The organism is Prochlorococcus sp. MIT2309, from assembly GCF_059772305.1.
Genome location: NZ_CM186282.1, coordinates 286983 through 510950, shown reverse-complemented (window position 1 = coordinate 510950; position 223968 = coordinate 286983). Strand labels below are relative to the sequence as shown.

The following is a 223968-nucleotide window of genomic DNA, read 5'->3' as shown; positions in this document are numbered from 1 at the left end:
TTTCCCAGTCCCTGCACTTGCTTCAATTAATTGAAATCCTTTATCTATTGGATATTTATTTGCTTCAAATATAAATTTATTGAATTCTTTTGTTTCTATATTCATCACTTTATATTCCAATCAAAATATGGTGTATTTTTAAAAATAGCATATTTTTTTTCTGAGGAAAACTTATAGTTTTTATAATACTCCTGAAGTTTTTTTTCTTCTAACTTAGCTTTTTTAATTAGAAGCAAGGATAGTAATAATAATATTATTAGATGGATTACACTTTGAAGAAATATGCTAATCCCAAGAAAGAATATGATTAATCCCTGATAAAGCGGATGTCTACAATCTTTGTAAACTCCACTATTAATTAATTTACCGCCCTTTTTTGGTTCTGGTAGTGGACTCAGGCTATTACCAAGATCAAATATAGCCCTTAAAATTATTAATAACCCGAAGGCAATTGCGAAAAAAGAGAATATATTAAATAAAAATCCAATGATTGGATCTAATCTCACATTTATTCTATAGGGTTTAATAAAATTCGCAGCGATTAGTAACAATTGACCAATTAATAACCATTCTCCCTTGTGATTACTTCTGATACCTTTCCATGAGAAACCCCAATCAAATAAAATTGACTTAATTCTATAAATTAAAGAGAGGAAATTTACTTTTTTCATAAAGTTAATTATTCTTAAATTCTTATTTAATGTAGTTAAACATTGGGCTGTAGAGTTTTGAAACGCAGTATTTAAATGCTTTACTTTCTAAAAATACTGATGCTCTGCATTCATTTCCGAAGCATATTTTAAGTTCTGGTTTGGAATTTTCACCGTTAACGAATGAATTTCCCTCCCAAGAATTTTCGAAGATTTTTTCAACTTTATCAGGATTTTTTCTTTTAGCATTTGCATATACCCAACTACTTATGGGCGGAGCTGGCCAACAATTTTCAATTCCCTGTAGAGCTAAATTCTTCATTTCCGATAATATCTTGTTGGCTTCATTTGTTTCTATGGGTTTAAACTCAATATCAATGTTATATTTATCTGTTGTTTTCCTTGAGACAATAATTGTTCCTGTGATTTCCATTTTGATTGAGCACATATGTACGTGATTAAGCCATGCTCCCATAATAGTCTTATATTTTAATTTCCCATAGTCAATAAAAAAACAATAATTATCAGCCCAAATTAATTCTCTAGTAATATCATCAAACTCCATTAGCAAGTTTTTGATTTTCTTATACTTACTAAAAATTTCTTTAAGGCTACTCCATCTTTTTTCCAATAAATCAATTTCTATTTGTTTGGCAGATTTTGGAGGTAGTACTCCCATACCATTAGTCACTTCTCGCCAATATATATTGTTATGTATCGTTTTATCATCTTCATCAAATGACTTCTTGATATTCTCACTACTGTTAATCCTATTTTTAATTAGTTCGCTTCTTGTCCATTCCTCTAAGGATAGTTCATCAATATCAGCCAAGCGATTAAACCATTCTTTTGGATTTACGTTGTAATGTTTCAACCAGGCTAACTGTGGAGCGACAATCCAATCTAATAGGCATGAATAAGAAATCTCTTTTGAATCGTGTTTAAAATAGTTCTCCCAATTTAGCGGGAGAGCTAATGCTGTTTGCTTTGATATTTTATTTTTGCTAATCCAAATATTTGTCTCCAGGTTTCTTCTATCACAACTAATTAATAGCTTTGTTGGCAATTTAATAAAGTTTTTATTGTCAAGTGGATTTGCAGGGGCATTAATGAATATCTCACTAATTTTTTCTGATCCAATTTCGTTGGATAGATATTCAATAACTTGTTGTATAGGACTCGAAGGTGGAAGGTTCTCACCACTTTTCTCGTTAACATTATTCCATGTAAATATTAGTTTCTTTCTACTTGAGATTATACTTTCGAGTATTGAATATCTGTCAAGATCTATTGGACTAGGATCTCCCAGCTTGTAAGTATTTGATAATAAATTAAATCCATATTTATTTACTTTTCCTGGAAAATGTGCATCGTCTAGTCCTATTAAAATAATAACTTGATGAGGTATTGCAGTCAGTGGTTCTAATGGACTTACAGTTATTTTTCCGCATCTGTAGCTAAAATTATTTTTTTTATTATTAATATTTAAGTTAAGAATCTGACTTATTACATTACAATCAATTTTCATATTACATTTTTCAGATTCTTTAACTAGTTTTTTCATCTCAATGTTAAAAGATTTGTTTTGAGAAGTTAATACCCAGTTATTCTTGAAATGTTTATTTTGTAATTCTTGAAAAAATATTGACCACTCATACATTGTCTTTGATTTCCTTATATCTTTAATTTGTTTTTTAATCAAAGTAAGGATTTCATACCATTTAAATAATATTTCAGTACTGAGATTTGTTGAGTATGGTGCAATACCACCAGGAGCTAATCCAGGCTTAGAGGGAATTGCAATACCTAAAATCCACCTTTCCAAGCACCAATTGAGACTATGGATATCATTACCATCTCTCTCTTCAGCGTCTAAACCCCATTTAAAACCAGTTTCTTTTAGGACAATAGTTATTTTATTAAGTTCATCAGCTGAAAATTTAAATATTTTTTCTATAACAGTTGTGGACAAAAAATCATTAAGAGTGATAGATGTTAATCTTTTTGCTGATAGTTCAAGTATTAACTGAATATAAGTTGCAAATCCTTCTTCATTATAATTATTACTATCAGTAATCGTCCATGGAATATCAACATTAGTAGCTTTTTTGTCATTAAATACAGATGATATCAATGGAGCATATTTTTCTATTTGAGGTGTCATTATAATTATATCCTTGGGCTCCAAGCTTATTTCTAGGGCTAGTAATTGAATTATCTGGTCTCGGATTACTTGAACTTGTCTTCTTTCATTTGAACAGCCTATAAAAAGTATTGAATTATCGTCTTTAAGTTTCGAAAGTTTGCTTTTACTTTTATCTAAAACTAATTTTTCTTGTAATTGCTCTAATAAAGATGGATGCCTATTTTCATTTTTAGCAATTTTCACAGGGCTAGCAAAAAAGTCTTTTTCAACGACATCTCCAAATTGATTCTCACCAGTTCCCTCCAAAAGCTGCTCAAATTCTGAGCCTATTTTTCCCAAAGCAGCTTCGAGCCTTGGTGCACTTAATAACCATGATTGATTAACAGGTTGTATCCATTCCCTTCCAATGCTCAGTCTTCTGCTCTCAAGCCTATGCCACAAATCTTTTGATGAAGTTAATAGGTATATCTGAACATCAATTTTGCCAGACAAAGCTTTAATGAAATCATGATATATAGGAGGTAAATTATTTACACCAAAAAAATATATGTTTTGAGGGAGAACGAAATTAATTGTTTTATTTTTTTTAAGATAATTTATAGCCTTCTTGATTTTTAAAGAAATTGGATCCTCTTTAGTATATGAATAAATAATTTTGAAGATTTTTTTTTGCCAAATAATATGTTTATTCTTTTCAGTATTTATATTTGTATTTTTATCATTAACCCATGATTCAATCATTTCCGGTCTGTATAATATGTAGTCATCTAATGTGTCAGAGATTGTTTTGGCGAGCTGCCATTTATTTATATTTATAACATCATCACTTTCACCTTTATCCTTTAACCAATTAGATAATATCTTTACATCGTTATCTAATAGAAATGATGATAGATTTTCAAGAATAGGCCAAACAAGTTCTTTTGATTTCCATTCGTCTTTACTATCCTCTTCAATTTCAAGAATTTTATTAGCTATCTTTAGAAAGTAGGAGCGGGGGAATGGAAATTTAATTTGTGAGTTTATTCCATTTGTAAAAGCTATTCTTTCACTAATCCATCTACTAGTAGTAAAAGAGTTTACTATTATATTTAAAGGTTCATAAACTGGAGGTGGGGCAATTTTTAAATGCTCACCTAGCAAGTTTACTAGCCACTCTGCTCTATTACTTCGGTAGATATTTAGCAATTTATTTTATAAAAAATATTTATCAAGAAATTAAGTCTCTTCTTGGTGAGATTATTAGTCTCTTCATTTCTTTCACTGCTTCTTTCAGACCAACTGCGATAGCACGAGCGATAATCGTATGACCAATATTTAGTTCCTCCATTCCAGTAATTGATGCAATTGATTCAACATTTTGATATGTAAGACCGTGCCCGGCATTAACTCTTAGCCCTTTGTGTCTTGCAAAGTAAACTGCTTCTTTTATTTTGCAAAATTCAAGCATTATAGTTTCTTCTCTAGCACTTGCATAATTGCCTGTATGGAGTTCAACCCATTTTGCTCCTACTTCCTCAGATGCGCTTACCTGCGTCTCTTCAGGGTCAATGAAAAGACTCACGGGGATGCCCGCACTTTTTAAAGTACCTATAAAGTCTAAAAGCTTTGATTTTTGATAGACAATATCAAGTCCCCCTTCTGTAGTAACTTCTTCACGTTTTTCAGGTACTAAAGTCACCATATTGGGTTTTGTTTCTAATGCAATTTTTAGCATTTCTGGTGTTGCTGCCATTTCTAAATTCAAAGGGAGACGAACTATCTCTTTCAACAATTTGAGATCTCGATCTTGAATATGTCTACGATCCTCTCTTAGATGAACAGTTATTCCGTCAGCCCCACCAATCTCTGCAAGTATTGCGAGGCTGACTGGATCAGGTTCATTTGTTTTTCGAGCTTCTCTTGCATTTGCAATGTGGTCGATATTCACGCCAAGACTTGCCATTAAAAACATGCATAGACCTTAATCGTAAATAAAATAATTTTGGTTAGAAGAAATTGTTTAAAAAAAATACCGAAAAAAATATTGAGAAAATATCAATATTTTTGGACCTTATGAACTTTATGTTTTTACAAGATTACTCATGACGTAAATTTTTATTTTGTACGTTTTTTGACTCTTTTCCAGAATCTAGACGCTGGTTTAACTGCCCCGATAATTTTTATTTTGTGAACTGAGTGGGTAACGTAAAAAAATAAAGTTTCATATTTAAGGTGTACTCTGCAAAAGTTAAACGAGAGAAAAATGCATGTCTTGGAATTGACCCATTGTTAAGTACTTTGGCCATGACTGTGACGCAGGATTTGGCGTTAAAAACTTTTTTTCGTGAAAGAATCGTAATAGGGGGTCGGTTTTTACCTTTAAGTGGTTCATTAATCTTGGCTCCTACTCACAGGTCAAGGTGGGATGCTTTGATGTTGACCATGGCTGCAGGAAGAAGAGTCACCAAAAGGGATTGTCGCTTTATGGTTACTCGTTCAGAAATGCGTGGTATTCAAGGTTGGTTTCTTAACAGGCTGGGTTGTTTCTCGATCGATCAATCAAGACCATCTCTTGTTAGTTTGCGTTATTCCGTTGATTTATTGATTGAGGGACAGCAATTAGTTGTTTTTCCTGAGGGTCGAATTAGAAGATCAGAAAGTTCAAAGAAACTCAAACAAGGATTATTCCGACTAGCACAACTTGCTTTCAAAAAAGGTATTGATGTTTCTGTTCTCCCAATTGGTTTGGGATATAGCGAGGCAATTCCAAAGCCCTGTGGAAGAGCAGCTATTTGTTTTGCTGAGCCTATGAATATTTCTGATTATTCAGGAAAATCAGTCTTTGATTTTAATCTCAAGCTTCTTGAAAGAATGCAATCAGCCGAGGATAATGCACTTAAAGCTGTTGGCCGAAGATAAGTATGGATATAGAGTCTTGTTTATATTCTGATTTAAAAAAGATGCCGAAAGGTCTAGCAAAGGCTCTTCTCTTGATAACTTTGGGGACTATTTTCTCTCCCTTAGGGGAAATCAGGGCAGAAAGCACTTCTCCATCATCTGCGACTTATAAGGTTTTAGCGAATCAAACATCTGGGTTAAATCTTTCAACAGTGAGAGGCTTGTTAAAAAGAGGTGATGAATCAATCAAATCTAATGATCTCAAGCAAGCTCGTGCACATTTTGATAAGGCCAGAATTTTGACAAAACAACTTTTGGGATTTTACAGAGATGTAAATGGTGCTTTCAGAGGAATAGACGCTCGGATTCCAAAAGAGATGGATCGCAAAGGGAGAGAAGCTCAAGTTCTTTTAGCTGATGTGAACCTTCGTCTTGCTGCAATTTTTAGAAAACAAAAACAGCCTGAAGTCGCTGTTCCATTGCTTGTTGAGGTCGTTAAATTGATGACACCTACAAGAGAGCAAGGCCAAAAAGCCTATCAATCTCTTTTAGAGCTGGGTTTTGTCGAGACTCCCTATGCTGGTATGAGATCTAACAATTAAATCGAAACTTTTTCAAATGATTCAATCAGAAGTTGAGCAAGCAATCAAAAAGGTCCTCCCCGATGCAGAAATCACCGTAGAGGACTTAAATGGAGGTGGCGATCACCTTCAAGTTAATGTGATTTCTGATGCTTTTAGGGGACTATCTTTGATAAAACAACACCAGTTGATTTATGGAGCATTAGCGAAGGAAATGGCTAATGAGAGCATTCATGCTTTAGCCTTGAATACTTCTGTCCCTACTTAACTAACTGAACAATTTAAAATTTTCACTATGGAAGCTGAAACAAGAGAGAGGATTCAATCCTTAATAGATTCAAGTCCAATCATGGTTTTCATGAAAGGTACTAAATTGATGCCTCAATGTGGATTTTCAAACAACGTAGTACAAATCTTGAATTCCCTTGGAGTGAATTTTGACACTTATGACGTGCTTTCAGACATGGAAATTCGCCAAGGAATAAAGGAATTCTCAAGCTGGCCAACAATTCCTCAGGTTTATGTCAAAGGAGAATTTATGGGTGGATCAGATATTTTGATTGAACTATACAATTCTGGAAAACTTCTTGAAAAACTTGAGATAGCTTTGGCCTCTTAAGAATAAGTTATATCTCTTTTTGAAAATACAAATTCCTCATATCACCATCAGGTCCAACGAAACTTGATGGATCCAAAATCCATTTTTCAATAATTGTTTCAAGCCTCTCTTGATCTCTTCTTGAGAGGTTTTTGCTGTTTCTGAGGGCGTTTAGATAGCCATCTGCATACAGTCTAAGTTCTGATTGGGTGTGATAATTGCTTACTAAATCCTGGCAAGCATCACAAATTGATTGGAAGTGCCTTATTGTTTCAGGTGCATCAAATGATGTCATGGTGTGCAATCTCCACCTTCATCGCTGACAGATTGTCGCGGGGATGCTTTATTTTAACTGAGCTCTTTCAATTTGAGCCATTTCAGGCCTGTGACCTCTATTACTTCAGACCTCCTATCAAATGAACAGAGTCCAGTTCCTACTGGGTCTCAGTCACATCAAAGCACTACTCAGAGTCCTTCAAAAGTCCTCGTAGTAGAGCCCCATCCCACTTTGCGTACTGTTCTCGTACAGAGGCTTAGGCAAGATGGACATCTTGCAGCAGCTGTTAGCTCAGCTAGCGAAGCTGTGGATCTTTGCAGGGATCAATCTCCGGATCTTTTAGTAAGTGCCGAACTCCTTGAACAGAACTCCGCCTTGAGGCTTGCTCAGCAGCTTGGTTGTTCGGTCATCGTACTTACAGCTAGAACAGGAGTAGAACCTCTAGTCGGATTGCTTGATGAAGGCGCTGATGATGTTCTAAGAAAACCTTTTGGTTTAGAAGAATTAGCCGCAAGATGTCGAACTTTGCTCAAAAGAGGAAGGATTGGTTTGCAAGAGAGGGTAACGGTTGGCCCGCTCGAAGTTCACCTGCTGCTACGTCAAGTAACTCTTAGAGAGAAGCCCGTGGAGCTATCTCCAAGAGAATTTGCTCTTTTATGTGCTCTTTTGATGCCGCCAGGTATGGTAAGAAGTCGTAATGAGCTTCTGAGAATGGCTTGGCCTCCTTTTAGTGGAGGGCCTAGATCAGTTGATACTCAGGTGCTTACTTTAAGAAGAAAACTTGAGCAGGCTGGATTAGGAGATGGTGGCGGTATTACGACAGTTCGACAGCAGGGGTACAGATTTAGTTTAGATAGCTTGCCTTCTTAAGATTCATTTGATCCAAATGTCATTCAGGTAAGGACCATCTGTTAATACCTAATCTTGATCCCACTTTATGAGCACATGCATATCCACTAAATGCAACTGCATTTAACCCTTGACCTGGGAAGCATGAATCCCCTACACAATAAAAATTCTTTAACTTTGTGCTATTAAAAGGCATTGGTAGCAGTCCAGGAAGTCTCATTGAAGGTATTGGGCCATAGCTACCTTGATGTCTTCCTAAAAATCTCTTGTGACTTTTGGGCGTTCCCACCTCAATATGGTCAATCATTGTGCCTAAATTTGGAAAGATTTTCTCTATCTCTTTTATGACTTTTTCAGAGCTAATTTTTTTCTTGGCAAGATAATCTTTGTTGGAAAGATTTTCCCATTCTGAGATTGATGAAGGTGTGAATGCGTGGACAATGTGTTTGCCTTCAGGTGCTAAAGAGGGATCTAATAAAGTTGGAATTGAGATGAAAGTAACGCCAAATTCTTTTTCCATATTTTCCCATTTATCAAGAATGAGATGATGACAATGTGCTCCCACAGGAATAGCTTTTGCCTCAACGCCTAGATGCAATGAAAGGAATGATGGGGAGGGTTTATAACGTTTAAGCCATTTTGATTGGTTAAAGCCAAATTTTTGTGCATCTACTAGGGGCTCTTCGATACCTTCTCCTCCAAATGTATTCCATCTGGTCGCATTTGAAATAACTGTTTTTGCAAAAAACTTCTCACCATTTATTAGCTCCACCCCTGTTGCTTCTTTTCCGTCAGTTAAAACTTTTTTTACTCTTGATTTGTATTTTATATCACCTCCATTTTTTTTAAGCCCGCTTACAAGTTTTTCGGCTATTTGCCCTACACCACCTTTTGGATAATTGATTCCACCATAGTGCCTATCTGAAAAAACCATACCAGCGTTAATCATTGGTGTTAATGCTGCGGGCATAACTGACCAACAAAAACACTCTATGTCTATAAAATTTAGCAATTCTTTGTCATTAATATATCTCGCCGCGACATCTCCTGCATTAATAGGTAGCCATCTCGCAAGGCCAAGGCAAGAAAGAGGAGCTTTAAAAAAAACTTTTGCAAGATAAGCCGGATCCTCAATTGACAAAAGTGGCATGGAATCTAAACATTTAAATACTTGCCAGCAGGTTTCGTAAAACTTCCTGATTCCAATTGCTTCATGAGGGAATTTTATAATCAGATTTTCGATAAACGAATCAAAGTCTCTATTAACTGCAATATGAAAATTGTTGGGCAGATGATAAGCAAGCTGAACTGGGTCAGGTATCGTCTCACAAAATTCGCCAATGTCTGACAATGCACGTGTTAATAAATTTGTATGACCTTTATTTCCAAAGCCAAAAATCATAGATGCTCCTACATCAAATGTATATCCCTTCCTTTCAAAGGAACCTCCACTGCCTCCAGGTATCTTGTAACTCTCAAAGACTAAAACTTTGGCTCCTTTCGAGGCAAGTTGACTCGCTGTAACTAATCCACCAATACCTGAGCCGATGACAATTGCATCAAGTTTCTCTGGTACTTTGTTTTTATTAGTCATAATAATCAATCGCAATCAACAATAAAAGCCAGTAGAGAGCAATTTTCTCGTTACTTGTCAAACTTTACTATCAGGAATGGACAAAGATTTGAGAGTTTTCCTTATTTTTTCAATTTCTTTTAATGCTCTTTGGCTATACGCCTGATATCTGAGGTTTTTATTACGTATTCGAGTATCTAATTCAGGTAAAAGTCCAAAATTTGGTGGCATTGGTTGAAAATCTTTGGATCCCTTTGAATTTTTAAATGAGCCGCTTACGTAGTTAGTTAAAGATCCCATCATGGAGGTTGGAGGCAGGTCAAGAGGGATATGACCCTTTGCTAATAGGGCGGCATTTGTCCCTGCAATCCAACCTCCAGCAACTGCCGCAGCGTAGCCTTCAGTTCCTGTGATTTGACCGGCAGCAAATAAGGTTGGTCTTTTGATGAATTGAAGAGTTGGAGAGAGTAGTTTTGGAGATTCTAAAAATGTATTTCTATGCATCACACCGAATCGGACAAATTCTGAATTTTCTAGTCCAGGAATTAATTTAATAATTTTCTTTTGCTCTCCCCATTTCAAGTTTGTTTGAAATCCAACCAAGTTCCACAACCTACCTTGCTTGTCCTCTTGGCGTAATTGAACGATTGCATAAGCCCTTTTTATTAACCTATTTTCTCTATCAAACAAATCTCCCCACCTTTTATCCCATATTCCTATTGGTTTAAGTGGGCCATATCTCATAGTGTCTTCCCCTCTTCTTGCTAATTCTTCGATAGGGAGACAACCTTCAAAATATTTTGCTTGGCTTTTTTCAAAATCTTTAATTTCGGCCTGTTCTGCTTGAATTAATGCATTTCTGAAATTTAAGTATTCTTCTTTGTTTAACGGACAATTCAAATAATCTGAATCACCTTTGTCATATCTGCTTGCTCTAAAAGCAATTTCATAATTAATACTTTCTCCCGTGATAATGGGACTTGCGGCATCAAAAAAATGACATTCACTCAAACCTGTAAAATTTTTAATGGAATCTCCTAAGCAATCACTTGTAAGCGGGCCTGTAGCTAAAACAGTGATTTGACTTGCATTGGGCAGACACTTCAGTTCCTCTCTATGGATTTCAATAAGTGGATTTGTGTCAAGTTTGTTTGTAATAGAATTACTAAATTTTCCTCTATCTACAGCTAAAGCTCCCCCCGCCGGCACTGAATGATTGTCAGCGGTTTTTATAATCAGTGAATCAAGTTCTCTGAGTTCCTGTTGTAATAGACCTGCAGCTCTCTCTTTACTAAGAGAACCAAAACTGTTACTACAAACCAGCTCAGCAAATTCCTCTGAGTGATGTGCGGGAGATTTTTTTTTAGGCCGCATTTCAAAAAGAGTGACTTTTATTCCATGCCGGGCGATTTGCCATGCAGCCTCAGCCCCAGCTAGTCCAGCACCGATCACCAAAATTGGTTGTGTTTCGCTCAATTTTTTGAAACCAACATAAGATTGACCTCAATCAAAACAAATTACTTTCTTTTCATAACCACTTTCTGTCACTATGGGTACCGTGATATTTTCAATCTGGAAAATATCTTCATGGGTCGCTAGCTCAGCGGTAGAGCATCCGGCTTTTAACCGGCTGGTCCTGAGTTCGAATCTCAGGCGACCCATAAAAATTTTAAGCTTGAATATCAAGATATTTAAATGAAATTTGTATTGGTTAAATGTTTTTGGCTGAACATTGCATGGAGCACGTTTTTTTTATTTGGTGTGCATGCAGGACTCGAAGAATTTACTAGATTAGATGAAATAGGAGGATGGATAATAGAGCGCAAAGTCAGCGGCTCTGGAAACAAGATTTTTTGTAGAGCATCTTTTTTAAACAGCGGGACCTGGTTTTCAACAAGAATAAGGCTCGACAAGAAAGATAATTTAGTAGTACCTCCCCAGTTTCAAAGGGGCACAGATCAACGAAGTTTTGATTTAGAAGTCATTAAAAAATCACTCCAGAGATGTAGGTCTAGTTTGATTTACTATCGATAAATTGACGAATTGATTTTTTGTTTTGAAGTAAACACAAATTGTCGATAAAGTCTTTGTTCTTTTGTTTGATGTAAATAAATAAATTTTGTCAAATGAAAAGGCTTTCTGTTGCTGCTGCTATAAGTGCAAATTTAATTCTTTATTTTTGGTTGTTCATAAATTCATCATCAATATAAAGATTTTCAATTAAGATTTTTGAAAAACTTTCCCTAGTTTTCAATTTTGTAAGTAGCTAGGTGGCTTGGTTTTAAAGTTAATAATCTCTGTTTCAATTGTACGAATTAAAACTAATAGGATTGATTCTTTTTATCTGAGGTATAACAATGGACGATATTCTGATTATTTTGAATGCAGCTTTACGTAGTGTCCTGGAAATTTGAATCTTCAGAGGACCAAACATTTGCACTTGATGCTCTCATTGATTACGTAGAGAGTGGGCGCTCAAATCAACTGCCACCAGGATACGAGAGGATTGCCTGGGTTCATACTCCTCAGGATGGCACTGGGGTAGTTCTTTGCAGAGCTGAGAGCGCAGCAGTTCTATATAAGGTCTTTGGGCCGTGGCGTGAAAAATTTGGAATGACTTGGGATTACAAGCCTGGTCTGACCACTGAAGAATTTGTTCAAATAGTAAAAGAGGAAAAGAAGTGACCTTTTATTTTGGCCTCACCTTTACGGAGATGGGTTTTAGTCCTGTCCTCATAGGAATTACGTTGTTTTTTTCTGGCTTATTCATAGTGGGATTCATTAAAAGTTCTAGAGAAAATGAATACAAAGAACTTATGGATTCATTTATTAGAAAAAATAATGATGAAGAATAATACTCAATATAATTTTTTGGCCTAAAATAATAAAAAATTAGCATTTATGCTGAGAGAAAACTGTTGGGTTTGGTTTAAAGGAGCTCTAAACCAGAAGGGCTACTGGAAAGGGGGGTTTACAGGAACCAAAGATGAAAATCCAGGCATTTTGATTGAAAACCCCTCTTTCCTTCCCTGCAGAGTCCCTGAATGGCGTGTTGCGCTAAAGGAGCCACTCAACTCTGATGTACCTCCAGATATTCCTGAAGATGCAACTTGGAAAATCTTTTAATTAATTTTTTTATTGTTTTTCATCTCCTCAATTTGAGCTTTAAGTCTTTTCATTTTTTTTGACCACCAAATTGTTGCGAAAATAACCCATAGAAAAAAAAGTATCAAAATGCCAGCGCTTGCTTCAAAGTTCATTTTGTACTTTTAAATAACAAGCTAATTGAATTAAGCAGTTTTTTTCTGCTGTTTTAATTGTCTTAAATATCTTTTTCTTTGACCACTCCCTTCTATCTCAACATGCCATCCGCTGGCCAAACGATGATCTATCTCCTCAAAATTTGAGATTGAATCAAGTTTACTTAATTTTTTCTTTATTGAATGAGCCATGTACTCTTATAGTAAATTTTTCATAATTTGTCAAATACAAGCTTATGGATCTTTTTGAAATTCCATAACAATAGATTATGCCTATTTGGAGTATTTTGTTTCTATTTATGTAAATGGCATAAAAAAAAAATCTTTGATGTCAAAAAAATATAAATTTTTAATGAGATTTGCTTTTTTTGCATAATCTTAGGATGCTTAAAAATTTATTCGATTTAATTAATAAAAATTACAAATCTTATAAACATTGAAAATACTTCTATCAATTTTGTAAGCTAAACAAACTTATAAAGCAACTAATGGCTTATTCTCCAGAAATAGCAGCTGTCGGTGGAATTGCTCATATTCCAATTATAATAATGATATTTAAAACTATAGAAAAGCGTTTTCATAGAAAGACCTCAAATATTGACGCACAAGTCTAAAATTACGGGAAGTACTTTTACCTATACCTTGGATTAGGCCTGTTAATATTAACTAAATTAATGAAAGTTTAAATTTCTTCAATTTAGTTAATGTGCGCGCGGTTTTTTTTTTTTTTTTTTGAAATTTTTTAAATAATTAATTTTTAGATAATAATTTGTAAATTAAATTTGCGCATGTGTGCTGATTTTTATATATCAGCTAATAATAGAGGTGAATAAATTAGTCAAAATTTATGATTCCAATTACATCAAGCCTTTTCGCGACATTTGCTATTGGTGGTTTTAACCCTTTGGCAGCAATAATCGGATGTGTAATTATTTTCCAAATATCACAAATTTTCTTTTATGGGCTTCCCCAAAATGAGCCGAAAACGGGATGGGGACTTGATAATGATGGAAGTTTATTTAGCTATAGATGGAAACAGTACTTTGGCGTTCAAATTGTGGCTATAATTGTTGGTTGTTCAGTTATTCTGGCTGGACCAGAGTTGATATTCTTTCCTTTTAAATTCTTATAGTTGATGACTAATATAAGATTTCTATTTTTGGGAAGTTTATTTAGTCAAGAATAAATTCTCCCATTCATCGACTTTGAAACCTAATAAAATATTTTTAGTTTTATCTATTAAAAATGGTCTTTTTATTAATTTAGGATCTTTTCTTAATAGACTTATTAGTGTTTCATTGTCCATTGTTTTTATTGCAGTGGCCCCAATTTTTCGATAGCTTAAACCACTAGTATTTATAAGGTACTTTTTGTTGTCTAATTTTTTTAAGGCTAATTCAAGAAAAGCTTTATTTGGTGGTTCAGAAATAATATCCTTCTCGGTAAAATTAATTTTTTGATTTTCAAGCCATCTTTTTGCTTTTCTGCATGTGTTACAGCGAGAATATAGAAAAATTGTACATTCTTTCATTATGTGATGTTTTAGTGTTTTGATTAAATTCTACTGCTTTCTTGTAGGTTTAGTGAAGCTGTAAAAGTTTATTATTTAAGGAGATTAATAGAAATATATGTTGTTAATTGATAAAATTAACATCAATAATTTAAATAACTGTTTGTATTGAGAAGGAATTACAATCTTTGTACTAAAAAAATATTAATAGTAAAAGTTTAAATTTACTATAAATTTTTTATAAGGTAAGAGAATAATTCTCTCATAAAGAGCTTTGAAGTTATACAGGCTTTTCTTCCCAGCAGTTTGAATGTAATTGATTTATGCATAAAGTCTTAAAGAGTTAGAATCCCCTGGTAGCTATTCAGAGAAGTCTGAAACGATGATCGAAACCCAATCTATTTCAGTTATTGACGTTGCAGGTGTGGTTTTTGGACACATTATCTTCGGAGTTGGTATTACTCTCTTCTTTGATTGGGATTGGATACCTTTATCCAATGAGGATAGAAAAAGAGGTAAATCTATTTCTGATATCAAAAAACAGTTTTTTTCCGATTAATTTTTATATTTAGTAGAATATGGACACATGCACGGATAAATTTTGGCACCTCAACTTGCAAACCCACTCTCAATTTTTATATGGCATTTGCTCGTAGGTTATCTGCTTACAGTAACACTAGATTGGAACTGGATACCCTTGACATCAGAGGAAAAAAAACGTGGAAAATCTCTCGATGAAATTAGGTCAGAACTTTTTGATTTGAAAGGCTTTATCAATTCCTGGAAAGAAGATTTTAAAGAGTGAAATTAGTTATAATTGGCTTTAAAATGTTCGAACAAACGATCAAAAAGTTCTAAGGAATGTTAGTTAGAATCAGACTTTACAATATCTTCTAGTAACTCTAAAGTTCTTTCAAATTCTTTTCCAGATAATAATTTTAAATAATGATAATCGGATTCTTTCATTTTTTTTATTATTTTTCTTACAATATTAAGAAATTTAATTAGTTGACTATCGTAATTACCGAAACTAATTAAAAAGACAAATATAGAAATTTATCCACGAATTTTTCATTATCAGACTAAGATAACTTAGTCAGGTTATTTAAATGGATCATTCAATTCCGATAAATCATGTTAATCTCTTTAATGTCATTTTAGCCGTCTACATTATCGGCTATCAAATAACTATTTGTTCCAAATGGGATTGGATACCCATGAACCAGGCTGACTACAAGTTGCCTTATCAAAAATAAATTGCTTGGTAAGTTTGATCAAACACTTTAGATGCTAAGCAATTCTTAATTGGAATTTCTAAAACGTAAATGATCATAAAAGAAAAAAATCATTTCAACACTAAATATTCCTTGGTTTCTATAAAAAGCATACAATTGATCTAGCGGGGCGTGGCGCAGCTTGGTAGCGCGGGTGCTTTGGGAGCACTAGGTCGCAGGTTCGAATCCTGTCGCCCCGATCAGTGATAGCAAGGGTTCCCAGCCCTTGCTTTTTTTATGCGAATTTGCCATCTACACAAAAACTACACAAAAGCTCGTGACTGCCTAATTCGCTTGGAATGAGATCTATTGAATCTTGTTTTTCGGCAGTTCCAGACCAACCTTTTTGAACAATGTTTTCAATGTCGCGACTTTGAATTTTGAGGTTTCCCAATTTTCAGTGGTTCCATTAATAGTTCCAACATTTTCTTTGAGCCAATCTTTGATTTTTCTTTCCATCTTGTAAATCAAATCTCCCTCAAGAGGACCTATTGCCTTGTCTTGTGGCTTCCATCCTCTCTGTTTGTGGTATTCGTATCTCTTCTTTAATTGATTGGTTATCCCAATTTGCTGTTCATCCTCTCTGATCATCAAGTACAACCAACCTTTTTCATCTCTTCTATATCCTCCTCTGTCGGCACAAATAGGACATTTCGTTTCGTCGCCTGTTCTGCTTTTTATTAATACTGGACCCCATTTAAATCCGCATTCTTGGCACTTCCAGTTTTTTGCTTCATGGCTTCCAGGTACGAACTTAGTGGGATCCCAACCATCTGCTTCTGCCGCAATCTTTGGGAAAAGAGTTTTTAGATCTGTCTCGCCAACAATAGGTAAATGACCAGAACAATAATCGCAGGTTGTTAGATTTCTGGTTCTTATTTGTGGAGTTGAAATCCATCTATGGCCACGTTTACATATCCATTGCTTAGGAATTTTGCTCCCATATACAACCTTTTGAGGATCCCAACCATTTGCCTCTGCTGCGATATCAGGAAACTTTGTTTTTAGGTCATTAAAACCAATTAATACTTTTTGATTTGAACAATATGGACAACCATATTTTTTATAAGTTCTACCTGAAATCCTTTGTAGATATGAATGGCCTAGATCACAAAGCCAAGGAAGTTCTTTATCGCTTTTAGCTGTGTATTTTGTTGGATCCCATCCATCTGCTTGCGCAGCGATTTTTGGATGCAGTGTCTTGAGATCAGTCTCGCCAACTATTGGTAGCTTTCCAGAGCAATAAGGACATCTGGTTTTACTTCTAACTCTGTTATCAATTGATATTTCCCATAGTGGATGGCTCTTTTTACATCTCCAAGCCTTTTTGTGCTTGCTCCCGGGGAGATATTCAGAAGGATTCCAACCATAGGCTTCATTTGCAATTTCTGGATGAAGAGTTTTTAAATCATTAACCCCTATTTCAAGGAATTTGTCGTTTCGACATTTCCAATTATGTTCCTTAACAACACATCCACAACTAGTCGTGTTACCAGAACACAATGAGCTCCTTCTAACAACAATTAACTCTGGGTTTCCACATGAGCAACTACAAAGCCAATAAGCTTCTCTTCCTTTAAGACCCTCTGGCTTAGGAACTCTTTTTATCGCAGTCAATCGCCCGAAGGGGTTGAGCTTAGTAAGATCTTTTGCTCTTGAGATAGCCACAATTTTTAGATAGTAGCCTTTTGCTTTCTACACAAAATCTACACAAAATCTACACGTCCATTCGCGAATCTTCGCTTTGTATTTAATAAAAATCTAGTTATAGCCTAGAAACTCAATCACTTATTAAGGGGTATCGGGTGCTTTGGGAGCACTAGGTCGCAGGTTCGAATCCTGTCGCCCCGATTCTTAGAATCCAAGTCATACTAGCGAGTTAACCAGACTCGCTTTTTTAATGAAAATTATGTCGGCAGCGAGAGCTGACAAAAGCCAGCAAAAAAAGAACCTTGTTAACTTTTTAATCACTACTGAAAAATTGATGTGATCTTGTCACGTGTGCGCCCTTTCCATGGCTTCCATTAAATCTTTCCATCCTTATCGATCAATTAGTACATCCAAACTCTTGCTAGCCAGATGAAGATATTGCATTATCAGGAACCAACTCACAAATCAGCACAATCGTTAAGACTGTGCTGATGGGAAGCGAAATTCCAGTTCTTTGGTCAATTAAGAAAAAGCCAGAGATTCATTTATACGAATTGAATTGATTTTTCGCTAATTACAACTCCTCACAATTGAATCCCATGAAAGTTCTATCTCTCATAAGAGCTTTACCTCTTAATGCGGTTGAAATTATTCGACGCACTCCTCCTCTAGTATTTGCCACAACAGTTTTATCCATTGGTGGGCTTATTGGATTTACAAGTGCATCAAAGATTCTGGTTGATGGACTGAAACCTGCAGCGAACACAATCACAGTTACCGGAGCGAGTACAGAACGAATCGAAAGTGATATTGCGAAATGGGATATAAAGGTTGAAACGACTGGAAATTCTCAGGTTGATTCTTATAAAAAACATAAGTCTTCTATTGAAAAGACCATGACTTTCCTTGATCGTTATGGCGTTAAAAATAATGACTACCAAACAATAGCTTTATTACCTGCATCTACATCAACAGAAATAAGTAAACATCCAAAAACAGGTGAAATTATTTCTAAGAAATGGGTGACAACTCAATGGATAGAAATTGAAAGTAATGATGTTTTTAATATTGATGCAACTTACAGAAAGATAAGTGAGTTACTTGGCAAGGGAGTCCTTGTACGGCCCAGGCGACCAGAGTTCACATACACAAAGCTCGCAGCTAAGCGTGTAGATATGCTTGCAAAAGCGACAAAGGATGCACATACAAGAGCAGAAGCTATTGTCTATCAAACCGGTTCAGAACTTGGCAGTGTAAGGAAGGTTGATACTGGCGTTTTCCAAATAACAGTACCCAATTCAACAAGAGTAAGTAGCTGGGGGTCTTATGACACAAGCACAATTAATAAAGACATTACCGCTGTGATGGGAGTCACATTCGAAGTCAATTGAACAGGTTTAAAAAATGTCGTTCATGGAAACAGGTGACTGGCGCATCGTCATGTTGATTGATGGCACTGACACGGAAGGGAAAGCTACCTATCAACAAATCTATCAACATCAAGATGGTAGGAAAGCTTGTGTAGGTCCTGGGTATTGCAGTGATCCAGATTTGGAATGGCTTCTATTACAAACAGATAGAAAGATTAAGGCATGGAATACACGACATACAAAAAGAAAAAAAATCATTCGTTATGTTTTTTATGCAGCCTGGATCTTCATTCTCATTCAGGGAGTCCTAGCAATTCCAGAACACGGAGCTTGGGTTCCATTTTCAGCATGGGGATATGGAGCAACCCAAACATTCAGTTTTGGACTCATTCAGGGCTTTAGAAATTTACTAATTCCAAGTTCAAATTATCTCGGCAACCCAAAGGACACTTCTCTCAATATCTTTGGTTGTTTGATTTTTCTATTTCTTAGCCACTGGCTTATTGATATTGGAAGGTTTAATAGCTTATCGATTTTATTTTTGCAGCTACCACTTTTCTGGTTTGGCTGTTTCATGGGATTCATCGAAGAGTTATTAAAAATATGGATAGATGCAGAGCTTTCAACAAAACCCCATTCACCTACTACCCGAGAAAAACTATGTGTTTAGAACCAGAGGCTTTTTGTTGTTTGAAGAAACTGCGAGCTTCGGTATTTGATTCTCTGATATTTCTATCCAAACCAGATGTAGTATGTAAAAATTTCATGAATTGATTTTTATTTGATGGCTAAGGGTTTTTGGCTCGTTACTACAACAGTTACGAATCCAGCTTTTGCTGAATATGTTGAAGCATTTCAGCCTTGGGTTGAATCGGTAGGTGGCTCAGTTTTTGCCAAAGACATGGAAGCCGAAACTGTTGAAGGAAAGGGTGGAAAATTAGGAGTCATCATTGAGTTTCCCTCGAAGCAAGCTGCAATTGATGCTTTTAATAGTTCGGAATATCAAGAACTAAGCAAATTACGTTGGGCAAATTCAACAGATACCAATATCACCATCATTGATGGCGGAGTAACTCATTAATAAATGTTCAGTTTGATTTGAATGGATTTAACGGCTAAAGAAAAATTCTCTTAAGATATTACCTACTTTTAAGTTCAAAGTGAAAAAGGTTATTTCCTTAGTTTTTGCCTTTTCAGTTATTGGAAGTCCCTCTCTTGCTTGGGGTTGGGGTGAAAGCGGTTGCTCTAAAGACAAAACTAATCAAGATTCTAAAACTGAGCAAGTAAAGAAACTGACGCCTAAGTTGGAAGAACAAGTAAAGCTGCCAGAATTTTTAATTGAATATTTTGCTGGTATAAAAAAGGGAGATTTCAACGAAGAACCAGTCGAAGGAGAATATCTAGATTGGTAGCTTCAATGAAATTTGAGTATTAGTGCCGAGAGCCACAAAAGATAGTTTGAGCCTTTAATAGAGAAAATTTGGCACATTCAGGAACATGACCAGAAAAGAGTTCATGGATAAGTTCTTTGATCTTTGCAAGGACGCTCAAGAAGAAATTCCACCAAATGTGATTGCAGAAATTCTCAGAGATTATGCAGATAGGTTGGATTAGATGAAAAAACTCTTTATTGTATGTACTTTTGACTGCTCCTTTGAGTACTACGAAGAAACGATTGAAAAGTTTGTCAATGAATATGGAGATGGAGTTGTTATTGACTATGACTTAAACAAAATCAATGACCATAAATCACACTCTTTCTATAACGTCACAAGCTTAGACGCTTTTGCAAAAATCCTCGATAATCCTTTCACTAGGGAATGGGACAAAGCTAATAACTGCAAAGATATTGTTTATAAGCTCGAAGGACCTTTGTAGGTTCTTGTTTATTGAATTGCATAAAAATAAATTTTTATAAGAATCATTATATTGATAATTCGGTATACCCAATAAATTAGTAGTATCAACCGATCTTGGTCGTAGAGGCCGTATTTAATCCTTCGGTTTGCAACATTTTAAATTCCAATAAGTCGAGTCAAAGTAGATATGTCCTTTTAAATAAATGTAATGTATTCCTCTTTATTTGACGCAGTATTCGCTGATTCTTTCTTCTCTCCTATGAGAACAGTTTATGTCGTCTCTGATAGTCAGCTAGAAGAAATCAAGCGTAACCAAAGAGAAGAAGAACTCGAGAATATCGAGACTTCTCGTAAGAGGTTGGAAGAGAGTTATCAAGCTCGAGTCAAGGTGCTTGATAAACGTGAGCATGAACTTCAAGAGGAGATCAAAGCTCTTGCTCCAGCCAAGAAGGAGAAGGAGAAAGTCACTGCTTAGTAGATATGGTCAGTTGATGAGAGACGATCATGAGGGGGCAAATTGCCCCCTTTTTATTTCTATTGCTTTCCCTCTGTGATACGGAAATTCCAATTGGTATGAGGTGCTCGAATTGCTTTCAGTCTTTGATATTCATCAGATTCATAGCATTTGATAGCTGCATCCTTCCCCTTTGGATGTCTTGCAATAACAGTTAGAGGACCACCATCTCCTTTCTTATTTCCTTCTCGAATATCTGTATTTCGATCAAGCACTAGGGTAGTAAATCCACATTCTTTAGAGAATTGATTAATGTTTTGGAAATACTCTTTAGCGGCCTCTCTATTTTTTGTTGTTCCAGTAATGACTGCATAACCTGCAGTTCCAGATTTAGGAAGTTGTGAACCGACTACAAGACCTATCGCCGCAGCAGCAACTCCAACAATCGCAGTTGTTTTCATTTTAATTTTCAAAATCTTTGAGAGAATATCTAATTTCTAATTAACTGCCTAATGAATAATTGTTCTTGCTGACACACGGCCTTTAGAAACAAAAACTTTATAAGAAATAAGTAATGTTTGTTTAAATCAAATAAATTCAATGTCATTCGGAGCTGAGACGCCTTTCATTCTTCTTGCTCGTATTCAAGTTAAGCCAGATAAAGTTCAGGAATATCTATTGCTCGCCGCCAAAACTGACAAAGCAGTGCAGGATTCTGAACCAGGAATGTTACACCACACTTTTGATCAAGATCCTGAAAATCCGCTTTGTTTTGTTTGGTCCGAAGTTTATAAAAATGACGAGGCTTTCCTTGCTCATCTAGCAAATCCACCTGTAGGAGAATATTTACAAGGTCATGCAGAACTTGGCGATAATTTCACTGTCGAAGTTTATGGAACTGTTGGTGATAAATGTAAAGCCGCTATGGTAGCAACTGGATTACCATTGAAAATTTTTGAAAGTAAGCTTGGTTATAGCAGGGTCTAATTCATAACTCCTTACTTTTAGTTTTCTTTTGACTGTCGATGGTTTAGGTCTGTATAACTGTTTGTACGACAGTTACGCATGGATTTTTTGAGACTGGCTGACCTGTTTGCAATGCTTTTGCCGTCTCATATCGCTGTCACTTGAAGCTGAAAACTACTCACTATTGTCCAGTCGCAGTCCAATACGTCATGAGATCAGTAATTACCTTTTGTAGTTGCCATGAAAAGTAGACTTAGATTGTTTCTTTTCCATATCTTTAAAAATCAAATTGTAGATCAATCGATAGCAACCAACAGCAGCTACATACTGTTTATCTTCTTCTGACTTAACAGCGACACGTTGATTCTGTGTCAAAAGCCAAGCCAACATATCTGCATTTTCAGTCCTATCAAAGTTCTTGCACAGTTCTGTACTTGTCCATGCTACATCCAAATTCGCACTCCTATGAGTGATTTGTAGTCCCTCACTAGATAGCTGATAGTGTCACCCACTCCCCAGCCAGTATCTAATTTCGACAGCGCATCGAGAGGTCTACTTTTTCTCTCGGAGCGAGTAGTTATTGTCATTCTTTAGGCTTGTTTCTTATGAATTAGATCTTTTAATACTTTGATTTTTTTCTCTCTGTCTTGAGTGCTTTGTTTCATCCATTCGATAAAAGATTTAACTTCGTATCCTGAGAGACTGAACCATTCTTTACCTCCTCTCTCAGGTGAATGCTTGAGTTTGAATTTCTTGTGAAATTTACTTTCCCAAAGTAAGGCTTCTTTTCTTGTTAGGAACCACGTAATAGAAATGCCTCTGACTTGATCAACATTGTAAGTAGCTTGGATTTCCTTTTTTCTTTCTTTTGGATTATTGCTTATCCCAATTTTCACATCGCCACTTTGGGTGTCCTGAACTATGTAGAGAGCACATTGACGATTGTCAGGCATTTCATAAGAGCGCCAGATCAAATACATTCTATTACATCTATTTTAACTACTTTTATTCAATCCCAGCTAAAACCTATATATAAGATTTGTCTGCCAAGCTCATAAGAGGCTGCTATCTACGATATGCCAAGTAAAAGACGAGAATGGGTAAAGAAGATAGTCAGGTGGCTTTTTGAAACACCTGCTAGAGAGGAAATTAAAAGCGAAGGTGAATCTCAAAAAGCTATTGCAGAAGATAATTCGGAATTAGTCCCCCAACAGTCATCTAGCGAAGAGAAAGAAAATAGAAAGTCATTAACTCCAATGGGAAAAGCATGTGCAATTTTTTTGGAAGCATGGGAAAAAGAAAACCTTCCAAAAGATTTATTTGTTCAGCAAGAACAATTAGAAGAAACATTGAGATCGTTAGACAAAACTTTCCAAGAAGAATTAATTGAATGGCTATATCTAATTTGCAAGGAACCTTCAGCTTTAATAGATTTAGCGCTGATTATACAAAGAGGAAGAGTCACTAAAACTGACAATATTCAAGCAATTAGAGCTTTTTCATATTTGAGCGTTTTCGTTAACCCAGAACGAGCAGAGTTAGGTGTTGATTCATTTCAAGCTAGTGCTCCAGAGGCGGAGAAACCTATTGAACCTCCAAGGATTCAAATAGATGAAAGTGTAGATGAAACCTTTGATTTACCTACTAAGACAGAAACAGATGAGAAGGTATTAGTTGAAGAGTCAATTATTGATAATGAATCTTTCTGGGAAGTAATTAAACAAATAGTAAATCAATTAAATAAAGGAGAAATAGAATTTGACTCTGCTTTCGAAAAGTTTCTTAGTTACTCCGAGGCTCTTGATCTGAATGATCAGGGAAGATCATTAGCTTCTTTATTTAAGAATATTTTATTAGATATAAATATTTTATTATCATCTAGAGATATAACAGATAAGAGATTGATAATTGATTCTTTTGAATATATAAAACCTATATTATTTACAAAATTGGCATCTCATGATGATATTGATTCTGCAAAAGGTTGGGTTAATAAGTTAAATTATAGCCTTACATCTTTGTCAGGAAATCAATGGATTTTTCTTTTATTATTTTGTTCGGGAAGGACATTGTCATCAATAGGGACTGATTATGAATTAAGCCGTGAAAGAGTCAGGCAAATTATAAAAAGACTCTCAAACTTAATTGGACTTACTCCAGTAGAGATTAGAGATCAATTGGCTCAGGATATAAAAAACAATCAGGATAGTTTCATTAAATCGAAAATCAATCTTTGGCTAGATAAATATGGAAGATTACCTGTTCAAACGGACGAAGATGAGATAAAAGAATCGGATATTAAAATTTGGAACGAAGTTGTATCCAAAAATCTAATAGAAAGAATAGAACTGTATGAAAAATTTTCTATCTCAATTCCCGAAAAAGAGTTTGATTATCATTATGAATTTATTTGTACGAGTAATCAATTTGTAGGAAATCGGTATTGGCAAAATTTTAAACATTTAAAAGAGTTCATCTCTCGACACGCAATTTCTTTAGGCTCTCCAGATTTAATGCCTAAGCAGACTTCATTGCCACGTCGAGTTGCAGGTGTGGTAACAAGATTAGGAGGACAAAGCAAAGTTGCAAAAAAACTTGGTCTAATTTATCAGGGGCAATTGGTTGGTGATAGTGGCGGCAGGCGTTATTGGACAGATCAGAAATTAGAGGAATTACTAAACGATACAAACAAATTTCATCGACAGGATATTGATTTAATGCCGAATTATGGACAAATATTGGAATTTTTCGAAGCTCAGACTGAATCGACTTATAGGGATAAGAAGCCGAACTCTGCCATTGCTGCCTTGACGAAGATGGGCAATTTACATTGGATGGAAGTTGCTAAAAGATTTGATAAAAAATTTCAAACTGGTGTCTCGCAAAAGGCTGTTTCTATTGGACTTATAAAAGCTTTCGTAAGAGACCTAGGTGATCATTTAGGTGTTTTAAGTCCTTCCGAACTTTATGTGCTTTTTCAAGCACAAGGAATTAGTCGAAAAGAACAAGAAAAATTTAGTCGAACATTTGATGTGTTAATTGATGCAATTCAATCTGGAATGGTTGATAAGCAAGATCTAGAAGATTGGTCTAACAATTTAGAGGTTCCATCAATAAAAGAACTTTTAGACCTTGGAGGAGAGGTTAAGCAAGAAAGAACAAAAGAAGAAAAAGAATCGCTATTACTCGAACGACGTTCAAAAGCGCTTAGAGAAGATTTCGGAGCGACAGAGTTATTACAAATTGATGATATTACGAAGGATGATCTTCCAAGCCTTGATCCTATTAAGACATTAAAAGCTTTAGATAAGGCCGCTGGTGTTATTGAAAACTGTGGAACAGATGTCGACCATATTGAATTCTTAAAGGCTAAAGCGACAGCAAAACTTTGGGATGCATGCTTCGCTGATGAGGCCTCATTAATTCATCAATTAAATTCAGGCCAATTAGACAAAGATACTTACAGTCAAGAAGTTAGAGATTCATTCTTAGATGAATTTAATGGTGCCAAGGAAATACAAATACCTTCTGACTACCAATTCCGTGATCTTCGCGGTCGTCGGCGTGATCCTAAGTTAATGCAAAGACTTGTTGCCTATCGTCTCTTAAGAGACAAACGACTACTCAACTTGAGTGGAACAGGTACAGGAAAGACTCTTTCAGCTATTTTTGCTGCCCAAGTGTGCTCATGTAAACGTATTTTTATTACTTGTCCTAATGGGGTTATTAGTAGTTGGCAACGAACATTTAGTTCTGCTTTCCCTAATGCTGTGGTTCATGAGAGACCAGAACAATGGATTCTTCCTGAACTCGATGGAAGAACACATGTGGTCATTGTTAACCACGAGAGGTTTCAAGATCGTTTTGCTGAGAATTTGCTTCGGTTTTGCATTGATTATCAGTCAGATTTAATTGTTATTGACGAGATACATCAGGCAAAGAAAAGAACAAGTGATACAAGTAGCCAGCGTAGAAAATTATTGAATGAATTTATTCGAATTACTTCAAATATTAATCCTAATGTTCATGTCTTGGGTCTCTCCGCTACACCCGTGATCAATAATCTTTATGAGGGTCGGTCTCTAATTGAACTAATTACTCAGGAACAAATTGATGATGTAACCGAAGACGTTGATTTGAATTCATGTATGAATCTCTATCAGCATTTTATTGTGAATGGCATTCGGATGAATCCTGGACAACTTCCTAGAACTAAAACTGTTTTAAAAGATATTGATGCCACGCCTCTTCTTCCTGAAATTATTCTTGCAACTCGTAAAGGCAAGTATCACGAAGTTGAAAAACTTTTAGTTAAACCAAAGATTGACTCTCTTAATGAATGCTTAGAAAGGAATAAAAAAACTGTGATTTTTATTACTTTGATTCAAAACACATTAGTACCAATTTGTGATTTTCTTCAAAGGAATCGCTTTAGCTATTCTGTTTACACTGGCGGTGAAAAAGAGGCTAAAGAGGCTGGTTTTAATGATTCCCTTGATGAGTTTATCAATGGTAATACAGAAGTCTTAGTTGCTTCTATTCAATGCGCTGGAACAGGCGTTGATGGGCTTCAATCAGTATGTAATAGGGCTATTTTCTTTCAGCTTCCTTGGACTTCTACTGAATATGAGCAAGCGGTTGGAAGACTGGATCGGGATGGAACCGAATTTGAATCGGTTGATGTATTTTTACCGATAACAAATATCCATTTGCCGAATGGTGAGCAATGGAGTTGGTGTCAATCAAAGCTTGATAGAATCAGATCAAAGAAAGATATTGCTAAAGCTGCTGTCGATGGAGAGATGCCTGATGCAGCATCAATGATTACTCCTCAAGAAGCAAGTAGGTATTGGTTGAAATGGCTAAAAAGACTTGAAGAAAAAAGTTCATCAAGTTAAACATTGTGTTGAATTAGATGTTTATTTGAGATTTCGTTAGATTTCCTAAGGTTCATTGGTGTCTAGGTTTCACCTCTAAGAAGCCAAATAACTTATTTAGAGCTTAAAAGTTTTACCAGGTCAGTCTTGAGAAGACCTGTGGGATCCAGATTTCGTGATTTTGCTTCTATTTTTAATTTTGCAGCGGTTAGTTGGCTTAGTAAAAACTTGGATCTATTAGGGATAGGAGTAGGAGCTGGTTCAAAGAAAAATCCTTCTTTGATAAGTGGCCATAATGCAGTGGTGATTCCAGTTTTTGCTTTTATTAGATGTTTGCTTAAAGACCAATAAATTCGATCATCATCTGCAACAATTTTTCTAGCTGTTGCTACAGAATCTATTTTCCTTAGTTTTGCAGTATTCGGTTCAATCTTTAGTCGTTGTAGTTGATCTAAAATATCGTCTTCTGATGAGCGATTAATGTTTATAGGTTTTATGGGTTTTAATTCCGATAGATCAGGAGAGGCATAAAGATACTTTTCTAGTAAAGGCAAATTAGATTTTGTAATTCCACTTTTTGATTCAAAAAGAATCTCAAGCGTTGACCAGTATTTCCTTGTTGGATCATTTGCGAAATCTGAAACTAATTTATTTACTTTTAATTTTGAAAAACTTTTAATCGTTGTCTGAAAGTAATCCATGGTTCGCTCAAATTCATTGGCATCTAAGCTGCAAATATTGAGTTGAATTGTTGATAGGTCGAGCTCATATTTCCATCGCTCATTAGATCCTGTGTCTTCTTTGATTCTTAGTGCTATTACCCAGTCTTTTCCTGCTTGAACAAGTGCATGAAACATTTCATGTCCTTTGATAAGGCGATAATTAGAACCTCTTTCTTGAATAACTGTAATAGGAATCGAATTTAGAGAATCCTTGCTCTCCAAGTATTTTTGGGCAAGACCAAGAACTTTGATTACGTCTACATCAGGATCATTATCTGTGAAAATATCCTTTATTGGAATGCGTATTAGATCAATTGAAGACTGGTTCATGATTAATCAGAGAACTCTTTAACTAAAGAATCAAAAGCATTTCTTGCTTTCAAATAACGAACAACACCTGGTAGGCCTTTTGCATCCATAATTGATCTAGCTATATCAGCATTCTCATCTAGTTTTCTTAAAAGATGTGTATTTGGTTTATAAAATATACGTTTAAGTTCTATTTGATCTTCTTCTTTTTCAGTATTTTCAATTTGTCTTTTTACTGAGTCGCTAGTTGGAATTGGAGTCCAGGTCGTTCTCCATCTATTGAACCAAATCCCTAAGCTGAACGGTCCTCCATCATTGCGTTTTTCTTGCGCAGGCTTTATATGTTCAATCACAGCTTTAGCATAATTTCTTATTGAATTATTATTTTGGAATAAGGCAATTGGAAGGATGCAATCTGCGGCACTTACAGCTTCTTTTGAAAATATACTTTGCTCATAATTTGGAGGTGCATCAATAATGATGTAGTCAAATAATTCTGATAATTGTAGACATAGTTTTCTAAGAGGCAATCTGTCTTCCGCAGCAAAATTCTTGATATAGTCAGGACCTTCCTCACTTAATTTTGAATCTGCTCTAAGTATCTTTATTTCAAAAGGAAAACGAGGCCTCGCGCCTCTTTCTGGAATGTTTGTAAAGGTAGGAAGTGAGTTGATAATGCTTTCCTTAGACAACTTGCCTAGAAACTCGTCTTCTAAAAGTCTTTTTGTCTCTCCGTCACTTCTTTCCATTTTGCAATTTGCCGTTAAGTCTCCTTGGTTGTGGTCATAATCAATTAGTAAAATACGATTCTTCTCTTTTTGTCCATAAATTATTTTTTCACTTAATAAGATTGCAAGCCCTTGGGCAATAGTTGTTTTACCAACACCACCTTTATTATTCCAAACAGTAATAATTGACCCGCGTATCTCTTCGTCTTGTTTTATGCTTTTTTTAAGGTAGCTTATCGTTCCATTTATATTCTTTTTATCCAGAGACAATACTGAGCTTATGGGGTAGGAAAGCATTCCATGTTTCCTAAAAAGTTGAACTTGGCATCCATTAAAAATAATCCCATATTTCACTGATTTGCATTTCTCTGCAGCGAGGTAAGTTTGAAGTTGTGAAACTGTTAATGCATATCTTTTTTCTCCTTGCGCGAAAATTACGGAAGGCTTCTTTATTTCGATAATTAAATCTGGTTTTGAGAATTTAGATGATCCTTCTAATGCTTTAAATCTTGCTGCTAAATCAACTTTGGAAGTTCTAGAGCATTTATATTGTGGAAAAATTTTCTCTTGGCCTATTCCCAAAACCGTTAAAAGATTAAGAGCTAAAAGCTCAGATTGTGCTTCATTGGCTTTAATAAATAAATCCTTATCTTTTTCCCAATTCTCACATTGACGGGTTATCTGATTTAGAGCATCTTTTTTTGCAGTAGAACTTGTCATCAAAAAACGTTTATACCCCTGTCATGAAGGCATGTATCTTTCGTAATTATTATGCCTGATCATTCTTCCCCTAGGCCTTTTTTCTTTATCATTTTTCAGTTATTGATCCATTGGTTCTTTTTAAGAATTTTCTCAGCTATTGATGGTGAAACCATCTGAACATAAGCAATATTCCCTTTGGCAACTGATTTGGCATCTTTTCCTATGTCTTGTGAGACGGCCTCGATCCCTTTCTTTGAACATCTGTGAAGGAAAGCTCTTAGGCGACGTAAGTCTTTTTTGCTTAGGCGGACCTCATTGTTTACGAGCAACCCAGTAACCGTCTGTCTGCTTGGGCTACGCATTATTCTGGTTTTATTAGTATTCACCTTGAAACCTTCGTCTTCGATAATCTTTTTAACAGCTCTAGTTAAAAGGTGTGCAGAGCCTATCTCTTGTTGCGTTGAAAAAATCAGATCATCTGCGTACCGAGAATATTTCCATCCAGCTTTTTCGGCATACTTATGGAGGCGATTATCAAGATTACGTGCAATGATGTTTGCCAAGGCTGGCGAGGTGCAAGCACCCTGTGGAAGACTACGTTCTCCTTTTGATAAATAATATTTTGTTGTACCCTCCTCAATGACCTCTTTATTGGTATCTGAGCAAAGGAGGGCTAGAACTGTTGCTATGCCAGGGCTATAACCTATCGATTCGTAAAAACCTCTTATCCGCGGAAATGTAATAGATGGAAAGAAATCTTTTAAATCTAAACGAATAACTATTTTGCTTTTTATGTGTAACTGTGCATTGTCTACAATTGATAGTTTAGGGCGATAAGCCATTGCTACAGGATTGACTGGTATTTTGTTTAGGATTGTATTGAGTACACATTTTTGGGCTTTTCTTAATTCTGGCTTTGGACTTGAGATGAATCTTTCTCCACCGTTTCGTTTTGGAATTGTAAATCGGGTATAGTGATCAGTTGTAACTTTCTCTCTTGAGAACGTAAGCCATTTGAGTTGTTTGGTTTTAATTTCAAGAAGAGAAGCTAGTTCATCAAATGATGAGATAACTGGTAATTCTAAATTAGATAGTTTACGAGATTTATCTCCGGAAAAATTTAGACGATTAGAAACTGTTTTGCCAAGGAAAGTTGGATTAATAGAAATGATAGTTTTTTTGTCTTTAGCATTAGTTCCTTGGCGAACTTCTTCAGCTCTCTTCTCTAATAAATAATGACGTTTGGAATGAGCTTGAATTTCTTTAGATGGAGAGCCATTCTCACGAAGGATCTGAATGCTAAAAGTAACAATTTCATGAGAAGTCTTTATTGAATTAAGTATTTCTCGGATTAATTCAATATTTTGATCCCATGCTTCAGGATAAGGATCACATCGTTTCTCTTGGTTGAGAGGAGTTTTTACTGATCGACTTCCTTTATTTAGGATTTTATTTCTGCCACCTAAAATAAAAGCAGGTATGAAAGAGCTTCGGTTTATTGTACTGTCCCATTCAATTAGAGTATGAGACGCAATGAGAGCATAATTTTTTGGATCGTCTTTACCTACCTTTTGGAGAACTCTACGCATCCTTTTGCAGATATAGCAAAGAGTCTGTGGACTTGGAATATCAATAATTTCCCTCAACCAAGAAATATCTTCGTAAGGTGATATCTCTTTTTTTTCTTGATCTTTGACTTGTGACTTTTGTGACCAGAAACCCCAATCAGTTGGATTGAAACTACTAGAGGTTCTGTTTATTATGTCCCTATTCTTCTTAAGAATGTTTGGTTGTTTATTTTCTATTAGATACTTTTCTTTTATCCCATGTTCTCGAGATAATCTCCCTAATGCCCTGCCAAATTCTTTAGGAAGAGTTGTTGGTGGGAAGAATTTTAAAAGTGTTTTAAATGGTCCCCAAAAGCCAAATTCAAGAGGTGCCTTCGTTAGGAGAACTTTAATTAGTTCTATATCATTACTAGTTGTTTGAACTGAATTTCGTACTTTGTCAGCTAACTTTTGAGCAGAGGCAAGGGTTAAAATGTTCTCTGAACTTCGGACGTTTATTCCATCGGTGAAATGATTTAATTGTGCTTCCTCTAGGCATATATTAAGTATTGATTGCAATGCTGATCTCTCTTTAAAACTTAAATCACAAAGGCTATAAAGATTCAAGATCTTTTGAATAACTTGAGAGGCTTTTTCTGTTTTGTTTGATATTGCGATGATTAAGTTATAAAGACTATCTATCTGTAGGTTCTTAACTGGTCCTATATATGAAAGAATTTCCCAAGGATTAGGTTTGCTTTCCCATCTTGGGTAGATTCTCCCCTCTCCATTCATCCATTTATAGATAGCAGAATCTTGAGTCACTCTTTTAGAAACAACCTTTATGAATAGTTTTGAATTATCTCCATGGGAACTTTCAAGAAAATAAATATCAAGCTGATTTGCAATAAAGTGAGCAGCAAACTGAATTTTTGCTGAGTTTATTTGTGTCATTTAATATTTTTTCTCGGCAGAGAAAGCTGGTTATCTCTACTATCCCCGCTGTATCGATGCTGAATACATAGCGGCCTTAACTGTTTAAAGTTTTAGCCGTAGGGACTGCCTGCAGTCGTTTCAGTGAAGCGGCTATGACTTTAAACAGTTAAGGCCGCTTTGTATGAATGCAGAAGATGAAGGTTGTTTGGCCTGACTACTACTTCGGCGAAGCACCGAAGCATAATTGCTAGAGATAACCAGCTATTTTTAAATTTAGTCAAAATATTTATAATAGAAACTCAACTTTTTGATTTGTCGCAATGAATTGCATTTAGATAGTTTTGATGTCTATTGATGTGATCTTATCTGTGTTCCTATTGAATTTTTCATTGACCTCTCTCTTGCTAACTTAAAGGCATTTGTTGTAGTTGACTCTTTTGAATATGGATAATTTCTATGGTGAGCTTCGATTGAATGTCACATGCTTAATGACGCACTTCCAGAATCAATCAGCTTTAGGTGACATCGAATTGTAGTCAAATAAGATATCTATTTAATTACAGTTTGGTGGAGTTGTGAGAAAACGTTTGTCTTTATTCTCAGAAATTCTAGTAGCACCAGTAACCCCACTAACGCAACCACCGACACCATAGCCGGTCCCTTGAAACCAAATAGTTGGATTGGCAGTCCATTGAAGTTGATTTTGATTTGATTTCAAATACATTTGTATTGCGTAAAGACCGCTTTGAGTATTCCAGCTTGTTTCTGCGCCATTAACAACTACAGCAGGATTTGCTTTACAGAATTGAGGTGAATTTCTATTTGAACATCCCATCTGAGTACAACATGCAGTTACTTCTATATAGTTTGAAATATCCTGAGCTGTCTTTGGCAAATATCCATGTTCTGTTAAAAATGCTTGAGAAGCTTTCATGTATGAAGATATTAAAATAGAGGCTTCTTTTTGTCTCGCTTTGGCACTAGCATTTTGAAAACTAGGTATTGCAATTGCTGAGAGAATACCAATAACTATAACAACGACTATTAATTCAATAAGAGTAAATCCCTCTTGATTATTATTAAAATATTTTTTTACTAAAATTGCGTTCAAATTGCAGTCGAATCAACTCATAATAATTTTAAACAAATATTTAAATTAAGCAAAAGGATTGTTGCGAGTGAAAAATAATGTTCTTTTTTTTATCTAATGCTTTGGGAGCACTAGGTCGCTCAAATGTTAAATGCCTTAAAAATTCATATCACTAGTTTGAAATTCATGGGCGATTTCTATGTCTTCAAGATCCTCTCTTGTTAATTCATAGTTTGATCCTTCCCTTTTCAATTTTTCTTTTACCCAGACAATACATTCGTCAAGATTTGGGTAGTTCGGCTTCTTGCTGACAATCCAGTCTTGAAGCTGGTTTGATTCATACCAGGTGAATTTACATTCCATCAACTAAATGCCTTGCTCAGAATTATCTTAATAATTATAAGTAAAATGATTATCGTTCTCACTTAATGTATAATTGATTTAAATACCTTTATCAAGCAAGCATCATGAAGGTCAGATCCTCAGTTAAAAAAATTGATCCAGACGACCAAATTGTTAAAAGGAAAGGCAGGTTGTACGTCATTAACAAAAAAAAACCACGTAATAAGCAACGTCAGGGTTGATTCTTACCCTAAATTGTCGACCGAAAGTAGAGATAAATAAATTAAAGAAAGTTTGGGTAAATTTTGGCAAATCTCTATTGTTCGCCTAGAACGGAGTCCTAGCTTGAAATGAGTGTTTTCATTAGCTACCGGTTAAATTTTTCAGTCATAGCAATGGATCTCAGTTTTTAACTGTTATGCATAGAGGCTATTCTCGGTTTTGAGACCTAAGAATTGCCTGCATTCTCTTCTTCTTGTTAGCCCTTTTAACTTTCTTGGTGAACTTCAATCGAATGCCTCAAAAGAAGTAAATATAAATCGATTTTTTTATTTGAGACTTTTGGTAATCACGGCATTTAGGAAAGCTTCGTTTAAATCTTCTAAAGGGTCATTAGCCCATTCAGCTAAGGCTGTTCTCATTGCACAAGACCCATTCCTATAGGCATTGGTCATTTCTAAACCTGTTAATTCGTGATTGCCCAAGAGAATCTGGAAGATTAGCTCAGGAGAGCTTTCTGGGTATTTTACAAGCTTCTCAGCTAATCCTTTCAAGCCATCTTCAATAGAAAGCCCTTTTTTTATTAAAGAAAGGCTAAATAATCTTCTAGCCACTTCTCCGTAATTTTTTGCTCCATCGTCTGTAAAAATCACCCCAATAGTTCTTGTTTTTTGAGACGAACCTTTATTTAGATTAAGATGTCGCTCAATTTTTTCGAGCCTTCGCTCAAGCACATCATTGTTAGATATTGATTTAATATCTTTTAGTTTCCTTGTCACAAATTCTGTCAATGTCAGACCATTCTTAATTGCTTCAGCCTTTAGTGTGAGAAGCAACTCTGGGTCAATTTTTATATTTAGCTGAGATTTTTCTTTGCTCATTTTATCAACATTTAGGTTGTATAACTACTGTAATCAAATAACAATAAATTTGTTATTACGTATATCCATTCTAGCTAAAATAGCTATAGGTATTTGTTTAAAAGATGAAAACTTCCAATGAAGATTTCTAGAAAGACATTTATTTTGAGCCTTTTTTCTCTTGATAATTCCCACTGAGTGCTGTGACCACAACGAATTACTTGCCTGTAGTCGATAACAATACTGGCACAAGTGTGCATCGGGGATATGATTTTTCAATTATATAGATAATCTATTTTAACTAGATTTCTGATCAGTGAAGCTTTCAATCAATCAATCAATTTTCACCTTGGGAGTAATTGCTACCTCATTAGGGACAGCAAGTTTTGCTCAAGGATCTGAATCTAAGGGCTGGTATTTCACTATTGGAGGAGGCTCAACAGGGATTAGTGATGTGACAGCAACAGCTGGATCAACATCAGTAGCTGTAGAATTTGATTCGGGCGCATCATATGAAGCTGGATTTGGTTATGATTTTGGAAATGATATTAGAACTGAAATTACTTGGTCACAATCTAAGGGGGACTTTAAAAAAGTTGCTGGCGCAGCCGTTACCTCTGGTGACGTTGTGGCTTCAACAATTGCAGCCAATATTTATAAAGATTTTTCTAGTCAGCAATCTAAATTTACCCCTTACATTTCAGCAGGTATTGGTACTACCAATATCGATACAGGCAATATAACTATTAGCGGTACGACATATAGTGGATCTGAGGCAGACTCAACCTCTTATCTATTAAAATTTGGCTCTAAATATAAGTTGGCTGAACAAACAGAGGTTTTTCTTGAGGGTAAATTCCAATCAGTTGCAGATTTTACTGTAAATACTGTTAAGTATTCAGATATCACTGCATTTGGAGTTCATGCAGGACTAAATTTCAGATTCTAATTAATTAATTTTTAAGGATAATTTTATAGTGATCTAGTGGACAGCTAGGTCACTTTTTTTATTGTAGTTTTACTGCATAAATCATTCTTGTTTAGTTGATAATTATTTTAATAGCAAATGATTTAAGAGTCAGCTATGCGTTGTTATCCCAACCTTTTTGTTAAACAATATCCCAACTTTGAATAATTAATTAGTTATCTTAAGATAGTTCACCTGCTGCAATAGCTATTTGATTTTTGGATCTACAGTAGTCATAACATCATTTCATTTATTACCCTCTAAAAATTGAACTAGTCCTACTGGCCGTCCAAATAACAAGGCAATAAGTGAAGAGCTAGATTTCTTCTCTTTTTTTTGTATTTTAAAAACAATTACATAGGTCTTTCTAGTCAATCTAAGTTAATTAAAAGAAATAATCTCATGATTGTTTCCTTCTGACTTTTCCAAAGGTCTTTTGATTTCTCTGAAAGCTTTTTTGTTTTCTTTCTCTGTGATGTTGTTACTGATGATTTGGAAGCAAATTATCGCTTGAGTATCAGATAAGCTCGATAAAATTATAGCTTCAGTATATGAACTCCTTCTGCAGAAACTAGAAGAAGTGAATTTAAGTAGGCTACAAATAACAACTTAATTATTAGCAAATCTGCAACGTGTTCTCCAAAAAAGTCTTGTCTTAAAACATACTGGCTCTTTTTCAAGTATTAAAACAATGTTTAAAGCTGTGATCTTTTAGCAGTAGGTTAACCTAAATCTTTATTTAATAAATTTGCAAGAATATTTGCACTGTTCAATCAGAATTTTATTTTAGGTCAGCCATCGTTCCTTTCCTTGTGTTGATTTGAGGCATTTTCTAGGAATTCGACAAATTCTTTTTGTTTGGGAGTAAGTTCCTCGTCCTTCTGCTTCCCTTTTCTTATTAAAGGATTATTTGGGAAGAAGAATGTAATAAGGCGACCAAAGTAAAAAGCTCCCAATAAAACAAAACCTCCACCACCTACATAAATCAGTAGGTTTGCTTGTATGGAAGTTGAAAAAATTGGAATCATTAATTCTTCTTCACTGAGTTAAACATTATAGAGGGACTAACCTATTTCAGCCCCAATTGTTCCGAAAGCAATCGGCTATCAAACTTTTGTATTTTGACAGGTTTAGGAAAAAACTCTTGGGTATGGAGTTTGTCCGTTCATTAATGATGTGTCTATTGGCTTGCAGATATTCATTAATGCATTCAGCCCAAAACCAGGCCCTGTAGGACCGTCAATGAATTCCTGGAATTCTTCAATAGAAATCCCTTCTTTTGTTTCCCAAATACAGTAGATAGGACCATTTGCAGTAACAGCATTAGCTGAATGGTTGTAAAACCCTTTATCTTTGTTGGCTTCTACGGCTTCATCCCATCCTCCACCAGGAGCCATTGTTGCATAAGCAGTTTGCCACCACTTAGAGGAAGTACCAGCTCTGAATTCGTGATGAACGATATAAAAGTTAGAAGCCATTGAGAATTTATTTTTCAGGATATTTTTAACTTAAAAAACGAATGCTGAGTTAATTCATCCTGTTTTCATGACTTTGATTTTGATAAAGGTATAAATTAATACAAGCATTAATTATCGCCCAGGTATAGCTATAAAAAAAGGAGTAAATGATTGATACGCATGCCTAAAAGAACATGGATGAGCGGTTTTGAATTAAATATTCATGCGCCAGGAACGGGTTTTGCACTGATGCTATTAGCTCTAACTCAAGTGCCAGTAGCGATTAAAACCACAGCGGAAATTTATTGTATGGAAAAGCTAGGTCAGAAATATAATTCTGCAATCGTAGCGATTATCCAATGTAATGGTGGTAAATGAATCCATCTCAATTATCAATCGCTTTATTAGCTGTTTTGATTTTAGTGATATCTATTTGGTGGATCTCTAGAACACTAAAAGAAGGTAAAAAAGCCGTAGAAGATATGAAACGGGAACAGTTAAATGATCATTCAACTTGATACATAGATCATTTATCGGTATACCCAAATCAATAGTAGTAGCAACCGATCTTAGTCGTAGAGACCGTATCTGACTCTTCGGTTTACGTCATTTTAAATTCCAATTAATCGAGTCAAAGTAGATATGTTCCTAGAAATGAATTCAATGTATTCTTCTTTACTTGACGCAGTTTTCTCTGATTCTTTCTTCTCCCCTATCAGAACTATTTATGTTGTCTCTGATAGTCAGCTTGAAGAAATCAAGCGTAACCAAAGAGAAGAAGAACTCGAAAATATCGAGACTTCTCGTAAGAGATTAGACGAGAGCTATCAAGCTCGAGTCAAGTTGCTTGATGAACGTGAGCATGAACTTCAAGAGGAGATGAAAGCTCTTGCTCCAGTTAAGAGGGCTAAAGAGAAAGTAACTGCTTAGTAAATAATGTCAGTAGATGGGACAGGATTAATAGGGGGCATTTTGCTCCCTATTTTCTATTGCACATAATTTAAAAAGCTATTTGTCAGAGAAGCCTTAAAAGGTATCCTTCCGCCAAGAAAATTTGGAAGATATGTGCGATGCTCTGATCACTTGTAATTATTTTGGATGGCTCTGGAGACAACAGTATTTACTTTCAAGATTTCTGTTCCGTTTGAAGATTGGGCTAAGGGTTTTGATAGTAAAGAGGTTGTTACTATGCACGAGGCTAACTCAATTAAACCTTTATACAGAGGTGTTAGTAAAGATGATCCTGAAGCAGTTATTGTGATCCATCAGGCAGAAGAGGGTATTGCAAAAGCTTTCTTTGTTGCAAGTAGAGAAGCTGTTGAAGCTACAGGTCATATATATGATTCAACCGTTATTACCAGTTACTTGGCAGGTTAATAGAAATGACAGCACCCAAATTTATGAACGTTGTTCGCTTCAAGTTGAAGACAGAGTGCGTAGATCAATATTTTGAAATCTATGGGAAATTCATTTGCGAAGGTTTGTCCGACAGATATATTGCACAAACTGGAGAAGATAGTTATTGCTTTGTAGGACTTTGGGAAAGTAAAGAAGCACTCGTTAATGCAAGACCAAAAATGATTGCACACTTGGATGAAGTAAGAGGATTTATGAAGGAGATTTCGCCTGAACTGGGTGTTACTGATCCTGTCTCTGGAGATATTGTTGCTTATGGTGCTGAACTTTTATAGGTTCTTGTTTAAGTAGCTGTTGCAGGTCATCCCAATACCAAAGACTTTGAGAATTTCTCTGTATCTCAATTATTTTCCATTTCGTGACAACACTATGTCTAAGTTTGATGGCAACTCTCGATTAAACCATTCTCTTATCTTTGTTTGATTCAGAGATTTATTGTTGGGAGTTTCAAATACATCGCTTGCTAGACGGATTTTAATTATTTCCCTTAAACCACTTCAAGAGTTTTTGTATTGATGTGATATTTGCTTATAGGCCATTTGTCTGTGAGTTCTCTTCGTTAGATTTCGAGATAATGAAGACAATGCAATGATACTTTCGTCAGTGCCAATAGCTCCTAAAGCAATTAAAGCAGTTTCTACAGTTTTATCTGTCCCATTCATTGCAACTTTACTTATACAATTAATAATTTTTTCTTCATCACGGCGCTGAAGTATTCTTATCACCTCTATGACTACCTCCTCTCTAAAATCAAATAACAAATCTTCAACTAACTCAAGAATTTCCGATGCATTAAGTAAATGAGATTTAAAGCGAAGAAGATTTAGACCTCCCAATCGAATATGAATAGACTTCTCTTCGAGGATATTTTTTAGATCATTAGTTGGAATCAATGCTCCCCAACAGGAGAGAGCTTTTACTATATTTAATTTAGGTGTTGTTTCTTCTCTAAGAAGTTTTAATAAAAAATCATATGCTTCTTTTTGATGGCATAAACCCGTGGCATGTATTAGTTCGGGCTGAAATCCATATTTTTTAATGAGAGACTTTGTTACTTCCCAACCTTTATCAGCTAATAAGCCTAGTCTTTCCCCAATTGTAAAACGTAATTGGTTAGATAATTCTAAGGAATAAACCTGCTCATACCATTTGGCATCAATTGAAATAGGTTTAACACTGTTAAACCTATCCCATATTTGTGTTTCGGTGATAATCATAAATAATTAATCAACGTGCACCCAATTCAGCGGCTAATTCTCTCTCTAACTTCTCATCATGAACACTAGGGAGTACATTGCTCATTTTAGTCCTATGTGTGCTATAGAAAAGCATTCCAATAAATACCATTCCACCAACAATATTTCCCATTGTTACTGGAATAAAATTCCAAAATAACACTTGATTAAATCCAACTCCAGAGCCTAAAAGAGGACCAGCAGTGTGAAGGAACATGTTAACAACAATATGTTCCATTCCCATGGTTTGGAATGCAGTAATAGGTAGCCAACATGCAAGAATTTTTCCAGGAACACTTTTACTAACTAGAGCCATTGTTACTCCTAAACAAACCAACCAATTAGCAATAACTCCACGTATAAAAGCTAAAAAGAATCCTGTACTTCCCAATGCTTGATATTTAACAAGAACATTAGATTTGTTAATTGATATGATTTTTGCTGCTACAACAGCCCAGCCTTTACCTCCTGCTGCAGCTGCTAATGGCTCTACAGTGCCAGCACTGGTAAGACTAATAGATAATAAGCATGCAACAAGAGCCGTTCCAAGGAAATTGCCTAACCATACCCACATCCAATTCCTAAAAGTAGCCTGCCATGTGCTTTTCCCAGCCCAAGTTGCCATAGGTAACAAGGCAAAATTACCTGTGACTAATTCCATACCAAAAAGAACTATACTTGCGAACCCAAAAGGAAAGATAACTGATCCCAAAAAAGGCATTCCAGATTGAATGCCTACAGTAATTGCAAGACAAGTTGCTAATCCTAATATCGCTCCTGAATAGAATCCACGTACTAATAAATTTTTTACACTTACATTTGATTTTTTACCACCAGCTGTAATCATTCCATCAACTAATTCGTTGGGAAGGACATAATCCATTTGCGAATTGTTTACTTGCATTTTTTTGAGTAGATTGTTTAATAATTAATATTTTTAATCGCTTATGCGATTCATAAGTTTAGAAAATAAATCCTGCCCTCCATTCATTTGATTTATTGAGGGTTTTTCATTTCCAAGTGAAGAAAACCAATTTACAAAGATAGAGAAATAATCTTTGCTTTTTGTTTTAGAATCCATTTTATTAATTAATGAGGTTAAGAATGATGATTATGAGGTGAAAGCAATTACTTAACCATTACTGCTTTCACCAAGTTCACTAAACCAATTCATAAAACGTGAAAAGAAATCAATAGTTTGAGGTTTTAACTGTGTTTTTAATTCAGCTGAATAACGTGTAATAAGTATTTGCTTTAGAGTCTCTTTTAACTTCTCAGATGGAACTGATTTCTTTTCTAATTTGCCTATTTTATTAACTGGACCTTGTTCTCCTCCTATAGATATATCAAACGCTTCAACGGTTTCTCCTTCTTCATTTTTAGCTTTTTTACCAGTTAATCCAATCGCACCCATATAAGCCTGGCCACAACTATTTGGACAACCAGTCCAATGAATTTTGATTTCCTTTGGAAGTGTTAATTCATTTTCTAATTCCTTTGAAATTTTTAAAGCTTGATCTTTTGTATTAACTAAGGCGAATCCACAATATTTATTTCCTGTACATGATACTGTTCCAGCAGCAATGTTACTAGGTTTCAATTTAAATCTTTCTAGAAAAGCCTCCTTTTTGAAATCAAATAAATTTTCCTCAGAAATATTAGTAATTATTATATTTTGATCTTCTGTTAGACGAACATCACCATTACCATAGTTTTTTAAAATATCGGATAAATCTTGAAGATCAGATGCTGAAAGTCGACCAACAGGAATATGAAGTCCTGCATAATATTTTCCATTCTGCTTTTGACGATTAATACCAAAGAACGTTCTAGGCTTTGTTGCAAAATTAGAGCCAGGATCTTCTTTTAATTTACCTAATTTATCTTCTAAAAGATTACGAAATTTATCAACTCCAATCTTATTTAAATAAAGCCTAAACCTACCTTTTTGCCTTGAAGATCTTTCTCCATTATCTCTCCATAAAGTTATTATAGATTGAGTAACTTTAAAAATTTGGTCTTCCTTTATCCATACATTTAGTGGAATTGCGTAAGCATTTAAAACAGAAGAAAGTATACCGCCAACCCATATACTAAATCCTAATTGGCCTTTATCAATTACAGGGTGAAAAATAAGATCATTATGAAGAAGAAAATTATCTTTTGAACCAGCTACAGCTGTATTCCACTTCCTTGGTAGATTGGAAAATTCTTGATTTCCATTACCAGAATTAGTTAGAAATTTATCAAGCTTCAATGTATATTCTCTTGTATCTATTATTTCTTCTGGGTCTACCCCTGCTAATGGATTTCCTGTTACATTTCTAGGATTATCAAATCCTGATTGAATTGTATTTATACCAGCAATTTTTAACCTTTTAAGTATTTCAGGTAAATCACTTATTAATATTCCCCGAAGTTGTAGATTCTGCCTTGTAGTTATATCACAACTACCATCTTCGCCATATCTTGCGACAATGGAAGCTATAATACTTAGTTGATTTGAATTAAGAATACCATTTGGAATTCTTAATCTTAACATAAACTTTCCTGGCGTTTTAGGTCTCCAAAACATTCCGTACCATTTAAGCCTAAGTTCTAAATCTGTCTTATCTAATTCTTCCCATCCAATTCGTGCAAATTCTTCTATTTGACTTCCAACTTCTAATCCATCTTTTAGAGCCTTATTCTTTTCAATCTTATTTAATTTTTTTTCTTCTAGATAATATGGTAAAGGCTTAGTAGAAGTCATAGCTGTAGATTATTAATAAGATAAGAAGTTTTTATTTTTTAATTCATTGATGAATTATATAATTATTCAATCTTATAGCTAGTATCTGCTTTGTAATCAAAAATACAGTTTTAAATATTTCTCCGAATATTTTTTTTGGTAGCATTAATTACATATAAATTACATTCTTTTTGATTATTTGAATATCTTAGCGAATCAATAGTATTGACGTCCTATTTCTCCAAAAGCTCTCATAGTTCCTTCCTTCAGCATTATCCAAACTTGGTTCATGGCAGCCAGGTCTCTATGGAACAGACTCTTAAATTGTTTAGACCTTCTAACAGTTTGCCTTCTGTTAATCATCTTATATCCGCCCCTTCTATGGCTTCTTTTTCTCATCGCTTAAATCCCTTAGTTGATATTAATCCAACTTCAACATTTTTTTTTAGGGAAGATCTGTCGCGAGTTATACCAAATATTAAAGATTCGAATCCATCTAGAGATCTGAGGTTAGTAATACATGGATCTGCAGGAGGAGAAGTTCATGATTTATTTAAATATTTAGTTCGAGAAGTCCAACATCTAAGAGGAACCCATGTGGACTTAGAGGTCCTAACTCAAGAGCAGCCCATGCCTTCAAGTTCATCTTCTATTTTGCTTGTACCTTTATTTTTATTACCAGGGAAACATGTCCAAAATGATATTCCTATTATATTCAGGCGTTTAATTAATCAAGGAGTTGATGTAAAACTAATTCCGTTTTTAGGTTCTTGGCCTTTTTGGATTTCAATTTTGAAGTACTTTGTTATGATCAAATCACAAAAAGAAAAGTCTATATTGCTCCATCACCCTATAAATACTGGGAAACTTGGGAATAATTATCTAAAAAATTTAAAAAGGATATTAAAAATACCAATTATCAGCTGGACTCAGTGGAAAGCTTCTCCAGATGGCTTAGATACAACATTCACTCCGATTCCTTTCGCCTTAGCTCCCAACAAAAATACTGAGGGATTAAGAAAAAGTGATTCAATATCTTCATTGTTAGAGGTTGATTTATTTCTAGTTAATTTAATTAAAATTTTATCAATCATGCCATGACTACTTTTAATAAAGGCAAGGTGTACTTGGTTGGAGCTGGTCCAGGAGATCCAGATTTATTGACAGTGAAGGCAAGTAGATTGCTAAAAAAATGCGATGCTTTAATTTATGATTCATTAATTCCAAAAGAATTCCTTAAATATACATCTAATTCTTGTAGGCATTATTTTGTGGGAAAGAGACGTAGGGATCATACATTCACTCAGGATCAAATCAATAAATTTTTAGTTGAATTAGCCAAAGATCATTCTTGTATTGTGCGTCTTAAAGGAGGAGATCCTTTCTTATTTGGTAGAGGAGGAGAGGAAGCAGAGTGGTTGGTTCGTAATGGTATAGAGGTTGAAGTTGTACCAGGTATTACCTCAGGTATGGCAGCTCCTACCTATATGGGTATACCCCTGACTCATAGAGAAGCGGCATCATCAGTGACTTTCGTGACAGGACATGAGGGAGATAATAAAAAATGTCATACTGTTAATTGGCGTGCATTGGCGAATGCAAGTGATGGACTAGTTATTTATATGGGGATGCATAATCTTGATTACATTGTTAACGAATTAATATCTGGCGGTTTAGATCCCTCGACACCATCAGCAATTATTCATCAAGCCACACTTCTGAATCAGAGATGTATTAAGGCACCATTAAATAAACTTCTTAAAGAGAAGAAATCTAATGGAATTCTATCTCCTTCAATAGTGGTTGTTGGTGAAATTATTAATCATCAAATTGATAAGTGTTCACCTATCCCGAGTCATCTAACGCTTACTAAATTAAAAGATTTGATGAGTTTTAGAAATGAGAAAGAATGTATTTCGGTTGATATCTGATATTTATTAAAGAACTTCTATTTACGTTATGAGAATTTTCCCCTAAACCCTTTAGAGAGAATGGAAAATTTAAATACTAAAAAGAGTATTAGTTGATAATCAACGGATCGTTCGCTTGAGGAGCACTATGTCGTAGGTTCAAATTTTGTCGCCTCGGTTGGTTACATAGCAGTCTCATTTCATGACGTCCTTCTTCTGGTAAATCTCCTAAGGATTTACTTCTAGTGTTTTGATGTTTGGTGAAAATTAAGCCCCTCATCTAATGAAAAAAAAAGGACTGATCTTTTTCAGTCCCTTTCACGCTTTGATTTGAAAATTAAAGCTTGGTTAACCAGTACCAGAACAAGAGAAAGCACTAGGAAGGAAATTCTTGAAGATTGGCGCCTGCCTTGAGCCGTAAATAAAAAAAGTTGAGGTGACTAAAGTAAGACCAATCTTGAAGAATCTATTTGGGTTGATATGCAATGCTTTTGTCAGAGATGAATTTATATGTTTTAGATGATTTTGATAAATCTAGTCTCTCAATTGAATTTTGCAGCATAAAAAAATACTTGTCTTATAAATTCTTTTAATCCTCAATTACCCCATCGCTGCTATTTCTTCGGCAACCTGTTTATTCCTTTTAATAACTTCTTCATCGTTAAAAACTGGCTTGTCATCCCACTCAACTCCAAACTTTTCTCTCCAAATTGCAAAGTGCTCATCCACTTTTAGATGATTATCAGCCTTCAAGTTACAAATACCTCCCCGGTTTGAGGAGCATGAACTCTACTTATCAGTTCAAAACCATCAAAGTTATCTTTAGGTGCTCCATTTGCAATGTATTGCTCGAATAATTCATACCCCTCAGACTGAGAGAGCGTGTCAGGGATTAAACCGTGAACTTGATAGTAAGCCATAGAATTGGAAGCCTTTTAAGAATTACATATCATTTAAAATTTTATGTATTAAAGGGGTATATCTTTTGCCTCTCCTGATATTTAGGCTTAATCAGTGAAGGACTGAAAAGAAGAAATAATTAATAAAAATAATTGTGTTTAAGGCAAGTGCAAGTGGCACTGAAAATCCAATTATTATGAGGTTTATTGCATCCCAGTAGCCCACCCCATAAAGATGAACTCAAGAAAAGAGTTTTTCTATTGCTTTGCTGAGAGTCCATATACGAATGAAAATTTTATGCTTTTTCAATTGGAGCCATTGTTAATCCTTTTCTAATAAGTTGTTGATGATATAGCTCTGCCTGTTCAAAGGGGCCTCTCCATACTTCTGCCAATCCTTCCCTATCTACTTCGAAAGCAAGTAGCCATGATTTTTTTTCACTCATTCCAGGAATGATTGACTCAAGACAATTTGCTACATGTTCAAACGTATTAAAGTCATCATCAAGAACTATTATTCTTGCTTCTGGATATTTTCTTTTTGTTGTCCTTGGTTCTAAGACTGTAGTAGTTGAAGTAGTTTCTTGCTCCATAAATAAAATCTAGGGCCGATGCCCCCAAGAAAAATCGACTCTCAAGAGAGCTTTCACTTTAACTTTTTATTCACAATTTTGTAGTGTTCTCCTACTTCTATTAAGCAAATAGAAGGATTAGAACAAAGATGTAAGAAAGGAGGTTTTATGAGACTATTCACTCCCTTTACAATCCCAAACAAGGCCAATTGCGACCTTTGCCTGATTAGAGAGAATAATAAGAAGGGGGGCAAATAGCCTTCTTTTGAATTGCTTTTGTTGCTGAATTTTCTCATAAAAGAATAAGTCTTTATTTTTGTACAATATTCACTAATAATAATGCCTTTTTCTGCATGAAACCAGCGAAAATCATCATAATCTTGTTGGCTATTTGAGAGAGTTTCGGTTGGTTTGTGTAGATAATTAATTAAGAAAAAGTAAATTTCTAAAGTCTTGAATTAGTTCCAAACTGAATGTTTATGGCGACCAAAGCATTTTCCTGAAAATGGTATCTTGGCTCCGTGTTCTGAAAATGCTAAGATTCCCTGAATGACAATGAAAATCCAAGCTGCATTTAGAACATAACGAGTGATTTTTTATGTTTTTTATTCCATCTCTTAATCTTTTTTTTCAATCTAAAACCATAAATTAAAATCAATAGATGCAGTATTTGATTAATAGCATTTGAATTTCTTTGTTAAGTACATAAAAGCTTCATAAAAGATAAATAAGTATTTACTAATTGTATAAATCTTAAATCTTAAACTCCAGAATTCTAGTACCTTATAGTAAGTAAATCACTTACCATGCAATTAACAAAATGGGCTCTTTTCACATCCGCTATAATTTTTGGAACAGCATTAAGTACCCATGCCAGTAATCCAGATAATACTTATAAGAAATTCTTTGATTTTAGATATGTTAATTTAGCACTCTCAGATGGAGAAATCGCTAATAGGGATTTTGAGGATAAAATATCTTCAAGAAAGCTTCTTAAGAATCTCAAAAATGGTGGATATGTAATTTATTTTAGACATGCACAGACTTTCGAAGATTATGCTGATCAAATAGATCCAGATTTAGACCTAACAGATTGCTCAACACAAAGAAAATTAAGTTTCAAGGGAATCCAGGATGCTAGAGATATTGGAAAAGTGTTTACAAACAAACAAATTCCAATAGGGACAATAATCACAAGTGAATATTGTCGTTCATGGAAAACTGCAAATTATGCTTTTGGAAGAGTGGATCGAAAAGATTCTCGTTTAAATTTTCTCCCTTATGAAGACTACACTTCTGATCATATCGATCTAATGCGGAAAAATGTTAATCCGATTTTATCTGCAGAACCAGAAAAAGGAAAAAATACAATCATTGTTGGTCATGATGACATTTTTGAATCAGCAACTGGTATTTATCCCGATCCACAGGGAATTGCTTACATAATAAAACCTCTTGATAATGGTAAGTTTGAATTAGTTGCCAATATTTTACCCTCTGAATGGGCTAAATTATAATTAGATATAATCATACTATATTTATAGATTTTTAAATTATTAAATTAAATAAAATTTATTAACTATGTATATTTTGTCTGATGATTAAATAAAAGTTCTTAAGCAATGTCAATATAATTATTATGAATAAATTTCCTTGATTTGCAAAAATCTCTTAATTGTCAGTGGGTAACTTGCAACCAATATATCAATCAGAATAATACTTTCGCCGTGATTAATGATAGAATTTTTTGAAAAAATTCAATAAATTTCACTGTAATTCTTGGATAAGTAAGTAATATGTATTTTTTGGCTATATCAGGCCTGAGAAGAAAAAATACCAAATAAATACCATTGCATTTAAGCCTAGTGTTACTGAAATTCCAATAATCTTGAATTTCTTTCCTACGTCATCGGAATCAGGATTTAATTTGACATCAGTCATAAGTTTAATTTCTCTTTACCCTTTCTAGCCCTTCTTTCTTAGAAGCGATGGAAATATATACGGAGTGTATTTTTTTGAAAAAAAAAAAATAACTGAACAACGCTTATGTCTTATTGATGAGGTGGAACTTTTTCTCCCCGTTTTACTCTCCTTTTTCTAGTTTGATCAAAATAAATAATTACTCCACAAAAGATTGCTAACCCAATTACATTTGGAATAATTCCACCAATAATCTTGAACTCATTAAGGATTTCCACTTGAATATCTTTAGCTGTTTAGTGAGATCCCCCATTGTAAAACAGCTAGTACTAAAATTATCGAAACCAACGGAGCAGCAGGGTATTGAAGTTTGAAATCTTGTACTGAGAACTTCAACCATGAGAAGCTGTTTTCATTTGTTTTTCTCTTTGTTTGTTTTTTTGTTTTTGGCGGCAATCCAAGCTTTTTCCTTCTTTTTGCTTCTCCCATGTTTTTCAAATAAAACATTACTTTAAAAGCAAAATTAAAAGAACGTGATCTCAAAATTAAAATAGCTCATAAAATATGCCGTCTTTCCCGTAATTTCTGAAAGAAAAAACTAATAAAGTGTATAAATAGATTTAAAATTAATAATGAAAACTATTTTATAAAACTTAAAAGTGGTACTTAAAAAAATTATTTTCATAAGTTGTATTACTCTCATTAAAACTAAAGAGCGGACAGTCATCAGTAGCTTCCTCTTAACCTTTTGAGTGACCCCGGAAGAAAACAAATTTTCGTAGAATAGAATTTTTGAAATGCCAGAGGGGCCTGAGATAAAAAGAGCTGCTGATAGGCTCAGTAAAGTTCTGGTTCATAAGGTAATTATTGAAAGTAATTTTTTATACCAACCTATTAAGGCGAAAACAGAAATAGTGAAAAATCAAGATATTAAAGAAATTACAACACGAGGGAAGGCAATGCTTATCCGATTTATGAATGGATGGTCGATGTATAGTCATAATCAACTCTATGGACGATGGACAGTTAATCTAAGCAAAACAAAAATCAATTCAAATCGAACATTAAGAGTCGTATTTAAAACAAATAAACATACTGTCAGACTATGGTCGGCGACTGATATAGAAATAATCCAAACATGCAACGAAGTTGAACATCCATTCTTAAAACGTATCGGTCCTGATGTGCTATGTGAGTCTTGTACTAGTGAATTAATATTCGAGAGATTAAATTCTAAAAACTTTCACAAGAAAAAAGCATCTTCTTTAATGATTGATCAATCTGCATTTGCTGGTTTGGGAAATTATTTGCGATCTGAAATTTTATTTGATGCCAGAATTCATCCTGATGATAGACCATTTGATCTAGATAAACAGAAAATTATGGAATGGGCAAAGTCAATTAAAAACATTTCCAATTTAGCTTACAAGTCAGGTGGTTTTACAGTGGCTAAATCAATAGCTGATGAGAATAAATCTAATGGCGAACCAAGAAGAGCTTACAAGCATGCAGTATTTATGAGATGTGGTTATGGATGCATAAAGTGCAGTGGCTTGATAGAGAGAAAATGGTACGGGAAAAGAAAATTAGATTATTGTCCAAACTGTCAACTTTCTGAAAGGTGACTTTTTATTGAGATAGCTTCCTCGCCATTCTATAGATGACTTTTGGTATACCCAATGATTAAGTACTTTCAACCGGTCTTATTTGTAAAGGCAGAATACACAATATCGAGTTACCTCCTTTTGAATTTCAAATCACAGAGTCAGGATAGTTAAGTAAGTTGATGTATTCATCTTCATTTGATGCTGTATTTTCTTAATCTTTTTGTTTTTCTATGAGAACAGTTTTTGTTACCTCTGATATTGAATTAGAAAAAATTACACGCAAATAAAAACAGAAAGAGTTTTAGAGTCTCGAAGGCTCTTATAGGTTACATAAGGAAAATTATCGAGTACGTATCAAAGTTCTTAATAAGGTGAACATTAATATAAGAAGAGATCAAAGCTTTAATTCAGTCAATAAAAAAAGTGAAAGGTTGGTATCCCTCAAAAAAAACAATGATTTTCGTTGATCTATAAAAAAAGCTTTGTAGCTTGCCTCATCTTTGCGATAAGAAAAATGAGTCAAGCTACAAAACCTTAATGAACGTTGATGGTAGAGACTTTTATGGAAGCGGATAACTACTTTTCTTTGCTAATTAGATTTATCTATAGCAACTAATAATCCCCCAATAACTGAAAGATTTCGAGCGACAGCAGCAATTTGGAAAGGAACTAAATGGAAAATAACTGTTGCGGGTATTAAGAAAATTAATAGTAGGTAGCATGCTAATTTGATTTTTTCGGTAAAAATCAATAAAACGGCACCACCTACTAGAAGTGCTATAGCTGCAATCATCATTGCAATCGCAACTGGCTCTGGAAAGCCTCTTCCAGTTATGTATTCAGCTTGAGCACTAAAGTTAGTGATCTTACCTGGAATTGCATTTATAAAAATTGCACTGAGAAGTAATCTTCCCAGAAAGTTCAATGAATAGAATCTCTTTAGATCCATAATTAAATTAGTGGTTACTACATATAAATAGCTAAAAAACTTATTCATTACAATCTTTACGATCAACATCTGAAAACTAACTTTGATTAAGGTTTATTTAATTGATGCCATGACGAGAAGAATTCCACAGTAGTTAGATGGGTTTAATTTAAATAGGTTCCTTTTATTACAAAAGATTATTAGTGTTGTTCAATTACTTTTAATAAAAAGATCCTTAAAAAAGTTTTGTAGCAAGATAGCCTTAGAAAACTCTTCACTCCTTTCAGTATTTCTAGAAAAGACATGTGTAATATTTGCTACGTTCAAAAAACATCAAAAATTATAATTATCATTCAATTATTTTCAAAAACAATTAATTCCATCTTCCCCATTCATAAAGATCGCAGCGCTAATTAAGAGATATCATAAATCTATAGAATAACCTCAAAATTAGATAACGTTTCATTTTTTCTTCACTCAATAGGTGAAACGTAAAAAAATTTTTCAGCAACCTCCGCTATTTTTTGAATAGGATTTTTATATTGTTTATGTAATTTTTAATTATTTTTTAAGTTCATCTCATACAACCAACAAACTGGAAGCGACCTCATGGATGATCAGAAAAACTCTCGTGATGAAAGACTTCTTTTCCCAGCGACAACAAGGAATAGAGATTTCATAGGTGATGCATTATCTCAAGTTCTGCCAAGGAGTGGAACTGTTCTTGAAATAGCTAGTGGTAGTGGTGAGCATGGCGTAGCATTTCAAAAACGTTTCCAAGAAATTATTTGGCAGACAAGTGATCCAGATGAAATATATAGAAAAAGCATCAGCTCTTGGATTGAACATGAGGGTTTAATAAAACAAATGCCAGAACCTTTAGACTTAGATGTTGAGAAAAGACCATGGCCTCTATTACCGGAGTTACGTTCCTCTATTAAGTTCATTATGTGTGCAAATATGATTCATATTTCACCTTGGAACAGCACAAAGGCTCTTTTTGAAGGATCAGCTGAACTTCTAGTGAGCGACCAGCATTTGATGTTATATGGTCCTTTTAAAATAGAAGGTCAGCACACAAGTAAAAGTAATTTTTATTTTGACAAATTACTAAAAGAACAAAATTATACTTGGGGTGTTCGAGATTTAGGAGAAGTAACCCAAATAGCTATAAATAATGGCTTTTATCAATATAAAGTCATATCAATGCCAGCGAATAATCTTTCAGTGATATACAAGATGAATTAAGTTAAAAGTTTATCTTTGAATCCCAATTTTTCTTTATATTTGTTAGATATATAACCCAAGATTTATGAATTAGGTTTGATGTTAACTGAATAATTATTTTAATTTCTGTTTACTTGTAAAATTATGTGAAAAGCATTTTCCTATATTTTCTAGATAGCTTTCTTATAGGGACAATAAAATAAGAATAAAGAGGATGATATTTATTATATTGACTATTTGGATCACCAAAACCAGTAATGTCTTTTAGATGTTCCTCACCTAGATAAGTTCCGAATATTCTATCCCAAAAGCAAAAAATTGTTCCAAAATTACTGTCATAGTGGTTAGGATTATCTGAGTGATGAAGCCAATGTAAGCTAGGACTTAAAAATATATATGAGAGTGGTTTAGGAAAAAGTATTTTTGTAGAGCCATGACCGCAATATATAAATAATTGAAGAATAATATTATAAATTATATATGTATTGTATACAATCCATTGACCTTCACTGAGAGATTTAGTTATTAATATTACTGAAAGTATTCTTAATGGTACCAAGGGAGCTTCTACTGTAAATGATTCAATTAGACCTAATCTATAGTAACTTAGCATAGTCATTTCTGTAGCAGAATGATGAAATTCATGGAGTTCCCAGAAATATTTATGAGATATCCTATGTGCCCAATAGCTAACGAAATCGCCCAATAAAAGTGAAGAAATAAATATATATATAAGCATATCCATATTAAATTCACCTGGAATAATTAGTTGATATAAATTATCTATAAATTCATTGTATGATTTGTATATATTTGCAATTCCTAATGTTCCTAGTGTTGCTAAGAATCCAATTTTGCCAGTTAAATTATTTAGTATGAAATACCAAACATCAGCAAGATTAGATCCTTTAGATTCCTTAATTCTATATAGACTAGTTAGCTTGATATTATTTATAAAATACTTGTTACGTATTATCTCGAAAATTGTCAATAGAATAAATGGAAATATTAAAAATCCAAATTTAAGAATAATTGCATTTGTGTAACTTACATTATTATTTTCAAAATCCAGAAGATTTTTTATATCTATCTCCCCTATAAGAAAAACAGGGAATGTATTCTTCGTCATCCATATGCATTTAGGGATTAATAAAAATATCAATACAGATAATGCTAAATAAGTTCTTTTCTCATTCATCATGAAATTTAGAAAACCTGAGGTTCTAACCTCCTTTATGTTTTTTTCGAGGCTCATATCCTTCTAAATTTGGTCCGATACTAATTACGGAATGATATTTTGACTATTTATTTGGGACGATCAGGCTAAGATTCTTATATTTTTTTTATATTTCACACTGTTTGTTCGTCTTCAGTTTGCTTTTTGTCAATCTTGTCTTGTTATTGATCAATTCAGGTTGCTTCGGCTTGAAGTCATTTAATCAAGACTTTTATTTAACTAAATGTTTATAGGGCTATTCCATTTTTGGTTTTCCATGTTGAAAACATTGCCTTTTATAAATCTCACAAATAAAAGATTAGCTCTGCTCTCAGGTTAGTTTTTTAAGAAATCAAACCTCACAGTTTTTTACTTTCAGAATAGGCTCAGCTGAATATTTGAGGTTTTATCAATTAATTCGGATTGCCATTCTTCAGGTTCCCACCCTTTTAGGATAGGTTCGAGTGCTTTTAAATCATCTGTATTCTTAATTGAGGTAACCCATTTCTCTTCAAGGCCATTTGGAATTATTACAGGCATACGATTATGAAAGGGTTTGATTAATTCATTTGGTTCCGTAGTTATGACACAGCAGCTTTCAATTTCACTCCCCTCTGAAGACATCCATCTATTCCATAATCCCGCCATCCAAAACGTTTCTTGATCTTTCCTACTAATCCTGTAACCTTTTTCAAAAAAACCACTAGCTGCAAAAAGACATCTTTTTTGTCTCCAGCTTCCCTTGAATAATTTCTTTTCTCTTATAGTTTCAGCTCTTGCGTTAAATGGCCTGGGTATTTCTTTATTAAGAGGATCTTTTGCCCACTCTGAAATGAACCCCCATAGCATTATGGAAGTGGTTACTTTACCTTCGTTTTTAATCACAATTACGGGGTCATTTGGCCTAATTAAATCTTGTTTCGTATAATTTTCTTTAAATCCTTCAGGATGATTTTTCTTAAGCAAAGAGGGAAGTTTCTCGTATTCAGCTGTAAGCTCATATCTTCCACACATAGATGTTTTTGATAAGCAAAGTCTGTAAATATCGGTCAAGATATTAATAAAGATAGCAATAAGTTCAATAATTTTGAATACAAATTTAAATTTCTGCATTTCAGGTCTTGAAATGCCTCGTAAAAAAGGTAATCAAGAGAATCTTTTCCTGTTATTTAAGTAAAATTTCCCTCCAAATCAAAAGACGAATCAATTAAACAATTTTAATATTTAAAAGTCTATAGTATGAACGCCTATCATCCTAACAAAGGTTAAGGCATGAAAGAATCCTGAAATGACTAAATATTATTGCCCATATTGTTCATCTCGGTATCAGATTCATAAGCGAAGAGTTGATGGAGTAATGATATGTGGTCAATGTGGTGACCCCCTATTAAAAAAACTTTATTTAAAGCCAATCCAAATTGTTGCATTCCTTGCTGCTACATCCTTTATTGCTCCCTTTCTTTTCATGGTATTTAGTTCTTATAAGGAATTAATCAGATATAGGCCTCAACAAAGAAATTCAGAAATGTCCAGAATTTTCTAGATTAGTAAGTTTCTAAGTAAGAAATATATCCAAGAATTTTTTCTAATTGAGTTATAAAAATAAAATGAAGAAAATTTTTCTCATTTATTTCTTGCATCAGGTTAAGATTAATGGTCTATAAATTGTATAACTAATTTTAGTTCATTAGATAATTCTTATATGAAATACCTCAATTCTTTAAGTTAGGAAAGTCCTATTACTAAGTTCTTTTTACTTGGTTTTTACTTTACCAGAAACCATAAATTAAAATTAATTTTGTCAAGTATTTCCTTTTAATATTTCTTTTAATCCAACAAACTTTCATTGGTTTAAATATCAGAATTCTTATTTATACATTCAGGTTTAAATTTTACCTAACAAAATTAATATTAGTTTGTGCATTCATTCTTTTTTTTTTTTTTTTTTAATAATTTACCTCTATTAGCCATAGGTTTAATAAGTTCGACAGAAAATATAATTGCTCAATTCAATCAAGTCAGCTTTTGGAGTTCAGTTTTATTATGCGCGGTTTTTCAAAATTACATTGACTAGTCCCTTATGAAACTTTTTCTAATAGAAATAAGCTTCACTTTGGAAAATTTTAAAGGGTTTATTTAAAAATTTATTCATCAGCCGATTCAAATTCCCGTAGCAAACGAAATGTTTTTGATATGAAAGGACAGATCCATAGCAATAAACCTATTACGGTCACAACAGCGATGATGAAGCCAGCGATTGCTAAGAATCCTCCGGTTACATCACCTTCATAAAAACGGTCTAGTCCAAGTGGCGCGCCAACTCCTAAAAGGAAAAGACGAGTGAGTGCTTTCTTCTCGGTTTTTCTTAGCATTTGGATGATTTAACTTTTTAATAAATAGCAAAAATATTTAAAAATAAGAAGTTATATTAATTAGTTATTTTTAAAAATTACTTTATCCAAACATTTGGTTTCGGCAAAACTATCTCTGTATTTATTTTCTGACTAGTTTAAAATTTGCCAAAATAAGAACCGATATCAGTATTAAAATAAATTTCTGATATGTCATGGCCATCGAATAAACTCCTATATAAAAAAAAGAATTCCTGTTTTTGCTTAACAATCAGCATCAATATCTAGTTGTTAGGGTTTTTAGTATTAAATTAATGGCTTAAGAGATTATTTGAATTGATTATATTAACTTACTTATAAATTTGTTTTCGAGATCCATAAACATATAAATGATTAAATAATTATTTATATGATTTTTATAACTTAAAACATATAAAAATATATTCTATTATAATATTTAGAATTATCTTATTCTAAATTTCTAATTGTGATAGTGCTAGTTCAGGACTAAATGTTAATGTTTGTTTTTTACGAAATTTTATAATTACTAATCTATATAAATAGATTAAAATTATTCGTGGTACCAAGCAAATTAATAATATAAATAATTTAAAACCAAATGAAATCTTTTGTAATTTTATTGCAGTATTTTTCCATATCTTCAAATTAAGTCTTCCGTATGCTCGGCTTGCTAATAGACATTTTGGCGAATGGAATGGATATTTTATAATAACTTTATTTTTTGAATAATCATCATATCCTTCAAGAGACCATATTATTTCAGCAAAGAAGATATTCCATATTTCAAATGACTTGCTTGTCCAGGTCTGACTACCTACACGCATCTTTATAGATTCTGTTGAGAGAAAATGTACAACTCTATTCCTTTTAATTTTAAACACGACATCTAAATGAGCAAAGTAACTTCCAATCTTTTTTTTATCATAATTTTGCACCCAAAGATTTCGGTTGACAACTATTGAACCAATATATGTTAAATAAGATCCAAAATCTGCAAGGAATTCATTATTTTGTTTTTCAGTGTATATTAAATTATTTTTTATCGGAATTCTTGTTTTTTCAATTAATCCTTTTTTATTAAATGATTGACTATTTAATACGAGAAGATCTGGATTGTAATTATTTAAGAAACTTATGATGTTTTTTATTGATCCAGGCACAATCAAATCATCGTCACCAAAAATCCAGACATATTTTCCTGTTGCTAATTCAACAGAACGATTTACATTTGCATCAAGAGAGTTAAATTTCAAAGAGCGATGGTAATTTATTCCATCTGTTTTACTATATTTTGATTTGTATAATTCCTCTGTTTCCTCACTTAAGCTATTGTCAGACAAAATGATTTCATAATTAACCCCTAATCCAGGTTCTTCTAGGATAGACTCTAATGCTTGATCAAGATAATGAGAAGCATTATGAGTTGGTATTGAGATTGTAAGAAGCATATTTTTTCTCAGGTTGTTTCTAAGGGTATGTAATCATCATATTAAATATTTTAATAGATTACATATACGAGTCACTTTTATCAGGATTTAATTAAAATTTCTAAAATAATAATCACCCTTTTGTTAATAAATCTATATTTCTTCAATTAGCTTTTTATGCCTCGCAAATTTAAAAAAATCTGACATCTGATTTTTCAATAATTATCAAGGTATATTTTTTTCTGTGCACAATCCAAATACACCTCTATACTTGATATATTTACTTTTATTTATTTAATATAAAAATCAAATAAATGCATTTTTTTGTTACCGGAGCTACAGGTTTTATTGGAAGTCATTTTTTAAACTCGATTTACAGAAATGGCCACAGTGCAACAGCTCTGAGACGAAATTCTAGTCAATCAAAAATCCCACTATTAAAAGAGCCCATTTGGTGTACGGGAAAACTTACTGATGATTGGTCTAATTATTTGAAAAAGTGTGATGCCTTAGTTCACTTAGCTTCGGCTGGTGTTAACGCAAACATGAATGATTGGGATCACTGCTTTGAAATAAATGTGCGTCAATCTAACTTTTTATGGAAATCTGCCATTGAGAATGGCATAGAAAATTTCCTCATCTGTGGTTCATGTTCAGAATATGGACTTAGTGGAGAGGAATATGATTATCTTCCCGTAACAGCTGAATTAAAACCCATTGGAGCCTATGGAACTTCAAAGGCTTTGGCAAGCACTGCTGCCTTAGGATTAGCGCGAACTTTTCATTTAAGGCTTGTTGTCGCTCGACTATTTCATACTTATGGTGATGGCGAAGCTGAACGAAGATTTTGGCCTAGCCTTTTAAAATCATCATCTCAAAATCTTGACTTCTCCATGAGCAAAGGAGAGCAAGTTAGGGACTTCATGCCTGTGGAAGATGTGGCAAATGAATTACTTAAATTGTCTATGAACCTTCCCCTTGTCAGTAAGGGTGGAATTGTTAAAAACATTGGTACTGGCAAAGCTATCTCACTTTTTGATTTTGCTACTAGAGAATGGGAGAAAAGAAAGTCCAAAGGCAAAATAATTCGTGGTGCATTGCCATATCGAAAACAGGAAATAATGCGATATGTTCCTTTGATAGATGATTAATCACATTAAAAGTCAAATTTATACACATCCAATAAAAAAATATCCATAATTTTTCATGCGGATATTAAGAGAATTATCTAAAAGCAGAAATAATTCACGGTTTTTATATTTGTACAATATCTTTTAGATACCTAAAAACTTTAATTGTGCCTGATAACAACCTAGATACCAATATCCAAGCTTTGTCAGGAAAGTTCGACACACTTGATAAAGAAAAAAATAGGAAAAATTACATTACAGAATTAGCCTTAATGGTAAATAAGGACCCAAATTATAAAATGTTAGCTCTACTATTTTTAATACTTTTAAATTTCTCTATTTTTGTAGAAGTCGCCAACTGGCTTAAACACTCAAGCTTGTCTAGTTAATTAATAATCTCCAATTGATTTTGTTTTCATAAAAATTATTTTATAAATATAATTTTTATTTGTACATTTATTTCCACATATTTTAGAGAAAATCAAATTATAAATTAAATTAATATCAATCCATAACACATTATTTCATTTAAAGTGATTCAATCGTATATTCATTCATATAAAAATCCTTCAGTACTAATTTTTTCTAAATGCTGTTAGCGGAAACTTCTCCATTGTATGAATACTGGAAATCTAGCCAAGATAATCAGGCGAAAAAACAACGTATGCTAAAAATAAATTCAGATGAACCATCTTCTATTTTATTCAAAGATTAACCATACAAATGGGAAATACTTTATCAAACTATTTTAAGAAATATTATTTGTGGTGATTATTCTTCAATAGGAGGTCTACTTGTTATACTGTCTACATTGAATAGTAATGTAAAACAAGAGACTATCCAAAGGAGCAAAGGATTTTTAGGTCTAAATATTATTGCTTTATTGGTAAATAATAGATATACAGTCTAGAGTCAAATGTGAATCTGCTTGGAATTATTAAAATAATATTTTATATTTATTTCAATCCTTATGAAATAGAAATTAAGTCAGAAAAAAAATATTTTTATGAGAAATCAAGTATGTTTTTTTTCGGATTAGACGTATTTTTAAGAAACTTCTTATTTTATTTAATAGTATGCTATTTGAACAGATTAATATTAATGATTAAGAAGATTCCCCTGGTAAATAGAGCGTAATTATTATTTTTCTTATTAGTCATAAAATTAATTGAAAAACTCAGTAATTTTTTAACTCATTCATTTAATAATTTTTTGAGTTTTCGATCTCTACAAGATGATGTTTTAACCATGCTTTAAGCATAAAGATCAGTTAACTTTGCTTAAAAACCCTATTTCCCATGGATATCCAGAAAACACTGGGTATAGCTGGACTTATTTGCTTGAAAAGATATCGCTTAGATCATTTTCTATTACATATCGTTCTTATTCGTGATATTTCCACTCAAACCAATCAATAACAGGGAGAATGGTAGGCGGCAAGCTTTGCCATCTAAAAAGCTTTTTTATTCATCATCAATGGTCTCTAATCAATCTACTGCAAATTTTGGAATGGATAATGAACTTTCTTTTGCTCAATCAAATAGAGAGGTACCCACAGCTTTGTCATTAATGGTTGATTCAATGGCAAGCATGATCGATAGAGCCAAACAAGACATAGAAAGTGTTGACCAACGAGCCAGAACAGATCTATTGACTATTGATCAACGAGCCAGGAAAGATGTTGCTCGTCTTGATAAGAAAGCAAGAGAAGACCATGAAAAACTTCGAATTTCAAGGTTAAATCTTGAGAAAAAATGAGTAAATTTGATTAAGGGCTGATATGTTTGCTTCTTCAAAAAGAATCTTTTTGACTTAACCCTTATCCTTTAAGAGAAATTAAATTCAGAAAAATTTTAATAATGACCAATTTATAATTGTTTTTTGTTTTTTAGAATTAATTGATGCTTTGGTAAACGGAAGACAATTAACCTAACAAAAGTTGGTTAATAAGGAGAAATAAAACTCCAGATAAATTAAAGAATATTTTCTTAAGTTGTCGCTAGAAAAATGGTGCTCATTAAATTTTAGATTCACAAGTAAATTCTTTGATATTTCCATTTGGAAGACGATGAGCAAATCTTGGTGTTTCTGCGATTAATCCATTTTTATTGTTTTGGTAGCTCCAAAGCCATGTCTTATCTGTAAAAGTGATCTCCCCTGCATTAAAAGATATCGGAAGCATAATTACATTCTCACGCCAATCAAGCAAGACAAATGCCCCTTTATCGATTTTTTCTAGATCATCGGTTACGACAAAATCACCATTAATATTATTTCTGATCGTCGCTTTTAAAAGATCTCCATCACACTCAAAAGTGGGGGAAGGGTGATAGACCATAAATAGACTAAAAAAAAATGCAAGAACTTTCATGAATTCATTATTTTTTCAGATCTGGCAGGTGTTTTGCTTCCAAAAATTAGACATTTGGATCTTAGCTCATAGAGGCAATATTTCTTATAAGTAAAATCAAGATAATTCAGGTAACTTTTCTGGTTGAAAACTTCAGGTGCTTTTGTTGTGTTAGTAAAATAAGGCGACAAGATTACTTTTATCACTTTGGAGAAGTAAAAATGGTCTTAATAATTATTTTTCTCTTGGGATTAATACTTGGAATCTCCTTTACCAGGCTTATTTGGCGTAAGTCTGAAATTAAAAGGGAAAGGAACATTTTTAGTGACGAAACAGATCTAAAAGCCACACCTGATGGATATCTTTCTGAGGTTGATCTTTTAAAGAAACGCTACCTCGAAGCCAGGGACAGAAAAATATGGGGTACTTTAAAAAAACCTATTGTGAATAGAACTGGAATACCTATGACGGAAGAAGAAATAAAGTTGAGAAATTTATCTGGTCAGTAAAGTTCTTACAATAAAAAATAAAAATCCGATTAGTTTAATTTAAAGAGATTTATTATATATTCAAACTCTATTTTATGAATTCAAATTCAAATAGTTTTTGATAATTATACTAATTAACTTTGTGCAATTAAATAATAATTATCTCAAAGAATCTTATCATTACATTCTATCATGAAATATATTGTGAGCTATTTCTATTTTAAATAGTTTTTTAAATAAATATCATTAAATGAATGATAAAAATGTTAGGTTTTAATCAATAGTGAGCGGGGAGAGATTCTTCTGGTGGGAAATAGGTATCATTTTCACCCTCTAAATTGCCCTCATTTTTTTTGTAGTAATCCTGAATATCTTCGAGTTCATCTTTGTCAGAGTTTTTGTTTCTCAAACTTTATACCTCAAGATTTTGTATTGAAGAGTTTAAAAGCAATGATTTGATTTTTTACCAGGTTAATCCATTATTTGATTAGTGATAAGATCTGAATTAGGTGAAAACACGGATTTTTTAGCTCCAAATGTTGGTTAAATTTGAAATCCTCACATAGTATCAATGACTGAAAAAGAGATTGAACTAGCAATGGAAGGTCTTTTTAGAGGTGCTTCCAGAGCAAGAGCTTACAAACAAACAAGGAATCTTTCTAAAAATGTTCATCGGCGGTTTTCGTCAAGAATAGCTTTGCAAATGTGGAATAAAAAGAAGAAAGATCTTAGAGCCGCGTAAACATCTTTAATTCATTTTGGGAAATTTTTTTCAAAAGCAGAACTCAACAAATTTAGATAAGGCATAACTAAAAGAGTTTTTTACTTTAATTAGATAATCTTTAATGGGTGAATTTTCTTATGTCCAGAAGATAAATCTCATAATTAACCACATAATCAAAGCCCCCTCAAGAAATGCGAGCCAATACATTGTGTAGCTTGAAACTCCAAGTTCACTTTGGGTTCGGTGAATTATTGACTTGTGCCAGTTAATTATTTTTTTCATTTTTTTGACTCTTTTTTGTTTTTGTTCCTTCAATATAAGGAATAAGCGCTTCTAAAAACCATTTCTTAATTCCCATTTCTTTTCTCGTTAAAGTAAGTTCTTATTATTTCTAGTGCTTAGAGTTAACTTTGATATTGTTTTTTTTTAACTTGTTGCAATTGTAAATCTTCTTACATTGCCTATCCCCACACTATATCAACAAATATTCCCACAACTAGAATATGTGCCACACAGAATTATTACTTTTGAAAGTGGTTGTAGGTGAAAGTTTATCTTTTTTCTAGTATGACTTAAGATAAAAAAGCCTAATGCCTTTAATTGTAGACCCCTCAAAAGCAAATACGAATGGTGTCGGTAGAACTTTTCGTATCGTCAATATTACACTTGCTATTGTTTTGCCCAGTTCAGTTCTTTTTGCAGCCTTGATTTGGGGATATAAAAATGGGTTTAATTGTTTCTTTTAGTCATAAGATATGTAATGTAGAAAAACACTACCAGCACAATTAGATTAAATAAAGCGTAGCTAATTGCAATTATCATAATTTTTCCTGTCAGGTAAGAATAAACATCAAGATAATATGGCAAATATGAAGATATTACATGAAATGTGCCAAGGATTATGTATTTGATGAAAAAGATCAAACATCACCAATCTGGATAAAAAAAATCATCTCCAATTGGTTCCTCATAAAACTCCCCATCATTTATTCTTTTTTTATAGTTGGAAATAATCTTCTGGTAATTGGCTATTGTTGGCACAATATCCTTAATAGATAAGTTTTTATTAGTGTCTATTATCAATTTCGAGTCTCCATGATCAGGTGTCTTCATCTTGGCTATTAACTGATTTTCTTTTGATTATGAATATATTTTCTATATTTTAAGCAATAAATAAATACTTAAATAAGATCTTAATCCTACTTGATATGAAAAGATTGGAATTCTTCTGCGTAGGGTTTATTTGACTTCAATGGTGCAGCCATAGTGATCTTGAATACATCTGGTCTTTTTACTAAAAAAATACATTAGTTAACGAAAAGTTTTCATACTTCATATTTGGTAGACCTTTCATAAAAGATTTGCTAAAAAACGTATCAACCAATACTTTTTGGACTTAATCACATGATCAACGAAAACCTAAGTGAAATTCTCTTGGCTGCGATTCTCGTTTCGTCAACCTATGACAAAGATCAAGCTGCTATTAAATGGGGTGGGATAGTTATTGCAGTAGCAGCAGTTGCATCAGCTCTTTTTGGCTAACAACTTACTAGGCGTTGTTATTACCATAGAGAGATTTTCTTAAATAAAAATCTAAGTTAAAAATGGCTGCGAATATTTTGCGGCCTTTTTTACTACTTATTCATCCTGAAACGTTTACCTTGCAAAATGAGTAATTACTGAGATTATGATTTTATTGTTTGAGTTAATTAGTTAAAGATGGGTTATTGGTCTAATGATTGATCTAAAGCGCAATTCAAAAAAACAGCTTATCAAGGCCACTGGATTGCGTTCAAGAGAATCTTCCATTTATAAACCGAACCAAAAAGACGATTTTAGGATTAGTAGAGGACGATTTTATAATTTTCTTACTTGTAAAAGATGCTTTTATCTTGATAGGGTTAAGGGCCTTGACCCTCCAGGCACACCAGGATGGACACTTAATGAAACTACAGATTTCCTTTTAAAAAAAGAATTTGATCGTTGTCGTGATTTACAAATACCTCATCGCTTATTTGCTCCTAATAATTTAGTTAATGTCATTCCTTTTGATCATCCAGAGATTGATGATTGGAGAGATTCACTTCGACAGGGGTTGCAACTAAGACATAATGATTCAAATATTATTCTCACAGGAGGCATTGATGATATTTGGCAAGATACTAAAACGAATAAATTAATTGTTGTTGACTATAAATCCCAGGCGAAAAGAGGTGTTTTGAGTAAAGAAGAATATCTTGATGACCCTTACCATGAGGGGTATAAAATTCAGTTGGATTTTTACTCATATCTTCTTTCTGGTATGGGGTTTGATGTTAATGAAACGGCTTATTTCTTAATTTGTAATGCTAAGCGAGACGATGATGGCTTTCAGAAAAGAATGAATTTTGATGAATATCTAGTGCCATATGCTTGGGATGTTAAATGGATACCTGAGAAAATTAATGAGATGGTTGCACTTCTAAATCAAGATAAAGTGCCTCTTCCGAATGAATCTTGTAAAAACTGTGCATATTCAGAGCAATATGCATTGGCATGTGAATTAGAAAAGAACGATTCCAACGAATTCATTCAAGGAGCATTATTTTAGTTAATCAATTCGTAATAATTTTCTGTATGTTTTTTTTTCTAGAGTCAATTAGAAATCTTTCTTTCTAATATTGATAATGTTATTATGATAAATATACTTATAAAAAAATAAATCACAGCTATTTTTAATTGATAGAAATAACCTACTAGAAAGGTCGAACCAGACATAATCAAAATCGAAACAAAAAGATCCTTGCTTAAATTCATTTTCTAAAAATAATTATAAATCGTACTTTTTTTGGTCCTAAGAATACGCACTAATCGATTGCAAAATAAAATTGATTTTCCCAGCTTTAAATCCAGGATTCAGCTGACCAGGCCTGCCGAATTTGGAGTGTAGTAATTGAAATTGACTAATTCTTGCTGGTGTAAACCTCACTGGCAAAGAGACCTTCTTTGCAAGAATTGTTGGCTCCAGTTCTTCAAAAGGAATTTTTACTGTGGTTGATCCAAATTTCTTAGTTTCAATCTCAGCGACCCATCTGAGACCGCCTGGAGATCTATTCAAAATATTTTCTGTTACTCCAAAAAAACCAGACTTGCATGAAACTCCAAATTTTAGAGTTCTTCCCTTACCGATGATTTTTAGTTGGAAGCCCTCATAGTTTGATAAATCGATTAATGGAGAAAATACAGGGGATTTGCAACTAATAAAACCGCCTTTTTCTTCGACTAGGATTCCATCTACAGAGAGACCTTCTGCAGTTGTACTACAGCTGGCTTTGCTAGAGCCTCCCATTATAGTGTCATTTAGAGTGAACCACTTATCAAAGTCATATGAAAATCGATCAGTCATGATGTTAGTAGTGCTTTTACTACATTAATAAATTTTCTTCTTTTGGTGAGGGTTTTGTCTGGTCCAATTTATATTAAAGATAATCATTTCTTTTCAATAGTGAGATTTTTGAGAACATCTAATACTATTTAATATGAAAATTTTATTAACCATGATCAAATTGCCTAGATGTAGTTTTAAAATATTAATATATTACTTTATGGTTATAATTAATAACATATCTTAAGCTGATAGTTAATACAATTTTTTTTCTTTAAAAATAGAATAATTCAAATTAATAACGAGTTTTTCAGTATTTCTCAGGAATAATATTACCTTCTTAAATTAAGAATTATAATATTTCACTAAATCATAAATAAGGAAGACTATAAAAGCAAATATTAGGAAGTAAGGTAAAAGTGGATATTTAATTAGAAGATTTTTAGATGATTTATTAGAAACAGAGGTTTTTTGTTTTGCTCGGGGGCCTAGACCTTGATCTTTTCGCCTTTTAGCTTCTCCCATTTTTTGCTTAGGATGCTTTTAATTCAATCTCATTATGAACATTATTAACTAATTTCTCTACAACTTAAACTAGTAGTTACATGAATTGTAGAGACGTTGTGCTTTGTGCAGATCTTCACAATCTTTTAACCTTGCTTTTAGATCTTTCATTTCTGCCTCGGCTTCGATTATAAAATCCAGAGACCATTGCCAATTTTTCTTAGCGCAATGAGTTTTTGCAGATTCCCAGTCCATAAAAGCAGTTTTTGGATAACTCAATTTAGAATAGACACAAGAAACAAATTTGCATTAAGCGGATGACCAGATTTGAACTGGCGACATTCAGCTTGGGAAGCTGACGTTCTACCTCTGAACTACATCCGCAGAAACTGAATTAATTTGACTTTTGTATTTTAGTTAAAAATTCATATTTTGTTTTGTCGTAAATACTTGTTATATTTCTTTGGATCCTAGCTCTCAATTTAAATTTAATGAGTATCTTTTAATATAAGTAATTAAAAATCTGACTTAACAAAAGTTATGTATTTAAAAAAGGTGAATATATTATTTGATATTAACTATCAAATAAAAGGCATTGAGGGGAAGAAGGATTATTAGAACATTCAATATCCCAGAAAGAATCTGATTTTCCCTTCCATGAACTAATCAAAGTTTCTAACTCTCCAATCCTTCTCTCCGCATTTTGGATTTTCTCATGGACTCTTGATAAAGCTCGTAACTTCATGGCCCTCCTATGCGAATAATTCTATTAAACTCCTACAAGTAGAAAAAATCTATCCATATAATTACTTGTTTTTGATTATTTCTATTCAATTTGTCTTAAATAATCTTAATCATGATAAATAAGTTTTTTTATTAAATTAAGACAAAATACTTAGTTAATAGACATTAGAATCTAATGCCTTTATTAATTTAGGCTCTTTTTGTAGAAATCAATATTTTATGTACATCTTATATAGATGTATAGAGCTCCATAGAGATCTCTCATGATCCTCAGATCATGGTCAACATATTCGATATCCACTTCACAACTTGGTGCAGTTTTATTCCATGGAAGCCATTTCCAAACCTTACTAACTGGATACCACCTTTCCATAAGAAGTCCGCTTAAAAAAGGTATTTTGGCCAGACCATCTAACTTTGATACCTTTGTTTTTTCAAGATCCATATAAAGCTTCTTTTTATCTAATATCTTTAAATTCCTAGCAATTGTTATTACTGAGCCTCCAAAAGTAGGCAAAAGTTTGAACCAACCGAAAAATGGAATAGTAGTTAGTCCAAAAATAGTTGTGTCAAAAGAGGAAATTAACTCTTTTGCTTCTAAATCTATGCTTTGTTTGACACTACCAATAGTAGATAAACCAAAAGATCCAACTTGGAGAAGATGCAATTTAAAAAATAGGTCACTTTTTTCTTGATCTTGAAAAGCCTTTTCAATGGCAAGGAAAAATGGAGAACTTCTAAATAGCTCAACTGATGAATATATTAATTCCCAGTCTCCAACTATTAAATCTGGTGAAAATTCATCAGAGGATAATATAAGTCGCTTTACTAAAGACTCCATTTTTGTTAATTTCTCTTGGTATGTAGGCGAAATAAGACTATTCATCCTTTGCCCTCTATCACTTGAAGCAGCAAGTTGATAGATCTTTGACTTAATATTTTCTTTCATATTGAATAAATTAAAATAATACTGGATTGAAAAATCTTAAGAGAGTGTGGTCAAAATATTAACCTTAAATTAAGGAAAATTTGATGTTTTTTTAGATGATAGTAATTTACTGATAAGATTGAATTTATTAAGAGTGTAAAAATCCTACGTTATTTTATTTTATTAAATATTTAGCGTCATCTAATATCTTATCACTTTACTTTGACATTCTGGAATTATCGAGCTTTTTGTAAGCGATATATCCTATTAACAAGATTGCTATACTAAAAAAGTATTGATGTATAAAAGAAGCAATTAAATAAGAGATAATAGGTAGTAAAAGAAGTCTTTTGGCAGTCAATTTTTCATTGTATGTGATCTCCTTCCAATTAAGGTAACGCTTCCACTGAAATACTCTTTTCATTCTTTAATTATAGTCCCTCATGGTACCTAGACGGTTTTGTGGTTTGCAACCAAATTAATGGATATTAAAAAATTCCTAAATGTCTAATAAGAAAACTATTGCAGCCCATTTATTTATAAAGATGGTTAAAGTTTTCTTTTTAATAATTTATTGCGATAAATTATTAGAAGAATAAAAAACATTCTTATCACTCTTCCCAATCTTTTCCAATAATCAACAGAAATATCCACCTTAAAATCCAATAGCAAGGGCTGTTGACAAATACGAAAACCAGGTATTAGTATAGATGTACTACCCAGGCGAGAAATGTACCTGCCCTCTTCACCTTATGTTGTTTTTAGAGCCGCTGATTTAGGCAAAAACAATGGCTCATCAATTTTTTTGGAAAAGGACTATGCCTTAGCTAGTAAGAAGAAAGTAAATCGTGCAGCGCCTGCTTTATTAAAAAAAAACAAGGTAATCAACAAGAAATCTAATAAAATGTATGTTCAACTTTCTTTTACCTGATTTTCAGAGGGATTTTCGATGAACTATATTTAGCATCAGAATTATTTATCACCATCTCCAGAGTAATCCATTACATTTGCAGAATCATAAAGGTAGGGGTCTGGGCCAAGTAGCTCATCAATTTCCTCTTGATTAAGTCGAGTGGAAATATTTTGCTCCTCTATGTCAAGAGAATTTGATTTTTTTTCTTCAGCACTAATTTGAGTGCATGAATAGAACACCACAGAAAAACATAAAAATAGGCCAAGAATCATAGTTAAAAGCTTTTTCATTATTTTTTAAATTAGTTTAAATAGATACTTTATTTTATAGCCTTGGTTTGATTTTGCTTCTTTTCAATATGTATTCTGTATATGTAATTTTGACTCCAGTTCATAGTCACTCAATGTTCTATAAATTCTCATTTTTCTCAAATATAAATACATTCATTCCAATTAAAAGTAATATGGCTCCCACTATTGGTACATATGGGCTTAGGTGAGTCGTATAATGGGTCTCTACGGTTTCCATTTTTCCATAATATAATATAATTTTATTTTTCTTCTGATAATTTATTTTTTGATACATTGTCATAAGGCTTTTTAAATCATATTTATTTAATAATATTTTTAATTTTATATTTTAATATCTAATAAATTCAAATTGGTTATTTAAGATTAATTCTTTATTAATTATACTTCTTTATATTCTAATCAATAATACTTTTTTAGATCTATCTGTATCTAATATTTGATTATATTCATTAGCCTTTCATACTAAGAAACTTGAAGCGAGAACTTCTTACCTTCCCTAATCCAACTTTTTTGTATAAGTTAAGTATATTGATTCGTCCAAACCATGCCAGTAGCAACTCCAGCCCAAACAGAAAAAGTTCAAAGAAAAACCAAAATTTGTAAGCATCAGTCACTTTATGCCTCAACTCAATCTAGATTTGCTTCTTCTAAATTAATTCAGAATCTTGGTTCGGCTAACGATGGAGTCCAATTTAGATTTTCAAATTCATTGAGATCAGCCTATGGACGTGACTGAGTTCTTTTAATTAGTCTGGGATCTATTCTGTTTATTTTTAGCCCTTACAAGATTTAATCAAATTTGTTTTGTGTTGTCATATTTCAACTATGTCAAGTATTTGAAGTCCTCCCAATTTTTATTTTTTGTAATTTGATCAATTTGTTCTTTATGCTATGAAGTGGTGTATTAGTTTCTACTTTTAGTGAGGGGTTTTAAAGTTAAAATCTCCATAGTTTGATGTTAAGTACTTTTTTGTGGTTCAATGGAATTAAAATTATCACCTTCATTTTTATTTAATTCAGCCATCGCTACTGGTGTAGCCTGCTTTATTCTTCTTTTAAATGGCTCATTAATATTTGGGATTATCTCTTTAATTGCAGCAATAACATTTTCTGTTATTTGGTTCTTCTCCGGACTTTTTGATAAGTTTGATTCATCCCCTGTTGATATTGAAATTGAGAACGAAGGAGAAGAAAATCCAGATAATGATGGTAAAGGAGTTCTAAAACCCTTTTAAAACTTGCTATATTTTTCTTTTGATTATATTTTTTTATACTAGTTAATTAATACTTAGACAAATAAAATTTATTATTTTATTATAAATATTTTTAATTTAAACAATTTACAACATTTCTTCTCAGTCTTCGCTATAAGTATAGTTTATCATTCGATGTCTAATCGCTTTCTCTCTTATGCCTACGCTGCCACTGCATTGATTGGTGCAATTTGGCCATTTTATTTCATAACTAAATATATACAATTAATTAACGCTGGGGATGTTGAATCTTCAATTATTGGAATTGCGACTACCTTTTTTGATGGTGCATGGGTTACTCCTACCTCTGGTTTTGTATCTGCTGATACTGCAATTTTATTAGTTTCAGTTTTTATATTTATGATCACTGAGGGTAAAAGATTGAAAATTAAATTATGGGGAATTTATTTGCCCTTAACTTTCTTGATTTCGCTAGCCTTCTCATTTGGGTTATTCATGTTTATGAGAGAGAAAAAATTGAATGAAACTAGTGAATAAATTTTTATTGCTCTGACCCATTGAAATAGAAAATCATCTGATGTAAAGGATTTTTTTCTATTTTAGTGGTTGGTATATTGGCTTCATCATCCCTCTATCATCATCATCGTCATCATTTAAGCCGAAGAATATGAAACAAATAGCAAACACTGCCATTGATCCAGAAAAAGTAATTATTTGAAATTCGTTCAATGCATTTTTAAAATCTCCTAGATGATAACCCAAATTCGAACAACTTTTTTTTGCTTTTCAGTTGTTTCGTTATTTCAAGGATTTTTTTAATCTTTGGAAGCATTATTTTTTTTGTACTCCTCAAAAATAATTTCCCACGCTTCCTTTGCTGTATCTGCAAATCTAAAGAGTTTTATATCCTCATCTGATATCAAGCCACTGTCGGCTAGTAATTGAAAATTTATTAATTCAGACCAATAGTCCTTTCCAAAAAGAATAATTGGAATATAGCTTTTCATACCTGTTTGCCTCAATGTTAGAAGCTCAAATAATTCATCAAGAGTTCCAAAACCTCCAGGAAAAAATATAGCTGCAACTGATCTCATTACGAAATGAATTTTTCTTAAGGCAAAATAGTTGAAATTAAAACATAAACCAGGAGTAATAAAAGCGTTTGGAAATTGCTCTTTTGGAAGCCTTATATTTAAGCCAATTGATTTGCAATTTGCATCAAATGCCCCCCTATTTGCTGCTTCCATGATTCCAGGACCACCACCAGTTACGATTACATTAGATCTGATTGATTGTTTTTGACTTTCTTTTGAAACCAAACCAGCAAATTCTCTAGCCGAATCATAATATTTACTGAATTTCAAAAGGTTATTTAATCTAAAGATTTTTCTTTCTAAATCCATTGATTTAGGTTGGATATCTAATTTTTTTTTCGTTTTATTTATTTCCGCTATCATGACATCTTCTTTTAGTATGCTTGCACCACCAAAAACAATTACTGTTGAAAGTATTCTTTCTTTATCAAGAATTAACTCTGGCTTAGTAACTTCAAGAAGCATTCTTACACCGCGCATTTGATCGGTCTTTATTAAATCTAAATCTTCCTGTGCAAGTTTGTATTCACTTGAGTTCATAATTAATTCTAAGTTTTTAATTACCAATTTCTTGTTGTTGCTGCGTGGATTTAAATTCATATTTAATTTTTTGATTAATTAAAAATTAGGATTAAGGAATTTTAAAATCAATAGATTGAGTGTTTTCTAAAATCCCTGTATGTATTATTATCTTATCTGATTACAAGTTTATTATGAATTTTATCATTGTTTTTTCAGTTTTGATTTCTGTTGCGGTTTTGCTTTACTTGGTTTTTTTGGGAATAGGTTTTGCTGGAGTATCTAAAAATAGAAAGGCTCAAGGTTTAGATAAGTGAAATTAAATAATTTATAATATCAAAATCCATGTTTTTATGGTGTCTATAGTAAATTACAAATTATAATTAACTATTTAAATCCTAATATTATCTTTTAAACGTGTTACTAATTTATAATCTATTTATTTGTTTAAATTAAATTATGTAATTGATATTTTATTTAAAATAAATCATAATTAATTTTTGCTATGTTTTTCAACCTAAATTATATTGATTGGCCCCTCTCTTAAATCTTGTAGAGCTTTAGTGATGTGACTTGGGATATCTCGTACTATTCGATTCCCTTTAGCTGAGATTTTTATAATTACCAAATTTACAATTGATTCTGCGGCAACCTGATTGTTGTTTTTCCTGAAAATTGTTTTCCAAGGTAGCTTTGCACCTTTTTTTGGCAATAAGTAGCTTTCCAGAAATACTGTGTCCCCATGATGTAACGAATTTATGTATTTGATATTTATTTCAACCAAAGGCATCTCATATCCTTCATTGCTTAGTTCGGAGTACGAGATTCCCACTTGAGTCAGAGCGGAAATTCGGGCCTCTTCAAGCCAGTTGACATATGCGCCATGCCACATAAATCCAGCATAATCAGTGTATTGGGGTAAAACGAGTTTCTTAAGTAACCATGGCTTCGGATCTTCTTTTTTCATTCTTAATGTATTTACAAGATATTTACTGATAAAGATTAGAACATTAAAAATAAAAATAATGAAGTCTAAGATTTTTTAAATATCTGCACTGTCAGTTTCAATCTGTTTAAGTGCCTAACTCTTGATAATCATTTTGAAATATTTTTTTCTGAGACTGATTTTTTATAATTCTCAATTGCCGATTGAATTCTTCCCTTTGCAAATGGGTTCTTACCTACAGCTTCTTTTTTAGCTTGTTCCCAAGCCTCGTTCATTTCTTTTTTTGCTAGAGGATCATTAGTAAAACCATCATAAAGCTTGATTAGATACCATGTGCTTAGCACTAATAAACCCAAACCAAGAAGATACATAATGAAGAAGATCGTCCTTATAATCTAACGAAGCATTTGTTTGTCTGTTGAAGGTAAATCATATTGATTAATAAAAAGCTATTATTTAATGTTTTATGGATAAATTCTACTATTAGAATTTTTGAATAAATTAACAAAAATATATTCCTATAATAGGAGTTTGATTTTTAACTTATTTTACATATCTTCTTAATTTTATTGGTTCATAAAGTTAATTCTTATTTAATTACAAAAGCCTTTTCGGTTATCTGAGCTTTTTTGTTCGGTTCAGAATGCGCAATGTCAGATTATTGGTCTTAGATTTATGCAACTTGACTTTGATGCATGTCCACAAGACCCATAACCTCTTGCAACAGATACTCAGTAAAGTATCGCGATTTAAAAAACAAAACACATGAAATAGGGGTGTATGCAATTGACGCTTATGAAGCACACCAATTGGCGATTGAATTCAATGATCTACTTCAATGTCCTCCCGGCAAAGTAGAGAGAATAAAACTTCACCAACATGCTTCGGTTAAGTAAGTTACATTGTTTTAATTTAGCTGATCAAAATCATTTATTTTTCCAATTCGCTTTATTGGATTTGAATTATCTCTGTGATTATCCGGTAAGAATGGGAAATTTGGCTCGGGTCCTATTAACGAGTCTAAATCATTTTCATTGGTTTTTAAATTGGAGGTTTCATCTTTTTTATTTATTTCGTAATTAAAATTTTGTTCATTTTGAGCATAAACTCTAAATACCAGAAAATTACAAAAGCAGAGTGTAGTAGTCAAAGTGACAAAAAATATCTGAATTAATTTCATTTCTATGTATTTAAATTCTTGCAGATAGGATAACATAATTTCTTGTTTCTTTGCTTATTTTCATTTTCATTGTGAATTATCCTTTTCAGTTTAACTTGATATCTTATTTAAAAATTATCTTGTAGATAATTGCTATTAATCCCAAGGCAACAAATATTTTGAGAACTACGGAAAGTTCCATTTAATTAAATTATAACTATTTTCAGCTTAACAGTAAAAAATTAATTTTACTTTTTAGCAGGGTTAGTGATTTGAAATATCTATGTGATAAAAATATGGTTTCAATCATAGATTCATTTTTGCAAAAATAAAACTAAGTAAACAGAGCATAAAGCTATTTAATTTCTTCAACGTGTTTTTTAGCTTTTCACGAGGGGCCATATCCACACTCTGCTAATTCTTTCACTAGGTTTGTGGGGACTTATTTTACGATTGATGGGTGAGTATCAAAATTACATACAAGATACTTCTTTTCTAAAGGCAGTTCTTTTCGTTCTGCTACCTCTGATCACCTATCTTCTCTTTGAAATTGGGTCAATTTTATTTGAAGATAACGATGATGATGATAATGATGGCGATACTGGTCTTGGTATTCCTGCCCTTCAGGGTGGAACAGCATGATAAAAGGAACCAAGTCGCAATGTTTTTTACCAAAATTCAATTTTCCTTTCTTTCTCTTTGAAAGCCAAAGTAGCCAAGCAAACTTATAGATACCCATAAAAAAAGCAGAGGAGGTTAAACAAAACCAACTCTGCTTTTTTTATTTGGACAGTCGCTAAATACTCATTTAGTGGTGGTTGCTGCTGTGGCGGGAGCTTTTCTCGCTTTTCTTGCACGCCTGGCTGGTCTCCCTACCGTTGCTTTAGCCATTCGTGTGGCTGCGGAGGGAGCCTTTGAAGCTTTGCCAGCTGCTTTTTTCTCACTCGCTTTTTTGGCGACTTTTTTAGTAGCTGGTTTTTTAGTAGTGCTTTTCTTTACAACTGTCTTTTTAGAAGTTGTACTCTTGCGAGTGCGATGAGAAAGGATAAGAGCCCATTCATCTGAACTGATGTTTGCTGGCTTGTTGCCATGAACTTCAGATACTTTTGCTGCTTTCTCTATGTCTTTAATAAGATTCTTCCATGAAGCTGCATAACGCTTATCTGATTGAGACTTTGCGCCGCTTTCTACGAGGGTTTCTACAACACCCTCTGCAGTTACTTTTTTGCGACGTCTATTAAAAATTTCCTTTTGAAGTGTTGCGATCAAGGCCTCGGCCTTTGCGCTTACTTTGATGGTTAGTTGAGCCATTTCTTTAAGATTATCTCCTAACTACATCTACCATAAATAGGGTACGTTGCTCAATGGCCGATATTAAAGTGTCTTTTATTCATTAATAATCAACTATCAATAAGGCATGATTTTGATCTCTTTTGATTAGATACATTGGCTTTGTAAAACGCTTATAGCTTGTTCTCATTGACAAGTTACTTATTGATTAGAGACCACTCGCAGTGCTTTTAACAGCTGAATCTGGAATGAATCCGATACATCTCAACAATTCCTCTGATTCTTTCTTCGTGACAATAACGTATTTACTTCGCATATTCGACAATATATGACTTATAAATTGATCCTTTTTTGAACTGTCGCCTAAACCATGCAGATATTCTTTTTTTTTTATCTCACTATCTTCTTGGGTCTCCCTCTAAAGGCTTTGACTTGGTGGTTTAACAACATTCGATATGATGCACCCAATACTAATTCTAGAGCCTTCTTGTCTGATACATCTAACGTACATGTCCTGTTTTAGTCGATTCTGGTAGGACATAAGTACTGATGACTAAGAATTTGAAATTTTTATTCGTCTATCTCTTTACGTTAGAAGTACTTATCTTGGCTTTTCAATCCATGATGACTACTCAAAATAAACATAATTTTATTTATGAGACTTGCGTGTTTTACATGACAAATATTAATAGGCATAGCAATTGGCTTCTTTAACTAATAATTAGATCTGATAAAAATTAAGTGAATTGCATGGGAAAAGTCGGTTTTTAAGGGTACATATAATCTTTTTGATTATATTAAATAAGAAATATGATTCAATTTATAGCTCTCTCTTGTCGCTTTGGGATTTTTTATATTTTAAACTCAATATGTCTGTTGTGCCCATAAAATTATTTATGTATCCTTAAGTTCCTTAATCCTTTTTTTAATATGGTGCAAATAAAAATGATCGCCTGGTTTGGTGGTGCAACAGTGGTTTTTTTCTTGTGTGTATTTCTTTATGTAATTCAAGTCAAAATTCAGAAATTTAATCAAGAGAAAGTCTCTCCACTTCCACTAGAAGGGTTCTTATCAATTTCGAGTTATCTTGGGACGCTTGTTGGTTTGACCGTAATGTTCACAGGGGTTTTTCAAGTGTTTTTCTTTTCAGCGAGAAATTCATTGATAGCTGCATTTCTAATAGCTTTATTTACTGGACTGCCGATGTGGGGAGTTACTAAAGGGCTCTTGGAAGAAATTAAAGCTGGCGAACTTAAGGAGATTGTCCCAGGAAAATTTTAATTACATTTGTGCTGTGTAAATTAAAAGTAAGCATTGCAATTGCAAAATAGGATAATTTTTGATACTAATAGATATAGCTTATTTATTTGCCATGGATGAAATCTTAAAAAGACTTGATGAGCTAGAAAGGAGAATTAAGCATATTGAGGCAATATTGAGATATCAAGTTAGAAAGGCTAAGTAAGCATTTAAACTTTATATTTCTAGTTTTATATTATGAAAAAAATTTATATTTAATTGTAAAGAAAAAAATTTTATTGTGCATTAAATTCGTTTTGTAGCTTTTTCTCTATAATAGGTTGTAACTTTAAGTTTTAAACATGGGTGTGGATATAAGTTCCCCATTGGGCATAACTATTTTGCTTTTTGGCATTGCATTTACTGTTGGCTTACCAATCCTTATGATCTTTAAAGGAAGAAAACTCTAAATTATTTCCTTAGTATTTAATTTGCTCCAAGTATTTAAGGTTGATTTCGCGGCATCATTAACGAAAAAGAGATTTCAAACCGAACCGAACCTCAACCGTACAAAAACAAGCTTTACATAAAGTCATATTTAGGTTACATTTCTTTACATACCGATTCATATACATGAACGATTCACAAAAAGGCTTGCTAGACAAAGCCCTTGGAAGACCAGCCATGATGGGTTTTATGGTTTTGCTTGGTAGCTATCTAGTAACAGGCCAACTTATCCCAGGTTTTGCGTAAACCTCAAACTAATCATCCTTTTTTAAAACAATGACTCCAGAAGCAGAAAAGTTTAACGGTTGGGCAGCAATGCTCGGCTTCGTTGCAGCGTTCGGCGCTTATGCAACAACTGGTCAAATTATCCCAGGTGTTTTCTAATGACAAACAATTCAGAAAGAAGAGTTGACGCTGACAAAATTGTCGCCGAAAAACTTAACGGACGTGCAGCCATCCTTGGCGTAATTGCACTTGTTGGTGCTTATGCAACAACTGGTCAAATCATCCCTGGTTTTATCTAAAAAGTTAAAAACAAATGACTACTTCAACTCCAGCCATCAACAAAAAAGATGGTTCCGTAATCAGTGAATACGGCAAACAAAACATGTTTGCGACTGAGGTCGCAATGCAAGTCGAAGAGAACTACACCAACTATCCACAAGAAGCTGAAAAAGCAAACGGACGTTGGGCCATGATTGGCTTTGTCGCTCTCTTAGGCGCATATGTTTCAACCGGTCAAATCATTCCAGGTATTTTCTAATGAAAAGTAATTACTGGAAAGTCGCTGAGCGAATTAACGGTCGACTCGCGATGATGGGTTTATTCGCCATGGTCATCAATTATGGCTTCTTTGGCTGGGTTGTACCAGGCATTTACTAAAGAACTTACTATGAATTTATTTCAACGAATTTTAAGAGGCGATCTTGACGACCTCTTGGAAGAAGATGTCTTCTTTAACTACGCCGATTATTCAGTGCTAAATGAAGATACTGATTGGTAGTTAAGTTACAATATTTATATTCCAGTTTAACTTTCCCCAACAGATTTCTGATGTTAAAGGTATATTTAATTTGTATATTTAGACTATTTACTCAACAGAAGCAAGTACTCCAAAATCTGTTTAAGTAAAATAGGTCAATGAGAATTTTTAAATACATAATAAAACCTTGGCTTTTACCCCTAATTTCTTTCTTTATCTTATTTATTCTAGGTGCTCTGGGTTATCGCATTACAGAAGGATGGGATTTTGGGGATTGCTTATGGATGGTTTTGATAACCATCACCACAATAGGTTTCGGCGAAGTTGAACCACTTAGTGGAGCGGGACGCTTAATAACTTTTTTGATAATCGGTGGTGGACTTATTGTTGTTCAACTCTCACTGAAACGACTTCTTACACTCTCGTCAACTGGTTATTTTCGTAAAATGCAAGAATTAAACCTAAGGCGGTTTCTTAGAAAAATGAACAATCACATAATCATTTGTGGGTTTGGAAGAATTGGAAGAGAAATAGCTGAACAACTTCAAAATGAAGGTATTAATTTTATTATTGTTGAGGATGATGAAAAGGCTAAAGAGGCTGCCGAGTTGAAAGGAATGAGAGTTCTTTTTGGAGATGCAACTCTCAATGAAACTTTACTAACTGCTGGTATTGATCAATGTAAAAGCCTTATCGCAGCTTTACCTAGTGATGCTGATAATTTATATGTGATTTTGAGCGCGAGAGTTCTTAATCCAAATTGCTCTATGATTTCTAGAGCTGAAACGGAAGAGGCCTCAAAAAAACTTAAGCTAGCAGGAGCAACAACTGTTGTTAGTCCATACGTTGTTGCTGGTAAAAGTATGGCAAATGCCTCAATAAATTCTTAGTTTTCTTTTTTTTTTAGGCAGTTTTCCTCATTGTTGTTTAAATTTAATTATTTTCAATCATATATAAATTAATATTTTTGCCTTGTTTTTATAATTGAATTACAATAGGTAGCGATTTTATCAAAAGTTTAATATGCTTATTGAGATTTTTGCTCAGTCAAATCCTCTGCTTATATCTTTCTTGCTTTTGCTAACAATATTTTATGCAATTAAAAGCTTAAATAATAATTCTGGGGATAAAAATAGTAGATCAAAAATCAGATAGGTACTAACTATATTGCACTACTTTTTTACTCATGCTATGGGTGTTAATTTCTTTACTTCATACTTAAAACTTTACCTTAGGATTGAGATGTTTCTTTGAATTTTTAATTAAACTCATCCGATTCATTCTGAGAAAGTAAGAATATTTTGATAGCAGATAATTAAAAATATAAATCCACTATTTTACATAAATACACATATATGTTACAATAGGATACATACACATATAACCTATGTTTTTCTCAGCAAAGAAAATTAAAAGTTATCCCAAAATCTTGGGCTTTTTAAATTTATATGTGGATTATTTAACGCTATTAAATGTTACCGGAAATACAGTATGAAAAGCTTTGTCTTTTTAACTCTCTTGCTAACAGCTTTTGTTTTTTCAGTTAATTCTGGAAATCACACTTTCATTAGTAATTCTATTATAAGTCAGGTATCAAATCACAACTTATAAGCCATTATCTTTCTCTGAATACCTAGAAATGAATCATCCAAATGACATGGGAAACGTAAAACTGTTGATTATTACATTCTGTGTAAGTAGCGTATTATTGGATCTTACATTGAAAGTTTTAGAAAATGCATAATAAAGTTATTTAACTTTTCTAAAAAGCTAATGTATAAGTATAGGACTTTTTTAACAGATAAAAATAACTTTACTTTCTTTACAACACCCTAGGAATAGATATATATTTTTTCAATTCAGAAAAATTACAATTAAATATAACTATTTAATTTTTTATAACTTTCAAGAAATAAAATTTAGAAAAAAAAAATCAATTTTTTAGTTTGCAGGCTTCTGAGGCCTTATGGATATCTTTTTCACCCGAATCCCACTTATCGAAGACACAAGAGTAAAACTCTTTATCTGGATTGTCTTCGTTATTTTTTTGAATTATTATTTCTCGGAGCACTCTGGCTTTATTTCTTAGATAGTCTTTTTTTAGCGTACGGAAAACAGTTTCTCCTACGCTAATAAAGACTACTAATAACAATGAAAAAACCACAAAGTCTGTCAAATTCATAACTACCAATCAGTATCTTCATTTAGCACTGAATAATCGGCGTAGTTAAAGAAGACATCTTCTTCCAAGAGGTCGTCAAGATCGCCTCTTAAAATTCGTTGAAATAAATTCATAGTAAGTTCTTTAGTAAATGCCTGGTACAACCCAGCCAAAGAAGCCATAATTGATGACCATGGCGAATAAACCCATCATCGCGAGTCGACCGTTAATTCGCTCAGCGACTTTCCAGTAATTACTTTTCATTAGAAAATACCTGGAATGATTTGACCGGTTGAAACATATGCGCCTAAGAGAGCGACAAAGCCAATCATGGCCCAACGTCCGTTTGCTTTTTCAGCTTCTTGTGGATAGTTGGTGTAGTTCTCTTCGACTTGCATTGCGACCTCAGTCGCAAACATGTTTTGTTTGCCGTATTCACTGATTACGGAACCATCTTTTTTGTTGATGGCTGGAGTTGAAGTAGTCATTTGTTTTTAACTTTTTAGATAAAACCAGGGATGATTTGACCAGTTGTTGCATAAGCACCAACAAGTGCAATTACGCCAAGGATGGCTGCACGTCCGTTAAGTTTTTCGGCGACAATTTTGTCAGCGTCAACTCTTCTTTCTGAATTGTTTGTCATTAGAAAACACCTGGGATAATTTGACCAGTTGTTGCATAAGCGCCGAACGCTGCAACGAAGCCGAGCATTGCTGCCCAACCGTTAAACTTTTCTGCTTCTGGAGTCATTGTTTTAAAAAAGGATGATTAGTTTGAGGTTTACGCAAAACCTGGGATAAGTTGGCCTGTTACTAGATAGCTACCAAGCAAAACCATAAAACCCATCATGGCTGGTCTTCCAAGGGCTTTGTCTAGCAAGCCTTTTTGTGAATCGTTCATGTATATGAATCGGTATGTAAAGAAATGTAACCTAAATATGACTTTATGTAAAGCTTGTTTTTGTACGGTTGAGGTTCGGTTCGGTTTGAAATCTCTTTCTTCTAAGTGAATTGTTTCACAAGGTTTGATTACCAGTAGGACTCTACTTTTAACTTATCTATCAAGTCGCTTAGCAATTTTACCGTTTTTTTTTAATTAAGGAATAGAATCTTATTCTTGATTGGATCTAAGGAATGACAGCAACATCTTCTTCACCATCATTAAGAGTAGATACTCGAGGCAAAAACGAGCTTCCACCTCACTTAAATGAAAATCTTTTAACTCCTAGATTTTATGTAACCGAGTTCAATAAAGCTTCTAAAACGAATTTGGATGATGCTCGTGAAGAATTTGAAGCTATGTTCAATGAGATGAAAGCAGACTATAACTGTACACACTTCGACAGAAAAGCAAGCCTTGAAAGGCTTCAAGAGTTACCTCAAAAAGCTAAAGAGGTCTATGAAAGTTATTTAGTTAGATCAGTTGTATCCGAGTTCTCTGGATTTCTTCTCTTTAAAGAAATATCAAACAGACTTAAAAAAAATGGAAATAAAGACCTTAGTAAACTTTTTACTTTCCTTGCACGAGATGAGGCAAGACACGCTGGATTTCTCAGCAGAGCCCTCGTAGCAGAGGGTATTGAGGTTGACTTACCTCACCTAGGTGGTAAAAGAGCTGCAACATGGTTCCCGATTAGTTGGGTAATTTATTCTGTTTATTTATCTGAAAAAATTGGATACTGGAGATATATTTTGATGGATAGACATTTAAAAGCCAATCCAGAAGAGGCCTTTGCTCCTCTCTTTGACTTTTTTGAGCCGTGGTGTCAAGACGAAAATCGCCATGGGGATTGTTTTACTGTAATGATGAGATGCTGGCCAGGAATTACTGACGGTTTTAGAGGCAAACTTTTAAGTAGATTTTTTCTTTGGAGTGTTTTTCTTACGCATACACTCACTGTTTGTGAAAGAGGTGACTTTTATGAACTTCTAGGGATAGAGCCAAAAGAATTTGATGAAGAGGTTATTAAACGAACAAATCACACAGCTAAGAATGCTTTTCCCTGGGTTTTTGATTTTGATGATGGAAGATTTTTAGAAATGCGTAAGGAAATTATTTCCGCTTTCAGGTCATTCATGGAGGCAAAAGGATTAAAAAAACCTGCAAAATTAGCTAATTTCGTCCGCTTGATATTCAAGCAATTTGCACTCCCCATGGAAAAAACCAACGCACTTAGATACCCAAAAACAGTCCCCTTTACAGGACAGGACTTATTTAATTTTTGGACCGATAAATAAGCTAGTTTACTTTTAAGGTTGACTTTAAATATCAAATGGATTCCCTGCTTGAGTTTCGAGTCTGCCAAAATATTGGCCAAATTGAGCTTCATAAACCTCATCCTCGTCTTGGGTTTCACAAACTAATGGACCAACAGCCTTAGATACGCACAATAGACCAAATCCCTTATCTCTCATTTCTTTGGACAAACCAATGCATGCTGTTTGATCCATACTTCCTGAGATTATTTTTACAGCGCATTCTGAACAGCATCCGTTTCGACACGAAAATGGTAGTTGATCACCAATTAATTGCCCATTCTCATCTTTGGATTCAAAATTTCTAAGAATATATTCTCCCTCCGGCACTTCAAAGGTGTAGGTCTTCCCTTCTTGCCTATGGTGAATTGTGATTTTGTGGAGAGGTTTCAGGGCAGGATCTTAGTTCATTCTTTAATTCTATTCTAATAAAGTTCTAATTTTTTTTTAATCCGATATCTCTTCTTTTGTCAGGAGCTGGTGGTTCTCCTGCAAATTCCCACAATAAATCTTCACTAATTATGGCAGTTGACCTTTCACCACCAAATCTAAGCTTTAGCCAAGCGATAGCAGAGGAATCTTCTGCAATAACAGCTTCGTAGCTGGGATTTTCATGCAATTTGAATTTTTGCACTAAAGAGGGGGACAGGTACCACATTGGATAGTTATCCCCTCTTCTTGCTCTCCGTTCATTGATGGATTCTCGTAATTGACCATTCCCGCATAATTGTCCTTCAGGAGCAAGCAGAACATGAAGCTCTTTTGGAGTCTCTGGCATTATCTAAGGTTTAATTTAGAAAATTTAACATGCGAAATCTAGCCAGAACAATATTTTAATTAAAAACAACCTGAAATAATTTAATTTACAGGCTTGTTTTTTATAGCCGAGTGCATTTTTTTATAATCAATAAAAAATCATCCCTCTTATTAATATGGTGAATTAAGTTTAAGAAAAAATCTTTTTACCTAAATCTACTTTGTAAATGCCTATAGTTATATAAATCGAGAATTTAGTCATTTTTACTCTAATTATTATTTTAGGTTGTATCTTTGTTTTACTCATTATTCTTTTATATCTGGTACTATCAGCAAAGAATACTTTTATCAAGGGGCAGGCTTCATGGTCTGCTAAAACCCTGCCAATAAAGAGGAGAGGAGATTCCTCAAATAATGAAAAATCTGATTCTAAAAATAGGAATTCAATGCTTGAATCCATTTCTGATCAAACCGCAGAATACCTTAGAACAGATAGGAGCATAAATGATGAATAGTAAATATCAAATGAAAATTAAAATTATTCCGTATTCTTATTAAAAAGATTTGAAATGATATATTCTAATAATTAAATCTGGAATTTTTTATGGAAAATGATTGGCTTCATTTATCTCAAAAATATTTATTTAGATTTATATTGATAATTTTCATTTTAGCATTAGTAACAGTTCTAATAACATTGGTTCTATCTATTTTTTGAGTAAGAATATTTGATTAGATTTGTATAATTAAAATTCACAGTTGTCTATTTTTAATAGTATCATTTAATTATGGTTAATATGCTTATTACTATTCAATATGAATTAGAGGCTCAATACCAAGAAAAGTCCATGTTGACTGATTTATTTACTGAGAATAAATTCTGGGGTTGGGCAGGTTTATTTTTTATTTTTTTTACCGCTTGTGGTATTTTGATATTTCAGATGAAGATATGGGAGGAAGAAGAAGCAGAAATGAGAAATGAGATTGAAAAAAGAAAAATTAATAAAATGAGAATTTCTAGTTTTAACTCCTTTAAATCAAAGGAAGATAAGAATTAAATTCTTGCTAAAAAAAATTGATGTATTTATGTATTTTAAAAATTGGAATCATACTCTCCTAAGTGATCAATCAAATTTGGCACACTTATCTCTTCTAAAAAACTTGTAAGAGCAGATTCTGAGAATATTTCTTTAATTTCCCAATCGATTTCAGATCTGTTTAAATTATTATGCTCATTTGATGTTTGTCCCATTTTTTTTTTAATTTTTAGAAATTTACCATCTCTGAACCGATAGAGATCTTTAGTAATTATGAAAAAAAATAAAATTGAACAATTTTGGAATTTATTAAGATTTTAATATCCCTGGAACCCTTGACATATTGTCAAAATCCAATCGTGGGGGCAAAAAATTTAGCTAGGCTTTTCCACAATTAATTCTATTTACTGACAACGCGATTTTTTTGTTAAAGAATTTAGACAATCACATTCGAAAGTAGAATTGTATACAAAACTGTTAAAATGATTGCTGTAACTAGATTTCTATTTTTATTTAACTTTAGTCTGTAATAAATTTTACAATTTTTCTTTGAGGTACTCGAATGAAGGCATTTATTTTAAAATTGTGGAAATGTGGAAAACTTTAAAAAAAAGACATAAATACATGAGTAGAAAAACCTATGGTGGAAATCGAGAGTTTTTATGAAATTATCTATCCACCTATGGGTTTCAATTTTGATTTATTTGGTCAGATAAATGGAAATTCATTGAGCAGTTATTAAAGTTAGACTCTTTTTAAATAATCCAATGTTTTCTGGTTGTTATTCTTTTGTGGATCACCTGTAGGTAATTGAGAGGCACTATTAGTTGCCCTTGCTAAAAGAGCTGTTAGCTCAGCTGTCCTTTTGTTACTCGTTGCATTATTGCCTAGAGCTGTAAGAGCAGCTCCTCCAGTAATGAAGAAAAAGACATCTTTGTATTGAGAATTCTTTGTAAAGAGGTTATTTACAAGAAGAACAGTCCCTGCCGTAACTGTAATTACACCTATGATTTTACAGAATTCTCCACATTTAGATTTAGCTCCTTCCGCTTTTCTGATTTGGTCTTCCATTCTTTTTTTTATTTTCTTTTATTAAACGTCTTTTTTTGATAATAGCAAGTCTAAAAATCCGAGTTATTAGGGTCTAGAGATAACCTTTAAAATAGTTTAAACATAGAACATTTAATACGAATTATTGTGATAAATTTATTTTCAAATTAATTTTTAAAGAAATTTCTATCATATTGATTTATTTATAGATAAATAGATCCAGCAAGTATTAGGAGAAAACCTAATAAAACTGCAAAACCCATGGAAAGCAACATATTGTAAAACCAATTTGGAATATTATCATTTGATATTTTCCATTCAGGGTCTTTACTGCTCATTATTTTTTCCATATGCATAATTTTTTCCAATGATTGATACGAATTTATGTAAGGGTATACACCTACTCTCATAAATTCATTGAAAAATTTAATCATAAAAAAATTTTTTAATAACCATAGCGAATATGCATGAGAATTAATGTATAAAATTATATATTTTTAATTAAAATTATTTATTAAATAGGAGTGAGAAAATATTAACTAGTTATTTTTATGAGACTTTTAGTATTACCATCTCTAATATATCTTTAATCATTCCCTTAAGGAAAACAATGTTTTGATTTATCTTAATAATTGCTATAGGCAAAGCTAATATTAATACTAGAGTCAAAATAATTATTATCGAAGAGGCTATTCTAACAAGCCATTTTGTGATTGAATCCATCAGTTTTCAAGTTTTAACTTATTATAAAATATCAGATATCTTTTATCTTGGAGCAATATACAATGCCATTGTTTATTATTTGGTTAGAACCTAACTCGATCCACTCTTTGAATTCTGAATAAAGTGCATTTCTATCTTCTTCATTCATTTTACTTATGTACAGTCTGGATCTAGTATTTTTAATTATAAGATCTATCAATTTTGATAAATCATCTTTTCTTGAGAACATTAAATTTACTGCTCAGATAAATTCCATACATTAAATTTATTATGATATTCCGAAATTAACAAAACAAGAGGTACATATCAGCATGTCAAAAGATACAAGCTTTATGAAATTTGAATTTTTTATTTTCTAACTGGAGAATGATAGACGTCATCTTCTTCAATTGTTTGTCGCTTAAATTCAATTAAATAAATTAATGCCTCTAGCATAGTTTTCAAAAAATTTCGATAAATCTACTAAACTCATCAAAACTACCGATGATCATTAGGTACATAATTTTATACCTGTATTACAAGATGAACTGTTATTGGAGCCCTTTAACTTATTTGTGTATAAAGGACTACTTTGGAATTCAGTTTTAATCACTTAATGACATAACCTTTTTTTATACTCTAATTTGTTTCTCTACTTAAATCAGTTTGGTCTACATATTAAAGGACGTAATATTTTATTTGACGTCAGAGTATCAGCCATTTTTAAAGCAAGGGCGATGACGGTTAAACCTCCCCCGATACTTGGACAACTTGGAAAAACACTTGCATCACAAATAAAAAGATTGTCTAGGTCGTGACATTTTCCATCTTTATTAACTACTGAGTATTTAGGGTCTATACCCATTTTGCATGTCCCACACGCGTAACCAACTACACTTAGGGGAGAGGCGCCCCTTGGAAAAGTTGGTGATCTGCTAATAATTTTGCCTGTTTGATTTTTTTCTATTTTTTTTAATGTATCAAGCCATCGATAAACAAGTCTGTCATGGGCTTCAAGATTGTTATGCACATAATTAATATGTATTTTGTTATCCTTGATAATTATTCTATTTTCTGGGTTTGGTAAAACTTCTGTCATAGCCCACCATGAAATTGACCTGGAGGCTAATCTTTTCAGGCCAAAGTCTGGAATCAATTTAGAAATGAGTGATAAAACTGGAGGTGATTCTGCAAAAAGTACGTCTTGCAACACTCCCCCTCCAGTTTGTATGTGTCCAAGTGGGTAATTTACATTTTTGTCCCCCCTGTAGTAGTCATTAACCCCTAATGACTTTCTAAAAAGTCCATTAATATCTTGTGTGGCTCGCTGTAAAATGCAGGTCATCTGTAAATTCATCAAGTTTCTGCCAACCTGATCTGAATTATTGGCTAATCCATTAATATATTTCTGGTTTTTTGAATTCAACAGAATTGTTGGGGTATTTATTGCTCCAGCTGAAAGTACAACAATATCCGCTGAAAATAACCATTTATCTCCTTGGATATCTACCTCTACAGCTTTAACAGCATTACCATTTGGGTTGATATGTAATCTTGACACTTGGGCATTAGTTCTTAATTCTAGACGTGTTCTATCAGACTCATATATCCCAAATAATTGTGCATCTCCATGTGAAAAAAATGAGCAACTTGGGAATTTTTCATTTTCAACGAGGGAGTTGTCTGCCCAACTTATTGGCAGATCATATGGAGAACAATTATTTGCTTCAAGAGATTTTCTCAAAGAATTCATAAAAGGTTCGACTGATCTTGGTTTGAATTCGTAGTCAGAGTTCCTTGGTGGTTCTGTTATGTCTACTCCTGTCTTACCGTGAACTTTGTACATTCTCTCTGCTTTCTCGTAGTAACTTTCTAATTCCTCATACTCAAATGGCCATGATGGAGAAACCCCCTCAAGTAGTTTTGTTTCCTTAAAATCTTCTTGTCTCATCCTTTGTAAAACTGCACCCCATATTTTTGTGTTACCTCCAAGGGCATAGGCTGCTTGTGGAGAAAAAGGATCACCATCGGGGCCAAACCAAACTTCATCTTGAGGGTGATAACGAGTCTTTTTAAATAATTCAACGCCTTTAATATTTAATTCCTCAAGGGGAAGTTGTCCACCTCTCTCAAGTAAAAGGACCCATTTGCCTTTTCTAGTTAGTTCACCGGCAAGAGTTGCTCCACCTGCTCCGCTACCAACAATGATGCAATCATAGTGATGATCATCTATGAACATTTTTCTTTAAATCTAGAATTAGATTGATTCCTTTAACTTTACTGCCAAACATATATAAGGAGAAATAAAAGGATCCAAATGACGTCTACAAAATGCCAAAAAAGACTAACTGACTCAACTCCCATCTCTCCATTTTCATAATTACCTGGTATGAATGAGCGAATTAACATTAATCCCATAAGTGCTATTCCAGTTATTACATGTAATCCATGAAAACCAGTTAATAGATAAAACATGCCTCCGAATAATCCACTGTCTAGCTTAAATGTTAGTTCTGACCATTCAACGTACTGGCCATAAACAAAGTAACTACCCATCAACATAGTTATGAGCCATACAATCCTGAATCCCGATAAATTCTTGTTATGCAAGTATTTCTCAGCAAAATAAATAACAAAACTTGACGAAACTAGTATTATTGTATTTATTAAAGGCATTTTTACAGCCACCCCTGAAACTCCCTCTGGGTACCATTGTGGGGCAGTAAGTTTTAGGATTATATAGCCAGCAAAAAATGCTAGAAAGATTATACTTTCAGAACATAGAAATATAATAAAGCCAGTCATATTGTGTCCATCATGTTTAACATGACCAGGAATATGATTGATGACTTCATTTTTTTTTGATGAAATAGTCATTTATTATTTATTCAGGGCTTTTTGAATATAAAACTCTTCATCTTCAACAAAAGGTTTTTCAAGTCCATAACAATATGGTTCATTAAGTACTGTGGGAATATCCTCTTCAAAATTTTCATGCGGGGGGGGAGATGGCAATAACCATTCAAGTCCAATGGCTCTCCAGGGATTCGGAGGAGCTTTTTTACCTCTAACCCATGAACTTACCATATTTAAAATAAACGGAATTGATGCAACTCCAAGCATAAATGCTCCAATACTTGCTATTACATTCCAAATTGCAAATTCAGGATCATAAGATGCAACTCTTCGTGGCATTCCTAATAAACCTGCCCAGTGCAGCGGCAACCAATTAAGCGTTGCCCCTACGAATGTAAGCCCAAAATGAACTTTACCTAATCCCTCGTAGTACATTTTACCAATGAACTTTGGGAACCAATGGTAGATTCCAGCGAAAATCCCAAAGGCAATTGTGTTGAATATTATGTAGTGAAAATGTGCAACTACAAAGTAAGTATTGCCTACGTGGATATCTATTGGAACTGTGGCTAACATTACCCCTGTAATTCCGCCAAAAATAAAATTAAAAAGTCCGCCTAGACAAAACAACATCGGTGTATTCAATCTAAGATTTCCACCCCAAAGTGTCGCAATCCAAGCAAAAACTTTTACCCCCGTTGGCACAGCAATTAACATTGTAGTGAACATAAATAGGTTTCTCATCCACAGAGGTGTTCCTGTATAAAACATATGATGAACCCATACAACAAGCGATAGTACTGTTATCCCAAAAGATGCTACGGCTACAAATTTATAGCCAAACAAAGGTTTTCTTGAGTAAACAGGAAATAATTCAGAAAAGATACCAAAAACAGGTAGCACCATTACATACACAGCTGGATGAGAGTAAAACCAAAAAAAGTGTTGGAATAAGACAGGGTCGCCTCCTTTTTGAGGGTCAAAAAAACTAGTTCCAAAATTTAAATCAAAAAACAACATGATTGCGGCGCCTGTAAGAGCAGGTAGTCCCAGCAATTGAAGAAGTTGTGCTGCTAAGACTGTCCATATAAATATGGGCATTTTGAATAAACTCATACCAGGGGCACGCATGCGAATAATCGTTGTCACGAAATTCAATGCACCCATAATTGAGGAAACACCTGAAAGTCCGATTGCTGTTATCCAAAGCATTTCACCGTTAAAGAATATCCCCAATGGATTTTGAATACTTACTGGAGGATATGACCACCAGCCTGAGGAGGCTGGACCCCCAGGGACAAAGAAACTCGCTAGCAATACAAAAGAAAAAACTGGTACTAACCAGAACGCTAAAGCATTTAATTTTGGGAAAGCCATATCTGGAGCACCAATCATTGGAGGTACAAGCAGATTCGTCAATCCACTAAGAATGGGAAAAAGGAATAAAAAAAGCATTATTGTTCCATGCATTGTGTAGAGACCGTTATACACAGATGGATCAAACAAATCCGAGGGGGGAGTAATCAATTCCCCCCTTATCAGCATTCCCAATAAGCCACCGATAAGAAGAAAGAAAAATGCCGTAACGATATATTGAATTCCTATTACCTTTGCATCAGTATTAAAACTAAGATATTTTCGCCACTCACCGGACCCATTGTCTAATTGTGTTGTCTCTTCAGTTTTTGTCTCATTAAAATCAGTTGACGTCATAATATTTATTTAGGAATCATGTGGTTTTAAGGGGTCTCCAGGATCATTCACCAAAGGAGGCGGGGCTGGTGGAACAGTTGCCCAACCTTTATTTCCACTTTTAAGACGCTTCTGATAAAGCGTATTTGCAACACTTAGACCCTCTTGGAGATCTTTACTAGAGGTGTTTTTAATCCATTTTTTGAATGACTCTTCTGATTCGACAATTACATTAGTTTGATTTTCTGAAAAATATGCTCCACTAAACATCGCGTCTCTCAATCTAAACGTCCCTAATCTTGTGGGGGTTAGATTGTATGAAATTATGCTCCCAGGAATTATGTCTTGTTTAAGTCTAAAGGCCGGAACATAGAAACTATGTAATACATCTTCAGATATAAGTAGTAAATTTGCTCTTTTATCAATTGGTAGATGTAATTCGGAACTATGAACCCCCTCTGGGTAAATGAATTCCCAATTCCATTGTCTTGATATTATCTTTATTGGACCAGTAAATGAATCCTCTTTTGTTAGAGCGAATTCAGGTGGGGGAGAATTGGTATTATATTTTTGTTTTTCACCAAGGTTTTGTAAGGTGTAGTTTATTTTCGTTGAATATGTAGCGATAGCAATAACAATGACTAAAGGAATGATTGTCCATATGATTTCCAATAAAATATTTCCTTCAATTGGAGCACCATCTGTTTCATCGTATTTATCCGCTCTATTAAATATCAAGACCCAACTCATTACGCCAATACACCCTAAAAAAATAAATGTGCCAATACCCGTTTCTAGTGCAAACAGATTGTCCACATATGGAGCTGCAGTGGATGCCTGCTTAGGTAACCAATCATGGGACCATTCAGCCATTTGTAGGCTAAGCAAAAGATTAAGACTACTAAAAATTAATATTAAGGTTATTGCCAGATAATTATTTTTCACTGCATTTCTTTTAGAAGATGTCATTTGATAACTCCATTAAGACTTTTTCCTTGAGTTAACAACTGGTCAGCAGTTATGTGAACACCAAAATCACTCGCCAACCAGGCACCTAATGACCCATGCAACCCCATAATTACTAAAATTAGTGCACCTGAGAAAAGGTAAGCCCAAGTCACTTGTCTCCCAAAATCTTTTCTAAAAACAAACCTTTGGAAACCTCGCCAAATAGTCATACCGACGATAACAAAGAGTAGAACCACTCCTCCAACTCCGTGCCAGATCATTGTCGTTATGGCATCTTGACCAATTATGCTTTTCACTCCTGGAATAGGCACCGCTAAAAGCATTTCGAAAAAACCACTTGCTACCGTAAAAAAAGTAATAAATGATGCAGCCAAAATGTTGTACCAACCAACATCATGAAAACCAATTCTCGTAACAGGTAAGGCGAGAAATCTTAGAACCCTCTTTTCCAAAGGGTAAAAGGCACCTGCAAAATCAAAAGCAATTCCAATAGCGAAAAGACCGATAGTCAGGTGAACTAAATTGGGATGGATTGGGATTTTGTAAGGAAGACTATTTTCTCCAAGCTGATTAAGAATATCGTTAATTGGTGAGAAAACAGTAATTTCTAAGGGCTTAATTAATTGATTTGACCAAGCTATTATGTTTAAAAAGTTTATAAAAATCATCATATTAATCCGTCTCTAAAAGCCTCAACAACAGGAACCGTATGAAGCCCATAAATCCATACAAGCATGTCTCCTAGATAAACTTGTATTACTACTAAAGTGGCAAGAAATATATCAATTACCAGGAATGCCTTAGATAATGTTTTTGGTTTACTTTGTCTATCTACATACCTCCACCCAGTAATTATGGAAAGAATTGCTGCTAAGGACCATCCAATTGAACTATGATAATTCAAAATATCTCTTGAAGCTCCGTATGGATTGGCTAAACCTGCTTCAACTTGTCCAAAAATAATTGCAATAAAAATAGCAACTGTTGCAACAATTAAGTTTAGAAAACTTACTTCAAAAAGGCTGGATCTCTTCGTGAAGATTCCAATAAAATCAAAAACAACAGCGATCAGTGCCATCGCAATAACAAAATGAACTACTATCGGATGAATTACATCAATCCAAGGGAGATTTTTCTCGTTTAATGAAGGAAGAAGCCCGAGCAACACGAAGTCGAGCGAATCGAATATACATAGCATGTCCATAAATAAATTTTTACGCAGCAAAATGGTCGCCAAAAACCTTGCCGAGTATATTTCATTACATTATTAATGTATAACTTTTTACCTTCTTAGTGATTGCGTGTGTGATGACTAAGCCTCTATTTCTCACTTAGGATAGAGACGCGCAATATTTTTAGTTTGCTTATCTTTTTTTTGTTTCTCTATTTTTAAGGTATCGGCTGATGGTTTGTCTGTTATGCAGAGGTAGAAAACATAGCCTATTAGAGCTGTAAAAATGACTCCGAGAATTATTATCACTATCCCTAATGGTGAATTAGGTGCAAATAGTTCAAGACCCAAGCTGGATGCTTGCATTTTTATTCTTTAAATATAGATATATTTTATTTAAATTAATTAAACACATAATACATATGTAATTGTGAGATGTTAATTTTTGACAACTGATCTAATCATTTTAAACAACTAAGTAAAAATACTCTTTTAATATTGGACACGTTTGTAAAATAATGATTTTTTTATAGGATAATATGAATAGTTTTTTTGAAGAAACAACTTTCAATGAGTCAAAATTGTTTAAGCAAATAGACCTGCAGTTATTAACTGGATGGGAATGTATTGAATCAAATACTAAAAAGAAAAAGTATCTTGAAGAATTAAAAATTCAAACAAGTAGAGCAATGGAGAATGTTAGGTACCAATTTGAGTGAGTTAAATTTTACTAAGCAGCTTTTTGTTTTTTAATTGATTGGAATTTTTCTGCCATTGTTTGATTATTTCTAACCAATTTTTTTACAGTTACATCTTGAGCTTTATCATTCGCTAGTCTTAAATTTCTCTCAGCTCCGAGAAGTGCATCTTTGGTTTTTTGTAAATGATCAATAGATTTATCTATTTCATTAATGGCAGTATCAAATCTTCTTGAGGCAAGTTCGTAATTCTTACTAAATGAATTTTTAAAATTCTCTAGTGAATTTTCAAAATTAGTTATGTCAATATTTTGAGATTTTACAAAAGCTAATTCAGCTTTGTAATTCAGTGCTTTTAATGATGCATTTCTGAGAAGGCTAATTAAAGTCAAGAAGCATTGGGGTCTTATTACGTACATTTTTTTATATCTATGAGATACATCAACTATTCCGGAATTGTAATAATCACTTTCTGATTCAAGTAGAGATACCAAAACTGCGTATTCACAATTTTTTTCTTCCCTATCTCTATTTAATTCTTTAAGGAAGTCCTCGTTTTTTTTCTTTGTAGCTGTGGCATCATTCTCATTTTTCATCTCAAACATTATTGATACTATCTCTATTCCATTAGAATCATAATCTCTAAAAATATAATCACCTTTACTACCAAATTTATAATCATTATCTTTTTCAAAATATGCTTTTGGGAAAGCGGTAGGCCTGATTCGATTGAATTCATTCTCGCAATGTAATTCAAGAGACTCCCCTATCATTTTTGTAGAAAGCCGTGATTTCATATCACGTAACCGTTCTATGGCCTCATCACGATCTTTGATTCGAACCTCATATTTTTCTTTAAGTGATTTTTCTGCTAATTGACTTTGCAAATTATTTCTTTCAATTTTATTTAATAGCTCTGCTTTTTCTTCTTTTAATTTTATTGATGAATTATTTATTGCTAATTCTATTGTCATATCATGGCTTTCTTTAATATTTTGGATCTTTTGGACAAGTTCACCTTTTTCTCTTTCATGTATTAGTTTTGACTTTTCAAGCGCAATAGATTTCTCGTACTGACTTTGGTTAAGTTTTGACTCCAAAAGTTTAATTTTATCATTCAGTAGATAAATACTTTTTTGTGTTTCTATTTCCAATGATTTTTTTATTAAGTTAATTGATCGAACTTTGTCCTTTTCTATATAATCAACTCGTTTATCAATTTCCCTCTGAAATTCTCTATCTCTGATATTTTTTATTATCTTTAAATATTCATCATCTTCCAGCCTTATGTTTTTACCACATTCTGGACAATTAATTTGATTCATCTAAACAGTTTTATTTCTTGTATTTTGACCAAAAGTTTGTGAAAAGCAATAGTATATTTCAAATTTTAGATTATTTGTTGTAAAGCGTTTGCATAAAGTTAATTATTTAATGCATTTGGACAGATTTAATTATTTGAATTATTATATTTTTTATTTGAGTTTTATGGAATATTTATTTTTTATGATTGGCATCTTAATCTTATCAATATTTGTATTGGTTTTTAAAGATTGGGCCTCAGGTATTGTTGCATTGATCATTGGAGGTCTTTTGTTCATTATTTTTAAATTGATTTGGTTGTTAATTAAATTATTTTAATAAACAAAATCTGTAGTTTCATAAATAAAAATATTATTAATATCTTAAAATCCAGAAATTTTTAGTAACTTTGCTACTGATTCTTGTCGTGTTATTGCATCATGTTTGGGACTGATTTTATCTAATATTGCAGCAACGCATATAATTTCAAAGGATTCATGCTCCATCCCCGCCGCGTCACAAATATCAGAAAAAGCTATAACTGGCTGTAAATTTGAAGGACTAATTTCTTTAGTTGCATCCTCAAATGCCTTCTCTAAATAAATTATCTCATCCGAACTTAGCTCCTCTCCATGAACATAACCGAAAAGTAAATCTCTGAAACTCATAATATTTAAATTATATTGATTGAGTCATCTCTTTTTTTTATTTTTTGGCTGGAATAAATCAAAGAACCGCCAGCGACAGTTGATGTTACTATCAATCCTGAGATAAGAATTAAAGCTAATAAACTTCCCAGTAAGCTTCCTTTGATGCGTAGTAAATTTGTTTTTATTAAGAGAGTAAGTAGTAAATCAATCGTTAATTTCATGCCAATAATATTTATTATCAAAAATTGATTGATCGGGTTAAAAAAGAGCATTTTTCATATTTTTTCGAATTATAACTGATTTATTTTTCATACGTTACTCAAAGTTTTAAATTTCACGCTAAAGTCACAGCAATTAAGATTTAATAATGACTAATTCTGGTGGATTTGATAAAAATGGTTTAGATAACATTGGAATTCATTGGCTTCAGTACCTATCTATGACGTGTATTTCTATGCTAATATTTTTCATTGCTTTGGATAAAGCTAATCCAGATTTTCACAATATAATTCTTCGATTACTTTTCAAAATCCAATGCAGTAACTTTAATTGTAATGGTGTCGAAATCAGTTGATATGAAATTGACTATAAAGATAGTTTGTTTAAAAGTTCTTTACTGATTTTTTTTCCAGTAATTGAAAAAGCTGCAAAAGCACCACTTGCAGCAACCGGTGGAATTCCGATACCTGGAAAAGTACTTGAACCACACAATAATAAGTTTTTTATGGGCGTTTTATTACCTGGGAATAACCCTTTAGACGCAGATAAAGCAGGCCCATAACTCCCATCTGTGGCATTTAAATATTTATTATGTGTTAATGGAGTCCCATACATTTCAACCTCTATTCTTTCTTTGATATCAGGGATTATTTTTTCAATTGATTTAAAAAATATTTGGCATCTTTCATTTTTTAGTTGCTCATAATTCGAATCGCCGTATTTTAAATTTTTCCAAATTTCCCAAGGTTCATTAGCGGGAGTGTATCCGTGCAATACATGTTTTCCTTCGGGAGCCATATTTTTATCGAGAACACTTGGTATTGATAACACTGAAATATTTCTGTCCGAATTAATCTTCTTTTTCCAGTCGTTTACCCAAATTGTATGGATGGGTAAGTCTTCTAATCCTTGGGCATCAAAACCAATATGTATATGAAGGAACGAACTACATTTTGGAGTCTTATGTTTTTTATTAATCCAATTATCTGCAATTCCTTTAGGTAATAAATTAATTGTTTGCCAAATGTCTGCATTGCTTACAATATGCTGTGCATTGATTTGATCTCCAGAGGCAAGCCTAACTCCTGATACAGTTTGTCCTGAGCAAATTATTTGATCAACCTTTGAATTGCATTTAACCTGGCCTCCATTATCAACTATTCCTTTTACAAGAGCGTTGACAATTGTCTCACTTCCGCCTTTAGGATATTCTAAGTACGCATCTTTTTTAAACCAATCCTCAAATAAGGTTGCCATTGCAGCAGCGTTTGTATCCTCTTTAGGTAATCCGCTTATCAGAAAACAAAGTAAGTCTACCCAATTATTTAAAAAGGGGTCTTTTAAATATTTGTTACTTATTTCACTAAAAGAACCGCTCAAGTATTTCAGAGAATTTATATGAGGGATTAGATTTTTACTGCGTTTAACTAAACTAAATATGTTACTAAAATCTTGATTAAGTGTTAGCAAAGGCAAAGAATTTGCTGCCTTTGATATTGGCTCAAGTTTATTCGTGAAATTAGTCCATTCCTCAACAATCTTATCTCCTTTTATTTCTTTAATACTCTTATTGAATTTTTCTTTTCCAACTCCAATCTGGAAGTCACCCTCAGGAATAAGAACTCTCCAGTCTGAGTATTTAATGATTTCTATTTCTGCACCTATGATTTTTAATATTTGGCCGAGTGGATTGTTGGTGGGTAAATTATTTAACCCACTCCAAAGTGATGGGCCTGATTCAAAGCTGTAACCCTTCTTCTTGAAACCATGGGCAGCTCCGCCTGGCTTTGAGTGAGCCTCTAATACAAGCACTTTAAAACCTGCTTTTGCAAGTAAAGCCCCGCAGCATAAACCTCCAACCCCACTACCAATAATTATTACCTCGGGGCAGTTATTATTCATTTTTATCCGATAAATTTTATCGATCCTAATTAACTAAAATAAAGTTTGCGCGAAAAATTGAGAAAATAATGCTGAAAATTTTTTATTGCCTCTCTTTAATAAAGTGTTTTATGAATTTTGATTTGTAGTAAAAAATTGAGCCTCCTACCATGTATCCCAAGGCAAGAGGCTGTTGAGCCGAACCCCATAGCTAGCATATTAGGTATTTTTGCTTAACGAGAGGAGTGAATCCCCTACCTTCCTGATTCTTGTTTTTTTAATTTTTCAATAGGATTGATATTTTTAGCACATACAGCTTGGATTCCTTCCCATCATTGGCCATGCCATAAAGGCCCACTCCCATTACCAATCTCTAGGTTTTTCTTCAATGAATCTTCAATGTACTTTTTAGACAATTCAACTGCTTGATACATTGGAATATTCTTTGCTCTATTGGCTGTTATTGCTGCATTAAGAGTGCAACCCGTCCCATGAGTATTTTTTGTTTTTATGTGTTCATGCTCAATCCAAGTATTTTTTCCTGCATTATCTAAGTAAAAATCTTTTCCTTGTAATTCATTCAATCCACCTCCTTTAATTAATACCGCTTTAGGGCCCATTCTTAGCAGATGAATTGCAGCTTTTTCGATTTCTAATCGTGAATTAATATTCATATTTGTAATTGTCATTGCCTCATAAATATTTGGAGTAATAATTTCCGCGATAGGTAAAAGAATATCTTTATATGATTGGATGGCCTCTTTTTCTATTAATAGTGATCCTGCTCTGGAAACCATAACAGGATCAATTATTTTTGCTCCTTTAAACTGGTTTATTATTTTTCCGGTCTCTCTAATTATCGAATTGTTGTAAAGCATCCCTGTTTTAAGAGCACTTATATCAAAATCGTCTAAAACCGTATTTATCTGAGCATTAACGGATTCTTTAGACAAAGGGTCGACTTTAGTCACTCCAATTGTATTTTGCGCTGTCACACAGGTAATTGCAGAACAACCATAAACATCAAGAGTCATAAATGTTTTTAAATCAGCTTGTATGCCAGCCCCTCCACCAGAATCACTTCCACCAATTGTTAGAGCAATCTTTTTTTTCATTTAAATAAATTTAAATTTGGTGTTAATTTTATTAGCATTTATAAGAAGTCTTCAAAAAACTCTAGCTCATATATCATCGCAGTAGAGTATAGATTATTACAATCATTAAATACATCATCTGAAAAGTTAGTGTCAATTAAATTTTCTAGTGAATCTGTTAGCTTCTTAAATGAATCATCTGAATAAGTTTCTATCCAATCAATATACTTATTATTTTTAAGTTTATTTTTTTCGCTTAATTCTTTTTTTATTTTATTTCCTATCCAGTAATAAAGTCTCATGCAGGGAGTCATCGCGGAAAGTATTTTTACCATATCATCTGATTCTGAAGTCTTTAGTAAGAATTCTGTATAAGCAAAAGTAGAGTCTCTAATATATGTTTTTTTTGAGATGTCAAGTCCCCATTTTTTTAAGTATTTGTTGTGTAATTCTAGTTCAGTGACTACACCCGAAAGCATAATAGTGAGCTCTTTTAGGGTAATTAGATTAGGAGATTTTGCGATTGCCATCCCATAAGCTCTTGCAAATGACTCTAAAAAAAATGAATCTTGAGCAATATATTCTTGAAAATTCCTAAGGGGTAGCTCACCTGACCGAATTCCCTGCACAAAACTAGATGAATAGCTTTTGTTTGCTATTTCAAAATTTGCTTCCCATAGAGTTTCTGAAACGCTCATAATAAAAATGATCTATATATAAATTTATTTTAGTTGCTCAGGTTGAAGCTAATATTTTTTTTAAGTTTATAGTATATTGTCAAAATAACAATTTATCTTTTATTTCTCTACCTTAATTTTCAAAAGTGTTTGATTAAGCCTATTATAAATCATAATATAAATATTATTTATACATCTTATGAAATTTATTTGTATTTCCAGCTTAAGTGAACTTTTGGAGACTATTGAATTTTTGAGAGTTGGTTTTGGTTCTAACCATTCATGGGCATATAAGCTATTTCTTCATGTTTCTAGGCAGAATTCAAGTCTTGGGGAGTATGGATATGTCATTTATGTAGACTCCTGTATTGTTGGAGCTGTTTTAACTATTTATCAAGGCAAATATAGGGATTTATCTGGTAATGAGCGCGATGTTATAAATACATCAAGCCTTTATGTCAATAAAAAATATCGCGGATTACCATCAATTTCTCTATTGAACCATCAACTAATTAGATACTCTAAAGCTATTATAACATCTACTCCAAGTGAAAAATTTATTGATTTTAATAAGAGAATAGGATTTAAGAATATGAATTCAGATATATATCGCTTATTTCCTAGTTTTAAACCCTCTGATTTATTTCCCAAAGTAAAGATACTCAATTATGATGTTAATAATATTTTTATTGATAGATTTAGTTTAAATAATAATAGCCTTACTGATGCTATTTCATATAAGATCTTATTAAATCAGAAGCACTATTTATTTATTGTGGGCTTAATTAAAATCAAGTACTTAAAAGGCATCCCAATAAGACATTTTGAAATTCTTTGGTCTTCAGATTATACTCTAATTGATAAAATAATTTTTAAAATAGCAAATTATTTTCTTTTTAAATTTGGATGCTTATATATTGATTATTTTAGAGAAGCTAAATCTAAAAGCTCACTCAGTAATAAAAATAAATTGCCTAGGCTAATGCTCATAAAAACTGATTCTGAAATAAAATATATTTCACCTTTAGGGGGTGAATTATCACTTAAATCAATTTCACTATAAAAAGATTTTATTACTTAATAAATGTCTTGATGTTTTGAGTTTGATTAGTATATAAAATACTACAAATTTATATTACTGTAATTAACTAGATGCTAATATATATACATATTTTTTGTCCTCCAATATATTTAAATGACCTTTGATAAAGATTTTTGTTTTGTTCCGTATAGAAATCCCTATACAGGTGGCCAACTCCAATTATCAAATGGTAGTTATGTTGATCCTGTTACTAATGAAGAATTTCCAATTATAAATGGATGTCCAAGATTTTGTCAGATTTCAAATTATACAGAGAGTTTTGGTTTTCAATGGAATAAATTTGGTCATGTTCAGATAAAACATAGTGATGTAGCTAAAGCCTCAAAGGATAACTTCTATAAGGCAACTGCTTGGAATCCTGCAGAGCTAACAAGACAATCTGTTTTAGAAGTTGGTTGTGGTGCTGGAAGATTTTCAAATATATTTTTAGAGACGACTAATGCAAATCTCTACAGCATAGATTACTCAAATGCAGTTGAAGATAATTTTAAAAATAATATGAAATATTCAAATCGACTATTTTTATCACAAGCATCAATATATAACATGCCCTTCTCTGATTGTAGTTTTGATAAAGTTTTCTGTTTTAGGGTCCTTCAGCATACTCCTTCTTTTTCTAATTCAATTCGAGCATTAGTCGCAAAAACTAAAATAGGAGGTGAAATTGTTATTGATTTTTATCCCATAAATGGCTGGTATACTAAGTTACATTCTAAATATCTGCTCCGTCCTTTTACCAAAAGAATAAGTCATAGATTTCTCCTTAAATTGATTAAAATAAATATCGGATGGATGATTAAGTTATTTGATCTTTTATGTTTTTTTAATTTAGGTCTTCTTACTAGATTTATTCCTATTACCGATCTTCGATGCTTCCCAAGTACTTTTAGTAAAAAAGAAAGAGAAGAATGTGCAATTATGGATACTTTTGATGCTTTTTCTCCAGAATTTGACAATCCTCAAAGGATTAAGGATGTTGTGAGATTTTTTTCTGAATCTGGTTGTCAGGTTACTTTTGCATCAAAAATTGCTCACAAGGGTGGAATCTCAACTGTTGTAAGGGCTATAAGACGCAATTAAAAATTTAAATTTTCTCTTGATTTTATTAATCGTCTTGAACTAGTTGCCATTCCAGAATGTGTCATAGCTACTTGACCAATATGTTTGGTTGGGTGAAATAATTTACTTCAAAATAAAAAAAAAATGAGCGATAATCTAAAAAACTATCAGGACGCTTTTGTTGAAGCCTTTGAATTAGAGAATAAGAACGATCTACTTGAGTTGAAATATCAGAGTATTGATGAATGGGATTCAATTGGTCATATGTCTTTAATGGCAGAATTGGAAGGAGCTTTTGGTATTACGATAAAAACTGAAGATCTTATAGAATTCGAATCATATAAACAGGGAGTTGAGATTTTGGCCAGATATGATATCCTTGTGAAGATTTAAATAGGTGCTATTCTTTAGACCTAAATGGCTTTACTACAAAAACCGATTGTTGTTGAAAAATTTAGGGCTTTTCACGACTATGTAAAATCAAATAATAATCAGATTGGTATCAAGCAAAGAGGTTTAGATATTAATTTGAATAATGCTTGTAATCTCAAATGTCAGCATTGTTTTACCCTATCTCCAACTGGTTTAAACATAGATAAAAGAATTACATTGGATAAAATATCATCTATTGCAGATCAGGCTCATGAGCTAGGTATTTTTGAAATAGACCTACAAGGTGGTGAATTGCTACTTAATACTAAGTATTTGTATTCTGTTTTAGAGAATTTTGGAACAGAGAGATTTTACGTATATGTAACGACAAATGGTTTTTATATGACTGAAACAATTGCTAAAGAATTAAAAAGACTTGGTGTTGACAGGGTTTCTGTGAGTATAGATAGTATGACAGCTGAAACCCATGATGCTTTTAGGGGAAAAAAAGGTTCATGGGAAAGAGCAATAAATGCTCTAAAACTTGTTAAAGAGGCTGGAATAACCCCCTATTTGAATATAACAGTTGGAAAATATAACATTGATTCAGAAGATCTAAGGTTGCTTCTTGACTACTCGAAAGATCAGAAGTACACCACTTTATTGAACATTGCTACTCCAGGTGGAATGTGGCGTAACATGCACGATATCTGTATAGATGAAGAGGATTCGAAACATCTCATAGCCATGAGAAAAGAATATAAAAATATCTTGAGAAATCTATGGGACCCTTTTGATAGAAATAGGGAAGGAGTAATTGGATGTAATACTGTTAATAGGCTTTACATAACTCCTATTGGTGATGTTTTACCATGTCCATACGTGCATATTAAGCTAGGCAATATTTTCGAATCATCTCTAAAAGAAATATCTGAGAATGGTTTTAGAGTCAAGTACTTTAGAGAACACAGTGATAAATGTTTAGCTGGGGAGGATATGTCCTTTATAAAAGACTACATGGCAAAAGATGGTACAACTATATTTAAGGCAAAGGAAATTGATGAATTATTCTCACCAGAAGAACTAATAGAAGATAAAGTTAATTTACCTGCCTCTAAGTTAACTGTTTGATTAACAATTAATGAGAATTCTAATAACAGGAGCTAGTTCTGGTATAGGTAGATCAACTTTTCTCAAGGCCATAGAAAAAGATTATTATCCTATAGCCGCTGTTAGGGATATTGATAGTTTCCAGCAAGATATGAATGATCAGGGGATTAGTCAGAATAACTACAAAGTAATAGAGCTTGAACTAGAGTCTGAGCAATCTGTTTCTTCTTTTTCAAATAGACTAAAGGAATTTACAAAAGAACTAGATTCATTGGTCCTAAATGCAGGCTTTATAAAAACTTCCCCAGCTTTAATGACTACACTAGATGATATTAATAAACATTTGAAAATAAACTATATTTCACAAATACTGATAGCCCAGGCCGTAATAAAAAGTTTTTTTCTGAAAAAAAGAAATGGCTCAATTGTGGCAATCTCTAGTTCGGCAGCAATTGACTCAAATCCTGGCCGATTAGCATATGCAAGCTCTAAATCTGCACTTTCAACCGCGTGCAGAGTCCTTTCGAAAGAGTATGGGAAAATCAATATTCGTTGTAATGTTGTAGCACCTGGTTTAACTGATACTAAATTGATGAACAATTCAACCGAAAAGGATGAAATAGAGAAGTTTACAAAATCAATATCTATTCAAAGAGTTGGGATGCCTGATGAAATTGCTAATACAATTTTATTTTTATGTTCTAACAGCTCAACCTACATAACTGGCCAAGTAATTTCTGTTGATGGTGGTATTCGATGACCAAAACTTTTAACTTAGATGAATCATCAATTAAATCGACAAGTTTACGAGAGATTATTATCGATATTGCTCTGAGTGCAGGGGATAAGGCTGCTCACTTAGGTGGAGCACTTTCTTGTATCGACTTCATTTCCGTTGCAGACGATTTTTTTCAACTTTCTATCAGTCCTAAAAATTTATCATCCCTAGTCCTTTCAAAAGGACATGCTTGCTTATCGCTCTATTCACTTATTGCTTATTCAGGAATAGTCCCTAAAAATCAAGTTGTTAATAGTTTTGAAAATGATTGCTCTGATTTTCTTGGACACCCCTGCCGAAATCCAAAAATAGGTATTAATTTCTCAACTGGAAGTCTTGGGAATGGACTTGCACATTCAATCGGTTTAGCATTATTTAGATCTAAAAATAAAAAGAATGAAAACTTACCTCCGGTTGTTTGTGTAGTTGGGGACGGCGAGTGTAATGAGGGAATTGTATGGGAATGTCTTGAATTTATAAACGGAAAAAATCAACTAAAAGATCTAATTATTTTCATAGATTGCAATGGTTGGCAGCAAACGCAGAAATCGATTTATTCTAATGATCAATATGCTTCTTTTCTGAAAAGAATAAAGAGTTATAACCTAGATTTTTTCAGTATTGATGGACATAATCATTTGGAGATATATGAAGCATTGTTATCTCCTTCAAAATACCCAAAAATTATTCTAGGTAAAACAATTAAGGGTAAAGGCTATGAATTATTTGAAAATAAAAATGAGTGGCATCATGGAGTTCTTACAAAAGCTATGGTGGAGAACTTAATCAAACAGTTATGAATACTGATATCCAAATTGAATACATTAAAAAAATGGCTAAGAAGGCAAATATTATTGGAATGCGGGCTTCTTATGGATTATCCGTACTAAAAATCAAAGAGATAATTGAAGATTTATCTATTTTTACTGCAGATACCTCCACCTCTGCTGGATTAGATAGGTTCAAAGCCTCATATCCGGAGTCATTTTTTGATTGTGGGATTTCAGAACAGGCAATGATATCAATTGCCGCTGGGTATGTTGCCGAAGGGGGTAGAGCTATGGCCTCAACTTTTGCACCCTTTCTTATTTTGAGGGCTGCTGAACAAATTCGTCTTTCTCTTGGTTATATGAATTTACCCCTTGTTGTCACAGGATTGGCGAGTGGGTTATCACTAGGATACTTGGGCTATACACACTGCTGTGTTGAGGATCTTCCTTATGTATTGAATATTCCAAATATTTTTGTTTACTCACCCTCTGATGCATTTGAATTACAAGCTTTATTACCACACATAATTAAAAGAAATTATCCAACATATATAAGGTTAACTGGATCATCCAAGGTTAATCCGGTGCATTCAAAAAGTTTCAGCACAGATTTATCGAGTCCAATACCAATTACTTCTAACGGCTCTGAATTATTGATACTAACTACAGGTGCAATATCGTCAAATGCGTCATTGGCAATTGACGCTCTTTCTGAAAAACAATTAAATAAAATTTCTCATTATGTAGTCCCATTTTTTAATGGAAGTAAAACATTAGAGAGTATTAAAAGGATTTCAGAAGTTTTTAAGAATGTTATTGTGCTAGATGAGTCTATGTTTGGTGGATTGGCCTCTTATTTTCAAAGGGCAGTTGGAAATTCTAATTATTCACAAAAAGCATATTTCAGAACACACCCGGATAAATATTTAAAATGTGGCAATTATGATTATATGATTGAGCAATGTGGACTTGATAAAGAAAGTATACTTAAATTAATAACAGAAATATTAAACTGATCTATTCATGGCCATAATAAATCAAGTCTTGATTTAGATATTAGGATATCTTTATTACTACGGATTACCACCTTAAACTTATAAACATTATTTATTTTTTCTTCTAATATGGCCTTGATTATTATTTCCATACCTGGAGTTATCTTCTTTCTAAATGATGCATTTTTTATTGAAACTAAATATAATTTCTTAGGAGGATCTTTTTTAGAGAAAAGGCACATTGATGCTGTCTGACTCATTGCCTCAAGTTGAAGCATTGCGGGCATATTCGGATCAGATTCCCAATGACAATCAAAGTACCAGTTTCTCATTGGCAAAGATAATTTGTTTATTGCCAATTTTTCAGGGATTATCTCTATTAAATCCTCAAGAAATAGGAAAGGGGCTTTATTAGGTTGCAAGCAAATCAAATGATTATAATTCATTGTATAAAAACCTCCTTGCTAAACATTCGCAAGAGATCATTACCATCCCAAACGAAGTTGAAAGAAAGTGCGTTACCAACTTCTACTATTCTTTCAGGTGCATTTCCTTCTAACATTAAAATTAATTCTTTTAGATTTTCTTTCGAATGGCTATTTAAGTAAGTCAATGTTTGAATGTTCTTGGGAAAATATGAAGATAATTCTTTTATATTAGATGTAGAATAATGTTTCCAGAAAATTGATGAGGTATTCTGCTCCTCAAGGGTTATATTTTTTATATCATCATATGTAAAAGATCTACCACCAATAATTTCTTGTATATCTATTTTTGTATTATTGTTAATAATATATTCTTGAGATTTATTAAGATTAGAACTTGTGATGAAACCATATTCAATAGATTGAAGGGATATAAGCCTCTTTATCTTATCTTTAAAGTCATTATTAGCTTTTATATTAATCTTATGTTCTCCCATCCAGAAAGTATAATGTGGAGATGAGCAGGCATTAAATGAAAAGTCTAGAGAGTCTCTAAAATACTTCTTAGTGATAATATTTTTATTATCCTCAGATAAATATAAATAATTTTTTGAATTTAATAGTGAGGCTGAGTATCTATTCCGGAAGCTAATCTCAATAGATGATGAGTTTGGATATTTTTGTTTGATACTTTTAATAGAATTGTCACTACCCCAAAGTATTCTTATATCTATAATTTTAGATAAATTAGTTGTAAAGCAATCATCTAATTCTCCATTATAAAAGATTTGATTATGACTTTCTTCCTCTCCAATAACATTATCAATATTTGTTATTACTAATTCAAGAAGATTATAGTCGGACCTTCTACTAAGTCTTATGTAATTTGCATTACCTGCAATATATGAAGGGAGCCAAGAGTATATTGCCATTAAAGGTATATTTGATGAGGGTATGTGAAGGGCTAAACCTCTAGGAATTAGTATGTTATTTTGAGATGCAAACCATTTCTCACTATAAATTGATGATTGCTCAAAATAATAAAATAGTCCAAGCAATTCATTTTCACGATATTCAACTGAAAGCTTTTTAAAAATTTTTGCAAGCTTCCTTATGTTATTTAATCTTTCACAAAGTTTCAATTGACTTGAGGTTGCTCCCCTACTAAGGAATTTAAAATTAGAGGTTGCTTGCCTAATAAACATCACTACACCCCCTTACAATTGCTCTAGATAGTCTCCCCTGAACATGGAAATAAGTGCCTGGTCTTCCGCATTTGCAATCATCAATTCCATAGATGATTCCCATATCTTCTGTAAGCAGTGAGTGACCAGGATAGCTTTTTGGCAAAATGGAAATGCTTTGTATGATGCCCTGTTGCAACTTTGAAGTTATTGCAAGATTGTTATTTCTCAAAATAATACCTCCGTATTGATTTGAGTGTAGAAAACCTTCATCGCATTCAAAAAATATAGATCCAGTTTGTTCGATCATCCCATAATAGTTTTTGCAAATTACATTTGGAATTACATTAATTGCTAACTCTTTAAATAATTTATTGGAGACACCTTTAGAAATAAGCTTTTTCCATCCCCCTCCATGCAGCAATGTAATAGAATTATTGTATATTTTATGCTGAATTGATTCTAAATATTTTAAAAATTTTGTATAAACTATACCGGTAAAACCAAAAATTAATATATCATTACTTTCTGAACTAAGTTTGTCTATCATGTCAAAATTAATATTGCTGTCTTCATCTAGTAAGAAATTGATACCTTTACCAAAAGATGAGAATCCTTTAATTGCTGCGTATCTAGCGTCAATTATTTTACTATCTTTTATGACATTAGGATTATCAATCACATAATAAGAGGGCTTTTGTTTTAATGATATATTTAACTCTGATAAAACAAGGCTTTGAAGCGCACGTTGTTGTTCAATTCTAGTATGACGGTCTGTGAATATTACACTTCTATTTCCTGATGTACCAGATGAATGTAACTTCAATAACTGTTCATCATTTTTGAGGTCTGTATATATTTCATTTTCCTTAAAAAGAGATGTATGTAAAAATATTTCCGCAGGATCATCTTCTATAAAATTATACCAACTTAATTCATCAATTATTTTTTTAAAGACATCACATTTTTCATAGTGATGATAGTGCAGTAATCTTAATTTTTTAATTAATTCATTATTTAAATAATGGTTAGTCATCTAAATATCCTCATATATTCTCTTTTTTAAAACTGAATACATTATTTTCCCACTTTCTGTCATTGGTATTTTTTGTATTAAAACTTTAATTTTTTTGGTATGTATACCGCTAATTAATTTACAGTATTTTTTTATATTATTAAAATCATTAAAATTTTGATCTTCTAAAATCAAAAATATCAATTTGTCATCTGATACTATTGCTAGATTATTGAATTTTTCTTTCATTTTAGATTCTATTTCATCAAGTGATATTCTGCGGCCATCTATTTTAGCAAATCTAGATGTCCGACCTGTTATGTATAAGCAATTATCTTCATCGAGGTAACCAATATCTCCAGTCTTTAGTATGCCTTGGTTTTTGTCAGTGCTATTTATTATGTCTTTATACGAAAAATAATAACCCAATGATATACTTGGACCTTTAAAGATCAATTCAAATTCTTTATTTTTTTTTATATATTTTTCATTAAAGAGATCTATTCCCTCAATAGTTCTTCCAACAGAACCTAATTTTTCAGGCTCTTTGGTTAATTCAAGGTAGGTTAATCTAGCGGTCGCTTCTGTTTGACCGTACATTATAAAAAATCTAACTTTATTTATATCTGACCATTTTAATATTTCCTTTTGTGTTTGAATGTCTAACTTTCCACCTGCCTGTGTTAAGCATTTTAGTGTTTTTGGCATACATTCAATTAATTTTAAACTGTTTATATCTTGATAAATAGTAGGTACACCAGAAAAATCGGTAATACCAAAGTATTTCATCTCTTCCCAAAATCCTGCTCTTATATGTGATGGCTCAGTTGAAATATGGAATTTACCACCTGATGCTAATGTTGTATTTAATACTGATAGTCCATATGAATAACTACACGGAAGATTATTAATAGTTTTTGTATTTCTATTTGTATTAAGATAATTTATAATTGAAGAACAATTAGTTGATATATTTTCATGAGTCAATCCTACAAGTTTCGGATTACCACTAGTACCTGATGTACCGATTAAAACCAAAGGTCTTTTTATATTTCCTACTTTATTAGAATTTAAATATTCATGTTTTTTATAGTTAAAAAGTGAATAATTTATTGATTCTTGGTTGAAAATTTTTTCAATTGTCTTTTTACTGCTTATTGTGATTCTTGGTTTAAAATTGTTTAAAATAATTTCTAACTGTCTAACTACATTTGAGGTGTCTAAAAGTATTAGACTCCTCTGAGCCTTAATAGTTGAAATTATCCCTAATGTGCTTTCATATGATTTATCATCGATAACTAAAATAATTGATGCTTTATCCGTAATTTCTTTTATAAAGCTTTCGCCTTTTTCAAAATCAATTTGACCATATTCATTTTCCCTTGTGATTATACAACCTTTGTCATACATATTTTTTGCTAACATGGAGATTTTAGAAGAAGAGATATTTGAGCAAATTTACTTTAATTTTATGGCGATTGATAGATAATCATATTTTTATAATAAACCAATAATTATTAATTGCAATTTAGTGTATCATAAAGTACCAAATTTTTATTAATTTTTTTTTATTCGAAATGTTAAGGCAAAAATATATATCTAATTTATACACTCATCTAAATAGTAACTATTTTATTTTAAGACCTATGAATAATCATAATATTCATTATTCAAATCAATGCTTCTCTGATTGGGTATCTAAATATCTTCTCCCCAAGACTAGAATTCAAATTCAACCAAGTATAATCGGTGTTCGAGCATTTATCACCTATCAAAGAGGTGAAATATTTTCAATTGAAACTATTGATCCAAAATACTTAAATATTAATCAATTACGAACCTCTCTGCCTAAGAGTGTTCCTATAGGTAATAAATTACTTATAATGGGTGTATTTGTTAAAATTAATAATAAAAATACATCATTTATAATTGATGATATTAATTTTAAATGTTTAAATGGTTATATCTTTTATGCTTATGAAATTATTAATTCTAATTTAAATTATTTTACACAATCCCTTTTTCTAAGTCAATTGGGATTTACCATTCCAAAATCTTACACTACTAATATTCCCCATATTGAACTTAGTTATTATCGTTATCAACTTGTTAATAAATTAATCTACACAAATGTCAGGCAGGATGGACTTTTGTTTACGGTAAATAGTAAAAAATTACAAAAGCAATTAGGCTCAAATTCGGATTGTTTAAATTGGCGCTATCATCTTTTTATCTAGATATACTACTAATACATCGTTTTAAACTTGATGTCTATAAGCAACGAAATTCTAAATACAATATATCCAAATACGTTTCATACTTTGTCTGGTAGAGCTAATGGAGTAGGAGATGCTTGGGGTGTAGGAGATAGTTGGATCTGTGAGTGTTGTGATTGCCTCTTAATACGAAAAAACTTATGGGAACGAATAGATAATCCTGGTAATACCCCTAGCAATTAATTCACCGTCCCTCCTTAAAGCCTTACAGCCACTGAGGAACTCTCTTGCTTTACATATGTTCACATCTTGTGTTACATTGCTTAACATCACTTTATTGATTTAATCCTATGTCTCCTGAAGCAGAAAAGTTTAATGGTTGGGCTGCCATGATTGGTTTCGTTGCAGCATTTGGCGCTTATGCAACAACAGGACAAATTATTCCTGGAGTTTTCTAGGTTTTTGCACGCACCTCTTCAAAGAAAACATTAAAAAAAAACAGCGTTGGTCTGAGCGCTGTTTTTTTTATTTATTTTTCTCTTAATCTTAAGTATGTTAGTTCTGATAATTTTAAATTTAATTTTTCATTATTGAACTTACTTTAAAAATCCTTTTCCACGACTACTATTTCTTGTTTGATCACTTAATTCATTTTTTATATTAGTTTGTTTTTTATTTTTCCTTATCACAACAACTGCTATTGCAACAATTGCTATAACGATTGCAAAAATCCAGCCGATACCTAGCCAGTAATTTACTGAACCTTTTATGTTTAACAATTCCTCTTTGAGAATTGAGTTCATCTTTATTTAAATTTTCCTTATATCAATACCAATATACTTATTTGATTATATTAAAAATGATCGGTACTGATATCATCATAAAACTTTATTTATTCTACAATTATTATTTCAGCGATATTTCTAATAAGCCAAATTTAATAATGTATTAATAATGAACAATAAATGTAAATCTGCTCTTAAAAGTTAATCTTATCACTTTCCCCTACATTTTTGAACTGCCAAAATATTTGCTTGAGAGTGATTATTTTGTTCACGCCATATGCTGTTTGAGACTTGTCCAATACAAAATAATTCTGTAAGTGATAACATTGCTATAGGTATTTGAGTTAGAAATAACAAAAATATTCCTGTAGTGGTAATAATGCCCTTCTTTTGAGCTTTCTTGAGTTTTTTTATTATTGAATTTTGCATCGGTCTCTTATTCCTAGATCAATTTGGAAGTTTCTAAAAGATGAGCATTAATATAAGCAAAAGATATCATAGCGCATATGACCCAACTGAATGGTAAAAACTTTCGTAGATTTGAATGTTTTTTTTCCATATTTGAATTATATCTAATAAAATTTTAATTTGAATAAATATACTTTTCGTGATAACAGTACTTGCAAGTCCCACGAGCACGCTTTTATTTACCTAACATGATAATAAAATTCTAAAAGTGCCACTAAATCATTTGCTCCGGAGATGGGCAATTACTGTTCATAAAATTGATCAACTTCAAGATAATGACATTTTTTTCAACTATTTTAAATATTCAACTTTAAACGAAGACTCTGAATGGTTTTAAATGTTGTAATCTAGTCTAAGAATCTGTCATTTAAGATTTCTTAGATGTAGCTTGCCTGCACTCTCTAATAGATATTTCTCTCTCAAGTTCTAATGTTATTTGCTCGATCAGTATTTTTATTTGGTTTTCGGTTTCGTTAATGCAAATTTTATCTCTGTTTTCTAAACTCATTTTTTTATTTGTTTTTGAGATCGGAAACATAGCTCATAATGTATACAAAACCAAGTTTTTTCTCCATTGCAATGAAGGCTATGTGATCAAAAGAAGATAAGTTTTTCTGATTTTTTATTTCTTTCACTCATCCATTTAATTTTTCAGAAATGAACCATTAGTTCGTCAGCATATACTGAACTGACTAATGGTTCATTCTTTGAACTTTTAATCCTTTTTGTTTACTTCAGGAGCATTCATCCCGTCATAATCAGGTCCCACCATTACACCCACAATTGCAAATAAAACAATGGAGCCAATTCCAACATAAATAGCTGAGGGAGCTGGAGTACTAGTCAAACCGGCAAAAATTTGGTAAAGCATAGATTTTTAAAATGTACCTTATATAGATAACTAGCTCAAAAAAAAATCGTGTCCCTTGTTAAATAAATGACAAAAAGTGATTTCCTTTTGATTTCATTTATCGCACGAAAATTTTGGTTTATAAGAAATCACTAACCTTCCTTAGGTAGTTGTAACCATCCACTTGTCCACTTGGCAAATGTTTTAAGTTCTGACCATTGGACTTTGAAAATAACAGTTTCATCCATGACTGCAAATAATTCCACCCATCGATCATCTCCCTTGCCACCATAACTTAGAACTTCAAAATGACGAAACCCTTTAATTGGCGCAGCTGATGTCCAGGCTTTGTTTGGTGGCCATCTCATTTTTGTTAAACTTTCCTTAAAAGCTTACTTTATTAATGATATTCCAAATTTATACAAATTTTATAAATCGTGGAGAATTTTATTCAAAAGGAACTTTTTATGTAGTGCCTTGTCCGTTTAAGCCACATTTTAGATGAATTATTCGTATTCAGACTTAAATCTTAAAAAATAAAGTTCTTAATGTTACTTAAATATTATATTTATAAGAAAAATTAACCTATATATTTTATGTAAATAATTATTCAGTTATTTTTAAGGGACTACCTTTTATTCTTAGAGCAAATCTTCTAGCCTTAATAAGATAGGGAAATATACTGTAGGCTCTCTTCTCAGATTTGAATATGTAGCTAAGAACATTTATTAATCCCAATGATGGGTTATCAATTTGTTTACAAATTAAATTTATTGCTTTTGCTCCAGTATGAATCTTGCCGTTTCTAATTAGGACCGCTCCATTAATGTCCATATCATATCCCTCTGGTAACTTATTTATGTTGTTTCTAGCGTCAATAATTTCAATATTTTTTATGTTGCTTTTCAATTCCAATAATTGAGCGAAGTGATTGCAAAAAGGGCATTCACCATCGTATATAAATATAATTTGTTTTGATAACATCATGTGATTATTTTAAAATGAATTTTTAGTAGTATTTTTGGTTTAAGGATAATCGTTAGATTTGTAATATTAATATGTTTTGATATGAAAAATACTGAGTAAAATTCTTGACGTTTCATTAAATCATTTGTCTTACAAATCATTTGCCTCCCTCCATAATGCGTCTTGTTGATCAGATAGTTTTTGCAAGCGTGAAATTTCCTCAGGATTGAAGTGATTAATCACCGCGAGACCAAAATTAAAAATTTCGTCATCTTTAAGCCCTTCATCTCTTAATTTTGTTAGTTCCGATGAGATGCTACCCCATGCTTGAATTAATAGATCTTCTTTTTCAGTTTTTTTCATGGGAATTTGGGTAACATTTTCTAATATAAGGACATCAAATAAAAATCGCGACTTTTCTTTTAAATGTTTGAAATTATAATTTAAATTTCTTACATAGCATGAATTATTAAAAAACAAAATTAATTTGTTTTTGTTCTTAACTGCCTTAACTGGTAATAATTATAAATATGATACAAAAATAATGAATTCCGATCAACTATATCTATTTTTTATATGTATTTTCTTAAATTATTTTATTACTAAATTTGGCTTATATACAAAAATTCTTATTTATGGGGTTGTCAGTCATTATCAAATTCGTTTAGATAAAAAAAAATATTTAAATTTTTCAGCAATGATTTCCCAAAAGGAGGTTCCACCAAATCATTATCCATGGAACCTTAGGAGAAACGGTACAAAAAGTTGGACCTTGACTAAAGGGGACGATGTATTTACTTTCACAAAAAGTAAAATCGACAACAATTATGTATACGTCCAGAAAAATGATGGAAAAAAAATTCCTTATGACGAATACAAAGCTAGATCAACTTATAAACGACTGTTTGACAGCGGATACGAATTAAACTTATTAAGAGACGTAGCTTGATTGAAATATTAGGTTTTAGACTAGTTTCAAACCTTAAACAATTACACCAGTTTGAGATGACGCTATGAATATGGCTGATAGAAGAGCTAAGGCACTTGGTAAAATTTGCTTCATTGATTTGTTGAGTGTGAAGTAATGCTAACACATTGTTAATCAATGTAACGTTGATTTTGCTGTTTTATGGGCGTTTTTTTTTGGCTTTTAAGATTTTCTTCTGCTTTATTCTATACAGGGTGAAAAAATCCTATGAATTTTAAAATTAGTAATTTGTTTGGATTTTTGGGGAGAATCTTACTAGCCATAGCTTTCTCAGTTGCAATACCAAGAAATTTCTCATCGTTTCAGGCATCATCTGCTCTTTTAGAGACAAGGGATATTTCTCCCGCGCTAGCGAGTTTTTTTCTCAGTTCAAGTCTAATATTTCTTGTCTTTGGTGTTATTTATGTTTTATTCAAAAGCAATTCAATCTATGGCCCTCTTTTTTTGGTGGCTTTTTTGATACTTAAAACATTGATTTTATATATTTCTCCATTCAACACAGTCGCAGTTTTAAACAATCTAGGATTAATGGGTGCTTTATTTCTGGCGGTATCTAATTCAAAGAAAAACTCTGTATCTCTTGGAGATGAAAGTTACATGCAATTGATCAGGTCTCTTATGGGCATGATCAAAAAGATCTTTGATAAGACGTTGCAATAAAATAATATTTTAAACTCTTGTTTGACGACTCAAATCTCGCCATAGACAAGCCATTACGTAGAAAAACAAGGCAACAGCAATAAAGAAGAAAAAGGAAGTCATTTATTTTCAATTAATAAAGACTGGTAATCCATAAGTTGATGTGGTCGCTAAAGCGGTTACAAATACTATTAAAGGCAAAAACGGGTATTTCGCTTTTGCGCTTGAAGGTTCTTGAAATTTAAGAATAAATTTCCACATCAGAAAATTGGATACATTTTTAATGATGGACCAATTCTTTTGGATCTGCGTTTAGATTTTTGTTCGGTTAACTCGTAGATTTACTAAAAATTAGGGAAATTAATTTAATGAGCTTTTGTTTCATGAAGGATTTGGATCTCACTCTCTTTTTTGCAGTACAAAATCACCTTGTTGTTTCCGTAAAAAGAAATTCCTGTTTGCTTTTTTATACAGTCATATGTAGTTAGAGCAATGCCCCCAGTGGAAACAAAAAGAATTGGTACAGTTGTCTTATCACCTCTCATATTTTGAAGATCAATTGCCTGCCTGATTGCTCTTGTGGCTTTTTCTGATCCAAATCTCATAAGGAAGCTACTCCAAAGATTATTTACATGACTGCATTCAGAGAGATTTACCCCTTCTTCTTTTCTACCCATTTTTTCAAATTCACTATATTTGTAAATTTACTATTATATGTTCCAAAATATTTCAGTGGAACATATAAAGAATTTTTTTATTATCTCATTCTTATGCTTATTAAAAACATCACTTATTTAATAGATGATATTATTTGAGATACAAATACAATTTTATTTAATGCTCAGGTTTTATTTGTTCTCTTTTTCGATGAATGAAATGGGCTTGGACCCAACTTTGTTAATAGTCATTCTAATTTCTGCCGCTGCCTTTATTGTCTCTTTTGCAATCAGTTCAAAAAACATGGATAGTGATGGAATTATGTCCTGGATGATGGCTAAGCCTGATGATTGGGTTGGTTTTAAGGATAAAAATTCGAATCCATAAGTCAGACAAATATAAAATATTAATTGATTCTATTTATATTGGATAAACTCTTTGCATTTTGCACCTAAATCAAGTATTGTCTCCAAAATTTTACTAAATAAATTGGAGTCAGAATTTTTAGCACTGGGTTTATCTCTTCTTTTGTCCATTGGTGGGATATTGGCATTAAGCTCTGGTTTTGACGATGATGATGATCAAGATGGTGGTGGAACAGGTTCACCAATTTTGGAACCAGCTCTATTAGGAAGTCCTTCTTAATCACCAATTTCGTCAGTAGGATAAAGTTTCGAAATCTTTTTTTGTTGTAAATCTTTTTTAAGTGCCTCATTTTTTTCATAAGTAATTTTACGAATGATTAAACCTGGCAAAAACCATATAACTATTATTAATATCCCAATGAATACAGGATTATTAAATGTCAAATTGTACAGAGTTTCCAATTAATTAAAAAATTTAAATTATCCCATGTTTATTGAATAAGTCCATCAGGCTTGCCAAGTGTATTATTTTGTGAAATATTTAAGTTGCAATTTTAATACTTACTGTTTTCAAATTTGAAACACTATCTCCCAGACCTCAATTAGTAATTGGCTAATTAGCTCTCAAGACATTTTCTTTTCTATTAATGATTAAATACCTGTTTTTAATTGGAGTTGGATTTTATGGAGGGCTTTGGCTAGCTTGGCCAGGCATCAGTAATAAGTCCAATTGGGTCTGCGCAAAAGATGTTGTAACTAAATCAGAAAAAGACCAAGTTGACCTTAGAGCTGTAATGTCTGTTACACCCAAATATGTTCTAAAAGCAGGCAAGCATAGTAGGCTCTCTAAGATTCGACTTGTTGGCGATGCATGTTTTCGTTAAATTGCTTAGGAATCCCCAATTTCTCCTTTTTAACGACTACTTAAGTTATTAACAAAAGAATTAATCAAGAACTATGGAAAAGAAACTTAGTTGGCTGAGATATCTTTCTCCCTTGGTAGGAATAATATTTTGTCCAGTTACGATTTTGTTCATTTGGGCCTTGTGGAGTGCTCCTATTGATGGTGAAACATCCCCCTCAAATGAAATTGGAAGACTAAGCTCTAACTCACAAATCTTTTGATTTCATAGAAATTATTCTGTTAACTTGTTTTTTTTATAAAAGTTAGGCATTTTTAATATAAATCATTTTTTATTATGCAAGCTTTTGCTAAGGAGTTTTTTCAGTTAACTAGATCACTTGAGTATTCTGATCTTCTTGAAGATACAGACTGGGCTGGGTCTAGGATTTCTAAACTAACATCTTCTATTTATTCTGACCTGCTCGAGGATACTGACTGGAAATAATTCTCTTATGTAAAATCTTAATTAATTAGTTTAGGAATTTAGGGATGTTAAGTTCTCTTTAAGATTGAGGCCTGTTTGTAAAAGTTTTTTACACAGGCCTTTTTACTTATTGCCAAGACTTTGATTAATTGTTGAAATGAATTAAATGTATTATTTTCATGAATAGAGCTCGAAAGTATGAGAGCACTCTTCTTCCTATGGGGTGTTATGTAGAGGAAATTATTGAAAATAATGGAATTTTTGAACGTGTATATAAATGTCCTGATGGTCAAAAACATTTTATTCCTGAGAACTTACTTTTTAGTTGTGATGCAGAAGATGTTTACTAATAGCTAAAAAAAAAAATCGTATCTGTTTTTTTAATTTTCCTTCATAAAATAATTCTAAATTTATAACTACTTAGCTCGTTTTTCTGTTATCAATATTATATCTGATTTTTTACTCATGCAGCTTTATCTAGTTGATTGTCAATTTACAAGTATTGATAATCAAATTTCTGCTTATAAACAATTTGTCTCTTTTTGGGAATCAGGAGAAATGGCCAAGCAGGATAAATTTGAAGGGTTTGAAATGCTTTTTCGTGTTCATGCTCCCGGTGAGGGGAGGGTAGTTATTTTATGCAATGCAAATAGTGATAAAGAGCTTTTTCAACATTTTTCTCCATGGCGCGCACAATTTGGAATTGATATGGAAATCACACCGGTAATTAGTTGCCAAAATGTAGTTGATTACCACAAAGAACTGTTTGCGAAACTTGGTTGAAAGTTTTATCAACCCTCGTGTATAGAAAGTTCCTTTTCGAAAAACCATTCACTAATTCCATTTTTGAATGTCAAAACTAGGCCGAACTGATTTCCATCAACCATTTTAAATCCAACAAGTTCTCCTACCGGGTCATTCTCTAACGAATATTTGAGCTTTTTTGATAAACGGTCCTTAACTTGATCCAGATCTACTTTAAGCAATTGACCTTTGGATAGTTCTGCAGAATTTTCTATCATATCCCAATCAGAATTTTCTTATTATAGTTGTATTATCCTAGTGTGCTTTTTCTAAATTATTTCAATTAAAGGTTGTCCAAAGCAATTAAGTTAAAACTTAGATATTACGTCACCTTTTTGACTATTAAATAAGAAATAAGCTGGAAGAGCTATTACTATTGCCGTAGAAATCATAAAAATAGAATTGACTGTAAATGTCGAGACTCCAAGTTCAGATGAGGATAGAGCAAAAAAATTCATTTAAATAAAAATTCTTTTAATATTATTGCTATCGTTTATTTAATTTCAATGCTGAAAAAACAAAAATTAATACTAAATATATCCTCGGAAAATTAATTGTAAAATTCCAATAATAAAAGTAATTATCAATTTTTTATCCGATAATTGATAAACTCAAATCCGACTGCAAGCCTCGAAGTCTTATGTAATCTTGAAAGACATCCGAGTCAAAAGCCTTTTGAGCTGCATCTTTTGAGTCAAATTCAATAACCAATCCCAATTGCCCCCCATCCCATTCATTTAAGTCCGAGTTTTGATTTACATCTTTAGCAATTATGGTCCCCCCAACAGATCTCAGCCATGGGACAACAGTTCTTACATATTCGATGAAAACATCCGTACTATCTATCTTTGCTTGCTTAAGCCAATACCCCTTAGACATAGATTCTTAAGAAATTCGGTAGAGTCTCGCATATATCCGACCATTTGTGTTCATCTCCTCAATAAACGTTAAGAGCATCCTGCTGCTAAACCCTGTTTTAATGTTTGAAAATGCTTAAAGCACTTCAATAATCATTCACATTTTGTCCCTAAGGTCAATTAATCTTTATTCTTATAATGCTTATTGATTTTTAATTCTAATGTCTGATAGCGAGCCAAAATGGGATTACACCACAAGAGAGGGGAATATATTTATAGGTGGAGCAGTTGTGGCTCTTAATTTATTGGTAGTTCTAGCAGTTGTCCTTGATAGAACCGTACCAGCAGTTCATGCTTTCATTACGGGTAAACCAATATGAACATAATAGATAATTAAACTTGATCAAAATTAATTACTGACTGTCTATAAAACGGCTTTATTTTTCTTAAATAATTGATTTTTTTATGTGATATCAATCTTATATTAGTTTATAATCATTTACATATAATATTTTTTACTTAGTTTTTTGATTTTCGGCCGCAAAAAAAATCTTGCTATTGTTTCGCGAGATGAATATTGGTCCAATTCGGATAGTCCAGAGAAGTTAATTAAAAGAATTGAATTTCTCGATAAGGAGATTACTGAAACTACAAAAAATATATTTCAAGCACAGGTGGTTAAAGTAAGAACTATTTTCTCCAACAAACAAAATTTTCTCCAGGGTTTTCAGCAAAGAATAGTTGAAAACTCAGCTAATCAATCTCTTTTGTGGCATCAACGCAGACTTGTTGAGCTTAATAAAGAGAGAAAAATTCTCCAAGATCAATTAGATAAATTAACTGGTAAATTTTATTCCAAAAAGATTAAACAATTATTTTCAAGAATTTTTATATCCCTTTTTGTAATGCTTATCTTATTCGTATCCATTTTAGGATTATTAGCTACTTTTTATTTTCTCCCTTTAATAATTGTCTGCGGTTTGGTTTATATATTTATCATAAGAAATAAATTTAATAGGTAAATAAGTTTTACGTGCTTTTAAATTCTTTCTCTTTTAACCAATCCTCTAACGTAGTTATTTTAATGCCTTCTTGATTTGCGATAACCTTGAGGTTGTCCAGGTCTGCTCCATATCCAGCTCTTTCAATCCAGTCAGCCATAACGCCAATATCATGAACGAATAATTTCATAAGAAATCTTGGAGCCATTTTGTAATTAATCTTTTTTGTTTTTTTACCTCGAATTATCTGCAAAAGTGAAGCCATCTCATTCCCAGTCAGCTCTTCTCCTGCTAAATTTAGAGACTTTCCTATAAATCTATTTGGGTTTGAGAATATTGCTGCGGACCATACTCCAACATCTTTAACAGCTATGGTTTGCCATTTCTTATGTGGATTAACAACTCCAGGGAAAGAGTTTTCCGTAATTCTTAGGCCAGGTAATTCACCATCAAAATTTTCGAAATAGCTGCATGGCCTTATTGTTGTTGTAATTGGCTTTAGGTGATTCTTTTTTAGATAATTTTCGATATCCCATTTACTAGAAAAATGTCCTGGTGAAGGCTCATTCTTTAATGGATTTTTTGCTTTACAAATGGAGCTGAAAATGAAGTGCTTTAAAAATCCATGTTTTTGGATCCTACTTACTACATCAATCAATTTTTGACCTTGTTCAATTTCGTAACTTCGTACTAAGGGTCTTAGTCCCATTGTTGGTGTTGTATTTCCAAAAATTCCGTAAACACCATCAAAACTTTTTTCAAGACTTTTTTCATCAAGTAAATCAGCTTGTATAATTTCTACGTTGGGTAATTGAGCTAAATTTTTTGCTTTTTCGCTATTAGGGTCTCTTGTTAAGGCACGTATGTGAAAAGTTCCTCTTTTTGAAAGTTCTTTAACGACTCCTTTTCCTTGTAGTCCTGTGGCCATTGTTACAGCGATTATGGGTTTACTGCTTTTTTCTTTATCCATTTTTTCTAAAATTTCCTGATCATATCTTTGCTGATGTGATTGTAACTTTATTTTTCTACTGCTGCGATGGGAATAATTTGAACTTATGCAAAATTATTTGCATCTCTAACTCGAAAATATTAACCGACAAATAAGTTATATTTAACTCGAGGCGGAGGTATAATATCTTAACGCATATTTCCAAAATAGCCTACTAGCTAAAAGAAAAATAGATGAAACACAAATACCTAAGAATAAAATAAAAAATTTTGCTTCACCTAAAAGAGCTTTCGCAGGAACTGTAGTAAGAAAAGCAATTGGGATAATTAATGTAAATATAAATCTCAAAGTTGTTGGATATGCTTCTATTGGGAAACGACCAGCCGCCAACAATGCCCTTAGTACTTCAGTTGCATTCCATGTCTTTACAAACCAAATACTTGATGCAGCTACAAGAAACCAAAGAGAATAAAGTATTATTATTCCCATTATTATCATTGTAACTCCTACAAAAATAGTCAATAGATTTAGCTCTACTCCTGATTTGATTGAGGCCCAAAGGGTTATTGATATTCCCAAAAGTATCTCTGGTATTCCAGCTGGGGATAATGTTCTAAAAGATAATACATATTGGCTATCAATAGGTTTTAAGAGAACAAAATCTAAAGTACCTTCTCGCACATAGTTGACAATTTCCGTTAGATTAGGTCTTAAAAAGGTATTAGTTATTCCATCTAATACAGTATATAAACCCTGAACTATTAGCGCAGCTTCCCAACTCCAACTTGCTATTTGATTGTCTTGCCTAAAGAATAGAGAGAGTATGAAGATACTTCCTGTTAATGTACCAATCATTGCGACTAATTCAACAATGAAATTTAATTGGTACTCCATCTGAACAGCAAATGATGTATTCCAAAATACATATAGTGTTCTTAAGTATTTTTTCATTTATGATCCCATAGCTGTGTAATGCTTTACGCCCTTTTTCCAGAATATTAATACTAGAGGCAAGAGTATTGATATCCAAATACATTGAGTGAGAATTCCCTTTAAGATTTCAACAGGTACTCCAGCCAATACATTTGCTGGGAAGTTTATTAGGTAGGGGAATGGGGTCCAATAAGCTAATTTTGCAATAATTGGTGGGAAAGAAGATAATGGAGCTAGCAATCCTGAGAGAAAAAGATATGGCACAAAAAGTAATCTCTCAAAAGCACTAGCCTTTTCACTCCAAAAGCAGAATGCAGCAATCAAGCTTTGAAGTAAAAAAGCGATAGTAAAAGATAAGATTGTAGAAAACCAGGCTATAAGAAATTGTGTAAACGATGGAATCCAAAATGATGATGGATTAACAACAAAGAATATAACTGCAATTATTACCGCGAATGGAAACCTAGTTATTTGCTCAGCAAGATGGGCCGAAACGTATCTCCACAGGGGATGTAATGGTTGAAGAAGATAAGGGGATAATCTCCCTAAAAGAGCATCTTCTTCAAAGGAAAATACAACCCATACAACGGAAAATTGCCTAACAAGAAAAGCACTTAGGAAATATCTACTTAATTCTATTTCGTCTAATCCAATTAATATTTTTGTGTTTGTTTGATTCCATATACTTAACATTATGAATGGCAGGATCCCAGATAAAGCCCACAGTGCAATCTCTACTCTGTACTCAAGCATATAAGCATATTGAGTTGACAATAGTGCACTAATTACTCGCTTATTAAGACCAAAAAATCTCATTATAATGTTCCACTACGGAATAACTTTCCTATTAATTCATCGATTGGAGGATCGTTAATTTCCAAGTCAAGAACTTCAAAATTAGTTAAAATTGAACTTATTACATTTGTAAGTTTTTCTTTGGGTACGAGTATTCTAATATTTTTATCTGAATTACTTATAATTTTTCCATAATTTATGAGATTATTATTTTTTACATTATTTTTTAATACTATTCTGAGTTGTTTATTAGGTGAAAGTTTATCAGTTAGTTTATCAAGATTGCCATCATAAAAAAGTTCACCTTCATGAATACAAATTACTCTTTTACAAAGAGCAGTGATGTCATTCATGTAGTGACTAGTCAAAAGAATTGTTGCACCAGTAAGGTTGTTATAGTCTGATAAAAAACTCCTAACTTTTGCTTGCGCATTAACATCGAGTCCAAGAGTAGGTTCATCTAAAAATAAAACTGATGGCCGATGAAGTAAAGACGCTAACAGTTCGGCTTTCATTCTTTGACCAAGTGAGAGTTTTCTAACTGGCCTTGTTAATTCTTCACCAATTTCTAACATCTGTGCTAATTCATCAATACGTAACTTTGCTTCCATGGGTTCAATTTCATATATCGCTGCATTAATCTGAAGCGAATCCATAGGGGGTAAATCCCATATGAGCTGTTGTTTTTGCCCCATAACTAATGTTATTTTATTCAAAAAACTTTTTTTCCTATCCTGTGGTAAATAACCACCAACAGTAACTTTTCCGGAGCTTGGATAAATTAATCCACATAACATCTTCAAAATTGTTGTTTTTCCTGCACCATTTGCACCTAAAAAACCAACAATTTCTCCTTTCTTTATTGAAAAATTTACACTTTTTACAGCTTCAATATCTTGCATCTTCCTATTGAAAAAATGTTTTATGGTACCTATTGTTCCAGGACTTTTGTTTGCTACTTTATAGCTCTTAGTCAGTTGTTGGACTTCAATTATGTCATTTATTGCCATAGTTGATTTTTAGCTGAGGGTTATAGGTTGCCTATTTTATTAATATTAACCATTTTTATTTCATACTGCCTGGCTATTAATTGGTGAATTCACTTCTATATATCTTATAATTCTTCAGGGCATGTGTAGAGTGGAATAATACTAGAACAAACATTAATAGACTAGTATGGAAAATTCTTTTTATTTGGTAGCGATGGTTCCTTTGGAATCAACTGAAAATAGATACCTTCCTATTGGGGGCAAGTCTATTGTTTCCAATCCAGATAAATATGATTTCCCTAAGGAAGTTGCCGTAAACATCAGCTTGGAAATATTTTTAAGGATTTTCCAAAACTACGATACAAATCCCATCAAGAATTCAATAACTAATACCAGTATAATCTTATTAAAAATATCAATTGAAGATCTTCAAAATAAACTACCAATTATAAAAAAGAGATGGATTGACGGTTCCACTAGTGAAGTCTTTTTTAAAGAACTATCTGAAATATGTGATGGAATCTGGAGAGCTAAATTTAAAAAATATGAAGGAGTGGTATTTGAAAAAATAGAATAATTAACTAAATTGGAGATTTTACCCTACATAGTAAAATACTTCATTTAGATAGCTTTTTATGAGCCTTTTCAGCTTTTTTTATTATCTTTTGTGCTTCTTCCCTAGACAAACATTGTTCAGCCTTGGTTTGTAATTTAAGAAGCTTGGCATGTTGTTTTACTGCTCCCATTAGACCTTTTTAATAGCTACCTAAATTTTACTTATGTTAACTTATATTTTCTATGACTGCAAGAAAATCCATAAAATGAACTTTTATGGAGCTCAATTAATTGTTACAACTAATTTTTCTAGGTTCAGCTGAATGATGAGATGATATATCTAATTACAATTTTGCTTAAACATAATGAACTCAGATCCTCAGAATGCTTCAGATCCAAGAACAGCTGATCACCATTGGTTCCCATTTCTAAGGTATCAAGAGAAATGCAAAGAGGAGGGAAAAGAAGCTACTGTTTCTGAGTGGCTTAGATCAAGAGGAAAACTTGATCATCAAATGGAATATGAGAAACAGAAAGAAATTGCAATAATACAAAAAGCAGAAGATGATAAAGCAAAAGAGGCCGCTAAAAAAGCTAAAGAAGCAATGAAAAATTCAGAAGGAGATTGACAATTTTATTAAATTCTTTTTAGATAAAAAGGTTTATCGATTACTTAAATAAGAGAAAATATTCCAGGATATATAGCTTCAGGCTAAATCAGCTTTCAGGTGGGTCTCAACACACCTGGTTACACATTCAATACCTTGATCACTTAGGGAGCATGCGGTAACGCATTCAAAATAAGAATCAATAGCATCTGTCTCGTCTTTTTGGAAATGATCGTTTTTGGTGCTGCTCATTGTTTTTCTTGCGTGAATATATTTTTAGCATATAAATCAATTGATAAGCATGAATAGTTAATAAATATAAAGTACCTAAGTAATTCTTACTACTTAGGTATTTAATTCTATTGAGTATAGTTTTTCCCTTAATAAATTATTTAATATAGGTTTTATTTTTTAAAGTTATTTAAATTTTTTAATTTAAATCGTTAATAATCTTATTCCACCATATTTCTGTAATTCTCTCAGAAAAGTACCAGTTTCTACCAAAGGTTTTACCGTGACACACATTTTTTAAAATTATTTGTTTACTTCCTAGAAGTAATGCAGAGCTCAATGGAACTAAACCATCTCCTTTGCTTGCGTTCTCTCCACTGATAGATTTATATGAGCCATTAGCTGTAAGTTTTGAAATTATCGAAGCGTTTTCTGAGTCTAAATTGAGATCACCAGCTATTGAAAAATAGTTTATGAAGTCATAAAAACAACCTGGATATTTATCGTTAACCATTTTTCTTAATTTCGTTGCTCTAATTGCTTGATGAGGACTGCCAAGAGTAATAATATGATCTATTGTTTTATTCCCTTCGTACTTCTTATCCATGAACTTCTCGTCAGACAAATAAAGTCTAAGAATTATTCCACCAGAACTATGCCCTATAACTGTAACTTTTCCAGTTTCTGATTCTTGGGAAAATTGGCTAACTTCTTTTTCAATCTTATCTAATATATTTTTCCATCCTGCAGATGTTGATGTTTTTAACCATTCTAATTTACTTACTTCAATTAAACGAACTTTATTATTAATATTACAAGATAAATAATCTATCATAGGCTTGTATGATTTATTTGAGATTAAAAAACCGCCAAGTACAATTATTGGTTGAATTGAAAGATTTTTCATTTTTAAAATTATTTATTTTTAAATTATGATAGTAGTTTGATTTTTATACTATTTTTTTCATGAAATCGAATCGTATACTTTACGGAATTAAATTTCTATAGTGATCTCTCCTCCTTATGATAGTTTCATCTAGAAATTATAAAAAAACTTAGAAAAATATTCTCTAAATACACCTTATATGTGGCTTTAAAATTTTACGCACACTATAGATAGCGCCTTTTAGGCGTAACTACTCATGTTTTTTTGCTCCTCTGAAACTATTTTTAGCATGCCGGGTGATGGGGATCAGTCGGTTGGGCGGTATGAGGCCTCAATAAGTTGAGGCCTTTTTATTATTTATGTAAAACTACTTATTAGCTTCTTTTCAATATCCTTTAGCTTCTTTTCGATATCAGTGCAAAATGAGTTTCATTAAATTTTCATCTTTTAAGGGAAACTCTCCAATAAAGCAGATATCCAACTAATGTAATGATCCCCCAGACTGGTGCAGGTAATCCTAAAGGAGCACTCCATTCAGAGTGAAGCATAGAAGTCAGCATTTTTCATAATCAATTGACTATATAGATAACACATACATTAAATATCTAGTTGACTTTGTTAAGTTACTCCATCAAATCTTGTTAAAAAGATCTTTTAAAGGTTTATTTGTTTGTTTTATTTGTCTTTGTTGGTTAGTTTCTGAATGTAATTGCTGAGAATCGTGTAGGCTTGTCCTAATGCCCATGTTCCGAAGATTAGGCCAACAATCACAAGTGCTATCGATATTGCAGAAACCCCAGCGTCATTAGGGCCATAATTTATCGCGGGGTCAAAGGAATCCATTGTTTAAGTCGATTTGTTTGATTTTATTGTAATTTTATTGCATCTGTTTTTTATTTTGAATAAAGTGGGCATCACCCAATCAGATTGATGATTTTTGTTGGTTTTATACGATCTCCGCAAATAAACCTATTAAGGGGGATTAAACGAAAGTTAAAGGCAAAAATTGGAGAAATATACACTTTTAACAAAAAAACAGAAAACAATATTCTTACAGTAACCCACTATCCTCCTAAATATTTTAATTGTAGTTGGACCCTTTCAAAAAAAGATACCAATAAATTGTCAGGAAAAAAAATATTTTGCTTGTGTTTAAGATTGTATGATATTTCTAATGCTAGTTCTTCTAAATTTGATACTTGTATAATGAAAGAATTTCATATCAATAAACATACTAATAATTATAATATTAACTTACCTTTGATTGATGGTACTTATTGTGTCCAGATTGGTTATAGATTACCAAGTGGAAAATGGAAATTATTAGCGGAAAATATCGCTAATCTAGAGAGAAGAAATAGCCTAAAGAAATACTTTGATGATTCATGGTTCTATTTAGATCCAGATATTGAATATGAACCTATGACTATTCATGAAAAAATGCATAATATTTCAGGATCCAAGACTATTGGTGGTTCCGAGCAATTATAATGTTAATTTAAAATCAATTATTCATATTTAATTTTTAAAATTCAAACTACATCTTTCAAACTGTAGATAAACCATTTCATAAATGAAATTGGATTCAATAAGTACTTCTTATTTTTATTAAGGGGATGTTTATCAATTTTCAATTTATCAACTATTATATTATTAATAATAGTTTTATAAATGTCATTTTTATATTCAGATTCATGATTAGGTTTTAACCCGTTGTCTGATTTTGATAAATCATGAATTTCATTTCTAAAAAACCATGACGTTAAGCCATTCTCAAATCTTACTATCACACCAATTCCAGTTGCATCAGTCATTTTGTAATCAATGACAGTGCCAACAGGATTTTCCTTTATTTGGTCAGAAATACTTTTTGGAAGCTTTTCACTAACGCGAGTTAAGTCAACTCGTACCTGAGCACCGATATCGCTTATTAAAACCTTTTGGCCTGTAGCTGCCAACTTTATAAGTAGAACTACCTAAAACTAGCATATTTCTCGGCTTTTCGTTTTTGAGGTAAAAATTGATTTTTTAGAATCCCTTTCTTTCCTTTTTATTTGTTGTTTCAAGTATTTTATTGTTTTTTTGAGATAACCGAAAAAGTACAGAACTTAAAGAAGTTAAAAATAATCTGAATATCAGAAGAGAAGTTGCTATAAATCCGGCAACTATTACTACAGATAAAATCTTGGATCCTAAATTAAAACCTTCCATAGAAACCTTAGAAAATATTTCAAGAATAAATCATTGTATCTTTTTTGTACTCCTTGACTTTAGATGAAGTCCACTATGAAAGCCAAAAACCACCCTTTGTAATCAAATTAAAATAATTTTTGTTTTGATCAAAGGTTTTCAAGGTGTTTTTTGTATGTGCATACTTTATTGAATTTGTTATTGAAAAGATTAATTTTTTCAATTTGTTTGTTTTTATACTTGAATTAGTCATCCATTAAAAATATTCATAATTAATAAATAGCAAATTTATGTGAAATTTACCATTTATTGTTTCCTGTTCTTATATCAATATATTACTTTACTTCTTTGGCAACTCTGTTATTTTATCAGATTAATTTTTTTTATATTTATTATTCATATTTTAACTTAGAAAGTTCACCTTTATACTGTATAATTAAATACAACTTCCCTTTCAAAGCTATCTATTTGAATCCTTAGATATTCTGATTACAACATAACTGTAGAAAAATTATTCATTTGGGTGCATAAATAAATTATAGGCTCTAATTTTTTGATCTAATGCTCCCCTCCAGTCGATTAGCAGGTCAGAATAATCTGAGAGCGTATACGGTTCATTACCGCACATGTGAAAATAGAAGAATAGAAAATTGTTTTTATGCTTCAGATGCTTATGAGGCTCGTATGTTAGCTATGGAATTTAATAAGTATATTCATGATCATCCAAATAGTATAGATCTTATTAGATTAGAACATCGATATGCATAGACTTAATTACTTAGAATATTAATTTCTAAAAAGATATTAAAATTAATTATTAGTTGATAATTTATATATTATTAAATAGCTATGCAAATTTATTTTTATTTACTTCTTTTCTTTGTTGCTTTTGCTGCCAATTTGTTGTCTGCTCTTGCCGGTGGGGGGGCTGGTTTAGTTCAGCTTCCAATTTTAATTCTACTAGGTTTACCGTTCCCAATTGCGCTTGCAACTCATAAGGTAGCGAGTGTCTCATTGGGGGTTGGCGCCAGTATTAGATATTTCCAGAAAAAAGCACTAAATCCTTTCCTATCGCTATTTATTCTTTTATGTGGACTTCCTGGAGTTTTAATAGGTGCAAATGCTGCCATTTTATTACCTGGCGAATTTTCAACTATTGCTTTGGGTTTTCTAACTCTTTGTTTAGGATTATATTCAAAAACGAACAAAGAGTTTGGAATAAATGTTTATTCTTTTAACCCTTCATTTATAAATTATTTTTTTGGGGGAACGGTTCTTTTCTTAATCGGTTTAATCAATGGTTCACTAAGTTCTGGAACTGGTTTGTTTGTTACTATTTGGTTAATTCGTTGGTTTGGACTTACTTATACAAAAGCAATTGCTCACACTTTAATTCTTGTTGGCTTTTTTTGGAATGGCACAGGAGCTTTTGCTCTTGCATTTACCTCAACGATCAAATGGTCTTGGCTACCATCATTAATATGTGGGTCCATTCTTGGGGGCTACATAGGAGCTTATTTTTCCTTGTTAAAGGGGAACAGTTTCGTAAAGGTCATTTTTGAGATCACATCAATTTTTATTGGAATATTCCTGATTTTTAGGGGGATTTATTAGTGATCCCAATTAGAAATATAATTTCAGACGTAAATTTTTAATTAACTGTCTCCAAATTATTGTCAAGATAGTTCAAAATTAAAAAAAGTGCTTTGACGAAAATGAATTACTGCTCTCTATTTCAAACAGCTTTATTTTTTCCTGACTATGGTCCTAATGGTGCCCCATGGGATCTCTACTTACTTCATTTTTTCTTTTTCGCTATTTTCACACCTTTTGTGATTGTGTTTTTCTCCGCACGAGCTCATGATCGAGATAAGCCTGATGCGGTGAAAAATGATCAAGATACTAGATTTCCTAATAGATTCCCGTCAGTTTGAAATTTATGAAATTATTTAGTCCCCTCTTTTAAGAGATTTTTCTGAAGATCCCTTTCAAATGAATTTATTCTTGCCCAGCAAGGTAATTGCGAAGTAACTGGTTTATCTAGAAATTTATGAATTGCCGGTCTTAGGAGTTTTCCAAATTTTTGAACTGATAATTGTTCTTCATGACGATTGTATGGAAGTTTATTAACCGAAGAATCAAGACCAAATTGCATTACTCTGTCTTCCCCAATACGCCTGTAAAGAACCTCTAGAGTTGAAATTTGATGATCACTGAGGGTTTGACCTTGATGTTCCATAAGACCTCTTAAAACACTTGATAAAATTTCACTGCACATTTTCTGAAGCCCCTCGTTAGGTTTCTCTCCTATTTCTTTGTGCTTATGATCAAATATTCCAAGGTCCACTTGAGCGATGCGCGAAATACGAACATTTCTATATACCTCAGACAATAAACCAATTTCCAATCCCCAGTCACAAGGAATCCTTAAGTTCATTGCTAAGTCTCTGCTAAAAGCGAATTCCCCTGCAAGGGGATATTTAAAAGCTTGGAGATAATTAAGAAAAGGTCCATCTCCTACAAGTTCTTCAATACTTGATAAGAGAGGACCTACAAAAAGTCTTGTTGCTCTGCCTTGAAGCGCATTAGACTCTAATGATAAACGACTATAGAAAGCTTTTACATAAGATATTCCATTGGACTGGTCCAAAAGGGGATAAAGCATTCTGACTGGATACGATTCGTTGAAAGTGCGAATATCTGCATCAAAAAGGGCTACAACTTCTGATGAGATTGTGGAGATTCCTATTCCTTGCCACACAGCCCAACCTTTTCCAGGTGTTCCAACAAGATCAAGTCCGTTTTTCTTTTGATCCTCTAATAATTCAATAACATCGGGACTGTTTGTCCATTGAACTCTGACAGTGAAAGGCATTTTATAGAAAAATCTTTTGGCTTCATTTACTTCTTCATATGAACTAGCAGATAACGCAATAACTAATTCATTAAGCCCATCAAGGTTGGACAGTATTTCTCTAATATTTTTAAGTGCAGGTCTTTTAAATTCATCGAACAAACATGGTATTAGAATTGCAGTAGGTCTTTTTTTTAGTGCGACATTCAGATCTGACAGGGATTCTTCGGTTATCCCATATTGATGAATTGTTGTAATTAATCCCTGTTGAAAGTCCATTCAGATTTTTGCGTAACAGAATCAAAAAGGAGATTGTGATGAACCTATTGAGGCCAGCATTCAAAAAATCATGCTAACTCAAGAGAAGCACCTTGAGACTTTGTGTCAGATGCTGAAAAAAATTTATAAAGATTGCACTTCTGAGGAACTAAAAGATGTTTCAGAGAAGCTAGTGAAGATTCTTAGTGAGAATAATTATTGTTTTAGTGATAGCACAAATGAATCTTGTAGTTTCTGGAATGCATCCTCATCTATTCTAATAGCTTATCCTGATGCTGTTTTTGAAAACGATATCCCTTGTTTAAAAAGCTTCGATAAATTAATTGAAAAAAGATTTGATAAATTAGCAACAATAATACACATCTTACCCTTTTTAAAATCAACAAGTGATGGAGGATTTGCTATTTCAAGTCATAGTGAAATCGAAACTAGATTAGGAGACTGGCAAGATTTAGAAAAACTCTCAAATAAGCAAATAATTATGGCCGATTTAATACTTAATCATGTCTCTTCTTCTCATCAATGGGTAAAAGATTTTATTAAATCAATTAATCCGGGTTCTTCTTTTATTTTTTCACCTGATTCTCTTTTGGGTTGGGAGAAGGTTATTAGACCGAGGAATTCATCTCTCTTCATAAATCTTTCAACTGATAGAGGAATTAAACCTGCATGGACCACATTTGGTCCAGATCAGGTCGATCTTAACTGGAAGAATCCATATATTATTATAGAGTTTTTGAATTTAATTATTAGATATTTTAAGTATGGTATAAGGTGGTTTAGGCTAGATGCTGTAGCATTTATTTGGAAAGAAAGTAATACTAATTGTCTACACAGAGACGAAGTTCATGAAATTGTTAAACTTTTAAGATATTTATTAAAATCACTTTCTCCTCAGGCTGTATTAATTACAGAGACAAATGTTCCTGAGAAGGAAAATTTGTCTTATTTAGTTTCTGGAGATGAAGCTCATTTGGCTTATAACTTTACTTTGCCCCCTCTTCTACTTGAATCAATATTGTCAAATAAAGCAGACTTGTTGAATAGTTGGCTATCAAAATGGCCAGAGTTCGAACCTAATTGTTCATATTTAAACTTCACTGCATCTCATGATGGAATAGGATTACGAGCTCTTGAAGGAATCATGGATAAGGAAAGAATTCATTCTTTATTGGTAAATTGCGAAAAAAGAGGGGGGTTAATAAGCCATAGAAAAATGCCAAATGGTGAGGATAGTCCATATGAATTAAATATAAGTTGGTGGAGTGCGATGGCTGATGGTGGAATAGATACAACATATCTACAATTTGAAAGATTTATATTGACCCAATTATTAAAAATTTCACTTAAAGGAGTCCCAGCATTCTATTTGCAGGCCTTATTAGCCTCAGAAAATGATGTAAAAACATTTGGCAAAACAGGTCAAAGAAGAGATTTAAATAGAGAAAGATTTGAACTTAGATCTATCCTTAATAAAATAAATCAATACAATTCTAAGCAAAATAGAATTATTGATTTATTGCAATCTGCAATGGGAGTAAGGTCAAAGCTAAATTGTTTTCACCCTGAATCATACATGAAATGTCTTTCATCTAATAGAAGTGATTTTGTTATTATATTAAGAGGTAATAATGAAGATGAAAGGGTTTTTGCTATTCATAATATGACGCCAGTAAAATTATCTCTTTCTTTGGCAGATAGCCTTTTTCAATCAAGGATTAGAAGTCAAATTATATGGAAGGATTGTCTTACTAATGAAGTTATTAAAGACAATAAAATAGAGTTTAGCCCGTATAATGTAAAGTGGATGAAAATTTTAAGGTGATGATCAATCAAAACGATTCTATATGGATAGTTACAGATCTTGATGGAACACTTTTAGATCATCAATATAATATGGATGATGCAAAAGAATTAATACCTGTTTTAAAAAAAAATAGAATACCTGTTATCCCTTGTACTAGTAAAACCGCAGCTGAGGTAAGAGTTATTCGGAATCAATTAAATTTAACTGATCCCTTTATCGTAGAAAATGGAGCAGCAATTTACGGAAATAATATGTCATTTAATAATGAATGGGAATTAGTTCTCGGAAAAAGTTATGTCGAATTACGAACTATTTTAGACTCTCTATCAAAGGAAATTAATTATCCACTTGTTGCCCTAAATGACTTAAATAATAGTGAAATAAAAGAGCTTACAAATTTAAATGACAATCAAATTGACTTAGCACTTGATAGACATTGGAGTGTTCCATTCTTAACTCCACCCGATATTTATCTAGAAAAAATTAATAATATAAATCAAAAGTATGATGTACAAATTTTTCAAGGAAATCTAATGAGTCACTTATTAGGTAATGGTAGTCATAAAGGTATTGCTGTAAATAAATTAAAAGAATATTTAGACCAAAGAAATTCTAAAGTAATAGGCTTAGGAGACTCTCCTAATGATATACCATTATTGCAAATATCTGATTTTCCTATTGTTATTCCAGGTAAAGATGGACCAAATAAAGCTTTATTGGATGGTTTGAAAGGTATTGACTTCATAGTGGCCGATTCCCCTCATTCAAAAGGCTGGGCTAGCTCTATAAAAGATATAATGTGCATTTAATCCATTTAGATATTAATGATAAATAAAGTTCTCTCACCATTTGACTGTAAAGATAGTAATATATTTTATTTTGACATTGACGATTATATTTCTATGCTTAACTCCTTAGATATAAATAAAATTCAATTTCAACAATATTGGCAAGAAAAATATAAATCCAAACTAATTGAAATCTCCTCAATAAAAAATCTTAGAGTAGATTGGCTTTGGGCTTTTTATTTACCTTTTCTTTCATTCTTAACCCGAAAGATAAATGATCATGAAACGCCGCTGATTTTGGGACTATCAGCTCCTCCTGGTTCTGGTAAATCAACCGCCGGTACAATTCTTGAATCCATTTCGGAGATAATGAATATCTCTTTATCAGTTATCTCATTAGATGACTTTTATCTTCCCTCTGAGCAAATGAATATTGCAATTAAGGGAAACCCATGGGATGTGCCTCGAGGATTTCCTGGTAGTCACTCGGTTGATGAATTAATTTCAACTATTGATCTTTATCTAAAAACAGGTGAAGTTTCTGTCCCTCAATTTGACAAATCGTTGAGAAATGGTCTTGGGGATAGATCGGGGTATAGAAAAATAAGATCTAAGGTGTTATTGATAGAGGGATGGTTTCTTGGTTGTAAACCGTCAACTTACTCATCATATTCAAATAAGCTCGGAAGTAATTTATCATTAAATAATGACGAAGTATCCTATAGAGATACTATTCAGAAATCATTAGTAAATTATCTTCCCATATGGAAAAATATTAATAAACTTTGGCAATTTAAAACAAATAATTTTAACAACATCGAGACTTGGAAATTACAACAGGAAAAAAATATGATGGAAGTGTGTGGACGAGCTTTAAAAGGAGAGCAATTTCAATCCTTCATTAGAATGATTAATACCTCCATACCCAGTGATGATCTTAATAACTTGGATTCTGACTTGTCTTTAACATTAGACAAGGATAGAAAGATCATAAAAATAGATAATCCATATCAAAAAAATAAATATAATGATTTGATATAGACAATATAAATTTAATATTTTCTATATCTATTTATATTGTAAATACAGTAATATTAATATTATTTTTTCGTTTTTATGAATTTAGCTGGTTTTTTAATTTTTATCTCTATCCCCTTTGCTGCCGCAACATTATTCTTTGGTACAAAAAATGGTTTTTATAATAGTGATAATTACAAAGGGGATGGGTGTGCTCACGATGTTAAAAGATAAAATTATTTCCCGGTAAAAACACACGTCCATCGATTATCGAATTGCCATACAGGTTTGTAAATCACACTACTGATTTTTTTCCCAGCTTGTTCACATTGTTCCAAAGTCTGTGTAGGTATTGAAAAAAGTGAGGGGCTAGTTATACCACTTACATGCGGTTTAGAACCAGGACCTTGTCTATAACTGCCAATTACAAGTTGATAGTTAGCGACTGAACTCGGAATGAATACAAAAGTATTTAATAGTAATATTATTAAGAAATAATGAGTTCTACTCTTATTCGGATTTAAATTTTGCACAATAACTTAAGTAATTTTAGTCTATAATAATTATCTTAGACCAAGCGCTCTTAATAAATAAACTTTGATACTACCAATCTTAATATGTTTGTTTGCTTTATTAACTCAATTTTTATTCATGATCTTTTCAAGCAAATCATACTAGGCCTTATCCAAGGACTTACAGAGTTTTTACCAATAAGTAGCACCGCTCATCTAGTTATTTTTCCAAAGCTTTTAGGATGGTCCGATCCTGGTGTAACTACAATTGCCTCGCTTCAATTAGGAAGTATGGTTGCAGTTTATATTTATTTTTGGGATGACATCAATCATATTTTTAAAGGCTTTAAGGATTTAGTTGATAAAAAAAAAATAACTACAAATAGATCAAAACTTGCCTTATGTATTTTTATAGGAAATATACCTATTATTCTGGGAGGTATTTTCATAAAGTTATTTTGGTCTGACTATGAAAAGTCCATATTTAGATCCCCTCTCTCGATAGCTTTAATTTCTATTTTAATGGCCTGCATTCTTGCTCTAGCCGAAAGGAGTGGCAAAAAATATAGAGATATCTCAGATATTAATTTTTTCGATAGTTTGTTTATTGGTTTATTTCAGTTTTTCGCCATAATTCCTGGAGTATCTAGATCTGGAGCAACTATATCTGCTTCATTATTTTCAGGAATTAATAGAACTTCTGCTGCAAAATATTCATTTTTGCTTGGCATACCAATAATTTCATTGGTTGGTTTAGTTGAATTTAAAACTGCTATTTCGGAATTTAATCTCAATAACTTATTTCTATTAATTGTAGGTATTATTTCAGCTTCAATAGCTTCATTCTTTTCCATTGGTTTTTTGATTAAGTTCCTATCAAAAAACTCAATAATGGTTTTTGTCTATTACAGATTAATTTTTGGATCTGCTATTATTTTTACCCTACTTTATAAATAGTTACCTATCTTTTTTATTATGTATAATAACTATTAAATAACTTTGAAAATTATGATGGATTTTCATATTCTATTTTTACTTGTTCAATTTGGTGAAATGTCGTTGTCAAATGCCACCTTTATTACACTCTTAATTTTAAGTTCACTGACATTTATTTCTGTCATAATCAGTTCGCTGAAATTATTTCAATCAGCTATGAAAAAATAATTAACATATTTATTTAGAATCAAACAAAAATCGGAGCGGCGGGATTTGAACCCACGACCCCCACTACCCCAAAGTGGTGCGCTACCAAGCTGCGCTACGCCCCGACCTTATAAAGTTAACATAAATTCCTTACCTTTAGTTTTTTAAGTATTAATTTAATTTTTTCAATATATTTAATTCTCCTTTCAACTCTCTTTAACAAGATTCTTTTGTTATCACATGAGTAACAAATTAAATTTATGTCTGATGCAATTAATCTGAGTTCTTTTATATTTAAATTTTTCAAGTATGGATTTTTATCTTCAAAAATTTGATATTTGGTTTCAGGTAATTCATTCTCAAAATAGTTACTATCTATACTTATTCCCAATTCAGCCATCCATTCAGGAATTATTACAAAAAGTATGGCCATTAATCCATAAATGTTTATCATTAATTTGGAGCCTTGAGAGTTAGCTTGTGTCTTATTTTTTTCTACCATTTATCAATATGCTTTTTGTTATTCTATCTTCTAATTAAATTTTATCAATTGTTTTTACATTCGAATATCTGTTGATGAAATTGCACTACTTTCTCTCCATTCTATCATTTGTTGTTTTTCTCTGATTGGGTTAATAGTAGAAAATACAATTAAAAATATTATAAGAATTGTGGAAAGTATTATTATGATTACAGTTTTGTCACTCATTTCATTATTCATAATCCTTACACAACTTTTTTTATTGGTTCGTTATTACTACGTAATACGCAATGAGTTATATCCCAATTATAATTGTTCCATATTTCCTGATTAAGTAAATAGTTGGAGCCCTTAAAGTCTTTTAGTGCAACTTTAGTTGGCATTGCCGAACAGTAAGGCCTTGAACCTGGTTTTGATAGATATTGTTGATGGTAATTTTCAGCATAATAAAACCTTTGGTTTTCTTTGATTTCTGTAGTTATATTTTGGAATCCTGCATTATTTAATTCTCTCTGATAGCTTTTGAGACTCTCCTTCGATGTATCCAATTGTTGTTTGTTAAATGTATAAATAGCTGATCTGTATTGACTTCCTCTATCGTTTCCTTGTCGATTACCCTGGGTCGGATCATGACACTCCCAAAATAGTTTAAGTAAATCACTTAAATCAACTTCTTTCTTTTTCCAAGTAACCCTAACTACTTCAGTATGACCTGTTCTACCAGAACAGACTTGGTTGTATGTTGGATTCTCAGCAGTTCCCCCTGCATAGCCTACAGCTGTTGTTATTACTCCAGGAAGTTTCCAAAAGCCTTTTTCTGCACCCCAGAAACAACCGCAACCAAATAAAATTTCATCTTCTCCAGCTTCAAGGGTTGCATTTATCGCTGTTCCCAAAACGTTATGTTTTATAGAAAACGAAGACAGATCATTCATGGCTTTAGTATTTTTTTTTAACCAATTAATAATCATGATAAAAATTAATTCTCTGTTAATGACTTCAATTTGATGTTGTTAAGTAGCGTTGTCACAAATGCAAATAATAGGAATGGCAGGCTGATTACAAGTATTAATCCAACACCAACTAGGGCATAAACAGGTCTCGATGAACCCATAAGACCAAGCCCTGCTGCAAGACTAACAAAAATAACTCCCATCCAAGCCAATATTTGGACGTAAATATCTCCAAAAGTCAAATTGCACTCAACAGAATAGTCTGTAGAGATTTTCATAAGAGCATAGTCCCATACTGCTAATAAACATAATCTTGATTCGAAGTTTCTTAAGTGGTTTTTTTATTTAAGTGATGAACTTTAATAAGAACATTCTTATGCAGTGTTTATCCTCTCTGCGGCCTTTTCTCTTTCCCAAAGACTTTTATAAATTCCATTGACTTTTATAAGATCATTGTGATGACCTTCTTGAACTAACTGTCCCTCTTCCATTACGATAATTCTGTCGCAAGCTGCAGCTGCAGATAATTGATGACTAATCATGAGAACTGTGCTCTGAGTTTGTTCTCGAATAGATTTTAGAATTAATGAAGCTGTTTTGTTGTCAACGCTAGCAAGTGCGTCATCAAGGATTATCAATGGAGCTTTGATAAGTAGAGCTCGTGCCAATGCACTTCTTTGCCTCTGACCTCCACTAAGTGTTATGCCTCTCTCTCCAACTAATGTCTCAAACCCTTGAGGGAATCCCCTTACGTCATCAATTAATCTTGCTTGGGTAGCAGATTGTTCTACCCTCTCATTGGAAGCTTGGGGATCACCATATCTTAGATTTTCATTCAGAGTGCTTGTAAATAAGTAACCCTCTTGTGGAACAAGTGCAATATTTTTTCTTAACTCTTCTAGCTTAATTTTTACAACATCATTGTCATCAAGAAAAAGTTGATTACTATCAACTTCAATCATCCTCCCCAATGCTCTTGCAAGCGTAGTTTTACCACAACCAATTGGACCTACAACCGCTACTAGTTCTCCGGGATTAATTGTGAAATTAATATCTTTTAGAATATAATTGTCGCTGTTTTCATATCTAAATGAGAAATTTTTAGCTTGAAGTTTTCCTTTAATCGGTAATCTAGGCTTAATAGGGTTTACTGGATCCTTAACTAATGGTTCTCTACTAAGTAACTCTTCTACCCTTACCAGACTGACTTGTCCAAGTTGAAAAGTATTTAATGTGAAACCTAGAAGAGCTGTTGGAAATACTAATCTTTCGACATAAAGTATCAGAGCTACAAGTCCTCCAATAGATAGGGTGCCGTTCTCAAGACGACCACTCCCAATTGCTATCAATAAAAGGAGAGATATGGATGAAATACCTTGAAGAAGAGGGAACAATGTACTTGCTGTCCTTGCAAGTTTAATAGCAGAGTCTCTGTAGTTATTGTTTAAGCGAGCAAATGCTTGCTTCTCAGAATTTTCTTGTCCATAAATTTTAATAGCGCTTATTCCTGATAAATCCTCCTGTATTAGCTCACTAAGAGATGAAAGCGCTTCTTGTTGACGCTTCCTTTGATTGACCATTCTGCCACCAAATAATCCAACAGTTCCAAGCATTAAAGGATAAAGTGAGATAGAGGCAAGAGTCATTAAGGGATCTATTGCAAGCATTGCTGGGAGAGTAAAAGTATATGCAAGAAAAGTATTTGTTAAACTCAGAATCGCAAAACCTAACAACCTTCTAATATTCTCTATATCACTAGTGGACCTAGTTATAACTTCTCCACTGCCTATACTTTGTAGCCATGTTGGATCTTGTAAAAGCATATGATTGAATAATTTCTGCCTAAGATCAACTTCAACTTGTCTACCGACTCCAAATACCAATTGTCTGGATATCAATCTTACAATTCCCATGGCCGTCGCTAGAACAATTATCCATATAGATTGTTGAAGAATGACGTTGATACTGAACCCGTCTTTCAATTCATCAATTACACCTCTAACCTCAAGAGGAATGGCAACACTTAATAAATTGACTACTAATAGACTCATTGCTCCAATCAAAAGGGCCTTCTTATGAGGCTCTAGATATTTCTTTATTAGATCTAGTCTTAGAGTGTTCATTAGTTTATTGCATGTACTTAAATTAATTCCTTCAAGCAATAAGTGTGATTTTTATTGTGTGGAATAAACTAGACAAATGATTGATCAACAAAATCATCCGCTTTATCAGATTGATAGAGACAACCTAAACAGACTTCTTGCTAAGGATAAGCCACTGCAAGAGGATCTTATTGATTTGGCAAGGTTGTTTATCAGGTATCAGGATTTTCCTGGCGCTGATGATCTCAAATCTGATATGTCCAAAACATTGAGAGCATGGGGACTTGAGAGAGATACTTTGAATGCGAAAACTCAAAAAATATGGACCGATGGGTATAAGCCTGGTCTTAGCGGTGGGGAGGACGTTGGGTCCGGTTTTGATACCTCTGACAACACCAACAAATAATTATTTATGTCAGTTTTAGTTCCAGGATCTTCTCTGACAGCTTTAATTTGTCAGGATAATATGTTTTTTGAGATTCTTTTCAAAATCGACTGATATCAATATGTCTTCATCATCTAAGAACTGGTCCGAGCTTCTTGAATCACTTTTGAGTGGAGAGGATATGAGTTCATCTCAATCTCAAGATTTGATGAAGGCTTGGCTTTCAGAAGAACTTACTCATGTTCAGACAGGGGCATTTTTGGCAGCTCTGAGAGCAAAAGGGGCCTCAGGGATTGAACTTGCATCGATGGCAAATATTTTAAGACAGGCATGTGAGATTCCCGTAGAGATACCAAAAATTCAACTTGTTGATACTTGCGGTACTGGTGGTGATGGAGCAGATACCTTTAATATTTCAACTGCAGTAGCCTTTCTGGCCGCAGCTTGTGGAGTTAATGTTGCAAAACACGGTAATCGTAGTGCAAGTGGAAATGTTGGTTCTGCTGATGTACTTGAAGCTCTTGGTCTTAATTTGAAAGCTCCTTTAGAAAGAGTTGTTGGAGCTATTTCAAAAGAAAAAGTGACTTTTTTGTTTGCCCCAGCCTGGCATGCTTCTCTAATAAATTTGGCTCCTCTTAGGAAGTCACTTGGAATTAGAACCATATTTAATCTTCTTGGCCCACTTGTTAACCCCTTAAAACCAAGGGCTCAAGTATTGGGTGTAGCTAAGCATGACTTGCTTGACCCTATGGCTGAAGCGTTATTAGAGCTCGGAACCGCAAGAGCTGTTGTTGTCCATGGCTTTGATGGACTTGATGAGGTCTCATTGCAAGGACCAAATCAAATACGATTTGTGAATAATGGAGAAATAAGAAATGATGTTATTGACCCTCTAGATTTTGGATTGAATTATGAATCAAATTCAATGCTTAAAGGTGGGGATGTCCAAGAAAATAAAACAATACTTCTTTCTGTTTTGAGTGGTGAGGGATCATCTGCTCAAATGAATGTAGTTTCGCTTAATAACTCATTAGTTCTATGGGCAGCTGGAATGGAGGATGATCTTAAAGTTGCTTTTGAAAAATCATTACAATGTTTAAAATCCGGCGCTGCTTTGAAAGTATTTGAAAATTTAAAATCATTTCTTGAAGACTAGGAGAATTCAAAAGCTATGACTTTTAATTCTGACCTTCCTGCGACACTTCTTTTGGAGGACGGAACTATCTTTGAAGGTAAGTCTTTTGGTTATCAAGGAATTGTTTATGGCGAAATTGTTTTTAATACTGGCCTGACTGGTTATCAGGAGGTACTTACAGATCCAAGTTATTTTGGTCAGCTAGTTACATTCACGTATCCAGAAATTGGAAATACTGGAATAAATTTTGAGGATTCTGAGTCAAATATATCCGTTGTAAAAGGGGTAGCAGTAAGACAATATTGCAAATACCCAAGTAGTTGGCGTTTTGAGATGACACTAGATAGTTGGTTTAAACAAGAAAAGGTTGTTGGTATTTTTGGCATAGATACAAGAGCACTTGTTAGGCATTTAAGAGAATTTGGATCTATGAATGGAGTTATTTCAAGTCAAGAGGATCACAATGTGAATGAACTCAGAGGAGAATTACGTAAAGTAACTTCAATGAAAGGTTTAAATCTTGTAGATAAAGTTTCAACTAAGAAAAATTTATTTTGGGACTCTCTCTCTAAGACTGATTTTGACAAAAGAATAAAACGGGAAGGAGGTAAACCTTTTAAAGTAGTTGCTATTGATTTCGGTATAAAAAAATCAATACTTGAAAGATTAGTTGCTCACAATTGCGAAATTTTTATCCTTCCTTCAACTTCTGATTTAAATTCAGTGATGGAATTACACCCTGATGGAGTTTTTCTTTCGAACGGTCCTGGCGATCCTGCAGCAGTTAAAGAGGGGATTTCCTTGGCCAAAGATCTTATTAAAAAAACGGATCTCCCGATATTTGGTATTTGTCTGGGACATCAAATAATTGCACTTGCTCTTGGCGGTAGAACTTACAAATTAAATTATGGTCACAGGGGCTTGAATCATCCTTGTGGAATTAGTGGTCATTTAGAGATAACAAGCCAGAATCATGGCTTTGCGATTGATCCATCATCACTTAACTCATCCGAGGTTTCCATAACTCACTTAAATTTGAATGACAAGACAGTTGCAGGTATTTCCATGATTAAAAGGTCCGTAATGGGTATTCAATATCACCCAGAAGCAAGTCCAGGCCCCCATGATGCTGATCATCATTTTGAAAGATTTGTTTCTCTAATGGAAAAACGTCGCAAAATCGTGGTTTAGTTTCATTTCTATAACTACACTTCGAATCATATCCCCATTGGGAGACTGAACTCATAACAGACTTGAAAAGACTAACTGTCTCACTTAGAGGTGGTCATGAAAAACGAAAAGGGTGTCTGCTTTGTTCTTTCACCGGGCAACTTGATGCCTATTCAGAGAAACAGTTCACCACTTACATAAATGATGTTTTGAAAGAAAATGATTTATCAGTTGTTATCGATCTATCAAAAATTGATTTTTTAGATTCCACTGGACTTGGAGCTATGGTTCATATCGCTAAATCATGCAAGACTCAAAAAAGAAATTTTATAGTTGTTGGGAATGCTCGTGTGAAGCAAACAATTAAACTAGTCAAATTGGAGGATTTTTTGCATCTAGTCAGTGATCTAACCACTGCATTTGATCAATTAGTAGTTTGACGGATTGGCTTCGTTATCAATTACCCTCGGGATGTCCAGATAAACTTGGCATCTCCCAACTTGCATGGTTAGGTGATGCGGTTTGGGAAATGCATCAAAGATTAAGGTTTTGCAACAGACCAGGAAAATCAAAGGATCTTCATCATGCAGTTGTTGCAGAAGTGAGGGCTTGTGCACAGGTTGAAGCATTACTTTCTTTAGAGCCACATTTGAGTAATATCGAAAAAGACATTGTTAGACGAGGCAGAAACAAATCAAATCGTGGTCCGCGAAAAATTGATCCCGCAACTTATGCAAAAGCCACAGGATTTGAGACAATGATTGGATGGTTATTTTTGAAAGATCCTGAAAGGCTTGCTCATTTATTCGATCTGCTTCATAAAAACACCTCTGATAATCAAGCTTAAAACCAATGAGAAATCACTTGAATAAAAACAATCAAAACAATAGTTTTTCAAAAAGAACCAGACTTTCTAGTAGTACAAATAAAAATCAAAAGAAATTTAACTCTGCTCAATATAAAAATAAAGGTGATGAATATAAAAGTGTTAATGCAAGAAGAACATCAGCAAATAAGGATGGGGATTTTGATAAGAACTTTTCAAAATCTAATTTATCAAATTTTAATTCAGGCAGAAGGAATTCTTCGACGAATTCATACAAGACCAAAACCGGAAAGGATAACTTCAAAAGAAAAGACGATAATAATTACTCTAATCAAAAAAACAATAGATATCACGATAATAGTTTTAGAGAGAATAAATCTGGAGTCTCAAATCAAAATATAGATACATACAGACAACCAAGACAATACAATAATCAATTAATTGAAGTCCCAGATGATTTGATATGGGGAAGACATCCAACCTCAGCTGCATTTGAAACTGGTAGACCCATTCATAGAGTTTGGTGTACTTCAGATGTGAAAAGTTCATCAAAATTTCTCCAATATCTTAGAGAGGCAAAGGCCTCTGGAGTACTTGTTGAAGAGGTTTCATGGGCAAGATTAGCTCAATTAACTAAGGGTGCTGTTCATCAAGGAATAGTTCTCCAAACCGCAGCGGCTGAGACTCTCGATTTATCTAAATTAATTGAAGCTTGTGGAGGCATTAAAGAATCTCCTCTTCTTCTAGCTCTTGATGGATTAACCGATCCGCACAATTTAGGCGCGATAATAAGATCCGCAGAGGCTTTAGGGGCACATGGACTTGTATTGCCCCAAAGGCGAAGTGCAGGTTTAACTGGCTCAGTCGCAAAAGTAGCTGCAGGCGCGCTTGAACACTTACCAGTGGCAAGGGTAGTGAATCTCAATAGAGCCTTAGATCAGTTAAAGAAAAATGGATATTCAGTGATTGGACTTGCTGAAGAAGGGGAATTTACTCCACAAGAAGTTGATTTGGCAGGGCCTCTAGTTTTGGTTGTTGGATCAGAAGACAAGGGAATATCACTTCTTACAAGAAAAAACTGTGATCAGCTTGTAAGAATTCCTCTAAGAGGAATTACAACAAGCTTAAATGCCTCAATTGCAACCTCCATATTGCTCTATGAAATTGCAAGATCATCCTGGATGAAGTCGATATCAGGTCAATCTCCATCTCCTAAATTAGTCAAAGCTAAATTAACTTAAGATTAATTCAATTATTAATAAAATATAATATCGAAATTGTCTATCGCTAGGTTCATAAATAATTTTTTTTGACCATACATATAGTTTTGAATTCAACATTCTTCACCTGTATACATCAAAGTTTTTCTTTGATTATTCCAATAATGTAAGTAGGGTATGTTCAATAGCTTTAATTACCATGAGCCCAATCAGGGCGATACGCAGTTTAGGTAACAGTTTTGGTCTTGCTTGGTGGGCCAAAGTTGAGACCAGAGAACCAAATGTTACTTATTGGTTTGGTCCTTTCCTGACAAGAAGAAGTCTTAAGAGAAAGCTTTCAGTTTTTAAGAACGATTTGTCGGAGGAAGGCCCTCAGTCTGTTGACCATGTTCTGATACGCTGCAAAAAGGCAGAGCCTCTTACAACTTAGGTCGCAAACTAAACTTATTATTAACTTTAATCTTTGTTGATTATGTCAATATCAGAATGGCGAGAGCTCCACTCAAAAGGAGAGGTCTCCGCTAAGGAACTTGTACAAAATTACATCGCAAGAATTCAAAAAATTGACAATAAAATCAACTCATACTTAACCCTTGATATTGATAGAGCTATTTCTGAAGCCGAAAAAATTGATAGTGATCGAATAGCAGGATATGATTTGCCACCTTTAGCAGGAATACCATTTGGAATAAAAGATAATCTTTGTACAAAAGGACTTAAAACAACTTGCTCCAGCCGAATGTTGGAGAATTTTGTACCTCCATACGAATCGACTGTCACTGAAAGATTAAGAAAAGCTGGTGCGATAGTTCTTGGAAAAACAAATCTGGATGAATTTGCTATGGGCAGCTCAACAGAAAATTCTGCCTTTGGAGCTACATCGAATCCATGGGACATAACGCGAGTACCTGGAGGAAGTTCTGGCGGAAGTGCTGCTGCCGTAGCCGCTGATTTGTGTATGGCTTCGCTTGGATCAGATACAGGTGGTTCCATAAGGCAACCTGCTTCTTTTTGTGGTGTTGTTGGAATGAAGCCTACTTATGGGCGTGTCAGTAGATGGGGGCTGATTGCTTTTGCAAGTTCACTTGATCAAATAGGGCCATTCTCTAGATGTGTTTCCGACACTGCTGAAATTTTAACGGTCATTTCAGGTAAAGATCCCAAAGATTCAACTTGCCTAGATGCTCCCGTCCCTAATTACTCAAGTTCACTTAATCAATCAATATCTGGACTAAAAATCGGACTCATAAACCAATGCTTCGATCAACCAGGATTGTCTGAAGAGGTTAAAGCTTCTACTTTGGTTGCCGCCGAAAAATTCAAGTCTCTTGGAGCTGAGTTGATTAATATAGATTGCCCTTGCTTCAATCAAGGAATTGCCACTTATTACGTAATCGCTCCATCTGAGGCATCAGCAAATTTAGCTAGATATGACGGAGTTAAATACGGATATAGATCAAGAAGAATAGATAATCTACTGGACATGACATCATCAACTAGGTCAGAAGCCTTTGGAAATGAGGTGAAAAGGCGGATTTTGATAGGAACCTATGCTCTTTCAGCTGGCTATGTGGATGCATATTATAAAAAAGCGCAAAGAGTAAGAACTCTTATTAGATACGAATTTGATGAAGCATTTAAAAAGGTGGATGTATTGTTAACGCCTACATCTCCATCAACGGCTTTTAAGGCTGGTTCTCGTGATAATGACCCTTTATCTATGTATCTTTCTGATCTTCTAACAATCCCTGCCAATCTTGCTGGTTTGCCAGCAATCAGTCTCCCATGTGGTTTCGACGAGGGTGGATTGCCCATAGGATTGCAGTTGATTGGAAATGTTCTTGAGGAACAAATGCTTCTAAGAGTTGCACATAGTTATGAAAAGACATCGGATGTTATGAAAAATAAACCAGTTTGTGAATTTATACCTTGAGCGATCCTAACGCTTTCTGTAGTGCTTGACTTTTAAGTGTACCCTCTATGTAGTGCATATTGGTTTAAAGGGCAGTGAGCTTTGTTCCTCTTCATAACCACAGTGATTACAGCCTTCTTGATGGAGCCAGTCAGCTACCAAAAATGGTCGAAAGGGCTAAAGAATTGGAGATGCCTGCCTTAGCTCTTACTGATCATGGTGTTATGTATGGTGCTATTGAGCTCTTGAAACTTTGTAGCACTGCGGGAATTAAGCCAATCATTGGCAATGAGATGTACATAATAAACGGATCAATTCATGATCCTCAACCAAAAAAAGAACGTAGATATCATCTTGTCGTGTTAGCTAAAAATTCTATAGGCTACAGGAACCTAGTAAAACTTACCACCATCAGTCATCTCAACGGTATGCGTGGCAGAGGTATTTTTTCTAGACCTTGTATTGACAAAGAGGTTTTAAAAAAACATAAAGAAGGTTTAATAATCTCAACAGCTTGCTTGGGTGGAGAAATCCCTCAGGCTATTTTGAGAGGAAGAGTTGATGTCGCCAGGCATATTGCCTCTTGGTATAAGGAAAATTTTCATGATGATTTTTATTTAGAAATACAGGATCATGGCTCGATTGAAGATAGGATCGTAAATGTTGAAATTATTAAAATTGCAGAAGAGTTAAATATAGAAGTTATTGCAACTAATGATGCACATTATCTTTCTAAAAATGATGTTGAAGCTCATGACGCTCTTTTGTGTGTACTAACAGGAAAATTGGTTACAGAAGAAAAGAGATTGAGATATACGGGAACAGAATATATAAAATCTAAGGATGAAATGTTGAAACTATTTGTTGACCATGTTGATCAGAAAGTAATTGAATCAGCTATAAATAATACTCTAAAAATAGCAGATAAAGTAGAAGAATATCCTATCTTGGGTAACTATAAAATGCCGAACTTTCCCATTCCAAAGGATATAAGTGCCCTTGATTATCTTAAAAATGTTTCTCTGGAAGGTTTAAAACAACGTTTCTCTGTTAAAAATGAATCTGAAATTGGAAATGAATATTTACAACGTTTAGATCATGAGATCAAAATTATTGATCAAATGGGCTTCCCAACCTATTTTTTAGTCGTTTGGGACTACATAAGATTTGCGAGAGAGAAAGGAATTCCAGTTGGTCCAGGAAGAGGATCTGCTGCTGGTTCCCTTGTTGCTTATGCGTTAAGCATCACTAATATTGACCCAGTAGAATATGGGCTTTTATTTGAACGCTTTTTAAATCCTGAGAGAAAATCTTTACCTGATATTGATACTGATTTTTGTATTCAACGGAGAGGAGAGGTTATTGATTACGTAACTGAAAGGTATGGAGAGGACAAAGTAGCTCAAATTATTACTTTCAATAGAATGACATCTAAAGCTGTTTTAAAAGATGTAGCTCGAGTTTTAGATATTCCTTACGGGGATGCTGATCGGTTAGCAAAATTAATTCCTGTCGTAAGAGGAAAACCTGCGAAATTATCAGCAATGATTGATAAAGAGACACCAAATAAAGAATTTAGAGACAAGTACTTAAATGATCCTCAAATAAAGAAATGGGTTGATATGGCTATACGAATTGAGGGCACAAATAAAACATTTGGAGTTCATGCGGCTGGTGTTGTAATTGCGGCTGATCCTCTTGATCAATTAGTTCCTCTTCAAAGAAATAATGAAGGACAAATAATAACTCAATATTTTATGGAGGATATCGAATCATTAGGTCTCTTGAAAATGGACTTTTTAGGATTAAAAAATTTAACTATGATCAATAAAACGATTGACCTTTTAAATGACACTCTAGGGCAAAGAATTGACCCAGATAAATTACCTCAAGATGATAAAAAGACATTTGATTTACTCTCCAGAGGTGATCTAGAGGGTATATTCCAATTAGAGTCTAGTGGCATGAAAAGTATAGTAAAGGAGCTAAAACCTTCATCTTTAAATGATATTTCATCAATTCTTGCTTTATATCGTCCTGGTCCATTAGATGCAGGCCTTATTCCTAAATTTATAAATAGAAAACATGGTAAGGAAACTATTGATTTCCCACATAATCTTTTGAAGCCTATTTTGAAAGATACATATGGAATCATGGTTTATCAAGAGCAAATCATGAAAATTGCTCAGGATCTTGCAGGGTACTCTCTTGGTCAAGCGGATTTATTAAGAAGAGCAATGGGAAAGAAAAAAATAAAAGAAATGGAGAGACATAGGCAGTTATTTGTTCAAGGTTCCGCTAATAAAGGTGTTGAGTCTAAATTAGCTGATAAACTTTTTGATCAAATGGTTCTTTTTGCAGAGTATTGCTTCAATAAAAGTCACTCCACAGCGTATGGCGCAGTTACTTATCAAACTGCTTATTTAAAAGCTCATTATCCTGTGGCATATATGGCCTCTCTTTTAACTGTAAATTCAGGATCTAGTGACAAGGTTCAAAGATACATATCAAATTGTAATTCTATGGGAATTGAAGTCATGCCTCCAGATATTAATTCATCTGGCTTGGATTTTACACCTATAAAAAATAGTATTTTGTTTGGTCTCTCTGCAGTACGAAATTTGGGGGATAACGCTATAAATTGTTTGATTGAATCTCGTATTACTGATGGTAAATTCCAGAGTTTGGCAGAGCTTTGTGACAGAATTCCCTCTCAAACTCTTAATCGAAGAGCTCTTGAATCTTTAATTCATTGCGGTGCTTTAGATCAACTCAAAAGTTCATCAAATAGAGCTCAGATGATAGCAGACCTTGATTTAATAATTGATTGGTCTAACTCTCGTGCTCGTGACAGATTAAGCGGTCAGGGTAACTTGTTTGATTTCTCAAGTTCATCAGATAAGTTACCTAAACAACATGATTTTCTTACTGCTCCAAGTGCAAAAAAAATAGATGATTATTCAGCTAATGAAAAGTTAAAACTAGAAAAAGAGATTCTTGGATTTTATTTATCTGATCATCCTCTCAAGCAACTTTCAAGACCTGCAAGGTTAATTGCGCCAATATGTATCTCAAACTTAGAAGATCAGAAGGATAAAAATAAGGTTAGTTGTATTGCCATGATCCCAGAAATTAGAAAAGTCATAACACGAAAAGGAGACGCTATGGCAATTATTAAATTAGAGGACTTAACCGGTTGCTGCGATGCAGTTGTTTTTCCTAAAAGCTATCAAAGACTTTCTGAGTATTTAATTACTGAGACAAGATTACTTGTTTGGGCGTCTGTTGATAAAAGGGATGAAAATACTCAATTAATACTTGACGATTGCAGAGAAATTGATGACCTCAGATATCTCTTGATTGACCTAGATCCTCATCAAGCTAAAGATATCAGTATTCAGCATAAACTGCGGGAATGTTTATACAAACACCGTCCTAATAAAGATGAATTAGGAGTAAGAATTCCTGTTGTTGCCTCTATCACGAATTCCTCAAAAGTTAGCTACGTAAGGTTTGGGCATCAATTTTGTGTCAAAGATGGAAGCTTAGCTATCGAATCTTTGAAAAAAAACTCTTTTAAGGCATCTTTAAGCGAAAGCTTATTGAATTAAAAGAATTTATTATTCTGATGAATTTGCTTTAAAGGCATTTTTTACTCTACTTATGTTTGGTTTTATGTTTTCAATACCAAAAAAGCTTCCATTATCTTTTTCCCAACTTGCTGAGAGTATCCCATAACTTAATCCAACTAAACCAACAAAAAAACAAGTGCCTGAGGATATCAATGTCACAACGGGAGGTATTTCGGCAATTCCTTGTGTTATCAAAATGTAGCTTCCTACAAAAACACCCATACCAGCCACTGTTGGTATCCCAGTGGCTATAGCTATTCTCCTTGCCATCCGATTAGCTACATATTTTGGTATTTCGTTGGATTCAGATGATGAGATTTTCTTTTTCTTTTTCTTTTTCTGTTGATCAAGTGATTTGTACTGAAAACCCGATTGATTAATCTCATTTTCAAAATTAACAGATTTGGCTGATTTTTTGTTCATCCTCTGATTGACAGCTTCGTAATAAGCTCAGTGTATCTCTTCTCACTTTTCTGTTTGACGTAATTTAAAAGACGCTTCCTTTGACCAATCATTTTTAGAAGTCCCTGCCTAGAGGAGTAATCATGAATGTTGCCCTGGAGGTGGTCACTAAGTTTTGATATGCGCTTGGTTAGCATTGCAACTTGAATCTCTGCTGATCCAGTATCGGTTGGGTGCGTTTGATGATCATTGATCAGTTCTTGTTTTTCTTCTGTATTGAGTGACATGCCTTGAATGAACTTTATGAATTTCCTATTAATTTAACTCCTCATGACCCTTTTGATAAAACATTTTGACTTAACAATAAAAGTGCTTGCTTGAGATATGCGTCAAATGTACTGTCATTCAATAGAGGCATTGCTGAAGTTGTTTTTGGAGCATCCACAGTTTGTTCCAAGAGAATAGTATTGATTACTTGATCAATCTGTGAGACTTCGTAGTCGAGATCAATTAGAATCTTTCTCAATTCCTCTTCAAGGGTTATGGCTTCATTATTTTCAAAGTGAGGTTTTGTTGTATTTTTCAGACGATCTCCCAAGTCAATCTTTTTCAATTTATTTTTTAATTCAACTATTAATCTTTGAGCAACTCTTTTACCAACTCCATTGGCCTTTGATAGTTTATTAATATCCTCTTTTATAATTAAAGAAGTTAATTCTGATGGTCGATACTCCTCTAACAATGACAAAGCAATTTGAGGACCTACCCCGTTAACCTTAATGATTTTTCTAAACATATTTCTTTCTAATTTATTTATAAATCCAAAAAGTATGTACTCATCATCCCTAATTACTTGATGTACCCAAAGACTTATTTCCTCTTTGTCTTCGATGAATGATTTTGATATGGAGAGTATTCTTATTTCGTAACCTACACCAGCATTTGCAAGAACAATCCCATATCTATTTCCATTATTCCAACTATCAATTAATTTACCACTCAGCCAACTAATCATTGTTATATAGATAAATTTTATATGAATTCTTTGTTATGTGTGTTTTAAATTTTTCAACCTCCATCGATTTGACATCCTACCAATGCTCCAGTTACTCCGCCAGCTGGTATTGCCCAAAGTCTGCCTTTACCTCTTGAACTTGATGCTGCAATTCCCGCTCCAAGCAAGCCTCCTATCAGCGTACCCTCCTTGCAATCATTTGTATCAGCTTTGGGATATTTACCATCACATGGAACCTCTACATACTCATACCAATTTCTTACATAGCCTGGACTTTCCGGGGTGCCAGGAATGAATTCCTCACGATATTCTTTTCTAGTACAGGTTCTGGTACTTGTGTAGGAGGATCTTCTGTGGGATTGGACATCCTCTGCAAGGGCGGGAAGCGTGGAACCAAAACAGAACAAAATTGCAAGAATAATTTTCATGGAAAACCAAATGCATATTTATATTAGAGGATTTTTACTTTGTTGCTAACACTTATGAGTGTTGCGATGAGAATAAAAATGGCTCCAATTACAAGGTACTCGTTTATTTCCTCAGAAAAAATGAATATGCCCCAAATCGTTGCAAAAAGAACTTGGCAATAGTTAATTGAACTTGCTTTTGCCGCAGGTAAAATTTTTAAACCATTAGTAATTGCGATTTGACCTATTTGGGTGAATATACCGATTCCAATGATGTAAATCCAATCAGAACCTATGGGCAAAACTCCATTATTAATAACAAGCGGTAAAGTAAGAGGAACGGAAACAAAGGGAAAGTAATGAACAATAACTAATGGATCCTCACTACTTGATAGTTTACGAACACATATGTAGGCTAATGCTGTTAGAAGAGCACCTAATATAGCAATAGAAACGGAACCTATTGAAAGTTGTATTCCCTCTAAAATTAGCCATTTGGGTTGAATTATAAGGAATATTCCAAACCAACCAATTAGAACAGAACTTATAGTTAATTTATTTATTTTCTCTTTTAAAAAGATCCAAGCAGATATTGTAGTAAATGTAGGGTATGAATATTGGAGTATAGTAGCTGAGGCTAAAGGCAATAATTCCAGCGCCTTAAAGATACATAATAATGCACCAGTTCCTAATACTCCCCTAAGTAATAGAAGACCCTTATTTTTCCCCCACGGATTTATTTTGCGACTATAAAGCATAAATCTAGTAATTAAGAGACTTATAAGTGCACGAGCAAATACTAGTTCATAAAAAGGGATTTCTCCTTTTAATTGTTTAACACATACCGTCATTAAACTAAATGAAAGTGCACTAAAAATAAGTTGCTTTGTTCCATCAAGTTCTTCTTTATTTATTTCTAATAATTGACTTAATTTAATATTCATAAAGTAAAAAATTATTTATCTTTGTTTTAAATTTTTTTTTGATTCTTTTAGTTTGTTCACTTTAGGAAATTATTCATCGTAAAAACTTTCAAATGTATCAGAATAAGAATATGGCTATTGAGCGCTTTCACCCTAGAACCATAGAGGCCGTCAAAGAACGGGCTGATATTGTTGATATTGTTGGTGAGCACGTTGTTTTAAAAAAGAGGGGCAGAGAATTTGTAGGCATATGCCCTTTTCATGACGACAGTAAGCCCTCTATGACAGTATCGCCAGCTAAACAATTTTATTATTGTTTTTCTTGCGGTGCTGGAGGTAATTCCATTAAATTTTTGATGGAGTTTCAGCGCCAAAGTTTTAGCGAAGTTGTACTTGATCTTGCTCGTAAATATCAGCTTCCTATTGAAACATTTGATGGTCCACAACAAGAGCGCTTTAAGAAACAACTCAATAGAAAGGAGTCATTACATAACGTACTTTCATTAGCCTCTGGTTGGTTTGTTAGCCAGTTGAATTCACCAATAGGAACTGAATCTCTCTCTTATTTAAATAAACGAGGTTTTTCTCTTGGCACTATTAAAAAATTTGCATTGGGTTTTTCACCTAATAATTGGGATAGTCTTTTTAAATATTTGAGTTCAGTCGAAAATGTCTCTACTGATTTGATAGAAGCTTCTGGTTTAATTGTTCCTCGAAAAGGAGGAAATGGTTTTTATGATCGATTTAGAAATAGAATCATGATCCCCATATTTGATCAACAAAAAAGAGTGATTGGATTTGGTGGTCGAAGTATTGATGGATCTGAACCAAAGTATCTAAATTCACCTGAAACTGAAATCTTTCATAAGGGTAAACATTTATATGGTCTTGATAAAGCTGCAAGTTCAATAAGAAAAGAAGACTCTGCTGTTGTTGTGGAGGGGTATTTTGATGTTATTTCGCTTCATGAGGCAGGAATTTGTAACGCTGTAGCCTCCTTAGGTACTGCTATTAATAATCAGCAAATTACGCATCTTTGTCGATGCACTGATAGTAAAAAAATTTATATTAATTTTGACAGTGATTCAGCCGGAATAAGAGCTGCTAACAGAGCTATTTCAGAAGTTGAACAGATGGCAATGCAGGGACAATTAGAATTAAGGGTTCTCCAATTGCCCTCCGGAAAAGATCCAGATGAATATTTAAATGAACACACCCCACAAGATTATAAGAATCTATTAGAGAAAGCTCCTCTATGGCTTGATTGGCAGATAGCCAATGTTATGGATGGATTGGATTTGAGTAAATCTGAGAATTTTCAAAGTGCGGTAACTGGCATTGTTCAACTTCTCGGAAAACTTCCTCACTCAGCATTAAGAACTCACTACATTCAGAAAGTTTCTGAAATTCTCAGCGGAGGACATGCTCGATTAGCAATTCAGTTGGAGGAAGACCTTCGAAATCAAATAAAAGGACAACGCTGGCATGGTCGGTCTAAGAAATTTGAGCAGCCAGGAGAATCCAACATAAGGGAACGCTGTGAGGCTGATATTTTAAGACTATATATTCATTGCCCAACCCATAGAGCAACTATTCGAAAAGAATTAAGACTCAGAGAAATTGATGATTTTGCTTTTCATCATCATCGGCTATTGTGGGCTGCTATTAATGAAATCGAAGAAGAAAAAGTTGATTCCATAACGCTTGAATCTATCAATAGGGGAGATAACTCAGGTGATTTATTAATTGATATAGATCTCTTAAGTTTACTATTTGATCAGTTAATTAATCACGAAAATAAGATTCTTTCAAAAGTCACCTCCTTATTGCAACCTGGAGAATATGAATTAACTGCTATGTTAAAACCTTACCCTCAATTAATTGGTGCAGCTTCTATTTTAGAGAGACAAAAGTCTCTTAAGAGATGTAGACATTTAATTGAATCTTGGAGTTCTCAAAGACTTGAAACTTTAGAGCAATGCATAGCCTCTTTGATAGAAAATGAAGATATTTTATCATCTGAGAATATACAGATAGAGGAAAAGATAAATTCAATGTTTAAAAAATTAAATAATGATGCGTTGAATTTTCAGGATTTATATTATCAAGAAAGAAAACACATTTCCTTTCTTGATAATCAAAGATGTTCTAATTTATGAAAATATAATAACAAATTTATCTGATATCATTATAAGCAATATTGTTTTAATGAATTAATAATTAATCTAGGTCTATCTTCAATTAAATACGCCTGGTATTCGTGATCTTTTTTCTTTGAAATATATGATGAACCTCTCAACGCTTCAAGTTTATATGGATGTATTTTTAGCTTTCCTGCTGCTGATAAATCAATTAAATTACCATTATTACAGTGTTGAGCGATATGCACAGCTTCATGCCTGAGTGCTCGTCTAATATAGATTGCCGTTTTATTTATTTGATTATCACTATTTAGACTATTGATAAAATAACCTCCTCTAGATTTGGCATTATTTGTACATATAACCACTTTTTTTTGCTTGTTTTTAAAAAATCCAAAATATTGCTCCCCCAATAAACAAAGAGGAGTATTTTCCTCTACTGAGTATCCTGCTTGTTGTATTATATTTAATATTGCTTGTTCTTGAGATTTCAAAAATAGTAGAAATTCCATTTTTAAAGCTGTATTAGTAAATCTATTTCTATATATAATATCACTTAATTTGAACATTTCTATTATCTTTTATGCTTTAACAATAGCAATATCTTCAATTTTGGTTGTCGCAGCTTTTGTTAAACTCTCTCTTTTCATTGACCATTCTTTATTCATGCCACAAACACACCAAGTAATTGTATCTTTGCCATATCGTGTATTCAAATGATCAATTGTTTTCATAAGTGATTCTTGATTTTTATAAACTTTTGGATTGTTTTTTAATTTCATATATTGTTGTATATAACTATTGCTTTGCAATTCTTGCATGATTACACCTGCTTTAACTAAATTGTAATTTGGCTCATATATTTTATCTATTAATGATAAAGAAGCTCTTATTAGAATGAATGTGTTATTGGATGGTATATCTAGATTAATTGTTGCACTTTTACTATATTTCTTCTTTGTATATGAGTTTGTCCTTACAAAAATTGTTATAGATCTTGCTAATTGACTTTGTTCTCTTAATTTTAGAGCTGCCCTAGCAACGTATGTTGCAATTGCTTGCATTAATTCTTTTTTACTTTTTATAGCTCTACTAAAACTTCTGCTTACACAAGTTTCTTTTTTAGGAGTGTTTTTTTCTTTAAGTTCTATGCAACTGTTTCCTTTTAACTCTTCTTGTAGTCTTATTCCTACTACTCCATATTTAGCCTTTAATTTATTTGTATTCATATTTCTAAATTGTAATGCATTTGTTATTCCATTAAGTCGACACCAATAGGCTACCTTTTTACCAATTCCCCATATATCTTCTATATCTATTAATGCTAGCAATTTTTCAATATTTTCATGTGTATTTATATCACAGATACCTGCATATATTTCTGTATTTTTTGCCAGATGATTAGCAATCTTGGCTTGTACTTTTGTTATACCAATCCCTACTGCAATTGGTAATCCGATATCTCTATATACTATAGATCTTAAATTCTGTGCCCATCTAATTAAATTATAATCTTTTGGCCTATTTATTTCGACAAATGCTTCATCAATAGAATATATTTCTATATTTTTACTATGTTTTTGTAATATCTTCATTAATCTTTGACTCATATCACCATAAAGTTCGTAATTTGAACTACAAACGATTGCATTTATTTTATCTAATTTATTCTTAGCCTTGAAATATGGTTCTCCCATTTTTATTTTAAATTCTTTTGCTTCTGCACTTCTGGAAATAATACATCCATCATTATTAGATAAAACTATCACTGGTTTACCTCTAATTGAAGGATTAATCATTTGTTCACATGATGCATAAAAATTATTCGCATCTATTAGCGCTATTGCCATAATTCAATGTATTCTTGATGGTATATTTAAATTATGTATACAGTAGATTGCTACTCCCCATATTTGCACCATTTTATATTTAGTTAATTCAATTGGCGGGTATTCAGGATTCTCTGCCTCTAAATAGAATTTATTATTATTATTACTTAGTCTTTTTAATGTAAAAGAACCATCTAGTACTGCTATAACAATTTGACCTGGTTTTGGGTTTATACTTTTATCTACAATGATTAGATCACCATCATTAATACCCGCATTTATCATTGAATTACCGCTTACTCTCATGAAAAAAGTACTAGAAGGATTTCTAATTAACTGTTCATTTAAATCAATTCCAATATCAATATAATCATCTGCTGGAGATGGAAAACCTGCAGATATTTTCTCAATAGCAAATGGAAGCTTCAAGTCAGCTCTTTCTTCGCTAGTAAAAGCTCTAAAAAGTTGCCCCACCTAATTTAAGCTATAGTACAAGCGTACTATAGCTTAAATTAGGTGGGGATGTTGCCTTGTAAGTTGATTATGAATTATTTGCGATGATATGGACTACCCTGAGAAATGGATTGAGCTCTATATATTTGTTCAAGAAGTAAGAGGCGAGCTAATTCATGAGTAAAAGTAAAAGATGAAAGACAAAAATGCCACTTACCAATATCTTTTACTTTTTTTGCTAATCCATTGGGACCGCCAATTATGAATACAAGATTTTGACTTTCAAATGATAGGAGTGTTCTTGAAAATGCTAAAGAGGATAATGGTTTATATTCTTCACCCAAGATTATAATAATTTCATTTTCCTTTAATTTAGAGAGTATTAAATTACCTTCATTATATATGGTTGAGTCTTTTATTTCTGTAATCGTAATGCCCGGAAGTCTTTTTAAATACATTTTAACTCCCATATTTATCCATTGTTTACGGATTTTCCCAACAGATATTATTCGGTATTTATTTACTTTGATCAAAATAATTTAAATATAATCATCTTCTTCTAGGAGAAGATATTTAAATGTTGAATAAAGATCATGATCTAATTCATTATCTGAGATGTCTTTTCTAATTTGCTGATTTGATGTTTTTTCTAAATTTTCGAGCTTTTTTAATAAATGAGTTGAGATGTTTCCATCTTCACTTGCTTCCATAAGTGAGTGGAATAAATTTTGTGGATTATCTTCATTTTCAATTTTTTGTGAAAAGGATTTTTCTTCTTTTATTTTAATTGGTGTATTCTTTGGCTTTGGTAATTCCTTAGGGAGAGAACGACCAAGTTTTTCAAGCCTTTCAAGAGATTTCGAATCAAAACTCATTTAAGTGATTGGTAATTAGTGCTTAGTGTTGAGTTTAAATCTTTTTGAAGTAAGAGTGTTGAAAATCCTACAACACATGGGATTAATAAAGTATAAGTTCGAACTAAAAATGTTGCAGTTATTGCCTCGGCTTGACTAGACCCAAAAGCTAGGGCAAGACCAATGCCAGTAGATTCACTTGTTATTAGTCCTGCTGGTAGGAATGAGATGGCTCCGCCTATTCCCATAAGTGTTCTAATAATTAAACTTTCTTTAAATGTTATCCCTGCATCAAGATAGTAAAAAGTAAGAAATAGTATTAATGATTCCATTAACCATGTGATTGAGCAGAGTATCAAGGAAATTAATATTGGTTTTGGTTTATTAATATATTTTTTATAAAAACTACATTTCTTGGCTATTTCTATTATTTTTATAAAAAATTTCGAATTTCTTATTTTTTTGTTTATAAATAGGTTTCCGAATTTCTTAATATATAAATAAACAGATTTATTATATAATTCATTAGAGGAAATTTTCAAAAAGAATATATAAAATAAAATAAAATAGAAAATATAAATTTCTTTATTTAAAGCTAAAAATATTAATATTACTGCGCTTAAAAGATCGATTATTCTCTCAAAGATAGTAGCAAATATACCCACCTCTAGAGCTATATTATGTCTTTTTAATAGCCAATAAGATCTAATGGCCTCACCACTTCTTGCAGGTGCTGCTATAAATGAGAGTCCAGCGATATAAATCTTAAGATTCTTGATATAACCAATATTGGTCCCTATCTTATAAAGAATATAATTCCATCTCAAGGAAAGAGTAAATTGTCCAATAGATATAAATATTAAGCTTAAGCAATAAAATCCAATAGGAATGTTTCTTATAGTTTCTTTAAGTTCGTTTACTCCGGTTAATAAAATAGATAACGAATAGAAGAAAAATACTATGGCTAATATTTTTATCCAGTTTAATTTCATAATAAAATTTACTTGATGAATCTAAGTTTTTTTGCTGCCACTAAACACATTTTTAAGAGAATTAGTCCTTCTTTAATATGAGCAATGTTTGAGGATCCATATGTTCTTTCTTGATATCGAATAGGAACTTCAGATATTTTTAAATTTAATTTACTAGCTCCAAAAAGAAGGTCAAAATCTCCAAATGGATCAAAATCACCAAAATAACTTCTACCTTTCTGTAAATCAATATAGTCATTTTTCCAAATTACCTTTGTTCCACAAAGTGTATCTTTTAATCTTTGCCTTAAAAGCCATGAAAAAATTAAGGCAAAGAATCGATTTGCCATTGTATTGAGCAAGGGCATTGCCTCATTGGATCTTGGATAAACTAAACGACATCCATTAACAAATTCTGCACTCCCATCACTCATTGCTTGTACAAAACGTGGTAAATCTTCTGGCATAACAGTTAAATCAGCATCTAATATTATTAATAATTCTCCCTTTGCTTTCTCAAACCCCAACCAAACTGCATCAGCCTTCCCTTTGCCTTTTTGTTGTAGTTTCTCTAATTTAAAAGGGCCTTTGTAATTCATGCATATTTCATTAATCTTCCCCCAGGTGTTGTCTGATGAGTGACCCTCAACAAAAATTATTTCTGTTGCAGATCCCAGTGATGGCATACGCTCAATTGCTTGCTCAATATTTCCAGATTCATTTCTAGCAGGAATAATCACACTAACTGTAGGATCAAGTTTTTCAACAGGTTTGAGTCTTGCAACCATCCAGTGTGTTAGGCCAAGTGATTCAATTATTGGGGCTTGACTTATCCATCTATTTGCAATTGATGTGATAAAGGGAATTTTTCTAGGAACCAAACATCTATTACCACGTTTTATTATTTCCCATCCTGATATATCAAGTAAATTTATTATGTCATTAGGTGTTAACCAACTCTCTGGTGGCTGAGGCTCTCTTTGATTAAATCTCTCTGCAATTTTTAGGAATGGTTGCCATAGCCAATTGTGAAAAGTTATGATAACTCTAGTCTTTCTATTAGAAAATAATTTAAGTTTCTCAAGAAGTGCCTGGACATCATTAATAGTGTTGAGTGTATTGTTAATTACAATAACTTCAAATGGCTCCTCTTCTCCAATATTTTGAGGTGTAATATTTTCGGCGTCAGCAATTTTAATGATTAAATTATTGTATTTTAAAGAAGATTCATTAGCTATATTTTTATCAATTTCTATCCCAACTCCATGAGAAGGATTAAGTTTACTTAGTAAATCTCCTGTACCTGATCCGATTTCTAATATTCGTTTGCCAGCAGGAACTAGAAGTTTGTGTAGAGTCTCTAAGTCTCGATAGTAAATTTTATTTTTATTTTTGTAATAAGATTTAGGTAGTCTTTTATTCATTTTTAGATTGACTATCTTTTAACTATACAGGATCAGATACTAGTTTTTTTATAGTCTCCCTTCCTTTTTTACCAGAATCCAAGGAGCTATTAGGTCATCTTTAAAAATAATTTCATAATTATTAAAGTCAATTGCAGTCTCATTCTTTCTTGTCCATATGGGAGTTTGTGTAGAGTATATATCAATTTTCTCTATCTTTTTATCATCTATATTGGTGTAAAGGCCAATTTTGACCAGTAATGAAAATTCTTTATTTGACAGTTCTCCACTATAAAAGACCTTGCTTTTATTTGTTAATGTAACTTGCGATGTAAATTCCTGTTTTAAAAGATTTTTTATTTGAGGATGTCTGTTTGAAAAAATTCCTCTTTGGACTAAAAATGAAAATGCTAGGTATGGACCTATTAAAATTAACATTAAAAAAGCTTTATAACTTCTAGTAAAGACTATTAGTATCCATGATATAGAAATTAGTAAAATCGAAATACAAATTGTTATATAGAAATAATTATTGTATGTAGAATTTAAATTCATATATTGAAAAGTATATATTATTATTGATAAAAACAATAGACCTATTAAAATAAAAATATTTTTTATTAATTTAAATTCAGAATATCGAAGAATGATATCTCTAATTTGATAGCTTGCAAGAATTGAAATAAAAGGCGATATCTGTAATGGATAATAACTGGTTTTTGTTTTAAATAATGAAAGTAAACTTACAAGTATAAGGGGATATATTATAAGTATCAATTTTTCTGGATAATTTTTTCTTTTTAAAATTTTTATTGATGAGAGTATTGCTAATATACTCCACGGGAAATGAGTTATCAGGATATTCCATATGTAGAAATAATTTGATTGACTATATTTTTCGCTTGTTGATAGATCAGTAATTTTATAAAAAAGAAGGCTAACAGAATCGATTCCATATTCATTTATACTTTTATAAATCCATAAAACTAATGGAATGAATCCGATAACGAAGCCTAACCAAAAGTATTTATTTTTAATTATGTAATACCTTTGAATATATATAAATGGTATTAGAGAAATTATAAAAACAAGTATCATTGCTGTTTTAAAAAATGTCGCTATACCTATGCAAATACCGATAATAAGAAAATTGTAATTACTATCATTTTCTCTGATTCTATATAATTTATATATACAAAATATCTCAATTGCAACTAAGGACATATCTTGCGTAGAAAGATGTAAATTGTCTACCCAAATATAAGAAGTTAGTAATATTATTGGAGTAATGAAATAGTACTTATTCCCTATTAAAAGATTTGAAAGTTTGGTAGAATATACTATGCAACAACATCCTGCAATTAAGGATGGTACATGTGCCGCAAATATATTTTTTCCCAGGATCATTTGAGATATTGCTATTGTCCATTGAGTTAATATTGTTCTGTCATACAATATTTCACCCCACCATGATGGTGCTATCCAATTATTATTATCTATTATCCATTTTGCCTGTAGAGCATAGAATCCTTCATCTTGTGATATGTAGCTTCTTTCTCCAAAATATATGAAAATAGGCAATGAAATGAAAAGTAGGAATATTGTCCTCTTATTTATATTATGCATAAGCTCATCTTAACTTATCATTCTAAAATATTTTACCTTATTTTTTATAACTAACAAAAAATTAGCTCTACCGTTTATGGAAGTTTTTATTAATATTAAAGAATAGAAACATATTAATACAAACATAATAGTAATAATTATATTTAACGTATAGAATTATAATAACGTCCTTTGTCTAGGCATAAGCCGAGAAAATCACTTGGTCAACATTGGTTAGTTGATCAGAGTGTATTAGAACGAATAGTAATAGCTTCTAATATAAAATCCACTGATACGATTCTAGAAATTGGACCTGGCAAGGGTTTTTTGACAGAAAAACTTTTATCTAGTCAGGCTTCAAATGTTTATGCAATTGAGATTGATAGAGAATTAGTTCCTTTTTTAGTAAAGAAATTTTCGTGTAATGATAAATTTTCTATTACTGAAGGAGATTTTCTTCGCGAAGATCTTACATTTCCTAATCAAATTTCACCAAATAAAGTAGTGGCAAATATTCCCTACAACATTACCGGCCCAATCCTAGAGAGATTGCTTGGGAAGCTGGGGTACCAACCCATAAGCTTTTTCTCAAGACTTGTTCTATTAGTTCAAAAAGAATTTGCAGATCGAATTTTAGCAAAGCCATCTGAATCTACCTTCAGTGCTTTAAGTGTGAGAGTTCAGCTTATGTCAATTGTCAGAGAGGTATGTAGTGTAGATCCAACATCTTTCATGCCCCCCCCAAAGGTTGATTCAAAGGTTATTGTTCTAGAACCAATAGAACTTAACAAACGTCTCCCACAAAAAACAGAAATAATGATTGATAGACTCTTGCGAACTGCATTCATGTCCCGCAGAAAGAAATTAAAAAATACGTTGTCTAAAATAATATCTTCTGAGGATATGAATTCAATATCAAAGGATTTAAAAATTAATCTAGAACAAAGACCCCAGGAACTTTCATTGCAAAATTGGACAACAGTTGCTAATTTTTTAACTTCTTTATGAAACTAATTATGTATTATCTATATTCATCATGACTAAACTTACCGTTATAGCATCAGCAAAAATTAATCTGCACCTGGAAGTGCTTGGATTTAGAGATGACAAGTATCATGAGTTGGCTATGGTTATGCAAAGCATTGACTTATCTGATCGTATACTTATTAATCCTAATAAAGATGGATTAATTTCACTTGAATGTAATGACTCTAATCTTTCAGTTGATGATGACAATCTTATTGTGAGGGCTGCAAAGTTATTAAGAGAAAAATCTAATTCACCATATTTAGGAGCCCACATAGTGTTAGAAAAAAATATTCCCATAGGCGCTGGTTTAGCTGGTGGTTCTGCGGATGCAGCTGGAACTTTAATAGGTTTGAACTTACTTTGGGAGACTAATTATAAAAATTCACAACTTGAAGAAATATCTTCTTTACTAGGTTCAGATATTCCTTTTTGTATTCAAGGCGGTACTCAAATGTGTTTTGGAAGAGGTGAAATTCTTGATAGAACCAAATCAATAAATGATAATTTAGCTTTATTACTTGTTAAAGATCCTAAAATTTCTATTTCAACTCCAGAGACTTATCGCAGATACCGAGATTTATATCAATCTGAATATCTCTCAAATTCATTTGAATATGAGATTAAAAGAAAGGAATTAGCAAATTCAAAATGGTTAGAATCTTTTGACTTACATAATCCGACTATTCTAAAAAATGATCTTCAAAGGGTTGTTGAGAATGAGTGCGAACAGGTATCAAGATCTTTAAGAATTCTTAGATCTATTCCAGGAGCTCTAGCTGTCGCTATGAGTGGATCTGGACCAAGTTGCTTCGCTATTTTTCCTAACTTAGATGCAGCCAATAAAGCTTTTCATAATAATTACGATAAATTCAAAAATGAATCACTTGATGTTTGGTGCTGTTCATTCCTAGGTAAAGGAGTTTCCTACTTATATGATTGATAAAAAGCTAAACGATAATGCGACATCAGGAGATAAATCAACTGATAAGGATTTATCCATTCCAGAAAAAGGCCCATTAAGCTTTTTATCTGGAGCTTTAACAAGCTTTCTATTCGGTTGGATAAGTTTGATTGTAAGTCAAAAAGCAATTATTTACTTTGCTACTCACACTTCAGATTATTCCTCCCCAATCGCTCAAAGCATATCCTCTGGTTTTAAAACTTTGATCATAGGTATGTGTTTTCTCTCAACATTCACTTTTGGTTTTATTGGCTTGGGATTGACAATTGTTTTTATACGTAGCCTATTTGATGGCAAAAATTCGAATTCTGAATAGGATTTTAAATAAATATATTTTAAAGGCTTGCCAAAATAAAATGACATTACATGACCTTGGTCTTCTAGTCTTATTGTTATCTCCAGGAATGTTGCTTTCTGTACTCTTATTGACCACTTTTGCAGAAGGAGGGTGATTGGGCACGTTTTGCTTTAGCTTGGATGGTACACATTCAAATTAATCTTTGATTTAATACTGTGGCAGGGACACTTTTATTTAACGCGCTTAGAGAGGCCATCGATGAAGAAATGGCAAGAGATTCTCATGTATGCGTCATGGGGGAAGACGTAGGGCATTATGGAGGCTCTTACAAGGTCACCAAAGACCTTTATGAAAAATACGGCCCTCTCCGCGTTCTCGATACACCCATAGCAGAAAATAGTTTTACAGGAATGGCTGTAGGTGCTGCTATGACAGGTTTAAGACCAATAGTTGAGGGTATGAATATGGGTTTTTTACTATTGGCTTTTAATCAGATTTCAAACAATATGGGTATGTTGCGGTACACCAGTGGTGGAAATTTTACAATACCAACAGTAGTGAGAGGCCCTGGTGGCGTTGGCCGACAATTAGGTGCTGAACATAGTCAACGTTTAGAAGCCTATTTTCATGCAGTACCAGGTATAAAGATCGTCGCATGTAGTACTCCTACAAATGCTAAGGGATTAATGAAAGCTGCTATCAGAGATAACAATCCAGTATTATTTTTTGAGCATGTTCTTCTCTATAACTTGTCAGAAGATCTTCCTGAAGGGGAGTATGTTTGTGCTCTAGATCAGGCTGATTTAGTAAAAACAGGTAAGGATATTACAATTCTGACTTACTCTCGTATGAGACATCATTGCCTTAAGGCAGTCGAGTTACTAGAGAAAGAAAATATTGATGTTGAACTTATTGATTTAATTAGCCTTAAACCATTTGATATGGATACTATTAATAAATCAATAAGAAAAACTAATCGGGTTATTATTGTTGAAGAATGTATGAAAACAGGTGGTATTGCTGCAGAATTAATGTCATTAATTACTGAACAATCATTCGATTACTTAGACCATCCCCCAATTAGACTTTCTAGTCAAGATATTCCTACACCGTATAATGGTAACTTAGAAAATTTAACAATTATTCAGCCTCATCAAATTGTTGAAGCTGCTAAGAAAATAGTAAATAAAGGTAATTAAAAATGTTAAGGCAACAGGGATGGCTCGCCGTAATAATCGCTCTTGTTGTTGCAGCATGGTCAGTTTTCATTACATTTCCTCTCCAGTTGGGATTAGATCTAAAAGGGGGAAGCCAGTTGACTTTGCAAATACAAAAAACCGATGAAGTCCAAAAAATTTCAACAGAAGATGTTAATGCTGTAAAAACAGTTCTTGACCGAAGAGTTAATGGTTTGGGGGTATCTGAATCGACCTTGCAAACGATAGGAACTGATCAACTTCTATTGGAATTACCTGGTGAGCAAGATCCTTCAACAGCCGCAAGAGTTCTTGGAAAGACAGCTTTATTGGAATTTAGACCTCAAAAGCCTGGTACTAAGGGTGATTATAGAGATTTAGTAAATCTTAGGTCTAAATATAATACTTTGTTTTTCCAAACCAATTCTGATAAAGGTAATGATAAAAAATACAATAGAAGTAATATAAATGAAAAAAATCTATCTATATTTATTGATAAACTTGGTTTAAACATATCTGAAAAAGCTGAAATTGATCAAGTAAAAATAATTAAAGAAACAATCGATAAGAAAATTGCAAATTTATTTGAGAAAAGCAATCTAAGTGGTAAAGACCTAGTTAGTGCTGGCAGACGGCAGGAACAAAATTTGTCAAGTTGGGAGGTAACTTTAAACTTTAATAAAGAGGGAGGTGAAAAATTTGCCCTTCTTACAAAATCAATTGCAGGAACTGAAAGACTGCTTGGAATTGTTTTGGACAATCAATCAATTAGTGAAGCCTCTGTTGGTCCCCAATTCAAGGTCGCTGGTATAACTGGAGGCGCTGCAACTATTACCGGTGGTTTTGACGCCGAGCAAGCACGAGAACTTGAAGTTCAACTGAGGGGGGGAGCACTTCCTTTACCCATAAAAATTCTACAAATTAGAACAATAGGAGCTTCCCTGGGTGAAGAGAACATTCGTCGTAGTTTAGTTTCGGCTTTGGTGGGTCTATCTGTTGTGGGTATTTTTATGATTTTTGTATATAGATTGTCAGGTCTAGTAGCAATCCTTGCCTTGCTTCTGTATTCATTATTTAACATTGCTTTTTATGCCCTCATACCAGTTACTTTGACACTTCCAGGAATTGCTGGATTTATATTAAGTATTGGTATGGCAGTAGATGCTAATGTACTTATTTTCGAAAGAATTAAAGATGAACTTAGAGGAGGTAATACATTAATTAGATCAATTGATTCTGGATTCACTAGAGCATATTCATCAATACTTGATAGTCATATTACTACCCTAATAAGTTGTATTGTTCTTTTTAATTTAGGAACTGGATTTGTAAAGGGTTTTGCAGCTACACTAGGAATTGGAGTTACACTTAGCTTATTTACTGCACTTACCTGTACACGTACACTTTTGAGATTTTTGATGTCATATCAAGCCTTGAGAGTCCCCACTAACTTTATCCCTAAGAATCAACTTAACTTATAAATAAATTAATAACCAATCATGAAATACTACACAAATTCATACAAAATAAGTATCTATAATAATAGAAAAAAAATCTGGGCTATTTCATTAATACTAGTTTTACTTAGTGTTTTGGGATTTATTTTTTCTTATACAAACTCAGAGATTAGATCTCCTATCAAGCAAGGTTTGGATTTTACTGGTGGTACTCAAATAAAAGTTGATAGAGTTTGTGACGATAAAAAATGTTATAAGTTAGATATAAATAAAATTGAGAATCAGATAAGACAAATAGATTTCACAGATAGCATAAATAAGACTTCTGTCAATTTATCCAATTTTAGAGTTCAAGCTCTTGATGACTCTAGTTCAATTATACTAAGATTTCCATTTCTTTCTTCTGATCAATCTAATAAAGTTATTGAAAATATTCCTCCAATTATAGGAAAAATAGATAAACAATCAATTGCAGTCGATACTATTGGCCCAACCTTGGGTAAGCAATTATTAAGAAGCAGTGTTGTCTCTCTATTGGTTGCATTTTTGGCAATAACTATATACATAAGTGTTAGATTTGATAAATTATTTGCATCATTAGCTTTACTTGCCTTGGCGCACGATATTATCATTGTTTGTGGAATAGTTTCTTGGATGGGTATATTCTTTAATGCTGAAGTTAATAGTTTATTTGCTGTTGCTATATTAACAATTGCTGGCTATTCAGTTAACGATACTGTTGTTATTTTTGATCGTATTAGAGAAATAAATAAAAATAATACAGATACTTATATAGAAAAAATTGATAAAGCAGTTAACTCTTCATTAACTAGAACTCTTTATACTAGTGGAAGTACTTTAATACCACTATTTGCTTTAATACTTTTTGGGGGAAATACTCTGACTCAATTTGCAGTTACGCTTGCTATTGGTATTATTATAGGAAGTTGGTCCAGCATAGCCCTTGCCCCCTCAATATTGAGCGTATCTAAAAACAAATCTCTAAATAATTGAGAAATGGTTAATAAATATTTAAATAAAAAACACAAAAGTAAGTACATACCATTATTGTTGTTACTTTTTGCTTTGATAGATTTAAAAACTGAAATCAGAATATTATATGATCATTTCACAATGACATCTGTTGTTTACATGATAAGACATCACTTTTTAGCCATATATTCAATTTTAATATCACCAATTCTTTTAAAATAATTTCAATTGATTAAATTTTGTTATTCTTCCTAAGACACATGAGAAAATATTAACAATGCAAAACAAAAATATGCCAGTTGAGGTAGTTCACAGTGTTAATATTATGGTAGCTATATTAATAGGAGCTGTTTGTTATTATATATATTTTATTTTTAAAATTGATTAACTTCATTTTTATCTAAGTCTAATAAGTTAATAATTTCTTTTTTTAATTCTAAAATATCTTTTTTTACACCTATATTTATTAATTCAATAGAACATTGATTTATTGAAGAGATTAACTCATTATTATACTCTTTATAAATATCACCTTCTTTTTTATTCACGTTCTAATTCATAAGTGTACTTTTCCCCTGATTTGTCTGGGATAGTTATCTTACAACCTTTATCAAGTTCTATATTACAATCTGGAGAGCTTTTTGTCGTTTTCCAACTACACACAACTTGCTCTATTTTTTCTGATTTAATAACCCATCCTTCCTCAAGTAACTTTGTGGTTATATCTTCTCCACATTTTTGTGAAATTGTTAGTTTTTTATCATCTTTTTTCTGTATTTTGTCTATTTCTAAATTTTTAGGTTCTTCTGGGTCTTGCTTATTAAGCTTATATTTATCCATATAATTGCATGCTGATAGACTTAATGAAATTATTATCAGTATGGGAGTGAAAATATTTTTCATTTTGATTTTATAATATTTTACCTGTTCTACGAGGCTTTACTTTTTCTTGTAGGCTTTGATTCAACAATTTTTAGTAAATCTTCCATCTTATTCATGAGAGTTTTTACATCAACGGGATTTGGTAATGTCAACTCTTCAGTTACACCAAGGTGCATTTGCCTTAATTCGCTTCTTAATAACTTTAACGCAATTTTAACCTCTTCTTTTTTCTCTTTTGCAGTTGCCATTTTGTTTATTTTTAATGATTTATATTAACATTGTTTAAAATAATATACAAGTACTATCTTTTTTCTTTGAATTTTAGGCCAACTTATTAATTTTTATTGTCCATATTTGATTAGTAACCTATAATTTATAAATTTGATGCATTTTATGAATAAATTTTTGAGAACATCCTATGAAAAGATTTGGGTTCCAGTCTTTGGCAGAATTGTATCGTCTCTTATACCTATTATTGAAGGCAAGAAGCCAAATAAATCACCAACTTACAAAATAAAAGAAAATTAAATTATTTGTAGCTTTTTATACGTTTAATAATTAGTCTTGAAATCCACCGTTGCAGTATTTTACTGATCTTGCTTTGGCCATTACTCTGTTAAGTCCATTTTCTTTTTTTAATATTTCTGCATTATAAATTTGTGTACATGTATTTTGATTGGAAAAATAGGTTCTTACGGGCGCTAGGTATGCAAATATTCCGGTTATAGCAAGTATAAAAATTAAAACTCGTCGGTTTTCATCTAATATTTTCTGAGTTTTATTCTTATTTTTCAAAATCTTGGGCAGCCATTTATCAGGCAATCCTATTTGTACAAATAATAATTCTACCCACCATGGCAGCTGTGGGCCTTTATCTATACTTTTTTTTGAATTACCCTTTGCATTGCTTGACGTCATTAAAAAAATCTACTCTTGTCTAAGAGGTCTAAACATTAATATAAATTATATCTTGTTGTTTATTAAGTCACAGTCATAATTTGTTGATCATTTAAAAATTTGGTGTGACTTCATTATTTTAAATTGTTTTAAAAACCCACTCCATACCTTTTTATGTTTTATATTTAATTTTAATCGTAGAGTGAAAATGCCAAAGAAACGCAGAAAACTTAATAAGGAAATGGAACAAGAGATTTTGGGAGCAAAAAAAAAGGTTGAATTGATTACAGCAAAAATAAATGATATTGATGAGGAAGATATACAGTCAGAATATAGGCAGGCTTTTCAGAGTGTAGTTTTGGAAATTACTTCTCTTGATGAATATTATAAAACTTCTGGATACACATCAGAATCACAAAATATGATGGATAATTATATACAATACCTTGATAAATTCCTGAATGAATATGAGCTTTAATAATTTCTAATTTTATAGGGTTTAACTTTTATAGGGATAGGTTTTGTATATCTCACCTTAACATTATTTTTAAGATGATTTTCTAGCTGATCTCCTAATCCGAAGTGATTCTTACATTGAATATAGTTACTTGATTTGTAGCATAGTTTTCTTATTTCATAGTCAGTCGGACCTGCATTGACAGGTAATAAAATTACAAAATTTAGAATTAGAAATAATTTCATTTTTAAATACTAGTTTCTAAGTCTGAATTTTCAGAGAACTTATATTTTTTTAATATTTTAAATGTTGTCATTAACATGTATGAAAATATAATTGAACTATTGAAAAATTATTAATGATGAGACGCTCTTTTGAGGCAGATAAAGCCATGAATATTTTAAAAAATAACCTATTAAAGGATTTATCTTCAAATGTTTTAAAGACTTCAAATATTATCAATCATAGTGATAATCCTGCAAGTAAAAATATAACTAAGTAATTATTAATTTTGATAAATCCTCTTTGCTCAGATCTGTTACTATATAAACCTCTTGATATGTGCTGCCTTTCCTAGCTATAAGCTTGAATCCACCGACAGTTTCCCTTGTGATTCTGAACTTTAAAATCTCAGTAGAGGATTTTGTTTTACCAATTACTCCGGGAGTAATTGTTTTTATTCCTTTGTGCGTTGATTTTTCCTTAGCCCATTTAACTAGTCCTTTAATATATGTGCTGTGAGTGAGGACTACTCTTCCCATAACATTTTTGTTAGCCCTATTTTATTTCTTAAAGGACTGAACGAAATTACATAAAGTTTACGATAGATGTATTATAGTAAAAAAAAGAACCAGTTAAATGATTTTTACTCTTGCATGGGCTTCTTTAGCTGCTATTTTCACTTTTTCAATTGCCATGGTTGTTTGGGGAAGAAACGGTGATGGTTCAATTGATATATGATTTTTTCAAAATTATTTTTAATAGTTAATACTTATTCGATCCTATCAATTTTTACGCTTTCTTGCTTAGTGTTCATAACCATAGGAGTAGGTTATATAACTTACATCAATTTTAAGGATAAAAGACGTATTAATCAGTCAAAAAGATAAACTAAGATTTTTTGTTTATTAGTTCTATCAATTCTAGTGCTTGCTTTATCTTTTCTACGCTGGACAGATAAAACGACAGGTCTTTATCTACTCGATCCGATGGGTAATTTAATGTGGAACATATTTCTTTTGATATTTGCTCTTTATTTATTTCTTCATTTGACTTGCTATTAACTGTAACTGTCTCAACAACCATATATACGCCAATTGCATTTAAACGGTTGTATATCTCGTTGTTTGTCTTAAATATTTCATTATTCTTTATTAAGTCATTAGCATTTCTCAAATCCTCTATTGATAATTCTTTGGATTTTTCAATGCAGTACTCTGACTTGGACCTAATTTCACTTGGATCTATCATATTGCATTTACATAGTGCATCGAAGAGCTTATCCAAATGTTCAATTGGTTTATAACCCTTTGTAAGGTCATCAAAAGCTTTTATGAGACCCAAACTAAAGAGTGTGTCTATTGAAAATTTGCTTTGATGTTTCAGTAAATGTAATTCTACTAGGATTTCATCAGCTACTTTCCTGAATACGTGAGGAATTACATATGGAAACTCTTTGTAGAAAAGTTCCTTGCTATCAGAAATGGTATTGAGTTCTTCCAAATGATTTCATCTTAATTCTGTAGAAACCTTAGCTCAGCCTTCGTCTCAACGTTAGGATTAAGTGACTATTCAAATTAATTATGATTCCCATAGTCATAGAAGAATCTGCTAGAGGTGAAAAGGCTTTTGATATCTACTCTCGGCTCTTAAGAGAGAGGATTATATTTTTAGGTGAACCAGTAACAAGCGATTCAGCTAACAGAATAGTTGCTCAATTACTTTATTTGGAGGCGGAGGATCCAGAAAAAGACATATATATGTATATAAATTCTCCTGGTGGCTCTGTTTACGATGGTCTAGGCATATTTGATACCATGCAGCATGTAAAACCAGATGTACAAACAGTTTGCGTTGGCCTTGCCGCCAGCATGGGAGCTTTTTTATTAGCGGCTGGTACAAAAGGAAAAAGAAGTAGTTTGCTTCATTCAAGAATTATGATTCACCAACCACTTGGCGGCGCTAGAGGACAAGCAAGTGACATTAGAATCCAAGCAGATGAAATTTTGTTTATTAAAGATAGATTGAATAATGAATTAGCCGATAGAACTGGACAGCCACTTGAGAGGATAAGAGAAGATACTGATAGGGATTTTTACATGTCACCATATGAAGCGATTGATTATGGGTTAATAGATACTGTTTTCAATAAAAAGCCAGTTAAATCAATTTGAGACTTTAGATTCTTCTAATACTGGAATAAATCTTTCTTTTTCAGGTAGAGGAGTATATTCAGATAAAATTCTCCTAAATTCATCACCATCAATAGTTTCTTTCTCAATTATTACTTCAACTAATTTATCCATAGCTTCTCTATTGGAACTTACAATTTGTAGTGTTTCCTCATAGCATTTTGAGACTATTTGTCTAACTTGTTCATCAATTTGCTGGTTAATAGCATCAGAAACATCGTTCCTAGTCATTAAATCTCTGCCGATAAATACTTCTTGGCTATCTCCCTCAAGTGATACAGGTCCCAGTTTGCTCATACCGAATCTTGTAACCATTTGCCTAGCCATTGAGGCAACTTGCTGAATATCGCCCCCTGCTCCAGTGGTTACCTCTGCTCTGCCAAAAACAACATCTTCTGCAGCTCTTCCGCCAAGTGCACCCATGATTCTGGCTTTCAACTGTGATCTACTTACAAGCATCTGGTCATCATCCGGGGAGAACCAAGTTAACCCTTTGGCTTGACCACGAGGGATTACTGTGACTTTTTGAACTGGATCATGGGCTTTTACTAATGAGCCGATTAGTGCATGACCTACTTCGTGGTATGCAACAAGCCTTTTGCTTCTTCCATCAACAAGAGCCTGACCTTCCATACCAGCAATTATTCTGTCGACTGCATCATCTATTTCTGTAAGACCGATTGAATTTTTGCGTCTACGGGCAGTTAAAATCGCGGCTTCATTTAATAAATTTGCCAAATCGGCACCAGTAAAACCTGGCGTTCTTTTTGCAATACTTTCAAGAGTAAGTTTTTCTTCTAATTTCTTGTTTCTGGAATGAACTTTTAATATTGAGAGTCTTCCATTGATGTCGGGTGCGTCTACAGTCACTTGTCTGTCAAAACGCCCTGGCCTCATAAGTGCTGAGTCAAGTACATCTGGCCTATTTGTTGCTGCGATTATTATTATTCCATTGTTATTTTCGAATCCATCCATTTCTGTTAATAGCTGATTTAATGTCTGTTCTCTTTCATCATTTCCGCCACCTATTCCAGCTCCTCTTTGTCTGCCGACTGCGTCTATTTCGTCGATAAAAATTAGACAAGGGCTATTTTCTTTTGCTCTTTTAAACAAATCTCTAACTCTACTGGCTCCAACTCCCACAAACATTTCAACAAATTCTGATCCTGAGAGAGAGAAGAAAGGGACTCCAGCTTCACCAGCTATTGCTTTTGCAAGAAGTGTTTTGCCTGTACCTGGAGGACCAACTAATAAAACACCTCTAGGGATCTTTGCTCCCACTGAAGTAAATCTTTCGGGCTGTTTTAGGAAAGTTACAACCTCTTCTAAGTCCTCCTTTGCCTCATTAACTCCGGCAACATCATCAAATTTAACTCCAGTTTCAGCTTCCATAGCAAATCTTGCTTTTGTCTTTCCAAATTGCATTGCTTGGCCGGGACCGCCTGGCATTGAGTTTGACCTTCTTGCTAGAAAAATTAATCCTCCAATTAATAAAAATGGAAATAAAAGGTTTCCTAATACACCTAAAGCAGGTGGTGTTGTTTTGGCCGGATGAATGTCAAAACTTATTCCTTCGGTTTTAAGCCTATTAATTAATTCAGGTGTAATACCGGGAAGATCAACTCTTAGACGTTGAACGCGATTATCTATTTCTGGATCTACGGCCTCAATTACTGCATTTCTACCTCCTTCGTAGATGTCAAGCGAAGTAACTCTTCCTGCATTAACGTAATCAAGAAAACGTCCATAACTTATCCTTGCAACTGCTGTGTTTCTTGTTGCAATTGATGTATTTCTACTTTCAAGGTTAGTTTTGGATGCGTTTCCAAGAATTTGCCAAGAAAGCAGGACAACTATAGCTATTGGCAAAAGCCACAATGCTATGCCTCTTAACTTTGGATTCATTACAACAAGAACTTTTTTTGATTCTAAACGAATTTGAGCTCAATCTGTTGGCGAAATATTCTTCAAAAGTAGTTTTATTTTCTAAGGACAAATTTATTTAAGGATTTTTTTTATCCAAACTGAATCCGATTAATCAATTTTTAATAAAAAAAACTATCAAATTATATATGTTTTAGTAGTAAATATCAAAGGCTTCTTAGTGCAACGATTGGATCAAGTCTGGCTGCTCTTCTGGCAGGTAATACTCCAAATGTGAGGCCAATAGACCCAGATAAAGTCACTGTGAAAATAATTATATTAGATCCAATTGTTGCTGGTAAGGGTGTAAGTATTGCTAATATATTTACTGTTGAAATACCTGTAAAAGAACCCACAATTCCACCAAGTATAGCGAGTATTAAAGATTCGATTAGAAATTGTGCAAGTATATCTGCCTGCCTGGCACCTAGTGCTTTTCTAAGCCCTATTTCTTGGGTTCTTTCATTAACTGCAACCAACATAATGTTCATTATTCCAATACCCCCAACTATTAGTGAAACGCCGCCAATTGCTCCAAGCATTAATGTTAGACCACCTGTAATCGTGCCTACTATTTGTAAGGCATCTTTTTGTGAGCGGACAGCAAAATCATCATCTCTGATGATGTTATGTCTTTGCCTGAGAAGATTTGTTATCTGAAACTTTGCAGCTCGTGTTGATTTTTCATCAATTGCCTCAACACTTATAAAACTTAGACTAACTCCATAGGTTGCGTCTTTTCCTGTGATTCTGCTTACCATCGTGGAGAGAGGGATATAAGCATTCTCATCTTGATTATTTCCAAAGACCGCTCCTTTTGGCGCCATTATTCCAACTATCTCAAAGGATTGATTCTTTATTCTTACGTTTTTACCAATAGCATTTCTATTACCAAAAAGTTTAAATTTTAAGTCTGGGCCAACTACTGCAACTGTCTTAGCTCCGATTAGGTCTTTTTTATTAATGAATCTGCCTTTTGCAATATCAAAACTTCTTACAGGAAGAAATTCTGGCGTGATTCCAGATATCGAGCTACTAGTACTTTGAGATTCAAACTGAATTACTTCATTAGAGCTTATTTGAGGTGCGACTCTTTTGACGGTTGGTACTTGATTTGCAATTGCCTCAGAATCCTTCAATACCAGTGTTTTTGGGAAGGCGACACCCCTACGTCTTGTGTCATTATTACCTGGAACTACAAACAACACATTGGCTCCTAAATTGCTTAATTGATTCTCTGCTAATTTTTGAGCCCCTTTTCCAACCCCTACAAGGGTAATTACGGAGGCATTACCTATAACTATTCCAAGCATTGTCAGGACACTTCTCAATTTATTAGATCTCAAAGTTTTCACCGACATGTATAAAATTTCCTTTATAGGTAATTTCCTAGCCATTTTTTGTTTATGTGGGTAAGTTTTTGTCAGTGATTGTTTTATTTTTTGACTCGACTATTCCCACTTTTATGAGATCTGTTGATCCACTTACCCCCGTCAGAGTTCCAGCTGTTTCCACGACTATGTCTCCGCAATTTAATATGTTCATTTTTTCAGCGATTTGCATTGCCAGTTGAAATGTTTTAGTTGAGTTCTCTTGATTTGGTATTAAAAGTGGAATTACACCCCAAACTAGTTGAAGTCTTCTTGCGACGTCTTCCTCACTAGTAATGGCAAGAATTGGTGTGGCTGGTCTAAATTTACTCACATTGTGTGCAGTGGCTCCGCTTTTTGTGAGCGGCAGAATGGCAGTAGCATTTAATTGTCTTGCAATACTACTAACTGCAGCACTAATTGCGTTGGGTATTGTGCTTGGTAAATGATTTTCCAGTGGTCTTTGAGGGTAATCTCTCTCAATTCTTTTGGCGATGGTAGCCATAGTTGATACAGATTCAACAGGATATTCTCCAACTGCGGTCTCATTTGAAAGCATTACAGCATCCGTTCCATCAAGTATGGCGTTTGCAACATCGCTGACCTCTGCTCTTGTTGGTCTGGGGCTTGATGCCATCGAATCAAGCATTTGTGTTGCAGTAATTATTGGTATACCTAAGCTATTGGCTTTTTTTATTAATGATTTTTGTAGCAATGGGACTTCTTCAGCTGGCATTTCTACCCCTAGGTCTCCTCTTGCAACCATCACCCCATCACAAAGAGGAAGAATCTCATCAATTTGGTCAATTGCTTCGAATTTTTCAATTTTTGCAACTACAGGGGTCGATTTTCCATGAGATTTTATTAATTCTTTGATTTCCTTCATGTCAGCTGGATTTCTGACGAAGCTAAGAGCAACCCAATCTACTTTTTGCTCTAATCCAAAAGCTAAGTCCTTTATGTCTTTTGGTGTTAATGCATTTATTGAAAGCTGAACGTCTGGAAAATTAACACCTTTGTTATTCGAAAGAACTCCACCAACTGTTACAAGACACTGAATTGTTCCTTTTTCTTTAAAAACCTCTTCTGCAACCATTTCGACTCTTCCATCATCAAGAAGAATCCTGCTACCTGTAGTTACTTCATCTGCAAGTTTTTCATAAGTTACATTGGCAATATTCTCATCGCAATTAACAGTGTTGGAAGTCAATGAATATTTTTTTCCAGTTTGTATTTTTACTGGTCCATCCTTGAATTTACCGAGACGGATTTTTGGTCCTTGTAAATCTTGGAGTATTCCAACATGAACTCCCATATCCTTAGAGACCTGTCTTATTGTCGCTATGCGTGAAGCATGCTCATCATGGTCTCCATGGGAGAAATTTAGCCGAAATGTCGTCGCACCAGCTTTTATAAGCTTTGCGATACTCTCAGCACTTTCCGTAGCAGGACCGATTGTTGCGACAATTTTGGTCCTTCTTTTGAGATCAATCTGGGTCATTAAGTGGACCTGAGATTAATCGAAAAATAACATCCCATCGGCATTAGAAAAGTTTTTAAAATTTCATCACCTATTGATCATGAACCTAAATGACTACCAAGACAAATCAAGATTGACTGCAATGTATCCAAATGTTGGAAAAAACCCCATTTATCCAACCCTTGGACTTTCAGGCGAATGTGGAGAAGTAGCTGAGAAAGTTAAAAAAGTTATCAGAGATAATGATGGAATTTTCGATAAAGAAACTATCAATTCAATAAAATATGAACTTGGAGATGTTCTTTGGTATGTTTCTCAACTTGCTTCCGAACTTGGACTAGAGCTTGATGATATTGCTAAAACTAATCTCAAAAAGCTCAAAAGTAGACTTGAGAGAGATGAGATTAGAGGAAGTGGTGATGATAGATAAAGCTCCAATATTATTAAAGATATTGATATGAACTATTAATTAAAAGTCCGAATACGATTCTCTTAACAAAATCCAGAAGCAGAAAAGCAAGTATTGGTGAGATATCTATGCCACCCAAAGGCGGAATAATACCCCTAAAGAGGTTTAGATATGGATCAGTAATTGAGCTGATTGTACTAAGTATTGGGTTTGACCAATCTAAATTTGGAAACCAGGTGAGTAAAACTCTTATGATTAATACTGTGCTGTATAAACCTAAGGTTTTACCTAAAACGCCTAAGATATATGGAACGATGGAAACTTCCATTAATTGATTGATAACTATAAATACTATTATGCCGCTTTTTTTTCTTCTTTTGGAGCTATTTCAGGGATTATGGTAAAAGTTTGATGAAATTTCTCAGACAAGGTAATCCAATATGATCTTCCATCCCTTTGCCTTTTCCTATCAATAAATTTTTGGGCAATAAGTTCTTTAATGTGATCGTATGCTCCAGATCCTCTGATCTCAACAAGATCTGATTGAAGAATTCTTTTCTTAAGTGCAACAGTTGCAAGTGTTCTTAAGGTTGCAACAGAAATGTCTACCGGGAGAAGATTCTGTACTAATTCACCGAGCCCAGCTCTTAGTTGAAGAGAAAATGCACCGTTTCTCTCAGATATTTCAAGAGCGGTATCTCTTTGAGCATATTCAGCCGTGAGAGCAAAAAGTGCCTGTTTTACATGCTCATTGCTTTCATTAACAATTTTCGCTATCTCTTCAAGTCTTAAGGGTTTGCCCTTTAAGTACAATATTGCCTCCAATCTTGCGGGGAGAGAAATATCTAACTCCTCTTGAGATGTTTGTTGGTTTTGATAAGTAATAGCTGATCACTGATTCTTTAACTTAAAAATAACTTAATAGTCAAGACTGCGCACCAAGAAACAATTCATATGCTGGGTTTTGTGTCTCATCAAAACCTTGATATCCAAGATCTCGTAGGAAATCATGCCATTTGTGAAGCTCACTATCCTTAACAAGGACACCCACAACAATTCTTCCAATATCAGCGCCATGATTTCTGTAGTGAAAAATACTAATGCTCCATTCAGGTCTCATTTTGTTTACAAACCTCATTAAAGCACCTGGTTTTTCGGGGAATTCAAATCTATAAAGAAGTTCTTTGACATTATGATTAGATATTCCTTTTGGTAACCTTCCTCCAACCATGTGTCTTAAGTGAACTTTAGAGAGTTCGTTATTACTTAAATCTAGACAATTTATTTTATTATCTCTGAATTGATTAATTAACAAATTTTTATCATCATTATCTTTGACTTCAATACCAATAAATATAAAAGCTTTGTCTCCATATGACATTCTATAACTGAATTCTGTTAAGTTTCTTTTTCCTATAAGTTTACATATTCTTTTTAAACTACCTGCAATCTCAGGTATTTCTATTGCCAACATTGCCTCTTTTTCTTCTCCTAATTCTGCCCTCTCAGCTACAAACCTCAATCTTTCAAAATTCATATTTGCACCACAAGCTATCGCTACAAGTTGTTTGTTCAACAATTTTCTTTTGGAAACATCAGCTTTTAGTCCAGCAATAGCAAGCGCTCCTGCTGGTTCAAGTATGGAGCGGGTATCTTCAAAAACGTCTTTTATAGCGGCACAAATTTCATCGGTACTAACTGTCACTATTGAATCAACATATTTCTTGGCTAGATCGAAAGTATTTTCACCAACTTTTTTTACTGCTACACCATCTGCAAACAAACCTATATTTTCGATTTCGGCAATTTTTCCTTTTTCCAAAGAGGTTTTCATTGCACATGAATCCTCTGGTTCAACGCCTATTATTTCAATCTCAGGCCAGAGGCTCTTTACATATACTGCTACACCACCAATAAGACCACCTCCGCCTATTGCAACATAAATTGCATCCGGTGGATTTTCAACTTGTCTGAGTATTTCCATGCCAACCGTTCCTTGTCCTGCTATCACTTCAGGGTCGTCAAAAGGATGGATAAAAGTTAGCCCAAGATCTTTCGATATTTCTAAGGCCTTTTCATAGGATTCGTCGTAGGTATCTCCATGAAGTATTACTTCTGCTTTTAAAGATTTGACAGCATTGATTTTCATCGCAGGAGTCGTAAGAGGCATCACAATCACTGCTTTTGTGCACAAATGACTTGCACTAAGTGCAACTCCTTGAGCATGATTGCCTGCACTTGATGCAACTACTCCTTTTTTAAGTTCATCATTTGTCAATTGACTCATTCGGTTGTAAGCCCCACGAAGCTTGAATGAAAAGACTTCTTGAAGATCCTCTCTTTTAAGCCAAATGTCGTTATCCAACCTTTTGCTTAAAATTTTTGCCTTTTCTAAAGGGGTTTCAGAGGCTATGTCGTAAACACGTGCTCTTAAAATTTTTTGTAAATAATCATCCATAACTTCATTCTGGCGTTTTAACAATGTTTTGTATTTCTACATTGCATTTGTTATTTATCAAGTTTTCACGAAAAGTGCATCGGAACCCGTAGATTAAGAATATCGGAAGAAGTAAAAATGCGTCTGACTGATCTCAGTCATCCAAATCAGCTTCATGGCTTATCTATAGCTCAGCTAGAGGATATTGCCTGTCAGATAAGAGAACGACACTTGCAGGTTGTTTCTACAAGTGGTGGGCATCTTGGGCCTGGTTTGGGTGTTGTTGAACTTACCATTGCTTTATATCAGACACTAGATCTCGACAAAGATAAGGTTGTTTGGGATGTCGGTCATCAGGCATATCCCCATAAGTTAATTACGGGTCGCTTTGATTCCTTTGATTCTCTCAGGCAACAAAAGGGTATTGCTGGTTACTTGAAAAGATCCGAGAGTATTTTTGATCATTTTGGAGCAGGTCACGCGAGTACCTCAATTTCAGCAGCTCTTGGAATGGCAATAGCAAGAGACCAGCGAGGAGATGATTTTAAATGTGTAGCAGTAATCGGCGATGGTGCTTTAACGGGTGGTATGGCACTTGAAGCTATTAATCATGCAGGCCATTTGCCAAACACACCATTTTTGGTTGTCCTTAACGATAACGACATGTCAATATCACCCCCAGTTGGCGCGCTATCAACCTATCTCAACAGAATGAGATTAAGCCCCCCAGTAAAATTCGTATCGGACAGCGTACAGGAGAGTGTAAAGAATTTGCCTTTCATGGGAGGAGAATTACCTGAAGAAATTAAATCTTTGACAGGAAGTGTGAGGCGTCTCGCTGTCCCGAAAGTTGGAGCTGTCTTCGAAGAATTAGGCTTTACCTACATAGGCCCAATTGATGGTCATAACATTGCCCAGATGGTTAAAACTTTCAACACAGCCCACAGAGTTGGAGGCCCTGTGATGGTTCATGTCCTTACAACTAAAGGAAAAGGATATCCATTTGCTGAGGCAGATCAGGTGGGTTATCATGCTCAATCGTCTTTTGATTTAACGACAGGAAAGTCAAGACCATCAGCCAAGCCAAAACCCCCCAGCTATAGCAAGGTTTTTGGCCAAACATTAGTAAAACTATGTGAGCAAGATAGTACGGTTATTGGTATCACTGCCGCAATGGCAGAGGGTACAGCCCTTAATCTGTTGCAAAAAGCAATTCCTAATCAATACGTTGACGTTGGCATAGCTGAACAACATGCTGTTACTCTTGCCGCAGGTATGGCATGTGAAGGACTTAAACCTGTTGTTGCTATTTACAGTACATTTCTTCAAAGAGCCTACGACCAATTGATTCACGATGTGGGAATACAAAAATTACCGGTTACTTTTGTATTAGATCGTGCCGGTATAGTCGGGGCAGATGGACCAACTCATCAAGGTCAATATGACATTAGTTATTTAAGATCCGTCCCTAATTTCACTGTTATGGCTCCCAAAGATGAGGGAGAACTCCAAAGAATGATGGTGACCTGTCTAAATCATGATGGTCCAATTGCCTTAAGAATTCCTAGAGGGCCTGGAGAGGGAGTTCTTCTTATGGAAGAGGGGTGGGAACCATTAAAAATTGGACATGGGGAAATACTCTGTGAGGGAAATGATCTTTTAATTGTGGCTTATGGTTCTATGGTCTCTCCAGCACTAAAAACTGCAAAGATTTTGAGAGACTCTGGAATAATTCCAACTGTCATAAATGCTAGATTTTTAAGACCCTTAGACGAGCAATTAATAAATCCATTGGCACGAAGAATTGGTAAGTTAGTAACTATGGAAGAAGGCACATTACTTGGTGGATTTGGATCTGCCGTCGTTGAGTCATTGAGCGATAATGATATTTTGATTCCTTCTTTAAGAATAGGAATTCCTGATAAGTTGGTTGATCATGCTAGTCCAGATCAAAGTAAGGAAAGTCTTGGACTAACACCAGTAAAAATGGCTTCTAAAATCATTAAGCGATTTGGATATGAAAAAAACGATACAGTCTATCTAAAGAAAAATATTGAGAATTAATTTTAGGATATTTATTCGAATTAATATTATTGTTTAACTAATTAATTATTTATCGTTCAATTCACCGCTATAAAACTCCTCGTGCAGCAAGTCCGAGTATTGAACCTATTCCTAAAACATGGCCAAGACAATTAGCTGCAACAAAAGAACCGTGACTTAATCCACCATAAAACTGAGAGTTTGGCATAGGGAAGCCTTCATTTGGTTTTTCAATGTTTGCTCTTGCAATTGCATAGGCTAAGAGATTACAAATAATCATCACCACTGCACATTTTGGAGACCACTGAAATGTAACTGGATCCGCTGCGGCCAAAATTGTTGTAATCACTTAGTTTCTCCATGACGTTTGAACATGGGTATAATAGGACACATAGGGGATTTTTCGTAATCTTATTAAGAGTTTTTTCTTTGTTTATTTTTTAACAATTGAATTAAACCTACTACTATGAGCGCATCGCTGACCGTGAGGAATGCTTCTGCTAATCCATGCAGATAATCTACATTAGTTAATTCATCTTCATAAAATATTAAAGCTATTATTGCAAATATAATTGTCATTACAACAAAAAGAATAGTTAAACGAAAACCTAATAATGTTTCTTTTGTTATTAGGTTGATTTTTTTTGCGTAATATAAAAATATTAGGTAGGGGATTAGGGAAATAACAAAAAATGGACTGGGATCAACTCTATTGAGAAAATCGATGCTATTAATTATGAATAAGTGGTTCATTATTTAATTATTTCTTTTTTATTCAGATTATATGCTGCGATGGCCATAGTTGTATTACCAAGAACCGTAAGAGCTGCTTGTAAAACGACAAGGCCCTTTAAATCTACTGAATTATCATAGATATGCCATGTTATTGCTGTCATTGCGCTAGCTAAATTTGGTAACATTGCTAAAGCTAAAAAATTGAAAGATGCATTTTTAATTATCATTGAAATATATGATATTAGAACAATAGCTAAGATCCATTCTAAAACGGTAGCTATATGAATAAACCAAGTCCCTAGTGAAAGTGCGTGCATTATTGTTTTTGTAATTGATTAATCTTAATTAATATCTCTTCAGCATGACGAAGGGGTTTTACTCCAATCCATTTTGCTTTAATTATTCCTTCAGGTGATATCAAAAATGTATTTCTATTGGCATAACTACCGCTCCACGAACCATACAATTGACTCACGCTACCATCGGGATCAGAAAGTAGCGGTATTTCCAAACTCTCTTCATCACAAAAACTTTGATGCTTTTCAAGATTATCGCTACTTATTCCTATTATTTTGGTATTGAGATCATCGAACTGTGAGATCCGACTTGAAAAACCTTTAGCTTCTAATGTACAACCTGATGTAAAGTCTTCAGGATAAAAATAAATTACTAGCCAACTTCCTTTGTAATCATTCAAGCTAAATGACTTTGTTTTTTTTGTGCCATTGATAAATCCATTAAGGGAAAATTCAGGAGACTTTGTTCCTATTTCGGGTATGTTTCCAAGACCAGCAAAAGAAACTCTAGGAATTAAAAAATAAGTTATGAAGAAAATAAATGATTTTAAAAAATATCTTCGTTTCATTTACGCGGTAATTTCTCAAAAAGAATTAAGGTCAATACCTAATGATTTTGCGTAGTTACCTAGGCCCTTTTTTTGAATGGTTTTGAGAGCCCTTGTTGTTATTCTAAGATTTACCCATTTATTACCCTCAGCCCACCATAACTTCCTTTTTTGAAGATTTGCCTGCTGTAATTTCTTCGTACGAATATGAGAATGACTGACTGACATACCGTTATTGGCCTTGGTTCCAGTTAATTGGCAGACCCTAGACATTTTTTTTGCTCAATATTTTTTATATGATACCAACTGTTTGGTCATTTTTAGCCTGTTTACTTGATTAGTTTGCCCATAAGGTCAGCATTCCTGAATTGGAATGCTGAAATTTCAGCAGGTTCTAGGCCCCCAACCGAAAATTTTGCCATGTCATAAAGATGATTTGCAATTTCATTAACTAAGGGGTTTTTGTTAGTATTTTCCGCACCATCGATTATTAGCACTGGAGCTTCAAGCTTAAGCAAACCTTCGACCAGAGGATGATTTTTATTAACTACTAATACATGATGCTCAGGCAATCCAGGGAGCTTCTGCTGCATTAATGCACCCATGTCGTTCATCCTTCTCATTTGTTCAGGTAAAAGAATGATTGAAGGAGGTGCGTTTTCCCCTTTTAAACTTTGTATTTGTACAGTTACTTTTTCATTGTTTATAGACTCTTTGATGATTTTTCTTATCTTTTCTGATTTATTTTCACCATCTTTATCAACAATTTCTGTTTTTTCTTCTGCATCGTAATCTAATTCTGAATCGACTCTTTGGAAATTAATATCTTCTTTTCGACTTTCTAACCAAGGAATGAATTGTGTATCAATTACCGTTTCGGCAATTAGTACTTCTTTCCCTTGAGCTAACCATAAATCAAGAGCACTTTTCTGAGAGAGTTCATCAGTACAATAAAGTATGCGTTTGTCTGATTTACCATTTTGTCTATTTAAATAGTCCACAACAGTTGTATAGGTATTATTTTCAGCGATGATTAAGTCTTCATTATCAGACTTATTGATATTATCTTTATTATTAACTCTAGTTGGGAAAAGTATTATTTCATCTACCTGGTCTGCAAATTTTTCATCTTCCATAGCTCCTATTTTTATGAATGGTGATATTGAATCCCATATACTTGCGTATAGATTCTTATTTTCTTTATATAATTGTTTTAATCTGTCTGCTACTTTCTTAGCTACAAAATTTCCAATTGATTTTACTCTTCTATCTGATTGTAGCGCACTTCTACTAACGTTTAGTGGTATGTCAACTGAATCAATTACACCTCTAAGAGGTAGTAAGAATCTAGGTACTACTTCTTTAATAGAGTCACTAACAAAGACTTGATTGGAATAAAGCTTTATTTCTCCATTTTCCCAATCTGCTCTCCCGGTAATTTTCGGAAAAAATAAAATTCCTTGAAGGTTGTATGGGTAATCTGTATTTAAATGTACCCAAAGCAGAGGATCACCTTGAAAAGGGTATAGGTAATTGTAAAGTTCAATGTAATCTTTATCTTTCAGTTCTTTTATACTTTTTCTCCAGGGTGGATTTCTCTTATTTATAACTTCATTATCTAAAAGTACTTCCACAGGCATAAAATCACAATATTTAGTAATGAGACTTTTAATTCTATTGTGTTCTATATATTCAATTTCATCATCCATAAGATGTAATACAACATCAGTACCTATTTCTTCTTTATCACAATCTGTAATTGCAAAATTAGGAGATCCATCGCAGCTCCACTTGATTGCTTCTTTATTATCTCTTGCAGATCTAGTAATTATTTCAACTTCCTTTGCGACCATAAAGCTGGAGTAAAATCCTAGTCCAAAATGTCCGATAAAATTATCATCACCTTGTTTGTATTTTTCGAGAAACTCTTCTGCACTGGAAAATGCCACTTGGTTTATATATTTCTTTATTTCATCTTTTGTCATCCCAATTCCATTATCTGAAAAAGTAACAGTCTTATTATCTTTATTAATGGATATGTTTATTTTTCCTTCTTCACCTTCCTTGCAATCCCCTGCAAATGAAACCATTCTTCTTTTGTTAATTGCATCCACACCGTTACTGACTAATTCTCTGAGAAAAATCTCATGATCAGAATAGACAGCTTTTTTAATTATAGGAAATATATTTTCTGTATGAATTTGGATTTTTCCTTCTTCTAACATCTTAAGATGAATGGTTCTATTTATTATCTATCGCTTTAGTCTTGTGGCAAGGTTGTGTTCCCCGTACTATAAATATCATATTTTTATTACTAATCAGTCTAGCCATCTTAGTAAGGTACATTTTCTTTTTTTTAATAATTTCATTGCTGACTCTTTATTGAGACATGGTTCTAACTCTAATAGAGCTACTTTACCTTTATCGTGAAGGTTTTTCTGAATATCGAGAGCCTTTTCAATTTCTATGTTTTTTGAATAAGCAATAAGATATTTTTCTTTATCATTTATTTTGTTTATGTTGTCATCAATCAATTCCCGTATTTCATCAATATCAAAACTTAGACCGACGCCAAAACCTTTATCAATATTGGGATTAAATTGTTTTACTATTTTGTCATATCTTCCTCCTCTAGCTATAATTGAATGACTTTTTTGACCACTACAAACTAGTTGAAATACTAAACCATTGTAAAGTTCAAAATGTGGCCTAAAGGTTGGATCTAGTTGTATTCTAACATTATATTTATTGGAAATTGGCTCTATTATTTCGAAAAGGCGTTTTAGACTACTTAATATCTTTACATCGCCATATAATTCCTGAAGATTTTTTAAGACATAGTTTGGTAGCCCTCTACATAGATTCAATTTAGTTAATTGCATTTTTTCATTATCACTAATATTTAAATTTTCTATCCCAATTTTATCAAAATTTATAAGAACGGTTTTTATTTCTTCTTTGCTATCTAAACTGAATTTAGATAATATTAGTTGCATTAAATCAGTATGACCAATTAATAATGTTGGATTAAGATCCCTTTTTAAATTTAAAGCATTTAATGATTCCAAAATTAATGATAAAAGTTCTATTTCAGCAGAAATTTTTTCGACACCAAATAATTCAACTCCAGCCTGCTGTTTTTCCTCAATTGATGTATTTGCTCCTTTAGTGCTCTTACATTTAAATATTGTTCCCGAGGAGGATAGTCTCAGCGGTCTTGGTCTGTTTACAAGCCTTGTTGCAGCAGTTCTGGATAAAGATGCTGTCATCTCGGGCCTTAATCCGAGTTGCTCGCCTGAGACGATTTTCAATATGTCGTCATTTGATATTGCACCGCCTGCTTTCAAAGTCTCAAGAAGTTCTATATTTGGCGGTGACACTTGCTCATAACCCCATAGTTTGAAAACTGCTGTAAGTTTTAAAGAAATAAATTGATTAATCTCAACTTGTTGAGGGTTTAAATCCTTAGCGCCAGTTGCTGGTTGCAATTTCTATAAATAGTTAAGTTTATTTTACTCCATGAGATATGTTTAAATTAAACCTGAATGTCTTTTATATCTAATGGTTTAACAGAGTTTAACTCTTTTCTTAGTTCCTTTTCAATATGTGGATTACATGCCAAAATTCTCCCTGATGAAAAATTGAAATCACCTGATGGATAATTTTTAATTATTCCTCCCGCAAGTTCCACTATTGGAACTCCTGCTGCAATGTCCCATTTTGAAAGGCCTCGCTCCCAATAGCCATCTATCATTCCAGCTGCAGTGAATGCTAAATCTACCGCAGCTGCACCACCCCTTCTTACTCCTCTTGTTTTATGAGTTAAATATATAAATTCCGAATAATTATTTTCTTTTGTTGTTTGCCTATCATAAGCAAACCCAGTAACAAGTAATGAATTTACTAATGACTTTGTTGTTGATACTTGGATTTTTTTATCATTGCAAAATGAGCCTATATAAGGAGCTGCATAATATGTTTGATTTAAAAATGGAACTGCTATGGCACCTAAAATTGGATTTGATTTATATGTAAGTCCAATGGAAGTAGCAAAAAATGGGTATCCATGTGCATAATTAGTTGTTCCATCAAGCGGATCAATACACCAAGAAATATCACCCAAATTTTCTTTATAACCACTCTCTTCGGCTAATATAGAAAAATTTGGAGTTGCTTTTTCTAGGTATTTGATAATAGCGCTCTCAGCTTGTAAATCAGAATTTGTAACCAAATCGCCAATCCTTCCTTTATTTTCTATTTGTGTAATATTTCTGTAATTAGATAAAAGTATATCTCCACCAATCTTTGATGCTTTTTTGGCTATGGATAAGATTCTGGTTAAACTATCCCTATCTAAACCTGAATTAATAAAACCTTCTTCGCAAATCAATTTGGATTCCATTGTAATTACTTAATATGTTGTATAAATCTTTAAAAAATATTATATATTGATTCCTATGGATTTGTTTTTTCTATTAGCAAAAACAGATTTAGTTTAAATAATTTAGATTTTTTTTTATTTTATTTTTTAGTAAAATAAGGCTGAAATGGTATTGATTTAATTTTAAAATAATTGATAATCACAAGTAACACAATGTTATAAAAACATTTCAGGGGTAACGATATCCTAACTAAATCATATTTAGTCGATAAAAAGCTACATTTTTGGGCGTAATAGATTATATTTATAAAAAGATTATTGATTATTTCTAAATCTTGGAGAGGTGGCCGAGTGGTTGAAGGCGCAGCACTGGAAATGCTGTATAGGGGCAACCCTATCGAGGGTTCGAATCCCTCTCTCTCCGTATGGAGGTAAACTTTGTTTTTACTCTAGATAAAAATAAGATACTTTGATATCACCCAAATCGGCCCGAAATATAGTCCTGAGTTGCTTTTTGTGATGGTGAGTTGAATATCTTTTCGGTTTTGTCAAACTCGACGAGGTATCCAACCTTTCCACCAGCGGCTCCCTCTTTCGCCTCGGCATTGTAAAAGGCCGTCATATCGCTAACCCTTAGTGCTTGCTGCATGTTATGAGTGACTATGATTATTGTGTAACTTTTTTTAAGTTCATGAACTGTTTCTTCAATTTTTAAGGTTGAGATAGGATCTAATGCTGAACATGGTTCATCCATAAGTATTACGTCAGGTTCGATAGCGATTGTTCTTGCAATGCATAGCCTTTGTTGTTGTCCTCCAGACAATGAGTATCCACTTTCATTTAATTTATCTTTGCATTCATCCCATACAGCTGCTTTTCTTAATGAGTTTTCTACCAGTTCGTTTAAGTCTCCCTTAAATCCATTAATTCTTGCGCCGTAGGCAATGTTTTCGTAAATACTTTTAGGAAATGGATTTGGTTGTTGAAATACCATCCCAATTTTCCTTCTTACTTCTACAGGATCAATATTTTTTCCGTATAAATCTATCCCCTCAAAAAGAACTCTCCCATTTAATTCACAATCTTCTATCAAATCATTCATTCGATTAAAAGCTCTCAATACAGTTGATTTTCCACACCCTGAGGGTCCAATAAATGCAGTAACTTTTCCTTTCGGAATTTCACAAAAAACATTTCTGACTGCGTCATGTTTGCGATAACTGATGGTTACATTTTCACAGGAAATTGATATTGGATTAAAATTCAAACTCTCACTATCCTTATTCATATCGATATAGGGCTTTGACTTATTATAATCATAGAGTGCTATTTATCATTTGCTATATTGCTTATTAATCTGGAAAATAAATTGATGGTTAAAATAAATATTATCAAGACAAAAGATGCTGCCCACGCTAATTCATTTTGTGCGGAATAAGGTTCTAATGCAAAATTGTATATCAACACAGATAATGAACTCATCTCATAAAATATATCTTGTATGCTTGTAATATGATAGTAAGAGAACAATGCCGTAAATATTAAAGGTGCTGTCTCACCAGTTGCTCTTGCTAATCCAAGAACTACACCTGTTGAAATTGTTCTTATTGCACTTGGCAAAGTAATTCTAATAATAGTTGTAAACATAGATGCACCAACCCCCAATGAGGCTTTTCTTAAGTCATCAGAAACAAGTTTTAACCCTTCATCAGTAGTTTTAATAACTGTTGGTAACATTAAAATAGAAAGTGCTGCTCCACCAGCAAGGCCACTAAATGAACTTCCATAAAAAATCTTTGAAACAACGATTACTGAATAAATAAAAACACCAGAAATAATCGAAGGAACTCCTGCAAGAACATTTGTTCCGAATCTTACAAATTTTGCGAAGTTTCCATTTTTAGAATATTCAGCTAAATATATGCCCCCACCTATTCCAATTGGGATAGCAATAAAAGAAGCTATTGTTGTCATTAATATTGTTCCTACTATTGCATTGCCAAAACCACCTGCTGAGGCTATTTCATCACCTGGAGGATTAGGCTCTAAAAATAAAATATCAAAACTAATCTGAGAACCTCCTTTGATAATGACATAAGTAATTACAAAGATAAGTGGCAATGTTGCAATGATCGAAAATATAGCAGAAAAAGCTGTAAGTATTTTTTCAAAAATATGTCTTATAGAGAAAGATTTTATTAGTAAATTTGTTTTCATTTTTTTATGTGTTTGGTCGATCTAATATTTAAGACTTAATTTCTTTACTGCCCATTGAGCAAAAATATTTACTATTAATGTTAAAAACATTAATATAAAAGCTGCATACATTAACGATGAAACTTGAGTAGAATCAGCTTCTCCAAATTGATTTGCCAGCATCGAAGAAATTGTATAACCAGGGGCTAAAAAAGACCAGCTAAAGTTGTTTGAATTACCAATTATCATTGTCACTGCCATCGTTTCACCCATGGCTCTACCAAGTGCTAGAAGTACACCACCAGTGATACCTGATATGGCAGCAGGAAGAATAATATTAAAAATAGAATTCCATCTGGTTGCTCCAACTCCATAAGCTGCTTCTCTTAGTTTTTGTGGTACTTGATTAAGTGAATCTCTTGATATTGAGGTGATTATCGGAAGTATCATCACTACAAGAATAAGAATGGCCGGCGCTATACCGGGACCAATTGGTTCAGTACTAACAAAAGGTATCCATCCAAAATGTAAGTATACATATTTTAGAAATGGTCTTATAAATGGTTCCATAACAAAAACAGCCCATAAACCAAGTACCACGGATGGTATTGCAGCTAATAATTCGACAACAAGTCCAATTAATTCTCTAAATTTTTTAGGAATAATATTTTCAGTAATAAATATTGCTGTTCCTACACCTAAAGGCACAGCTATTAATAAGGATGCAATTGAAGTGACAATAGTCCCATAAATTGCTGTAAATACTCCATAGTCATCTGTAACTGGATTCCAATTAGAGGTAAATAAAAAGCTCAGACCATATTTACTCATCGAATCTGTTGACTGAAAGAAAACAACTGCGATAATTGAAAAAAGCACAATGGCGACCATTGATGCCATGAACTTTGTTAGCAATTTAAAAGTTGAGTCAACTAGTTTTTCTGAGGGAGTTCTTCCTCTCCTAGAAAACAAGTTAATTTTGAGTTTTTCTGTCACATGTGTTTGTCAACACATCCAATTTATTACCTTTGCAAAAATTTTCCACAAAACCTGTGAAGTAAAACCACTTAGCTTTTCCTAACAACCAAAAAATGTATTTAATAATTTTGATAAAAAATAACGACTCAATATAATTATTTCTATGGGAAGAATTGTTGGAATTGACCTTGGAACGACCAACTCCGTTATTGCGGTGTTGGAAGGTGGTAGACCAATAGTGATTACAAACATTGAGGGTACTCGTACAACTCCCTCTGTCGTGGGATATTCAAGAGACAGCGAGTTGCTTGTTGGCCAGCTTGCAAGAAGGCAACTAGTTCTGAATCCTAGAAATACTTTCTCTAATCTAAAACGTTTTGTAGGGAGGTCATGGGATGAGCTTGATGAAGCAAGTCTTTCAGTTCCTTATACGGTAAAAGCAAACCAAGAAGGAAATGTTCGAGTTTCCTGCCCTGTTACCGAAAGAGAATATGCTCCTGAAGAACTTATTGGCAGCATCATAAGAAAATTGATAGATGATGCTGAAACTTACTTAGGTGAATCTGTTGATTCAGCAGTTATTACAGTTCCTGCCTATTTCAATGATGCTCAAAGACAATCAACTAGAAATGCTGCTGTTCTTGCTGGCATAACGGTTGAAAGGATCCTAAACGAACCTACTTCTGCGGCTTTGGCTTATGGTTTCGATAAGAAATCATCTCAAAGGGCATTGGTTTTTGATTTGGGTGGCGGGACTTTTGATGTTTCATTGATGAGAATCGCTAATGGAGTTTTTGACGTTAAATCAACTTCGGGTGATACACAGCTTGGCGGTAATGATTTTGATCAGAGAATTGTTGATTGGTTAGCCACAAGATTTGATGATGCAAATTCAATAGATTTGAGAAGAGACAGACAAGCACTTCAGCGATTATCAGAAGCCGCAGAAAAAGCAAAGCAAGAATTGTCCGGCGTTCAATCAACTCATATATCTTTACCATTTATCTCTACAGGCAAAGATGGCCCCTTGCATATCGATGAAAATTTATCGAGGGCAAAATTTGAGGAACTTTGCTCTGATCTTTTAGATAAGCTTTTGAGTCCTGTTCAAGAAGCCATAAATGATTCCGGCTGGTCTGCTGAAGACATAAATGAAGTAGTCCTTGTTGGGGGTAGTACTAGGATGCCAATGGTTCAGCAATTAGTAAGAACACTAGTCCCTGTAGAACCCTGCCAATCAGTAAATCCCGATGAGGTAGTAGCTGTTGGCGCTGCTGTTCAAGCTGGGATACTCTCAGGAGAACTCAGAGATTTACTTTTAAACGACGTTACCCCTCTCTCTTTAGGTCTTGAAACCTTTGGAGGTTTAATGAAGGTACTGATTCCAAGAAATACCCCTATTCCTGTGAGGCAATCAGATGTTTTTAGTACATCAGAAGCTAATCAATCTTCAGTAGAAGTTCATGTCTGGCAAGGTGAAAGACAATTAGCTATTGATAATAAATCTCTCGGTAAATTCAAGTTGTCTGGTATTCCACCGGCGCCAAGAGGGGTTCCTCAAGTACAAGTTGCTTTTGATATAGATTCAAATGGCCTACTTGAGGTTAGTGCCACAGATAAAACTACAGGTCGAAAGCAAACCGTAACTGTTAATGGTGGGTCAAATCTTAATCAAGATCAAATTCAAAAAATAATTGATGAGGCAAAGTCAAAAGCTTCTGAGGATAGAAAAAAGAGATTATCAATTGATCGAAAAAATAATGCTTTAACTCTTGTTGCTCAAGCAGAAAGAAGACTTAGGGATGCAGCTCTTGAACTTGGTCCCTATGGTGCGGAACGACAACAGAGAGCTGTTGAAATTGCTTTGCGTGATGTTCAAGATCTTTTAGAGTTGAATGAAATTAATCAACTTGAAATTGCTTTGGCTTCTCTTCAAGAAGCTTTATTTGGTTTGAATCGAAGGCTTTCTGCTGAGAGAAATACAGATTCTAATCCTTTACAAGGAATAAAAAATACTTTTGGTTCATTGAAAGATGAATTATTTTCAGATGACTATTGGGATGATGATCCATGGGAATATCAAAATAGAAATTCCAGAGAGAATAATCAGTCGTTAAATAATGATAATTGGGATTATAGAAGTCGTCTTGATAAAAGAGATATTGATAGTTGGAGAAGTAGAGAAAATTACGCCAGAAATGATTTAGATCGTGATAGACGTTTTAATAATTATGAGCGAAGGGATTTAGATGATTTAAGTAATAGAGATAATTACGATCGACGTAATTCTGAGAATTGGAATAATGACGAATACCGATAAACCAAACTATTGGGCCTTACTTGGTTTAAAACCAACTTCTAATTCTAATGATTTAAAAGTAGCTTTTAGAAAGGAGGCTAGAAAATGGCATCCAGATTTAAATAAAAATGATATTAATGCTGAGGAAAGATTCAAGCTTATTAACGAAGCATATGTAGTTTTAAGTGATCCCATTAAAAGAAAAGCCTGGGAGGGTAATAATTCCTTTACTCATAATTTAGGAGATCAATTTAAATATGGGTTCCCATCTTTTGAAAATTATATACATATTATTTTAGGAATACCCCTATCTGATGAAGTTAAAGATGATAAAGTAGATGATTTTGAATATACTTATCCATTTTCAGAAGTTACTAATAATCAAAATTCCAATGATTCTTATGATAGTGATATTAAAAATGATTTTTGGCCAGAAAAATCAACAATTAATTCAAAACCAATTAAAATTGAAGAAGACATAGAGACTTTAGTTGAACTCTCAATTGAGGAGGCATTCAACGGAGCTGAGATTGAAATAGAAACTAATTCGGGTTCTATAGTTTTAATAAATACCCCTCCTTTAGCAGGTGATGGCTGGAGGCTGAGACTTGAGGGTGTTGCACCAGGAGGTAAGGATCATTTTATTCAACTTAGAGTACAAACTGTTGATGGTTTAAGAATTGACGGCTTAAGAGTTTTATATCGTTTAGAACTATACCCACCAGAAGCATTACTTGGTTGTGCGGTTGATGTACCAACATTAAATGGTTATGTTACCTTACAAGTCCCACCAAAATCATCAAGTGGAAGATTACTCCGACTTAAAGGTAGAGGTCTAACTTTCAACGAATATTGTGGAGATCAATATGTAGAAATTGTCATTGTCATGCCTGATGAAGTTAGTGATTCCGAAATTGCCTTGTACAAAAGACTTCAAGAAATAGCAAATAATTTTGAATGAATTATTTTCGACCTATAATTAAAGAAATTATTGATTGAAAAGATGCTTGTTCATGTTTTACTTTTTAATGTAGGTCAAGATGATGAAGGTATTCATTCTTTAGAAATAAAGGAGAAAACTGTTGTTTTAATGTTTGAAGAAGAAGATGATGCTCAAAGATACTGCGGATTGCTCGAAGCTCAAGATTTTCCTAAACCTGAAGTTGAACGAGTAGATCGATCAGAAATTGAGGCCTTTTGTAATCAATCAGGATATGAATCAAGATTTGTTAAAAGTGGATTTATTCCTTCTTCTCAGGAGGAAAGACTAATGATTACGCCCCCCCAGACAAACCTAGATATGACATCATGGGATGTTGATAATATTAACCGTATGGATAATTCCAAATCAAAACAAGAGAAAGATGACAATGATGAATTGGAAAGTATAAGAAAAAGCTTAGAAGACCTTTTATAAAAGTAAATTTTAAAAATATAAAGGATTTATTAATGTATGTGTGAATAATATTTTTATTTTGACAATAAGATAGTTATTATTTCTACTTAAAAATGATCAAAGCATTAATGGAGACTGATTCTGGAAAAATAGAATTGGAATTGTTTGACAAGGACGCTCCAAATACTGTTTCAAATTTTGTAAAACTTGTGAATGAAGGATTTTATGATGGGCTTTCATTTCACCGGGTAATTGATGGTTTCATGGCACAAGGTGGATGTCCAAATTCAAGGAAAGGGGCAAATGGAATTCCTGGAACTGGTGGCCCAGGATATTCTATTGATTGTGAAATAAATTCTCGTAAACATAATGCTGGCTCTTTATCTATGGCTCACGCGGGAAAGAATACAGGCGGTAGTCAATTTTTTATAGTCCATCAACCTCAACCTCACTTAGACGGAGTTCATACTGTTTTTGGAGAAACTAAAAATATGGATGTAGTTTTATCGCTGAAGAATGGATCATTAATTAATAAGATTACTATTGTAAATTAGCAAGGTTGGCTTAAACATTAAAGCCATATAAATAACTTAGGAGAATCATTTTTGATAAATAAATTTTTCAACGATTCAAATGAACCAGTCATGTCGACTAAAGAATAATTAAACGTGTCTATTTTTTGTGGTGGGTGAATTGTTTGTTCATGTTTTGGAATTAGCAATATTCCTATTCTATGAGTACCATCCCAGCAAGAAATCACTTTTAATAAATTCTCTATTGTGTTGGAATTAGAGTCCTGAACTGCTTTATCGGTTGGGGAAAGTTTTTGCTTTATTCTCCAAATGAATTTAGGTCCTTCACATAGAGCAATTAGACGTGCTGATTGTTCTATTGATAGTTCAATTAAATTATTAGTTGCAAATATATTGGCTTCATTTCTATAGCAATTAAGTTGGCTTTCATTAGCCTCTCCATCCCAAAATATAGTTATGTAATTGACTTCGTTAAACATATATTCTTCCCCAATCATGTGCCCTAACTTTTCCCTCTTTACTTGTAAATATGCAGCATTATGATCTCCTGGACATATTACTAATGGAACCCTACTGATTACTTGTAATCCATACCCTCCAAGTCCAGCTATTTTTCTAGGATTATTGGTTAATAAACGTAATCTATTAATACCCAAATCAGTAAGGATTTGTGCTCCAACTCCATAATTTCTTAAATCAGCTGGAAAACCCAATTTTTCATTAGCTTCAACAGTGTCAAAACCCGTATCTTGGAGACTATAGGCTTTCAATTTATTAATTAACCCAATACCTCTTCCTTCCTGACGAAGGTAAACAACTACACCTTCTTTTTCTTCAGAAATTCTTGATAACGCTGCTTCAAGTTGAGGACGACAATCACATCTTAGAGAGCCAAAAGCATCTCCTGTTAAACATTCTGAGTGCATTCTTACAAGAACAGGTTCTTTTAGTGTCTCTAGATCCCCTTTAAGAATTGCAATGTGCTCACTTCCATCAAGGATGTTTTTATAACCAATTGCTTGAAATTCACCAAAAACACTAGGTAAATTTGCAGTTGCTTGTCTGTATACAAATCTCTCGTTTTCAAGTCGATACCTTATTAAATCAGCAATCGAAACAAGTTTCAATCCCCATGTTTTTGCGTATTCCTTTAATTCTGGCAATCTTGCCATAGAACCGTCTGGGTTTTGAATCTCGCAAATAACTCCTGAAGGATTTAATCCTGATAGTAGAGAAAGATCTACAGCAGCCTCCGTATGACCGGCTCGTTTTAATACACCTCCTTTTTTAGCTCTTAAGGGGAAAATATGGCCTGGTCTTCTCAACTCATTTGGTTTTGTTTCAGGATTTATTGCTACTTGAATTGTTTTAGCCCTATCTTCGGCAGAGATTCCAGTCGATACACCTGCTTCAGGTCCAGCGTCGATACTCACCGTGAAAGCCGTTTGATTTGAGTCTGTGTTTCTGTCGACCATTAGTGGTAAATCTAATGAATCAAGCTTTTCACCTTGCATCGCTAGGCAAATAAGTCCTCGACCCTCAGTCGCCATAAAGTTAATTTGTTGCGGCGTTGCGAACTGTGCTGCACAAATTAAATCCCCTTCATTTTCTCGTCTTTCATCATCTACAACTATGACACATTCACCATTTCTTATGGCTGCCAATGCATCTGCAATGTCGTCGAATTTAAAGTTGGTTGATTTTTCTGATGATTTCAAATTTTTCACTCGGTTTTTAATGAATAATGATGAGAATCAAACTAATGTGATGAAAAGCTCCTATCACTCAATTCTATATAAATAATTTACTTCACTGAGATATGAAAATCATGAAAAACAAAAATAACCGAGTCGCAATAATTGGAGCCAGCGGCTATGGGGGCATACAAATAGTCCGTTTACTGCTTAATCATCCTCATTTTGAAATTAGCTATCTTGGTGGTAAACGAACTTCTGGAAAAAGGTGGAATTCACTTTTCCCTTTTCTTTTTATAAAATCTGACCCAAAAATATTTGATATTGATATTGAAAAGATTAAAGATACATCTGATTATGTAATTTTATGTTTACCTAATGGTTTGGCATCACAGTTAGCTCCATCACTTATTAAACATGGCCTAAGAGTTCTTGATTTGTCAGCTGATTATCGCTTTAACGAAATAAATGATTGGAAAAAAATTTATAAAGTAGAGTCGGATAAATTTAAAAGAACAGACAAATTATTATGTAAAAACGCTATATATGGATTGCCTGAATTAAATCGTAAGCAGATACGAGAAAGTTCAATTGTTGCCTGTCCAGGTTGTTTCCCAACAGCCTCTTTATTGCCTTTAATTCCATTTCTTCAACAAGGATTGATAGATTATGAAGGTATTATTATTGATGCAAAGAGCGGAACCTCTGGAGGTGGGCGTGACCCTAAAGAACATCTTTTATTATCAGAAAGTTCAGAATCAATATCAGCTTATGGAGTAGTAGGACATAGACATACATATGAAATTGAACGTGTTGCTAATGAGATATCTGGTCACCTAATCGAATTGCAATTTACTCCTCATTTAGTTCCCATGGTGAGAGGAATATTATCAACTGTATATGCTCGACTTCGGGATCCAGGCCTTACAGCTGAAGATTGCAAAATAATAATTGAGACCTTTTATAAAGATGAATGCTTTATTGATGTTTTACCTGTTGGTATTTATCCATCAACTAAATGGGTAAGAAATACCAATAAGTGTTTAATATCTGTTCAAGTTGATAAGCGAACTGGACGATTAGTTCTTATGAGTGTAATTGATAATCTTATAAAAGGGCAAGCTGGTCAAGCTATACAGAATTTAAATATTATGTATAATTTACCCGAGGAAGAAGGTTTACCTCTTACAACATATTATCCTTAATTTTTTTTCTCCATAAAGTAGCTGTAATTCCTAAAGCATATGGAAGAATTTTATGTTCTTGTTGTTGAATTTTTCTTTCAAGAGTAGAAATAGTTTCATTTCTATCTATTGTAACTGCAGCTTGAGCAATAATTTCTCCAGAATCGACTTCATTAATTACCTTATGCACGGTACAACCTGTAATTAAAATACCCGCATTGAGCGCCTGAGTAATGGCGTTTATTCCTTTAAAACTTGGAAGAATAGAAGGATGTATATTTATTATTCTATTTGAAAATGTACTTATAAATTTAGGACTTAGTAACCTCATCCAACCCGCTAAAACAACAAACTCTATATCTAAACTCTTTAATGTATTTGCAATAACTATGTCAAACTCTTCTCTACTTTTATATGACCTATGGTCTATATATTTTGCTGGTATACTATATTTTGAAGCTATATCTTTAGCAAGACAATCTTTATTATTGTATATTAATATAGATATCTCAACTCCTTTTAGGTATGAATGTGTAGATTCAATAAGAGCATTGAAATTAGAGCCTTTACCGGATGCTAAAACTGCGACTTTAAGTTTAGGATTAAAGTTGAAGGTATTATTATGATTTGGATTGATAATAAAACTCATTAATCCAGAACAATTTACATGTGCTTATTTCCAAATATTAACTTATTTTTTTCATATGCATAAAATTATGTCTATTCGAATATATTAAATTAAATATAAATTATAGACATATCAAGTTTTCATATAAAAAAACTTTGTTAATTAGTCAACATTTTCTTTACTATTTAAATCATATTAGTTTAAAGTGAAATTATTCCAATACATTTTGTGAGTTTCTATAGATCTCATAAAGTGCCTAGACTCCCAAGAAATTAAAAAAGAATGTCAACTCCTGATCACAGTCCTATTATCGATAATCAACAATGGGAACGATTCTCTGAATTGCTTTGGTTCAATGAAGACCTTTGCATGTGGGTTGATACTAGTAAGATGAATATTTCTGAGTCGGATATAAATAAATATCAAACAAAATTTGCCAATGCATTTGTGGCAATGGAAAAACTTGAGGCAGGAGCCTTAGCTAATCTAGATGAAAATCGACAAGTTGGACATTATTGGCTTAGAACTCCAACAATAGCTCCCACACAAAAAATAACTCAAGAAATTGAAAATCAAATTGAATTAATTAATAATTTTTCTAATAGTATTTTGAGTGGAGAAATAACTAATTCAGATGGCAATAAATTTTTAAACGTTTTGTGGATAGGCATAGGAGGAAGTGGACTAGGGCCTCTTCTTATTGTTGAATCATTGCAGCAAAAACATAAGGGTATCAATTTTCATTTTATTGATAATGTTGATTCAGATGGAATTCAAGTTAAACTTCAAAATATAAAAAATGAATTAAATCAGACTTTATTTGTTGTTGTTAGTAAATCAGGAGGCACACCAGAGCCTCAAATTGGTATGGAACAAGTAAGATATTTTTTGGAGAGAAATAATATAAATTGGTCCGATAATGCTATTGCCGTTACAATGAAGAATAGTAAATTATATAATCAAGCATTTGAGGAGAAGTGGCTTAATATTTTTGATTTACCTGATTGGGTGGGAGGTCGTACAAGTATTACGAGTTCTGTAGGTTTGCTACCTATTTCATTATTAGGATTGGATAGTAAAAAGTTTTTAAAAGGAGCATCAAGGATGGATGAATTAACAAGAATAAGTAGGATTAAGAGTAATCCTTCCGCATTATTGGCATTATCCTGGCTAGTGGCTGGACAAGCCAAGGGTTTGAAGGATATGGTAGTACTTCCTTATAATGACAGACTTCAAGTTTTTAGTAAGTATCTACAACAACTTGTTATGGAATCACTGGGTAAAGAGTTAGACAGAGACGGAAAAAAGGTAAATCAGGGTATTGCAGTTTATGGTAATAAAGGATCTACTGATCAACACGCTTATGTACAACAATTAAGAGACGGTATTGACAATTTTTTTATTACTTTTATAGAGGTATTAAGATGTGATAATGATACGCATACTGTAAATGCGCGAAACCCTAATGATTATTTATCAGGTTTTTTGCAAGGAACTAGAAGAGCTTTAACCAATAGTAAAAGGGAGAATCTCACAATAACTATACGTAATCTTGATGAATATACATTGGGAGCACTAATTGCTATGTTTGAAAGAGCAGTAAGTTTATACGCGGAGATAATTAATATTAATGCTTATCATCAACCAGGAGTAGAGGCAGGTAAAAAAGCGGCTAATGATATATTGAAATTACAATCTGAAATTGAGAGTTTATTAATTAATAATAAATCAATTTCTATAGACGATATTCAAAAAAGTATTCCTTCATCCGATAAGGAAACAATTTATATAATACTTCGATATTTATGTGAGAGTTCAAATAAATATATTAATTTAGCAAATTGGTCAAACCCAAGAGATACAAAAATTCAAAAAAGTCAATTTAAATCTTAATCGTTACCTTTAAATAACAACATTTACAAGTTTCCCCGGAATAACAATTAAGCGCTTCGGTTTAATACCATTCAACCATTTCTTGGTAATGTCATTATCAAGTACTATTCGCTCTAAGTCAGATTTAGTTAGTTTATGATCCACATTTGTTCTCCCTCTGACTTTACCATTTATTTGTATAACTAATTCGTATGTTTCTTCATTTAGAAGATCTAGTTGCGCCATTGGCCATTTTTGCAGATGAACACTTGTAGCGCTTATATGTTTTACCCATAGTTCTTCTGATAAGTGTGGTGCAAAAGGTGATAGTAATAAAATGAGTGATGATATTGCTTCGAATGCTATTGGCTCACAAACATATTCAATATTATTTGAAAGGCTGTTTGATAAAATCATAAGTTCTGAAATTGATGTATTCAACTTTATTAATTTAATATCTTCTGTTATATTCTTAATAGCTTTATGAACTGATTTTCTCAAATTTCTTTCGTAACTATTTAATGTTTTAGGAAAACTTTTTGACTTGATTGAATCGCTATATTTATCAACTTTAGAATTAAAATAAGAGTTAATTTGCTTATATATTCTTTGAAGAAATTTATACTGTCCTTCTACGTCAGAATCATCCCACTCAAGATCTTTTTCTGGTGGAGCTTTGAACAGAATAAACATTCTTGCTGTATCTGCTCCATATTTATTAATCACATTAGAAGGGTCAACACCATTATATTTTGATTTTGACATTTTCTCATAAATTACTTGTAGTTTATTTCCATCTTCCGGATCAATTGGATCTTTTGGATCCCTTATGTTTATTGTAGGAACATACTTATTTGTATTTACATTCTTATAGGTTAGCGATTGAACCATACCTTGAGTAAGAAGATTATCAAATGGTTCGCTTATATCTATTAAATTTGCAGATTGAAGAGCTTTTATTATGAATCGAGAATATAGCAAGTGTAATATCGCGTGCTCTATCCCTCCTACATATTGGTTAACAGGTAACCATTTATTTATGTCATCCTTAGAAAATATACAATTGTCATTATTTGCGTCTACATAGCGCAGATAATACCAAGATGAACACATAAAAGTATCCATAGTATCTGTTTCTCTAGTTGATTTTTTACCACACTTTGGACAATCAACAGTTGACCAGCTATCCAAATTATTTAAGGGAGAATTACCCTTACCAGTAAGTTCAACTTTCGTTGGAAGTTTGACAGGTAATTGATTAAGAGGAACTGGTACATTTCCACAATTATCACATTTTATGATAGGAATAGGACATCCCCAATATCTTTGTCGAGATATTAGCCAGTCTCTTAACTTATATTGAGTTTTTACTTTTGCCCATCCATTTTCAATTCCATATTGTATGATTTTAGATTTAGCATCTGTGGAATTATAATTATCAAAAAAGTCTGAATTAATTAGAATTCCGTCATTTGTGTATGCTTTATTTAAATCAACTTTATTTTTATTATCAGAAATAACATACTTTACCTCTAAATTATATTTTTTCGCAAAATTATAGTCTCTTGAATCATGTCCTGGAACTCCCATAACAGCTCCCGTTCCATAATTAGCTAATACATAATCTCCAGTCCATATAGGAATTAATTCATCATTACAAGGATGTCTGACATAGCTTCCCAGGAACATTCCATTTTTAGTCCTGTTATCTGAATTGACTTCATTTTCACTTAGCTTTTTAAATGAATCCTTAAATTTTTTAAATTCTTTCTTATTTTCTTCTGTTATTAATAAATCTATATCAGCATATTCAGGTGAAACGACTAAATAAGTTACACCATAAAGAGTGTCAGCTCTGGTTGTAAAGACGTCTATAAAATTCTCACGACTTCTTTCAAGGTAGAATCTGATTTCTGATCCTTCAGACTTACCTATCCAATTTGATTGCATCATTTTTACTCTATCTGGCCAACCTGATAATTTTTCTATATCATTCAGCAGTACTTCCCCATATTTAGTAATTGAAAGGAACCATTGTTTTAGATTTTTTTTCTCAACAATTGCCCCAGATCTCCAGGATTTACCATCTGAATCAACTTGCTCATTTGCTAAGACCGTTTGATCTATTGGATCCCAATTAACCGTTGCTTCTTTTTGATACGCCAAACCCGCTGAATATAATTTTAGAAAAATAAATTGAGTCCATTTATAATAATTTGATTCAGATGTATTTATTTCTTTATCCCAATCAACTGAAAGACCTAGTCTTTTTAATTGATCTTTCATATGCTTAATATTTTTTTTTGTCCAATCACTAGGTTCAATACCCCTTTCAATTGCAGCATTCTCTGCAGGCAATCCAAATGCATCCCATCCCATTGGATGAAGTACAGCTTTACCAAGCATTCTTTGTTGTCTTGCTAATACATCAGTTATTACATAATTTCTTACATGACCCATATGCAATGTTCCAGACGGATATGGAAACATGGATAAAGCATAATAAGTATCTTGGTTTTTTTCTGGTTCTTGGGTTTTATATAGATTTGCCTTTTCCCATTCATTATGCCAGTAAGGCTCGAGCTTCAAATGGTCATATCGATCTGCCATCTTTCTAAGCTTGGGAATATTTATTATAATATTTTGGATTCTAACATATGTAATTAGAAAATATTGAATAATGAGCTCTCTAATTTTATGATTTTACTAAATCAAGCCTTAGTTTTATAATATATTTCTAGTAAGTACTATAAAACTATGAGTTTGATCAAGTTTTCAAAATATCAAGGATTAGGTAATGATTTTATCATAGTTGATAGATTAACTAACAATTCTAATTCCGATTTGGGAATTAGTGATCTTCAATTAGCTAAATTTATTTGTAGAAGGAATTTTGGTATTGGAGCAGACGGAATTATATTTGCTGAAAAAAGTAGCAATGGATGTGACTTAAAAATGAAGATAATTAATTCCGATGGTACAGAACCAGAGATGTGTGGAAATGGAATTAGGTGTTTAATAAAGTATTTAATTGATTCTGAAAAAGGTTATTTCACAAATAATAAAATATTTAGTGTTGAAACTTTAGCAGGTACAATCAAAGTAGAACATGAGGCTGACGGTAATATTACTGTTGATATGGGTAAACCTATTTTAGATCCAAAGAATATACCTACTAGATTAGAAGTAATTGATAAAGGGGTACCCTCAAAAAATATAATACTTAATAATAAAGAATACACTATATATGCCGTTGGAATGGGTAATCCTCATTTGATTTTTTATACAGATAAACTTAGTAAAATACCTTTATTAAGTTGGGGGCCATTGCTTGAAAATAATGAATTCTTTCCTGCCAAAACGAACGTTCATTTTGTTGAGGTTATTAACCAAAAACTTCTTAATATGCTCGTTTGGGAAAGGGGATGCGGAAGAACATTAGCCTGTGGAACAGGTGCATGTGCTGTTGCAGTATGTTCAATATTAACAAATAAATGTGATAATAATGTTGATATTAATCTTGAAGGCGGGAATTTGAATATACAATGGTCTAATCTGAACTCAAGCGTTTATATGAAAGGCCCAGCTCAGTTTGTATATTCAGGTCTTTTTGAAACCAATAATATATGAGTAAAAAATTAATCAATGAAAATTCACTTTATCTAGATGCATGTGCTACCACACCACTTCATCCTGAAGTGATAAATGATATTAACCAAATTAACTCAAATATTTTTGGCAATGCCTCAAGTATCCATGAAATTGGCGTTAACGCAGCAACAGTTCTAGAATTTTCACGTATTAAAATAGCAGATAAGCTTAACTGCTGCCCAGAAAACATTATCTTTGTATCTGGAGCGACAGAATCGATACACCTTGCTATTAAAGGAGCTTCAAAAAAGTTATTACCTGGAAGAATTGTTATTAGTAGCATTGAGCATCCAGCTGTTAATTATGCTGCTAAATCATTAGAACAAGAAGGATGGGTACTTGAGTATTGGCCAGTGGATGATAAAGGTAACTTATTACTTGATAAGGCCGAAGATTTACTCTCATTTCCTACTAAGATAGTATCTATTATTTGGGGACAAAGTGAAATTGGAACTATCAATCCAATTAAAATTATTGGTGAAAAATGTAGAGCAAAAAATATTATATTTCATACAGATGCAACTCAATTAATTCCTAATAGTTTAATTAACTTCAACGAATTACCTATTGATCTTCTGAGTGCATCAGCACATAAGTTCCAAGGTCCTAAAGGAGTTGGTCTTTTGCTTCATAAAGAATTAGTATCTGATTTATGTCAATTACAAGGTGGAGGTAATCAAGAGTATGGTTTTAGATCCGGTACCGAACCAATTTCACTGATAAGTGGTATGAAAACAGCAATTTCTAAATTACAACAGAGAATCGTTATTTCTAATAGCGATACAATTTTTTTATCAAGTAAAGTTAAAGAAAACACACAGCGGTTATTAGAAATGCTAGTAAATATAGAAGGCGTAGAGCTTATTGGAAATTCTTTTAATAAAAATAGATTACCTAATTTAATTTCACTTTTATTGAAAGGAAAATGTTCCTATCCCATTTCAGGTCGTGAAATGGTTCGTAAACTATCCAATAGAGGTATTTATGCTAGCAGTGGAAGTGCTTGTAGTTCAAATTCATCTAATGGAAGTGAGATCCTTAAGGCAATCGGTATTGACAGTGAATATGCTGGTAGTGGAATTAGAATCAGTTTAGGGTCATGGATAAAGACTAAAGATCTTGATAATATTTACCAGATTTTTAAAGAAGAATATAAAACATTTAATAGGTAGATCCTCTATTCTTTATCAATTATGAAAAAAATATTACCAAAAGATTTAAATCAAGCTGAGGAATATATAAATACCTCTATACTCACCTCTTTAAAAAATTCAAATTTTAAGTATCTCTCAGTAAACCTTTTATTTTCAAACCTGAGATTAAATCCAATTATTAAAAGGTTAGCTAATTATCTGAATAGCAATGAATTAAGCTTTTATTTAATATGGGCCGATGAAGGAGGTGCAGCATTAGCCAAAAGAGATATGGATGATTATAAAGAAAAGATATTTTCATTTCGATCATTTAAAACTAAATTAAATTCATTAAGTAATGAACCATTACTAATATGTATTTCACCTCAACCATACGATTTTGATGAATTTAGAGATATTTGTGAGATTTATTCAGGTAGGGTACTAATGTTTAATGGTAAATTGGAGGATATCGCAATTGGTATTGGTAACGTAGGTAGAGAACGAAGAAAGGAATTCATAGCCCTTTGGAATACTATCTTTTGGTTACAACCAATCAATAAAGGAGCTGTTATGAAGACATATGGAAATGATTGGTTTTTATTTAAACGAGAACTTGACGGTTATAGATTCAGTAATAATTTTATTAACAAACCAAATGAAGATGAAATCATAGAATCATTACAAGTATAACCTTTAAATAATGAAAAAAAATTTTATAATATCTTTAATATTAATATCATTAATTTATGCAATATTTAATTTCAGATATTCATTACATAATAGTACCTTTTTTAGTAAGTTATATTTTTCACTTTTATATAAATCAAGTAAAGATAAAGTATGCTTACCACTTCAAAATTCTATAGATAATATACTAAATATTAAAAGGGATAATATTAGTGTTTCTGTACTAGATTATAAGGGTGATTTGATAGCCAAGAATAATCCATATAAACCTCTTATACCAGCATCAAATCAAAAAATAATTACTTCAGCATATTTTCTAGATATGTTGGGTCCAAATCACAGGTTAAGTACAATTCTTGCTTTTGATAAAGTAAATAAAACCTTTCACTTATTCGGAAGTGGGGATCCTGATATTAGTAAGTCAAATATAAGAGAAATTACCACTAAAATCATAGAGTTATATAAGTTAAATGATATGGATATTGCAAATATAATTCTTTATGAGGAGCCCAGAAAATATTGGTGGCCAGAATCATGGTCTTACTTAAATAGAAGAGAGTCCTATGGAGCACCTATAACAAGAATCGCTGTGCAAAGTAATTCGGCTTCGTCATCCCTAGTTGATCCAGTAACATATTTAAAATCAGAACTTAGTTTTTATCTTAATTTAAGTAATATACCATCTAACATTAAAACTTCATATGAAACCACATCAATTAGTCTGGTAGATTACCAGGAAGTAATTCGCTTTAATTCAGCCCCTCTCTATTCTCTCATAACCTTATCTAATTCAGAAAGTCATAACTTTACCGCTGAAATTCTTACTAAAAATGCTCTTAATGACTGGAGTTATGAGAGCTTGGATAAAAAGTTAAAAAACTGGTTAAGACTATCATTAATTAGTACCGACAAATTTGTATTTGTAGATGGTAGTGGATTGTCCAGGGAAAATAGATTAACAACTTATGGCATTTCCCGATTATTGTATTTAATGAGTAAGCACAGATTTGCTAAATATTATATTTCGTCTTTTTCCTTATATGGTGTTAGAGGAACATTGCATGATAGAGAGTTCGACCCTAATCTTTCAACTCAATTTCTTGGTAAGACAGGAACACTTGATAAAGTTAAATCACTAAGTGGTTACCTTTTTAAGAATCAGGAGAAATACTTTTTAAGTATTATTTCTAATAATTCCCTAGATAATGAGTACGTTGTTAATCAGCTAATTAGTGTTATATCTAAAAATATTTCCTGTAATAATTAATTATTAATTATAAGTTTTATATATTTTCTTAAGGTCTCTTGCTACCAATGAGGGCACCATATGGTCTATCTTTCCACCGAATCTTGCAACCTCCTTTACAACTGAGCTGCTTAAAAAGCTGTGATGCGTATCTGTCGCAAGAAAAATTGTTTCAAAATCAGAATCCAACGATCTATTTGTATGAGCAATTTGTAATTCGTACTCAAAATCACTCATTGCTCTTAATCCTCTAATTATCAAATCAACGTTATTTTTTTTTGCGCAGTTCACAGTGAGACCCTCGTAACTATCAATGTAAATTGATTTCAAATTATTAGTGGCATCTCTGATCTGCTCTATACGTCTATCTAACGTAAAGGTTGGAAGCTTTGATGGGTTATTTAAAACAGCAATAATAACTTCATCAAAAAGTTGATGAGACCTTCTTATGAGATCTAAGTGACCGTTGGTTAGTGGATCAAAACTTCCTGGATAAAGAGCTTTCATGATGATTAGAAGAATAATCGACTGCGAATCTATTTAGCTTGTTTAGAGTTAACTAAAATATACAAGCTCATGACTCTTGATTTGGACGCTAAAAAAATCCTTCTCAGAAAAATTCCCCACGGCCTTTTCATATGCGGGGTTAAGGACGGAGATGAAATCAATGGCTTCACTGCAAGTTGGGTTACTCAAGGTTCATTTGAACCCCCATTAGTAGTTTTGGCTGTCAGATCAGAAGGCTCAAGTCATAAGATCATAAAAAAAACAGGCCTCTTTTCATTAAATGTACTCAGGCATGATCAAAAGGACCTTGCCGCAGTGTTTTTTAAGCCCCAAAAAGGATTGGGCGGAAGGTTTGAATCTACTCCCTATAGCTTTGGAGAGCTTGGTTTGCCATTACTTGACGATGCTGTTGGTGGTGTTGAATGCGAATTAATTGGTGATATCACTAATGGAGATCACACCGTCTTTGTGGGAGAGGTTAAGTCGGCAAAACTAATCAATGATACAGAATCATTAATTCTCTCTAGCACTGGTTGGAATTACGGAGGTTAACTAAATGTGAAAACTAAAATCCAAATAGAAAAAAATCTAGTACAAGATAAAGACAGGTTGGACAACTTGTTGAGGAATATACCTCGACATCCCGGTTGTTATTTAATGTTTGATAAAGAAGATAGATTATTATATGTAGGTAAATCGAAGAATTTAAATAATAGAATAAGAAGTTATTTTAGAAATATTTCTGATCATTCTCCAAGAATAATGCTTATGGTTAGACAGATTTATGAAATAGAGATAATTGTAACGGATAATGAATCAGAGGCTCTTACCTTAGAGTCTAATCTAATTAAAGACAAGCAACCATACTTTAATATCCTTCTAAAAGATGATAAAAAATATCCATATGTATGTATTACATGGAGTGAAAAATATCCTCGCCTATTTATAACCAGACAAAGACATAATAGAAAGGTTAAAGATAAATTTTATGGACCCTATGTTGATGTAGCTGTTCTTAGAACTACATTGTTTTTAATTAAAAGTGTATTTCCTCTGAGGCAGAGGTCTATCCCTATGTATAAAAATAGAACTTGTTTAAATTACTCTATTAAAAGATGTCCAGGAGTTTGCCAAGAAAAAATTTCTTCAGAAGAATATAAACGAATTCTTAAAAAAGTAGAAATGATACTTCAAGGTAGGTCCAATGAACTCAAGAATCTTTTAGAGAAGAAAATGAAGAATTATTCTGATAAATTGGAATATGAAAATGCGTTAATTATTCGCGATCAAATAAAGGGAGTAAACCAAATAAGTGAAAAACAAAAAATGACATTACCAGACGATTCAATCAGCCGAGATATAATTAATATATGCTCAGATAAGGAAATCTGCAGTATTCAATTATTTCAAATGAGGGCTGGCAAGTTGGTAAATAGGCTTGGATATATCTCCCAAAATTTAAATGAACCAGAAAATCATATTCTGCAAAGAGTTATTGAAGAGCACTATAGCAAAATTGATAATGTTGAAATACCAAGAGAATTACTAGTACCATACGAACTTCCTAAACAAAAAATTATTTCAGATTGGTTAAGCGTTATTAAAGGAAAAAGAGTAAGTATTCAGAACCCTTTAAGAAGCTCCAAGGCTGAAATCCTAGAACTTGTTCATAAAAATGCTAGTTTAGAACTTGATCGAATAAAAAAAGGGAAGCAGCGACATATTAATTCGCTAGAACAATTAGCTGAACTTTTAGAATTAATTGAAATCCCAAGAAGAATTGAGGGATATGATATAAGCCATATTCAGGGAAGTGACGCTGTTGGTTCTCAGGTAGTTTTTATAGATGGACTACCAGCAAAACAGCATTATAGAAAATATAAAATCAAAAATTCAAAAATAGATATTGGTCATAGCGATGATTTTGCATCTTTGGCAGAAGTTCTCAAGAGAAGATTACTAAAATGGTCGATTTTTAAAAAAGAAGGTGGTAAAATTAAAGATATAAAGACTAGTAATAAATTATTGTTGGATACTGTATCTATAAATGATTGGCCTGATTTAATAATGATTGATGGTGGTAAAGGACAATTAAATTCTGTATTAGACGTTATAAAAGAATTAGATTTAGAGGAAGAAATTAATATATGTTCATTAGCCAAGAGAAATGAAGAAGTATTTATACCTTATAGAAAAGATTCATTAAAATCAGATATCAATGATGAATCCATAATCTTACTGAGAAGGCTAAGAGATGAAGCTCACAGGTTTGCAATTACCTTCCATAGGCAACAACGAAAGGTAAGAATGACAAGATCAGAATTATCTAATATTCCTGGTCTTGGATCTAAGAGAATTAAGATATTAATGTCCCACTTTAGATCAGTCGAAGCGATACAATTAGCAAAAATAGAAGATATCTCTAGAGTTGAAGGATTAGGAGAAAGAATTGCCAAGGATATATGGAATCATTTTAACTCATCTCAAATAAATAATATTTGAGATAATATATAAATTTTAAACCATCTATGTTTGTCTTATTTAATTATTTTATGTGTTTTGCTAATATAAAATTTATACTAAAAGACTATTATGGATAAACATATTACTTTAAATTCAGTATTAAGTTCTATAAATCAATTTAGCTGCCCCTATGATATAAATTTACATACTCATACGAACTACAGTGATGGGAGTATGAGTCCTTTTGAGTTGTATGAACAGGCCAATAAATTAGGATTAAGGCATCTAGCCATAACTGATCACCACTCTGTCGAGGCATATAAATATATTATAAATAATAAAAATAGTTTTTTATCAAAGCAAATATCAACTTACCTTTGGACAGGTATTGAAATAACAGGTTTACTTGAAGGCTGCCTTGTACATATAATAGGGTTGGGATTTGATATTTCCCACGATTCCTTAGCTCCTTATACTCAAGGAGACTCTGTAAAAGGTGAATTACTTCAAGCAAAAAATATTATAAAAAGTATAAAATCAGCCAATGGTTTTTCTATACTCGCTCATCCAGCGAGATATAAACTTTCTTACAAGATACTTATAGAAAAAGCTTGTGATATGGGTTTTGACGGTATTGAAGTTTGGTATGACTATAAAAGACAAACAAAATGGTCTCCTACTCCTTTCATATGCGATCAAATTTCATCTTACGTTAAAAAACTAAATTTATTATCGACTTGTGGCACAGACACTCATGGATTCTCATTACTAAAGAGATAAGATAATTTATTTCTCAAGATCTGCCTCAGTTTGTATTATTAAATCTTTTAGTTTATTTTCTGTATTTTTATTTGTATTCCATAAACTTCTGTTACTGGCTTCTAATAATCTCTCTGCTATATCTTTTAGTGCCCAGGGATTATTTTTTTTTAAAAAACTCAAATTATCATTGTTTAATATAAAAGTATTAAATATAGATCCGTAACACCAATTGGGTACTTTATTTGTTGTTGCATCATATGCAAATAAATAATCTAAGCTAGCTGATATTTCAAATGCACCTTTATACCCATGTTTTTTTATTCCTTCAATCCATTTAGGATTTAAGAATCTACTTCTGACTACCCTATCTATTTCTTTTTCAAGTTTATTTAAGCGTGGGCGATTACTTCTAGAGTGATCTGCTATGTAAATTAATGGTTTTTTTCCAGATGCTATTTCAACAGCCGCAGATAATCCGCCATGAAATTGATAATAATCATCTGAATCCAAAATATCGTGCTCCTTGTTGTCTTGATTATGAAGAACAACTTGTATATTTCTCAGTATTTCTATAAGTTTTGATTTCGAATCGGTAGGACAGTCACTTGACGAGTATGACCATTTTGACCAATTAAGGTAACTATCTACTAATTCATTTTTACTCTCCCAACAGGAATTTGATATTAATTCCTGAAGTCCAGCACCGTAGGCTCCTGGAGCAGAACCAAATATTCTTGATGAAAACTTTTCTTCTTTTTTTAGTACTACATAAGGATTAAGTTCCTCTGGTTCGTTTAAAAATGATAATTTTTTAGCTGCTGAAAATAATAGATCTACTAATTGCGGGAATGTGTCCCGAAAGAGACCAGATATCCTCACCATAACATCAACCCTTGGTCTATCTAAAATAGAGAGTGGAATAATATCAATGTCAATCAGACGCTTCGACGCATAATCCCAAACTGGTTCAACTCCCATTAATGATAATACTTGACTAATATCCTCACCTCCATTTCTCATTGTCGAGGTTGCCCAAATTGATATAGCAAGGTTCCTTAAATCCTCACCATTTTCTAATCTAAAATTATCAATAATCAACTGGCAGCTTTTTTTACCAAGTGCCCATGATGCTTCAGTGGGCAGGGATCTAATATCGACACTGAAAAAGTTTTTCCCAGTTGGAAGAACTTCTGCGTTACCTCGACTAGGAGCGCCAGAAGGGCCAGCATGTACTCTTTTACCATTTAGTGAGTCTAAAAAGGATTTCCTTTCGCTATCTGGTGAATATAATAATTTTTGAATTATATTTTCATCTATGTGCTTAAAATAATGATATTCCTTATCATTTAATAGTTCGATTAATTTATCATTTAGTTCTATCCTAATATTGTATTCTTTAAGGTTTTCTTTTAGATTATATTCTGTTCTTAAAAATTGATATATTAATTCTTTAGCTTGATTCTCAAGATAATCGATAATATCAATATTTCGTCTTGCTTTGACCCCAGATATTCTAAAAAGTATATCTTTATCAGTTTGTTTGCATAGAGAATATTCATCGTCAGACCAGGGATCAAGACTAAAACCAATTATTCTGGCTATAGATTGAGTTAGTCCAGGTTGACCAAAAATAGGAGATCTAGATATTGAAACAATCAATTCTATTAATTTATTAAATTTTGGCAATGAGCCAAATATATGTAATCCGGTACGAATTTGTGAATCCTTAATTTCGCATAAGTATGTATCTACATCATCAATAATTTTATTTATACCGGTATTATTACTATTAAAATCTATATTTTCAAGTGATAAATCTTTTATTAACTTTATTATCTTTTCTTCTAGTATGACCTTCCTTTTTGATTTTAATAAATTTGATTCATAATATTCGTCTAATAAAAATTCTAGTTTTTGTAAGTCCCCATATAACTCGGCTCTATCCAACGGCGGAGTTAGGTGGTCGATTATTACTGCTTGAGTTCGCCTTTTGGCCTGTGATCCCTCACCGGGATCATTAACAATAAAAGGATAAATATTTGGTAAAGGCGGTAGGGCAATATGAGGGAAACACATATTGCTTAGTCCTATACCTTTTCCTGGAAGCCATTCGACACTTCCATGTTTTCCTAAATGAATAATTGCATTAGATTTACTTATCGTATTCACCCACAAATATTGGGCTAAATATCTATGAGGGGGTGGCAAGTCTGGCGAATGTAGATCAGATAAATTTTCGGGATCATATCCTCTAGCAGGTTGAATTAAAATTGAAATATTTCCAAATCTGATTCCATTAATTGAAAAACCTTTTTTTTCTAATTCTTCTGAATTTTCTGGTTGGTCCCATCTTTTAATTACTTTGTTTCTTGATTCTGAAGGGAGTTGATCAAACCATGATTTATAGTTTGTTAATGGTATATAGTCAAGTGCATCATTACTATAACTTTCAGGACTATTTGTTCTAGACTTTAATATCTTATTTATAATTTCATTTCCATCTTTTACATTAAACTCATCTCCTAGATTATAGTTATTTTTATTTAACCATGAAAGTATATTAAATAAGCTTTCTGGAGTATCTAATCCTACACCATTCGCAATTCGAGAATTTTTAATTGGATAATTGGCTAAAATAATAGTTATTCTTTTTTTATTATTACTTATTTTTGTCAGTTTGATCCAATTATAGACATAATCAGCTATCCATTTTAAATTTTCAATATTTGGTTTTAAATATGTTATTGGACTATTGATATATGTATTTAATTTGTCTATCTCCTTAAATGCTGTAGGCCTAGTGATGATTCTTCCATCAACCTCAGGCATAACAACTTGCATAGTTAGATCTATCGGATTTAGCCCTATTTGAGATTTATTCCATGTTTTCTCGGACTCCGTACTTGAGAGAAGTTGGAATATTGGTAAATTAAAATAATCCCAAATAGTATCATTAAACTGAATTTCTGAAATATTAATTGAAGAAAAAGAAGTAGTAGAGATAAATGCAGATACCTTTGTTTTTTTAAATATATAACGAAATTTCTTATGAATATCTTTATCTCTTAGACTTGATACAAATAATGTCTTTGGAGAAAACCCCTTAGATCGTAATATCTTATTTATTGATTTAGCATAATTTAAATCATTTGCTTTTAAATGAGATGCATAATGAAGAATTGCTATATTAATTCCTTTTTCATTTTTCCAATCCCATAAATAAGGGTTATCGATTTCTATAGGTCTATAATTATCTATATCAATTACTTTATTACTTAATATATTTTCTATTATTTCCAGTACTTGTGAAATATTAGATAATCCTCCTTGATTAAATAACTCAGAAATTCCTAATGTTAAAATATAATCATTATCTAATTGATAATTATATTCCTTATTTTCATTGGTAGTCGAGAGTATAAATAATTTCCTTTGTTTATCATTTCTTCTCCATATTTTTAATTGTTCTATTCCATATGGCCAATAACTTTTCCCTCCAAGAATTCTAATTATTATTATTTTCGCTTTGCTCGCTGTTGTTGATATGTAATGATCAATTTGAGATGGATGTTCTAGGGCTTTTAAATTTAATGCCCTTATTTTTCCAAGCATATGTTCGTGTTTTTTTAGTCTTAAAGCGTCATACAGTGAAGTAATATCTGTGGTTGCGCTAGATAAAAACAGAACATCTGCACTAGGTTGCTCAATTAACAAAAATTGGCCTTCATCAAAATCATTCGCTTGAGAGGCTATTCGATGCATATTATTTTTTGTATTTACTAAGAATATATATAAATGGTCAAAATTGATATATGGTTAATACAAGGAACCGAACGAGGATGCATAAATTCCTAAAGTACGCATGGTTTAAAGGTAATTGTGTGCCTTTTAAAGAAGCTAATGTCTCAATAGCCACCCACGCACTTCACTATGGGACCGCGGCGTTTGGTGGAATGAGGGCTATTCCAGATACTAGGAATCCAAATTATTTGTTGTTATTCCGTGCTGATAAACACCTTAAAAGACTTACACAAAGTGCTCGACTTCTTCTTACCTCATTTACCGAAGATGAATTAATGCATGGATTAAAAGAGATGCTTAAAGCAAATAAACCCCGTAAGCCTATTTACTTGCGCCCTTTCATCTATACCAGTGATTTGGGTATAGCCCCAAGATTACATAATATAGAAACCGATTTCTTTATCTACGGAATTGAATTAGGGGACTATTTATCACCTGAAGGTGTTACTTGTAGAATGAGTAGTTGGACACGGCAAGAAGATAGATCTTTACCTTTACGTGGAAAAATAAGCGGAGCTTACATAACAAGTTCTCTAGCCAAAACTGAGGCTGTACTAACAGGATTTGATGAAGCACTTTTACTAAATTCTATTGGTAAAGTTAGTGAAGCAAGCGGGATGAATCTCTTTATTGTTAGAAATGGAGAATTAATTACACCTGGCGTAGACCAAGATATATTAGAAGGAATTACCAGATCAAGCGTGATTGAACTGGCAAAGCATAATGGAATAAAAGTAATCGAGAGATCGGTTGATAAAACGGAGTTGTTAATAGCTGATGAGGCCTTCCTTACTGGGACTGCGGCTAAAATTACTCCAATAAAACAAATAGAATCTACTGTTTTAAATCCTAATAGACCAATTATGGACAAATTAAAAAATCAATTGACAGCGATAACGGAAGGTAGAAGTAATATTTATAATGAATGGACAACAAAAATCGATGTAAGTTAATTCTCTTGGATAGTATCCTCAAATTCAAAATGAAATTAAGCGGGTGATTTAAGTGATTGATTTCAGAACATTAATCAATTCTCCTGATAAGCCAGTTTTAGTTTTTGATGGAGCAACAGGAACTTCCTTTCAAAGTCAGGATCTGAATGCGGATGACTTTGGTGGAGCTAAATACGAGGGTTGTAATGAAAATCTGGTATTATCATCACCCTTAGCTGTAGAGAATGTACATAAAAGTTTTCTTGAGGTTGGTTGCGATGTTATTGAAACGAATACTTTTGGTGCCACATCAGTTGTATTAGATGAATACGGATTAAGTGATAAAACAAAATTAATTAATATTAATGCCGCACGAATTGCTAGAAAGGTAGCTAGTGAATATTCAACACAAAATAAACCTAGATTTGTTGCTGGTTCAATAGGGCCAACAACAAAACTTGCCACTCTTGGGCATATTAATTTTGATAAGCTAAAAGAAGCCTATAAAGAGCAAGCAGAAGCATTAATTGAGGGTGGAATTGATTTATTTATTATTGAGACATGTCAAGATGTTTTACAGATTAAGGCAGCAATACAGGCGGTGCAAGAGTCAAAAAGAAATTTAAATGTTAATACACCAATTATGATTTCTGTAACTATGGAAACTAATGGTCGAATGCTTGTTGGTACAGATATTTCAGCAGTAGTAACTATTCTTCAGCCATTTGATATAGATATTTTGGGGTTAAATTGTGCAACTGGTCCTGTTGAAATGAAGGATCATATTAAATATTTATCAAAACATTCTCCCTTTATTATAAGTTGTATTCCCAATGCAGGCTTGCCAGAAAATATAGGTGGTGTAGCACACTATAAACTTTCACCAATAGAATTAAGAATGCATCTAATGCATTTTGTGTATGACCTTGGTGTTCAATTAATTGGTGGATGCTGTGGAACTACACCGGAGCATATTAATGAATTGGCTAAATTTGCAGCTGAGAATAATAAAAACAATTCAAGAAAAAGTTTAATTAAAAAAGTATTCACACCGAGTGCAGCATCAATTTATGATCCGACTCCCTATAAGCAAGATAATTCTTTTTTAATAGTTGGGGAAAGATTAAATGCTAGTGGGTCAAAAAAGGTACGGGAATTATTAATTAAGGAAGATTGGGACGGATTAGTTTCCATAGCAAAAGATCAACAAAAAGAAAATGCACATATTTTAGATGTCAATGTTGATTATGTAGGAAGAGATGGTGTGTCTGATATGCACGAACTAGTAAAAAGAGTTGTGACTAATATTAATCTTCCATTAATGCTTGATTCAACTGATTATGAAAAAATGGAAAGTGGATTAAAAAATTGTGGTGGTAAATGTATACTTAATTCCACTAATTATGAAGACGGACCAGAACGTTTTTACAAAGTTTTGGAATTAGCAGTTAACTATGGGGCCGCAGTTGTAATTGGAACAATAGATGAAAATGGAATGGCAAGAACTGCCGATCAAAAATTTAAAATTGCCAAAAGAGCTTATAAAGATGCTATTGAATATGGATTGCCTGCAAGCGAAATTTTTTATGATCCTCTAGCTCTTCCAATTTCAACTGGAATCGAAGAAGATAGAGGAAACTCCAAAGAGACGCTGATCGCTATAGATAAAATAATTAAAGAACTACCGGACATTCACATAATACTTGGCGTCTCAAATATAAGTTTTGGATTATCAAAATATGCCAGGATAAATCTTAATTCAGTATTTCTTAGTGAGGCAATAGAGGCCGGTATGGACTCTGCAATAGTATCTCCAAATAAAATACTTCCTCTATCAAAAATTAAGGAAGAACATAAAAAAATATGTTTAGATTTAATCTATGATAAAAGAGAATTTGAGAATGGTATATGTATATATGATCCATTAACTGAATTAACTAAACTGTTTGACAATGAGAATACTAATAATGATATTAATAGTCTTGAAAGTATAAATAATCTACCAATAGAAGAAAGACTAAAACAACATATTATTGATGGAGAAAGAATTGGCTTGGAGGATAACTTAGATATTGCTCTTAATACAAATAAGTATAAAGCACTTCATATTATAAATACTTTTCTTTTAGATGGGATGAAAGTTGTAGGTGACTTATTTGGTTCAGGTCAAATGCAATTACCCTTTGTACTTCAATCAGCAGAAACTATGAAACATGCTGTTTCATTTTTAGAACCATTTATGGAAAAATCAGAAGGTAAAAGTAGGGCAAAAGCAAAATTATTAATCGCCACTGTAAAGGGAGATGTTCACGATATAGGTAAAAATTTAGTTGACATAATTTTAAGTAATAATGGTTACGAAGTAATTAATTTAGGAATTAAACAAGAAATCAATGCAATAATTGCTGCACAAAAGGAACATAAAGCTGACTGTATTGCTATGAGTGGTCTATTAGTAAAGTCCACTGCTTTTATGAAATCAAACTTACAAGCATTTAATGAGGCTAATATAAATGTCCCTGTAATACTTGGAGGAGCTGCGCTTACTCCTAAATTTGTAAATAAGGATTGTAATGAGGTGTATGAAGGTAAGGTTATTTACGGTAAAGATGCTTTTACCGATTTAAAATTTATGGAATCCTATATTCAAGCAAAGTCAAATGGGGACTGGGATAATAAATTAGGTTTTTTAAATAAATCACCAGAAGGTGTTTTTGTATCTGAAGTTGAGGCTATAAAAGATACTGAGGATATAAAAACCTCAAATGAAACAAATATAATCCAAAACCCAAACGAAGACAATATTCGTTCTTCCTACCTAAAAGAAGAACCACCTATTAAATCACCATTTTTGGGAGTTGAGTTTCTTGATTCTAATGTTATTACTATTGACGAATTGCTTAATTTTTTAGACAAAAAGGCATTATTTGCAGGTCAATGGCAAATGAAGAGGTCAAAAAATCAAACAAAAGAACAATATGACAGTTTTATTAAAGATACTGCTGAGCCAATACTAAATAAATGGATAGACCTTATTAAACAAAACAACATAATTTTACCCTCTGCTGTTTACGGATATTTCCCATGCTATTCAAAAGGTAATCAATTATTTGTACATAAAGATAATAGTAATGAATGTGTAGCAACTTTTAGATTTCCCAGACAAAGATCAGGAAAAAAATATTGTATTTCAGATTATTATTGTACAGCTATAGATTCAAAGCCAATTGATATTCTCCCAATGCAAGCAGTTACCATGGGTGAGAAAGCTAGTAAATTTGCTAAAGAGCTTTTTGATGAAAATAAGTATACAGATTATTTATACTTTCATGGACTAAGTGTTCAATTGGCAGAGGCATGCGCTGAGTTAATTCATTCACGAATTAGATGTGAATGTGGTTATGAGGATAAGGTTGATTTAACTATTAATGATCTATTACTTCAAAAATATCGTGGATCAAGGTTTTCTTTTGGATATCCAGCATGTCCTAAAGTTGGAGACTCCAGAGTACAGCTTCAACTATTAGAAAGTCATAAAATTGGATTAAGTATGGACGAAAGTGAACAACTACATCCTGAACAAAGTACTACAGCTCTGGTTTCTTTACATAGTCAAGCAAGATATTTCAGCGTTTAAGGGGTATTGAATAAATAAATTTAATCATTGCAGAGTTCTTCAATAGATTCAATTATTTCCTGCTGAAAAATTTCCATTGTGTCAGAGTCGCTCAAATCAATCCCTTCTCCAGATGCATTTTGTGTAAGTTCTTGATAATGAAAGGCTCCTTCACCATTGGCTAAGAACTCCATAGCAGAGGTCTCTCCACTCTCACGAAATGCATCGCAAAGTGCGAGAAATGCAGCGTCTTCGGAAAACTCCCAATCCATCGAGGGTCTATTACTGATTGATCTTTAAACCCTTCCCCCCCTATTACGTCAACCATATATGTGCAGAATGTGGCACTAATTTATAATTTTTTTTTTTGAATTTAAAATTTGTTATTTCAAATCTAGTCATGGACTGACTTTATAAAGGAAATATCAAATATAGGAAAATTTTGTTTTCTACAACTTTTTTGAAATCTAACAGTGTTTTTTGGGATGAATATTCTGAGAAATTTGTTAAAAAAGAATGTATAAGGCTTTCTGACGGTAGTTTGCTTTAAAAAAAGCTAGCAGTTAGCAAATATTATAGAAATGTATGATTTCAAGAATCTAAACCTTAATAAGAGAGGCCTAATCGACATCTATATGCTTCCTGGATGCCCCAAAATAGGTCTCTGAGCGGTTTTGCATTGGGGGATAGGTGTCTAGGCGGTTTCTGGACGATTTGCAAAAGGCATATATGAATATTTAAAAAACGTAGAGATTAAGTTAAACTCTTATAGTAAAATGAAAATATTTGGTGCTATAAACATAATTAGTGGAAGAGCTTAACCTCTGGGATAAAACACTAGAAGTAAGTAAAAAAGCTTTATTATCAAGATCATTACAGCCTTTTAAAACTAAATTAGAAAAACTTATAGGTGATGATAATAGTTGTGAAATCAGAACCCTTATAGACAAACCAAGGACACAACTAGCAAAGCCCAAACCAATACCTAATCCTTTTAAACCTTGGCAAAAAGAGCTAGAGATATGCGAAGTAGGTGATAATCATGTTTTAATATTAAACAAATATCCAGTAGAATTAGGCCACACACTTTTAATTACAAAGGATTGGCAGCCACAAGACGGTTGGATCACATATAATGATTTTAAAGCATTGAATTTATTAGAATTAGAGTTATCAGGATTTTGGTTTTTTAATAATTCTCCGAGTGCAGGAGCAAGTCAACCTCATAGACATCTTCAGTTTTTAAAGCGAGATAACACCAAATTATTATTTCCAAGGCAAACTTGGTTTAACAAGAGAATAGAAACATTAAATCAAAATGATAACTTAAGTAAAAGTATCCATATATTAAGGCGTAAGCACTCAAACGATATTAATACAACAGACGAATTGTTTAACTTGTACTTAAAGTTATGTGAGATTATGAAAGTAGGTTTACCAAATGTAGATAAAAAGCCACAAGTACCTCACAATTTATTAATAACAAGAAAATGGATTAGCTTAATAAGAAGATCAAAAGAATCACATAGAGGCTTTGATATTAATGCATTAGGATTTGCGGGTTATTTTCTTGCTACTCCGAAATCAGATGTTAGATGGTTAATGAAATATAAATCTGAAAAACTTCTTAGTGCAGTAGTAAAACCAATAAAAAGTTAGGATTCTGCATCATTCAAAACAGTTTCATCTGGAGAATCTCTTTCAATTTGATTTTCTAAAGTCGTTATGGATGCTTTAATTGCAGCCAGACGTCTTTCAAGCGAATCTCTCATAAAATTAAGAAACTCGAGTTTCTTTTTGTGGAATTTTAATCTTTTTTCTGCCGAGTTCCAATTCTTCATGCAATTAGTCGAGTTCATAATAATTACATTATGTCTAATTTAAACCTTAATCGTGAATATGCCATATAAATGACGGAGATACACAGTCATTGAATTAAGAAATATTAGTAAATATGTGTTTCTCCAAAAAATTCATTGATTTAAAAAATATAAATTTAATTGTCTGAAGGATAAAAGGGCTTACTCTTGAACAAGCTGTTATTAAGTTGTGACCCTCCCAGAGAGGACTGATGTAAAAAGAATATCTGCAAATCTTCCCCAAGCACTAGTCAACGGCCTGGATGAACTGAAGAGCGAATGGGGCCTAAGAAGCCGCGGCTTGGTATTAGAACGACTTCTCGAGAATATTTTCGAAGATATTGATAGTTCTAATCAAGACGATGAAATAATTAGTTCACTTTCAATTGCTACATCAGTAGAGGATAAGGTTGATATTAACACGAGTAATTATGTTGAAGATAAGGCAATTATCTTAATTGGTAATAGTGATATTGATATTGGTTCAAAAAACATTACACAGCAAAAAGACTATGTAAAAAAAACAGAGAATAGTTCAAAAACCAAAAGGAACCAAGGTATTGATCTTCCAGGATTTGTAAATAGAAAAACAAATAAAATAAAAAGAAGCCTTCACAAATCTAAAATTAAAAATAAAAACATAGATAGTTTCATTTCCACGGTCAAAATCTCAGAAATTCACATGTCATTGGAAAAATGTAATTCTCACTGGTTTTCTCTTTATGGAAATGAACCATCAGAAAATGTTATTGAAGCGGCAATGTTATGGTTAGCAAGAGACATATGGCCTAAAATAGACGGATCAGATGATAATACATTTACTTGGACGGGAGTAAATGAGTTAATGTTTCAATATTGCAAGGATTGGGAATCAGGTACTCCATGTTTCAACAAAATAATAGTAATAGCTGGAGTACTAGAGGACCCATTTTCTTCAAATAATCTTGAAAATAGAATACCAACATTAATAAGAAGGTTTGTAAATACATTTAAACGCCGACAAAACGTAACCTCTTTTCAAACAATAGAAGCCACTATGACTGTTCATGGTGCTTTAAAGCTCCTAGATTTGCCAACACAAGCTGGTAAATCACTTAGCTTGTCGGATATTAGAGAGGCCTATAAAAATAAAGCTCTAATTAATCATCCTGACTCTGGTGGATCAACTGAAATAATGAGAAAATTAAATGAAGCATATCAACTCCTTAAGGATCTTTATAAGAAAAAGTAAGAGAATACTTATCAATTAAAAAAATATAATAAAGGAATAGGCGCAAGCCTCTTATATTTGTCTTATTGCTAGACTAGAATTAAGTCTAGTATGAGATCACAGGGATAGAACTTGTCCTAGCGATAAGAAGCAAAACAAGATTCAACTTAAATTAAGTCTCTACGAAATACTAAGAGACTCATTCTGAGACCAATTATGCGTCTGATATGATACAAGTAATAATTTAAATTTTCAATATTTTAATTTGCAAGGCAATTGCGGGGATTAGTCTATTGAAAATAATTAAATAAAAAATATAGGCAATAATTGTTTGTCCACATCTTGTCCATAACTTTTAATAATTTAGAAACTGTAGTAATGACAAAGGAAATCCCGATTGCGTAACTGTGTAATAGACAGTTACGCAATTTCTTGTATTAATAAAGTTTATGGATAATTTTTTCCAAGATGGTATAAATTAATCCAACTAATAAGTAATTTCATGCAGATGATAATACGTAAAACAATACATATGTCTAGATAATCTTATATGAGACGCATAATGGGTCTCACGTTAAGTAAATTCTGAGACTATATGGACATATTATTTCGTTGATTTAAAGACTAAATTCATTCTCCAATAATTCTTTCAATAGACCAGCTATAAGTTTCATATGCCTACCAGATGAGACTTAATAATCTTATATGAGACCCATAAAGGGTCTCACCTTAAGTAAATTCTAAGACTATTTGGACATATTATTTCGTTAATTAAAAGACTAAATTCATTCTCCAATAATTCTCTCAATAGACCAACTATAAGTTTTCTATGCTTACCAGATGAGACTTATTGGTATTAGCTTCTTAGTTCAGCGTTCAATTTCTTTTGAAGTTCTTGTCTGATTCGTTGATGGATTGGGTTTACATCTTCTTCCTTTAATGTTTTCTTTGGGTCCCTGTACCTTATTCTGAATGCCTGGCTCACCTCATTTAATTTAAGACTGTCTCCTTCAAAACGATCGATTAGATCGACTTTCTCAAGAAGAGGACGACCCGTTTTCCTTATAATTGTCATTATTTCAGCGGCACTACATTGTTTGTCTACTATAAGGGCTATATCCCTTTCAATAAATGGAACATTTGGATAGGATCTGTACTTTTTAAGATATTTATTATCTCTTGTGCTTGCATGAATAATTGAATGGAAATCTATTTCAAACAAAAATGTATCTTTGCTAAATTCGAAATTTTCCAACAAGCCCGGATGTAATTGGCCAAAGAATCCAACTTTCTTACCTTCTATATATAGTGCAGCAGACCTTCCAGGGTGCAAAAGTGCATTGTCGATTATTTTTTTGTCACTAACTTCTATGTTCATTAATAAAAAAGCTTGATTTAATAGACCTCTTGCTTCGTAATAATTTAAATTTTTATACTTACCATGTGTAGTCCATATTTCATTTCTATTTGATCCACTTATTACCCCTGTAAGTGATTTCTTTTCAGTTATTTTCCCTTCTATTTCATTGTAAAGTGTTCCAATTTCATAAATCCAGCATCCCTTCTTACCATATTGAATATTCCTATTGCATATATTTAGGTGTTCTTCCCAAATGTTTGTTCTTAGATGGCTAGTTTCTGACAACAACGGGTTAGAAATTGCAATTCTTGGTTCTTTTATAGATTCAGACGGGGGAACAAGAGAAAATGTCGTAACTTCTTGAATCCCTGCCGATGATAATGATTTTCGTAATTTTCTCTCAGCTTTCTGAAATTTAGTTAAGCCACCTGGTTTTATGGGATAAGGTAAATTTGACTCAAACATGTCATATCCTACGAGTCTTGCGATTTCCTCAATTAGGTCGATTTCACGAGTTAAGTCCAAAGACCTATGAGGAGGTATTCTTACATTCCAATTATTACCATTATTGCTAAATTCACAATCTAGTAAGTTAAGTAAATTTTCTATAATTCTATCTGTTATAAAATTAATTTTTTCAGAGTGTATTGTTTTTCGATTGTTATTATGATCATTTTTTTCTACATTATCGATATTCAATGGGCCTAGAATTTGATTTATTCTTTCCCTTCTTAGCAATACTTCATTTAATTCCGTTTTTATTAATTTTGTACTAAATGTATTTATATTATCAGCATCAAAAATAACTTTAAAATAATTTAACAATTTATTTAATGAATTAATAGTTAACTCTTTATAGATTCCCTTTTCAAAGCGTCCACTAGACTCTGTCCTTACTCCTATAGCTCTAGCAGAATTTCTTACAGAATTTGCGGTGAATGTAGAAGCTTCTATATAAATTGATTTAGTATTTTTAG

275 protein-coding genes, 5 tRNA genes and 1 pseudogene (2 of these 281 running past the window's edge) are annotated in these 223968 nt (G+C 32.8%); 130 read left to right on the top strand and 151 right to left on the bottom strand.

Features of this window, described 5'->3' with window-relative positions; all coding sequences use genetic code 11:
- The 4 genes in view from AC6EJA_RS02930 to AC6EJA_RS02915 are tightly spaced (at most 22 nt apart) and all read right to left on the bottom strand, a layout consistent with a single transcriptional unit that may run on beyond the window.
- Positions 1-105, bottom strand: the start of a protein-coding gene (locus AC6EJA_RS02930; protein ID WP_498503098.1) for a UvrD-helicase domain-containing protein. It extends 3660 nt beyond the left edge of the window; 105 of the gene's 3765 nt are visible here — the first part of the coding sequence; the start codon lies at positions 103-105; its stop codon lies off the left edge, out of view.
- Positions 105-671: a methyltransferase family protein gene (locus AC6EJA_RS02925; protein ID WP_498503096.1), complete on the bottom strand. Its 567-nt coding sequence runs from the start codon at positions 669-671 to the stop codon at positions 105-107. Before AC6EJA_RS02925 ends, AC6EJA_RS02930 begins: the two co-directional genes overlap by 1 nt.
- Before the next feature lie 22 nt (positions 672-693).
- Positions 694-3984: an exodeoxyribonuclease V subunit gamma gene (locus AC6EJA_RS02920; RefSeq protein WP_498503095.1), complete on the bottom strand. Its 3291-nt coding sequence runs from the start codon at positions 3982-3984 to the stop codon at positions 694-696.
- Between the two features lie 22 nt (positions 3985-4006).
- Positions 4007-4741: a pyridoxine 5'-phosphate synthase gene (locus tag AC6EJA_RS02915; RefSeq protein ID WP_498503532.1), complete on the bottom strand. Its 735-nt coding sequence runs from the start codon at positions 4739-4741 to the stop codon at positions 4007-4009.
- Positions 4742-5010: 269 nt separating this feature from the next.
- Between AC6EJA_RS02915 and AC6EJA_RS02910 the strand changes: the two genes are divergently transcribed.
- Genes AC6EJA_RS02910 through grxD form a run of 4 tightly spaced genes read left to right on the top strand, consistent with a single transcriptional unit; the run spans position 5011 to position 6876 of the window.
- The gene (locus AC6EJA_RS02910) at positions 5011-5697 is read left to right on the top strand and encodes a lysophospholipid acyltransferase family protein (RefSeq protein ID WP_498503093.1); all 687 of its coding nucleotides are present in this window, start codon (positions 5011-5013) and stop codon (positions 5695-5697) included.
- Between the two features lie 2 nt (positions 5698-5699).
- On the top strand, positions 5700-6278 hold the full coding sequence (locus AC6EJA_RS02905; protein WP_498503092.1) for a hypothetical protein: 579 nt from the start codon (positions 5700-5702) through the stop codon (positions 6276-6278).
- Between the two features lie 16 nt (positions 6279-6294).
- The gene (locus AC6EJA_RS02900; protein WP_498503090.1) at positions 6295-6525 is read left to right on the top strand and encodes a BolA family protein; all 231 of its coding nucleotides are present in this window, start codon (positions 6295-6297) and stop codon (positions 6523-6525) included.
- A 27-nt stretch (positions 6526-6552) separates the two neighbouring features.
- Positions 6553-6876, top strand: coding sequence for a Grx4 family monothiol glutaredoxin (grxD, locus tag AC6EJA_RS02895; RefSeq protein WP_498503088.1), 324 nt, complete (start codon positions 6553-6555; stop codon positions 6874-6876).
- A 7-nt stretch (positions 6877-6883) separates the two neighbouring features.
- Here the strand turns inward: grxD and AC6EJA_RS02890 are convergent, their stop codons facing one another.
- Complete coding sequence (locus tag AC6EJA_RS02890; protein ID WP_498503087.1) at positions 6884-7150, bottom strand: DUF6761 family protein; 267 nt, start codon at positions 7148-7150, stop codon at positions 6884-6886.
- Between the two features lie 90 nt (positions 7151-7240).
- Between AC6EJA_RS02890 and AC6EJA_RS02885 the strand changes: the two genes are divergently transcribed.
- Positions 7241-8002 carry a response regulator transcription factor gene (locus tag AC6EJA_RS02885; RefSeq protein ID WP_498503086.1) on the top strand — a complete coding sequence of 254 codons (762 nt, stop codon included), beginning with the start codon at positions 7241-7243 and terminating at the stop codon, positions 8000-8002.
- Positions 8003-8021: 19 nt separating this feature from the next.
- Here AC6EJA_RS02885 and crtH read toward each other — a convergent pair whose 3' ends face one another.
- Together crtH and trmFO are read right to left on the bottom strand one after the other, a co-directional pair.
- A complete protein-coding gene (gene crtH, locus AC6EJA_RS02880; RefSeq protein ID WP_498503084.1) occupies positions 8022-9575 on the bottom strand; it encodes a carotenoid isomerase in 1554 nt (517 codons plus the stop codon).
- Between the two features lie 57 nt (positions 9576-9632).
- Positions 9633-11030, bottom strand: coding sequence for an FADH(2)-oxidizing methylenetetrahydrofolate--tRNA-(uracil(54)-C(5))-methyltransferase TrmFO (gene trmFO, locus AC6EJA_RS02875; RefSeq protein ID WP_498503082.1), 1398 nt, complete (start codon positions 11028-11030; stop codon positions 9633-9635).
- A gap of 113 nt (positions 11031-11143) precedes the next feature.
- Here trmFO and AC6EJA_RS02870 point away from each other — a divergent pair.
- From AC6EJA_RS02870 to AC6EJA_RS02850, 5 genes are all read left to right on the top strand, one after another.
- Positions 11144-11215, top strand: a tRNA-Lys gene (locus tag AC6EJA_RS02870).
- Positions 11216-11249: 34 nt separating this feature from the next.
- Positions 11250-11588 (top strand): hypothetical protein, encoded by a 339-nt coding sequence (locus AC6EJA_RS02865; RefSeq protein WP_498503081.1) that lies wholly within the window; start codon positions 11250-11252, stop codon positions 11586-11588.
- Between the two features lie 348 nt (positions 11589-11936).
- A complete protein-coding gene (locus tag AC6EJA_RS02860) occupies positions 11937-12239 on the top strand; it encodes a DUF3303 domain-containing protein (RefSeq protein ID WP_498503080.1) in 303 nt (100 codons plus the stop codon).
- Entirely contained in the window at positions 12236-12409 is a 174-nt protein-coding gene (locus tag AC6EJA_RS02855; RefSeq protein ID WP_498503079.1) for a hypothetical protein, read from the top strand. The genes AC6EJA_RS02860 and AC6EJA_RS02855 overlap by 4 nt, the downstream gene beginning before the upstream one ends.
- A 46-nt stretch (positions 12410-12455) precedes the next feature.
- Complete coding sequence (locus AC6EJA_RS02850) at positions 12456-12680, top strand: hypothetical protein (RefSeq protein ID WP_498503077.1); 225 nt, start codon at positions 12456-12458, stop codon at positions 12678-12680.
- 164 nt (positions 12681-12844) lie between these two features.
- Here AC6EJA_RS02850 and AC6EJA_RS02845 read toward each other — a convergent pair whose 3' ends face one another.
- Positions 12845-13006, bottom strand: coding sequence for a hypothetical protein (locus AC6EJA_RS02845; protein WP_498503076.1), 162 nt, complete (start codon positions 13004-13006; stop codon positions 12845-12847).
- Positions 13007-13302: 296 nt separating this feature from the next.
- Between AC6EJA_RS02845 and AC6EJA_RS02840 the strand changes: the two genes are divergently transcribed.
- Together AC6EJA_RS02840 and AC6EJA_RS02835 are read left to right on the top strand one after the other, a co-directional pair.
- Positions 13303-13428 (top strand): hypothetical protein, encoded by a 126-nt coding sequence (locus AC6EJA_RS02840; RefSeq protein WP_498503074.1) that lies wholly within the window; start codon positions 13303-13305, stop codon positions 13426-13428.
- Between the two features lie 233 nt (positions 13429-13661).
- On the top strand, positions 13662-13946 hold the full coding sequence (locus tag AC6EJA_RS02835) for a hypothetical protein (RefSeq protein ID WP_498503073.1): 285 nt from the start codon (positions 13662-13664) through the stop codon (positions 13944-13946).
- 36 nt (positions 13947-13982) lie between these two features.
- On the opposite strand, the gene AC6EJA_RS02830 is transcribed toward AC6EJA_RS02835, so the two are convergent.
- Positions 13983-14345 (bottom strand): Spx/MgsR family RNA polymerase-binding regulatory protein, encoded by a 363-nt coding sequence (locus tag AC6EJA_RS02830; RefSeq protein ID WP_498503072.1) that lies wholly within the window; start codon positions 14343-14345, stop codon positions 13983-13985.
- Between the two features lie 361 nt (positions 14346-14706).
- Here AC6EJA_RS02830 and AC6EJA_RS02825 point away from each other — a divergent pair, with 361 nt between their 5' ends.
- The 3 genes from AC6EJA_RS02825 to AC6EJA_RS02815 all read left to right on the top strand — a co-directional run bounded on the left by AC6EJA_RS02825 (position 14707) and on the right by AC6EJA_RS02815 (position 15798).
- On the top strand, positions 14707-14883 hold the full coding sequence (locus tag AC6EJA_RS02825; RefSeq protein ID WP_498503071.1) for a hypothetical protein: 177 nt from the start codon (positions 14707-14709) through the stop codon (positions 14881-14883).
- A 42-nt stretch (positions 14884-14925) separates the two neighbouring features.
- Positions 14926-15129 carry a hypothetical protein gene (locus tag AC6EJA_RS02820; protein WP_498503069.1) on the top strand — a complete coding sequence of 68 codons (204 nt, stop codon included), beginning with the start codon at positions 14926-14928 and terminating at the stop codon, positions 15127-15129.
- A 595-nt stretch (positions 15130-15724) separates the two neighbouring features.
- A tRNA-Pro gene (locus AC6EJA_RS02815) sits at positions 15725-15798 on the top strand.
- Between the two features lie 106 nt (positions 15799-15904).
- On the opposite strand, the gene AC6EJA_RS02810 is transcribed toward AC6EJA_RS02815, so the two are convergent.
- Entirely contained in the window at positions 15905-17266 is a 1362-nt protein-coding gene (locus tag AC6EJA_RS02810) for a zinc-ribbon domain-containing protein (RefSeq protein WP_498503068.1), read from the bottom strand.
- 581 nt (positions 17267-17847) lie between these two features.
- Here AC6EJA_RS02810 and AC6EJA_RS02805 point away from each other — a divergent pair.
- The 6 genes from AC6EJA_RS02805 to AC6EJA_RS02780 all read left to right on the top strand — a co-directional run bounded on the left by AC6EJA_RS02805 (position 17848) and on the right by AC6EJA_RS02780 (position 20952).
- Entirely contained in the window at positions 17848-18639 is a 792-nt protein-coding gene (locus tag AC6EJA_RS02805; protein ID WP_498503067.1) for an SIMPL domain-containing protein, read from the top strand.
- A gap of 22 nt (positions 18640-18661) precedes the next feature.
- Positions 18662-19288 carry a hypothetical protein gene (locus AC6EJA_RS02800; RefSeq protein ID WP_498503066.1) on the top strand — a complete coding sequence of 209 codons (627 nt, stop codon included), beginning with the start codon at positions 18662-18664 and terminating at the stop codon, positions 19286-19288.
- Between the two features lie 114 nt (positions 19289-19402).
- Positions 19403-19699: a DUF1330 domain-containing protein gene (locus AC6EJA_RS02795; RefSeq protein ID WP_036904084.1), complete on the top strand. Its 297-nt coding sequence runs from the start codon at positions 19403-19405 to the stop codon at positions 19697-19699.
- 79 nt (positions 19700-19778) lie between these two features.
- Positions 19779-20030, top strand: coding sequence for a hypothetical protein (locus AC6EJA_RS02790; RefSeq protein WP_498503065.1), 252 nt, complete (start codon positions 19779-19781; stop codon positions 20028-20030).
- A gap of 202 nt (positions 20031-20232) precedes the next feature.
- On the top strand, positions 20233-20496 hold the full coding sequence (locus tag AC6EJA_RS02785; RefSeq protein WP_498503064.1) for a hypothetical protein: 264 nt from the start codon (positions 20233-20235) through the stop codon (positions 20494-20496).
- A gap of 189 nt (positions 20497-20685) precedes the next feature.
- Positions 20686-20952: a hypothetical protein gene (locus AC6EJA_RS02780; protein ID WP_498503063.1), complete on the top strand. Its 267-nt coding sequence runs from the start codon at positions 20686-20688 to the stop codon at positions 20950-20952.
- Positions 20953-21011: 59 nt separating this feature from the next.
- On the opposite strand, the gene AC6EJA_RS02775 is transcribed toward AC6EJA_RS02780, so the two are convergent.
- Positions 21012-21392 (bottom strand): DUF1330 domain-containing protein, encoded by a 381-nt coding sequence (locus AC6EJA_RS02775; RefSeq protein ID WP_498503062.1) that lies wholly within the window; start codon positions 21390-21392, stop codon positions 21012-21014.
- A gap of 139 nt (positions 21393-21531) precedes the next feature.
- On the opposite strand from AC6EJA_RS02775, the gene AC6EJA_RS02770 reads away from it, so the two are divergent.
- Complete coding sequence (locus tag AC6EJA_RS02770; protein ID WP_498503061.1) at positions 21532-21918, top strand: putative quinol monooxygenase; 387 nt, start codon at positions 21532-21534, stop codon at positions 21916-21918.
- Between the two features lie 201 nt (positions 21919-22119).
- Here the strand turns inward: AC6EJA_RS02770 and AC6EJA_RS02765 are convergent, their stop codons facing one another.
- The 3 genes from AC6EJA_RS02765 to AC6EJA_RS02755 are packed head-to-tail and all read right to left on the bottom strand — an operon-like array spanning position 22120 to position 22850.
- On the bottom strand, positions 22120-22350 hold the full coding sequence (locus AC6EJA_RS02765; RefSeq protein ID WP_498503060.1) for a hypothetical protein: 231 nt from the start codon (positions 22348-22350) through the stop codon (positions 22120-22122).
- A complete protein-coding gene (locus AC6EJA_RS02760; protein ID WP_498503059.1) occupies positions 22341-22484 on the bottom strand; it encodes a hypothetical protein in 144 nt (47 codons plus the stop codon). Before AC6EJA_RS02760 ends, AC6EJA_RS02765 begins: the two co-directional genes overlap by 10 nt.
- 3 nt (positions 22485-22487) lie before the next feature.
- On the bottom strand, positions 22488-22850 hold the full coding sequence (locus AC6EJA_RS02755) for a GIY-YIG nuclease family protein (RefSeq protein WP_498503058.1): 363 nt from the start codon (positions 22848-22850) through the stop codon (positions 22488-22490).
- A 123-nt stretch (positions 22851-22973) separates the two neighbouring features.
- Here AC6EJA_RS02755 and AC6EJA_RS02750 point away from each other — a divergent pair, with 123 nt between their 5' ends.
- A complete protein-coding gene (locus AC6EJA_RS02750) occupies positions 22974-26795 on the top strand; it encodes a DEAD/DEAH box helicase (RefSeq protein WP_498503057.1) in 3822 nt (1273 codons plus the stop codon).
- A 92-nt stretch (positions 26796-26887) separates the two neighbouring features.
- Here the strand turns inward: AC6EJA_RS02750 and AC6EJA_RS02745 are convergent, their stop codons facing one another.
- The 5 genes from AC6EJA_RS02745 to AC6EJA_RS02725 all read right to left on the bottom strand — a co-directional run bounded on the left by AC6EJA_RS02745 (position 26888) and on the right by AC6EJA_RS02725 (position 33171).
- On the bottom strand, positions 26888-27826 hold the full coding sequence (locus AC6EJA_RS02745) for a hypothetical protein (RefSeq protein WP_498503056.1): 939 nt from the start codon (positions 27824-27826) through the stop codon (positions 26888-26890).
- A gap of 2 nt (positions 27827-27828) precedes the next feature.
- On the bottom strand, positions 27829-29253 hold the full coding sequence (locus AC6EJA_RS02740; RefSeq protein ID WP_498503054.1) for an AAA family ATPase: 1425 nt from the start codon (positions 29251-29253) through the stop codon (positions 27829-27831).
- Positions 29254-29348: 95 nt separating this feature from the next.
- Positions 29349-31736, bottom strand: coding sequence for a reverse transcriptase family protein (locus tag AC6EJA_RS02735; protein ID WP_498503053.1), 2388 nt, complete (start codon positions 31734-31736; stop codon positions 29349-29351).
- Between the two features lie 535 nt (positions 31737-32271).
- Positions 32272-32829 (bottom strand): prepilin-type N-terminal cleavage/methylation domain-containing protein, encoded by a 558-nt coding sequence (locus AC6EJA_RS02730; protein ID WP_498503052.1) that lies wholly within the window; start codon positions 32827-32829, stop codon positions 32272-32274.
- Between the two features lie 135 nt (positions 32830-32964).
- Positions 32965-33171 (bottom strand): hypothetical protein, encoded by a 207-nt coding sequence (locus AC6EJA_RS02725; RefSeq protein WP_498503051.1) that lies wholly within the window; start codon positions 33169-33171, stop codon positions 32965-32967.
- Between the two features lie 104 nt (positions 33172-33275).
- On the opposite strand from AC6EJA_RS02725, the gene rpmJ reads away from it, so the two are divergent.
- Positions 33276-33392, top strand: coding sequence for a 50S ribosomal protein L36 (gene rpmJ, locus AC6EJA_RS02720; protein WP_498503050.1), 117 nt, complete (start codon positions 33276-33278; stop codon positions 33390-33392).
- Between the two features lie 306 nt (positions 33393-33698).
- Here the strand turns inward: rpmJ and AC6EJA_RS02715 are convergent, their stop codons facing one another.
- On the bottom strand, positions 33699-34250 hold the full coding sequence (locus tag AC6EJA_RS02715; RefSeq protein WP_498503049.1) for a hypothetical protein: 552 nt from the start codon (positions 34248-34250) through the stop codon (positions 33699-33701).
- Positions 34251-34545: 295 nt separating this feature from the next.
- Here AC6EJA_RS02715 and AC6EJA_RS02710 point away from each other — a divergent pair, with 295 nt between their 5' ends.
- Entirely contained in the window at positions 34546-35178 is a 633-nt protein-coding gene (locus AC6EJA_RS02710; RefSeq protein WP_498503048.1) for an outer membrane protein, read from the top strand.
- An 809-nt stretch (positions 35179-35987) separates the two neighbouring features.
- Here AC6EJA_RS02710 and AC6EJA_RS02705 read toward each other — a convergent pair.
- Together AC6EJA_RS02705 and AC6EJA_RS02700 are read right to left on the bottom strand one after the other, a co-directional pair.
- Positions 35988-36224: a hypothetical protein gene (locus AC6EJA_RS02705; RefSeq protein WP_498503047.1), complete on the bottom strand. Its 237-nt coding sequence runs from the start codon at positions 36222-36224 to the stop codon at positions 35988-35990.
- Positions 36225-36326: 102 nt separating this feature from the next.
- On the bottom strand, positions 36327-36674 hold the full coding sequence (locus AC6EJA_RS02700; RefSeq protein WP_498503046.1) for a hypothetical protein: 348 nt from the start codon (positions 36672-36674) through the stop codon (positions 36327-36329).
- A gap of 159 nt (positions 36675-36833) precedes the next feature.
- On the opposite strand from AC6EJA_RS02700, the gene AC6EJA_RS02695 reads away from it, so the two are divergent.
- From AC6EJA_RS02695 to AC6EJA_RS02675, 5 genes are all read left to right on the top strand, one after another.
- Complete coding sequence (locus tag AC6EJA_RS02695) at positions 36834-37031, top strand: hypothetical protein (protein WP_498503531.1); 198 nt, start codon at positions 36834-36836, stop codon at positions 37029-37031.
- Entirely contained in the window at positions 37028-37171 is a 144-nt protein-coding gene (locus tag AC6EJA_RS02690; protein ID WP_498503045.1) for a hypothetical protein, read from the top strand. Before AC6EJA_RS02695 ends, AC6EJA_RS02690 begins: the two co-directional genes overlap by 4 nt.
- Positions 37172-37295: 124 nt before the next feature.
- Positions 37296-37583, top strand: a complete 288-nt coding sequence (locus AC6EJA_RS02685) for a hypothetical protein (RefSeq protein ID WP_498503044.1) — start codon at positions 37296-37298, stop codon at positions 37581-37583.
- Positions 37584-37751: 168 nt separating this feature from the next.
- Positions 37752-38030 (top strand): DUF3764 family protein, encoded by a 279-nt coding sequence (locus AC6EJA_RS02680; protein WP_498503043.1) that lies wholly within the window; start codon positions 37752-37754, stop codon positions 38028-38030.
- 23 nt (positions 38031-38053) lie between these two features.
- Positions 38054-38344 (top strand): hypothetical protein, encoded by a 291-nt coding sequence (locus AC6EJA_RS02675; RefSeq protein ID WP_498503041.1) that lies wholly within the window; start codon positions 38054-38056, stop codon positions 38342-38344.
- A 222-nt stretch (positions 38345-38566) separates the two neighbouring features.
- Here the strand turns inward: AC6EJA_RS02675 and AC6EJA_RS02670 are convergent, their stop codons facing one another.
- The 3 genes from AC6EJA_RS02670 to AC6EJA_RS02660 form a co-directional block, all read right to left on the bottom strand.
- Positions 38567-39286 carry a HEAT repeat domain-containing protein gene (locus AC6EJA_RS02670; RefSeq protein WP_498503039.1) on the bottom strand — a complete coding sequence of 240 codons (720 nt, stop codon included), beginning with the start codon at positions 39284-39286 and terminating at the stop codon, positions 38567-38569.
- A 10-nt stretch (positions 39287-39296) separates the two neighbouring features.
- Positions 39297-40187: a formate/nitrite transporter family protein gene (locus AC6EJA_RS02665; RefSeq protein WP_498503037.1), complete on the bottom strand. Its 891-nt coding sequence runs from the start codon at positions 40185-40187 to the stop codon at positions 39297-39299.
- 249 nt (positions 40188-40436) lie between these two features.
- Complete coding sequence (locus AC6EJA_RS02660; protein WP_498503035.1) at positions 40437-42056, bottom strand: ferredoxin--nitrite reductase; 1620 nt, start codon at positions 42054-42056, stop codon at positions 40437-40439.
- 285 nt (positions 42057-42341) lie between these two features.
- On the opposite strand from AC6EJA_RS02660, the gene AC6EJA_RS02655 reads away from it, so the two are divergent.
- Entirely contained in the window at positions 42342-43136 is a 795-nt protein-coding gene (locus tag AC6EJA_RS02655; protein ID WP_498503033.1) for a CbiX/SirB N-terminal domain-containing protein, read from the top strand.
- Positions 43133-43966 (top strand): uroporphyrinogen-III C-methyltransferase, encoded by an 834-nt coding sequence (gene cobA, locus AC6EJA_RS02650; protein WP_498503032.1) that lies wholly within the window; start codon positions 43133-43135, stop codon positions 43964-43966. The genes AC6EJA_RS02655 and cobA overlap by 4 nt, the downstream gene beginning before the upstream one ends.
- Before the next feature lie 579 nt (positions 43967-44545).
- Here the strand turns inward: cobA and AC6EJA_RS02645 are convergent.
- The 3 genes from AC6EJA_RS02645 to clpS form a co-directional block, all read right to left on the bottom strand.
- Positions 44546-44698, bottom strand: a complete 153-nt coding sequence (locus AC6EJA_RS02645; RefSeq protein ID WP_498503030.1) for a hypothetical protein — start codon at positions 44696-44698, stop codon at positions 44546-44548.
- Positions 44695-44865: a hypothetical protein gene (locus AC6EJA_RS02640; protein WP_498503029.1), complete on the bottom strand. Its 171-nt coding sequence runs from the start codon at positions 44863-44865 to the stop codon at positions 44695-44697. Before AC6EJA_RS02640 ends, AC6EJA_RS02645 begins: the two co-directional genes overlap by 4 nt.
- Positions 44866-45140: 275 nt before the next feature.
- Positions 45141-45437 carry an ATP-dependent Clp protease adapter ClpS gene (gene clpS / locus AC6EJA_RS02635; RefSeq protein WP_498503028.1) on the bottom strand — a complete coding sequence of 99 codons (297 nt, stop codon included), beginning with the start codon at positions 45435-45437 and terminating at the stop codon, positions 45141-45143.
- 785 nt (positions 45438-46222) lie between these two features.
- Here clpS and AC6EJA_RS02630 point away from each other — a divergent pair.
- On the top strand, positions 46223-46933 hold the full coding sequence (locus tag AC6EJA_RS02630; RefSeq protein ID WP_498503027.1) for a histidine phosphatase family protein: 711 nt from the start codon (positions 46223-46225) through the stop codon (positions 46931-46933).
- 292 nt (positions 46934-47225) lie between these two features.
- Here the strand turns inward: AC6EJA_RS02630 and AC6EJA_RS02625 are convergent, their stop codons facing one another.
- The 3 genes from AC6EJA_RS02625 to AC6EJA_RS02615 form a co-directional block, all read right to left on the bottom strand.
- A complete protein-coding gene (locus AC6EJA_RS02625; protein WP_498503025.1) occupies positions 47226-47357 on the bottom strand; it encodes a hypothetical protein in 132 nt (43 codons plus the stop codon).
- A 110-nt stretch (positions 47358-47467) separates the two neighbouring features.
- Positions 47468-47614 (bottom strand): hypothetical protein, encoded by a 147-nt coding sequence (locus AC6EJA_RS02620; protein WP_498503023.1) that lies wholly within the window; start codon positions 47612-47614, stop codon positions 47468-47470.
- A gap of 10 nt (positions 47615-47624) precedes the next feature.
- Entirely contained in the window at positions 47625-47879 is a 255-nt protein-coding gene (locus AC6EJA_RS02615) for a DUF2839 family protein (protein ID WP_498503022.1), read from the bottom strand.
- Positions 47880-48133: 254 nt separating this feature from the next.
- On the opposite strand from AC6EJA_RS02615, the gene nei reads away from it, so the two are divergent.
- Positions 48134-48961, top strand: coding sequence for an endonuclease VIII (gene nei / locus AC6EJA_RS02610; RefSeq protein ID WP_498503021.1), 828 nt, complete (start codon positions 48134-48136; stop codon positions 48959-48961).
- Between the two features lie 571 nt (positions 48962-49532).
- On the opposite strand, the gene AC6EJA_RS02605 is transcribed toward nei, so the two are convergent.
- Positions 49533-49940, bottom strand: a complete 408-nt coding sequence (locus AC6EJA_RS02605; protein ID WP_498503019.1) for a DoxX family protein — start codon at positions 49938-49940, stop codon at positions 49533-49535.
- Between the two features lie 540 nt (positions 49941-50480).
- Between AC6EJA_RS02605 and AC6EJA_RS02600 the strand changes: the two genes are divergently transcribed.
- Positions 50481-51119, top strand: a complete 639-nt coding sequence (locus AC6EJA_RS02600; protein ID WP_498503017.1) for a DUF938 domain-containing protein — start codon at positions 50481-50483, stop codon at positions 51117-51119.
- Positions 51120-51240: 121 nt separating this feature from the next.
- Here the strand turns inward: AC6EJA_RS02600 and AC6EJA_RS02595 are convergent, their stop codons facing one another.
- A complete protein-coding gene (locus AC6EJA_RS02595; RefSeq protein ID WP_498503016.1) occupies positions 51241-52353 on the bottom strand; it encodes a sterol desaturase family protein in 1113 nt (370 codons plus the stop codon).
- 336 nt (positions 52354-52689) lie between these two features.
- Complete coding sequence (locus AC6EJA_RS02590; protein WP_498503530.1) at positions 52690-53328, bottom strand: SOS response-associated peptidase; 639 nt, start codon at positions 53326-53328, stop codon at positions 52690-52692.
- 274 nt (positions 53329-53602) lie between these two features.
- On the opposite strand from AC6EJA_RS02590, the gene AC6EJA_RS02585 reads away from it, so the two are divergent.
- Positions 53603-53857, top strand: coding sequence for a hypothetical protein (locus tag AC6EJA_RS02585; protein ID WP_498503015.1), 255 nt, complete (start codon positions 53603-53605; stop codon positions 53855-53857).
- A 601-nt stretch (positions 53858-54458) separates the two neighbouring features.
- On the opposite strand, the gene AC6EJA_RS02580 is transcribed toward AC6EJA_RS02585, so the two are convergent.
- Positions 54459-54686 (bottom strand): hypothetical protein, encoded by a 228-nt coding sequence (locus tag AC6EJA_RS02580; protein WP_498503014.1) that lies wholly within the window; start codon positions 54684-54686, stop codon positions 54459-54461.
- Positions 54687-55138: 452 nt separating this feature from the next.
- Positions 55139-56134, bottom strand: a complete 996-nt coding sequence (locus AC6EJA_RS02575; protein ID WP_498503013.1) for a glycosyltransferase family 2 protein — start codon at positions 56132-56134, stop codon at positions 55139-55141.
- A gap of 293 nt (positions 56135-56427) precedes the next feature.
- On the opposite strand from AC6EJA_RS02575, the gene AC6EJA_RS02570 reads away from it, so the two are divergent.
- On the top strand, positions 56428-57264 hold the full coding sequence (locus AC6EJA_RS02570; RefSeq protein WP_498503011.1) for an NAD-dependent epimerase/dehydratase family protein: 837 nt from the start codon (positions 56428-56430) through the stop codon (positions 57262-57264).
- Between the two features lie 1368 nt (positions 57265-58632).
- On the top strand, positions 58633-59001 hold the full coding sequence (locus tag AC6EJA_RS02565; RefSeq protein ID WP_498503010.1) for a hypothetical protein: 369 nt from the start codon (positions 58633-58635) through the stop codon (positions 58999-59001).
- Between the two features lie 259 nt (positions 59002-59260).
- Here AC6EJA_RS02565 and AC6EJA_RS02560 read toward each other — a convergent pair whose 3' ends face one another.
- Complete coding sequence (locus AC6EJA_RS02560; RefSeq protein WP_498503008.1) at positions 59261-59614, bottom strand: DUF8671 domain-containing protein; 354 nt, start codon at positions 59612-59614, stop codon at positions 59261-59263.
- A gap of 200 nt (positions 59615-59814) precedes the next feature.
- Here AC6EJA_RS02560 and AC6EJA_RS02555 point away from each other — a divergent pair, with 200 nt between their 5' ends.
- Positions 59815-60102 carry a hypothetical protein gene (locus AC6EJA_RS02555; RefSeq protein WP_498503007.1) on the top strand — a complete coding sequence of 96 codons (288 nt, stop codon included), beginning with the start codon at positions 59815-59817 and terminating at the stop codon, positions 60100-60102.
- A 256-nt stretch (positions 60103-60358) separates the two neighbouring features.
- On the opposite strand, the gene AC6EJA_RS02550 is transcribed toward AC6EJA_RS02555, so the two are convergent.
- Positions 60359-60490, bottom strand: a complete 132-nt coding sequence (locus AC6EJA_RS02550) for a hypothetical protein (protein ID WP_498503005.1) — start codon at positions 60488-60490, stop codon at positions 60359-60361.
- Positions 60491-60652: 162 nt separating this feature from the next.
- Between AC6EJA_RS02550 and AC6EJA_RS02545 the strand changes: the two genes are divergently transcribed.
- Positions 60653-60823, top strand: a complete 171-nt coding sequence (locus AC6EJA_RS02545) for a hypothetical protein (protein ID WP_498503004.1) — start codon at positions 60653-60655, stop codon at positions 60821-60823.
- Between the two features lie 117 nt (positions 60824-60940).
- On the opposite strand, the gene AC6EJA_RS02540 is transcribed toward AC6EJA_RS02545, so the two are convergent.
- The gene (locus AC6EJA_RS02540; protein ID WP_498503003.1) at positions 60941-61087 is read right to left on the bottom strand and encodes a hypothetical protein; all 147 of its coding nucleotides are present in this window, start codon (positions 61085-61087) and stop codon (positions 60941-60943) included.
- A gap of 308 nt (positions 61088-61395) precedes the next feature.
- On the opposite strand from AC6EJA_RS02540, the gene AC6EJA_RS02535 reads away from it, so the two are divergent.
- The 3 genes from AC6EJA_RS02535 (at position 61396) to AC6EJA_RS02525 (ending at position 63395) form a co-directional block, all read left to right on the top strand.
- Positions 61396-61551 (top strand): hypothetical protein, encoded by a 156-nt coding sequence (locus AC6EJA_RS02535; RefSeq protein WP_498503001.1) that lies wholly within the window; start codon positions 61396-61398, stop codon positions 61549-61551.
- A 658-nt stretch (positions 61552-62209) separates the two neighbouring features.
- Positions 62210-62347 carry a hypothetical protein gene (locus AC6EJA_RS02530; RefSeq protein ID WP_498503000.1) on the top strand — a complete coding sequence of 46 codons (138 nt, stop codon included), beginning with the start codon at positions 62210-62212 and terminating at the stop codon, positions 62345-62347.
- Between the two features lie 193 nt (positions 62348-62540).
- Positions 62541-63395: a PD-(D/E)XK nuclease family protein gene (locus AC6EJA_RS02525; protein ID WP_498502999.1), complete on the top strand. Its 855-nt coding sequence runs from the start codon at positions 62541-62543 to the stop codon at positions 63393-63395.
- Between the two features lie 243 nt (positions 63396-63638).
- Here the strand turns inward: AC6EJA_RS02525 and AC6EJA_RS02520 are convergent, their stop codons facing one another.
- The 5 genes from AC6EJA_RS02520 to AC6EJA_RS02500 form a co-directional block, all read right to left on the bottom strand.
- On the bottom strand, positions 63639-64190 hold the full coding sequence (locus AC6EJA_RS02520; RefSeq protein ID WP_498502998.1) for a CIA30 family protein: 552 nt from the start codon (positions 64188-64190) through the stop codon (positions 63639-63641).
- 573 nt (positions 64191-64763) lie between these two features.
- Entirely contained in the window at positions 64764-64952 is a 189-nt protein-coding gene (locus AC6EJA_RS02515; protein ID WP_498502997.1) for a hypothetical protein, read from the bottom strand.
- A 33-nt stretch (positions 64953-64985) separates the two neighbouring features.
- Positions 64986-65057, bottom strand: a tRNA-Gly gene (locus AC6EJA_RS02510).
- A 190-nt stretch (positions 65058-65247) separates the two neighbouring features.
- Entirely contained in the window at positions 65248-65418 is a 171-nt protein-coding gene (locus AC6EJA_RS02505) for a hypothetical protein (RefSeq protein ID WP_498502996.1), read from the bottom strand.
- Positions 65419-65634: 216 nt separating this feature from the next.
- Entirely contained in the window at positions 65635-66366 is a 732-nt protein-coding gene (locus tag AC6EJA_RS02500; RefSeq protein ID WP_498502995.1) for a PAP/fibrillin family protein, read from the bottom strand.
- Between the two features lie 709 nt (positions 66367-67075).
- Here AC6EJA_RS02500 and AC6EJA_RS02495 point away from each other — a divergent pair.
- Positions 67076-67276, top strand: a complete 201-nt coding sequence (locus AC6EJA_RS02495) for a hypothetical protein (RefSeq protein WP_498502994.1) — start codon at positions 67076-67078, stop codon at positions 67274-67276.
- A 41-nt stretch (positions 67277-67317) separates the two neighbouring features.
- Here AC6EJA_RS02495 and AC6EJA_RS02490 read toward each other — a convergent pair whose 3' ends face one another.
- Positions 67318-67530 carry a hypothetical protein gene (locus AC6EJA_RS02490; protein ID WP_498502993.1) on the bottom strand — a complete coding sequence of 71 codons (213 nt, stop codon included), beginning with the start codon at positions 67528-67530 and terminating at the stop codon, positions 67318-67320.
- A 583-nt stretch (positions 67531-68113) separates the two neighbouring features.
- On the opposite strand from AC6EJA_RS02490, the gene AC6EJA_RS02485 reads away from it, so the two are divergent.
- The 3 genes from AC6EJA_RS02485 (at position 68114) to AC6EJA_RS02475 (ending at position 69320) form a co-directional block, all read left to right on the top strand.
- Positions 68114-68305, top strand: coding sequence for a hypothetical protein (locus tag AC6EJA_RS02485; RefSeq protein ID WP_498502992.1), 192 nt, complete (start codon positions 68114-68116; stop codon positions 68303-68305).
- Positions 68306-68549: 244 nt separating this feature from the next.
- Positions 68550-68804, top strand: a complete 255-nt coding sequence (locus tag AC6EJA_RS02480) for a hypothetical protein (protein ID WP_498502991.1) — start codon at positions 68550-68552, stop codon at positions 68802-68804.
- Between the two features lie 153 nt (positions 68805-68957).
- On the top strand, positions 68958-69320 hold the full coding sequence (locus AC6EJA_RS02475; protein WP_498502990.1) for a DUF2834 domain-containing protein: 363 nt from the start codon (positions 68958-68960) through the stop codon (positions 69318-69320).
- A gap of 57 nt (positions 69321-69377) precedes the next feature.
- On the opposite strand, the gene AC6EJA_RS02470 is transcribed toward AC6EJA_RS02475, so the two are convergent.
- From AC6EJA_RS02470 to AC6EJA_RS02455, 4 genes are all read right to left on the bottom strand, one after another.
- Positions 69378-69512, bottom strand: a complete 135-nt coding sequence (locus AC6EJA_RS02470) for a hypothetical protein (RefSeq protein WP_498502989.1) — start codon at positions 69510-69512, stop codon at positions 69378-69380.
- 86 nt (positions 69513-69598) lie between these two features.
- The gene (locus AC6EJA_RS02465; RefSeq protein WP_498502987.1) at positions 69599-70477 is read right to left on the bottom strand and encodes an LOG family protein; all 879 of its coding nucleotides are present in this window, start codon (positions 70475-70477) and stop codon (positions 69599-69601) included.
- A 436-nt stretch (positions 70478-70913) separates the two neighbouring features.
- Positions 70914-71363 carry an acyl-CoA thioesterase gene (locus tag AC6EJA_RS02460; protein WP_498502986.1) on the bottom strand — a complete coding sequence of 150 codons (450 nt, stop codon included), beginning with the start codon at positions 71361-71363 and terminating at the stop codon, positions 70914-70916.
- 128 nt (positions 71364-71491) lie between these two features.
- Positions 71492-71713, bottom strand: coding sequence for a hypothetical protein (locus tag AC6EJA_RS02455; protein ID WP_498502985.1), 222 nt, complete (start codon positions 71711-71713; stop codon positions 71492-71494).
- A 324-nt stretch (positions 71714-72037) separates the two neighbouring features.
- On the opposite strand from AC6EJA_RS02455, the gene AC6EJA_RS02450 reads away from it, so the two are divergent.
- Entirely contained in the window at positions 72038-72238 is a 201-nt protein-coding gene (locus AC6EJA_RS02450) for a DUF8647 family protein (RefSeq protein ID WP_498502984.1), read from the top strand.
- 11 nt (positions 72239-72249) lie between these two features.
- Here AC6EJA_RS02450 and AC6EJA_RS02445 read toward each other — a convergent pair whose 3' ends face one another.
- Entirely contained in the window at positions 72250-72558 is a 309-nt protein-coding gene (locus AC6EJA_RS02445; protein WP_498502983.1) for a hypothetical protein, read from the bottom strand.
- A gap of 399 nt (positions 72559-72957) precedes the next feature.
- On the opposite strand from AC6EJA_RS02445, the gene AC6EJA_RS02440 reads away from it, so the two are divergent.
- Entirely contained in the window at positions 72958-73143 is a 186-nt protein-coding gene (locus AC6EJA_RS02440) for a hypothetical protein (protein WP_498502982.1), read from the top strand.
- Positions 73144-73305: 162 nt separating this feature from the next.
- Here AC6EJA_RS02440 and AC6EJA_RS02435 read toward each other — a convergent pair whose 3' ends face one another.
- Complete coding sequence (locus AC6EJA_RS02435) at positions 73306-73812, bottom strand: hypothetical protein (protein WP_498502981.1); 507 nt, start codon at positions 73810-73812, stop codon at positions 73306-73308.
- A 924-nt stretch (positions 73813-74736) separates the two neighbouring features.
- On the opposite strand from AC6EJA_RS02435, the gene AC6EJA_RS02430 reads away from it, so the two are divergent.
- From AC6EJA_RS02430 to AC6EJA_RS02400, 7 genes are all read left to right on the top strand, one after another.
- Entirely contained in the window at positions 74737-75072 is a 336-nt protein-coding gene (locus AC6EJA_RS02430; protein ID WP_498502980.1) for a hypothetical protein, read from the top strand.
- Between the two features lie 591 nt (positions 75073-75663).
- A complete protein-coding gene (locus AC6EJA_RS02425) occupies positions 75664-75783 on the top strand; it encodes a high light inducible protein (RefSeq protein WP_498502972.1) in 120 nt (39 codons plus the stop codon).
- Between the two features lie 30 nt (positions 75784-75813).
- Positions 75814-75921, top strand: a complete 108-nt coding sequence (locus tag AC6EJA_RS02420) for a high light inducible protein (protein ID WP_498502973.1) — start codon at positions 75814-75816, stop codon at positions 75919-75921.
- Positions 75921-76061: a high light inducible protein gene (locus AC6EJA_RS02415; RefSeq protein WP_498502974.1), complete on the top strand. Its 141-nt coding sequence runs from the start codon at positions 75921-75923 to the stop codon at positions 76059-76061. The genes AC6EJA_RS02420 and AC6EJA_RS02415 overlap by 1 nt, the downstream gene beginning before the upstream one ends.
- A gap of 83 nt (positions 76062-76144) precedes the next feature.
- The gene (locus AC6EJA_RS02410) at positions 76145-76300 is read left to right on the top strand and encodes a CAB/ELIP/HLIP family chlorophyll-binding protein (RefSeq protein WP_498503529.1); all 156 of its coding nucleotides are present in this window, start codon (positions 76145-76147) and stop codon (positions 76298-76300) included.
- A gap of 81 nt (positions 76301-76381) precedes the next feature.
- Positions 76382-76540 (top strand): hypothetical protein, encoded by a 159-nt coding sequence (locus AC6EJA_RS02405; RefSeq protein ID WP_498502975.1) that lies wholly within the window; start codon positions 76382-76384, stop codon positions 76538-76540.
- 137 nt (positions 76541-76677) lie between these two features.
- Positions 76678-77409 (top strand): potassium channel family protein, encoded by a 732-nt coding sequence (locus AC6EJA_RS02400; protein WP_498502978.1) that lies wholly within the window; start codon positions 76678-76680, stop codon positions 77407-77409.
- Between the two features lie 1043 nt (positions 77410-78452).
- On the opposite strand, the gene AC6EJA_RS02395 is transcribed toward AC6EJA_RS02400, so the two are convergent.
- The 6 genes from AC6EJA_RS02395 to AC6EJA_RS02370 form a co-directional block, all read right to left on the bottom strand.
- Positions 78453-78701: a hypothetical protein gene (locus AC6EJA_RS02395; RefSeq protein WP_498502977.1), complete on the bottom strand. Its 249-nt coding sequence runs from the start codon at positions 78699-78701 to the stop codon at positions 78453-78455.
- A 2-nt stretch (positions 78702-78703) separates the two neighbouring features.
- Positions 78704-78862 (bottom strand): hypothetical protein, encoded by a 159-nt coding sequence (locus tag AC6EJA_RS02390; RefSeq protein ID WP_498502975.1) that lies wholly within the window; start codon positions 78860-78862, stop codon positions 78704-78706.
- Positions 78863-78943: 81 nt separating this feature from the next.
- Positions 78944-79099, bottom strand: coding sequence for a CAB/ELIP/HLIP family chlorophyll-binding protein (locus tag AC6EJA_RS02385; RefSeq protein ID WP_498503529.1), 156 nt, complete (start codon positions 79097-79099; stop codon positions 78944-78946).
- Between the two features lie 83 nt (positions 79100-79182).
- Positions 79183-79323 (bottom strand): high light inducible protein, encoded by a 141-nt coding sequence (locus AC6EJA_RS02380; protein WP_498502974.1) that lies wholly within the window; start codon positions 79321-79323, stop codon positions 79183-79185.
- The gene (locus AC6EJA_RS02375; RefSeq protein WP_498502973.1) at positions 79323-79430 is read right to left on the bottom strand and encodes a high light inducible protein; all 108 of its coding nucleotides are present in this window, start codon (positions 79428-79430) and stop codon (positions 79323-79325) included. The genes AC6EJA_RS02380 and AC6EJA_RS02375 overlap by 1 nt, the downstream gene beginning before the upstream one ends.
- A 30-nt stretch (positions 79431-79460) precedes the next feature.
- Entirely contained in the window at positions 79461-79580 is a 120-nt protein-coding gene (locus AC6EJA_RS02370) for a high light inducible protein (RefSeq protein ID WP_498502972.1), read from the bottom strand.
- A gap of 233 nt (positions 79581-79813) precedes the next feature.
- Between AC6EJA_RS02370 and acsF the strand changes: the two genes are divergently transcribed.
- Entirely contained in the window at positions 79814-80917 is a 1104-nt protein-coding gene (gene acsF / locus AC6EJA_RS02365) for a magnesium-protoporphyrin IX monomethyl ester (oxidative) cyclase (protein ID WP_498502971.1), read from the top strand.
- Positions 80918-80941: 24 nt separating this feature from the next.
- Here acsF and AC6EJA_RS02360 read toward each other — a convergent pair whose 3' ends face one another.
- From AC6EJA_RS02360 to AC6EJA_RS02350, 3 genes are all read right to left on the bottom strand, one after another.
- Positions 80942-81328: a 2Fe-2S iron-sulfur cluster-binding protein gene (locus tag AC6EJA_RS02360; protein ID WP_498503528.1), complete on the bottom strand. Its 387-nt coding sequence runs from the start codon at positions 81326-81328 to the stop codon at positions 80942-80944.
- Between the two features lie 43 nt (positions 81329-81371).
- Positions 81372-81713: a hypothetical protein gene (locus AC6EJA_RS02355; protein WP_498502970.1), complete on the bottom strand. Its 342-nt coding sequence runs from the start codon at positions 81711-81713 to the stop codon at positions 81372-81374.
- A gap of 168 nt (positions 81714-81881) precedes the next feature.
- A complete protein-coding gene (locus tag AC6EJA_RS02350) occupies positions 81882-82151 on the bottom strand; it encodes a hypothetical protein (RefSeq protein ID WP_498502968.1) in 270 nt (89 codons plus the stop codon).
- A gap of 337 nt (positions 82152-82488) precedes the next feature.
- Here AC6EJA_RS02350 and AC6EJA_RS02345 point away from each other — a divergent pair, with 337 nt between their 5' ends.
- Entirely contained in the window at positions 82489-82749 is a 261-nt protein-coding gene (locus AC6EJA_RS02345) for a hypothetical protein (protein ID WP_498502967.1), read from the top strand.
- A gap of 35 nt (positions 82750-82784) precedes the next feature.
- Here the strand turns inward: AC6EJA_RS02345 and AC6EJA_RS02340 are convergent, their stop codons facing one another.
- The 11 genes from AC6EJA_RS02340 to AC6EJA_RS02290 form a co-directional block, all read right to left on the bottom strand.
- Positions 82785-82943: a hypothetical protein gene (locus tag AC6EJA_RS02340; protein WP_498502966.1), complete on the bottom strand. Its 159-nt coding sequence runs from the start codon at positions 82941-82943 to the stop codon at positions 82785-82787.
- Positions 82944-83472: 529 nt separating this feature from the next.
- Entirely contained in the window at positions 83473-83799 is a 327-nt protein-coding gene (locus AC6EJA_RS02335; protein ID WP_498502965.1) for a hypothetical protein, read from the bottom strand.
- 182 nt (positions 83800-83981) lie between these two features.
- Complete coding sequence (locus tag AC6EJA_RS02330; protein WP_498502964.1) at positions 83982-84116, bottom strand: hypothetical protein; 135 nt, start codon at positions 84114-84116, stop codon at positions 83982-83984.
- A 416-nt stretch (positions 84117-84532) separates the two neighbouring features.
- A complete protein-coding gene (locus AC6EJA_RS02325; protein ID WP_498502962.1) occupies positions 84533-84730 on the bottom strand; it encodes a hypothetical protein in 198 nt (65 codons plus the stop codon).
- Between the two features lie 411 nt (positions 84731-85141).
- The gene (locus AC6EJA_RS02320; protein WP_498502961.1) at positions 85142-86719 is read right to left on the bottom strand and encodes a GMC oxidoreductase; all 1578 of its coding nucleotides are present in this window, start codon (positions 86717-86719) and stop codon (positions 85142-85144) included.
- Positions 86720-86757: 38 nt separating this feature from the next.
- Positions 86758-87357 carry a cytochrome c oxidase subunit 3 gene (locus tag AC6EJA_RS02315; protein WP_498502960.1) on the bottom strand — a complete coding sequence of 200 codons (600 nt, stop codon included), beginning with the start codon at positions 87355-87357 and terminating at the stop codon, positions 86758-86760.
- Positions 87358-87360: 3 nt separating this feature from the next.
- Positions 87361-89049 (bottom strand): cytochrome c oxidase subunit I, encoded by a 1689-nt coding sequence (locus AC6EJA_RS02310; RefSeq protein WP_498502959.1) that lies wholly within the window; start codon positions 89047-89049, stop codon positions 87361-87363.
- Positions 89050-89058: 9 nt separating this feature from the next.
- Complete coding sequence (locus AC6EJA_RS02305; protein ID WP_498502958.1) at positions 89059-89997, bottom strand: cytochrome c oxidase subunit II; 939 nt, start codon at positions 89995-89997, stop codon at positions 89059-89061.
- The gene (locus tag AC6EJA_RS02300; protein WP_498502956.1) at positions 89994-90665 is read right to left on the bottom strand and encodes a DUF2231 domain-containing protein; all 672 of its coding nucleotides are present in this window, start codon (positions 90663-90665) and stop codon (positions 89994-89996) included. The genes AC6EJA_RS02305 and AC6EJA_RS02300 overlap by 4 nt, the downstream gene beginning before the upstream one ends.
- Complete coding sequence (locus AC6EJA_RS02295; protein ID WP_498503527.1) at positions 90665-91195, bottom strand: DUF2231 domain-containing protein; 531 nt, start codon at positions 91193-91195, stop codon at positions 90665-90667. The genes AC6EJA_RS02300 and AC6EJA_RS02295 overlap by 1 nt, the downstream gene beginning before the upstream one ends.
- Before the next feature lie 129 nt (positions 91196-91324).
- The gene (locus AC6EJA_RS02290; protein WP_498502955.1) at positions 91325-91534 is read right to left on the bottom strand and encodes a hypothetical protein; all 210 of its coding nucleotides are present in this window, start codon (positions 91532-91534) and stop codon (positions 91325-91327) included.
- Positions 91535-91707: 173 nt separating this feature from the next.
- Here AC6EJA_RS02290 and AC6EJA_RS02285 point away from each other — a divergent pair, with 173 nt between their 5' ends.
- A complete protein-coding gene (locus tag AC6EJA_RS02285; RefSeq protein ID WP_498502954.1) occupies positions 91708-91887 on the top strand; it encodes a hypothetical protein in 180 nt (59 codons plus the stop codon).
- A gap of 11 nt (positions 91888-91898) precedes the next feature.
- Here AC6EJA_RS02285 and AC6EJA_RS02280 read toward each other — a convergent pair whose 3' ends face one another.
- The 6 genes from AC6EJA_RS02280 to AC6EJA_RS02255 all read right to left on the bottom strand — a co-directional run bounded on the left by AC6EJA_RS02280 (position 91899) and on the right by AC6EJA_RS02255 (position 97710).
- Positions 91899-93191, bottom strand: coding sequence for a DUF2130 domain-containing protein (locus AC6EJA_RS02280; protein WP_498502952.1), 1293 nt, complete (start codon positions 93189-93191; stop codon positions 91899-91901).
- A 360-nt stretch (positions 93192-93551) separates the two neighbouring features.
- Positions 93552-93836, bottom strand: a complete 285-nt coding sequence (locus AC6EJA_RS02275; RefSeq protein ID WP_498502951.1) for a hypothetical protein — start codon at positions 93834-93836, stop codon at positions 93552-93554.
- Between the two features lie 5 nt (positions 93837-93841).
- The gene (locus AC6EJA_RS02270; protein WP_498502949.1) at positions 93842-94039 is read right to left on the bottom strand and encodes a hypothetical protein; all 198 of its coding nucleotides are present in this window, start codon (positions 94037-94039) and stop codon (positions 93842-93844) included.
- A gap of 364 nt (positions 94040-94403) precedes the next feature.
- Entirely contained in the window at positions 94404-95939 is a 1536-nt protein-coding gene (locus AC6EJA_RS02265) for a phytoene desaturase family protein (protein WP_498502948.1), read from the bottom strand.
- Between the two features lie 311 nt (positions 95940-96250).
- Positions 96251-97033, bottom strand: a complete 783-nt coding sequence (gene thiD, locus AC6EJA_RS02260; RefSeq protein WP_498502947.1) for a bifunctional hydroxymethylpyrimidine kinase/phosphomethylpyrimidine kinase — start codon at positions 97031-97033, stop codon at positions 96251-96253.
- Between the two features lie 38 nt (positions 97034-97071).
- Positions 97072-97710, bottom strand: a complete 639-nt coding sequence (locus AC6EJA_RS02255) for a TenA family protein (protein ID WP_498502946.1) — start codon at positions 97708-97710, stop codon at positions 97072-97074.
- Between the two features lie 214 nt (positions 97711-97924).
- On the opposite strand from AC6EJA_RS02255, the gene AC6EJA_RS02250 reads away from it, so the two are divergent.
- From AC6EJA_RS02250 to AC6EJA_RS02220, 7 genes are all read left to right on the top strand, one after another.
- Complete coding sequence (locus AC6EJA_RS02250) at positions 97925-98752, top strand: hypothetical protein (RefSeq protein ID WP_498502945.1); 828 nt, start codon at positions 97925-97927, stop codon at positions 98750-98752.
- A gap of 132 nt (positions 98753-98884) precedes the next feature.
- Positions 98885-99871, top strand: a complete 987-nt coding sequence (locus AC6EJA_RS02245) for a class I SAM-dependent methyltransferase (protein ID WP_498502944.1) — start codon at positions 98885-98887, stop codon at positions 99869-99871.
- Between the two features lie 123 nt (positions 99872-99994).
- Entirely contained in the window at positions 99995-100243 is a 249-nt protein-coding gene (locus tag AC6EJA_RS02240) for a hypothetical protein (RefSeq protein ID WP_498502943.1), read from the top strand.
- 24 nt (positions 100244-100267) lie between these two features.
- Positions 100268-101353, top strand: a complete 1086-nt coding sequence (locus tag AC6EJA_RS02235; RefSeq protein ID WP_498502941.1) for a radical SAM/SPASM domain-containing protein — start codon at positions 100268-100270, stop codon at positions 101351-101353.
- Between the two features lie 10 nt (positions 101354-101363).
- Positions 101364-102092, top strand: a complete 729-nt coding sequence (locus tag AC6EJA_RS02230; RefSeq protein ID WP_498502940.1) for an SDR family oxidoreductase — start codon at positions 101364-101366, stop codon at positions 102090-102092.
- On the top strand, positions 102089-102910 hold the full coding sequence (locus AC6EJA_RS02225; RefSeq protein ID WP_498502939.1) for a thiamine pyrophosphate-binding protein: 822 nt from the start codon (positions 102089-102091) through the stop codon (positions 102908-102910). The genes AC6EJA_RS02230 and AC6EJA_RS02225 overlap by 4 nt, the downstream gene beginning before the upstream one ends.
- Positions 102853-103896, top strand: a complete 1044-nt coding sequence (locus AC6EJA_RS02220; RefSeq protein WP_498502938.1) for a transketolase family protein — start codon at positions 102853-102855, stop codon at positions 103894-103896. The genes AC6EJA_RS02225 and AC6EJA_RS02220 overlap by 58 nt, the downstream gene beginning before the upstream one ends.
- Before the next feature lie 5 nt (positions 103897-103901).
- Here AC6EJA_RS02220 and AC6EJA_RS02215 read toward each other — a convergent pair whose 3' ends face one another.
- Genes AC6EJA_RS02215 through AC6EJA_RS02200 form a run of 4 tightly spaced genes read right to left on the bottom strand, consistent with a single transcriptional unit; the run spans position 103902 to position 107924 of the window.
- The gene (locus tag AC6EJA_RS02215; RefSeq protein ID WP_498502937.1) at positions 103902-104321 is read right to left on the bottom strand and encodes a 3-hydroxyacyl-ACP dehydratase FabZ family protein; all 420 of its coding nucleotides are present in this window, start codon (positions 104319-104321) and stop codon (positions 103902-103904) included.
- Positions 104318-105505: an acyl-CoA reductase gene (locus tag AC6EJA_RS02210; RefSeq protein WP_498502936.1), complete on the bottom strand. Its 1188-nt coding sequence runs from the start codon at positions 105503-105505 to the stop codon at positions 104318-104320. Before AC6EJA_RS02210 ends, AC6EJA_RS02215 begins: the two co-directional genes overlap by 4 nt.
- The gene (locus AC6EJA_RS02205; RefSeq protein WP_498502935.1) at positions 105495-106520 is read right to left on the bottom strand and encodes a LuxE/PaaK family acyltransferase; all 1026 of its coding nucleotides are present in this window, start codon (positions 106518-106520) and stop codon (positions 105495-105497) included. Before AC6EJA_RS02205 ends, AC6EJA_RS02210 begins: the two co-directional genes overlap by 11 nt.
- Positions 106521-107924 (bottom strand): AMP-binding protein, encoded by a 1404-nt coding sequence (locus AC6EJA_RS02200; RefSeq protein WP_498502934.1) that lies wholly within the window; start codon positions 107922-107924, stop codon positions 106521-106523. It lies immediately after the preceding gene.
- 221 nt (positions 107925-108145) lie between these two features.
- Here AC6EJA_RS02200 and AC6EJA_RS02195 point away from each other — a divergent pair, with 221 nt between their 5' ends.
- The 3 genes from AC6EJA_RS02195 to AC6EJA_RS02185 all read left to right on the top strand — a co-directional run bounded on the left by AC6EJA_RS02195 (position 108146) and on the right by AC6EJA_RS02185 (position 109173).
- Positions 108146-108736, top strand: a complete 591-nt coding sequence (locus AC6EJA_RS02195; RefSeq protein ID WP_498502933.1) for a hypothetical protein — start codon at positions 108146-108148, stop codon at positions 108734-108736.
- A gap of 30 nt (positions 108737-108766) precedes the next feature.
- Positions 108767-108958: a hypothetical protein gene (locus AC6EJA_RS02190; protein WP_498502932.1), complete on the top strand. Its 192-nt coding sequence runs from the start codon at positions 108767-108769 to the stop codon at positions 108956-108958.
- Positions 108959-109065: 107 nt separating this feature from the next.
- Entirely contained in the window at positions 109066-109173 is a 108-nt protein-coding gene (locus tag AC6EJA_RS02185; RefSeq protein ID WP_498502931.1) for a high light inducible protein, read from the top strand.
- A gap of 138 nt (positions 109174-109311) precedes the next feature.
- On the opposite strand, the gene AC6EJA_RS02180 is transcribed toward AC6EJA_RS02185, so the two are convergent.
- The 7 genes from AC6EJA_RS02180 to AC6EJA_RS02150 form a co-directional block, all read right to left on the bottom strand.
- Complete coding sequence (locus AC6EJA_RS02180) at positions 109312-109518, bottom strand: hypothetical protein (RefSeq protein WP_498502929.1); 207 nt, start codon at positions 109516-109518, stop codon at positions 109312-109314.
- A gap of 192 nt (positions 109519-109710) precedes the next feature.
- Positions 109711-109929, bottom strand: coding sequence for a hypothetical protein (locus AC6EJA_RS02175; protein ID WP_498502928.1), 219 nt, complete (start codon positions 109927-109929; stop codon positions 109711-109713).
- 406 nt (positions 109930-110335) lie between these two features.
- Positions 110336-110476 (bottom strand): hypothetical protein, encoded by a 141-nt coding sequence (locus AC6EJA_RS02170; protein WP_498502927.1) that lies wholly within the window; start codon positions 110474-110476, stop codon positions 110336-110338.
- A 207-nt stretch (positions 110477-110683) separates the two neighbouring features.
- Entirely contained in the window at positions 110684-110839 is a 156-nt protein-coding gene (locus tag AC6EJA_RS02165; protein WP_498502926.1) for a hypothetical protein, read from the bottom strand.
- A 131-nt stretch (positions 110840-110970) separates the two neighbouring features.
- The gene (locus AC6EJA_RS02160; RefSeq protein ID WP_498502924.1) at positions 110971-111186 is read right to left on the bottom strand and encodes a TIGR02450 family Trp-rich protein; all 216 of its coding nucleotides are present in this window, start codon (positions 111184-111186) and stop codon (positions 110971-110973) included.
- 238 nt (positions 111187-111424) lie between these two features.
- Complete coding sequence (locus AC6EJA_RS02155; protein ID WP_498502923.1) at positions 111425-111733, bottom strand: DCC1-like thiol-disulfide oxidoreductase family protein; 309 nt, start codon at positions 111731-111733, stop codon at positions 111425-111427.
- 201 nt (positions 111734-111934) lie between these two features.
- Entirely contained in the window at positions 111935-112147 is a 213-nt protein-coding gene (locus AC6EJA_RS02150; RefSeq protein WP_498502922.1) for a hypothetical protein, read from the bottom strand.
- 334 nt (positions 112148-112481) lie between these two features.
- Between AC6EJA_RS02150 and AC6EJA_RS02145 the strand changes: the two genes are divergently transcribed.
- Both AC6EJA_RS02145 and AC6EJA_RS02140 read left to right on the top strand, forming a co-directional pair.
- Complete coding sequence (locus tag AC6EJA_RS02145; protein WP_498502920.1) at positions 112482-112733, top strand: hypothetical protein; 252 nt, start codon at positions 112482-112484, stop codon at positions 112731-112733.
- A gap of 246 nt (positions 112734-112979) precedes the next feature.
- Entirely contained in the window at positions 112980-113432 is a 453-nt protein-coding gene (locus AC6EJA_RS02140) for a hypothetical protein (RefSeq protein WP_498502919.1), read from the top strand.
- Positions 113433-113776: 344 nt separating this feature from the next.
- On the opposite strand, the gene AC6EJA_RS02135 is transcribed toward AC6EJA_RS02140, so the two are convergent.
- Positions 113777-114088 carry a hypothetical protein gene (locus AC6EJA_RS02135; protein WP_498502918.1) on the bottom strand — a complete coding sequence of 104 codons (312 nt, stop codon included), beginning with the start codon at positions 114086-114088 and terminating at the stop codon, positions 113777-113779.
- Between the two features lie 190 nt (positions 114089-114278).
- Here AC6EJA_RS02135 and AC6EJA_RS02130 point away from each other — a divergent pair, with 190 nt between their 5' ends.
- The 7 genes from AC6EJA_RS02130 to AC6EJA_RS02100 all read left to right on the top strand — a co-directional run bounded on the left by AC6EJA_RS02130 (position 114279) and on the right by AC6EJA_RS02100 (position 116544).
- Positions 114279-114455 carry a hypothetical protein gene (locus AC6EJA_RS02130; RefSeq protein WP_498502917.1) on the top strand — a complete coding sequence of 59 codons (177 nt, stop codon included), beginning with the start codon at positions 114279-114281 and terminating at the stop codon, positions 114453-114455.
- A 51-nt stretch (positions 114456-114506) separates the two neighbouring features.
- Positions 114507-114713 carry a hypothetical protein gene (locus AC6EJA_RS02125; protein WP_498502916.1) on the top strand — a complete coding sequence of 69 codons (207 nt, stop codon included), beginning with the start codon at positions 114507-114509 and terminating at the stop codon, positions 114711-114713.
- A gap of 367 nt (positions 114714-115080) precedes the next feature.
- Complete coding sequence (locus tag AC6EJA_RS02120) at positions 115081-115317, top strand: hypothetical protein (RefSeq protein ID WP_498502914.1); 237 nt, start codon at positions 115081-115083, stop codon at positions 115315-115317.
- 73 nt (positions 115318-115390) lie between these two features.
- Positions 115391-115558 carry a hypothetical protein gene (locus AC6EJA_RS02115; protein ID WP_498502913.1) on the top strand — a complete coding sequence of 56 codons (168 nt, stop codon included), beginning with the start codon at positions 115391-115393 and terminating at the stop codon, positions 115556-115558.
- Between the two features lie 74 nt (positions 115559-115632).
- Complete coding sequence (locus AC6EJA_RS02110) at positions 115633-115782, top strand: hypothetical protein (protein WP_498502912.1); 150 nt, start codon at positions 115633-115635, stop codon at positions 115780-115782.
- 158 nt (positions 115783-115940) lie between these two features.
- A complete protein-coding gene (locus tag AC6EJA_RS02105) occupies positions 115941-116111 on the top strand; it encodes a hypothetical protein (protein ID WP_498502911.1) in 171 nt (56 codons plus the stop codon).
- Positions 116112-116226: 115 nt separating this feature from the next.
- Positions 116227-116544, top strand: coding sequence for a DUF3303 domain-containing protein (locus AC6EJA_RS02100; protein ID WP_498502910.1), 318 nt, complete (start codon positions 116227-116229; stop codon positions 116542-116544).
- A gap of 8 nt (positions 116545-116552) precedes the next feature.
- On the opposite strand, the gene AC6EJA_RS02095 is transcribed toward AC6EJA_RS02100, so the two are convergent.
- From AC6EJA_RS02095 to AC6EJA_RS02085, 3 genes are all read right to left on the bottom strand, one after another.
- Positions 116553-116783 (bottom strand): DUF2862 domain-containing protein, encoded by a 231-nt coding sequence (locus AC6EJA_RS02095; protein WP_498502909.1) that lies wholly within the window; start codon positions 116781-116783, stop codon positions 116553-116555.
- A 90-nt stretch (positions 116784-116873) separates the two neighbouring features.
- Positions 116874-117023, bottom strand: coding sequence for a hypothetical protein (locus tag AC6EJA_RS02090; RefSeq protein WP_498502908.1), 150 nt, complete (start codon positions 117021-117023; stop codon positions 116874-116876).
- Between the two features lie 133 nt (positions 117024-117156).
- Positions 117157-117444 (bottom strand): DUF1330 domain-containing protein, encoded by a 288-nt coding sequence (locus tag AC6EJA_RS02085; RefSeq protein ID WP_498502907.1) that lies wholly within the window; start codon positions 117442-117444, stop codon positions 117157-117159.
- Positions 117445-117643: 199 nt separating this feature from the next.
- Here AC6EJA_RS02085 and AC6EJA_RS02080 point away from each other — a divergent pair, with 199 nt between their 5' ends.
- Both AC6EJA_RS02080 and AC6EJA_RS02075 read left to right on the top strand, forming a co-directional pair.
- Entirely contained in the window at positions 117644-117802 is a 159-nt protein-coding gene (locus tag AC6EJA_RS02080; RefSeq protein WP_498502906.1) for a hypothetical protein, read from the top strand.
- A gap of 147 nt (positions 117803-117949) precedes the next feature.
- Positions 117950-118444, top strand: coding sequence for a hypothetical protein (locus tag AC6EJA_RS02075; RefSeq protein WP_498502905.1), 495 nt, complete (start codon positions 117950-117952; stop codon positions 118442-118444).
- A gap of 7 nt (positions 118445-118451) precedes the next feature.
- Here AC6EJA_RS02075 and AC6EJA_RS02070 read toward each other — a convergent pair whose 3' ends face one another.
- The 4 genes from AC6EJA_RS02070 to AC6EJA_RS02055 form a co-directional block, all read right to left on the bottom strand.
- Positions 118452-119393, bottom strand: a complete 942-nt coding sequence (locus tag AC6EJA_RS02070) for an NmrA/HSCARG family protein (RefSeq protein WP_498502904.1) — start codon at positions 119391-119393, stop codon at positions 118452-118454.
- Positions 119394-119534: 141 nt separating this feature from the next.
- On the bottom strand, positions 119535-120323 hold the full coding sequence (locus AC6EJA_RS02065; protein ID WP_498502902.1) for an ABC transporter permease: 789 nt from the start codon (positions 120321-120323) through the stop codon (positions 119535-119537).
- The gene (locus AC6EJA_RS02060) at positions 120324-121121 is read right to left on the bottom strand and encodes an ABC transporter permease (protein WP_498502901.1); all 798 of its coding nucleotides are present in this window, start codon (positions 121119-121121) and stop codon (positions 120324-120326) included.
- Positions 121121-122110 (bottom strand): ABC transporter ATP-binding protein, encoded by a 990-nt coding sequence (locus tag AC6EJA_RS02055; RefSeq protein WP_498502900.1) that lies wholly within the window; start codon positions 122108-122110, stop codon positions 121121-121123. Before AC6EJA_RS02055 ends, AC6EJA_RS02060 begins: the two co-directional genes overlap by 1 nt.
- Positions 122111-122276: 166 nt before the next feature.
- Here AC6EJA_RS02055 and AC6EJA_RS02050 point away from each other — a divergent pair, with 166 nt between their 5' ends.
- Both AC6EJA_RS02050 and AC6EJA_RS02045 read left to right on the top strand, forming a co-directional pair.
- Positions 122277-122666, top strand: a complete 390-nt coding sequence (locus AC6EJA_RS02050) for a DUF8680 family protein (RefSeq protein WP_498502899.1) — start codon at positions 122277-122279, stop codon at positions 122664-122666.
- Positions 122667-123009: 343 nt separating this feature from the next.
- Positions 123010-123273, top strand: coding sequence for a hypothetical protein (locus AC6EJA_RS02045; RefSeq protein WP_498502898.1), 264 nt, complete (start codon positions 123010-123012; stop codon positions 123271-123273).
- Between the two features lie 78 nt (positions 123274-123351).
- On the opposite strand, the gene AC6EJA_RS02040 is transcribed toward AC6EJA_RS02045, so the two are convergent.
- From AC6EJA_RS02040 to AC6EJA_RS02030, 3 genes are all read right to left on the bottom strand, one after another.
- The gene (locus AC6EJA_RS02040) at positions 123352-123504 is read right to left on the bottom strand and encodes a DUF8642 family protein (protein WP_498502897.1); all 153 of its coding nucleotides are present in this window, start codon (positions 123502-123504) and stop codon (positions 123352-123354) included.
- Between the two features lie 178 nt (positions 123505-123682).
- On the bottom strand, positions 123683-124390 hold the full coding sequence (locus tag AC6EJA_RS02035) for a lipase family alpha/beta hydrolase (protein ID WP_498502896.1): 708 nt from the start codon (positions 124388-124390) through the stop codon (positions 123683-123685).
- A gap of 654 nt (positions 124391-125044) precedes the next feature.
- A complete protein-coding gene (locus tag AC6EJA_RS02030) occupies positions 125045-125212 on the bottom strand; it encodes a hypothetical protein (protein WP_498502895.1) in 168 nt (55 codons plus the stop codon).
- A gap of 87 nt (positions 125213-125299) precedes the next feature.
- Here AC6EJA_RS02030 and AC6EJA_RS02025 point away from each other — a divergent pair, with 87 nt between their 5' ends.
- A complete protein-coding gene (locus tag AC6EJA_RS02025; RefSeq protein WP_498502894.1) occupies positions 125300-125860 on the top strand; it encodes a DUF4912 domain-containing protein in 561 nt (186 codons plus the stop codon).
- Positions 125861-125901: 41 nt separating this feature from the next.
- Here AC6EJA_RS02025 and petP read toward each other — a convergent pair whose 3' ends face one another.
- Complete coding sequence (gene petP, locus AC6EJA_RS02020) at positions 125902-126327, bottom strand: cytochrome b6f subunit PetP (protein WP_498502893.1); 426 nt, start codon at positions 126325-126327, stop codon at positions 125902-125904.
- Positions 126328-127120: 793 nt separating this feature from the next.
- On the opposite strand from petP, the gene AC6EJA_RS02015 reads away from it, so the two are divergent.
- The 3 genes from AC6EJA_RS02015 (at position 127121) to AC6EJA_RS02005 (ending at position 128493) form a co-directional block, all read left to right on the top strand.
- Positions 127121-127327, top strand: a complete 207-nt coding sequence (locus AC6EJA_RS02015; RefSeq protein ID WP_498502892.1) for a DUF8647 family protein — start codon at positions 127121-127123, stop codon at positions 127325-127327.
- 81 nt (positions 127328-127408) lie between these two features.
- Complete coding sequence (locus AC6EJA_RS02010) at positions 127409-128173, top strand: sulfite exporter TauE/SafE family protein (RefSeq protein ID WP_498502891.1); 765 nt, start codon at positions 127409-127411, stop codon at positions 128171-128173.
- A gap of 101 nt (positions 128174-128274) precedes the next feature.
- Entirely contained in the window at positions 128275-128493 is a 219-nt protein-coding gene (locus AC6EJA_RS02005) for a hypothetical protein (protein ID WP_498502890.1), read from the top strand.
- Positions 128494-128504: 11 nt separating this feature from the next.
- Here AC6EJA_RS02005 and AC6EJA_RS02000 read toward each other — a convergent pair whose 3' ends face one another.
- Positions 128505-129692, bottom strand: coding sequence for a glycosyl transferase (locus AC6EJA_RS02000; RefSeq protein ID WP_498502889.1), 1188 nt, complete (start codon positions 129690-129692; stop codon positions 128505-128507).
- A 109-nt stretch (positions 129693-129801) separates the two neighbouring features.
- Between AC6EJA_RS02000 and AC6EJA_RS01995 the strand changes: the two genes are divergently transcribed.
- The 5 genes from AC6EJA_RS01995 to AC6EJA_RS01975 all read left to right on the top strand — a co-directional run bounded on the left by AC6EJA_RS01995 (position 129802) and on the right by AC6EJA_RS01975 (position 134773).
- Positions 129802-131517 carry an alpha-amylase family glycosyl hydrolase gene (locus tag AC6EJA_RS01995; RefSeq protein WP_498502888.1) on the top strand — a complete coding sequence of 572 codons (1716 nt, stop codon included), beginning with the start codon at positions 129802-129804 and terminating at the stop codon, positions 131515-131517.
- Complete coding sequence (locus AC6EJA_RS01990; RefSeq protein ID WP_498502887.1) at positions 131517-132308, top strand: HAD-IIB family hydrolase; 792 nt, start codon at positions 131517-131519, stop codon at positions 132306-132308. The genes AC6EJA_RS01995 and AC6EJA_RS01990 overlap by 1 nt, the downstream gene beginning before the upstream one ends.
- Before the next feature lie 93 nt (positions 132309-132401).
- Positions 132402-133328, top strand: coding sequence for a hypothetical protein (locus AC6EJA_RS01985; RefSeq protein ID WP_498502886.1), 927 nt, complete (start codon positions 132402-132404; stop codon positions 133326-133328).
- Positions 133329-133403: 75 nt separating this feature from the next.
- Entirely contained in the window at positions 133404-133538 is a 135-nt protein-coding gene (locus AC6EJA_RS01980) for a DUF8629 family protein (protein WP_498502885.1), read from the top strand.
- 383 nt (positions 133539-133921) lie between these two features.
- Positions 133922-134773, top strand: coding sequence for an undecaprenyl-diphosphate phosphatase (locus AC6EJA_RS01975; protein ID WP_498502884.1), 852 nt, complete (start codon positions 133922-133924; stop codon positions 134771-134773).
- Between the two features lie 237 nt (positions 134774-135010).
- Here AC6EJA_RS01975 and AC6EJA_RS01970 read toward each other — a convergent pair.
- From AC6EJA_RS01970 to AC6EJA_RS01945, 6 genes are all read right to left on the bottom strand, one after another.
- Positions 135011-135084: transfer RNA gene (locus AC6EJA_RS01970), tRNA-Pro, on the bottom strand.
- A gap of 11 nt (positions 135085-135095) precedes the next feature.
- Positions 135096-135461 carry a hypothetical protein gene (locus AC6EJA_RS01965; protein WP_498502883.1) on the bottom strand — a complete coding sequence of 122 codons (366 nt, stop codon included), beginning with the start codon at positions 135459-135461 and terminating at the stop codon, positions 135096-135098.
- Positions 135462-135515: 54 nt separating this feature from the next.
- Positions 135516-135668 carry a hypothetical protein gene (locus AC6EJA_RS01960; RefSeq protein WP_498502882.1) on the bottom strand — a complete coding sequence of 51 codons (153 nt, stop codon included), beginning with the start codon at positions 135666-135668 and terminating at the stop codon, positions 135516-135518.
- Positions 135669-135685: 17 nt separating this feature from the next.
- A complete protein-coding gene (msrA, locus tag AC6EJA_RS01955; RefSeq protein ID WP_498502881.1) occupies positions 135686-136411 on the bottom strand; it encodes a peptide-methionine (S)-S-oxide reductase MsrA in 726 nt (241 codons plus the stop codon).
- A gap of 8 nt (positions 136412-136419) precedes the next feature.
- The gene (locus AC6EJA_RS01950; RefSeq protein ID WP_498502880.1) at positions 136420-136671 is read right to left on the bottom strand and encodes a hypothetical protein; all 252 of its coding nucleotides are present in this window, start codon (positions 136669-136671) and stop codon (positions 136420-136422) included.
- 96 nt (positions 136672-136767) lie between these two features.
- The gene (locus AC6EJA_RS01945) at positions 136768-138516 is read right to left on the bottom strand and encodes an ABC transporter ATP-binding protein (protein ID WP_498502879.1); all 1749 of its coding nucleotides are present in this window, start codon (positions 138514-138516) and stop codon (positions 136768-136770) included.
- Between the two features lie 76 nt (positions 138517-138592).
- Here AC6EJA_RS01945 and AC6EJA_RS01940 point away from each other — a divergent pair, with 76 nt between their 5' ends.
- The 9 genes from AC6EJA_RS01940 (at position 138593) to AC6EJA_RS01900 (ending at position 148754) form a co-directional block, all read left to right on the top strand.
- A complete protein-coding gene (locus AC6EJA_RS01940; protein ID WP_498502877.1) occupies positions 138593-138901 on the top strand; it encodes a DUF3288 family protein in 309 nt (102 codons plus the stop codon).
- 100 nt (positions 138902-139001) lie between these two features.
- On the top strand, positions 139002-140036 hold the full coding sequence (gene trpD, locus AC6EJA_RS01935; RefSeq protein ID WP_498502876.1) for an anthranilate phosphoribosyltransferase: 1035 nt from the start codon (positions 139002-139004) through the stop codon (positions 140034-140036).
- A gap of 15 nt (positions 140037-140051) precedes the next feature.
- The gene (gene carA, locus AC6EJA_RS01930) at positions 140052-141206 is read left to right on the top strand and encodes a glutamine-hydrolyzing carbamoyl-phosphate synthase small subunit (protein ID WP_498502874.1); all 1155 of its coding nucleotides are present in this window, start codon (positions 140052-140054) and stop codon (positions 141204-141206) included.
- 62 nt (positions 141207-141268) lie between these two features.
- Positions 141269-141625: an STAS domain-containing protein gene (locus AC6EJA_RS01925; RefSeq protein WP_498502873.1), complete on the top strand. Its 357-nt coding sequence runs from the start codon at positions 141269-141271 to the stop codon at positions 141623-141625.
- Positions 141622-142032: a Mini-ribonuclease 3 gene (locus tag AC6EJA_RS01920; protein WP_498502872.1), complete on the top strand. Its 411-nt coding sequence runs from the start codon at positions 141622-141624 to the stop codon at positions 142030-142032. The genes AC6EJA_RS01925 and AC6EJA_RS01920 overlap by 4 nt, the downstream gene beginning before the upstream one ends.
- 17 nt (positions 142033-142049) lie before the next feature.
- Positions 142050-143252 (top strand): 23S rRNA (guanosine(2251)-2'-O)-methyltransferase RlmB, encoded by a 1203-nt coding sequence (gene rlmB, locus AC6EJA_RS01915; RefSeq protein ID WP_498502871.1) that lies wholly within the window; start codon positions 142050-142052, stop codon positions 143250-143252.
- Positions 143253-143430: 178 nt separating this feature from the next.
- A complete protein-coding gene (locus tag AC6EJA_RS01910; protein ID WP_498502870.1) occupies positions 143431-143661 on the top strand; it encodes a DUF1816 domain-containing protein in 231 nt (76 codons plus the stop codon).
- A gap of 42 nt (positions 143662-143703) precedes the next feature.
- Entirely contained in the window at positions 143704-145164 is a 1461-nt protein-coding gene (gene gatA / locus AC6EJA_RS01905) for an Asp-tRNA(Asn)/Glu-tRNA(Gln) amidotransferase subunit GatA (protein WP_498502869.1), read from the top strand.
- Between the two features lie 74 nt (positions 145165-145238).
- Positions 145239-148754, top strand: a complete 3516-nt coding sequence (locus AC6EJA_RS01900) for a DNA polymerase III subunit alpha (RefSeq protein ID WP_498502868.1) — start codon at positions 145239-145241, stop codon at positions 148752-148754.
- 9 nt (positions 148755-148763) lie between these two features.
- Here the strand turns inward: AC6EJA_RS01900 and AC6EJA_RS01895 are convergent, their stop codons facing one another.
- The 5 genes from AC6EJA_RS01895 to AC6EJA_RS01875 are packed head-to-tail and all read right to left on the bottom strand — an operon-like array spanning position 148764 to position 151543.
- On the bottom strand, positions 148764-149198 hold the full coding sequence (locus tag AC6EJA_RS01895) for a photosystem II biosynthesis protein (protein ID WP_498502867.1): 435 nt from the start codon (positions 149196-149198) through the stop codon (positions 148764-148766).
- Entirely contained in the window at positions 149195-149464 is a 270-nt protein-coding gene (rpsO, locus tag AC6EJA_RS01890; RefSeq protein ID WP_498502866.1) for a 30S ribosomal protein S15, read from the bottom strand. Before rpsO ends, AC6EJA_RS01895 begins: the two co-directional genes overlap by 4 nt.
- A 41-nt stretch (positions 149465-149505) precedes the next feature.
- A complete protein-coding gene (gene ruvA / locus AC6EJA_RS01885; RefSeq protein ID WP_498502865.1) occupies positions 149506-150192 on the bottom strand; it encodes a Holliday junction branch migration protein RuvA in 687 nt (228 codons plus the stop codon).
- A 53-nt stretch (positions 150193-150245) separates the two neighbouring features.
- Positions 150246-150620, bottom strand: coding sequence for a glycine zipper 2TM domain-containing protein (locus AC6EJA_RS01880; RefSeq protein ID WP_498502863.1), 375 nt, complete (start codon positions 150618-150620; stop codon positions 150246-150248).
- Positions 150621-150643: 23 nt separating this feature from the next.
- Positions 150644-151543 carry a DMT family transporter gene (locus tag AC6EJA_RS01875; RefSeq protein WP_498502862.1) on the bottom strand — a complete coding sequence of 300 codons (900 nt, stop codon included), beginning with the start codon at positions 151541-151543 and terminating at the stop codon, positions 150644-150646.
- Between the two features lie 110 nt (positions 151544-151653).
- Between AC6EJA_RS01875 and dnaG the strand changes: the two genes are divergently transcribed.
- Positions 151654-153681: a DNA primase gene (gene dnaG / locus AC6EJA_RS01870; protein WP_498502861.1), complete on the top strand. Its 2028-nt coding sequence runs from the start codon at positions 151654-151656 to the stop codon at positions 153679-153681.
- A 29-nt stretch (positions 153682-153710) separates the two neighbouring features.
- Here the strand turns inward: dnaG and AC6EJA_RS01865 are convergent, their stop codons facing one another.
- The 8 genes from AC6EJA_RS01865 to AC6EJA_RS01830 all read right to left on the bottom strand — a co-directional run bounded on the left by AC6EJA_RS01865 (position 153711) and on the right by AC6EJA_RS01830 (position 160799).
- The gene (locus tag AC6EJA_RS01865; protein WP_498502860.1) at positions 153711-154232 is read right to left on the bottom strand and encodes a DUF8637 domain-containing protein; all 522 of its coding nucleotides are present in this window, start codon (positions 154230-154232) and stop codon (positions 153711-153713) included.
- A 12-nt stretch (positions 154233-154244) separates the two neighbouring features.
- On the bottom strand, positions 154245-155513 hold the full coding sequence (locus AC6EJA_RS01860) for a Y-family DNA polymerase (protein WP_498502859.1): 1269 nt from the start codon (positions 155511-155513) through the stop codon (positions 154245-154247).
- 3 nt (positions 155514-155516) lie between these two features.
- Positions 155517-155966 carry a LexA family protein gene (locus AC6EJA_RS01855; RefSeq protein WP_498502858.1) on the bottom strand — a complete coding sequence of 150 codons (450 nt, stop codon included), beginning with the start codon at positions 155964-155966 and terminating at the stop codon, positions 155517-155519.
- Between the two features lie 74 nt (positions 155967-156040).
- Positions 156041-156403 carry a 23S rRNA (pseudouridine(1915)-N(3))-methyltransferase RlmH gene (locus AC6EJA_RS01850; protein ID WP_498502857.1) on the bottom strand — a complete coding sequence of 121 codons (363 nt, stop codon included), beginning with the start codon at positions 156401-156403 and terminating at the stop codon, positions 156041-156043.
- A gap of 81 nt (positions 156404-156484) precedes the next feature.
- Positions 156485-156820 (bottom strand): hypothetical protein, encoded by a 336-nt coding sequence (locus AC6EJA_RS01845; RefSeq protein ID WP_498502856.1) that lies wholly within the window; start codon positions 156818-156820, stop codon positions 156485-156487.
- Entirely contained in the window at positions 156817-157791 is a 975-nt protein-coding gene (locus AC6EJA_RS01840) for a lysylphosphatidylglycerol synthase transmembrane domain-containing protein (protein WP_498502855.1), read from the bottom strand. The genes AC6EJA_RS01845 and AC6EJA_RS01840 overlap by 4 nt, the downstream gene beginning before the upstream one ends.
- Positions 157792-157799: 8 nt before the next feature.
- The gene (locus AC6EJA_RS01835; protein ID WP_498502854.1) at positions 157800-159194 is read right to left on the bottom strand and encodes a glycosyltransferase; all 1395 of its coding nucleotides are present in this window, start codon (positions 159192-159194) and stop codon (positions 157800-157802) included.
- Between the two features lie 48 nt (positions 159195-159242).
- Positions 159243-160799: an ArnT family glycosyltransferase gene (locus AC6EJA_RS01830; RefSeq protein WP_498502852.1), complete on the bottom strand. Its 1557-nt coding sequence runs from the start codon at positions 160797-160799 to the stop codon at positions 159243-159245.
- 171 nt (positions 160800-160970) lie between these two features.
- Between AC6EJA_RS01830 and rsmA the strand changes: the two genes are divergently transcribed.
- From rsmA to secF, 6 genes are all read left to right on the top strand, one after another.
- On the top strand, positions 160971-161786 hold the full coding sequence (gene rsmA, locus AC6EJA_RS01825) for a 16S rRNA (adenine(1518)-N(6)/adenine(1519)-N(6))-dimethyltransferase RsmA (protein WP_498502851.1): 816 nt from the start codon (positions 160971-160973) through the stop codon (positions 161784-161786).
- Between the two features lie 28 nt (positions 161787-161814).
- Complete coding sequence (gene ispE / locus AC6EJA_RS01820; protein ID WP_498502850.1) at positions 161815-162747, top strand: 4-(cytidine 5'-diphospho)-2-C-methyl-D-erythritol kinase; 933 nt, start codon at positions 161815-161817, stop codon at positions 162745-162747.
- Positions 162740-163084, top strand: a complete 345-nt coding sequence (locus tag AC6EJA_RS01815; protein ID WP_498502848.1) for a DUF3082 domain-containing protein — start codon at positions 162740-162742, stop codon at positions 163082-163084. The genes ispE and AC6EJA_RS01815 overlap by 8 nt, the downstream gene beginning before the upstream one ends.
- Positions 163085-163281: 197 nt before the next feature.
- Positions 163282-164265 carry a pyruvate dehydrogenase complex E1 component subunit beta gene (locus AC6EJA_RS01810; protein WP_498502847.1) on the top strand — a complete coding sequence of 328 codons (984 nt, stop codon included), beginning with the start codon at positions 163282-163284 and terminating at the stop codon, positions 164263-164265.
- Between the two features lie 2 nt (positions 164266-164267).
- Entirely contained in the window at positions 164268-165743 is a 1476-nt protein-coding gene (gene secD / locus AC6EJA_RS01805; protein ID WP_498502845.1) for a protein translocase subunit SecD, read from the top strand.
- Between the two features lie 18 nt (positions 165744-165761).
- Positions 165762-166733 (top strand): protein translocase subunit SecF, encoded by a 972-nt coding sequence (secF, locus tag AC6EJA_RS01800; RefSeq protein WP_498502844.1) that lies wholly within the window; start codon positions 165762-165764, stop codon positions 166731-166733.
- 353 nt (positions 166734-167086) lie between these two features.
- Here secF and AC6EJA_RS01795 read toward each other — a convergent pair whose 3' ends face one another.
- The 4 genes from AC6EJA_RS01795 to AC6EJA_RS01780 form a co-directional block, all read right to left on the bottom strand.
- Complete coding sequence (locus tag AC6EJA_RS01795; protein WP_498502842.1) at positions 167087-167260, bottom strand: hypothetical protein; 174 nt, start codon at positions 167258-167260, stop codon at positions 167087-167089.
- On the bottom strand, positions 167253-167552 hold the full coding sequence (locus AC6EJA_RS01790; RefSeq protein WP_498502841.1) for an alpha-2-macroglobulin: 300 nt from the start codon (positions 167550-167552) through the stop codon (positions 167253-167255). The genes AC6EJA_RS01795 and AC6EJA_RS01790 overlap by 8 nt, the downstream gene beginning before the upstream one ends.
- An 89-nt stretch (positions 167553-167641) precedes the next feature.
- Entirely contained in the window at positions 167642-167842 is a 201-nt protein-coding gene (locus tag AC6EJA_RS01785; protein WP_498502840.1) for a DUF8635 family protein, read from the bottom strand.
- A 310-nt stretch (positions 167843-168152) separates the two neighbouring features.
- Positions 168153-168512 (bottom strand): hypothetical protein, encoded by a 360-nt coding sequence (locus AC6EJA_RS01780; RefSeq protein ID WP_498502839.1) that lies wholly within the window; start codon positions 168510-168512, stop codon positions 168153-168155.
- A gap of 187 nt (positions 168513-168699) precedes the next feature.
- Between AC6EJA_RS01780 and AC6EJA_RS01775 the strand changes: the two genes are divergently transcribed.
- On the top strand, positions 168700-168969 hold the full coding sequence (locus AC6EJA_RS01775) for a hypothetical protein (protein ID WP_498502838.1): 270 nt from the start codon (positions 168700-168702) through the stop codon (positions 168967-168969).
- A 473-nt stretch (positions 168970-169442) separates the two neighbouring features.
- On the opposite strand, the gene AC6EJA_RS01770 is transcribed toward AC6EJA_RS01775, so the two are convergent.
- Entirely contained in the window at positions 169443-169709 is a 267-nt protein-coding gene (locus AC6EJA_RS01770; RefSeq protein WP_498502837.1) for a DUF2103 domain-containing protein, read from the bottom strand.
- Positions 169710-169806: 97 nt separating this feature from the next.
- Between AC6EJA_RS01770 and petN the strand changes: the two genes are divergently transcribed.
- Positions 169807-169908: a cytochrome b6-f complex subunit PetN gene (gene petN, locus AC6EJA_RS01765; RefSeq protein ID WP_498502836.1), complete on the top strand. Its 102-nt coding sequence runs from the start codon at positions 169807-169809 to the stop codon at positions 169906-169908.
- 150 nt (positions 169909-170058) lie between these two features.
- On the opposite strand, the gene psb29 is transcribed toward petN, so the two are convergent.
- Entirely contained in the window at positions 170059-170670 is a 612-nt protein-coding gene (gene psb29, locus AC6EJA_RS01760; protein ID WP_498502834.1) for a photosystem II biogenesis protein Psp29, read from the bottom strand.
- A gap of 80 nt (positions 170671-170750) precedes the next feature.
- Between psb29 and clpP the strand changes: the two genes are divergently transcribed.
- Positions 170751-171341 carry an ATP-dependent Clp endopeptidase proteolytic subunit ClpP gene (clpP, locus tag AC6EJA_RS01755; RefSeq protein WP_498502833.1) on the top strand — a complete coding sequence of 197 codons (591 nt, stop codon included), beginning with the start codon at positions 170751-170753 and terminating at the stop codon, positions 171339-171341.
- Here the strand turns inward: clpP and ftsH are convergent.
- From ftsH to pyk, 3 genes and pseudogenes are all read right to left on the bottom strand, one after another.
- Positions 171333-173264 (bottom strand): ATP-dependent zinc metalloprotease FtsH, encoded by a 1932-nt coding sequence (gene ftsH / locus AC6EJA_RS01750; protein WP_498502832.1) that lies wholly within the window; start codon positions 173262-173264, stop codon positions 171333-171335. The genes clpP and ftsH overlap by 9 nt on opposite strands.
- A gap of 185 nt (positions 173265-173449) precedes the next feature.
- Entirely contained in the window at positions 173450-174679 is a 1230-nt protein-coding gene (locus tag AC6EJA_RS01745) for an ABC transporter permease (RefSeq protein WP_498502831.1), read from the bottom strand.
- 52 nt (positions 174680-174731) lie between these two features.
- A pseudogene (gene pyk, locus AC6EJA_RS01740) lies at positions 174732-176153 on the bottom strand (pyruvate kinase); the annotation flags it as partial.
- A gap of 79 nt (positions 176154-176232) precedes the next feature.
- On the opposite strand from pyk, the gene AC6EJA_RS01735 reads away from it, so the two are divergent.
- Positions 176233-176562, top strand: a complete 330-nt coding sequence (locus AC6EJA_RS01735; RefSeq protein ID WP_498502830.1) for a nucleoside triphosphate pyrophosphohydrolase family protein — start codon at positions 176233-176235, stop codon at positions 176560-176562.
- 13 nt (positions 176563-176575) lie between these two features.
- Here AC6EJA_RS01735 and AC6EJA_RS01730 read toward each other — a convergent pair whose 3' ends face one another.
- The 3 genes from AC6EJA_RS01730 to ilvA form a co-directional block, all read right to left on the bottom strand.
- On the bottom strand, positions 176576-176869 hold the full coding sequence (locus tag AC6EJA_RS01730) for a YggT family protein (protein WP_498502829.1): 294 nt from the start codon (positions 176867-176869) through the stop codon (positions 176576-176578).
- Positions 176870-176895: 26 nt separating this feature from the next.
- The gene (scpB, locus tag AC6EJA_RS01725; protein ID WP_498502827.1) at positions 176896-177354 is read right to left on the bottom strand and encodes an SMC-Scp complex subunit ScpB; all 459 of its coding nucleotides are present in this window, start codon (positions 177352-177354) and stop codon (positions 176896-176898) included.
- 112 nt (positions 177355-177466) lie between these two features.
- Positions 177467-178999: a threonine ammonia-lyase, biosynthetic gene (gene ilvA, locus AC6EJA_RS01720; protein ID WP_498502825.1), complete on the bottom strand. Its 1533-nt coding sequence runs from the start codon at positions 178997-178999 to the stop codon at positions 177467-177469.
- 117 nt (positions 179000-179116) lie between these two features.
- On the opposite strand from ilvA, the gene dxs reads away from it, so the two are divergent.
- Positions 179117-181042 (top strand): 1-deoxy-D-xylulose-5-phosphate synthase, encoded by a 1926-nt coding sequence (dxs, locus tag AC6EJA_RS01715; RefSeq protein ID WP_498502824.1) that lies wholly within the window; start codon positions 179117-179119, stop codon positions 181040-181042.
- Positions 181043-181109: 67 nt separating this feature from the next.
- Here the strand turns inward: dxs and psaK are convergent, their stop codons facing one another.
- From psaK to AC6EJA_RS01675, 8 genes are all read right to left on the bottom strand, one after another.
- On the bottom strand, positions 181110-181370 hold the full coding sequence (psaK, locus tag AC6EJA_RS01710; protein WP_498502823.1) for a photosystem I reaction center subunit PsaK: 261 nt from the start codon (positions 181368-181370) through the stop codon (positions 181110-181112).
- A 65-nt stretch (positions 181371-181435) separates the two neighbouring features.
- Entirely contained in the window at positions 181436-181774 is a 339-nt protein-coding gene (locus AC6EJA_RS01705; RefSeq protein ID WP_498502821.1) for a DUF3593 domain-containing protein, read from the bottom strand.
- On the bottom strand, positions 181774-182073 hold the full coding sequence (locus AC6EJA_RS01700) for a DUF2499 domain-containing protein (protein WP_498502820.1): 300 nt from the start codon (positions 182071-182073) through the stop codon (positions 181774-181776). The genes AC6EJA_RS01705 and AC6EJA_RS01700 overlap by 1 nt, the downstream gene beginning before the upstream one ends.
- Positions 182073-182621 carry a peroxiredoxin gene (locus AC6EJA_RS01695; protein WP_498502819.1) on the bottom strand — a complete coding sequence of 183 codons (549 nt, stop codon included), beginning with the start codon at positions 182619-182621 and terminating at the stop codon, positions 182073-182075. The genes AC6EJA_RS01700 and AC6EJA_RS01695 overlap by 1 nt, the downstream gene beginning before the upstream one ends.
- 15 nt (positions 182622-182636) lie before the next feature.
- Positions 182637-182873 (bottom strand): 50S ribosomal protein L28, encoded by a 237-nt coding sequence (gene rpmB, locus AC6EJA_RS01690; protein ID WP_498502818.1) that lies wholly within the window; start codon positions 182871-182873, stop codon positions 182637-182639.
- Positions 182874-182929: 56 nt separating this feature from the next.
- The gene (gene htpG / locus AC6EJA_RS01685; protein WP_498502817.1) at positions 182930-184825 is read right to left on the bottom strand and encodes a molecular chaperone HtpG; all 1896 of its coding nucleotides are present in this window, start codon (positions 184823-184825) and stop codon (positions 182930-182932) included.
- Positions 184826-184918: 93 nt separating this feature from the next.
- Complete coding sequence (locus AC6EJA_RS01680; protein WP_498502815.1) at positions 184919-186088, bottom strand: ATP phosphoribosyltransferase regulatory subunit; 1170 nt, start codon at positions 186086-186088, stop codon at positions 184919-184921.
- 47 nt (positions 186089-186135) lie between these two features.
- Positions 186136-187002 (bottom strand): inositol monophosphatase family protein, encoded by an 867-nt coding sequence (locus AC6EJA_RS01675; RefSeq protein ID WP_498502814.1) that lies wholly within the window; start codon positions 187000-187002, stop codon positions 186136-186138.
- Positions 187003-187318: 316 nt separating this feature from the next.
- Here AC6EJA_RS01675 and AC6EJA_RS01670 point away from each other — a divergent pair.
- Positions 187319-187405 (top strand) — tRNA-Ser (locus AC6EJA_RS01670).
- A gap of 51 nt (positions 187406-187456) precedes the next feature.
- Here AC6EJA_RS01670 and pstB read toward each other — a convergent pair.
- Genes pstB through pstC form a run of 3 tightly spaced genes read right to left on the bottom strand, consistent with a single transcriptional unit; the run spans position 187457 to position 190173 of the window.
- Entirely contained in the window at positions 187457-188269 is an 813-nt protein-coding gene (gene pstB / locus AC6EJA_RS01665; protein ID WP_498502812.1) for a phosphate ABC transporter ATP-binding protein PstB, read from the bottom strand.
- Positions 188270-188307: 38 nt separating this feature from the next.
- Positions 188308-189198, bottom strand: coding sequence for a phosphate ABC transporter permease PstA (gene pstA / locus AC6EJA_RS01660; RefSeq protein ID WP_498502811.1), 891 nt, complete (start codon positions 189196-189198; stop codon positions 188308-188310).
- Positions 189199-189219: 21 nt separating this feature from the next.
- A complete protein-coding gene (gene pstC, locus AC6EJA_RS01655; RefSeq protein WP_498502810.1) occupies positions 189220-190173 on the bottom strand; it encodes a phosphate ABC transporter permease subunit PstC in 954 nt (317 codons plus the stop codon).
- Between the two features lie 145 nt (positions 190174-190318).
- On the opposite strand from pstC, the gene dnaK reads away from it, so the two are divergent.
- The 4 genes from dnaK (at position 190319) to AC6EJA_RS01635 (ending at position 194404) form a co-directional block, all read left to right on the top strand.
- On the top strand, positions 190319-192475 hold the full coding sequence (dnaK, locus tag AC6EJA_RS01650) for a molecular chaperone DnaK (protein WP_498502808.1): 2157 nt from the start codon (positions 190319-190321) through the stop codon (positions 192473-192475).
- The gene (locus tag AC6EJA_RS01645; RefSeq protein ID WP_498502807.1) at positions 192459-193415 is read left to right on the top strand and encodes a DnaJ C-terminal domain-containing protein; all 957 of its coding nucleotides are present in this window, start codon (positions 192459-192461) and stop codon (positions 193413-193415) included. The genes dnaK and AC6EJA_RS01645 overlap by 17 nt, the downstream gene beginning before the upstream one ends.
- A 42-nt stretch (positions 193416-193457) precedes the next feature.
- On the top strand, positions 193458-193871 hold the full coding sequence (locus AC6EJA_RS01640; protein ID WP_498503526.1) for a DUF3110 domain-containing protein: 414 nt from the start codon (positions 193458-193460) through the stop codon (positions 193869-193871).
- A 92-nt stretch (positions 193872-193963) separates the two neighbouring features.
- The gene (locus tag AC6EJA_RS01635; RefSeq protein ID WP_498502806.1) at positions 193964-194404 is read left to right on the top strand and encodes a peptidylprolyl isomerase; all 441 of its coding nucleotides are present in this window, start codon (positions 193964-193966) and stop codon (positions 194402-194404) included.
- A gap of 17 nt (positions 194405-194421) precedes the next feature.
- On the opposite strand, the gene ribBA is transcribed toward AC6EJA_RS01635, so the two are convergent.
- A complete protein-coding gene (gene ribBA, locus AC6EJA_RS01630; protein WP_498503525.1) occupies positions 194422-196101 on the bottom strand; it encodes a bifunctional 3,4-dihydroxy-2-butanone-4-phosphate synthase/GTP cyclohydrolase II in 1680 nt (559 codons plus the stop codon).
- A 101-nt stretch (positions 196102-196202) separates the two neighbouring features.
- Here ribBA and argC point away from each other — a divergent pair, with 101 nt between their 5' ends.
- Entirely contained in the window at positions 196203-197282 is a 1080-nt protein-coding gene (argC, locus tag AC6EJA_RS01625; protein ID WP_498502805.1) for an N-acetyl-gamma-glutamyl-phosphate reductase, read from the top strand.
- Here the strand turns inward: argC and purN are convergent.
- Positions 197263-197910, bottom strand: a complete 648-nt coding sequence (gene purN / locus AC6EJA_RS01620) for a phosphoribosylglycinamide formyltransferase (protein ID WP_498502804.1) — start codon at positions 197908-197910, stop codon at positions 197263-197265. The genes argC and purN overlap by 20 nt on opposite strands.
- Positions 197911-198171: 261 nt before the next feature.
- On the opposite strand from purN, the gene AC6EJA_RS01615 reads away from it, so the two are divergent.
- Complete coding sequence (locus AC6EJA_RS01615) at positions 198172-199782, top strand: glucose-6-phosphate isomerase (protein ID WP_498502803.1); 1611 nt, start codon at positions 198172-198174, stop codon at positions 199780-199782.
- A 9-nt stretch (positions 199783-199791) separates the two neighbouring features.
- Here AC6EJA_RS01615 and leuS read toward each other — a convergent pair whose 3' ends face one another.
- The gene (leuS, locus tag AC6EJA_RS01610; protein WP_498502802.1) at positions 199792-202371 is read right to left on the bottom strand and encodes a leucine--tRNA ligase; all 2580 of its coding nucleotides are present in this window, start codon (positions 202369-202371) and stop codon (positions 199792-199794) included.
- Between the two features lie 153 nt (positions 202372-202524).
- Between leuS and dapF the strand changes: the two genes are divergently transcribed.
- From dapF to AC6EJA_RS01590, 4 genes are all read left to right on the top strand, one after another.
- Positions 202525-203391 carry a diaminopimelate epimerase gene (gene dapF / locus AC6EJA_RS01605; RefSeq protein WP_498502801.1) on the top strand — a complete coding sequence of 289 codons (867 nt, stop codon included), beginning with the start codon at positions 202525-202527 and terminating at the stop codon, positions 203389-203391.
- The gene (locus AC6EJA_RS01600; protein ID WP_498502800.1) at positions 203388-204584 is read left to right on the top strand and encodes a cysteine desulfurase family protein; all 1197 of its coding nucleotides are present in this window, start codon (positions 203388-203390) and stop codon (positions 204582-204584) included. Before dapF ends, AC6EJA_RS01600 begins: the two co-directional genes overlap by 4 nt.
- 21 nt (positions 204585-204605) lie before the next feature.
- Positions 204606-205238, top strand: a complete 633-nt coding sequence (locus tag AC6EJA_RS01595) for a DUF1995 family protein (protein ID WP_498502799.1) — start codon at positions 204606-204608, stop codon at positions 205236-205238.
- Positions 205239-205476: 238 nt separating this feature from the next.
- Positions 205477-206502: a D-alanyl-D-alanine carboxypeptidase gene (locus AC6EJA_RS01590; protein ID WP_498502798.1), complete on the top strand. Its 1026-nt coding sequence runs from the start codon at positions 205477-205479 to the stop codon at positions 206500-206502.
- Positions 206503-206505: 3 nt separating this feature from the next.
- Here the strand turns inward: AC6EJA_RS01590 and coaD are convergent, their stop codons facing one another.
- Complete coding sequence (gene coaD / locus AC6EJA_RS01585) at positions 206506-206988, bottom strand: pantetheine-phosphate adenylyltransferase (RefSeq protein WP_498502797.1); 483 nt, start codon at positions 206986-206988, stop codon at positions 206506-206508.
- Between the two features lie 69 nt (positions 206989-207057).
- Between coaD and AC6EJA_RS01580 the strand changes: the two genes are divergently transcribed.
- The 3 genes from AC6EJA_RS01580 (at position 207058) to AC6EJA_RS01570 (ending at position 210231) form a co-directional block, all read left to right on the top strand.
- Complete coding sequence (locus tag AC6EJA_RS01580) at positions 207058-207540, top strand: flavin reductase family protein (protein ID WP_498502796.1); 483 nt, start codon at positions 207058-207060, stop codon at positions 207538-207540.
- Positions 207541-207546: 6 nt separating this feature from the next.
- Complete coding sequence (gene uvrC / locus AC6EJA_RS01575) at positions 207547-209490, top strand: excinuclease ABC subunit UvrC (RefSeq protein ID WP_498502794.1); 1944 nt, start codon at positions 207547-207549, stop codon at positions 209488-209490.
- Between the two features lie 90 nt (positions 209491-209580).
- Positions 209581-210231, top strand: coding sequence for a PHP domain-containing protein (locus AC6EJA_RS01570; RefSeq protein WP_498502792.1), 651 nt, complete (start codon positions 209581-209583; stop codon positions 210229-210231).
- Between the two features lie 6 nt (positions 210232-210237).
- Here the strand turns inward: AC6EJA_RS01570 and cobN are convergent, their stop codons facing one another.
- A complete protein-coding gene (gene cobN / locus AC6EJA_RS01565; RefSeq protein ID WP_498502790.1) occupies positions 210238-213975 on the bottom strand; it encodes a cobaltochelatase subunit CobN in 3738 nt (1245 codons plus the stop codon).
- Between the two features lie 77 nt (positions 213976-214052).
- Between cobN and AC6EJA_RS01560 the strand changes: the two genes are divergently transcribed.
- Together AC6EJA_RS01560 and metH are read left to right on the top strand one after the other, a co-directional pair.
- Positions 214053-214967: a branched-chain amino acid transaminase gene (locus tag AC6EJA_RS01560; RefSeq protein ID WP_498502789.1), complete on the top strand. Its 915-nt coding sequence runs from the start codon at positions 214053-214055 to the stop codon at positions 214965-214967.
- Positions 214968-215019: 52 nt separating this feature from the next.
- Entirely contained in the window at positions 215020-218583 is a 3564-nt protein-coding gene (gene metH, locus AC6EJA_RS01555) for a methionine synthase (RefSeq protein ID WP_498502788.1), read from the top strand.
- Positions 218584-218603: 20 nt separating this feature from the next.
- Here metH and AC6EJA_RS01550 read toward each other — a convergent pair whose 3' ends face one another.
- Positions 218604-218834, bottom strand: coding sequence for a DUF8667 family protein (locus AC6EJA_RS01550; protein WP_498502787.1), 231 nt, complete (start codon positions 218832-218834; stop codon positions 218604-218606).
- 535 nt (positions 218835-219369) lie between these two features.
- Between AC6EJA_RS01550 and AC6EJA_RS01545 the strand changes: the two genes are divergently transcribed.
- Complete coding sequence (locus tag AC6EJA_RS01545; RefSeq protein WP_498502786.1) at positions 219370-220221, top strand: DUF4922 domain-containing protein; 852 nt, start codon at positions 219370-219372, stop codon at positions 220219-220221.
- Here AC6EJA_RS01545 and AC6EJA_RS01540 read toward each other — a convergent pair.
- The gene (locus AC6EJA_RS01540; protein WP_498502785.1) at positions 220218-220421 is read right to left on the bottom strand and encodes a hypothetical protein; all 204 of its coding nucleotides are present in this window, start codon (positions 220419-220421) and stop codon (positions 220218-220220) included. The genes AC6EJA_RS01545 and AC6EJA_RS01540 overlap by 4 nt on opposite strands.
- Positions 220422-220611: 190 nt before the next feature.
- Between AC6EJA_RS01540 and AC6EJA_RS01535 the strand changes: the two genes are divergently transcribed.
- Positions 220612-221652, top strand: coding sequence for a DnaJ domain-containing protein (locus tag AC6EJA_RS01535; RefSeq protein WP_498502784.1), 1041 nt, complete (start codon positions 220612-220614; stop codon positions 221650-221652).
- Positions 221653-222487: 835 nt separating this feature from the next.
- On the opposite strand, the gene pheT is transcribed toward AC6EJA_RS01535, so the two are convergent.
- Positions 222488-223968, bottom strand: partial view of a phenylalanine--tRNA ligase subunit beta gene (pheT, locus tag AC6EJA_RS01530; RefSeq protein WP_498502783.1) — the 3' portion only. Its footprint extends 1018 nt past the window's final position; 1481 of the gene's 2499 nt are visible here — the last part of the coding sequence; its start codon lies off the right edge, out of view — the gene reads right to left on this strand; its stop codon occupies positions 222488-222490.

What these genes read in the sequence shown, in the direction of transcription:
- AC6EJA_RS02690 (WP_498503045.1), top strand. Translation starts at nt 37,028, where the DNA reads ATGAATCCATCTCAATTATCAATCGCTTTATTAGCTGTTTTGATTTTA.
- coaD (WP_498502797.1), bottom strand. Translation starts at nt 206,988, where the DNA reads ATGAAAGCTCTTTATCCAGGAAGTTTTGATCCACTAACCAACGGTCAC.
- AC6EJA_RS02460 (WP_498502986.1), bottom strand. Translation starts at nt 71,363, where the DNA reads ATGAAAAAAGAAGATCCGAAGCCATGGTTACTTAAGAAACTCGTTTTA.
- ispE (WP_498502850.1), top strand. Translation starts at nt 161,815, where the DNA reads ATGACTAAACTTACCGTTATAGCATCAGCAAAAATTAATCTGCACCTG.
- AC6EJA_RS02035 (WP_498502896.1), bottom strand. Translation starts at nt 124,390, where the DNA reads ATGAAAAATCTTTCAATTCAACCAATAATTGTACTTGGCGGTTTTTTA.
- AC6EJA_RS02080 (WP_498502906.1), top strand. Translation starts at nt 117,644, where the DNA reads ATGTCTGATAGCGAGCCAAAATGGGATTACACCACAAGAGAGGGGAAT.
- AC6EJA_RS02415 (WP_498502974.1), top strand. Translation starts at nt 75,921, where the DNA reads ATGACAAACAATTCAGAAAGAAGAGTTGACGCTGACAAAATTGTCGCC.
- rpmJ (WP_498503050.1), top strand. Translation starts at nt 33,276, where the DNA reads ATGAAGGTCAGATCCTCAGTTAAAAAAATTGATCCAGACGACCAAATT.
- AC6EJA_RS02485 (WP_498502992.1), top strand. Translation starts at nt 68,114, where the DNA reads ATGCCAGTAGCAACTCCAGCCCAAACAGAAAAAGTTCAAAGAAAAACC.
- AC6EJA_RS02800 (WP_498503066.1), top strand. Translation starts at nt 18,662, where the DNA reads ATGGAAACAGGTGACTGGCGCATCGTCATGTTGATTGATGGCACTGAC.
- AC6EJA_RS02590 (WP_498503530.1), bottom strand. Translation starts at nt 53,328, where the DNA reads ATGTGTGGAAGATATGAGCTTACAGCTGAATACGAGAAACTTCCCTCT.
- AC6EJA_RS02280 (WP_498502952.1), bottom strand. Translation starts at nt 93,191, where the DNA reads ATGAATCAAATTAATTGTCCAGAATGTGGTAAAAACATAAGGCTGGAA.
- AC6EJA_RS02190 (WP_498502932.1), top strand. Translation starts at nt 108,767, where the DNA reads ATGTCTATAAGCAACGAAATTCTAAATACAATATATCCAAATACGTTT.
- AC6EJA_RS02255 (WP_498502946.1), bottom strand. Translation starts at nt 97,710, where the DNA reads ATGAGCGTTTCAGAAACTCTATGGGAAGCAAATTTTGAAATAGCAAAC.
- AC6EJA_RS02420 (WP_498502973.1), top strand. Translation starts at nt 75,814, where the DNA reads ATGACTCCAGAAGCAGAAAAGTTTAACGGTTGGGCAGCAATGCTCGGC.
- AC6EJA_RS01965 (WP_498502883.1), bottom strand. Translation starts at nt 135,461, where the DNA reads ATGGTAGAAAAAAATAAGACACAAGCTAACTCTCAAGGCTCCAAATTA.
- AC6EJA_RS02230 (WP_498502940.1), top strand. Translation starts at nt 101,364, where the DNA reads ATGAGAATTCTAATAACAGGAGCTAGTTCTGGTATAGGTAGATCAACT.
- AC6EJA_RS01745 (WP_498502831.1), bottom strand. Translation starts at nt 174,679, where the DNA reads ATGGCTAGGAAATTACCTATAAAGGAAATTTTATACATGTCGGTGAAA.
- clpP (WP_498502833.1), top strand. Translation starts at nt 170,751, where the DNA reads ATGATTCCCATAGTCATAGAAGAATCTGCTAGAGGTGAAAAGGCTTTT.
- argC (WP_498502805.1), top strand. Translation starts at nt 196,203, where the DNA reads ATGAAAATCATGAAAAACAAAAATAACCGAGTCGCAATAATTGGAGCC.
- AC6EJA_RS02805 (WP_498503067.1), top strand. Translation starts at nt 17,848, where the DNA reads ATGAAAGTTCTATCTCTCATAAGAGCTTTACCTCTTAATGCGGTTGAA.
- AC6EJA_RS01560 (WP_498502789.1), top strand. Translation starts at nt 214,053, where the DNA reads ATGCATAAATTCCTAAAGTACGCATGGTTTAAAGGTAATTGTGTGCCT.
- AC6EJA_RS02370 (WP_498502972.1), bottom strand. Translation starts at nt 79,580, where the DNA reads ATGAACGATTCACAAAAAGGCTTGCTAGACAAAGCCCTTGGAAGACCA.
- AC6EJA_RS01835 (WP_498502854.1), bottom strand. Translation starts at nt 159,194, where the DNA reads ATGAATAAAAGACTACCTAAATCTTATTACAAAAATAAAAATAAAATT.
- AC6EJA_RS02315 (WP_498502960.1), bottom strand. Translation starts at nt 87,357, where the DNA reads ATGACTATTTCATCAAAAAAAAATGAAGTCATCAATCATATTCCTGGT.
- AC6EJA_RS02475 (WP_498502990.1), top strand. Translation starts at nt 68,958, where the DNA reads ATGTCTAATCGCTTTCTCTCTTATGCCTACGCTGCCACTGCATTGATT.
- AC6EJA_RS02275 (WP_498502951.1), bottom strand. Translation starts at nt 93,836, where the DNA reads ATGAGTTTCAGAGATTTACTTTTCGGTTATGTTCATGGAGAGGAGCTA.
- AC6EJA_RS02380 (WP_498502974.1), bottom strand. Translation starts at nt 79,323, where the DNA reads ATGACAAACAATTCAGAAAGAAGAGTTGACGCTGACAAAATTGTCGCC.
- AC6EJA_RS02545 (WP_498503004.1), top strand. Translation starts at nt 60,653, where the DNA reads ATGACTGAAAAAGAGATTGAACTAGCAATGGAAGGTCTTTTTAGAGGT.
- AC6EJA_RS02085 (WP_498502907.1), bottom strand. Translation starts at nt 117,444, where the DNA reads ATGTCTAAGGGGTATTGGCTTAAGCAAGCAAAGATAGATAGTACGGAT.
- grxD (WP_498503088.1), top strand. Translation starts at nt 6,553, where the DNA reads ATGGAAGCTGAAACAAGAGAGAGGATTCAATCCTTAATAGATTCAAGT.
- AC6EJA_RS02205 (WP_498502935.1), bottom strand. Translation starts at nt 106,520, where the DNA reads ATGACTAACCATTATTTAAATAATGAATTAATTAAAAAATTAAGATTA.
- AC6EJA_RS02235 (WP_498502941.1), top strand. Translation starts at nt 100,268, where the DNA reads ATGGCTTTACTACAAAAACCGATTGTTGTTGAAAAATTTAGGGCTTTT.
- AC6EJA_RS02850 (WP_498503077.1), top strand. Translation starts at nt 12,456, where the DNA reads ATGCTGAGAGAAAACTGTTGGGTTTGGTTTAAAGGAGCTCTAAACCAG.
- AC6EJA_RS02195 (WP_498502933.1), top strand. Translation starts at nt 108,146, where the DNA reads ATGAATAATCATAATATTCATTATTCAAATCAATGCTTCTCTGATTGG.
- AC6EJA_RS02695 (WP_498503531.1), top strand. Translation starts at nt 36,834, where the DNA reads ATGCCTAAAAGAACATGGATGAGCGGTTTTGAATTAAATATTCATGCG.
- AC6EJA_RS01615 (WP_498502803.1), top strand. Translation starts at nt 198,172, where the DNA reads ATGTCAACTCCTGATCACAGTCCTATTATCGATAATCAACAATGGGAA.
- AC6EJA_RS02905 (WP_498503092.1), top strand. Translation starts at nt 5,700, where the DNA reads ATGGATATAGAGTCTTGTTTATATTCTGATTTAAAAAAGATGCCGAAA.
- AC6EJA_RS02145 (WP_498502920.1), top strand. Translation starts at nt 112,482, where the DNA reads ATGATTTCCCAAAAGGAGGTTCCACCAAATCATTATCCATGGAACCTT.
- AC6EJA_RS02445 (WP_498502983.1), bottom strand. Translation starts at nt 72,558, where the DNA reads ATGTTATCCTATCTGCAAGAATTTAAATACATAGAAATGAAATTAATT.
- AC6EJA_RS02535 (WP_498503001.1), top strand. Translation starts at nt 61,396, where the DNA reads ATGCCTTTAATTGTAGACCCCTCAAAAGCAAATACGAATGGTGTCGGT.
- AC6EJA_RS02355 (WP_498502970.1), bottom strand. Translation starts at nt 81,713, where the DNA reads ATGCCAGAGACTCCAAAAGAGCTTCATGTTCTGCTTGCTCCTGAAGGA.
- AC6EJA_RS02215 (WP_498502937.1), bottom strand. Translation starts at nt 104,321, where the DNA reads ATGAATTATAATCATTTGATTTGCTTGCAACCTAATAAAGCCCCTTTC.
- AC6EJA_RS02305 (WP_498502958.1), bottom strand. Translation starts at nt 89,997, where the DNA reads ATGACATCTTCTAAAAGAAATGCAGTGAAAAATAATTATCTGGCAATA.
- AC6EJA_RS01875 (WP_498502862.1), bottom strand. Translation starts at nt 151,543, where the DNA reads ATGAATATTAAATTAAGTCAATTATTAGAAATAAATAAAGAAGAACTT.
- AC6EJA_RS02795 (WP_036904084.1), top strand. Translation starts at nt 19,403, where the DNA reads ATGGCTAAGGGTTTTTGGCTCGTTACTACAACAGTTACGAATCCAGCT.
- AC6EJA_RS01645 (WP_498502807.1), top strand. Translation starts at nt 192,459, where the DNA reads ATGACGAATACCGATAAACCAAACTATTGGGCCTTACTTGGTTTAAAA.
- AC6EJA_RS01980 (WP_498502885.1), top strand. Translation starts at nt 133,404, where the DNA reads ATGAATTTAGCTGGTTTTTTAATTTTTATCTCTATCCCCTTTGCTGCC.
- AC6EJA_RS02890 (WP_498503087.1), bottom strand. Translation starts at nt 7,150, where the DNA reads ATGACATCATTTGATGCACCTGAAACAATAAGGCACTTCCAATCAATT.
- dnaK (WP_498502808.1), top strand. Translation starts at nt 190,319, where the DNA reads ATGGGAAGAATTGTTGGAATTGACCTTGGAACGACCAACTCCGTTATT.
- cobN (WP_498502790.1), bottom strand. Translation starts at nt 213,975, where the DNA reads ATGCATCGAATAGCCTCTCAAGCGAATGATTTTGATGAAGGCCAATTT.
- AC6EJA_RS01785 (WP_498502840.1), bottom strand. Translation starts at nt 167,842, where the DNA reads ATGGCAACTGCAAAAGAGAAAAAAGAAGAGGTTAAAATTGCGTTAAAG.
- AC6EJA_RS02045 (WP_498502898.1), top strand. Translation starts at nt 123,010, where the DNA reads ATGAACTCAGATCCTCAGAATGCTTCAGATCCAAGAACAGCTGATCAC.
- AC6EJA_RS02000 (WP_498502889.1), bottom strand. Translation starts at nt 129,692, where the DNA reads ATGGACTTTCAACAGGGATTAATTACAACAATTCATCAATATGGGATA.
- AC6EJA_RS02660 (WP_498503035.1), bottom strand. Translation starts at nt 42,056, where the DNA reads ATGACTTCTACTAAGCCTTTACCATATTATCTAGAAGAAAAAAAATTA.
- AC6EJA_RS02375 (WP_498502973.1), bottom strand. Translation starts at nt 79,430, where the DNA reads ATGACTCCAGAAGCAGAAAAGTTTAACGGTTGGGCAGCAATGCTCGGC.
- AC6EJA_RS01730 (WP_498502829.1), bottom strand. Translation starts at nt 176,869, where the DNA reads ATGGAAGTTTCCATCGTTCCATATATCTTAGGCGTTTTAGGTAAAACC.
- AC6EJA_RS01780 (WP_498502839.1), bottom strand. Translation starts at nt 168,512, where the DNA reads ATGACGTCAAGCAATGCAAAGGGTAATTCAAAAAAAAGTATAGATAAA.
- AC6EJA_RS02410 (WP_498503529.1), top strand. Translation starts at nt 76,145, where the DNA reads ATGTTTGCGACTGAGGTCGCAATGCAAGTCGAAGAGAACTACACCAAC.
- AC6EJA_RS02395 (WP_498502977.1), bottom strand. Translation starts at nt 78,701, where the DNA reads ATGAATTTGACAGACTTTGTGGTTTTTTCATTGTTATTAGTAGTCTTT.
- AC6EJA_RS02520 (WP_498502998.1), bottom strand. Translation starts at nt 64,190, where the DNA reads ATGACTGATCGATTTTCATATGACTTTGATAAGTGGTTCACTCTAAAT.
- AC6EJA_RS02570 (WP_498503011.1), top strand. Translation starts at nt 56,428, where the DNA reads ATGCATTTTTTTGTTACCGGAGCTACAGGTTTTATTGGAAGTCATTTT.
- AC6EJA_RS01850 (WP_498502857.1), bottom strand. Translation starts at nt 156,403, where the DNA reads ATGTATTTAAAAAGACTTCCGGGCATTACGATTACAGAAATAAAAGAC.
- AC6EJA_RS01735 (WP_498502830.1), top strand. Translation starts at nt 176,233, where the DNA reads ATGAACCTAAATGACTACCAAGACAAATCAAGATTGACTGCAATGTAT.
- AC6EJA_RS01985 (WP_498502886.1), top strand. Translation starts at nt 132,402, where the DNA reads ATGCTTAACTCCTTAGATATAAATAAAATTCAATTTCAACAATATTGG.
- trpD (WP_498502876.1), top strand. Translation starts at nt 139,002, where the DNA reads ATGTCTTCATCATCTAAGAACTGGTCCGAGCTTCTTGAATCACTTTTG.
- htpG (WP_498502817.1), bottom strand. Translation starts at nt 184,825, where the DNA reads ATGTTAGAAGAAGGAAAAATCCAAATTCATACAGAAAATATATTTCCT.
- AC6EJA_RS02700 (WP_498503046.1), bottom strand. Translation starts at nt 36,674, where the DNA reads ATGGCTTCTAACTTTTATATCGTTCATCACGAATTCAGAGCTGGTACT.
- AC6EJA_RS02165 (WP_498502926.1), bottom strand. Translation starts at nt 110,839, where the DNA reads ATGCTTTACCAAATTTTTGCCGGTTTGACTAGTACTCCAGCTCCCTCA.
- AC6EJA_RS02490 (WP_498502993.1), bottom strand. Translation starts at nt 67,530, where the DNA reads ATGATTCTTGGCCTATTTTTATGTTTTTCTGTGGTGTTCTATTCATGC.
- purN (WP_498502804.1), bottom strand. Translation starts at nt 197,910, where the DNA reads ATGAGTTTTATTATCAATCCAAATCATAATAATACCTTCAACTTTAAT.
- AC6EJA_RS02685 (WP_498503044.1), top strand. Translation starts at nt 37,296, where the DNA reads ATGTTCCTAGAAATGAATTCAATGTATTCTTCTTTACTTGACGCAGTT.
- pstB (WP_498502812.1), bottom strand. Translation starts at nt 188,269, where the DNA reads ATGAATAAGGATAGTGAGAGTTTGAATTTTAATCCAATATCAATTTCC.
- AC6EJA_RS02540 (WP_498503003.1), bottom strand. Translation starts at nt 61,087, where the DNA reads ATGAAAAAAATAATTAACTGGCACAAGTCAATAATTCACCGAACCCAA.
- acsF (WP_498502971.1), top strand. Translation starts at nt 79,814, where the DNA reads ATGACAGCAACATCTTCTTCACCATCATTAAGAGTAGATACTCGAGGC.
- AC6EJA_RS02865 (WP_498503081.1), top strand. Translation starts at nt 11,250, where the DNA reads ATGAAATTTGTATTGGTTAAATGTTTTTGGCTGAACATTGCATGGAGC.
- AC6EJA_RS02030 (WP_498502895.1), bottom strand. Translation starts at nt 125,212, where the DNA reads ATGGATTCCTTTGACCCCGCGATAAATTATGGCCCTAATGACGCTGGG.
- secD (WP_498502845.1), top strand. Translation starts at nt 164,268, where the DNA reads ATGTTAAGGCAACAGGGATGGCTCGCCGTAATAATCGCTCTTGTTGTT.
- AC6EJA_RS02185 (WP_498502931.1), top strand. Translation starts at nt 109,066, where the DNA reads ATGTCTCCTGAAGCAGAAAAGTTTAATGGTTGGGCTGCCATGATTGGT.
- AC6EJA_RS02005 (WP_498502890.1), top strand. Translation starts at nt 128,275, where the DNA reads ATGAATTACTGCTCTCTATTTCAAACAGCTTTATTTTTTCCTGACTAT.
- ftsH (WP_498502832.1), bottom strand. Translation starts at nt 173,264, where the DNA reads ATGAATCCAAAGTTAAGAGGCATAGCATTGTGGCTTTTGCCAATAGCT.
- AC6EJA_RS02050 (WP_498502899.1), top strand. Translation starts at nt 122,277, where the DNA reads ATGGAAAATTCTTTTTATTTGGTAGCGATGGTTCCTTTGGAATCAACT.
- AC6EJA_RS02245 (WP_498502944.1), top strand. Translation starts at nt 98,885, where the DNA reads ATGACCTTTGATAAAGATTTTTGTTTTGTTCCGTATAGAAATCCCTAT.
- AC6EJA_RS02835 (WP_498503073.1), top strand. Translation starts at nt 13,662, where the DNA reads ATGATTCCAATTACATCAAGCCTTTTCGCGACATTTGCTATTGGTGGT.
- AC6EJA_RS02925 (WP_498503096.1), bottom strand. Translation starts at nt 671, where the DNA reads ATGAAAAAAGTAAATTTCCTCTCTTTAATTTATAGAATTAAGTCAATT.
- AC6EJA_RS02665 (WP_498503037.1), bottom strand. Translation starts at nt 40,187, where the DNA reads ATGGATTATGTCCTTCCCAACGAATTAGTTGATGGAATGATTACAGCT.
- AC6EJA_RS02210 (WP_498502936.1), bottom strand. Translation starts at nt 105,505, where the DNA reads ATGTTTATTAGGCAAGCAACCTCTAATTTTAAATTCCTTAGTAGGGGA.
- AC6EJA_RS02750 (WP_498503057.1), top strand. Translation starts at nt 22,974, where the DNA reads ATGCCAAGTAAAAGACGAGAATGGGTAAAGAAGATAGTCAGGTGGCTT.
- AC6EJA_RS02285 (WP_498502954.1), top strand. Translation starts at nt 91,708, where the DNA reads ATGAATAGTTTTTTTGAAGAAACAACTTTCAATGAGTCAAAATTGTTT.
- AC6EJA_RS02140 (WP_498502919.1), top strand. Translation starts at nt 112,980, where the DNA reads ATGAATTTTAAAATTAGTAATTTGTTTGGATTTTTGGGGAGAATCTTA.
- AC6EJA_RS02200 (WP_498502934.1), bottom strand. Translation starts at nt 107,924, where the DNA reads ATGTTAGCAAAAAATATGTATGACAAAGGTTGTATAATCACAAGGGAA.
- AC6EJA_RS01600 (WP_498502800.1), top strand. Translation starts at nt 203,388, where the DNA reads ATGAGTAAAAAATTAATCAATGAAAATTCACTTTATCTAGATGCATGT.
- AC6EJA_RS02115 (WP_498502913.1), top strand. Translation starts at nt 115,391, where the DNA reads ATGGAAAAGAAACTTAGTTGGCTGAGATATCTTTCTCCCTTGGTAGGA.
- AC6EJA_RS01580 (WP_498502796.1), top strand. Translation starts at nt 207,058, where the DNA reads ATGACTCTTGATTTGGACGCTAAAAAAATCCTTCTCAGAAAAATTCCC.
- AC6EJA_RS01790 (WP_498502841.1), bottom strand. Translation starts at nt 167,552, where the DNA reads ATGGATAAATATAAGCTTAATAAGCAAGACCCAGAAGAACCTAAAAAT.
- AC6EJA_RS02175 (WP_498502928.1), bottom strand. Translation starts at nt 109,929, where the DNA reads ATGCAAAATTCAATAATAAAAAAACTCAAGAAAGCTCAAAAGAAGGGC.
- AC6EJA_RS01845 (WP_498502856.1), bottom strand. Translation starts at nt 156,820, where the DNA reads ATGAGTTTTGATTCGAAATCTCTTGAAAGGCTTGAAAAACTTGGTCGT.
- AC6EJA_RS01910 (WP_498502870.1), top strand. Translation starts at nt 143,431, where the DNA reads ATGAGCCCAATCAGGGCGATACGCAGTTTAGGTAACAGTTTTGGTCTT.
- AC6EJA_RS01635 (WP_498502806.1), top strand. Translation starts at nt 193,964, where the DNA reads ATGATCAAAGCATTAATGGAGACTGATTCTGGAAAAATAGAATTGGAA.
- AC6EJA_RS02425 (WP_498502972.1), top strand. Translation starts at nt 75,664, where the DNA reads ATGAACGATTCACAAAAAGGCTTGCTAGACAAAGCCCTTGGAAGACCA.
- AC6EJA_RS02505 (WP_498502996.1), bottom strand. Translation starts at nt 65,418, where the DNA reads ATGAAGTTACGAGCTTTATCAAGAGTCCATGAGAAAATCCAAAATGCG.
- AC6EJA_RS01865 (WP_498502860.1), bottom strand. Translation starts at nt 154,232, where the DNA reads ATGTTCAAATTAAGTGATATTATATATAGAAATAGATTTACTAATACA.
- AC6EJA_RS02310 (WP_498502959.1), bottom strand. Translation starts at nt 89,049, where the DNA reads ATGACGTCAACTGATTTTAATGAGACAAAAACTGAAGAGACAACACAA.
- AC6EJA_RS02070 (WP_498502904.1), bottom strand. Translation starts at nt 119,393, where the DNA reads ATGGATAAAGAAAAAAGCAGTAAACCCATAATCGCTGTAACAATGGCC.
- AC6EJA_RS02110 (WP_498502912.1), top strand. Translation starts at nt 115,633, where the DNA reads ATGCAAGCTTTTGCTAAGGAGTTTTTTCAGTTAACTAGATCACTTGAG.
- AC6EJA_RS02595 (WP_498503016.1), bottom strand. Translation starts at nt 52,353, where the DNA reads ATGAGCCTCGAAAAAAACATAAAGGAGGTTAGAACCTCAGGTTTTCTA.
- AC6EJA_RS01540 (WP_498502785.1), bottom strand. Translation starts at nt 220,421, where the DNA reads ATGAACTCGACTAATTGCATGAAGAATTGGAACTCGGCAGAAAAAAGA.
- ilvA (WP_498502825.1), bottom strand. Translation starts at nt 178,999, where the DNA reads ATGGATGATTATTTACAAAAAATTTTAAGAGCACGTGTTTACGACATA.
- AC6EJA_RS02735 (WP_498503053.1), bottom strand. Translation starts at nt 31,736, where the DNA reads ATGACACAAATAAACTCAGCAAAAATTCAGTTTGCTGCTCACTTTATT.
- AC6EJA_RS02770 (WP_498503061.1), top strand. Translation starts at nt 21,532, where the DNA reads ATGTCATTCGGAGCTGAGACGCCTTTCATTCTTCTTGCTCGTATTCAA.
- AC6EJA_RS01860 (WP_498502859.1), bottom strand. Translation starts at nt 155,513, where the DNA reads ATGGCAATAGCGCTAATAGATGCGAATAATTTTTATGCATCATGTGAA.
- AC6EJA_RS02740 (WP_498503054.1), bottom strand. Translation starts at nt 29,253, where the DNA reads ATGACAAGTTCTACTGCAAAAAAAGATGCTCTAAATCAGATAACCCGT.
- AC6EJA_RS02640 (WP_498503029.1), bottom strand. Translation starts at nt 44,865, where the DNA reads ATGGCTTACTATCAAGTTCACGGTTTAATCCCTGACACGCTCTCTCAG.
- AC6EJA_RS02585 (WP_498503015.1), top strand. Translation starts at nt 53,603, where the DNA reads ATGACTAAATATTATTGCCCATATTGTTCATCTCGGTATCAGATTCAT.
- AC6EJA_RS02450 (WP_498502984.1), top strand. Translation starts at nt 72,038, where the DNA reads ATGTCCACAAGACCCATAACCTCTTGCAACAGATACTCAGTAAAGTAT.
- AC6EJA_RS01950 (WP_498502880.1), bottom strand. Translation starts at nt 136,671, where the DNA reads ATGAAAATCTCTACAGACTATTCTGTTGAGTGCAATTTGACTTTTGGA.
- AC6EJA_RS01775 (WP_498502838.1), top strand. Translation starts at nt 168,700, where the DNA reads ATGCCAAAGAAACGCAGAAAACTTAATAAGGAAATGGAACAAGAGATT.
- AC6EJA_RS01880 (WP_498502863.1), bottom strand. Translation starts at nt 150,620, where the DNA reads ATGAAAATTATTCTTGCAATTTTGTTCTGTTTTGGTTCCACGCTTCCC.
- AC6EJA_RS02530 (WP_498503000.1), top strand. Translation starts at nt 62,210, where the DNA reads ATGATCAACGAAAACCTAAGTGAAATTCTCTTGGCTGCGATTCTCGTT.
- clpS (WP_498503028.1), bottom strand. Translation starts at nt 45,437, where the DNA reads ATGGAGCAAGAAACTACTTCAACTACTACAGTCTTAGAACCAAGGACA.
- AC6EJA_RS01815 (WP_498502848.1), top strand. Translation starts at nt 162,740, where the DNA reads ATGATTGATAAAAAGCTAAACGATAATGCGACATCAGGAGATAAATCA.
- AC6EJA_RS02655 (WP_498503033.1), top strand. Translation starts at nt 42,342, where the DNA reads ATGGAACAGACTCTTAAATTGTTTAGACCTTCTAACAGTTTGCCTTCT.
- AC6EJA_RS02480 (WP_498502991.1), top strand. Translation starts at nt 68,550, where the DNA reads ATGGAATTAAAATTATCACCTTCATTTTTATTTAATTCAGCCATCGCT.
- AC6EJA_RS01695 (WP_498502819.1), bottom strand. Translation starts at nt 182,621, where the DNA reads ATGAAACGAAGATATTTTTTAAAATCATTTATTTTCTTCATAACTTAT.
- AC6EJA_RS01945 (WP_498502879.1), bottom strand. Translation starts at nt 138,516, where the DNA reads ATGAACACTCTAAGACTAGATCTAATAAAGAAATATCTAGAGCCTCAT.
- AC6EJA_RS01960 (WP_498502882.1), bottom strand. Translation starts at nt 135,668, where the DNA reads ATGAGTGACAAAACTGTAATCATAATAATACTTTCCACAATTCTTATA.
- AC6EJA_RS02055 (WP_498502900.1), bottom strand. Translation starts at nt 122,110, where the DNA reads ATGGCAATAAATGACATAATTGAAGTCCAACAACTGACTAAGAGCTAT.
- AC6EJA_RS02160 (WP_498502924.1), bottom strand. Translation starts at nt 111,186, where the DNA reads ATGAGATGGCCACCAAACAAAGCCTGGACATCAGCTGCGCCAATTAAA.
- AC6EJA_RS02290 (WP_498502955.1), bottom strand. Translation starts at nt 91,534, where the DNA reads ATGCAAGCATCCAGCTTGGGTCTTGAACTATTTGCACCTAATTCACCA.
- pstA (WP_498502811.1), bottom strand. Translation starts at nt 189,198, where the DNA reads ATGAAAACAAATTTACTAATAAAATCTTTCTCTATAAGACATATTTTT.
- AC6EJA_RS02825 (WP_498503071.1), top strand. Translation starts at nt 14,707, where the DNA reads ATGATCGAAACCCAATCTATTTCAGTTATTGACGTTGCAGGTGTGGTT.
- AC6EJA_RS02840 (WP_498503074.1), top strand. Translation starts at nt 13,303, where the DNA reads ATGGCTTATTCTCCAGAAATAGCAGCTGTCGGTGGAATTGCTCATATT.
- AC6EJA_RS02495 (WP_498502994.1), top strand. Translation starts at nt 67,076, where the DNA reads ATGTACCTGCCCTCTTCACCTTATGTTGTTTTTAGAGCCGCTGATTTA.
- AC6EJA_RS01995 (WP_498502888.1), top strand. Translation starts at nt 129,802, where the DNA reads ATGCTGAAAAAAATTTATAAAGATTGCACTTCTGAGGAACTAAAAGAT.
- AC6EJA_RS02400 (WP_498502978.1), top strand. Translation starts at nt 76,678, where the DNA reads ATGAGAATTTTTAAATACATAATAAAACCTTGGCTTTTACCCCTAATT.
- AC6EJA_RS02130 (WP_498502917.1), top strand. Translation starts at nt 114,279, where the DNA reads ATGAATGAAATGGGCTTGGACCCAACTTTGTTAATAGTCATTCTAATT.
- AC6EJA_RS02095 (WP_498502909.1), bottom strand. Translation starts at nt 116,783, where the DNA reads ATGATAGAAAATTCTGCAGAACTATCCAAAGGTCAATTGCTTAAAGTA.
- AC6EJA_RS02240 (WP_498502943.1), top strand. Translation starts at nt 99,995, where the DNA reads ATGAGCGATAATCTAAAAAACTATCAGGACGCTTTTGTTGAAGCCTTT.
- AC6EJA_RS02525 (WP_498502999.1), top strand. Translation starts at nt 62,541, where the DNA reads ATGATTGATCTAAAGCGCAATTCAAAAAAACAGCTTATCAAGGCCACT.
- AC6EJA_RS02575 (WP_498503013.1), bottom strand. Translation starts at nt 56,134, where the DNA reads ATGCTTCTTACAATCTCAATACCAACTCATAATGCTTCTCATTATCTT.
- AC6EJA_RS02100 (WP_498502910.1), top strand. Translation starts at nt 116,227, where the DNA reads ATGCAGCTTTATCTAGTTGATTGTCAATTTACAAGTATTGATAATCAA.
- AC6EJA_RS01705 (WP_498502821.1), bottom strand. Translation starts at nt 181,774, where the DNA reads ATGAACCACTTATTCATAATTAATAGCATCGATTTTCTCAATAGAGTT.
- AC6EJA_RS02010 (WP_498502891.1), top strand. Translation starts at nt 127,409, where the DNA reads ATGCAAATTTATTTTTATTTACTTCTTTTCTTTGTTGCTTTTGCTGCC.
- AC6EJA_RS02680 (WP_498503043.1), top strand. Translation starts at nt 37,752, where the DNA reads ATGGCTCTGGAGACAACAGTATTTACTTTCAAGATTTCTGTTCCGTTT.
- carA (WP_498502874.1), top strand. Translation starts at nt 140,052, where the DNA reads ATGACTTTTAATTCTGACCTTCCTGCGACACTTCTTTTGGAGGACGGA.
- AC6EJA_RS01570 (WP_498502792.1), top strand. Translation starts at nt 209,581, where the DNA reads ATGGATAAACATATTACTTTAAATTCAGTATTAAGTTCTATAAATCAA.
- AC6EJA_RS01550 (WP_498502787.1), bottom strand. Translation starts at nt 218,834, where the DNA reads ATGGATTGGGAGTTTTCCGAAGACGCTGCATTTCTCGCACTTTGCGAT.
- AC6EJA_RS02580 (WP_498503014.1), bottom strand. Translation starts at nt 54,686, where the DNA reads ATGCTAAGAAAAACCGAGAAGAAAGCACTCACTCGTCTTTTCCTTTTA.
- AC6EJA_RS02600 (WP_498503017.1), top strand. Translation starts at nt 50,481, where the DNA reads ATGGATGATCAGAAAAACTCTCGTGATGAAAGACTTCTTTTCCCAGCG.
- AC6EJA_RS02295 (WP_498503527.1), bottom strand. Translation starts at nt 91,195, where the DNA reads ATGCTATGTATATTCGATTCGCTCGACTTCGTGTTGCTCGGGCTTCTT.
- thiD (WP_498502947.1), bottom strand. Translation starts at nt 97,033, where the DNA reads ATGAAAAAAAAGATTGCTCTAACAATTGGTGGAAGTGATTCTGGTGGA.
- AC6EJA_RS02625 (WP_498503025.1), bottom strand. Translation starts at nt 47,357, where the DNA reads ATGACTGATGTCAAATTAAATCCTGATTCCGATGACGTAGGAAAGAAA.
- AC6EJA_RS02150 (WP_498502922.1), bottom strand. Translation starts at nt 112,147, where the DNA reads ATGAAAAAAACTGAAAAAGAAGATCTATTAATTCAAGCATGGGGTAGC.
- AC6EJA_RS02335 (WP_498502965.1), bottom strand. Translation starts at nt 83,799, where the DNA reads ATGGAAGACCAAATCAGAAAAGCGGAAGGAGCTAAATCTAAATGTGGA.
- AC6EJA_RS02170 (WP_498502927.1), bottom strand. Translation starts at nt 110,476, where the DNA reads ATGAGTTTAGAAAACAGAGATAAAATTTGCATTAACGAAACCGAAAAC.
- AC6EJA_RS02060 (WP_498502901.1), bottom strand. Translation starts at nt 121,121, where the DNA reads ATGAGATTTTTTGGTCTTAATAAGCGAGTAATTAGTGCACTATTGTCA.
- AC6EJA_RS02745 (WP_498503056.1), bottom strand. Translation starts at nt 27,826, where the DNA reads ATGAACCAGTCTTCAATTGATCTAATACGCATTCCAATAAAGGATATT.
- petN (WP_498502836.1), top strand. Translation starts at nt 169,807, where the DNA reads ATGATTTTTACTCTTGCATGGGCTTCTTTAGCTGCTATTTTCACTTTT.
- AC6EJA_RS01595 (WP_498502799.1), top strand. Translation starts at nt 204,606, where the DNA reads ATGAAAAAAATATTACCAAAAGATTTAAATCAAGCTGAGGAATATATA.
- AC6EJA_RS02090 (WP_498502908.1), bottom strand. Translation starts at nt 117,023, where the DNA reads ATGAATTTTTTTGCTCTATCCTCATCTGAACTTGGAGTCTCGACATTT.
- AC6EJA_RS02845 (WP_498503076.1), bottom strand. Translation starts at nt 13,006, where the DNA reads ATGGCTCATTCAATAAAGAAAAAATTAAGTAAACTTGATTCAATCTCA.
- AC6EJA_RS02105 (WP_498502911.1), top strand. Translation starts at nt 115,941, where the DNA reads ATGAATAGAGCTCGAAAGTATGAGAGCACTCTTCTTCCTATGGGGTGT.
- AC6EJA_RS02340 (WP_498502966.1), bottom strand. Translation starts at nt 82,943, where the DNA reads ATGGGACAAACATCAAATGAGCATAATAATTTAAACAGATCTGAAATC.
- AC6EJA_RS02135 (WP_498502918.1), bottom strand. Translation starts at nt 114,088, where the DNA reads ATGGGTAGAAAAGAAGAAGGGGTAAATCTCTCTGAATGCAGTCATGTA.
- dxs (WP_498502824.1), top strand. Translation starts at nt 179,117, where the DNA reads ATGCGTCTGACTGATCTCAGTCATCCAAATCAGCTTCATGGCTTATCT.
- AC6EJA_RS02670 (WP_498503039.1), bottom strand. Translation starts at nt 39,286, where the DNA reads ATGATTATCACCGAAACACAAATATGGGATAGGTTTAACAGTGTTAAA.
- AC6EJA_RS02755 (WP_498503058.1), bottom strand. Translation starts at nt 22,850, where the DNA reads ATGCCTGACAATCGTCAATGTGCTCTCTACATAGTTCAGGACACCCAA.
- AC6EJA_RS02705 (WP_498503047.1), bottom strand. Translation starts at nt 36,224, where the DNA reads ATGATTCCAATTTTTTCAACTTCCATACAAGCAAACCTACTGATTTAT.
- AC6EJA_RS02025 (WP_498502894.1), top strand. Translation starts at nt 125,300, where the DNA reads ATGATTTTTGTTGGTTTTATACGATCTCCGCAAATAAACCTATTAAGG.
- AC6EJA_RS02320 (WP_498502961.1), bottom strand. Translation starts at nt 86,719, where the DNA reads ATGTTCATAGATGATCATCACTATGATTGCATCATTGTTGGTAGCGGA.
- AC6EJA_RS02270 (WP_498502949.1), bottom strand. Translation starts at nt 94,039, where the DNA reads ATGAAATTAACGATTGATTTACTACTTACTCTCTTAATAAAAACAAAT.
- AC6EJA_RS01840 (WP_498502855.1), bottom strand. Translation starts at nt 157,791, where the DNA reads ATGAAATTAAACTGGATAAAAATATTAGCCATAGTATTTTTCTTCTAT.
- AC6EJA_RS01700 (WP_498502820.1), bottom strand. Translation starts at nt 182,073, where the DNA reads ATGCACGCACTTTCACTAGGGACTTGGTTTATTCATATAGCTACCGTT.
- secF (WP_498502844.1), top strand. Translation starts at nt 165,762, where the DNA reads ATGAAATACTACACAAATTCATACAAAATAAGTATCTATAATAATAGA.
- AC6EJA_RS02725 (WP_498503051.1), bottom strand. Translation starts at nt 33,171, where the DNA reads ATGGAATGTAAATTCACCTGGTATGAATCAAACCAGCTTCAAGACTGG.
- AC6EJA_RS01830 (WP_498502852.1), bottom strand. Translation starts at nt 160,799, where the DNA reads ATGCATAATATAAATAAGAGGACAATATTCCTACTTTTCATTTCATTG.
- AC6EJA_RS02325 (WP_498502962.1), bottom strand. Translation starts at nt 84,730, where the DNA reads ATGTTCTCAAGAAAAGATGATTTATCAAAATTGATAGATCTTATAATT.
- AC6EJA_RS02405 (WP_498502975.1), top strand. Translation starts at nt 76,382, where the DNA reads ATGGCTTCTTTGGCTGGGTTGTACCAGGCATTTACTAAAGAACTTACT.
- AC6EJA_RS02830 (WP_498503072.1), bottom strand. Translation starts at nt 14,345, where the DNA reads ATGAAAGAATGTACAATTTTTCTATATTCTCGCTGTAACACATGCAGA.
- msrA (WP_498502881.1), bottom strand. Translation starts at nt 136,411, where the DNA reads ATGATTATTAATTGGTTAAAAAAAAATACTAAAGCCATGAATGATCTG.
- AC6EJA_RS02440 (WP_498502982.1), top strand. Translation starts at nt 72,958, where the DNA reads ATGGGTGAGTATCAAAATTACATACAAGATACTTCTTTTCTAAAGGCA.
- dnaG (WP_498502861.1), top strand. Translation starts at nt 151,654, where the DNA reads ATGGCTATTGAGCGCTTTCACCCTAGAACCATAGAGGCCGTCAAAGAA.
- nei (WP_498503021.1), top strand. Translation starts at nt 48,134, where the DNA reads ATGCCAGAGGGGCCTGAGATAAAAAGAGCTGCTGATAGGCTCAGTAAA.
- AC6EJA_RS02015 (WP_498502892.1), top strand. Translation starts at nt 127,121, where the DNA reads ATGCTCCCCTCCAGTCGATTAGCAGGTCAGAATAATCTGAGAGCGTAT.
- AC6EJA_RS02555 (WP_498503007.1), top strand. Translation starts at nt 59,815, where the DNA reads ATGGTCTTAATAATTATTTTTCTCTTGGGATTAATACTTGGAATCTCC.
- AC6EJA_RS02120 (WP_498502914.1), top strand. Translation starts at nt 115,081, where the DNA reads ATGATTAAATACCTGTTTTTAATTGGAGTTGGATTTTATGGAGGGCTT.
- AC6EJA_RS02225 (WP_498502939.1), top strand. Translation starts at nt 102,089, where the DNA reads ATGACCAAAACTTTTAACTTAGATGAATCATCAATTAAATCGACAAGT.
- AC6EJA_RS01770 (WP_498502837.1), bottom strand. Translation starts at nt 169,709, where the DNA reads ATGGGAAGAGTAGTCCTCACTCACAGCACATATATTAAAGGACTAGTT.
- AC6EJA_RS02465 (WP_498502987.1), bottom strand. Translation starts at nt 70,477, where the DNA reads ATGAATTTAAATCCACGCAGCAACAACAAGAAATTGGTAATTAAAAAC.
- AC6EJA_RS02040 (WP_498502897.1), bottom strand. Translation starts at nt 123,504, where the DNA reads ATGAGCAGCACCAAAAACGATCATTTCCAAAAAGACGAGACAGATGCT.
- AC6EJA_RS02300 (WP_498502956.1), bottom strand. Translation starts at nt 90,665, where the DNA reads ATGATTTTTATAAACTTTTTAAACATAATAGCTTGGTCAAATCAATTA.
- AC6EJA_RS02430 (WP_498502980.1), top strand. Translation starts at nt 74,737, where the DNA reads ATGATCGCCTGGTTTGGTGGTGCAACAGTGGTTTTTTTCTTGTGTGTA.
- AC6EJA_RS02915 (WP_498503532.1), bottom strand. Translation starts at nt 4,741, where the DNA reads ATGGCAAGTCTTGGCGTGAATATCGACCACATTGCAAATGCAAGAGAA.
- AC6EJA_RS01940 (WP_498502877.1), top strand. Translation starts at nt 138,593, where the DNA reads ATGATTGATCAACAAAATCATCCGCTTTATCAGATTGATAGAGACAAC.
- AC6EJA_RS02775 (WP_498503062.1), bottom strand. Translation starts at nt 21,392, where the DNA reads ATGAAAACAACTGCGATTGTTGGAGTTGCTGCTGCGGCGATAGGTCTT.
- gatA (WP_498502869.1), top strand. Translation starts at nt 143,704, where the DNA reads ATGTCAATATCAGAATGGCGAGAGCTCCACTCAAAAGGAGAGGTCTCC.
- AC6EJA_RS02715 (WP_498503049.1), bottom strand. Translation starts at nt 34,250, where the DNA reads ATGAGCAAAGAAAAATCTCAGCTAAATATAAAAATTGACCCAGAGTTG.
- rpsO (WP_498502866.1), bottom strand. Translation starts at nt 149,464, where the DNA reads ATGTCACTCAATACAGAAGAAAAACAAGAACTGATCAATGATCATCAA.
- AC6EJA_RS02180 (WP_498502929.1), bottom strand. Translation starts at nt 109,518, where the DNA reads ATGAACTCAATTCTCAAAGAGGAATTGTTAAACATAAAAGGTTCAGTA.
- rpmB (WP_498502818.1), bottom strand. Translation starts at nt 182,873, where the DNA reads ATGTCTAGGGTCTGCCAATTAACTGGAACCAAGGCCAATAACGGTATG.
- AC6EJA_RS01640 (WP_498503526.1), top strand. Translation starts at nt 193,458, where the DNA reads ATGCTTGTTCATGTTTTACTTTTTAATGTAGGTCAAGATGATGAAGGT.
- AC6EJA_RS01675 (WP_498502814.1), bottom strand. Translation starts at nt 187,002, where the DNA reads ATGGAATCCAAATTGATTTGCGAAGAAGGTTTTATTAATTCAGGTTTA.
- AC6EJA_RS02630 (WP_498503027.1), top strand. Translation starts at nt 46,223, where the DNA reads ATGCAATTAACAAAATGGGCTCTTTTCACATCCGCTATAATTTTTGGA.
- AC6EJA_RS01975 (WP_498502884.1), top strand. Translation starts at nt 133,922, where the DNA reads ATGTTTGTTTGCTTTATTAACTCAATTTTTATTCATGATCTTTTCAAG.
- AC6EJA_RS02780 (WP_498503063.1), top strand. Translation starts at nt 20,686, where the DNA reads ATGTATTCCTCTTTATTTGACGCAGTATTCGCTGATTCTTTCTTCTCT.
- AC6EJA_RS02345 (WP_498502967.1), top strand. Translation starts at nt 82,489, where the DNA reads ATGCTTATTACTATTCAATATGAATTAGAGGCTCAATACCAAGAAAAG.
- AC6EJA_RS02385 (WP_498503529.1), bottom strand. Translation starts at nt 79,099, where the DNA reads ATGTTTGCGACTGAGGTCGCAATGCAAGTCGAAGAGAACTACACCAAC.
- AC6EJA_RS02900 (WP_498503090.1), top strand. Translation starts at nt 6,295, where the DNA reads ATGATTCAATCAGAAGTTGAGCAAGCAATCAAAAAGGTCCTCCCCGAT.
- AC6EJA_RS02330 (WP_498502964.1), bottom strand. Translation starts at nt 84,116, where the DNA reads ATGAGCAGTAAAGACCCTGAATGGAAAATATCAAATGATAATATTCCA.
- AC6EJA_RS02860 (WP_498503080.1), top strand. Translation starts at nt 11,937, where the DNA reads ATGCAGCTTTACGTAGTGTCCTGGAAATTTGAATCTTCAGAGGACCAA.
- AC6EJA_RS01990 (WP_498502887.1), top strand. Translation starts at nt 131,517, where the DNA reads ATGATCAATCAAAACGATTCTATATGGATAGTTACAGATCTTGATGGA.
- AC6EJA_RS02760 (WP_498503059.1), bottom strand. Translation starts at nt 22,484, where the DNA reads ATGACAATAACTACTCGCTCCGAGAGAAAAAGTAGACCTCTCGATGCG.
- AC6EJA_RS02500 (WP_498502995.1), bottom strand. Translation starts at nt 66,366, where the DNA reads ATGAAAGAAAATATTAAGTCAAAGATCTATCAACTTGCTGCTTCAAGT.
- AC6EJA_RS02785 (WP_498503064.1), top strand. Translation starts at nt 20,233, where the DNA reads ATGAAAAAACTCTTTATTGTATGTACTTTTGACTGCTCCTTTGAGTAC.
- AC6EJA_RS02265 (WP_498502948.1), bottom strand. Translation starts at nt 95,939, where the DNA reads ATGAATAATAACTGCCCCGAGGTAATAATTATTGGTAGTGGGGTTGGA.
- AC6EJA_RS02605 (WP_498503019.1), bottom strand. Translation starts at nt 49,940, where the DNA reads ATGAATAAGTTTTTTAGCTATTTATATGTAGTAACCACTAATTTAATT.
- cobA (WP_498503032.1), top strand. Translation starts at nt 43,133, where the DNA reads ATGACTACTTTTAATAAAGGCAAGGTGTACTTGGTTGGAGCTGGTCCA.
- AC6EJA_RS02350 (WP_498502968.1), bottom strand. Translation starts at nt 82,151, where the DNA reads ATGGATTCAAGCATTGAATTCCTATTTTTAGAATCAGATTTTTCATTA.
- AC6EJA_RS02435 (WP_498502981.1), bottom strand. Translation starts at nt 73,812, where the DNA reads ATGGCTCAACTAACCATCAAAGTAAGCGCAAAGGCCGAGGCCTTGATC.
- AC6EJA_RS02455 (WP_498502985.1), bottom strand. Translation starts at nt 71,713, where the DNA reads ATGTATCTTCTTGGTTTGGGTTTATTAGTGCTAAGCACATGGTATCTA.
- AC6EJA_RS02675 (WP_498503041.1), top strand. Translation starts at nt 38,054, where the DNA reads ATGAACGTTGTTCGCTTCAAGTTGAAGACAGAGTGCGTAGATCAATAT.
- AC6EJA_RS02390 (WP_498502975.1), bottom strand. Translation starts at nt 78,862, where the DNA reads ATGGCTTCTTTGGCTGGGTTGTACCAGGCATTTACTAAAGAACTTACT.
- leuS (WP_498502802.1), bottom strand. Translation starts at nt 202,371, where the DNA reads ATGGCAGATCGATATGACCATTTGAAGCTCGAGCCTTACTGGCATAAT.
- AC6EJA_RS01895 (WP_498502867.1), bottom strand. Translation starts at nt 149,198, where the DNA reads ATGAACAAAAAATCAGCCAAATCTGTTAATTTTGAAAATGAGATTAAT.
- crtH (WP_498503084.1), bottom strand. Translation starts at nt 9,575, where the DNA reads ATGACTAATAAAAACAAAGTACCAGAGAAACTTGATGCAATTGTCATC.
- ruvA (WP_498502865.1), bottom strand. Translation starts at nt 150,192, where the DNA reads ATGATTAGTTGGCTGAGTGGTAAATTAATTGATAGTTGGAATAATGGA.
- AC6EJA_RS02065 (WP_498502902.1), bottom strand. Translation starts at nt 120,323, where the DNA reads ATGAAAAAATACTTAAGAACACTATATGTATTTTGGAATACATCATTT.
- AC6EJA_RS02560 (WP_498503008.1), bottom strand. Translation starts at nt 59,614, where the DNA reads ATGAAAGTTCTTGCATTTTTTTTTAGTCTATTTATGGTCTATCACCCT.